Here is a 227,078-nt window from a genome sequence, read left to right as displayed (position 1 = left end):
CCAGCTCACGCTTGAGATCGCTGCCCATCGGGAACGGCAGCTTCTTCAGGTCCTCGTGCTGGGCGCGCCACTGGAAGTGCACGAACTCGTTGTCGGTGGAGACGCCGAGCACCTTGGTGTCGCGGTCCTCGAAGTCCTCGTTGGCCTTGCCGAAAGCGGCGATCTCGGTCGGGCAGACGAAGGTGAAGTCCTTCGGCCAGAAGAACACCACGCGCCACTTGCCCGGGTTGTCGTCGCTGGACACGGTGGTGAAGTAGTCGTCGGGCGACTGCGCGTTGACGGCCGACAGGTCGCCGCCGACGACGGCGGTCATCTGGTAGCTGGGGAACTCATCGCCGATGGTCAAGAGAGGCATCGTAAGACTCCTAATCTGGATCAAATCTAGAATAACTACAGTTATTGTGCTCCTGCCGACCGCAGATTGAAAGGCGCTCCCCGCCCCTTGTGGCTAACCTCACAACGCCTGCGCGGCGACGCCCCGCATGTCCTGCGGATACTTCAAATCAACCGCGGAACAATGTGTTTCGCCTCACATAAAATACCAAAACGCCGGTCCCCCGAATCGGAGAACCGGCGTTCAGCGAACTTGAGTTCGGGTGTCCGTCAGGCTCAGATGTCCGACAGGGCGGCCAGCGCGTCGGCAGGCGAAACCTGCAGACCGCAGCGGTGCTGGAACTCGCCGAGCGGCGCCTGGATAGTCCGGATCTCATCGGCCTGCACCGGGTTGTCCCGGAAGTAGCCCTCCAGTTGCCCCACCGCGACCCACGGCGACTGCCGGGTGATCTCGATCAACGCCGAGTTGACGGCCGGATTCTTGTCCATGTAGTCGGCCAGCTTGGTGTTGACGTCCGCGGAGGTGCGGCCCAGCGTCGCGGCGCTGCAGTCACCGGTGTTGGTGGCGACCGGGGTGATCTGCCCCTCGGCGCTCTGCCCGTCGGTGGTGGCCGGGGCCTCGGCGTCATCGGTGGCGGCCGGGGTGGTGGCGTCGTCGGCGACGGTGGTCTCACCGTCCGGGGTGGCCGACTCGGCGTCGGGCTCGGCGGCGGTGGTCTCGCCGTTGGCGGTGGCGTCACCGTGGGCGGTGGTCTCGGGGCCGTTCTCGGTGGTCACCGAGGTGTCGTCGCCCTGGGTGTCGGGAACAGCGGCGGCGATCGGCGCGAACAGGGTGGCGCCGGCCAGACCGGCCGCGGCGAAGGCGGCGATCATCGCGCGTCGCGCGGTGGGCATGCTGGGACGGGTCACTATTTAACTCCTTGTTTTTCCAACAGTCCCCCATTGCGGGGTTCTACCGGATATGTCGTACCCGGAATGGAGTTTCGTTACACAAATTGCCCTGACCAGCGGAAATGATCAGCTAAGCAGGAGTGACACCGATCCGAGTCCGGCGAATTCGGCGATGAATTCGTCCCCGGGAGCGGCTTCCACGGCGGCGCACGGCCCGGAGAACACCACCTCGGCGGCGGCGATCCGGATATCGGCCGCTGCGGCCTCACGGGTCAGTTCGGTCACCGCGCGGACCGGGTCCACCGAGGCGCTGCCCTGCGCGACGACCTCGCCGTTTCGCCACATCACGACCTCGACGGAGGCGATGTCGACGTCTTTCGGGGAGACCCGCTCGGTCCCGACCTCCCAGCAGGCGTTGCCTGCGGCGTCGAGTGCCAGCAGCGCCGGCGCGAACCCGGCCGTGGCGGCGAGCACGTCATCCTCGGCACAATTGGCCCCAGGCAACCCGTCGGCCAGCACAAATGCGATCTGCGCGCAGACTCTGCCAGCCCCCTCGGCGTTCACCGCGCCAGAGTATCCCGCCGGTTCGGCGATGAACAGAGGCAGCGACAAACACCCCGGATCAGCCCGCCGGGTACTCGAAGTGCTGGTAGTCCTTCGGATCGCGCCAGTTCCCGCCCCAGGTCCAGCCCCGGTCGGTGAACACCTCAACGGCGGGATGCCCGTCGCGCAGCATCCCCGCCTCGTCCAGAGTGCGGTCCAGGTACGGCCCGGCGGTGGCCGGCTCCATGGCGCCCGAGGCGGAGATGTAGGGGTTCAGCAGCGGGTTGATGTCGATGGCCCGGCCGTAGGCGTGCTCCGACCAGGACGACGATCCGGGGATGCCGCGGCAGTTGAACGCCGAGGTGTTGTTGTCGCGCATCGAGAGTTCGTCCTCGGCGCCGGCGTACTCGGCGGCGGGTCGGATCTTCTCGATCGGGAACCGGATCGCCTCGAGTTCGGCGAAGATCTCCTGAACCTGTTGGGCCAATTCGGTTTTGACGATCAACGCGCCGCGATGCGACTGGCCGTCGAAGCCCAGGTAGTCCACCTCCACCAGCCGCAGCCCGGACGGCGCCAGCGGGCAGCCGGCCCGCCAGCTCGCGCCGAGGTCGGCTGCGGTGACCGGGCTGATCGCCGGGGCGGGAGTGTCCTCCGGCGCGGCGTGGGCCTGTGGACCGGCGGCCGCCGCGACGACGACCGCCAGCGACGCGATCAACTTCGCCCGGCGCATCACGTACGTCAGCTTACGGCGGCCGCATACCCTCGACACCGTGAAGACCGCGCTGCGGGCGGGCATCCCGCCGTTCTATGTGATGGACGTCTGGCTGGCCGCCATGGCACGCCAGCGCAGCCACGGCGATCTGGTGAACCTGTCGGCCGGCCAGCCGAGCGCCGGCGCGCTGGCGGCGGTGCGAGCTGCGGCCGCGGAACTGCTGGCCACCGACCAGATCGGCTACACCGTGGCGCTGGGCATCCCCGAGCTGCGCGCCGAGATCGCCGCCAACTACCGGAGGTACTACGGCCTGGACGTCGACGTCGACGACGTGGTGCTCACCACCGGCTCATCGGGCGGATTCCTGCTGGCCTTCCTGGCCTGCTTCGACGCCGGGGACGCCGTCGCGATCGCCAGCCCCGGCTACCCCTGCTACCGAAATATCCTCACCGCGCTGGATTGCCGGGTCGTCGAGTTGCCGTGCGGGCCGGACACCCGCTTCCAGCCGACCCAGTCGATGCTGGCCGAGGCGCACGCGCGGGAGCCGCTGGCCGGGGTGATCGTGGCCAGCCCGTCGAATCCGTCGGGCACGGTCATCGAACCGGCCGAGTTGGCCGCCATCGCGGCATGGTGTTCAGACACCGGGGTGCGGCTGATCAGCGACGAGGTCTACCACGGCCTGGTGTATCCGGGCGCTCCGGCGACCAGTTGCGCGTGGAGCACCTCCCGCGACGCGGTGGTGGTCAACAGTTTCTCCAAGTACTTCGCGATGACCGGCTGGCGGTTGGGCTGGATGCTGGTCCCACCGACGCTGGTGCGCTCGGTGGAGCGGCTGACCGGGAACTTCACCATCTGCCCGCCGGCGCTGTCCCAGCACGCGGCGATCGCCGCGTTCACCCCCGACGCGCTGGCCGAGGCGGCCGGGCATCTGCGGCACTACGCCGACAACCGGGCCCGGCTGCTCTCAGGTCTGCCGCGCATCGGGCTGGACCGGCTCGCCCCGGCCGACGGCGCCTTCTACGCCTATATCGATGTGTCCCAATACACCGACGACTCGCTGGCTTTCAGCGAGAAGCTGTTGGCCGACACCGGCGTCGCGGTCGCCCCCGGGGTGGACTTCGACACCGTCCGGGGTGAGTCGTTCATCCGATTGTCCTTCGCCGGGCCGTCCGCCGACATCGACGCGGCGTTGGAACGGATCGGTGGTTGGCTGCCCGGGAGCGCGCGATGAGCGTCGAAGAGCCGTTGCGGTCGGCGCTGTCGGAGTTGGCCGGCGTCGGAAACCTTTTGGTGGCATCGGATTTCGACGGGACGCTGTCGAAGATCGTCAAGCACCCGGCCGACGCGGGCCCCCACCCGGGGGCCCTGGAGGCGCTGACCGCGCTGTCGGGGCTGCCCGCAATGACGGTCGCGCTGGTCTCGGGACGGGAAGTGGCGAGCCTGCGGGCGGTGTCCCACGCGCGGCCACCGATTCGGCTGATCGGCAGTCACGGCGCGGAAACCGAGGACGGCGTCATCGGCTCGGTGGACACCGACCTGCTCAACCTGATCATCGACACCCTCGACGAGATCGCCGCGCGCAGTCCCGGCGCGACGGTGGAGCCCAAGCCGGCCGGGGTCGCGCTGCACGTCCGCAACGCGTCGGCCGCCGACGCCACCGCGGCGCTGTCCCGCGCCCGGAAGCTGTCTCGCTCCTGGGACGCGAAGGTCACCGAAGGCAAAGCGGTGCTGGAGTTTTCGGTGCTGCACACCGACAAGGGCGAAGCCGTGTCATTGCTGCGCGGCGAATGCGGGGCCGACGCGGTGCTGTTCCTCGGCGACGATGTCACCGACGAAACGGTCTTCGCGCGGCTGTGCGGCGTTGACGTCGGGGTGAAGGTCGGCGAGGGCGACACCCGCGCCGGCTTCCGTGTCCTCGATCAAGGCGACGCGGTGGCGGTGCTGGAATTCCTTCTCGCGCAGCGACGTTAGCCGCTCAGTCGGGCACGACGACGATCATCGGCGGTCGGCGCGGACCTATCACGCCGATCTCCCGGGGTGAGGGCCGCTTCGGTCAGAAGGGTGGTGGGTCGTTGCGGCCGGGTGGTGGGGGCCGGTTGGCCGCGACGGCGGCGGCTTGCGCGGCGGCCTCTTCGGCGTCGAGGGCGGCGTGGTTGAGCGCGCGTTCGCGCTCAACGCGTTGGGCTCGGGTCTGTGCCCGGGGGTGTTTTCGGGTGGGCATCATCAGGGTGTGCCCGGGTCCGCGTTTTCGGCGCGGTTTGCCCGGCGGCGGGGCGACTCCGGTGTTGGTGTCCCACCCCGGGAACATCACGCTGGCGAACGGTTTGGTGGTGTAGGTGTGGCCGGTGGGGGTGGTGATGTCCAGCGTGCCGTCGGGATGCTGCGTTTCGGACCAGCCGTCCCAGAACGTCTTGAGTAGATGGTGCAGTCGGCAGCGGGTGAGCAGGGAACTGGGGTGGGTGTGCCCACCATCGCCCCAGGGGTGGCCGTGGTCGATGTCGGCTTGCACGGCGGGCTTGTCGCAGCCGGGGAACCGGCACGTGAGATCCCGGGTCCGGATGAACTCATCCAGTGCCGTCGAGGGCCGGTAGCGGGGCTCCGGGGTGGTCCCGGGTTTGGCGACCGCGCGGACCTTCGCGCCGAGGGCGATCAGGGCGGCCAGTGCTTCCGCGGAGATGAACCCGCCCGCGCGCCCGGCGATGAACGCCACCGGAGGCCCGGCCTCGGCCGCCGCGGCGTTCACCGCCTCCGGGCTCTCGGCGGTCTTCGCGGTGGTTGTCGGTCCCGCGGGCGCGATGGCGGCGTTGGTGACCACGTGGATCACCACCCGCGTCGCGGGGTGGCCCCCGGTCTTGGCCGAGCAGTCGGGGTCCTCACACGCGCACGCCAGATGATCCAGATGCGCCGCCAAGGCGCCCATCGCGTCGGCGCGGCGCTGCGCCAACGTCCGTGGGTCGTCCTCGCACACACCGCGGGCCATCGCGTTGAGGGCTTCATCGAGCAGCGCGGCGTCGGCCACGCTCAACCGGCCCCAGATGGTCCTGAGGTCCGTCCCGTCGGCGCGGGGGTCGCCGATATTGATCTCCCGGCCCGCCACCGTGGAGCGGGAGCGGTATTTCGCGTCGGGGTCGATCGCGGCGACGACCGTGTCGAGGGCGGCTTCGAGTTTCTGCTTCGACAACGGGCCCCAGCCGGTGATCTTCGCCGCGATCGCCGAGTCCACCTGCGCCCGCGCAGCCGGGTCGTTGACCAGGCGAGTCCGCGACACCACGCTCATCGCCGTCAACGCGGTGATCTGTCCGGCCAGAAACAGCGCCCCGACCTTCGGCAACACCTCCGCCAGCGCGATCGCGCGTTCCATCAACACCATGGCCCGACCGTGCTTGACCGTCAACGCGCAGCTGATCTCGGCGGCCGCGGCGTCCCAGTCATCACAGCCCCAACTCGGATGCTGCTCGGCGCCCAGCCGCCGGCGCGTCAGCTCGGCGATCGCCGCCAAGTGATGGGCCTCCACCGCCGCGGCGGCACGCGCCGAAACCGCGATCGCGTCGATCAAGGCCGCATCACCGAGGGAGCGAAGCTCCTGCGGTGTGTGGGCCTCAACCTGATACATGACCTCACGCTATACCCGAGGTCCGACAAGTCTGATCAGCGGGAAAACACCAGCTCAAGGGGCAGTACGAGGACCCCCGAACGGAGGATGGAAGCCGGTCAGCCGGGCAGGAATCACCTCGGTCACCCCGTCGGGGGCCCGGAGGTGCGGCCGCGGATCAGCTCCGTCGGCAGCACCTCGATGACCGGCTGCCCGGACCGCGGCGGATGGTGCAGCAGTTCGCCCGCGCGGCGGCCCTTCTCCAGATTCGGTTGCGCGACGGTGGTCAGGCCGCGATTGCGGGCCTCGGGGATCCCGTCGAACCCGGTGATGGTCATCTGGCCGGGAACGTAGATCCCGCGCCCACGCAGGAAATCCATCACCCAGATGGCCAGCACGTCGGCGGTGCACATGATGGCGGTGACCCGCGGGTTGGCGCGCAGCGCGATCTCGGCAGCCGCGGCGGCCGACTCGGCGACGTGACGGCAGGCCTCCACCATCACCAGGCCCGACGGGTCCAGCCCGGCGTCGGCCATCGCGTCGCGCACCGCCGAGATCCGGTCTGCTTGGCCGTGGAACTCGGTGGCGCGCAGCCGATCCTCGGCAACCAACTGCGCCGGGCAATCGCAGGACCGGTCCCCCAGCCGCATCGAGATGACGGCGATGTCGGTGTGGCCGAGGCCGACGACGTGTTCGGCGAGTTCGCGCATCGCCCGGTAGTCGTCGATGCCGACCCAGGAGACCCCGGGCAGATCGCGCGGCTGGTCGACCACCACCACCGGAAGGCGGCGGTCGATCGCCGCGAGCAGGCACGGGTCGTCGGCGGCCGGGGCGTACACCGCGAACCCGTCGACCCCGGCCGAGTTCACCGCCTCGACGCCGCGGCCGCCGGGGTCCGGGCCGACGGCCACCAATAGCAGTCCCTGGCCGACCTCCTCGCAGGTCTCGGCCAGCCCGGCGACGAACTCCAGCGCCGCCGGATCGGAGAACGCGTAGGTCAGCGGCTCGGTGATGACCAGGCCGACAGCGCCGGCGCGCCGGGTGCGCAGCGACCGGGCGACCGGGTCGGGCCCGGTGTAGCCGAGCCGCTTGGCCGCCGCCAGCACCCGGTCCCGCAGCTCCGCAGACAACTGGTCGGGCCGGTTGTAGGCGTTGGAGATGGTGGTCCGGGAGACATTCAGCTCGGCAGCCAGCGATGCCAGCGTCGCGCGTCGGCGCGGGAGCGGGCTTCGAGGCATGCGTTCACGGTAACCGCTGCCCGACCCGCTCTGCCCGGTGAATCACGCGGCGGCCGGGGCGCGGTGGCGACGCTCGGCCGCCAGCCAGACCAGCAGCCAGATGGCGCCGACGATGGCCACGATCGGGAAGCTCGGCGGCATATTGAACATCGCCGAGATCACCAGGCCGGCCCAAACGGCGCACACCGACAGCACCGCGGACACCGCCATCGCCGCCGGTGGCCGCGCGGTCAGCATGATCGCCGTCGCCGCCGGGGTGACGACCAGGGCGAACAGCAGCAGCATCCCGACGGCCTGCACGGCCATCGCCACCGCGACGCCCAGCAGCACCATGAAGACCACCGACAGGGCCCGCACCGGGACGCCCTTGGCTTCCGCGACGGCCGGGTTGACCGAGGCGAACAGCAATGGCCGGTACACCACCGCGATGACCGCGGCCAGCGCCGCGACCCCGCCGGCGAACCCGACGAGCTGGTCGCCGGTCACCGCGAGCAGGTTGCCGAACAGCACGTTGGTGACGGTGGAGCTGCTCTTGGTGGCCATCGAGCTGAACAGCAGGCCGACGCCCATCGCGACGGCCAGCACGGTGCCGGTGGCGACCTCGCGTTCCTCGGCGCGTTTGCCGAGCGCGCCGATGGCCAGCGCCCCGCCGACGCAGAACACCGTCAGCCCCACCCCGACCGGCAGTCCGACCAGCACCGCGCCGGTGGCGCCCGGAAACCCGATGTGCGCCAGCGCGTGCGCTGCGAACGCGCTGGAGCGGATGACGATGAAGTAGCCGATCAGTCCGGCCGCCAGCGCGACCAGGGTGCCGCCGATCAGCGCGTTGCGCATGAACGACGACGTCAGGATGTCCCACCAATTCTGCTGGTATCCGACCGCCAGGATGGTCGTCGTCATCGGATGCCCCGCATGTACAGCTCGCCCTGCGGGGTGTGCACCACCTGGACCTCGGTCCCGTAGAGATGGCTGAGCAGCTCGTCATCGACCACTTCGTCCATGGTGTCGAAGTGCGCGTGCCCGTCGAGCAGGTAGATGGCGTTGTCGAGGATGCCCAGCAGCGGATTCAGGTCGTGGGCCACCACCAGCACGGTGACGGCGAATTCGTCGCGGACCCGGGCCAGCAGTTTGACGATCTCACCCTGGGTGCGCAGGTCGATCGCGGTCAGCGGTTCGTCGAGGATCAGCAGCCGCGGTTTGGACACCAGGGCCTCGGCGATCGCGACGCGCTGCCGCTGGCCGCCCGAAAGTTGGGACAGCCGACGCTGCGCGAACTCGCCGGCGCCGACGGCGTCGAGGACCTGGGCGACCCAGTCACGCTGCTCGGCGCTGGGCCGCGCGAAGCCCCACTTGTTGCCGACCAGCCCGAGCATGACGGCGTCGTAGGCCCGGATCGCGTTTCCGGCGGTGGCCGCGTAGTTCTGTGGCACGTAACCGATTTCGCTTTGCACCCCGCCGGAGCCGGGGGCCCGGCCGAGAACCCGCACCCTGCCCGAGGCGGCGGGTAGCAGGCCGAGCACCACCTGCAGCAGCGTCGTTTTGCCGGAACCGTTGGAGCCGATCAGCGCGGTGATACCGCCTGCGGGGACCTCGAAGGTGCCTTCGGACCAGATCAGTCGGCCGCCGCGAACCACCGAGACGTCATCGAACTCCAGTGCCGGTTCAGAGATTTGGTCAGGTTGGGACACCGAGTGCCCCGGCGAGCGCTTTGAGTTGAGCCACCTGCCAACCCTGGAACGATTCGGCCTCCGGCGCGACCGTTTCGGTGACCTCGACCACCGGAACGCCGGCCTGCTCGGCGGCGGCGCGCAGTTGCAGCGGCGCGGAGCCCTCGGTCTGACTGTTGTAGATCAGCACGTCGACGCCGCGGTCGGCGAGCAGGTTGAGGAAGGCGTTCAGGTCCGCCGGGGACGGGTCGGTCTCGTTGGCCGACGACGCGGCGTAGCCGGCCGGGGTGCGGTCGGCCAGGCCCAGCTCGGCGGCCATCGGGTCGAACACCGACTCGGTGGCGGCGTAGCTTCGTCCGCCGGCGGCCTGCTTGATGGCGGCGATGGCGTCGTCGTAGGGGGTCAGGGCTTCGGTGAAGTCCTGACGGCGCTCGGCGAAGTAGTCCGCAGCGTCCGGGGCGATCTCGCTGAGCTCGGCGGTCACCGCGTCGGCGACGGTGACGACAGTGGTTGGGCTGTACCAGACGTGCGCGTTGCCCTCGGCGGCGTGGTCGTGGTCGTGGCCCTCGCCCTCAGCGTGGTCATGGTCGTGGTGGTCGTCGCTGGGTTGAATGGCGCTGACGACGGGCGCCTCCGGGGCGCTGCCGGCCGCGAGCTTGGCGGCCCACTCGTCGTAGTGGCCGCCGTTGAGCACGACCAACTGCGCGCCGGCGAACTTCACCGCGTCGGCGGGCGACGGTTCGAAGTCGTGCGGGTCGACGCTGGAGCTGGCGACCACAGTGTCGACGGTGGCGCAGGCCCCGCCGAGTTGGGAGACGATGTCGCCCCACTGGTCGACGCTGACGACGACGGACACCGGCTCGGTCGGGCAGGTCCCGGGATCCGCGGTGGTGGCCTCGGGTCGGTCCTGACCAGCGCATCCGGCCAGGGCGAGAGGGACTGCAAGCAGGGCCGAGCCGACAACCCGGGCGTTCTTCATGGCGCGCATGTCGGTAACGATAATGGTTATCGTTTACGTTCGCACCTCCGGCCCAGTTGTTAATGGTTATCGTTTTCATTAAGGGACTCGACGTAGCCGAACAGTGACGAGGTCTCGGTTTTGGCAGTCATGACCGTCGCCCGGTCCAGGATCGAGGCATGTGTTCGATGCTAGCGAAAATCCGACCTTATTGATAATCGTTGCCATTAGACCCGTCGACGCCTGCGGCCACCGCGCCCGCCTACCCTGAACGCCATGGGCGACAACAACATGACCGTGGACCTCAACGCCGACATCGGCGAGGGCTTCGGCATCTGGCGGATCGGCGACGACCAGGCAATGCTCGGCATGGTCACCAGCGCGAACCTGGCGTGCGGCTTCCACGCCGGCGACCCGGCCGGTCTGCTCGAGGTGTGCAAATTGGCTGCCGAGGCCGGCGCCCACGTCGGCGCGCAGGTCAGCTACCGGGATCTGCACGGCTTCGGCCGCCGCTTCATCGACGTTTCCTTCGAGGATCTGTTCGCCGACGTCATCTACCAGATCGGCGCGCTGCAGGCCGTCGCCGCCGTCGCCGGAACCCGGGTCAGCTACGTCAAACCCCATGGCGCGCTGTACAACACGGTGTTCAGCCACACCCAGCAGGCCCGCGCGGTCACCGCCGCCGTGCTGGCCGTCGACCCGGGCCTGCCAGTGCTCGGACAACCCGGATCCGAACTGTTCCGGCAAGCCGAGATGGTCGGATTGCGCACCGTCGCCGAGGTTTTCGCCGACCGCGCCTACAAGGCCGACGGCACCCTGGCCCCGCGGCGTGAGCCCGGCGCGGTGCTGCACGAGCCGGCGATCATCGCCGAACGCGCGGTGCGGATGGTCAAGGAGGGCGTGGTGCAGGCCGACGACGGAACCATCGTCGATGTTCGCGTCGACTCCATCTGCCTGCACGGTGACTCCCCCGGCGCGCCGCATATCGCCGCGGCGGTGTGGGAACAGTTGCGGCGCAACCACATCGATCTGCAACCCTTCGCCTGATGCGCCTCAAACCGGGCCGCCCCGACCTGGCCCGCCACACCGGGATGTTCACTGTCCCGGCCCCGCACGCCGAGTCGCCGCTGGCGCTGACCTGGCTGGGCGTGTCCACCATCCTGCTCGACGACGGCGACACCGCCATCATGACCGACGGGTTCTTCTCCCGGCCCGCGCTGCGCTCGGTCGCGGTGGCCCGCATCGCGCCGTCACTGCCGCGGATCGAGGGCTGCCTGGCCCGCGCCGGCGTGCGTGAGCTGGCCGCGGTGCTGCCGACGCACACCCACTACGACCACGCGCTGGACAGCGCCGTGGTCGCCGAGCGCACCGGGGCGCTGCTCGTCGGCGGTGAGTCCGCGGCCTGGATCGGCCGCGGCCACGGCCTGCCGGAGGACCGAATCGTCGTCGCCACTCCCGGCGAGCCCATCACCCTGGGGTCGTTCGAGGTCACCCTGGTCGGTTCGCACCACTGCCCGCCGGACCGCTATCCGGGTGTGATCACCGAGCCGGTGCGGCCGCCGAAGCGGGTTACCGCCTACCGCTGCGGGGACACCTGGTCGACGCTGATTCAGCACCGTCCGTCCGGGCGGCGGGTGTTGATTCAGGGCAGCGCCGGATTCGTGGCCGGGGCGCTGAGCGGTCAGCGGGCCGAGGTCGCCTACCTTGGCCTGGGCCAGCTGGGGCTGCAGCCGGAGTCCTACATCCGGCAGTACTGGGACGAGACGGTTCGGACGGTGGGCGCGCAGACCGTCGTCGGGATCCACTGGGACGATTTCTTCCGCCCGCTGCACCAGCCGCTCAAGGCGCTGCCGTACGCCGGCGACGACCTGGACGTCACACTGCGGGTGCTCGGCGAGTTGGCGGCCGCCGACGGGGTGTCGCTGCGTTTGCCGACGGTGTGGCGTCGCGAAGACCCCTGGGCCTGACGGTCCGCCATGACGCTGCCGTTGATTCTGCTGGCCGTCGTGCTGGTGTTCGCCATCGCGGCGCCCGAACGCTGGCCGGAAGCCCTGGTGGCGGTGCCCGCGGCCGGGCTGCTGGTGGCCACCGGAGCGGTCACCCCCGACCACGCCGTGGAAGAGATGGCGCGGCTGGCGCCGGTGGTGGCGTTTCTGGCCGCGGTTCTGGTGCTGGCCCGATTGTGCGCCGACGAAGGTCTGTTCCAAACCTTCGGCGCGATGCTGGCCCGCGCCGCCGACGGAAGCCCAACCTCGCTGCTGCGCAAGGTCTTTCTGCTCGGCGCCGCCACCACCGCGGTGCTGTCGCTGGACACCACGGTGGTGCTGCTCACTCCGGTGGTGCTCGCCACCGCGGCGGCCGCCGGGATTCGCGCGCGACCACACGCGTATGCCACCGCGCACCTGGCCAATTCGGCGTCGCTGCTCCTGCCGGTGTCGAATCTGACCAACCTGCTGGCGTTCTCGGTGGCCGGGGTCTCGTTCCTGGGTTTCACCGCGCTGATGGCGGGTCCGTGGCTGATCGCCGTGGCCGCCGAGTTCCTGTTGCTACGTCTGGTGTTTCGCCGCGATCTGCGCCCGACGCCGCACCCGGAAGCCCTGCCGCAGGCCGCGCCACTGCCGCGCCTGGTGGTCGTCGTGCTGGCGCTGACCCTGATCGGGTTCGCGGTGACCTCCGGGTTCGGGATCGAGCCGGCCTGGGCGGCGCTGGCCGGCGTGCTGGTGCTCGGCGCGCATGCGCTGGCCCGGGGCCGCAGCACGGTGCGCGGGCTGATCGGGGCCGCGCACCTGCCGCTCTGCGTGTTCGTGCTGGCGCTGGCGGTCGTGGTGCAGGCCGTGATGGACGCCGGCCTGGCCGATCGGATGCGGCAACTGCTGCCCGACGGCGACGGGCTGGGCGCCCTGCTGCTGATCGCGCTGATCGCGGCGGTGCTGGCGAATATGGTCAACAATCTGCCGGCCACGCTGGTGCTGCTGCCGCTGCTGGCCGGCGCGGGCCCCGGGCCGGTGCTGGCCGCGCTGATCGGGCTGAACATCGGCCCGAACCTGGCCTACCTCGGCTCGCTGGCCAATCTGCTGTGGCGTCACGTGCTGCAGCTGGGCGGTCAGCCGACCAGCGCGCGGGAGTTCAGCCTGCTCGGCGCGCTGACCGTGCCGGTGACGCTGACGCTTGCCGTCCTCGCGCTATGGGCGGGCCTGCAGCTGCGCTGAGCGCTCGACGTCCTGGTAGCGGATCAGCCGGGAGCTATTGAGCACCACGGCGACCGACGACGCATTGTGCAGCACGGCGGCCAGCACCGGCGACAGCGCGCCGCCGGCCCCAATCGCCAGCCCGACCGCGTTGACCGCGATGGACATCGCGTAGTTCTGCCGGATCACCTCGACTGCGCGGACGCCGAGATCTCGCACGTCGAGCAACCGGCGCAGGTCGTCGCTGGCCAGCGCGACGTCGGCGGTCTCCACCGCGACGTCGGTGCCGCCGAGCCCCATCGCGATGCCGATGTCGGCCTCGGCCAGCGCCGGCGCGTCATTGACGCCGTCGCCGATCATGGCCACGGTGTGGCCCTCGTCGCGCAACGCGCGCACCACGTCCAGCTTGTCCTCGGGCAGCACTTCGGCGCGCCATTCGGTGATGTCCAGTTCGTCGGCGACCGCGGCGGCCGCGTCCGGGTGGTCTCCGGTGAGCATGACGATCCGGCGGACACCGCCGACGCGCAACCGGTCCAACACGTCGGCGGCCTCGGGCCGAACCGAGTCGCGCAGGCTGATCAGGCCGACGAGCTTGCCGTCGACGGCCAGCAGCAGCGGTGTCTCGGCCTGGCGTCGCAGGGTGTCCACCCAGTCGGCCGCCTTCTTGCTGACCCGCACCTTCTCCTGACGCAGCAGCGACGGGCTGCCGAGCAACAGGGGCCCATGCTCATCTGCGCCGCCGCCTCGGTCCCGCTGCGCAATCTGGTTCTCGACCACGACCGATTGGCCACCGCCGCAACGGTGTTCGTCGCGATCTTCGTGCAGGCGCTGCCGTTCCTGGCCCTCGGCGTGGTGATCAGCGGCCTGGTCGCCACCTTCGTCACCCCCGCGGTGCTGGCCCGCCGGTTGCCTCGCCGCACCGGGCCGGCGGTGCTGGTCGCCGGCGTCAGCGGCGCGGCGCTGCCCGGCTGCGAATGCGGATCGGTCCCGATCGCCCGCCGCCTCTACGGTGACGGCTCCAACGGCGCCGCCGCGCTGACCTTTATGCTCGCGGCGCCCGCGATCAACCCCGTCGTGCTGGTGTCCACCGCGGTGGCGTTTCCGGGCGCCCCGGAGATGGTGGGCGCGCGGTTCACGGCGTCGCTGCTGACCGCGCTCGCGATGGGCGCCGCCTGGGCGCGCTGGGGGCGCGGCCGATGGGTCAGCCGGAGGCTTCCAATGGCCTTCTCCGACAGTGACTCTCGCCGGACACGGTTCAGCGAGGCGGCGCGTCATGATTTTCTGCAGGCCGCGTCCTACCTGGTGGTCGGCGCGCTGGCGGCCGCTGCGCTGCATGTGCTGGTCCCGCCGTGGATGTTCGAGCATCTGGCAGGCCAGTTGGCGTTGGGCATCCTCACCATGGCGGTGCTGGCGGTGTTGCTGTCGCTGTGCTCGGAGGCCGACGCGTTCGTCGCCGCCAGCCTGACCGTGCTGCCGCTGCTGCCGCGACTGGTGTTCCTGGTGGTGGGCCCGGCCGTCGACCTGAAACTGATCGCCATGCAGGCCGGCATGTTCGGCCGCGCGTTCGCGGTGCGGTTCGCTCCCGCGACCTTCGCGGTGGCGGTGTGCTGCGCGACGGCCGTCGGCTGGGTGTTCCTGGGCGGCGCCGGATGAATCGCGAAACCGAGAACGTGCTGTTGCTGCTGATCGGCGTCAACGGAGTGATGATCGTCGTCAACGGCACGTTCGCCCGCTACGTCAAACCCGCGCTGATGCCCTGGTTGCTGGCCGGCGCGCTGCTGATCGTCGCACTCGCCCTGGCCGCGATCATCCGCGACATCCGGCGTGGCCGGTCCCCCACTGACGGTCACCACGGGCATCACAATGCGGTGGTCTGGTTGCTGCTGATCCCCGCCATCGTGCTCACCTTCGTCAAACCACCGCCGATCGGCGCGCAGGCCGCCGACACACCGGTCGCCGCCGCTCCCCAACAGCGCCACCCCTTCCCAGCGCTGCCGCCGGGCGTGCCGGACGTATCTCTCCCCGACGTGCTCATGCGGATCAGCCAGGACAGCGCGGGCACCCTCGACGGCCGCCGAATCACGGTCACCGGATTCACCATGGCCTCCGACTCCGGCCCGATGCTCGGCCGCGTGGTGATCATCTGCTGCGCGGCCGACGCCATGCTGGCCCGGATCCGACTCGACGGGCCCGCCGCCCCCGCCGCCGCGGCGCTGCCCGAGAACACCTGGGTGAAGGTGGAGGGCGAGGTGGCGCCCGGCCAAGATCCGCAGGCCGCTCGCCCGGCATTGACGGTCTCTTCGGTCACCCAGGTCCCCGAGCCCGCGCACCCGTACGCGAGCTAGCGGGTTTCTACCCGCGGCGCTGCCGAGCGATCTCGGCGAGCACCACGCCGGCGGCGACGGACGCGTTCAGCGACTCCGTCGGCCCGGCCATCGGGATGCTCACGATCGCGTCGCAGTTCTGCCGGACCAGCCGGGACAGGCCCTTGCCCTCGGATCCGACGACGACGACGATCGGCCCATCTGCTTCCAGCTCATCGAGGGTGGTGTCCCCGTCGGCGTCCAGTCCGACGACCTGCAGGCCCGCGTCCGCCCACTCCTTGAGGGTGCGGTTGAGGTTGGTGGCCCGGGCCACCGGCAGCCGCGCTGCGGCGCCGGCCGAGGTGCGCCAGGCCACCGCGGTCACCGACGCCGAACGGCGCTGCGGGATCAGCACGCCGTGCCCGCCGAACGCGGCGGTGGAACGCACGATCGCGCCCAGGTTGCGCGGGTCGGAGATGTTGTCCAGCGCCACCAGCAGCGGCGGCTGCACATCGGAGCGCGCGTCGGCCAGCAGGTCCGCGGGGTGCGCGTAGTTGTACGGCGGCACCTGCAGCGCGAGGCCCTGGTGCAGTCCGTTGGAGCTCATCCGGTCCAGGTCGACGCGGGCCACCTCGAGGATCGGGATGCCCTTGTCCGCGGCGATGGCCACCGATTCGGTCACCCGGTCGTCGGCGTCCACCCCGGAGGCCACATACAGCGCGTTCGCCGGCACCCCGGCGCGCAGGCATTCCAGCACCGGGTTGCGGCCCAACACGGTTTCGGTGTCGTCGGTCTTGCGATGCCGGCCCTGCGCCGAGCGCGCCGCTTTCGCGGCCCGCTTGGCGGCCGGGTGCTTGGTGCGCTGCGCGGCCGGCGGGGTGGCGCCGCGGCCTTCCAGACCGCGGCGGCGCTGACCGCCCGAGCCGACGACTGCGCCCTTCTTGGTGCCCGCTTTGCGGATCGCGCCGCGCCGCTGCGAATTTCCGGCCATCAGATTCCCCTGCCGTCGCCGGTGATCAATTCCCACTGCGGGCCATCGGAGGTGTCGGTGACCTCCACACCGGCGGCCTTGAGCCGGTCCCGGATCTCGTCGGCGGCGGCCCAGTCCCGGTTGGCCCGGGCTTCGGTGCGGCTCTCCAGGGCCCAGTGCACCAGGTTGTCCAGCGCGCCGAGCGCGGCGACGGTCTCGTCGCGCATCTCCCAGCGCTCGTCGAGCGGGTCGCAGCCCAGGATCCCCATCATCGCGCGGATGGCGGACGCGGCGGCCATCGCGCCGTCGTGGTCCCCGGCGTCCAGCGCCCGGTTCCCGTCGGCGCGCGCGGCGTGCACCTCGGCCAGCGCGATCGGCGCGGCCAGGTCGTCGTCGAGTGCCGCTGCGAACTTCTCGGTCCAGGTCCCGACCGGGACCGCGCCGACCCGGTTGCGCACCCGGTGCAGGAACTCCTCCACCCCGGTGTAGGCCTTGGCGGCGTTCTGCAGCGCGACTTCGGTGAACTCCAGCATGGACCGGTAGTGCGCGCTGCCCAGGTAGTAGCGCAGCTCGGCGGGCCGAACCCGTTGCAGCACAGCGGGAATCGAGAGCACATTGCCGAGCGACTTGCTCATCTTCTCGCCGCCCATGGTGACCCAGCCGTTGTGCAGCCAGTACTGGGCGAAACCGTCACCGGCCGAAACCGCCTGCGCGATCTCGTTCTCGTGGTGCGGGAAAACCAGATCCATTCCGCCGCAATGGATGTCGAACGTCGAACCGAGGTACTCATGGGCCATCGCGACGCATTCGGAGTGCCACCCGGGCCGGCCCCGGCCCCACGGCGTCGGCCAGGACGGCTCACCGGGCTTGGCGCCCTTCCACAGCGTGAAGTCGCGCTGGTCCCGCTTGCCGGTCGCCACGCCCTCGCCCTGGTGCACGTCGTCGATCCGGTGGCCGCTCAGCGCGCCGTACTCCGGGCAACTGAGCACGTTGAAGTACACGTCCCCGTCGCCGGGGTAGGCGTGGCCTCGATCGATGAGGCGCTCGATCAGCTCGACGATCTGGGTGATGTGCCCGGTGGCCCGCGGCTCGGCCGACGGCGGCAGCACGCCCAGTGCGTCGTAGGCGGCGGTGAACGCGCGTTCGTGGGTGGCCGCCCACTCCCACCACGGGCGGCCGGCGTCGGCGGCCTTGTTCAGGATCTTGTCGTCGATGTCGGTGACATTGCGGATGAACGCCACGTCGTAGCCCTTGGCCATCAGCCAGCGGCGCAGCACGTCGAACGCGACGCCGCTGCGGACGTGCCCGATGTGCGGCAGACCCTGCACGGTCGCGCCGCACAAGTAGATGGAGGCGTGGCCGGGACGCACCGGGACGAAGTCGCGCACGGTCCCGGTGAGGGTGTCGTGCAGGCGGAGCCCCGCGAAGCTGTCGGTCACGACCGGCCAGCTTACCGGGACACCACCAGCGCGGTGGCGATGGCGGCCATGCCCTCGCCCCGGCCGGTCAGGCCCAGTCCGTCGGTGGTGGTCGCCGCCACCGACACCGGCGCCCCGACCAGCTCGGAGAGCACCAGTTCGGCGCGGTCGCGCACCGGCCCGATCTTCGGGCGGTTGGCGACCACCTGCACGGCGACATTGCCGACCGTGAAACCGGCGTCGTCCAGCAGGGACCGCACGTGGCGCAGCATCGCCGCGCCGGTCACCCCGTGCCAGCGCGGGTCATCGACCCCGAACACCCCGCCGATGTCGCCGAGTCCGGCCGCCGACAGCAGCGCATCGCAGATGGCGTGCGCGGCGACGTCGCCGTCGGAGTGCCCGGAGCAGCCGTCGTCGTCGGGAAATTCCAGGCCGAGCAGCCAGCAGGGCCGACCGGGTTCGATCGGGTGGACGTCCACGCCCTGCCCGACCCGGGGCAGCATCACGCGCCCAGCACCGTGTGCGCCAACTGCAGGTCCAGCGCGGTGGTGATCTTGAACGCCAATGGGTCGCCCTCGACGGTCTGGACCTGTGCGCCGTTGTGCTCGACCAGCGAGGCGTCGTCGGTGAACTCCGCCCCGCCGGCACGCTCATAGGCCCGGCGCAGCGTCTGCACCGCGAAACCCTGCGGAGTCTGGATGGCACGCAGCCCGGAACGCTCCGGAGTGCCCAGCACCACGCCGTTGGCGTCGACGGCCTTGATGGTGTCGGCGACCGGCAGCGCGGGAATGACCGCGGGATGGCCGGCCCGCAGACCCTCGACCACCCGGGCGATCAGCTCCGGCGGGGTCAGCGGCCGCGCGGCGTCGTGGACCAACACGAATTCGGCGTCGTCGACGGCGTCCAGCGCGTTGCGCACCGAATCGGCGCGCTCGGCGCCGCCTGCGACGACGTGCACCGGCAGGTCGCCGCCGCCCAGGATCAACCGAGCCTCATCGGTGCGGTCGGCGGGGACGGCGACGACGACGGCGTCGACAACCTTGGACGCGGCCAAACCCTCGATGGCGCGAACGACCAGCGGAGTGCCCGCCAGTTTCGCGAAAGCCTTCGGGATGCCCGCGCCCAGCCGGGTGCCGGCGCCTGCGGCCGGCACGATGGCAAACGTCGTCATAGCTGCTTAGGAAGCGGCGGCCAGAACCTCGTCGAGGATGATCTCGGCCTTGGCGTCGTCGGTGTTCTCGGCCAGCGCCAGCTCGCCCACCAGGATCTGCCGGGCCTTGGCCAGCATGCGCTTCTCGCCGGCGGACAGGCCGCGCTCCTGGTCGCGACGCCACAGGTCGCGGACGACCTCGGCGACCTTGTTCACATCGCCGGAGGCGAGCTTCTCCAGGTTGGCCTTGTACCGGCGCGACCAGTTGGTCGGCTCCTCGGTGTGCGGCGCGCGCAGCACCTGGAAGACCTTGTCCAGGCCCTCCTGGCCGACGACGTCGCGAACACCGACGTACTCGGCGTTGTCCGCGGGGACGCGAACCGTCAGGTCACCCTGCGCGACTTTGAGGACGAGATACTCCTTCGGCTCGCCCTTAATGGTCCGGGTTTCGATCGCTTCGATCAATGCGGCACCGTGGTGTGGATAGACGACGGTGTCTCCGACCTTGAAAATCATCAGTTGCGAGCCCCTTTCACATCTCTAAGATACCACGGCCCGGATCGGGGCGCCCAACAACGGTGCAGGTCAGGGGCACAACGGCGCTTTGATGGGGGTTGACAGGAACGTTGGAACGTGCATGTCGGGGCCGCTGAATTCGCCATTTCGTGGGCTATGACGCCGCTCACTTCTGGCGTCGGCCGCGCCCCGGCTTCCGCTCGCGGAAGCCACCTACTACGCTCTGTCTTACTGTCCGTGAGCAGGAGGCATTCCGTGATCCGTTTTGGCAACCGCCGGTCCACTGCCATTCGCGCCGGGCTGGCCGTGGCGGCCATCGCGAGCGCTTCGGCACTCGCGGGCTGCAGCGCAGGCCAGGTCTCGCAGGTCGCCACCCAGGCGCCCGCCATCAACGGCACCACCGGATCCGTCGGCGAGAACCCGCAGATCTCGCTGCGCAACGTGCACCTGGAGGCCGTCGAGACCGGTGACGCCCTGAAGCCCGGCAGCACCGTCGCGCTCATGCTCACCGCGGTCAACGACTCCGCCGAGCACAGCGACAAGCTGGTCAGCATCACCTCCGACGTGGGCGATGTGACCGTCGCCGGCCTGCCGCTGACCATCAAGCCCGGCGAGAGCCTGTTCATCGGCGACCCGGCCGGCGCCACCGCGCTCGGAGCCATCGAGAACGTGCAGAAGGCCGAGGCCGAGGTGAAGCTCACCGAGCCGATCCGCAACGGCCTGAACTACAACGTCACCTTCACCTTCGCCGAGGCCGGCCCGATCACCCTGGCCGTGCCGATCTCCGCCGGCGCGGAGTCCCCGCGCCAGCCGGGCGACGAACTGCACGGCGACGGCTCGCACTAAACGCCGCCAGGGCTCTGTCGGGGCCAGGCGCTAACGTCGTCGAGTGGCCAAGCCTCGTTCGCAATACCGCTGCTCGGAGTGCAATCACGTCACGGCCAAGTGGGTGGGACGCTGCCCGGAATGCGGCACCTGGGGCACCGTCGACGAGGTCGCCGCGCTGACCTCCCTCGGCGGGCGGGTCCGCAAACCCATCGCCCCGTCCTCGGCCGCACTGCCGATCCGCGACATCGACCCGGAAACGACGCGGCACGCCCCCAGCGGCATCCCGGAACTGGACCGGGTGCTCGGCGGCGGCATCGTGCCCGGCTCGGTGAGCCTGCTCGCCGGTGATCCGGGCGTCGGCAAATCCACCCTGCTGCTGGAGGTGGTGAATCGCTGGGCCGGCGCCGGGCACCGCGCGCTGTACGTGTCCGGGGAGGAGTCCGCCGGGCAGATCCGCATGCGCGCCGAACGCACCGGCTGCGACAACGACGGGGTGTACCTGGTGTCGGAGTCCGACCTGGACACCGTGCTTGCGCACATCGACGAGGTGCGGCCCAGCCTGGTGGTCATCGACTCCGTGCAGACCATGTCCACCACCGACAACGACGGCGTCGCCGGCGGGGTCACCCAGGTGCGCGCGGTCATCACCGCGCTGACCGGCTACGCGAAATCCGCGCCGTCACCGGGGGTCGCGCTGATCGTCGTCGGGCACGTCACCAAGGACGGCGCGATCGCCGGGCCGCGATCCCTGGAGCACCTGGTGGACGTCGTGCTGCACTTCGAAGGGGACCGCAACACCTCGCTGCGGATGGTGCGCGGGGTGAAGAACCGGTTCGGCGCCTCCGACGAGGTGGGCTGTTTTCAGTTGCACGACAACGGAATCGAGGGCGTCGCCGACCCGTCGGGGTTGTTCCTGGACCAGCGCCCCAACCCGGTGCCGGGCACCGCGGTGACCGTCGCGCTGGACGGCAAACGCCCGCTGATCGGCGAGGTGCAGGCACTGATCGGCGCGGAGGCCCCATCGCCCCGGCGGGCGGTCAGCGGCATCGACTCGTCCCGGGCCGCGATGATCGCCGCGGTCTTGGAGGCCCGCGCCGGGCTGGAGTTGACCCGCCACGACATCTACCTGTCCACCGTCGGCGGCATGCGGTTGACCGACCCCTCGGCGGACCTGGCCATCGCGCTGGCCATGGCGACCGGGTACGCGGGGCTGTGCCTGCCGACCACCGCGATCGCGATCGGCGAGGTGGGGCTGGCCGGGGATCTGCGCCGGGTCACCGGGATGGACCGTCGGCTGGCCGAGGCCGCGCGGATGGGTTTCACCATCGCGCTGGTCCCGGCAGGGACCAAACAGCAGCGGGGACTGCGGTTGTTGGAGGCCGCGACCCTCTCCGAGGCGATGCGGCAGATGCTGTTGGTGGCCAAAGAACCCGCCGAGTCCGCGCCCAAGGTCAAACCGCTCAAACTGCGGCTGGTCGACGGCGGTCGCGACGGACAATGACCAGGGGTGGAGAATGAACGGTCGTGACAGGTAAGAAGCCCGAGGTCCGGGCGACGATGGCCCGGCTGGCCCCGGGCACCGCGCTGCGCGACGGCCTGGAGCGGATCCTGCGGGGGCGGACCGGGGCGTTGATCGTGCTCGGCTACGACGAGCGGGTGGAGACCATCTGCGACGGCGGGTTCGCCCTCGACGTCCGCTTCGCCCCGACCCGACTGCGCGAACTCTGCAAGATGGACGGCGCGGTGGTGCTCTCCGGCGACGGCGCCCGGATCGTGCGGGCCAACGTGCAACTGGTGCCCGATCCGTCCATCCCCACCGATGAGTCCGGCACCCGGCACCGCTCCGCCGAGCGCGCGGCCGTGCAGACCGGCAACCCGGTGATCTCGGTCAGCCACTCGATGAACATCGTCACCGTGTACGTGGCCGGTGAGCGGCATGTGCTGGCCGATTCGGCGACCATCCTGAGCCGGGCCAATCAGGCGATCGCCACCCTGGAGCGCTACAAGACCCGTCTGCTGGAGGTCGGCCGGGCGCTGTCGGCCGCCGAGATCGAGGACTACGTCACGCTGCGCGAGGTGATGACGGTGGTGCAGCGGCTGGAGATGGTGCGCCGCATCGGTCTGGAGATCGACGAGGACGTCGTCGAACTCGGCACCGACGGCCGGCAGCTGCGGCTGCAGCAGGAGGAACTGCTCGGCGGCAACGACGCCGACCGCGAACTGATCGTGCGCGACTACCACGCCAACCCGGAAGCGCCTTCGGCGGAACAGGTTTCGGCGACGCTTGCCCAGCTGGACGCGCTGTCGGACGCCGAACTGCTCGACTTCACCGCGCTGGCGAGGGTGTTCGGCTACCCGCCCACCGCGGAGGCCCAGGAGTCACCGGTGAGCCCGCGCGGCTATCGCGCGATGGCGGCGATCCCGCGGCTGCAGTTCGCGCACGCCGACGTGTTGGTCCGCAACTTCGGTTCGCTGCAGGGGCTCCTGGCGGCCAGCGCCACCGACCTGCAGGCCGTCGACGGCATCGGGTCGATGTGGGCACGGCACGTTCGGGAAGGGTTGTCGCAGCTCGCGGAGTCCACCATCGCCGACCGGTTGGCGTAGGGCACTGGCGTCGTCCTCGGCGCCTTCGTCACCTTCGCGCCCGTCGGCGGCGCAGCGCTCGTTGTGCTCGCCCCGTCGTCGTTCTGCGTGCGGTGAGGCAGATTTGGCGTTCTGAGTGCGTGTAGATCGCGGATTCGGCGGATTTCTCGATCTGGGCGCACTCAGGATGCTCGTCAGCCCGCAATCGACGCTTGGCGGGCATCCCAGGCGCGCTGCAGCCTGCGAATGATCTCGTCCGGTGCAGTCCCCTTCGCCACTCGGATGACGATCCACCCCAGCGCCGCCAACTCCTCCATCCGAACCAAGTCATAGCGGACCTGCCTAGGTGTCCGGTGATGCTCGCCGTCGTACTCCAGCCCGATGAGCAACCACTCCCATCCCATGTCCAGGAAGTAGCGCCTCCGGGTCCCCGGGATCGGCACCTCGATCTGCGTCTTGGGACGGGGAAATCCCGCGCTGGTCGCGACCAGCCGAAGCCAACTTTCCTTAGGAGACCTCGCACCCCGATCGTGCAGGTCCAGCACCTTCTTAACCCGACGCACGTTCCGCGCCCATCGATGCCGGGTCGCCAGTTCGAGGATCACCTTCGTATTGATCACCGCCACGTTGGCGAGAGCGTCGACGCGAGCGACCGCTTCGTCCACAGACAACCACCGACACAGGTCGAACACGGTCCGCGCGACGGTGGTCACCCGCATATCCGCCAGGACCTGGACGTCGTCGTCGAAGAACCCGTCGCGGTGAACGACGATTCCCGCCGGTGAGCGCTGTGAAGGCAGCAGCAGGTCGATCGGAACGTCGTGATCCACCCACTTGGCGCCGCGCAGCGCGATGGCGGCTGAGCCCGCGATCACCCCCTGTCGCCCTGACCACAACCACGCCGCCTCGGTGCGCTGCCGCAGCACTCGGCCTGCCTCACCACGGCTGGGCCGATCGCTTTCCGGGAGGAAGTCAATGGGCAGGTAGATGCCGGGGAACACCGGCGTGAAATCACGCCTGAGCTGGTATTTGTTGGCGATCACACCGCTGGCCAACGCCTGCGCTCCGACGAACGGGCGGGTATAAGTTTGTGCGCTCATCGCGCCACGTTGGCCCTCGAAGGCGGTTCACCGCATTCATGCTGGCGCGCAAATGGCCGCATCTGTGGACGCAGCGTGATGTGTGGATAAACCCCTCGTCCACCGTCATCCTGCGTGCGGTGAGGCAGATTTCACGTTCTGAGTGCGTGTGGATCGTGGATTCGACGGGATTCACGATCTCAGCGCACGCAGAACGCCGCGAGGGGGCCTAGCCGCCCGGGGCGGGCTCCGGAGCCGGCGCGGGCTCGGCAGGCGGCTCGGCGGGGCCGGGGGCCGGGGCTTCGCCGCTTTCGCCGTGCACGGCCTCGGTCAGCTTGAACGGCACCCCCGCGGACTTCAGGTTCCCCAGCTGAACCACCAGGTTGTAGGTGCCCGGCCCGATCGCCTCACGCGGCAGCGGGCAATCCTTCGCCGAGCCCATCCCGGTCCAGGTCACCTCGGTGGTGACCTGCTCGCCGGGGGCGATGTCCTTGATCAGCGTCTCGTTGGACGGGGCGCAGTCCAGGTTCGACCACAGCCGCTTGTTCTCCAGGCTGTAGACGTAGGCGGCCAGCACCGAGGCGCCGACGTCGCGCTTGCAGGACACCGTGCCGATATTGGTGACGACCATGGTGAACTTCGGCTGCGATCCGATGGTGTAGCTGGGCTCGTCGGTGACGCCGAGCACCGCCAGGGTGGTGTCCGGGCAGTCGTCGCCGGCCTTGAGCACCGGCGGGGGCTCGACGGCGGCGGTCGGGGTTTCCGTCGGCGCCGGGGTCTCCCCGGGCGGCGGGACCACCGGGCTCTTGGTCTCCGGGGCCTGCGACGGTTCGGTGGTGGCGGTCGAATCGGTGGGGCTGACCTCGTCGCCGCCACCGCCGCGCGTGACGGCGAACACAATGATGAGGATGATCACCAGCACCGCGGCGGCCACCGACAGCGCCAGCGCGCGTCGGCGCCGGTAAATCTCCGGTGGGAGCGGTGCACGAGCGCCTGTATCCGTCACAGTCCCACGGTAATGGCCGGTCAGTGCTATAAGGCCGACCGTGCGCGGCGTGTCGCGGCCCGGGGCCACCAGAACCAGCGGCCCAGCAGCATCGCGGCGGCCGGCATCACATAAGTCCTGATCACCAGGGTGTCCACCAGCAGGCCGACGGCGATGGTGGAACCGATCTGCGCGATGCTCAGCACGCTGGAGCCCAGCAGCGCCGCCATGGTCAGCCCGAACACCAGCCCCGCGGTCGTCACCACCGACCCGGTGCCGGCGAACGCCCGGATGGTTCCGGTGGCCATCCCGGCCGGCAACTCCTCCCGCATCCGCATGGCCAGCAGCAGGTTGTAATCGGCGCCGACGGCGACCAGCGCGATCAGCGAGATGGCCGGCGCCGCCCAGTGCAGCTCGTGGCCGAGCAGGTGCTGCCAGACGAACACCGAGGTCCCGAGCGCGGCCGCATAGGAAACCGCGACGGTGCCCACCACCACCAGAGCGGCGACCGGGCTGCGCAGCATCAGCGCGACGACGGCGAAGATCAGCGCCAGCGTCACCCCCACCAGCAGCCGCAGGTCGTCGGCGTAGAGCACTTGCAGGTCCCGGGTGGCGGGGCCGACCCCGGCGAGTTCGACGTCAGCGCCGGTGAGGATGCCCTCCTTGGTCGCTTGTCGCACGGCCTGCTCGATCTCGGCCGCACGCGCGGCGCCGACGGCGCTCCATTCCGCGCCGTCGCCGTAGACCAGCATGGTGGTGGCCCGGCCGTCTTTCGACATCAGCGCGTCGAGCGCGGTGGCGAACCGAGGATCGGCCAGCGCGCGCTCGGGCAGGTAGAACCCGCCGGCGCCGCTGCCGGCGAACTGATCCGACAGTTCGGTCAGGTAGTCCACCACCTGGTTCAGCGCCGGGACCAGCTGTGCGGACAGGCCGGACAGTTCCTGGGTGGCGCTGCGGGCCTGATCCAGCGAAGCGCTCATCGAATCCAGCGCGCCAGGCATGGTTTTCAGCGCCGCGCCCGCCGATTGCGAACCGCCGGTGAGCTTTTCCGCGCCGGAGGCCAGGTCGTTGGAGCTGGCGATGAGTTGGTCGACGGGGGTCACCACCCGGTCGGCGGCCGAGCAGAGCGGGTTGGCCGCGCAGTTCGGGGTGCCGGCGATGAAGTTTCGCAGCGGGTCCAGGTTGCCGGACACATTCACCACATTGTCCCGAAGACTTGTCATCCCGCTCTGCATATCCGTTGCGGCCGAGCTGATCTCATCGAACCCGCCGTTGCTGACCTGCAAATCCGAACGCATCCCGGTCAGCACACCGCGCAGCCCGGTCAGGGTGGAGCTCAGATCACCGGCGGCGTCCAGCCGAGCGGTCAACTCGGTGATCGAGGCCCCGAGCTCGGAGCCGATGCGTCCGACCTGATTGGTCAGGGTGGCTTCCTCGGGGACGACGCCGGTCGGCCGGCTGGCGGCCTGCACCAGGGTGACGTCGGGAATCTCCATGAGCTGCCGGGCGATTCGCTCGATCGCGATCAGCCCGGCCGGGTTGCGCAGGTCAACCTCGGCGCCGATGGTGACCACGGCGGGCAGCAGCTGGTTGAGCGGGAAGTGCCGGTCCATCGCGGCGTAGCCGCGGCTGGATTCCAGATCCGCCGGGGTGGCCGCGGGCTCGTCCCAGCCTATGCGCATGCCGATCAGCGGCAGCGTCAACACCGCCACCAGCGCGCCGGAGGCGGCCAGCACCGGTCCCGGCCAGCGCACCACCGTCGTTCCGATTCGCCGCCAGCGTCGCGCGATGCCCCGGCCCGCGCGGGGTTCGGCGAACCCGAACCGCACTGCGATCGCCAGGAGCGCCGGGGTCAGCGTCAGCGACGCCGCCATGGCCACCAGAATGCCTATCGCGCTGGGGATTCCGGCGCTGCGCAGGTTGCCGATCTCGGCCAGACTGAGCACCGCGAGCGCGATCGCGACGGTGAGCGCCGACCCGGCGATCACCGGGGCAACCCGGCGGAACGCCTCACGCTGCGCCTCGGCCGGGGGCAGCCCCGCGCGCCGGCCCTCGTGGTAGCGGCCGATCAGGAAGATGCCGTAATCGGTTCCGGCGCCGAGCATCAGGGCGGCCAGCAGGGCGACGGAGAACAGCGACACCTCGACCAGGTCCGCCTCCCCGAGCACCGCCACGATCGGGCGGGCCACCCCGAGCGCGACGCCCACCGACAGCAGCGGGATCAGCGCGGTGACGACCGACCGGTAGACGATCAGCAGCAGGATCATGATCAGGGCGACGGTCACGCCGGTGATGGCCAGCATCTGCCGGTCGATGGCGCGGAACTCGTCGGCGATGGTGGCGCCGGGGCCGGTGACGTAGACGTTCAGGCCGGCGGGTGGGGACAGTCCGGTGGCGGTGTCGCGCAGCTTGGTCACCGCCTCCCCGGCGCGGGCGGTGCCGAGTTCGCCGGCCAGCCGCACCATCACGTAAGCGGCTTCCCCGTCGGCGCTGACGGCGGCCTGCTCGGTGATCGGGTCGCTCCACAGGTCGGTGACCGCGGCGACGGACTCGTCGTCGCGCAGCGCGTCGACCACCCGGTCGTAGTAGGCGCGGTCGTCCGGGGTGAGGCCACCGTCGCGCTCGAGCACGAGGTGGTTGAGGTTGTCACCGCCGCCACCGCCCATCAGCTCTGCCGATCGGGCGGCCGCGGCGGTGCTGGGCGCGTCGTCCGGCATGAAGGCCCGGGAGTGGGTTTCCACCACCCGTTCCAACTGTGGCGCCAGCGCGTTGCCCAGCCCCGCGGCGATCAGCCAGCAGATCAGCGCCAGCGGCGCGTACCTGGTGGCGCGGCTACCGTCAGGCGACGGTGCGATACGGAGCATCGCCGTGCAGCCGGATCATCTTCTGCTCCTCGGACTGCAGCGACCGCAGCCGCACGAACCGGCGTTCGCCGACGTTCAGCAGCGCGGGCAGGCCGGGGCGGGAGGCGATCAGCTCGGCCTGGGCGACGTCGAAGGACTTTCCCTCGTACGACGCCTGGTCCAAGGTGGCGGCCAGATTGGTCAGCCACTTGTGCCGCAGCGCGAGCATCAGCTGCTCGGTGTCCCCGAACAGCCGCGCCACGACGGCCTCTTGGGACGGGGTGAAGTCCAATGCCGGTTCGGCATCGACCGTTGCGCGTTCGATCAGGTCCGCCATGAAGGCGTTGCGTTCGTGAAACTGTTCCCAACTCATGCCATCGACGCTATGGACATCCGCGCGCGACGGCATCGTGCCGCCGTCGGGTTCTGCTCTCATACCCTGGTATGAGTCGGTTCCCGCCCTCAGACGGATGCCCGCTTGCGGCTCGGCGAACTAACATGGTCGGGTGCTGCGTGTCGCCGCGGAGTCCATCCGGACCCGGTTCCTGGAGCGGGACGACCTGGTCCCGCCCGGTTTCTCCTGGGCGTTCGTCGTCGTCATCGACCTGTCCATGCTGACGATCGTCGCGGTCGCGACCGCGCAGCGGCCCACCGAAGACCTGCAGATATCGCTGCTGGCCTGCGCCATCGCGATGTCGCAGTCGCTGATCGCGTTCATCTGGGGCATCCGTCACCACGCGGTCATCTGCTGGCTGTCGACGACGATCGCCGCCGCGCTGTTCCTGTTCGCCACCTCCACCCCGATCGACGCCGACTTCGCGCCGCTCGCGCTGGTGCTGATGGTGGGGGTGGTCGGCGGCATGTCGTCGGTGCCCGCCAGCCTCGCCGCGGCCGGGTCCTCGGCGGTGGTGCTGCTGCTCGCGGCCGCCGCGCACCGGCTCGACATCGTGCTGTACCTGCCGGTGCTGGCGATGGGCTGGCTGGTCGGCTACCTGATGCACACCCAGCAGCAGCTGATTCTGCGGCAGCAGGAAGCCCAGCGACTGCTCGCCATACACGCCGCCGACGACGAGCGGCGCCGCATCGCCCGCGAAGTGCATGACGTGATCGCGCACTCGCTGAGCATCACCCTGCTGCACCTGACCGGCGCGCGGCGCGAACTGCAGCAGGACGGCGATATCGCCGAGGCGGTGGAGGCGCTGGAGCAGGCCGAAGAGTTGGGCCGGCAGGCGATGGGCGACATCCGGCGCACCGTCGGTCTGCTGGACTCTTCTCCGATGCGCGCCGCCGCCGAGCCCGGCGCGGCCGAGATCGGTTCGCTGGTGGCCGATTTCCGCAACGCCGGACTCGATGTGACGCTGACGGTGACCGGCCGGATCGACCGGGTGTCGGCGGCGGTCGGGTTGGCGCTGTACCGGATCGCGCAGGAGTCGCTGTCCAATATCGCCAAGCACGCGCCGGACTCCGCCGCCGAGATCCGGCTGGACGTCCGTCGTCGCTCGGTGGAGCTGACGGTGTCCAATCAGCTGCGGGAACACGCGCTGGTGCTGGGCAGCTCCGCCGGACGCGGGGTGGTCGGGATGCGCCAGCGGGTGGAACTGCTTGGCGGACAAGCGGATATCGGACCCGGCGACGAGCAGTGGCGGGTCCGCGCGTTGATTCCATTGGAAGCCAATGGACGCTGCTGAGGTTCGGGTGCTGCTGGTCGACGACCAGGATCTGGTGCGCTCCGGGTTGCGCCGGATCCTGCGCCGCAAGGACGGTTTCGTGATCGTCGACGAATGCGCCGACGGCGACGAGGTGCCCGCCGCGGTCGAGGCGCACAAGCCGGACGTGGTGGTGATGGACCTGCGGATGCGCCGGGTCAGCGGTATCGAGGCCACCCGCCGGGTGGTCGCCGCCGACGGGCCGCCGGTGCTGGCGCTGACCACGTTCAACGAGGACGAGCTGCTGTCGGAGGCGCTGCGCGCCGGGGCGGCGGGGTTCGTGCTGAAGGACTCTTCGGCCGAGGAGCTGATCCGGGCTGTGCACGCGGTGGCCCGCGGGGACAGCTACCTGGATCCGGCGGTCACCGGCCGGGTGCTCGACACCTATCGCAGCGCGCCGAACGCCACGTCGTCGGCGCCGGAGGTCGACGAGCTCACCGCGCGCGAACTCGACGTGCTGCGCTGCGTGGCGCGCGGGTTGTCGAACTCCGAGATCGCCGCCGAACTGTTCATCACCGAGGTGACGGTGAAGAGCCACATCGGGCGGATCTTCGTCAAGCTCGGGCTGCGCGACCGCGCCGCGGCGATCGTGTACGCCTACGAGCGCGGGATCGTCGCGCCGGGGTGAGGGTTACTCGGCCTCGGCGTCACTCTCGGCTGCGGCCCGCTTGACGTCGATGTCGCCGTCGTCCCCGATGTCACCCAGGTGGCCGCGCAGGGACGCCCGGCCGTCGCTCAGGTGGTAGGTGACGCCGACGATGGCCAGCCGGCCCGACTCGATGCGCTCATTGACGATGGTGGAGCGCTGCAGCAACTGGGTGGCGGTCTCCAGCACGTGGCGGGCCTCGAACTCGTCGACCGTGCTCAGCCCGTCACGGCGGCCCAGCAGGATCGAGGAGGTCACCCGCTCCACCACGTCGCGGATGTAGCCCGGGGGCACCTGGCCGTCGTCGAGAGCGGCCAGCGCCGCGCCGACAGCGCCGCAGCTGTCGTGCCCGAGCACCACGACCAGCGGCACCTCGAGGATCTCCACGGCGTATTCGATGGAGCCCAGCACCGCGGCATCCAGCACGTGGCCGGCGGTGCGCACCACGAACATGTCGCCGAGGCCCTGATCGAAGATGATCTCGGCGGCCACCCGGGAGTCACCGCAGCCGAACACGACCGCGGTCGGTTTCTGGGACGCCGCGAGGCTGCTTCGGTGGTCGACGCTCTGGCTCGGATGCTCGGGCTCACCGGCGACGAAGCGCTGGTTACCCTCTTTGAGTGCCTTCCACGCCGACCTCGGGTTCGAATTGGGCATACCGCCCATTGTGCACGGCGCCCTCCGGCGACGTTCGCATCGACCCCGACGAGCTGATCGGCTGGTTCGACGAGTGCGGCCGGGACCTGCCGTGGCGGGACCCGGATGTCACCGCCTGGCAGATCCTGGTCAGCGAGTTCATGCTGCAGCAAACCCCGGTCGCCCGGGTGCTGCCGATCTGGCTGGACTGGGTGGCGCGCTGGCCCACCCCGTCGGCGACGGCCGCCGCCGGGCCGGCGGAGGTGCTGCGCGCCTGGGGCAAGCTCGGCTACCCGCGGCGGGCGAAGTGGCTGCACGAGTGCGCCGCGGTGATCGCGGCCGAGCACGACGACGTGGTGCCCGACGACGTCGACACCCTGCTGGGATTGCCCGGCATCGGCAGCTACACCGCGCGGGCGGTGTCCTGCTTCGCCTACCGCCGCGCGGTTCCGGTGGTCGACACCAATGTGCGACGGGTGCTCACCCGCGCGATCGAGGGCCGCGCCGAGCCGGGTTCGCCGTCGGCGCGGGACGAGGCGCTGGCGGCCCGGCTATTGCCCGACGACTCCCGCGCCCCCAGATTCTCCGCGGCGCTGATGGAGCTCGGGGCGCTGGTGTGCGCCGCGCGCTCACCCAAGTGCGAGATCTGCCCGCTGTCCGAATGCGCCTGGCGGGCCGCGGGTTTCCCGCCGTCGGACGCGCCGCGCAAGCGGGTTCAGCGCTACGCCGGCACCGACCGGCAGGTCCGCGGCCGACTGCTGGATGTGCTGCGCGGCAGTTCGTCGGCGGTGCCGCGGGCCCAACTCGACCTGGCCTGGACCACCGATCCGGCCCAACGCGACCGGGCGCTGGACTCGCTGCTGGTCGACGGGTTGGTGGAGCAGACCTCCGACGGCCGCTTCGCGCTATGTGGCGAGGGTGGCGAGTGAGGGCTTGGCCGCCGTCGGCTGCCCCGAAACATCCTGCACCCCACCGAAATCGAGCTTGATCAGCTGATCGGCGTGGTGGAAGTACCGGTCGTCGTGGGTGATGACGATGACGGTCTTCCCGCGCGCCGCGAGCTCGGGCACGATCTGGGTGTAGAAGACGTCGCGGAACCGGGGCTCCTGGTCCGCCGCCCACTCGTCGAACAGGTAGATCGGCCGATCCTCGAGCAGCGCGGTCAGCAGCGCCAACCGTTTGCGCTGCCCCTGGGACAGCGCGGTGGTGGACAACCGGCCCTGGTGCACGGTCACCTTGTGCGCGATCTGCAGCTTCTCCAGCAGTTCCCGCACCTGCTGGTCGACGCCGGCGTCGAAGCCCAGGTACTCGTCGAACAGGTGGAAGTCGGTGAACACCGCCGAGCAACTCTGCCGCAGCCACTCCACGTTCTGCGGCCCGATCTCGACGCCGTTGAGGCGCACGCTGCCCGAATGCGGCCGGTACAGCCCGCACAGCAGTTTCACCAGGGTGGACTTGCCGCTGCCGTTGCCGCCGACGATGAAGGTCAGCTGCCCGGGCGCGAAGTCCAGGTCCAGCGGCCCGAGATGGAAACCGGGTTCCATCGGCAGCGGACCCATCGGAGGCGGGACGAATCCCTTTCCGCCGCCGCCCATTCCGGGCGGGCTACCGGGACCCCCGGGCGGCGGGCCGGGCATCCGCGGCGGCGGCTCACCGGCGTAGGTGTAGTTCAGCCCGCGCACCTGAAGCCGGGCGGTGGCCGGGGCCGGCGGCGGCGGGACGTCGTGGGTCGGTTCGGTCGGCGCGCCGCCGATCGACAGGTTCAGCGCGTTGATCTTGGCCAACGCGACGTCGCCGCGCAGCAGGTCCGGGATGCGCTGCATGAAGCTCTGCATCGGGCCGGCCAGGAACATGGTGACCAGCATGTAGCTGATCATCACCGACCGGGACAGCCCCAGCAGCGTGGCGATGCCGAACAGCACGGCGCCCATGGTCAGCAGTTGCAGCACCCGGCCATAGGCGTCGGCGAAGCAGAACCGGACGCTGGCGGCGACGTTCTGCTCGCGCAAGTCGGCGGCCGCGCCCAACAGGTGCCGGTTCATGAAGTCGATGCGACGGTCGCGGTGCAGCTTGAGTTCCTTGATTCCGGCGGTGACGGCCTGGAACGACCCGAGCAGCCGGTCCTCGTTCTCCCGGGCGGCACGGTAGGTGCGTCGCACCCGGCGCAGCGCCAGTTCCACCCCGAAGATGCCGGCCAGGGTGCCCGCGACGGTGACCGCGAACACCGGACCGGAGATGACCGCCAGGAACACCAGGCAGCCGATCACCGTGACGACGTCGACGCAGACCGTCGGGATGGCCGACACCGATTGGCTCAGTGAGCGGACGTCCTCGGTGAGGGTGGCCAGCAGCCGGTGCGTGCCGAGCCGTTCGAGTTGCTCCAGCGGGGCGCTGGTGACCCGGGCGGACAGTTCGGCGCGCAGTCGGAAGATGGCGTCCTGGGTGAGCCGGATCAGCATCACCTGCGCGGCCACCGCGGCGCTGAGCGCCAGCGCGGCGGTGATCGCGAAGCGCTGCCAGGTGGTGCCCACCTCCGCGGGGGCCAGCACCCGGCTGATCACCACCAGTAGGTAGGTGTTGGCCAGGCCGCTGACCAAGCCGGCGAGCATCACCGCGGCGATGCGTCCGGGGGCCAGCCGGAACAGGAATTTCAGAAGTTGCACGTCAGGAGTCCTATCGTCGGACCACGTCGAAGATCAGGCCTTCGAGCACCACACCGGGCGCGAAGGAGAACGCGACGCCGGTCTCGATCGGGGCGCCGGCGGTGTCGTCGGCGAGCAATCGCTGCAGCACGAACAGCAGCGCGACGCTGAGCATATTGCCGTACTCGGCGAGCACCGCCCAGCTGGCTTCGGCGACCGCCGGGGCCAGCTGCAGCGAATGCAGGGATTCGCCGATCACCTTGGGCCCGCCCGGATGGATGGCCCACATGTCGATGTCTTTGCGCCGCAGTCCGTTTCGGTCCAGCGCCGCGTCGATCGCCGGTTTCACACCCGCGTAGATGTAGTTCGGCAGTTCCTCGGCGAGCTCGCAGGTGATGCCATTGTCGTTGACGCCCAACACGATTCCGTCGGCGCTGTCGTCGAGCAACTGGGAGAAGGAGTCCCGGATGACGAGTTGTCCGCGGCGCAGCTGATGCCCCGCCGGCTTCGCGCCGACGACCACCGCGCCACAGCCGTCGCCGAACAGGCTGGAGATGACGATGTCGTTGACGTCGTCGGAGAACACCGCGTTCACCGACGACAGTTCCATGCAGATCACCAGCGCCTTGCGGGCCGGGTTGGCCCGGGCGAAATCCGACGCGGTGCGGATCGCGTTCATCGCCGCCGCGCAGCCCATGAAGTTGATCACCACCCGCGCGGTGGTGATGGGCAGCCCGAGCCGGCGCACCACCTCGATGTCGATGCCTGGCGCGATCAGCCCGGTGCTGGTGGCGAACACCACCAGGCCGATGTCGGCCGGGTCCAGGCCGGCCAGCGCGCGACCGGCCACATCGACGGCCAGCGGCACCCCGTGCTCGCGGAACAGTTCCATCCGCTCGCGCACCGTGCCGCGGCGACGGCGGAACTCCGCGGCGCCGTCGGCCAGCGGATCCACCGCCAACTGCCGGGTGATGATGCCGGTCTTGGCGAAGATCCGGCCGATCCGCTCACGCTGGACCGGATCCTCGTAGAGCCCGCACACCTGCTCGGCCAGCGCCCGCTGGGGCACCGTGGTCGGCGGGGCGCCGGTGGCCAGCGATTCGATGACGGCCACCGAGGTCGGCGGCGCGGGCAGGGGCAGCACGGTCCGGCTGCGTTCGACGTAGCCGGGGATGGCGATTTCGCGGGAGCGTTCGAAGTCGATCGACATCGGTTGGCTCCTTTCTTGTCTATTGGCCGCTGATCATCAGACCGAGCTGATGCCGCCGAATCCGGCGCGGGCGTAAACGAGGCTGGCCTTGCAGGCCTTGGGCGACAGGTGCTCGCGGATGAAGCCCCAGCCATTGGCCTGGGCGTCCCGCGAGGGTGTCAGCAGATAGGCGCGCAGCAGTTTGGGCAGCCGGTCGGTGGCGAAGCTCTTCGGCTTGTCCCAGCCGATGCCCTGGGCGGCGGCCTCCTCGCGCAACACATCCTCGCTGATGATGTTGGCGAAGCCGCTGCGCTGGAACGGCAGCACGTGGTGCGCCCGGTGCGGGCTGAGCCCGGCCGACAGGAAGCAGTCGACGTAGCGGTTGCCGACGACGGTCAGGTCGTAGGACTCCTGCAGCTGGTGCACGCCCCAGTCGTCGCCCGGTTCCTCTTCATCTTCTTCCTCGAAGTCGTGGCTGGCCACGATCAGGAACGTCGACACCCACATGGTGGCCAGGAACTGCAGCACCCAGGCCCACACGTCGCCCATCGCCAGGAACAGCACGAACTCGCCGATCAGCAACAGCCGCACCGTGATCGAGCCGAAGAAGTGCACGCGGGCGTTGCGCCAGGTGCCGTACACCTCGTCGACCCCGACGTCGCGGGTGATCCGGATGACGTCGACGATGCGGGCCGGCATGCCGGTGAACAGGTGCCCGATCTTGTGCAGGGTGTGCACCGGCACCCGGTACAGCCGGGGCAGCTCCATCATCGCGGTGAAGACGTTCTTCTTGATGTCGACTTCGCTTTGCACGTGCGGGTGGTGCAGCAAGGTGTGCCCGTCCTGGGTGACCAGCGACAGCGCGACGTAGTTCATGTCGAAACTGCTGACCAGCGCCCGATTGGCCCCGCGCTGCCGGCGGTGCACCGCGTAGTGCCCGTAGCCGGCGATGCAGCTGCGCAGCGTGACCATGGCGATCACGAAGAGCGGCAACGGCATCCACGCCGGGACGCCCAGCCGCAGCGCCTGCACACCGAAGTAGGCGACCAGCAGCAGCGCGGCCACCACGTTGAACCAACGGTCCATCCGCTTGACCCGGGCGGCCATCGCCGGTTCCCGCAGCCGCGCCTTGACCCGGTGCAGCAGGTCGTCGGAGCGGTCGAAGTTGAACTTCGGGGTGTCGTGCCAGCTGTTGAAATCGTCCTTGAACAGGAACGGCGGGGCGTTGTTCTTTGGATGGATGTCGAACGGATTGGCTTGGCGGTCAAGGGAATACCGCTCCAGCATCTTCTCGATCTTCGCCGGGTCCGGGTGGTAGGCGTTGAGGATCGCGGTGATGTCGCGGTTCTTGGTGCGCCCGATGAAGAACGCGCCGCCGGGGTGCTTGTTGATCCAGTCGGTCAAGTCGTAGGCCTTGCCCTTGTAGACCCACACGTCCATCAGCCGGGCCGGCTTCTGCCCTGGCCCGGGTGGGGCGGGGGCGCCCTCGGGTGGGGCGTGCGCGCCCTCGGGTCCGGTGAGCCGGGCCCCGGGGCGCGGGCCCGGTTCGGTGTCCGGGCCCGCACCCTCGGGACGCTGAGGACGGCCGGGGATTTCGCCGTCGTCAAAGTCAGGCACCGATTCGATGCCGGGTGCGTCGATGGTCATGGCACTAGCTGGTGGGGTTCGGGATGGTCACTTCTTCGGCCCACTTGGAGAAGGTGGCCTCGCCCTTGCCGTCGCCCTTCTGCACCTCGATGCGGACCAGGTTCGGACCGGTGCCGGTGGACTTCTCCTCCTGCGGGATCTCGGTGGTCGGGGCCTCATCCGGGGAGACGTCGACGATCCACAGGGTGACCGGCAGCTCGCCGCCGTCCTTGCCGACGGTCGGCATGATCGGGTCGATGACGGCCGAGGAGATGGTGCCGGTCACCTTGACCGTCGGGACGCCGTCGACGTCCTCGCGGCCCTCGACCTTGGGGTTGCGCACCGAGCGGATGACGTTGGCCAGACCCAGGTCCTTGTCCAGGATGATCGCCGGGTCGTAGACGGCCTTGGACTCACCGCGCTCCTGGTACTTGCCGGAGGCGTCCTTGGTGTAGAACTTGCCGCCGGTGACGACGAAGTCGGTGTCGGTCATCTCGGCGTCGTCGGTGGGCCGGAAGCGGGCGCTGCCGGCGGCCTGGCCGCCGGTTTCCATCGGCTGGTTGGTGACGTCGGCGTTCAGGCTTTCCAGCGGGAACTCCGGTAGGTCGGTGACGACCAGCGCGATGTGCATCGACGGCATGGTCTCGGTGGTCTTGGCGCTCTCCTCGACGATCTTGACGTCGGGCAGTTCTGCGGGCGGCGGGGTGGTGCTGGTCGCGGCGGCGTCCGCGCTGCTGCTGGTGGTTTCGTTGGTGGCGGGCTTGTCATCCGAGGACGTTCCGCAGCCGGCGAGCAGACCCGCGGCCACCGCCCCGGCAGCGAACATCGCGGCGATGCGCTTGTTCACCAAGTGCGATCCCACGATTTGAGCGCGATTTTCCATGAGCAATGCCACCCCTCAATTTCGACGGTTCCCGGCCCCGAAATGGCCGTTGGAGAGGACTCTAACCCCGTTCTTCGGGGTCTATATGCGGTAATTTTGAGATCGGTCGAAGTTGGTTGCCGGCGCGTAGCGCGCCGGTTGCCGCAGGTCAATGCGATCGCAGGAACGCGCTGACCGCCCGGCGGTAATCCTGGGGCGCGTCGTCGTGGATCAAATGCCCGGCGCCGGGGACGCGCAGATACTCGACGTCGGAACCGAGTTCGGCCATTCTGCGCAGTTGCCCGGCGGGCGCCACCGAATACTCGGCCTCCAACAACAGCGTCGGCGCGCGCACCGTCGACCACTGCGTCCAGAAGTCCCGCGTGCCCCATTCGGCGGCGATCCGGACCCAGTCCCGGGCGTGGCCGTGCAGCCGCCAACCGGTCTCGGTCCGGTCGAACGCCTCCAGGAAATAGCGGCCGGCCACCGGGCCGAAGGCGGTGAGCACCTCGTCGGCGTCGGTGAATTCCTCCGGCAGGGAATGCGCCCACGGCTCCCACGCCCCGGTGGTCTGCCCGACGAAATCGGCGGCCATGTCCTCGACCACCAGCGCCGTCACCAGTTCGGGCGCCTCGGCGGCCAGGCACCACGAGTGCAGGCCGCCCATCGAGTGCCCGATCAGGGTGACCGGCTCGCCGAGGCTCTCCGCGGCGGCGCGCAGCTCGGCGACGAACGCTTCGGTGCTGATCTGGGCGGGCGCGGCGGCGTCGCGGCCGCGGTGCCAGGGCGCGTCGTAGGTGTGCGCGGCGCCGAACTCGGCGAGCCAGTCGGCCTGCCGGGACCAGGTGCTGCCGCGGCCCATAAGACCGTGCACGAGCAGCAGCGGGCGTCCGTGACCGCCGCGGTAGGTGAGAAAATTGCTCGACATCGGCAGGCGGTAGCCTAACCACATGTCAGTGGTGAAGATCAACGCAATCGAGGTTCCCGAGGGCGCCGGCCCCGAGCTGGAGAAGCGGTTCGCCAACCGCGCGCACGCCGTCGACGGTCAGCCCGGATTCCTGGGCTTCCAGCTGCTGCGCCCCACCAAGGGCGAGGACCGCTACTTCGTCGTCACCCAGTGGGAATCCGAGGACGCGTTCCAGGCGTGGGCCAACGGTCCGGCCCGCGAAGCCCACCAGGGCCAGCACTCCCCCAAGCCGGTGGCCACCGGGGCGTCGCTGCTGGAGTTCGAGGTCGTGCTCGACGTTGCGGGTTCGGGTAAGTAAAGCCGTTGCGCTGCTCTGCAGCGCAGCGCTGACCGTCGGGTCGGTCGCCGCCTGCAGCGCGCCGAAGCTGCCCGCCGACGCCGACGGGGTGCAGATCAGCACGACCACGCCGCAGGGTGTCCGCGCCCAGCAGATTCTGGACATGCTCAACTCGGACTGGCCGATCTCGCAAGAGAGCGTGAAGACGCTGGCCGGCCCGGAGCAGGTCGATTTCGTCACCACCGCGATGGACCAGCTGTGGTGGGAGCGGCCGTACCGGGTCGCCGAGGTCGACTACGGCGCCGCCACCGCCGAACTGCAGCTGGCCACCAGCTACGGCGGCCGGCAGACCATCGACATCCGGACCGCGCCGTCCACGCTGGTGGACCGGTTCAAGGTGAGCACCCCGTCGCCGGTGATCGGCTCGTGGGAGGACGTCGATCACGCGTTGGGCCAGCTCAATGGGCGCTACGCGTATCAGGTGTCGAAGATTTCCGACGGCCGCTGCGACATGATCGCCGGGTCGAACACCGACGTGTCGATGCCGTTGGCGTCGATCTTCAAGACCTACGTGCTGCTCGCCGTCGCCCAGGAGGTGGCCGCCGGCCGGCTGTCCTGGGACGACGAGGTGACCGTCACCGCGAAGGCCAAGGCGGTGGGGTCCTCGGCGTTCGACAAGCTGAAGCCCGGCGCGACGATACCGGTCCGGCTGGCGGCGGAGAAGATGATCTCCAGCAGCGACAATATGGCCACCGACCTGCTGATCGAGCGGGTCGGCAAGCCGGCTGTGACGCACGCCCTGGTCACCGCGGGGCACCACGATCCGGCGTCGATGACGCCGTTCCCGACCATGCACGAGATGTTCTCGATCGGCTGGGGCATCCCCGACCTGCGTGAGCAGTGGCGCGACGCGGATCGGGCGCAGCGCGACGAGCTGCTGCGCGAGACCGACCTGCGGCCGTACAAGTCCGACCCGCAGCGCACCCACACGCCGGCGGCGGCCTACGGCGCGCAGTGGTTCGGCAGCCCGGCTGATGTGTGCCGGATCCATGTCGCGCTGCAGCAGACCGGGCAGCCGGTCCGCGACATCATGGCGGCGCTGCCGGGCATCGACCTGGACCGCGCGAAGTGGCCCTACATCGGCGCGAAGGCCGGGAACCTGCCCGGTGACCTGACGTTCAGTTGGTACGTCGAGGACCGCTCCGGGCAGCCGTGGGTGGTCAGCCTGCAGACCAGCTGGGACACCTTTCACGGCGGGCGCACCGCGGCCTGGTTGATGGGCGTGGTGAAGGGCATGTTCGCGCTGATTCCGACCCAGTAGGTGTGCTGCGGCCCCGATGTCGTACCGAAATGGGGCGTACGCGGGCCTTCGTTCGCACAATCCACTTAACGGTCGGCGTACACCCCATTTCGGTACAGAATTGCCCGCGCCGACCCAGTCGATGTGCCAAACCACCGGCTGTGCGGACCGTCGGATGGATTATCCAATTAAGAGCCCGCACAGCCGGTGGTTTGGCACACGCGCGCGGGTCAGAGGCGCAGAGTCCAGCCCGCGGGACGGCGATGCAGCTGGGTGACGCCGGCTGGGCGCACATCGATGCGCCAGAACGCGGTGGCCGGGGCGCCCAGGGCGTTGACCACCGCGGCGCGGATGACCGCGGGGTGGGTGACGGCCACCGTGCGGCCCGGCCCGAGGGTCTCCAGCCAGCCGCCGACCCGGGCGATGAGCTCGGTCAGCGATTCACCGCCGTGCGGGGCGGCGTCCGGGTCGGTGAGCCAAGCGGCCAGGTCCGCGGGGGCCAGGTCATCGAGCGCGCGGCCGCGCCACGTGCCGGGGTCGAGGTCGGCCAGCGCGGGCTCGGTTTGAGCGGCCAATCCGGCCAGCTCCGCGCTCTGGCGGCAGCGTAGCTCCGGGCCGCGCAACGCGAGGTCGGCGCGCAGCGCCAGGTCGGGACGTGACGACCCCAGCTCAGTGATCTGCCGGACCCCGAGCGAGTTCAGCGGCTCATCGACGCCGAAAAGCCCGGCTGACATGGCATCGGTGAAACCGTGCGACACCAATGTCAGCCGGGCTTGTTGGCTCACGCGTCGAGGGCTTGCTTTTCCCTGCTGTCGAGCAGCTTGTGCACCAGCGCGCTGAACACCACGGCGATGGTGACCCACATGATCAGCTGGGTGCCGAGCGCGTAGACCCGGAAGTCCCACAGCTCCTCGGCCGGGAAGCCTTCGAAGATAATGGTTCCGGAGTCGTCGGTGATCGGGCCCGGCACCTCGTCGATGGTCGGCAGCGCCAGGATGGCGATCCCCACGGTGACGATGTAGGCCCCGGCGCCGGCCAGCACGCCGTTCCAGGCGCCGGACTTCTCGGCGATCTTGTGCCCGAACACGATCGCGGCGACCAGCAGCGCGCCGGAGATCACAACCATCAGCAGGTACAGGAACGCCCGCTCCCGGATGGTCTCGTCGATGCTGGTGGCCGGCGGGTTCGGCGGGTACTTCAACCCGGGCACGATCCACAGCGACACCAGCATGCCGGCGCTGACCAGCACCGCCAGCGACCGCGCCGACAGCGCGGTGCGCGCGTACAGCACGCAGAAGACGACTGCGGCCAGGGCTGCCATCGCCATCGCGAACAGCACGATGCCGACCCCGAGTCCGAGGCCGGACTGCACCGCGCGGGTGAACAGCTCCCCGCCCTCTTCGCCGTGGCTGTGCCCGCCCGCGGCGTGCTCCAGCATCTCGTGCGCCTCGGCGGTCCCGTCCTCGAATTCGATGGCGCGGTCGATGATCGGCTCGATCATCACCTTCGCCCACACGAACGCCAACAATCCCGCGACCAGTCCGGCCAGCAGGCCACGACCGATGATCTGCTTCTCCATATTCGCCCTGTCCCCCGAGTCTTAGTGGCAGGGGAAGCCGAGCAGGTGCCGGGCGTCGTGGACGAACTCGTGCACGTACATGTTGTCGGCGCCGAAGACCGAGGTCGCGCCCTGGTCCACGCCGATGAAGTACAGCACGATCAGCGCCAGGAACGTGGTCCCGGCCAGCCAGACGACGGATTTGGTCGCCGACAGGTCGACGGCGGCGGCGCGGGATCTACGCGCCTGAGGAGCGGTCATGTTCGGTTCCTTTCGGGCGTTCGCGGCCCTCTCGGGTGGGACGGAGTTCGGGTCTGGCTCTACAGTGGCGCGACCGCCCCGGAGTCTCACCGGGTTCCTAGCTCCGTCAGTACAGCTCGAATCGTAGACCCAACGAGAAAAGGCCACCCGGTGAAGGGTGGCCTGTTCTCGTTGGAACCGCTTACTCTGCGACGATGGCCGCCAGGTCGGCGTCCTCCACGGTCGACTTCGGCGCTCCGGCGAAGGTGAACTTGGCGTTCTCGCCGGCGCCTTCGCCGTCCCAGCCCTCGACGTCGACGGTCACCACCTGACCCGGTCCGACCTCGTCGAACAGGATCTTCTCGCTCAGCGCGTCCTCGATCTCGCGCTGGATGGTGCGCCGCAGCGGCCGCGCGCCCAGCACCGGGTCGAAGCCGCGCTTGGCCAGCAGGGACTTCGCCTGCTCGGTGAGGACCAGCTCCATGTCCTTGGTCTTGAGCTGCTTGGTGACCCGGCCGACCATCAGGTCGACCATCTCGATGATCTCGTCCTGGGTCAGCTGGTGGAAGACGATGATGTCGTCGATGCGGTTCAGGAACTCCGGGCGGAAGTGCTTCTTCAGCTCGTCGTTGACCTTGAGCTTCATCCGCTCGTAGTTGTTCTCCCCACCTCCGGCGGTGAAGCCCAGCCCGACCGCCTTGGAGATGTCCGAGGTGCCCAGGTTCGAGGTGAAGATCAACACGGTGTTCTTGAAGTCCACCGTGCGGCCCTGACCGTCGGTCAGGCGACCGTCCTCCAGCACCTGCAACAGCGTGTTGTAGATCTCCGAGTGCGCCTTCTCGATCTCGTCGAACAGCACCACCGAGAACGGCTTGCGCCGCACCTTCTCGGTCAGCTGGCCGCCCTCCTCGTAGCCGACGTAGCCCGGAGGGGCGCCGAACAGCCGCGAGGCGGTGAAGCGGTCGTGGAACTCGCCCATGTCGATCTGGATGAGCGCGTCGTCGTCGCCGAACAGGAACTCCGCCAGCGCCTTGGACAGCTCGGTTTTCCCGACGCCGGACGGGCCGGCGAAGATGAACGAACCGGACGGACGCTTGGGGTCCTTCAGGCCGGCGCGGGTGCGGCGGATCGCCTTGGAGACGGCCTTGACGGCGTCCTCCTGGCCGATGATCCGCTTGTGCAGCTCGTCCTCCATCCGCAGCAGGCGGCTGGTCTCGGCCTCGGTCAGCTTGAACACCGGGATGCCGGTCCAGTTGCCCAGCACCTCGGCGATCTGCTCGTCGTCGACCTCGGCGACCACGTCGAGATCACCGGAGCGCCACTGCTTTTCGCGCTCGGCACGCTGCGCGACGAGCTGCTTCTCCTTGTCGCGCAGGTTCGCCGCCTTCTCGAAGTCCTGCGCGTCGATCGCGGACTCCTTCTCCCGGCGGGCGTCGGCGATCTTCTCGTCGAACTCGCGCAGGTCTGGCGGAGCGGTCATCCGGCGGATCCGCATCCGGGCGCCGGCCTCGTCGATCAGGTCTATCGCCTTGTCCGGCAGGAACCGGTCGTTGATGTAGCGGTCGGCCAGGGTGGCCGCGGCCACCAGCGCCGGGTCGGTGATCGAGACGCGGTGGTGCGCCTCGTAGCGGTCCCGCAGACCCTTGAGGATCTCGATGGTGTGCTCGACGCTCGGCTCGCCGACCTGCACCGGCTGGAACCGGCGCTCCAGGGCGGCGTCCTTCTCGATGTATTTGCGGTATTCGTCGAGGGTGGTCGCGCCAATGGTCTGCAGCTCGCCGCGGGCCAGTTTGGGCTTAAGGATCGAGGCCGCGTCGATCGCGCCCTCGGCCGCGCCCGCCCCGACCAGGGTGTGCAGCTCGTCGATGAACAAGATGATGTCGCCGCGGGTGTTGATCTCCTTGAGCACCTTCTTCAGGCGCTCTTCGAAGTCACCGCGGTAGCGGCTGCCGGCGACCAGCGACCCCAGGTCCAGGGTGTAGAGCTGCTTGTCCTTGAGCGTCTCGGGCACCTCGCCAGCCACGATGGCCTGCGCCAGGCCCTCGACGACGGCGGTCTTGCCGACGCCGGGCTCGCCGATCAGCACCGGGTTGTTCTTGGTGCGACGGCTCAGCACCTGCATGACCCGCTCGATTTCCTTCTCCCGGCCGATGACCGGGTCGAGCTTGCCCTCCATGGCGGCGGCGGTCAGGTTGCGGCCGAACTGGTCGAGGACCAGCGAGGTCGACGGGGTGCCGGCCTCGCCGCCGCGGCCACCGGTGCCGGCCTCGGCGGTCTCCTTGCCCTGGTAGCCGCTCAGCAGCTGGATCACCTGCTGGCGCACCCGGGTCAGTTCGGCGCCCAGCTTGACCAGCACCTGGGCGGCGACACCCTCACCCTCGCGGATGAGGCCGAGCAGGATGTGCTCGGTGCCGATGTAATTGTGGCCGAGCTGCAGCGCCTCGCGCAGGCTCAGCTCCAGCACCTTCTTGGCCCGCGGGGTGAAGGGGATGTGGCCGGACGGGGCCTGCTGGCCCTGGCCGATGATCTCCTCGACCTGGCTGCGCACACCCTCCAGGGAGATGCCCAGGGATTCCAGGCTCTTGGCGGCGACGCCTTCACCCTCGTGGATCAGGCCCAGCAGGATGTGCTCGGTGCCGATGTAGTTGTGGTTGAGCATCCGGGCTTCTTCTTGAGCCAGGACGACGACCCGACGGGCTCGGTCGGTGAATCTCTCGAACATCCGTGGTTACCTGCTCTCTTTGACGCTTGGGTCCACTGTAGTGGGCGCCCGGTCCGGTTGCCTCGCCTTGGTGCGGCGCTGCGGGCCGGTGGCCGGGCATGTGCGATTAAACGCGCCCTGACCAGGAGACAATTCCGGCGGCCGGGCGATTTCGCTGGTGGCGATATGCCACCGCTGACCGCCAGGCCGCCGGAGAAGGCTTGCTGGAGTTACTTCGAGGAGTTGTAAGCCTCGATGACCTCGGCCGGGATGCGGCCGCGGGTGGAGACGTTCAGGCCCTTGCTGCGGGCCCACTCGCGGATCGCGGCGCTCTGCTCGCGGTCGATGGCGGCGCGGCCTCCCCGGCCGGCCGGGCGCTGACCGCGACGACGGCCGCTGACGCGACGGGCGGACTCGGTCCATTTGTTGAGGTCGGCGCGCAGTTTCGCGGCGTTCTTGTCGGAAAGGTCGATCTCGTAGGTCACGCCGTCGAGCGCGAATTCCACGGTCTCGTCGGCGGCGGCTTCGCCGTCGAAATCATCGACCAGGGTGACTGTGACTTTCCTTGCCATTTTTAGGCGGCCTCTCGCGTTGGGGGAAGTGGCGGGGGAATCCTGGCAGCCAATGTACTCCACCGCTTCGGCATCGGAGAAATCGGCGCGGAAACGCGCGAATTATTAGGTTTGACGCCGAACAATCGGGAACAAAACGGTTTCCCGAATTGACAGTCCGGTCAGCGCCATCAACAGCCGGTCGAGTCCCATTCCGGTTCCGGTGGTCGGGGGCATGGCGTGCTCCATCGCGGCCAGGAAGTCCTCGTCGAGCAGCATCGCCTCGTCGTCGCCGGCCGCGGCGGCCGCCGCCTGCGCGACGAACCGCTCCCGCTGCACAATCGGGTCGATGAGTTCGGAGTAGCCCGTCGCCAATTCGAATCCGCGCACGTAGAGGTCCCACTTTTCGGTGATCCCGTCGATGCTGCGGTGCTGGCGGACCAGCGGCGTGGTCTCCACCGGGAAGTCCCGGACGAACGTCGGCGCCCACAGGTCGTCGCCGACGGTGTGCTCCCACAGTTCCTCGACCAATTTGCCGTGACCGTATCCACGGTCGGTGGGGATTTCCGCGCCGAGCTTGTGTGCGATGGACCACAGGTGATCCGCCGTGGTGGCCGGGGTGATTTCTTCACCGAGCGCCGCCGACAATGACGGATACATTTCCAGCGTCTGCCATTCGCCGTCGAGATCGTAGTGGCTGCCGTCGGGCAACAGCACGCTGCGGGTCCCGAGCGCCTCGTCGGCGACCTCCTGAATAACCTCGCGGGTCATCACCGCGGAATCGTTGTAGTCGCCGTAGGCCTGATACGTCTCCAACATGGCGAATTCCGGGGAATGCGTGGAATCGGCGCCCTCATTGCGGAAGTTGCGATTCAGTTCGAAAACCTTGTCCAGGCCGCCGACCACGCAGCGCTTGAGGAACAGCTCCGGAGCGATCCGCAGGTACAGGTCGGCGTCCAGGGCGTTGGAGTGCGTGACGAACGGCCGCGCGGCCGCGCCGCCGGGCTGCACCTGCAGCATCGGCGTCTCGACCTCCAGGAAACCGCGGCGCTCCAGGGCGTTGCGCAGCGCGCGGACCACCTTGATCCGGGTGCGGGCGGTCTCGCGGGCGGCGGGGCGCACGATCAGGTCGACGTAGCGCTGCCGGACCCGGGCCTCCTCGCTCATCTCCTTGTGCGCGACGGGCAGCGGGCGCAGCGCCTTGGCGGCCATTCGCCATTCGTCTGCCAGCACCGACAGTTCGCCGCGCCGTGAGCTGATCACCTCGCCGTGCACGAACACGATGTCGCCGAGGTCGACGTCGGACTTCCAGGCGTCCAGCGCGTCGTGGCCCACCCCGGCGAGGCTGACCATGACCTGCAGCTGGGCGCCGTCGCCGTCCTGCAGGGTGGCGAAACACAGTTTGCCGGAGTTACGGGAGAACACCACCCGCCCGGCGACGCCGACCAGGTCGCCGGTGGCGGTGTCGGCGGCAAGCTCGGGGTAGGCGACGCGGATCTCGGCGAGGGTGTGCGTGCGGGGCACCGACACCGGGTAGGGCTCCTGCCCCTGCGCCAGCAGCCGGGCCCGCTTGTCCTGGCGGATCCGGAACTGTTCTGGCAGGTCGTCGGCGATGTCTGCGGCGCTCACGTCGTGTCAGTTTAGTGGTCCGGCTGGGCGGCCCGATTTCAGGCGCGGCGCAGCCGTCCGCCGTCCTTGTTGCGGTCGAACACCATGACCAGGCCGTCCAGGGTGAGGTGCCGGTCGTCGCGGACCGGGGTGTCCATCACCTCGGCCAGCAGCGGGGCGGTGTGCCCGGTGACCACCACGGTGACGTCGTCGTCCGCGCCGAAGATGTCGGCGCGGATCCGGCGCACCAGGCCGTCGACCAGGCCGGCGAAGCCGAACACCGCGCCGGACTGCATGCATTCCACGGTGTTCTTGCCGATCACCGACCGCGGCCGGGTCAGCTCCACCCGGCGCAGCCCGGCCGAGCGGGCGGCGGTGGCGTCGGTGGACAGTTGCACGCCGGGAGCGATTGCGCCGCCCAGGAATTCGCCCTTCACCGAGACGACGTCCACGCAGATCGAGGACCCGAAGTCCACCACAATGGAGCGGCCGTACTTGCGGTAGGCGGCAAGGCAATTCACGATCCGGTCGGCGCCGACCTCCTTGGGGTTGTCGACCAGAAGCGGAATCCCGGTCCGCACACCGGGTTCGATGAGCACCACCGGAACCTTCGGCCAGTACTGGCCGAGCATGACGCGGACCTCCTGCAGCACCGACGGCACGGTGGACAACCCGACCGCGCCGGTGAGCCGCTCGGAGTCGTCGCCGATCAGGCCGTCGATGGTCAGCGCGAGTTCGTCGGCGGTGATCTCCGCTTCGGTGCGAATCCGCCAGTGCTGCTCCACCTTCGCGTGTTCGCCGGTTCCGGAGATCAGCCCGACGACGGTGTGGGTGTTTCGGACGTCGATGGCCAGCAGCACTACGCCAGCCCTCGCGGCGAGACGAGTTCGGCGGCGGCGGCGTGGTCGGGCACGAAGGCCGGATCGTCGCCCAGGTCGAGCGCGCGGTTCTCCCCGTCGACGAACACCACCCGCGGCTGGTACGCGCGGGCCTCGGCGTCGTCCATGACGGCGTAGGCGATCAGGATGACCAGGTCACCGGGGTGCACCAAATGCGCTGCCGCGCCATTGATTCCGATCACACCGCTGCCGCGGGCGCCGGTGATGGCGTAGGTGACCAACCGGTTGCCGTTGTCGATGTCGACGATGGTGACCTGTTCGCCCTCGAGCAGGTCGGCGGCGTCCATCAGGTCGGCGTCGATGGTCACCGAGCCGATGTAGTGCAGGTCAGCATGGGTGACGGTGGCCCGGTGGATCTTCGACTTCAGCATGGTGCGCTGCATGTGCGGTTAGTCCTGTTCTCCGATGTGCATTGCCCCGTTGTCCAGCAGCCGCACGCCCCCGACGCGCGCGGTGACCAGCAGTCGCGCCTGACCGACGACGGGCGGCGGGCCCAGCCAGACGCCACGGGCCTCCAGGTAGTCGACGTCGATCTGCGGGTAGGCGTCGAGCACCGCGCGGGCGGCGGCCACCGCCGCCTCGGCGCCCCTGGCTGCGGCGTGCGTGCCGGCCAGCAGCGCCGCCGACAGCGCGGTGGCCAACTCGCGGTGCTCGGGATCGAGGTAGCGGTTGCGCGAGGACATCGCCAGCCCGTCGTTCTCCCGCACGATCGGCACCCCGACGATCTGGGTCGGCACGTTGAGGTCGGCGACCATCTGCCGGATCAGCACCAGTTGCTGGTAGTCCTTCTCGCCGAAGAACGCCTTGTCCGGGGCGAGGATCTGCAGCAGCTTGAGCACCACGGTCAGCATCCCGGCGAAGTGCCCGGGCCGCGACGCGCCCTCGAGTTCGTCGCCGAGCGGGCCGGGCGTCACGGTGGTGCGGGGGCCGTCGGGGTACATCTGCGCGGCGGTCGGGGTGAACGCGATGTTCACGCCCTCGGCGCGCAGCAGTTCCAGGTCGGTCTCCAAGGTGCGCGGGTAGGCGTCGAGGTCCTCGTTGGGCCCGAACTGCAGCGGGTTGACGAAGATCGACACCGCCACCACCGCGCCGGGGGTGCGCTTGGCGGCCCGGACCAGGGTGAGGTGGCCTTCGTGCAGGGCGCCCATGGTCGGCACCAGCAGCACCGGACGTCCGGTGCGCCGCAACGCTTTTGACACCGCGTGCATCTGCTTGGGGTCGGAGTAGACGTTGAGCTCGCCGGACTCGTACTGCTTCTTCATCGGGTCAGCACCTCGATTACCTCCTGCGGGGCGTGTGCTCGGCGGGCGGTGCGCAGCGCGGACGCCCGGTAGGCCCCGGCCAGGTCGGGGTCGACCTCGTCGAGGGCGGACAGGTGACCCGCGACCGCGTCGGCGTCGCCGCGGGCGACCGGCCCGGTCAGCGCGGCCTGGCCGCGGGCCAAGGTGTTCTCCAGCGCGGCGCGGGCCAGCGGCGCGAGGATCCGTTCGGCCAGCCCGCCGGGGGCGTCGCCGACGAGTTCCTGGCCTAGCAGCTCCTGGCCCTCCAGCGCCGCGCGCAGCGCGTCCAGGCCGTCGGCGACCAGGGTGACCAGGTGGTTGCTGGTGTGCGCCAGCGCCGCATGGTACAGCGTGCGGGCGTCCTCGCGGACCCGGAACGGCTCGCCGCCGATCTCCAGCACCAGCGAGGTGGCGATCGCGTAGCCGATCTCGTCGGTCGCGGTGACCCCGAAGCAGGTCTCCGAGAGCCGGGCCAGGTCCTCGTCGGCGCCGGTGAACGTCATCGCCGGATGGATGGCCAGGCCGACGCAGCCGGCCTCGGTGAGCGGGGCCAGGATGCCGACCCCGCTGGCGCCGGCGGTGTGCGCGACGATGGTCCCGGGTTTGACCGCGCCGGTGGCGGCCAATCCGCTGATCAGGCCGGGGAGTTCGGCGTCGGGCACCGCCAGGATCAGCAGTTCGGCGGCCGAGGCGACCTCGTCGACGGGTTTGACCGGGGTGTCGGGCAGCCACTTCTCGGCGCGGCGGCGGGAGGCCGCCGAGACGGCGCTGACGGCGACGACGACGTGGTCGGCGCGTTCCAGCGCGGCGCCCAGGGTGGCGCCGACGCGGCCGGCGGAGATGATCCCCACCTTGAGCCTTGCCGGGCGCAAGCCATCGAGTTGCTCCATCGAGCCCTCACGTGTTTCGTTCCGGTCCCGATTGCGGGTACCGGACGGATTCGGTGGCCGGATCACCGGCCGTCACCGCGCGATTTTACTCAGTCGTCACGACGACGACGCCCGCCGCCCCCGCTGGGGGCGCGGTTCAGCCGGACCAGCAGCTCGGCGGCGGTTTCGGCGGCCCGCTCCTCCGAGCCGCGGTGCCGGCCGGGGCGGGCGTCCTCCGGGGCCTGCTCCGGCTGCGGCTGCTGAGGCTGTGGGGGTTGCTGTTGCGGGGGTTGCGGCAGCGGGGGCTGCTGGGCGGCGGGTTCGGGCGCGCGGCGCGACCGCCGGGCCGGCGGTTGCTGCTGTGGGTGCTGCGGGCCAGGCTGGCCGGGCTGGCCGGCGTGCCGGGCGTGACGCTCGTGCCGACCGCGCGGCTCGGGCTCCGGCCACTGCTGCTGCGGCGGCTGCGGCAGGTGCTGCGGCGGCTGCGGTTGCGGCGCCGACTGCTGAGGTGACGGTTGCTGCGGGGGCGGGGCGTGGCGCGCCGCGGTCGCCGGCGGCGGCGTCGGGCGCATCGCGGGCGTCGGCTCCATCTCCGGCGGCCGGGTCATCACCGGCGGCGGAGGCATCGGCGGCGGGGGCTTGAGCACCGGCGGCGGGGGCTCCGGGTTGCGGAACTGCGGCGGGATCCAGCTCTCGTCGTCGCGGCGGCGATGCGACCCGGGGCGCGGCTCGGCCGGCTCCGGGGTCCGCGGCGCCTCGACGGGCTCCAGCGGCTCCTCCGGCACGTCGATGATCGGCGTCTCCGCGGTGTGCGGCTCATCGTCGGCGTCGTCGTCCGGGGACTCCTCGGGCCCGGCGGTGATACGGCTGCTCTGCACCCGATCCGGCGCGGTGAAGCCGCCGCTGTCGTCGGCGAAGCGGCGCTCGCCGCCCAGCGCCGCGCGCTGTTCGTGCGGCAGCTCCGGCCGGTGCGACAGATCGGTGTCGAACAGGTACTCCAGGGTGCTGCGCAGCGCGTTGACCTCGGCGCGCAGCGCGGCGACCTCCTCGGCCGCGGCGGTGCGCAACTCGTGGCCGATCTCCCGGCGCAGATGGCTCTCCACCGACAGCTCGTACTCACGCCGCGCGGAGATCTCCCGGTCCAGCTGCAGGTCGTAGACGTACTTCATGTCCCGGGCCTTGGCGGCGTCGGTCTCGCTCTGCCTGCGGTAGAGCACCGAGACGAACGCGCCCATCACCGCGGCCCACAGCGACAGCACCACGGCGAGTTTGAGCAGTTCGACGCGGTTGGTGAAGACCAGCGCGGTGCTGGCCACGATGGCAAGCACCAGCAGCACGGTCAGCAGCACCCAGCCCGGCGTGCGGCCGCCGCGCCGTGTCCGGGCACCGCGAGACCCAAAGGTCATGGGCCGACTGTACCTGCGGGCCCCGGCCAAACCCGGTGACGCGCATCGGCGTTTCCGCATTTCAGAAGGATCACGGTGGCTAACCCTCGGCGGGCTCGGAGTCCTCGAACGGGTCGTCGAGGGGATCGTCGGGAGCCTTGCAGCAGTGCTGCAACCACATTCCGGCGACCGACAGCGCCAGCGCGCACACCGCGGCGACCACCGCGCCGGGGGCGTCGGAGGCGGCCACCGCCAGTTGACTGGCGCGGTCCAGCAGGAAGACCGCGATGCCGGCCCAGCCGCCGAACAGCAGCGCCCCGCCGACCGCGGACGCCTGCGCCAGCGCCACGCTGCGGGCCACCGCCAGCGGGTCCAGCCGGCCACCGCCCACGCCGATCTCGGCGCGGGCGATCTTGCGCCGCACGTAGAACGCCCAGCCGGCCTCGGCCAGCGCGATCAGCGCCAGCGACGAGCCTATCCAGATCACCACCGGCGGGAACCACCGGTAGAACAGCACCGCGCCGAGGTAACCGATCAACGCGCCGGCGACCGCGGCGGTCAGCAGATCGCGGACGCGCATGTTCACCGCAGCGCCAGATCCGTGCGCGCCACCGCGGCGAGTTCCTCCGGCGGCGTCGCGGCCAGCAGCTCGGCGATCGGGTGGTCGGACCCGTCGACGGCCAGCGTCGCGTCCGGGTCGACGTCGTGCCACGGCGCGAGCACGAACGCGCGCTGGTGGGCGTACGGGTGCGGCAGGATCAGCCGGTCGCACACCCGCCGCAGCGTTCCGGTGTGGTCGCTGACGGTGACGATGTCGACGTCGAGAGTGCGTGGGCCCCAATGCTGCCCGCGCACCCGGTGCGCGGCCTTCTCCATCGACTGGGCCAGATCCAGCCATTCGATCGGGTCCAGGTCGTCTTCGGCGACGACGACGGCGTTGAGGAAATCGTCCTGCTCCACGCCACCCCACGGCGCGGTGGAATACACCGGCGACACCGCGCGCACCCGCGGCCCGAGCCCGTCGAGCACCGAGCGCAGATGCCCCAGCCGGTCGCCCACATTGCTGCCGATGGACAGCACGGCAATGCTCACACCAACCTCACCCGGGGTTGCGGCGGGCGGGCGCGCCGGGCCACCACGGCGACATCGGCGAAGTCCAGCGGGATCGGCGCCGACGGCTTGTGCACGGTCACCTCGACGGCCTGCACCCGCTCGTCGGTCATCACGTCGTCGGCGATCTCGGCGGCCACCGTCTCGATGAGATCCCGCGCGGGCCCGCCGACGATCTCGGCGGCCCGGGCGGCCAGCACCCCGTAGTCGTAGGTGTCGGCGAGGTCGTCGGAGGCGGCGGCCGGCGCCAGGTCCAGCCACAGCACCACGTCGATGACGAAGTCCTGGCCGTCGCGGCGCTCGTGGTCGAACACGCCGTGGTTGCCGCGAACGGTCAAGCCGCGCAGTTCGATTCGGTCGGTGTCAGGCATCGGCTCCCCCTCGGGTCCAGGCCGCGACGACCTTCAGCGCGTCCGACGAGGCGCGGACGTCGTGCACCCGCACGCCCCACACCCCGTGTTCGACGGCCAGCGCGGAGATCACCGCGGTCGCGGTCTCCCGGCCGTCCGGCGGTCGGGGGGCGCCGTCGTCGGCGGCCAGCAGCGCGCCGAGGAACCGCTTGCGGGACGCCCCGACGAGCACCGGGATCCCGGTGGCGACCAGCTCGCCCAGCCCGCGCAGCAGCGCCCAGTTGTGCGCGGCGTTCTTGGCGAAACCCAGTCCGGGGTCGATGATCAGGTTCTCCGGCGCGACGCCAGCGGCCACGGCGGCGTCGACGGAGCGCAGCAGTTCGGCGCGCACGTCGGCGACGACGTCGGTGTAGTCGGGCACCCGGTGCGGGTCGTCGGCGGAGATCGGCCGCCAGTGCATCAGGATCCACGGGACGCCGGCCTGGGCCAGCAGCGGGGCCATCGCCGGGTCGGCGCGGCCGCCGGAGACGTCGTTGACCAGCGCGGCGCCGGCTTCCAGTGCGGCGGCGGCGATTTCGGCGCGGGTGGTGTCGATGCTGACCGTCGCGCCGGCGGCGGCCAGCGCGCGGATCACCGGCAGCACCCGGCCCAACTCGACGGCGGCCGGCACCCGCACTGCGCCGGGCCGGGTCGACTCACCGCCCACGTCGAGGGTGTCCGCGCCGTCGGCGAGTAGGGAAAGACCGTGCGCCACAGCGTGATCCGGGTCGAGAAACAGTCCGCCGTCGGAGAACGAGTCGTCGGTGACGTTGACGACGCCCATCACCTGAATGCCGGCGGGCCTCATTTACGCAGGATCAGATCCAGGGCTTCGGCGCGGGACGCCTTGTCGGTCTTGAATTGTCCGCGCACCGCCGAGGTGGTGGTGATCGCGCCGGGTTTGCGCACCCCGCGCATCGCCATGCACAGATGCTCGGCCTCGATCACCACGATGACGCCGCGCGGATCGAGTTTGCGCATCACCGCGTCGGCGATCTGCCCGGTGAGCCGCTCCTGCACCTGCGGGCGTTTGGCGTACAGGTCGACCACCCGGGCGAGTTTCGACAGTCCGGTCACCCGGCCGTCGTGGCCGGGGATGTATCCGACGTGCGCCACCCCGTGGAAGGCCACCAGGTGGTGCTCGCAGGTGGAGTACATCGGGATCTGCTTGACCAGCACCAGTTCGTCGTGCTGCTCATCGAAGGTGGTCTCCAGCACGGTGTCCGGGTCGGTGTAGAGCCCGCCGAAGATCTCTTTGAACGAGCGGGCCACCCGGGCGGGGGTGTCCCGCAGCCCGCAGCGCTCGGGGTCCTCGCCGACGGCCAGCAGCAGCTCGCGCACCGCCGCCTCGGCCCGTTCCTGGTCGAACTCGGGAAATTCCGCCATCAGCGACGGTCCTCGCCCGGTTCGCCCTGGGGCTGGCCCGGGTAAGGGTACGGCGGCTGCTGGCCCGACGGCGGGTAGACCGGCCGGGCGGGCTGCGACGGCGGCGGGTAGTGCGGGGCCTGGGGCGCGGGCGGCCAGCCCGGCGCGTGCCAGCCGGCCGGGGCGCCGTAGTTCGGCTGCCCGCCCTGGGGCTGCCCCTGCTGCTGGCCACCGTGCTGCGGCTGCCCATGCTGGCCCTGCGGGCCGTGCTGACCGGCGCCCGCGTGTTGCGGGTATTGCGGCTGCGGGTAGCCGTTCGGCGCGGCGTGCCTGCCGTCGCCGGAACCATTCGGGCTCGGCGGCGCGAAGTTCGGCGGCACGGGGTTCGATGGCGCGGAGGCCGCGGCCTGCGCGGACGCGGCGGCGATGGCGGCCTTGAACGCTGGCTCCGGGGCGGGCTTGGGCCACTCCTCGCCGCGCTCGATGGCCAACTCGCCCGGGGTCTTGATGGGCGGCTTGTTCGACGGGATGCGGCCGCCGAAGTCGTCGAACGCGGTGATCCGCGGGCGCTTGCGCACGCTCGCCATGATCCGGTCGAGTTCTCGTCGGTGCAGGGTTTCCTTCTCCAGCAGCTCGCCGGCCAGCACGTCCAGCACGTCGCGGTACTCGGTGAGCACCTCCCACGCCTCGGTGTGCGCGGCCTCGATCAGCTTGCGGACCTCTTCGTCGATCTCACGGGCCACCTCGTGGCTGTAGTCCGGGGAGGTGCCCATGGTGCGGCCCAGGAACGGGTCGCCGTGCTCGGTGCCGTACTTCACCGCGCCGAGTTTGGCGCTCATGCCGTACTCGGTGACCATCGCGCGGGCGATCTTGGTGGCCTGCTCGATATCGGAGGACGCGCCCGTCGTCGGCTCCCGGAAGATCAGCTCCTCGGCGGCCCGGCCGCCCATCGCGAACACCAGCCGGGCGACCATCTCCGAGCGGGTCATCAGGCCCTTGTCGTCCTCGGGGACGGCGACGGCGTGCCCGCCGGTGCGCCCGCGGGCCAGGATGGTCACCTTGTAGATCGGCTCCAGATCCGGCATCGCCCACGCTGCCAGGGTGTGCCCGCCCTCGTGGTAGGCCGTGATCTTCTTCTCCTGCTCGCTGATGATGCGGCTCTTGCGCCGCGGCCCGCCGACCACCCGGTCGACGGCCTCCTCCAGCGCCGCCCCGGTGATGATGGTGCCGTTCTCCCGCGCGGTGAGCAGCGCGGCCTCGTTGATCACGTTGGCCAGGTCCGCGCCGGACATCCCGACGGTCCGCTTGGCCAGCCCGTCCAGGTCGGCGTCCTCGGCGATCGGCTTGCCCTGGGAATGCACCCGCAGCACCGCGCGCCGTCCGGCCAGATCCGGCGCGCTGACCGGGATCTGCCGGTCGAAGCGGCCGGGGCGCAGCAGCGCCGGGTCCAGGATGTCGGGCCGGTTGGTGGCGGCGATCAGGATGACGCCCTGGCGGTCGCCGAAGCCGTCCATCTCGACCAGCAGCTGGTTGAGGGTCTGCTCGCGCTCGTCGTGCCCGCCGCCCATGCCGGCGCCGCGCTGGCGGCCGACGGCGTCGATCTCGTCGACGAAGATGATGCACGGATTGTTCTGTTTGGCCTGCTCGAACAGGTCCCGGACCCGGGACGCGCCGACGCCGACGAACATCTCCACGAAGTCCGAGCCGGAGATGGTGAAGAACGGCACCCCGGCCTCGCCGGCGACCGCGCGGGCCAGCAGCGTCTTGCCGGTGCCGGGCGGGCCGTAGAGCAGCACGCCCTTGGGGATCTTCGCGCCGAGCGCCTGGTAGCGCGACGGGTTCTGCAGGAAGTCCTTGATCTCGTAGAGCTCCTCGACCGCCTCGTCGGTGCCGGCGACGTCGGCGAAGGTGGTCTTGGGCATGTCCTTGGAGAGCTGCTTGGCGCGGGACTTGCCGAACCCGAATCCCATCCGGCCGCCGCCCTGCATCCGGGCGAACATGACGAACAGGAACACCAGCAGCAGCAACGGCAGCATGAAGATCAGCAGGGTGGAGAAGAACCCCTCCTGCTTGACGGTGGTGTTGACCTTCGCGTCCTGCTTGTCGAGGTCGTTGAACAGGGTGACCGCCAACCCGGTGGGGTACTTGGCGATCAGCTTGTCGGAGCCCTCGACGGTCTTGCCGTCCTTGAGGGTGACCCGGACCTGCTGCTCACGGTCGTCGATCTGCGCCTCGGAGACGTTGCCGTCGCGGATCTGGGCGACCGCCACCGAGGTGTCCACCTGCTTGTAGCCGCGGGTGTCATCACCCAGATAGAAGAACAACAGGCCTATGACGAGCAGCCCAAAGACCACTGTCAGCGTCCGGATGACGGTTTTTCGGTTCATCGTGTGGCTCGCGCCGGGTCCTTCCCTGTGGCATGCCAGGTGTCCTCACAGGTTACCGGTAGGGCTCCCGCGCCGAGCCGCTAGTCTGGCGGGCATGCCCAGCGCCGGAAAATCCCGCACCCTCGCCCGCCTCGGAGCCGGTTCGCTGATCGCGGCCACGGCGCTCGCGCTGTCCGGTTGCGACGCGGCCAGCCCGGTCGGATCGTCCAGCGATGTGCGGCAGGTCAGCGTGACCGGCACCGGCAAGACCGAGGGCACCCCGGACACCCTCACCGCGAGCCTGACGGTCAGCGAAACGGCCTCGGACGCGAACACCGCGATGGCCGAGGCCAACGAGGTGCAGACCACCGTGCTCGACGCGCTCGTCGGCGCCGGGGTGGACCGCACCGACATCGCCACCAGCAATGTCACGCTGAACCCGCAGACCTCCAACGACGGCAACACCGTCACCGGCTACCAGGCCACCAACACCATCACGCTGACCATCCGCAACGCCGAGTCGGCGTCGAAGATCCTGGGCATCGCGGTGTTCAACGGCGGCGACGCGATGCGCATCAACAATGTGGACTACAGCATCAGCGACGATTCGCAGATGGTGAAGGACGCCCGCGCGAAGGCGTTCGCCGACGCTCAGGCCCGCGCCGAGCAGTACGCGGAGCTGGCCGGGATGAAGCTCGGCAAGATCATCTCGATCCTGGAATCGCCGGCCTCGGTCGACGTGCCGTCCCCGGCGTTCGAGTCGCGGACCGCGGCCGAGCCGTCGAATGTGCCGCTGGAGCCGGGCAAGCAGACGCTGACGTTCACCGTCGACATCTCCTGGGAACTGGATTAGGAGCTGTACACCTTCGGGTCCAGGGTGCCGATGTAGGGCAGGTCCCGGTAGCGCTCGGCGTAGTCCAGGCCGTAGCCGACGACGAACTCGTTGGGGATGTCGAACCCGATGTAGGCCACGTCGACGTCGGCGCGCACGGCTTCGGGTTTGCGCAGCAGGGTGCAGACCCGCAGCGAGCGCGGGTTGCGGGTGGCCAGGTTGCGCAGCAGCCAGGACAGCGTCAGGCCGGAGTCGATGATGTCCTCGACGATCAGCACGTCACGGCCATTGATGTCGCGGTCGAGGTCCTTGAGGATGCGCACCACCCCGGACGACGAGGTGGAGGAGCCGTAGGAGCTGACGGCCATGAACTCCAGCTGGGTCGGCACCGGCAGCGCGCGGGCCAGGTCGGTGACGAACATGACCGCGCCCTTGAGGACGGTGACCAGCAGCAGGTCCTGGTCTCCCCCGCCGTCGCGGTGGTCCGCGGCGATGGCCTCGGCCAGCTCGTTGGTGCGCTCGTAGATCTGTTCCTGCGACAGCAGCACGGATTCGATGTCCCCGGGGTACAGCTCTGTGTGGGCCGGCACCTGCACAGCGTGCCATGCCGCCCCGGGGGCTGACTACTCAGACCGGCTCAATCCGCAGCCGCAGCCGACCGTCGCGGCGTTCGGCGAACAGTCGCTCCCGCGGCCCGGCCCCACCGACGGCCACCCCGCCCTGCCCGCGCCAGTCGGTGACCAGCGCGTCGACGGCCCGCAGTTGCTCATCGGTGAGCCGGTGCGCCCCGCAGCGCAGCAGCCACCGTCGCAGCGCCCGGCGCCGCACCGCGGTGGGAAGCCCGAAAAACACGGTGACCTGCGGCTGGTCTTCGACGTCGACGGTTTCGGCGAGCGCGTCGAGGGCGTCGCCGTCCTCCTGCAGCGCGGTGGCGGTGCGGGCCAGCGCCGCCGCGACCCCGCCGCCGAGCACGTCCTCCAGCAGCGGCAGCACCTCGTCGCGCAGCCGCACCCGGGTGAATCGCGGGTCGCTATTGTGCGGATCGCGCCAGGGGTCCAGGCCCAGTTCGGCGCAGGCGGCTTCGGTGTCGGCCCGGCGCAGGCCCAGCAGCGGCCGGCCCCACGGCGGCGCCCAGGGCCGCATCCCGGCGATGGAGCGTGGCCCCGACCCGCGGGCCAGGCCGAGCAGCACCGTTTCAGCCTGGTCGTCGAGGGTGTGCCCGAGCAGCACCGGCCGACCGGCGCGGGCCTGCTCCAACGCGGCGTAGCGGGCGGCGCGGGCGGCGGCCTCCGGTCCCCCGTCGGCGCCGACGGAAACGGTCAGCACCTGCGCGGATTCGCAGCCCAGCCGTGACGCCTGCTCGGCGGCGTTCGAAGCGACCCCCGCCGATCCAGGTTGCAGCCGGTGGTCGACGATCAGCGCGGCGGTCGGGCGGCTGCGGGCCGCGGCGGCGGCCAGCGCCAGGGAGTCCGGGCCGCCGGAGAGCGCGACGCACCAGGGCCCGTCGGGAACCTCGCGGGCGAACGCCGCCAGCGCCCGGATCAGCCGGTGCAAGCTCGTTTCACCCGCGCTCCCGCTCACAGCACCCGGTCGATCCAGCGCTGCGGATGGTCGACCTCGGGCGGCAGCGGCAGGGTGTCCGGGCCGGTCCAGATGGTGTTGAAGCGGTCCATCCCGACCCGGCCGACGACGTTGTCGACGAAGGCCTTGCCGCGGGTGTACTGCGCGAGCTTGGCGTCCAGGCCCAGCACCGCGCGCAGCAGCCGCTGCAGTGGGGAGTGTTTGCGTTCCCGTCGGGAATTGAACCGGGCCCGGATGGTGTGCACCGACGGGACCACCGACGGCCCGACGGCGTCCATCACGTGGTCGGCGTGGCCCTCCAGCAGGGTGCCGAGCACCAGCATCTGGTCCAGCGCCTTCCGCTGCGGCTCGGCCATGGTGGCGCGCAGCAACCCGACCATGCCCTCCTCGCGGTTGCGGGCGAACGCCGACACCCGGGTCAGCAGATCGGAGAACTGCTCCTCGTTCTCGCCGGTCAGCACCCCGACGGCCGAGGCCATGTAGTCCGACAGCCACGGGTTGGCGCTGAACTGCACCCGGTGGGTGACCTCGTGCAGGCACACCCACAGCCGGAAGTCCGCTGGCGGCACTCGCAGCTGGCGCTCGACGGCGACGATGTTCGGGTAGACCAGCAGCAGCCGGGGTCCGTCGGCGCCGAACGGGTCGAACTGGCCGAGGATGCCCGAGGACACGAACGCCAGGACCGCGCCGGTCTGCGCGCCGGCGGCGCGGCCGGCCAGCGTGGACGCCAGCGCGCCGGCCCGGCCCAGCAGGCCGCTCGGCTCGGGTTCGGGTTCGGCCGGCCCGGTGGCGGCGGACATCAGCACCCGCATACCGGCCGCCGCGGCGCGGATCCAGTCCGGGCGGTCGACGATCGCGGCCTCCGGGGCGTCCTGTCCGGCGGTCAGCCGGCTGATCTCGCGGACCAGCGGTTCGGCGCGCAGCGCGCAGTCGGCCAGCACGGCGATGGCCTGATCGCGGGTGTAGTCCGACATCGGCGGCCCCGGGCGGGCCAGTCGCGCGCCGAGGTCGGCGGCGAATTGCCAGTCCAGCATGGCCGCGGCAGAGGTCACGAGCCGCAGCCGCAGGTCCGAAGCACAGCGGCCAGGGTGTCCAGGGCGTTGCGGCCGGTGGGCCCGGCGTTGTTGGACATGAAGGAGAACGTCAGCACCCGCCCGGCCCGGTCGGTGACCACCCCGGCGAGGGTGTTGGTGCCGGTCAGCGACCCGGTCTTGGCGCGCAGCCAGCCGGCCGACTCGCGGATGTCGTCACCCAGGAAGCGGTCCGACAGGGTGCCGCTGCCGCCGGCGATGGCCAGCATGTCCAGCAGCGGGCGCAGCTGCGGGTGCTCGTCGCCGGTGGCCTGGGCGACCACCTCGTCGAGGGTGGTGGCGGTGAGCCGGTCGTCGACGGACAGGCCACTGTTGTCGTGTAACTGCGCGCCGGAGGTGTCGACGCCGTTGTCGCCGAGCACCTGCAGCACCGCGGCCGCGCCGCCGACGAAGCTCATCGGCCGGCCGAGTTTGGCGGCGACCTCGCGGCCGACCGCCTCGGCCATCACATTGTCGGAGCTGTGCATCATCTCGGTGAGCCGCTGGATCAGCGGCGCGGACTGCACGGTGGCCAGTTCCTCCCCGGCCGGCGGGGTGTTGGCGTACACCACCCGCTTGGGGTCCAGCCCCAGCGCGCCGGCCAGCGCCCGGCCGGCGTCCAGCGCCGGGGTCGACGAGCGACGGGACTCCACCGTCGTCGGCTGGGTGCGCCCGCCGTCGACCATGACCGGTTCCATCGGCGCGATGTCGCCGCCGAGGATGTCGCGGCCGTCCCAGCCCTGCGCCATCCGCGGACCGCTGTAGAGCGAGGTGTCGACCTGCACGCCGGTCGGCTGAAAACCGCTGCGGCGCAACTGATCCGCGAGGTCGGTGAGCCGGGCCGCGCCGCGGTACCAGGTGGGGCTGCCCGGGTCGGCGGTGGAGATGGTGGTGTCGCCGCCGCCGACCAGCACCACCGTGCCCGCGGTGGCGCCGGAGTCGGCGGCCACCACCCGGGTGGTCAGCCGGTCCTCGCGGTCCAGGGTCAGCAGCGCCGCGGCGGCGGTCAGCGTCTTGGTGACCGAGGCCGGCTGCATCGGCACGTTCGGGTTCTTGGCCCACAGTTCCTTACCCGTCAGCGCGTCGGCGATCCGGCCGGTGAACGCGCCCAGGTCCTCGTCGTCGAGCGGCCCGGCCAGCGCGGCGGCCAGCCCGCTGACCGTCGGCATCGGCGCGTCGCCGGACACCGGGATCACCGCGGCCTGCAGCGCGACGGGCGCCGGGGCCGGCGGGCCGTCGTGCCCGCCGCGGGTCAGCAGGCCCGCGACGACCACCAGCGCCACCACCGTGACGAGCACGCCCAGGGCCAGCGCGATGTGCCTGCCGCGGCGCGGACGGGATGCGGACATGTACTGCAGGGTATCGCTGCCACGCGCCGATCCCTCCGCGATAGTGTTCGCGGGCGAGTTTAAAAATCGAAGCCGAAGGAGCCGGGCGTGGAGTTCGACGTCACCATCGAGATCGCCAAGGGCGACCGCAACAAGTACGAGGTGGACCACAAGACGGGCCGGCTGCGGCTGGACCGCCACCTCTATACCCCGATGGGCTACCCCACCGACTACGGCTTCATCGAGGACACCCTCGGCGAGGACGGCGACCCGCTGGACGCCATGGTGCTGCTGCCGCAGTCGGTGTTCCCCGGCGTGATCGTGGAAGCCCGCCCGGTCGCCATGTTCAACATGACCGACGAGGCCGGCGGCGACGCGAAGGTGCTGTGTGTGCCGGCCGGTGACAAGCGCTGGGACCACATCCAGGACCTCGACGACATCAGCGCCTTCGAACTCGAGGCGATCAAGCACTTCTTCGTGCACTACAAGGATCTGGAGCCAGGCAAGCACGTCGACGCCGCCGATTGGGTGGGCCGCGCCGAGGCCGAGGCCGAGATCCAGCGCTCCATCGAGCGGTTCCAGGCCGAAGGGCACTGACACCCGGCCGAGATTTAGCCCGGACGTAACACGAGGAAACCCGGGCGTGGCATGACTCTTCGATGATCCTCAGTGTGTTGGTACATCAGGGGATCGGACTCGACGGGTTCAACAATCTGCCGACGCGCTGCGCCGTGCACGCCGTCTACGGCGTCGCCGGCTACGTGACGATGGCCGCCGAGCTGGCCGCGGTGCGGCCGTACGCCAGCCGCGAGGAGCTGTTCGAACGGGTGGAGGCGCTGCTGGCGGAGCTGCCCGCCGACGACGCCGACCGCGAGGAGCTGGCCCGGATCACCCGGGCGCGGCTGGAGGAGTTGCTCGGGCCCGAGGGCGGTTACCAGAACTGGGTCTAAGAGCCCGCTAATGTTCTGAGCGTGAGTGTGCGCTCCGCCGCGACGACGGCCCTGGCAGCCTCGGCGATCCTGCTCGCCGGGTGCTCCACCGGCCCGCGCGTCGAGGAGGTCGCCGACGCCCCGACCGATTCCGACGCCCCCGCGCTGCTGACCGAACTGCGCAATATCGACCCGTGCGCGCTCTACGGCGACGCCGACGACGTCGACGGCCGGGCGCTGACCGTCGTCGGCCCCACCAACTTCGGCTCGTGCTCGTCGCAGATCGCGGACGCGTCCGGACAGGCCGCCGGCGACATCTCGGTGGCCTACCGCGACCCGGTCACCCCGGTCGCCGACGAGGACTGGGTCAGACACCGCGTCGTCGACGGGGTCGAGGTGACGTCGTCGTCGTTCTGGGACGCGCCGAACGCCCCGAAGGACCGCAGCACCGTCACGAACTGGTCCTGCAACCAGACCGCGAGCTACCCGGACGGCACGCTGCTGATGGTGTTCGCCAGCGGCGCCGTGCAGACCGACGTCTGCGCGATCGGCGAGCGGCTGGTCGCCACCGCGATCAATCAGTTCGCGCTGCGCCCGACGTTCTCCGACTCGAAGTTCCCGACGACGGTGCTGACCGGCGCGGACCCGTGCGCGCCGGTGAGCGACCTGGACGGGGTCGCCGACCCGCAGCCCAGCGTGCGGACCTGCTACTTCTCGCTGAACGGCCGCGGGCTTTCGGTGGAGTTCCAGTACACCCTGGCCGACCGGATCGAACTGTCCCCGCAGCGCGATTTCCACGGCCACATCCTGGTCGGGGACACCGCCGACTCGCTGATCAGCGTCGTGGTGGGCGAGCAGTTCCGGGTCGACGACATGGCGCTGCTGCCGCTGGTCACCATCTTCGACGAGACCGCGGACGACGAGGCGATGCTCGCCGTCGCGCAGGCCGTCGCCGAGGCGTTTTAGCGCGAAGCCCGGGTCTTGATCAGGCTCGCGATCATGGTGATGAACAGCACCAGGATGATCACCGCCAGGCTCCACAGCGTCGGGATCTCCGGCACGTGCACGCTTTCGCCGCCGTTGATGAACGGCAGGGTGTTCTCGTGCAGGGCGTGCAGGATCAGCTTCACACCGATGAACCCGAGGATGATCGCCAGGCCCTGCGGCAGGTAGACCAGGCGGTCCAGCAGGTCGCCGAGCAGGAAGTACAGCTGACGCAGGCCCATCAACGCGAACACGTTGGCGGTGAACACCAGGTACGGCTGCTGAGTGAGGCCGAAGATCGCCGGGATGGAGTCCAGCGCGAACATCAGGTCGGTGGTGCCCAGCGCCACGATCACCAGGAACATCGGCGTCATGACGCGTTTGCCGTTCTCCCGCACCCACAGCCGCGCGCCGTCCCAGGTGTCGGTGAAGTTCAGCCGATTGCGGGCGAACCGGATCGCGGCGTTCTCGGTGTCGTCGCTGTGGTCGGTGTCGCGGCCCACCTTGATCGCGGTGTAGATCAGGAACACGCCGAAGATGTAGAACACCCAGGCGAACTTGTTGATAGCCACCGCGCCGACGGCGATGAAGATGCCGCGGAAGATCAGCGCCAGAATGATGCCGATCAGCAGCGCTTTCTGCTGGTACATCCGCGGCACTTTGAAGCTGGCCATGATGATGATGAAGATGAACAGGTTGTCCACCGACAGGCTGTATTCGGTCAGCCAGCCGGTGTAGAACTCCAGCCCGTACTGGCGGCCGTGGAAGTTCCACACCCACAGCCCGAACAGGATCGCCAACCCGACGTAGATCGACAGCGCGACGGTGCATTCCCGTCGGCTCGGTTCGTGCGGCCGGCGGCCGATGACGATCACGTCGAACAGCAGCACCGCGATGGTGACGACCATCGTGATGGTCCATTCGAGCCCGGTCACTTGCATGCAGGAATCCTTCGGTCGTTAAACGCCCGAGGTCTCTTCCGCCGGGCGCAAGCAGCGGCCGACCCGCGGCACCGGTCTCCGATGACGGACGACGTGATGACGACACCGCGACGATGGGAATACTCCCCTCGCGTCACAGTCTTGCAGCTTCGCGCGGCGCTGGGAAACCGAACCGAACGCAGGCCCCTAAGATTTGACCCGTGACGGCTGAGGACGCGCATGAGATCCCCGCTCAGTACCGGCTCTCCGGTCGGGCCCCGGCCCCACGCACCCTGATCGACATTCTGTACGCGACGGCGGAGAAGTACCCGGATGCGCCGGCCATCGACGACGGCACGGTGCAGCTGACCTACAGCGAGCTGATCGCGGATATCGAGTCCAGCGTGGAGTGGCTGGCCAGCCGCGGCATCGGGCGCGGCGACCGGATCGGCATCCGGATGCCGTCGGGCTCCTACTCGCTGTACGTGTCGATCCTGTCCACCCTCGCGGCGGGCGCGGCGTACGTGCCCGTCGACGCCGACGACCCGCAGGAACGCGCGGATCTGGTGTTCGGCGAGGCCGGCGTGGTCGCGATCATCACCGAGGCCGGGCTGGTCCGCGGTCCCGGCTCGTCCCGCGGCTGGCGCGCCCAGGCCCCGCTGCAGCGCGACGACGCCTGGATCATCTTCACCTCCGGCTCCACTGGCACCCCCAAGGGTGTGGCGGTCACGCACCGCAACGCCGCCGCGTTTGTCGACGCCGAAGCCGAGACGTTCCTGCAGGACGCCCCGATCGGGCCCGACGACCGGGTGCTGGCCGGGTTGTCGGTGGCCTTCGACGCATCGTGCGAGGAAATGTGGCTGGCCTGGCGCAATGGGGCGTGCCTGGTGCCCGCGCCGCGCTCGCTGGTCCGTTCCGGGATGGACCTGGGCCCGTGGCTGGTGTCCCGGGACATCACCGTCGTCTCCACCGTCCCCACGCTGGCCGCGCTGTGGCCCGCCGAGGCGCTGGAGCAGGTGCGGCTGCTGATCTTTGGCGGTGAGGCCTGCCCGCCGGAGCTCGCCGAGCGACTCGCCGCCGAGGAGGCCCGCGAGGTGTGGAACACCTACGGCCCCACCGAAGCGACTGTGGTGGCCTGCGGGGCGCGGCTGAGCGGTGAGGGCCCGGTCAGCATCGGGCTGCCGCTGCCCGGTTGGGACCTGGCCGTCGTCGACGCCGCCGGCCAGCAGGTCGGCTACGGCGAGGTCGGCGAACTGGTGATCGGCGGGGTGGGCCTGGCCCGCTACCTGGACCCGGAGAAGGACGCCGAGAAGTACGCGCCGATGGAGACCCTCGGCTGGGCGCGCGCCTACCGGTCCGGGGACCTGGTGCGGCTGGAACCCGAGGGCCTGTACTTCCAGGGCCGCGCCGACGACCAGGTCAAGGTCGGCGGCCGGCGCATCGAACTCGGCGAGGTGGACAGCGCGCTGGTGAACCTGCCCGGGGTGTCCGGCGGCGCGGCCGCGGTGCGGCGCACCGGCAGCGGCACCCCGCTGCTGGTCGGCTACATCGCCTCGGCGGACCCTCACTTCGACCTGGGCGCGGCCCGGTCCCGGCTGGCCGAGGAACTGCCCGCGGCGCTGGTGCCGCGGCTGGTGCTGGTCGACGAGCTGCCCACCCGCACCTCCGGCAAGGTCGACCGCGACGCGCTGCCCTGGCCGCCGCCCGGCGGCGGCGGTGACGACGGGCCTGAGCTGGGCGGCACCATGGGCTGGCTGGCCGATCTGTGGCGCGACGTGCTCGGCGCGTCGGTGGACGGCCCGGAGGCCGACTTCTTCGCCCTCGGCGGCGGTTCGCTGGCCGCGGCGCAGCTGGTGGCGGCGCTGCGCCAGCGCCACCCCGAGGTGACCGTCGCGCAGCTCTACGACCACCCCCGGCTGGGTTCGCTGGCCGGGTTCCTCGATGACCTGAAACCGTCGGTGGAGGTGGAGCCGCGGCTGGTCAAGCCGACCCCGCGGTCCACCCAGCTGCTGCAGATCGTGGCGTCGTTCCCGCTGGCGACGCTGAGCGCCATGCAGTGGGTGGTGTGGCTGGCGCTGATCAACAATGTGGGCTCGGTCGTCACGGATTTGCCGTGGCTGGCCCCGGTGAACTGGTGGCTGCTGCTGGCCGGGTTCATTTTGTTCATCACCCCCATCGGCCGGATGGGCATCGCGGCGCTGGCCGCGCGCACCATGCTCTCCGGGCTGGAGCCGGGCACCTACAAACGCGGCGGCAGCGAGCATATGCGGGTGTGGCTGGCCGACCGGCTGGCCGAGGCCAGCGGCGCGGAGAACCAGGCCGGCGCCCCGTGGCTGGTGTATTACGCACGCGCCCTGGGCAATCAGGTCGGCAAGGGCGTGGACCTGCATTCCGCGCCGCCGGTCACCGGGATGGCGTCGCTGGGGCATCGCTGCTCCATCGAGCCCGAGGTGGACCTGTCCGGTCACTGGGTCGACGGCGACTGGTTCCACGTCGGGCCGGTGACCGTCGGCAACGACGCCACCATTGGCACCCGCACCACCCTGCTGCCCGGCGCGGTTGTCGGCCGCAACGCCGACGTCGCCGCCGGCTCCGGAGTCGTCGGCCGGGTCAAGAACAACCAGTACTGGAAGGGCTCGCCGGCGGTGAAGTCCGGCAAGGCCCGCCACCCCTGGCCGGATCACCGGCCGCCGCGCGCGGTGCACTGGGTGCCGATCTACGGGCTGACGTCGGTGCTGCTGGCGGGGCTGCCGCTGCTGGCGCTCGGCGTCGGGCTGGCTTTGCTGGGCTGGGCGATGCGGGGCGCGCCCACGTTCCGGGAGGCCGTCTGGCAGGCGCTGCCGTGGACGCCGCTGGCCGCCGTGCTGGCGTTTGCCAGCTACGCGCTGATCACGCTGCTGCTGGTGCGGCTGGCCGCCGTCGGTCTGCACGAGGGCTACCACCCGGTGCGCAGCCGGAGCGGGTGGCAGCTGTGGGCCACCGAGCGGCTGATGGACGCCGCCCGGCACTACCTGTTCCCGATTTACGCCTCGCTGCTGACCCCCGTCTGGCTGCGGCTGCTGGGCGCGAAGATCGGCAGCGGCACCGAAATCTCCACCACCCTGGCGATCCCGAAGTTCACCGTCGTCGAGGACGGCGCGTTCCTGGCCGACGACACCTCGGTGGCCTCCTACGAGCTCGGCGGCGGCTGGATCCACGTCGCCACCGCGACGATCGGGCGCCGGGCGTTTCTGGGCAACTCCGGCATCACCCAGCCGGGCCGGCGGGTGCCCGAGGACGGCCTCGTCGCGGTGCTCTCGGCCACCCCACACAAAGCCAAGCGCGGCTCGTCGTGGCTGGGCAGCCCGCCAATCCGGTTGCGCCGCAAGCCCACCGACGCCGACGCGGTGCGGACCTTCCACCCGTCCACCCGGCTGAAGGTGCTGCGCTCGCTGGTGGAGACCGCGCGGCTCATCCCGCTGATGCTGAGCTTCGCGATCGGCGCCGCGGTGCTGATCGGGCTGCAGGCGCTGGCGCTGCGGTTCGGCTGGGGCCTCACGGCGCTGCTGTCCGGGGTGGTGCTGCTGACCGCCGGCCTGGTCGCCGGGGTGATCGCGGTGGCGGCGAAGTGGCTGGTGGTCGGCTCCATCGGGCAGGTGGAGCACCCGCTGTGGTCGTCGTTCGTGTGGCGCAACGAGGTGGCCGACACGTTCGTCGAGACCGTCGCCGCGCCGTGGTTCGCCCGGCAGGCCTCCGGCACCCCGGTGATGAACATCTGGCTGCGCGGACTCGGCGCGAAGATCGGCCGCGGCGTGTGGTGCGAAACGTACTGGCTGCCCGAGGCCGACCTGGTCTCCATCGGCGACGGGGCCACGGTGAACCGCGGCTGCGTGGTGCAGACGCACCTCTTCCACGACCGGATCATGCAGATGGACACCGTGGTGCTCGAAGACGGCGCCACCCTCGGCACGCACTGCGTGTCGCTGCCGGCGTCGCGGATCGGGGCGGGCGCGACGATCGGGCCGGCGTCGCTGGTGATGCGCGGCGACGAGGTGCCGGGTTCGACGCGCTGGCAGGGCAATCCGATCGCGCCATGGCTGGTCAAGAAGAAGAAGGACCGGCCGTGAAGGGCTCCAAGAAGTCCAGCGTGCCGGTGATCGACCCGTACCTGCCCGGGGTCGGCAACTTCGGCTACCGCGCGTCGCGCTACGAGCTGGAGCTCGACTACAAGGTTCCGATCAACCGGCTCGACGGTTCGGTGCTGATCACCGCGGTGACGCTGGCGACGCTGCGGACGTTCTCCCTCGACCTGTGCGCGCCGCTGCGGGTGACCCGGGTGCTGGTGAACGGCAAGCCCGCCAAGGACTTTCGAGCGCGCGACAACAAGGTGCACATCACGCTGGCCGCGCCGCTGCCGCCGGGCGCGGCGATGACGGTGGCGGTGCGCTACACCGGCGCCCCTCGCCCGCGCCGCACGCTGTGGGGCGAGGTCGGGTTCGAGGAGCTGACCGAGGGCGCGCTGGTCGCCGGTCAGCCCAACGGGGCCTCCACCTGGTTCCCGTGCGACGACCAGCCCGGCGCGAAGGCCAGCTACCGCATTCAGGTGAGCGCCGAGTCGCCGTACCGGGTGGTGTCCAACGGTGCTTTGGTGTCCACCCGCGCCCGGTCGGGGCGCACCACCTGGACCTACGAGCTGGCCGAGCCGACGTCGACGTACCTGGTGACGCTGCAGATCGGGATGTATGACCTGGTGCGCCTCGCCAAGGCGCCGGTGCCGATCTCGGCGGTGCTGCCCGCCCGGCTGCGCCGCAACCTGGCCGTGGACTTCAGCAAGCAGCCGCAGATGATGACGCTGTTCAGCGAACTGTTCGGGCCGTACCCGGTGTCGTCGGGGTACACGGTGGTGATCCACGACGAGTCGCTGGAGATTCCGCTTGAGGCGCAAGGGGTTTCGATCTTCGGCGCGAATCACTGCGACGGCACCCGCGACTCCGAGCGGCTGGTCGCCCACGAGCTGGCGCACCAGTGGTTCGGCAACTCGGTGACCGCGCGGCACTGGCGCGACATCTGGCTGCACGAAGGGTTCGCCTGCTACGCCGAATGGCTGTGGTCCGAGCACGCCGGCGGGATGACCGCCGCGCAGATGGCGCAGCGCTATCACCGCCGACTCCTCGAGGCCCCCGCCGACATCCTGCTGGCCGACCCCGGCCCGCGGGACATGTTCGACGACCGGGTCTACAAACGCGGCGCGCTGACCCTGCACGCGCTGCGGGTGTTCCTCGGCGACGAGACGTTTTTCGCGCTGCTGCGGGACTGGACGACGAGGTACCGGCATTCGACGGTGGTGACCGACGATTTCCTGGGGCTGGCCGCGAAGTACGCGCCGTCGTCGCTGAACGGGCTGTGGGACGCGTGGCTGTTCTCGCTGCCGGTGCCGGACCTGGGGTGAGTTCTCCGTCGGCCGGTCCGGTGGCGCGCTCAAGCGTCACCCGGGTGGGCGTCGCGACCGCGTTGAGCGCGCTGTGCGGGTTCGTGGTGATGTATCTGGCCGCGCGGGCCCTTGAGCCGGCCGGGTTTTCGCTGTTCGGGGTGTTCTGGGGGGCGTTCGGGCTGGTCACCGGGGCGGCGAACGGGCTGCTGCAGCAGAGCACGCGGGAGGTGCGGTTGGCGTTGGGGGGTGTTGCGTCGCCGTCGCCCCTCGCGCCTCCGTCGCCCCTGGAGCCTCCGTCGCCCCCGGAGGGGAAGGGGGTCTCCGCTCGCCCGGCTTTGAGCGACAAATCCACGACGAGCGACGACCTCGCCGTCGAGTGTGCGTCCAGATCGACAAATCCGCCGATTCTTCGATCTGCCGGCACACTCGACGCGGGGCCGGGCGTCGTCACTCACCCGATGCGGATGGCCGTCGGCATCGGGCTGGTCGCCGCGGCGGCGCTGGTGCTGAGCGCGCTGTGGTGGGGCCCGCACGTGTTCATCTCCCAGACCCGGCTGTCGGTGCTGCTGCTGGCCGTCGGGCTGGCGTGCTTCTGCCTGCACGCCACCCTGCTCGGGATGCTCGCCGGGGACAATCGCTGGGGCCAATACGGCGCGCTGATGGTGACCGACGCCGGCATCCGGGTCGCGGTGGCCGTCACCTCGATGATCGTCGGCTGGGGGCTCGGCGGGTTCCTGTGGGCCACCGTCGCCGGTTCGGTGGCGTGGCTGCTGATGTTGTTGCTGTCCCCCACCACCCGGCACGCGGCCGGTCTCGTCGCGCGAGAACGACCGTCGTCGTTCCTGCGGGGGGCCGGGCACGCGGTGGCCGCGGCTGGCGCGTCCGCGGTGCTGGTGATGGGGTTCCCGGTGCTGCTGCAGGCCACCTCCGGCGAGCTCGGCGCCGCCGGTGGCGTGCTGATCCTGGCCGTCACCGCGACCCGCGCGCCGTTGCTGGTGCCGCTAACGGCCATGCAGGGCAACCTGATTGCGCATTTCGTGGATTCCCGCGGGCACCGGCTGCGGGCGCTGGCGAAGCCGGTGGCGCTGATCGGGTCGATCGGCGCGGTGGGCGTGGTGCTGGCGTACTTCTTCGGGCCGTGGCTGCTGCGGGTGGGTTTCGGCGCCGAGTACATCGCTTCCGGCGCGCTGCTCAGCGTGCTGACCGTGGGCGCGGTGTCGATGGCGGTGCTGACCATCACCGGCGCGGCCACCGTCGCGGCCGCGCTGCACCGCGCGTACTCGCTGGGTTGGGTGGGCGCGACCGTCGCCGCCACCGGGCTGCTGCTGTTGCCGCTGGAACTGGAGCAGCGAACCGCGATCGCGCTGATTTTCGGCCCGCTGGTGGGGATTTCGGTGCACCTGAGCGCGCTGTCACGAGCGTAGGTGTCCGCTGGTGAGATTTCGGCGCACCTGAGCGAGCTGTCACGGGCGTAGCTGTGCCGAAATGGGGTGGCTGCGGGCCATGGATTGGATAATCCACTTCACCCTCGCCACAGACCCCATTTCGGTACAGCTCAGCGGTGCAGCGCGAGGAACCAGGCGAGGTGGTAGTTCGCTGCGCGCTGGTGGCCGGCGGTGAGCGCCTCGATCGCGGCCAGCAGCTGCCAGTTGCCGAGGGTTTGCGGATCCGGGTTCGGATACGTCGCGACCACTTGTCGCATGATCTCCGCCAAATGTTCTCGCAGCAGGGCGATTTCGCTGCCGAGAACGCCGGTGCCGCCAGCTGCCGCGCGGGCGACGGTGTGCGCCAGCCTGGGCAATCCATCCCGCCACTGAGCCGCTCGGCAGAGCTCCCACCCGAGGTCCTCGATCGCCGGCGCGTGAACAGGTCTCGTTGAGAGGTTCACCGGCTCGGGGTCGTCCGGGATGTGCTGACCCGGTGCGTGCACCGCCGCGACAACCACCGGCCCGAGCAGTTCCTCAACACCACCCCTGTGCGCGCCGGGCTCCAAAACTGCTGCGGTGGCGGGGACTTCGATGCCCGGCGGCAGCCACCCACAGGCGAGGTCGGTGACAAGCATGGTGAGGCCGTCTTCGCGCTGACCAATCCCCCACGCCAGCGCCGGCTGCTGCCGAGCGACGGCATTGAGCAGGCGGCTCAGGTGGTCGCGCTCGGAGCGCTCGCGAGCGATGGCGCCCGCGGTTGCTCCGGCGGTGAACGCGAACGCCGCCGGGCCGGCGGGCGGCGCGGTGACGGGCGTTCGGACCACCGCAGGTTGGTTGACTACGCCCGCGCCCGGGGTGTGCGTTGCGACGGGCGCCGCCGGCATGGCGGGCGCCATCGGCATCGCGGGCGAGACGACCGGCCGCAGGTCCGATCCGTAGGAAGGCAGTATCGCCGGAGCTCCCGTCACGGCCGGCGCGGCAACAGCGGGCGGCGCGGCCGGGATCGACGCGGGCGTTGGGGTCGGCTGGGCGACGACCATCGGCTGGTAGTCGTGCTCGGTCGGCGCGGCGGCGTGCTCGACCGGGGCCGCGATATCGGGCGCACTGATCGGAGCCATTTGCGTGGCCGGAGCGACCGGCGACGGGAATGCCGCTGATGCAACTTCGCTGGTGCCCAAGGACATTGGCGTGCCGGTGCGGACCCCTTCGGCGAAGCCCTCGATGAGGCCCTGCGGGGTGAGGGCGGCGGGGACGCTCGGCAGCTCCGCCGCTGACGTTGTCGCGAGGGCGGGGGTAGCAGGAAGGGACGGGGCGGTGGGGAGCTCTGGCGCGGTTGCGGGGAAGGACGAACCCGGGTTAGTCAGAGAGAAGGCCGCAGCGGGGGCCGACGTCAATGAAGCTGCTGGTACCGGGGCGACTGGCGGTGTCACCCCCTGTGAGCCGACAGGGGCGGCCGCGGGTGGAACACACACCAAGTCATCACGGCGCGGTGACAACGGAGCATCCCCAAGCATCGGGCTGAGATCGTTGCTGTGTTGATTAGCGGTCGGCAGATTCTCACTGCGTGCATCCGCCGCTCCCACTGACGCCGGAACCGACGCCTCTCCCGCGTCTCCGTACATGTCCGCGCCAGCGTCGCCCGTTAATAGTCCTTGAGAGTCGGGGCGGTTCAGCCGATTACGAACAAGATCCTCCACCGGCTCCGAACCGTGCGGTTGGGACGACAATCCACTTCCATCGGCGAGGCTTCGAAGGCTCGGCGACCCAACCTCATTCACGATCGTCTGCGCTGCCGCCATTATCGTCTGGGCCTGCAGGCCAGCGGCATGATCGGCCTGTCGCTGGCATCGCTGAACGACACCGACGATTTTGGCCAGTTTCGAAGAGTCATCATCTTTGGAGCTCTGAATATCCTTGATCTCAGAGTTTCCAGTTCGCGCGTACTCAGCCAACTGCGATCGAAGGTTGGTTAACGCGGAATGAGCCGACCGGCAGGCTTCCATTTTGACCCGATTCGACTCTGCAACAGCCAGTGCATCGCTCTGACCAAGAGTGAATGCATCGCGGGCATCGTCAGCCGTGACGCCTTCTTGATCGATAAGCGGGCCGTTCAACGCGGCACCCAATTGTTCAGCAAAGCTTCGATACGCAGCTTCCACCGACGCTCGGTTTGCTACCGCCGCCGCCAAAACTTGGACGGACTGCCCGGCTGGCCACTGATGGCCGACCAGCAGTGCAGACCATTCTCCTGGCGGATAGTCACTCATCCGCAATCCGCACGAAGCTCCCCAGCAAGCGCTTCCGTCGTCGCCTTCGCCTGGAGTAACTCAGAATCCTCCCGAGAGCCACCCGCCAGGTACCTGAGCGCAAGGTCAATCGCTGATGACTCAAAATCTGCGACAGTCTCCGCCAATGAAGGTGGGCTCGCAGAAGTAGACGAACCCTTCAAGCTTTGCGCGGAGGCCACGAGTGCCAAACGGGCATTGGCAGCGAGGGCCTGCCGCAAGGCGACATCTTCCCCGCCATCAGCATTCGTCGTAATCCTCAACGCTTTGTCGACGAGCTCGAACGCGTCGCACACCTTGTCCTTGGCGGCTTGGACCTCGGCGGCGGTGTAGGTGGGGGCGGGGTCGGTGGGAGGAGGCGCGGAAACCGGGCGGAACCAGCCGATCACTCCGATGACGCAGGCCAGGAAGGCCACCAGCAGCGCTGCTTGCGCGGTCCATCGCGACGGCTCGGCTCCCCTGGCCGGAGCCGGCGCCCACCCCGGACCCCCGGGAGGTGGCGGCAACGACGCCATCAGGAAATGGTATTCCTGCCGGTCAGGAAGCGCTATTCACAGTTTCGCCGCCCGGCCAAGCCGCGCGGCCAGAAAGCATCCACGCCCCGCCGGACAGAAATCGGGCGATACGCCCCGAGTCAACGAAACCCTGAATTTGTGACCCTACTGAGATTTAACATACGAGCAGTTCGGGGATCGCCCACAAACGCGAGGGACACTCATGAAGCGACTGGTAATTGCGGCGGCAGCCGCCGGGGCGGCCCTGGCTTTGGCGCCGTTGGCGCAGGCCGATCAGACGGTGACGGTGCAGCAGGCCTGCGGGATGCTGCAGGTCGGGACGCAGCCCTACAGCTACGGAGACAAGCACATCGCCTGCGTGACCCCGGAGGACTACGAGGTCGGCGAGTACCCGAAGGACACCCAGGCGCTGCAGAACGAGATGCAGTCGCGGTTCCCCGGCTCGCACAAGGTGGACCCCAACGACCCTTGGTCTGACTGGGTCATCCCAGGGGGCCAGGGCCAGCAGGGCCACCAGGCGCAGGCCGTCGATCCGGACCAGGTCAGCAACCCGGACCAGGCCGTCAACCCGGACCACGAGGGCCAGGTCGGCCAACCCGGCAACTGACCGTCGGGCAAGGGAGCGGCGGGGGCCGCGGCTACCCTGGAACACCGTGACTTGGCTTGTGACCGGCGGCGCCGGGTATATCGGCTCGCACGTGGTGCGCGCGCTCGCGGACGCCGGCATCGACGTCGTCGTCATCGACGACCTGTCCACCGGGCGGCGCGAGTTCGTGCCCGACGGCATCCCGCTGGTCGAAGCATCGCTGCTGGACGCGACGAATGTGCGGCTGACGCTTCAGTTCCACAAGGTCACCGGCGTCATCCACGTCGCCGGGTACAAGTACGCGGGCGAGTCGGTGCGACGGCCGCTGCACACCTACCAGCAGAACGTGTCGGCGATGGTCACGCTGCTCGACGAGATGGCCACCCAGGGCGTCGACAAGTTCGTGTTCTCGTCGTCGGCGGCCACCTTCGGCACGCCGGACGTCGAGCTCGTTGAAGAGACCACCCCGACGCGGCCGGAGTCGCCCTACGGCGAGACCAAACTGATCGGCGAGTGGCTGCTGGCCGATCTGGCCAAGGCCACCGCGGACGCCGAACGGCCGTTCCGGCACACCAGCCTGCGGTACTTCAACGTCGTCGGCTCCGGATCGCCGGAGGTGTTCGACGTCAGCCCGTTCAACCTGTTCCCGCTGGTGTTCGACATGCTCATTGCGGGCAGGACCCCGCGGATCAACGGCGCGGACTACCCGACGCCCGACGGCACCTGCGTGCGCGACTACGTGCACGTCGACGACATCGCCGCCGCCCACGTCGCCGCCGCCAAGCGCCTGGACGCCGGGGAGCCGATCGAGCCGGTGTACAACCTGGGCAGCGGGTCGGGAACCTCGGTGCGCGAGATCATGACCGCGATGGCCGAGGCCACCGGGATCGACTTCGAGCCGGACGTCGCGCCGCGGCGGCCCGGGGATCCGGCGCGGATCGTGGCCACCGGGGAACTGGCCGCCCGCGACCTGGATTGGGCGAACCGGCACACGCTGCGTGAGATGGCCGCCAGCGCGTGGCAGGCCCGCCAGCGTGCGGGAGACGCCGATCCTCGCTAGCCGTCTGGGCGCGCTGCGCCCGTTGAGCTTTCCGGCGCTGCGATCGCCGGTGCTGATCGCCGCGTTCGTGCTGGTCGCCGCGCAGTTGGTGGTGCGCGGGGTGCTGGCGTTCGGCGGCTACTACTACTGGGACGACCTGATCCTCGTCGGGCGGGCCGGCACCAACCCGCTGCTGTCGTTCGACTTCCTGTTCCACGACCACGACGGGCACGTGATGCCCGGCGCGTTCCTGCTGTCCGGGCTGATCAGCAAGGCCGCGCCGCTGGTGTGGGCGTGGCCGGCGGCGAGCCTGGTGGTGCTGCAGTTACTGGCGTCGCTGGCGCTGGTGCGGGCGCTGTGGGTGATCGTCGGCAACCGGGCGGTGCTGCTGGTCCCGCTGACGTTCGCGCTGTTCACTCCGCTGGGGGTGCCGTCGTTCGCGTGGTGGGCCGCCGGGCTGAACGCGCTGCCGCTGCAGGCCGCGCTGGCGTGGGTGACCGCGGACGCGATCCTGTTGGCGCGCACCGGGAATCGTCGGTACGCGGCGACCGGGGCGCTGGTGTTCTTCGGCGGGCTGCTGTTCTTCGAGAAGTCGGCGGTCATCCCGTTCGTGGCGTTCGCAGTCGTCGCGCTGCTGACCTACGTGCAGACCGACAAGAGCCTGCTGCAGGCCGCCGCCGATGTGTGGCGGCGCGGTGCGGTGCTGTGGGTTTCTTTGCTGGCGATCACCGTGGCGTGGGTGGCGCTGTACACGTCGGTGGTGGATCAGCGGCGGTGGAGCACCGACCTACCGATGACGTGGCAGCTGCTGCGGCGATCGTTCACGCACGGCATCGTGCCCGGGCTGGTGGGCGGGCCGTGGCAGTGGCAGCGCTGGGATCCGGCGTCGCCGTGGGGTGTGCCGCCGACGGTTGTCATCGTGCTGGGCTGGGTGGCGCTGGCGGCGGCGGTCGCGGTGTCGATGGCGCGCAAGCAGAAGCTGGCCCCGGTGTGGCTGACCGCGCTCGGGTACGCGGTGGCCTGCCAGATCCCGATCTACCTGATGCGCTCGTCGCCGTTCACCGCTTTGGAGCTGGCGCAGACGCTGCGCTACTACCCCGATCTGGTGGTGGTGCTGGCGTTGCTGGCCGCGGTCGGGTTCTGCGCGCCGAACCGCTCCACCGCGCAGGCGCAGGCGATGGACACCTCACCGGCCAGGACAGCCGCGGTGCTGGCGGTGATGGCGGGGTTCCTGTTCTCCAGCCTGTATTCGACGGCCACCTTCCTGACCAGTTGGCGCGACAATCCGACCAAGTCGTATCTGCAGAACGCGGAGGCCGCGCTGGCCCGCGCCGCACGCGAATCGGATGCGCCGCTGCTGGATCAGGAGGTCGACCCGATGATCTTGCAGCGCATCCAGCACCCGGAGAACATGTTCAGCCACATGTTCGCGTTGCTGCGCGATCGGCCCGAATTCGCCTCGGCCACAACACGACCGCGGATGTTCGACTCCCGCGGCCGGATGCTTGACGCGCAGGTGACCTGGGTGCGGCTGGTCAAGCCCGGGCCAGTACCCGACTGCGGGTATCTGGTCCAGACCGACTTCCCCGTCGAGTTGCCGCTCGATGGCCCACTGCTTCCCTCGGATTGGACGGCGGAGTTCAACTATCTGGCGAATTCGGTTGGCTCGCTGACGATGTCGCTCGACGACGGGCCGCAGGTGAAGGTGCCTGTGCAGCCGGGGCTGAACCGGGTGTTCATCCGGATTCCCGGCGCCGGGCAGACCATCACCGTGGAGGCGACGACCGCCGCGCTGACGGTGTGCCTGGCCTCTGGGCCGGTGGGCAACCTGGCGCCGACGGGGTAGAGCCGGGTCGGCGCCAGGCGCCCATTGCGGACGCTTTGTCTCTGTTGAGTTGTCAAGGTGCGTACTGGTGGTGCGTATTCGGTTGTGGGAGCGTCTGATTCGCGCCCTGCCAGGTGCGATTCGGTGACCGGGCGGCCTGATCGGCGCATAGACTGCACGGCTGGCGCTTGACGATTGGATAATCCAGTCTGCGGCCCGCATCGGTGCGGTCCATGCAAGGTCGCGGGGTTCAGGCGGGGTTCGGCGGGCGGTGGCTGTGGTCGGCGGGGTCCGCGGCGGTTAGGCGGCGGTGGGGAGGCTGGTCATGGTTCGTCGGGCGTGTGAGCGCAGGGGTTCGCGTGGCCGGTCGGGATGCTTCGGGTCCGCGGGTGGGATGAACCAGGGGTGGCGGTCTTCGCCGAGGAACACCTGCCAGCCGCCGTGGTGAACCATCGTGTGGTGATGCCGGCATTATGCCGAGTCGGCGGTTATGCCGATTTTGAGGGAGTCTGTGCTGGTCAGTGGGTTTTCGGTGGAGTTGTTGTCGGCATAATTTTGGCCGGTGATGCTTGGTTCTTCCGTCGGATTGGAAGGACTTTGGTCATGGTTGTGGTGTCGCGTGTGCGGGTGGATGGCCCGTTGCAGGAGTTTGCCGCGGGGTTCTCCGTAGCGCTGGAGTCGGTGGGTTATGCGCCGTTGTCGGCGGCGAATCAGTTGCGCTTGATGGCGCATCTGAGTCGCTGGATGGCGTTTGAGGGTGTGGCGCCGAGTGAGCTGAATGACGAACTGGTGCAAGCATTTCTATCGGTTCGGTCGGCGCGGGGGTATGTGGGTTGGTTGTCCGCGCGCGGGTTGGCGCCACTGCTGGGGCATTTACGCGCAGTGGGCGCGGCGCCGGCACCGGTGCCGCGGGTGCCGTCAGGCCCGGTGGAGGAACTCTTGACCGAGTACCGGGCCTATCTGTTCTGTGAGCGCGGCTTGGTGGCGGCCACGGTGCGTTACTACGCGCAAGAGGCGCGGCTGTTCTTGACGCGTTCGGGGTCCGGTGAGCTGCGCGAGTTGACCGCCGGCACGGTCACACGGTTCGTCGTCGCCGAGGCTTCAGTTCGATCGACGGGCGCGGCGAAGTTGATGGTTACGGCGTTGCGGTCTTTGCTGCGGTTCCTGTTGTTGACCGGGCGGGTGGAGACTGATCTGGTCTCGGCTGTCCCGGCGGTGGCGGGTTGGCGATTGGCGTGGCTGCCGCGTTCTGTGCGACCTGATCAGGTGCGGGTGCTGCTGGAGTCTTGCGAGCAGAATCGGCTTGTGGGTCGGCGGGACTTCGCGATCCTGACGGTGTTGACGCGGCTGGGGTTGCGCGCCGGTGAAGTCGCCGCCATGGAACTCGATGATATCGATTGGCGCGCTGGCGAACTCGTCATCCGTGGCAAAGGCAATCAACATGACAAGCTTCCGCTGCCGGTTGACGTGGGACAGGCGCTGGTTGGTTATCTGCGTGCGGGCAGGCCGACATCTTCGTATCGGCAGGTCTTTCTGACGGCTCTTGCCCCGCATCAGCCGCTGGCGAGCGGTTCGGTTTGCGCCGTGGTGGGCCGTGCGTGTGTTCGGGCCGGCATTGAGCGCATCGGGGCGCATCGGCTGCGACACACCACCGCCACCAGCGTGTTACAGGCGGGCGCTTCCCTGGAGGAAGTCGGACAACTGTTGCGGCACCGGGAACTGAACAGCACCGCCATCTACGCCAAGGTCGACCACGGCCGGCTCGTCTCGGTGACTCGGCCCTGGCCGTCTGGGAGCCCGTCATGACCGCCCTGGCCGACGCGTTGGCCGACTACCTCACCATGCGGCGTGCGCTGGGATTCAAGCTTGAACGCGCCGGCGGGTTGCTGGCTGACTTCGTCGCCGAGGCTGGGCGGGTCGGCGCGCAGCGCGTGACCGTCGAGTTGGCGCTGAGGTGGGCCACTGAGCCGGTGGGCGCAGACCCTGTCTGGCACGGCGCTCGGCTGTCAGCGGTGCGCGGATTCGCGCGCTATCTGGCCGCAATCGACCCAGCCACCGAGATCCCGCCTGCTGACCTGCTGCCCGGGCGATCTCATCGGGCGGTTCCCTACCTCTACACCGACGCCGAGATCGCCGCGTTGATGGCGGAGGCCCGGAATCTGCGATCACGGTTGCGGGGGATGACCTACGCCACCTTGATCGGACTGTTGGCCGCCACCGGGTTGCGCATCGGCGAAGCCATCGCGTTGGACCGTGGTGACGTCGATCTTCCCGGCGCGCTGATCACGGTGCGCAATGCCAAGTTCGGCAAGTCCCGGCAATTGCCGCTGCATTCCAGCGGGGGGTGTCAGATGGTCTGTGTAAGTCCTGACAAGGGAAGGATCTCAGGGCATGACGACAGATCGGGATTTGGACGCGCGGCTGGCTGAGGCCGCGTCGACGGTGGAGGTGGCCGAGGCGCTGCGGGCATCCGGGGCGGTCGATGAGCTGCTGGCCTCGATCGACTCCGGCGAGGTCGCGCTGACCGGTGAGGGTGGCCTGCTGCCCGGGCTGATCAAGCTCGCGTTGGAGCGGGGCCTGGCCGCCGAGCTGACCGATCATCTCGGCTATGAGAAGGGCGACCCGGCCGGCCGGGGCCTGCCGAACGCCCGTAACGGGCACTCGGCCAAGACCGTGCAGACTGAGGCCGGCCCGGTCTCGTTGGAGGTGCCTCGGGACCGTGACGGGTCGTTCACGCCGCGGCTGGTGCCCAAGGGACAGCGCCGGCTCGGTGGGCTCGATGACATGATCGTTTCGCTGTATGCCGGCGGGATGACGTTGCGGGACATCCAATTTCACCTGCAATCAACGATCGGCGCCGAGGTGTCTCATGAGACGATCTCCAAGATCGTCGACGAGATCTCCGATGAGGTCCTTGCCTGGCAGCGTCGCCCGTTGGATGCGCTGTACCCGGTGATCTACCTCGACGCGATCGTGGTGAAGGTCAAAGACGGCGGCCACACCCGCAACAAGGCCGCGCACATCGCCGTGGGCGTCGATATGGCCGGCGTCAAGCATGTCCTGGGCATCTGGGTCCAGCAGAACGAAGGAGCCTCGTTCTGGGCGTCGGTCTGCGCTGATCTGGCCAACCGAGGGGTGCGTGACGTGCTTATCGTGTGCTGCGACGGGCTCACCGGGTTCCCCGAGGCCATCACGGCGACCTGGTCGCAGGCCACCGTCCAGACCTGCGTGGTGCACCTGATCCGCAACGCGCTGCGGTTCGTGTCCTACAAGGACCGCAAGGCCGTGGCCGCCGCGCTCAAGCCGATCTACACCGCCGCTGACGCCGATGCCGCCCGCGCCGAGCTGGATGCGTTCACCGCATCAGATTTGGGCAAGAAAAACCCCACTGTGACAATGGTTTTCGATCGATCATGGGAGCAATTCATCCCCTTCCTGGAGTTCCCTCCAGAGCTACGCCGGGTGATCTACACGACCAACTCGATCGAGTCGTTGAACTACCAACTTCGCAAGGTCACCAAGACCCGCGGGCAGTTCCCCAACGACGCCGCGGTGGTGAAACTGCTCTGGCTGGCGATCTGCAACATCGAAGACAAACGCGCCGCCGAACGGGCCAAGGAACGCGGCCAGAAACATAACCGAAAGGCCGCCGGACGCCTCGTGGAAGGACAAGTGGTCACCAACTGGAAGAAAGCCCTCGAACAGCTCGTGCTGGTCTACCCAGACCGCATCGAGCCCCACCTGTAGAACACACCAAACGACAACATCAGAGGAAACGACTTACACAAAAGACTTGACACGCTCACGCGAGATCGTGGCGCATGTCGGTTCTGCTCACACCGATGCTGAGCTGGGTATTTTGCTGGAGAAGGCCCGGGTGATCGCTGATGGCGATCAGCAGGAGCTTGGCTTCGACGCTCACCGGGTGACTAGCCAGCTCGCTGATGTCGCTGACTGGAGGCCGGCGCAGGCGGCGCCGGTGGCGTCGGTGGCCGGGCCGGGCCGCACGATCGGCACCGCCTCTCGGCTGCTTTATGACACGCTCGGCGCGGTTTATGACTGGCTCGGGTTCGACGCCATCGATGACGCGGTGTTCCGGGATTTGGTGATCGCCCGGATCGTGGAGCCGACCAGCAAGCTCGATTCCCTGCGGGTGCTGGCCGACCTCGGCGCGAACCAGGTGTCTTACCGGACGGTTCAGCGTCACCTCGATGCGGTCGGTCCCGGCAAGTACCGCGACACCATCGCCGCGAAGTGCTTCGCCCACGCGCGTGACTGCGGCGGCCTGTCCCTGCTGCTCTACGACGTCACCACGTTGTATTTCGAGGCCGAGAACGAAGACGACCTGCGCAAAGTCGGGTACTCCAAGGAGCGCCGGGTCGACCCTCAGATCGTGGTCGGGCTGCTGGTCGACCGGACCGGGTTCCCGCTGGAAATCGGCTGCTACGAGGGCAATACCGCGGAAACCACCACGATCGTGCCCGTCGTCCGCGGCTTCCTGGAACGCCACCAGTTGACCGACACCGAGATCGTCGTCGCCGCCGACGCAGGCATGCTGTCAGCCTCGAATCTCAAAGACCTTGACGAGTTGGGGTGCTCGTTCATCGTCGGCTCCCGGGTCACCAAGGCCCCGGCCGATTTGGAGTCTCACTTCCATTGGAACGGAGACGCTTTCACCGACGGCCACGTCATCGACACCGTGACTCCGCGGCACGGCAACAACAGGTGCGTCAACGACCGCGGCAAACGCGCCGAACCCGTCTGGGACCCGCAGGCGCATCCGGGCGCATGGCGGGCGGTGTGGGCGTACTCGGCCAAACGGGCCCGCCGCGATCAGAAGACCCTGGCCGCCCAGGAGGCCCGCGCAAAAGCGATCATCGACGGGACCAAAGCGGCGAAATCAGCGCGGTTCGTCAAAGTCAGCGGCAAAGACCGTCACCTCGACCAAGCCGCCCTGACCCGGGCCCAATCCCTGGTCGGTTTGAAGGGTTACGTGACGAATGTGCCGGTCACCCTCATGCCGGCGACCGAAATCATGGCGAAGTACCACGACCTATGGCACGTCGAGAAGTCGTTCCGGATGTCGAAATCCGACCTGGCCGCGCGCCCGATCTGGCACCGCCAACGCGAGACCATCGACGCGCACCTGACGATCGTGTTCGCCGCCCTCGCGGTCTCACATGCGATTCAGTCCCGCAGTGGGAACTCCATCGCCAAAGTCGTCAAGGGCCTGCGGCCGCTGCGCAGTGCCACCATCGCCATCAACGGCACCACCCACACGTTCCCACCCGACGTGCCCGCCAACCAACGCGAAATCCTCGAGCACCTCGGCGTCGATCCAGCGAAATCCGCGACCGCGCAGGGGCACTAACGAATTGTTAAGCCGGGGCTTTCGGTAGCGCCTGTGTAACTATCCGGTAGCAGTGGCGCGGGTATCTGGTAGCGCTGTTCGAGGATCGCTTTCATCCGTGGCCGCAGGGGTCGCGGCGATTGAGAGGGATCCCGCGGATGACGGATTACCGGTATGTGATGGGCCTGCTGGTGCAGGGACTGGCCTATAGGCAGATCGAAGCGATGGCGGGGTGCTCGCACCGGGCGATCGCCCGGGCCCGCCGTGTGCTCGATGAGGAGCAGTTGAGCACCGCCGAGCAGGTCGCGGCGCTGACCGCTGAGGATCTGGATCGGCTGTTCGCCGATGGCCGCAAGAACGTGGCCAGTGAGTTCGTGCCGGTCGATATCGACAAGGTCGTCGCGGCGCGGCTGGGTCGCAAGAAGCCGCCGTTGAAGGTGCTGTGGAGCCAGTACCTGCGATCCGATGCGGCCCCGGGCGCCCGGTTCTACGGGTATGAGCGCTACTGCCAGATCGTCACCGAGCACGTCCGGGTCAACGATCTGAGTGTGCCGATCGCCCACGTGCCGGGGCATACGATGCAGGTCGATTGGGCGGGCACGCCGATGAAGGTGACCGATCCGATCACCCGGGCGGTGACACCGGTGTCGGTGTTCGTGGCGACGTTGCCGTTCTCGGGGATGGTGTTCGCCTACGGCTACTTCGATGAGAAACAGCCCGCGTGGTGCGATGGGCATCGGCGGGCGTTCGAGTATTTCGGCGGGGTCGCCCAGGTGATCGTCCCGGACAACGCTTCGACGGCGTCAAACCAGATCAGCCGCATCGACCGGGCCCGCGACGTCAACGCCTCGTATCAGGATTTCCTGGCCCACTATGGGGCCGCGGCGGTGCCGACACGCTCAAATCGCCCGCGGGACAAAGGGAACGCCGAAGCGGGGGTGAAGGTCATCACCAACTGGGTGATCCACTTCCTGGCCGATCGGGTGTTCGCCTGCCTTGATGACCTCAACGCGGCGGTCGCCGCCCAAGTCGAGCAGATCAACGACCGGACCCCGTTTCGCGGGGAGGCGCGGGCGCGGCGTGGCTGGTTCGACGACCATGAGCGCGGCGAGCTCATCGGGTTGCCCGAGCAGCGGTGGGAACCGGTGTGCTGGCGCAAGGCGAAGGTGCACCGGGATTGGCATATCCAGCTCGACACCATCAAGTACTCGGTGCCCTACCGGTTCGCCGGGCGCGGGGTGGACGTGCGGATTATCGGCACGACGATCGAGGTGCTCGCCGATGGGCAGATCATCGCCGCCCACCAGCAGGGCCGGCACCGCAACGGCTATGTCACCGACCCTGAGCACGCGCCCCCGCACTATGAGTCGGTGACCGGATTGTGGACCCGCGGTTACTTCCTGCGCCAGGCCGGCAAGGTCGGCCCGGCCACGGTGGCCGCGCTCACCCGGCTGCTCGATGGCAAGGCGATCGAGGCCCAGGGCTACCGGTCCTGCATGAACATCCTGGACCTGGGCAAACGCGCCAGCGCCAACCGGATGCTGCTGGAGGCTGCCTGCCGCGAGCTCATCGCCGAGGACGCGCACCGGCCGATCACCTACACCGCGGTCAAACACCGCATCAGCGCGCTGCGCGCCGACGGCAACCAACGACCCACCACCATCGGCGGGGACGGCGATGCCGCCAACCCGATCACGCCAGCATCCAGACCCGCAGCGGCCGGGGTGGCCGGCCGTGACACCAGCCGCGCGCACCTGGCCGGCGCCGAAGCGTTCAGCCTCGACGCGCTCACCACCGGTGACCGGCGCACCGATGACGGTGGCGATGACGCCGGGGCGGGAGTCCAGCGATGAATGACCAGCACCTCAGCGTCGATGACATGCCCGTGTTCACCAAACTGCGGATGACCGCCTTCGGCGAAGCCGTCATCGACATCGCCAACGACCCCACCTACGACCAGTGGAGCTTCTCCCGAAAGATCCGCCACGCCCTGGAGCAGGAGACCGCCGCTCGCGCCGAGCGGCGTGTGCTCAAGCTCCTCAAAGCCTCCCGGACACCGAATCCAGCGGCCTGCGTCGAAGACATCCACTACCTCGATGGCCGAAACATCAACCGGGACTTGATCGAGCGCCTCGCCGCATGCCGGTGGATCGACCGCACACACAACTTGGTCATCCTCGGCAAATCCAGCGTCGGCAAGTCGTATCTGGCCCAAGCCCTGGTCAACGCCGCCTGCCGCCGGGACTACACCGCCAGATACTTCCGGCTCGACGACCTGGCCAACCAGCTCGCGGTCTACCAACGCCACGACGCCGGGCGGCTGACGTTCCTCACCGGCGTGCACACCTGCGAACTGCTCGTCCTCGACGACTTCCTGACCACCCCGATCACCGGCGAAACCGCCGCCGAACTGCTCAACATCCTCGCCGCCCGAGAAGGCCGCGGATCCACCGTCGTCACCAGCCAATTCGACCCCGAAGACTGGTACCGATCCCTACACGACGCTGTCATCGCCGAGTCCATCCTCAACCGCATCGTCTCCACCGCCGAACTGGTCCAGCTCGACGGACCCAACATGCGCCGGCACGGCCACGAGACTGCGACCGAGTAGAAAGCGCGGGCGCGAGGACCGCTACCCGATCCCCGCGCCCGCGCTACCACTTCGTCACACAACCGCTACCGAACGCCCCTGCTAAACACGAATGTCCTAACTCAGGTCAGAGCTACCTGAGAATCGTCTGGGCGCTTCCAAGCTGAACCCGGAGCGGTGCCGCATGAGCGCCCACCCCCGCGTCACTGCCGATCCGGCTGCCAATCGCGAACGCAGATGGGCTCCCGCCGAAGCGGGAGCCCATCCGGAACCAACTGCTAGGTCGTCGATTACTCGCTCTTCTTGGTCACCTTGTCGGTGACTTTCTTGACAGCCTCCTTGACCTTGCCGGCGGCCTCCTTGACCTTCGCGACGCCGTTGTCCAGGTCCCTCCTGGCCCGGTCGATGCGGTAGTCGGCCTTCTCCTTGACGGTCTTGCCGATCTTCGACGGGTCACCGGAGGTCACCGCCTTCACCAGATCGTCGGCATCCTTCTGAGCCTTTGTCAGGCTCTTCTGCAGTTTGGCACCGCCCTGCTGCAGATCAGCGCCGGCAGTGATCAGCGAGCCGATCGGATCCTTCTGCAGCTTGGTGAGCTGTCCACCGGTGATCACCGAGTCGAGTTGGGTGAAGCCCTCGTTGAGCACCGCGGCACCGTCGGCCACCGGCTTCAGGCCCTGGCCGAGCGGCTTGTAGATGCTCTTCAGGAAGGTCTGCTGCTCGGCTCGCGAAGCATCATCGGTCTTGATGAGTTGCAGCTCATCGGGCAGCTGATCGTTGAGGCCCACCAGCACGTCGCTGATCGCACCACCGATCTGATTGCCAACGAAGGTGATCGCGTCGCCGGGCGCCTTGAGAACGTTGTCGATGTCAGCCGACGGCGCGATGTTCAGAGCTTCGAGCAGGCGGCTCGCGGACTGACGAAGCACATCAGTCAACTCACCACCGAAGCCCGCCCCGACGGCCTTGATGAGATCGCCTTGCAGCTGCGCGATCTCACGCTGGTTGAGCGTGTTCGTCCCGAACAGCGTCGGGAGGTGCATCTCGCGCAGCGTCCGGTCATAGGCGTTGTAGTCAGACCCGTAGTACTTGCCACCTTCGGCCAAATCCTCGGGCGTCACCACGTCGGTGTAGCTGGTGTTGATCAGAATCTTCAGCAGAGGCTCCATCGCATCCGCAAACGGAGTGTTGATGCTCTCCCCCGTGACCGCGCCAATCAGGTTGGCGGGCAGTCGGATAGGCGCGAGGAGGGGAAGACCTTCCTGGGTGACGGTGGCGTAGAAGCTTCCCTCGTCGTACTCGCCCTTCGGCACCTGGTAGAAGACGGCGCTGACAGAACCATTGCCCTGCGACGCACCCAGCAACTCATTGGCCGCGGTCAGCACAAACATCGAAGCCACGGCCGAGTTTGCCCATGCCAGCGGGTTCGCATTCACCGGGGCGTCCGACTTGATGTCGTATTCCCAGGTGGCGTCCGCCTTGAGCGTGAGGACCATCTTCTTACCGCTGGAATCGTTCAGGATGGCTTGCCAGTTTCCGTCGGCGAGCTTGCTGAAGTCCGCGACGGTCGCCCCGTTCGGCAAATTCAACGACTCGGCCGCCGGCGTCACCGGGTTGATTCCGGTGATCTCCTGGTAGACCGGCGCGAACCGCGAGTAGAGACCGCCGTTCGGACGGCCGGGGTTGCGCAGCATCACCATGGTGATGAGAGTGAAGTCAATGACGCCACCCTTGACTGTCCCCTCGGGGTTCCCCGTCGGGATATCCCCCGAATCCGGATAACCGATTCCTTCTCCCGTGGTGACAGCCGCCTGGATCTTGTCCCAGATATCGCCGAGGTCAGTGCCCAAGTCGAGAGTGCCGTCCTGGCTCGTGATGACCAAGTCGCCGATATCAATGCTCCGGGGTCCTGTCTGCGCTTCGCCCGCAGTGATAGTCCCGTCCTTGACGGCTTCGATGTACTGGCGGTAGCCCTCACCAATGGCGATATTGCCGTCATCCCAGCCGACGAGATTCGTGTTCTGCAGGTAAACGGTCCAGTTAATGAACGGCGCCAAAGCTGAAAGGTCACCATTAGAGATCACAGCGGCGGCGTAGGCGATCTTCGCGGCGTTCGGCAACTCGTCGAACATGGCCGGAGTCACCCAGGCACCGCTGGTCTTGTAGTCGACGACGTACTTGATACCCCAATCATCCACCCACTTCCACTGCTGGATCTGCTGGTCGGCCGGAAGGTTGGCGTTGGCCTCGGCAACGGCCGCCTCGCCCGCGGCTTTTCCGGCAGCGTCCATGGCATCGTCTGGGGTAACCAGCGCAGCTGCGGCATCGCCAGCCAATTTAGCGACTTTATCTGCGTTGACAACAGCATCGGCGATCGTCGCGTCGGCGTCTGCCTTCGCCTTCGGTCCGGCGTACGCGTCCGCCGCTGCATCGTCGGCTGCACTTGGGTTTGCAATCGCATTCGCGAGAGCACCCGCGACGGCCAGATCTCCAGCCGCTTCTGCAGCTTCCCTCGCCAATCTCAAGCAAGTCGAGTTTCCGAAGCAATATTTCGATGACGTCTTGTAGGTGCTGTCATAGGCGGGGTTGTACGCATCATTATACTTCGGCATCCCCATCGCATACTGGGGCTTATACAGATCGTTGAGGTAATCTGCCTTATAACCGGTGAGCGCGACGTTATAGACCGACTGATAGGCAGTGCCGCTAGTCAACGCATTATAAACCGGATCATAGCTGGCGTTATAGGCATTCTGCCATGCCTCTGCTTTAGCCTCGTCCAACGCGGTGCCCACCACGCCGTTGTAGGCCGGGTCGTAGACCGCCTTGTACTCGTCGGTCAGCTCCTGGTGCTGACCTTCCAAGTACGGAACAGGCTTGGGTGCGCCGACTCCGCTGACCCACTGGACCCAGGTCGGATCTGTGGAGACTCCGCCGTTGACACCAATACCTTTAATCGGGTTGGGATCGGTGGTGTTGAGCAGGTTGTAGATGTCACTCGCGCTGGTATCGCCTGCCATGAACACGCTGCCCTCGCCGGCACCGCCCAGCATGCCGGTCAGCCAGGACGGCGCGCCGACGATATTGACCAGGTTCGATGTGGCCATCAGATCTATCTGCGTCTTCAGTTCACGGACCTGCTGCATCGTGACCGCCTGATCCATGGCACCTGGCATGCCGGGGCTCGCGACCGCCCCGAGACTCACCGCACTAGCGACCGCCACCCCCGCGATCGCCGTCTTCTTCACTGCCCTACGCCGATGCTTAGCCACCGGAATCCCTCCCTCAGTAAAAATTAAGTTTCGGTACCGAAAGTTACTCCATCCGTGGCGATCGCGATGGCCGGTTTCGCGTTGATACTTTGGACCGCAAGAACAATCATTAGCTACTCGCGAGGCAAGTTGGCCGGCCGTGGCAACGGCCAGCCGAACCCGGACACAACCGCCTCCAAGCTGGCAGAACTGCGAAATGCGCAGGCTAGCGCCAGCCGGTACGACACACGCGGCGCTCGTCCCGGCGTCGTCCTGACACCTGTCTGACAGCCGTCAATTGGTTCTCTACTGATCCCTGCCGGTTTCCTGAGTGTTAGCTGAGATTCTGGAACTCGCTTTGGCGCGTTCGATGGCCGCAGACGGGTTGCTGGTCCCGCTCGCTAGCCGAGTTGTGAGGCGACCAATCTCAGCAGCAGCCGCGTCTCAGAGTCCATGCCCCACGGTGACCACACCGGCGGACAACACCGGGTCAGCCGGTCTCCACCGCCAACGGCCGCAACCCCCGGGTGGCCAGCACGCTGACCCCGGTCACCGCGACCAGATACGCGCAGCCCAGCCACGGCGAACCGCCCCCGGCCCCCAGCAGCGCAGTGAGGATCAGCGGGGTCAGCCCACTGGCGTACACCCCGGAGAGCTGATAGACCGTCGACAACCCGGTGTAGCGGATCCGCGCCGGGTGCAGCGAGGCGTACAGGGTGGCCTGAACCCCGCAGAAGACGGCATAGCAGCGCGGCCACCGTCACCGCGACCAGCACCGGGACCGCGGCGCGATCGCCACTGTCACGCAGTTGTTCGAACGCCGGGGTCTCGGCGACCCGCAGCCGCACCACCACGCCGAGGGTCACCAGCGCGATGCTCAGCAGGAAGGCGATCCGCCAGCCCCACGCCAGGAACTCCTCGTCGGGCAGCGCCGCCCACCAGGAACATCGTCAGCGCCAGCGTCTTCTTGCGGCCGATCCGGTCGCCGAAGTGCCCGAACACGAAGCCGCCGACCGGCCGGATCACGAACCCGACCACGAACGTCGCGAACGCGAGCAGGGTGCCGACGAAGCTGGACTGGTGCGGGAAGAACGCCTGGTTGAACACCAGGCTGGCCGCGGTCGCGTAGAGGAAGAAGTCGTACCACTCGATCGTCGGGCCGATCAGGCTGGCCCACAACGCAGTTCGGGCCTCCGGCGAGATGCGCTCGTCGGAGGCCGGGGACTGCCCGACGACGCTCACCCTGGGAAGTCAAGCCGCGCCGGCGGGCCTCGCGCCAGATCTGGACTCAGTCCGATCCGAACACCGCGCGGGCCCTCGCGCTGCGGGCCCGCGCGAGGGGCCATGGCACGATGTCCCGGTAAGAGGCGAGGGGGTTTGCGGTGTTCGCAATGGGCAAGGGTCTGGACTGGCGACTCGGCTGGAAGGACAGTTGGTTCGCCGACGACGGCCGCGGCAGCATCTACAGCATCGACAAGGTCAACGACACCTCCGACGAGTGGGAGATCAGCGCGCTGACCGGCCCCGTCGACGCCCGAGTGAAGCGCGATGTGCCCTGGCCCGACGAACGCCGCGGCCTGCGCGCCGCCAAACGGGCCTGCGAGCTGGACCTGAAGGGCTGAAGCCCGATACCGAGGCGTAGTTGCCGGCCCCGCTGAAAGTGGCCGACGACCGACCCGAGGCGCCTACAGCTCCAGGTGGAGCTTTAGCGCAGCATCGAGCGCAGCCTCCTCGGCCGCCGACACGTGTCCAAGGCGGCGCACCAATCGATGCACCGAAACTGACCTGACCTGTTCGGCCTGCGCCTTCGACTCCACCGGCAGTCCCGACTGAGCCGACAGCCGGACTTGGAACGGATAGACGGTGTCGGTGTTGCTGGTCACCGGAACCACGGTGACAACGCCGCGACCCAGGCGCGCCGCCGTCGCGTTCGCGCGGTCATTGCTGACGATCACCGCCGGCCGGCGTTTGTCCGCCTCGCTCCCCCGTACCGGATCGAGGTCGACCTGCCACACCTCACCGCGGAGCATCGGTCACACCGTCGCCAACGGCGCGATCCCAATCCTCAGAAGCGTCATCACCCGCCCATTCCGACCACGCCTGCTCGTAGTCGTCTTCAAGGTTGGGGTGGCGCAGCATCTGCACCGCTCGCTGCAACCCCGCCGAGCGCGACGGCAACTGCGACTTCTTGACATAGGCGTCCAGGACGGCGACATCGTCATCCGACAGGCTGACACTGAGCTTCATACCACGATACTACTGCGGTAGCACCGCAGTAGTCATACACGCGTGGAGCCACCCAGGGGAATCGAACCCCTGACCTATTCATTACGAGTGAATTGCTCTACCGACTGAGCTAGGGTGGCGTGCCCGTGACCGGGCGCAGCAGAGTCTACCCCGCCTCGCGCAGCGCCTGTCCCACGGTGGCGATCATCGCGTCGACGGCGAACTTAGGTTTGACGTTGGCGGCCAGCGCCTCCCGGCAGTCCAGCACCGCCTCGATGCAGCGCAGCAGTTTCTCCGGCGGGGCGTGCCGGGCCAGCGACGCGGCCTGCTCGGCCATGTCGGGGTGATTCGCCGTCACCCTCGTCGCCCCCGAGGACAGCATCAGCGCGTCCCGGAAGTACGCGCCCAGATCCATCAGCGCCCGATCCAGGGCGTCCCGGGAGGCCCGGGTGGCCCGCGACTTCTGCCGCTTCTCCAAATCCTTGAGCGCACCGGCGGCCCCGCGCATCGCGCCGGCCGCGCCTTTGCCGGTGCCGCCGGCGCCGAGCGCGGTGCGCAGTTCCTCCGTCTCGGCGTCGTTGCGGTCCCCGGTGAGCGCCTTCGACTCGTCCTCGGCGGCCTTGACCAGCGCTTCGGCGGCCGCGTAGGCGCGGGTGGGGGTGGCGGCGTCGCGGGCCAGGCCCAGCGCGCGCTGCCGTCGTTCCCGGGCTTCGGGGTCGGTGGCCAGCCGGCGGGCCCGGCCGACGTGCCCGCCGCACACCGAGGCCGCCCACTGCGCGTCGTCGGCGGGCAGGCCGTCGTTGTCCATCAGGACCTGGGCGATCGACTTGGCCGACGGGGTGGTCAGCGCGACGTGCCGGCACCGTGAGCGCAGGGTGACGGCGATGTCCTCGGGATCCACCGACGGGGCGCACAGCAGGAACACCGTCTGCGCCGGGGGTTCCTCGACGACTTTCAGCAGCGCGTTGGCGGCGCCTTCGGTGAGCCGGTCGGCGTCTTCGACCACGACGACCTGCCAGCGGCCGGTGGCCGGGCGCCGCGACGCGGTCTGCACGATGGCCCGCATCTCGGCGACTGCGATGGACAGGCCCTCGGGCACCACGCGGCGGACGTCGGCGTGGGTGCCGGCCATGGTGGTGGTGCAGGCTCGGCACTCCCCGCAGCCCGGGACGCCGTCGGAGGCACATTGCAGCGCGGCGGCGAAGCACTGCGCGGCCACCGAGCGGCCCGATCCGGGCGGGCCGGTGATCAGCCAGGCGTGCGTCATGGAGGAGCCGGCGCTGTCGCTGTTTTGCGAGATGTCGCGGGCGGCGACGGCCGCCGCCGTCAGCTCGGCTTCGACGGCGTGCTGGCCGACCAGACGCGCAAACACTCGGGACATCACGGCAAGGGTAGCCCGTCGCCGTGACACCGCGATCCGGCCACAAAACTGCGTCCAACGACTCCGGGCAACCCTCACGACAGCTACGGTTTAGCGGTGAGTCCCGGCCGCTTCAACCCCGCGAGGGTGAGCGCTTTCATGCGCTGGGTGGTGCGCACACCGTGGCCGGTGTTCACGCTGAGCATGCTGCAGGCCGACATCATCGGCGCGCTGTTCGTGCTGGGCTTCCTACGTTTCGGGCTGCCGCCGGAGGACCGGCTGCTGCTGCAGGACCTGCCGGCGACCAACCTGTGGTTCTTCCTGGCGTACCTGCTCGTGGCGTTCACGGTGGGCGCGGCGCTGAGCCTGTGGCTACTCGCCCCGGTGTTCCGATGGCAACGCCGCGACGCGCTGCTGGTAGACCCCGATCCGGAGGGCACCGAACTGGCCCGATCCCGGGCGCTGCGGATGCCGATCTACCGGACCGCGATCGCCGCGGTGAACTGGTTGATCGGCGGCGTGGTGTTCATCTCGGTGACCTGGCCGGTCGATTCGAGCATGGCCCCGGTGCTGGCCGTGGCCACCGCGTTGGGCGCGACGGCGACGTCGATCATCGGCTACCTGCAGTCCGAGCGGGTGCTGCGGCCGGTGGCGGTGGCGGCGCTGCGCGGGGGCTCGCCGAACGCCTTCCACGCCCCCGGGGTGCTGCAGCGGCTGCTGCTGACCTGGATCCTGTCCACCGGGGTTCCGGTGCTGACGATCCTGATGGCGATCGTGGCCAGCAAAACCCACATCCTGGACGCGACGGCCGAGCAGTTGTTCGTGCCGATCCTGCTGCTGACGGTGACCGCGCTGATCGTCGGGCTCACCGGCACCATCCTGGTGGCGATGTCGATCGCCGACCCGCTGCGCCAGCTGCGCTGGGCGCTCGGGGAAGTGCAGCGCGGCAACTACAACGCGCACATGCAGATTTATGACGCCTCCGAGCTGGGCATGCTGCAGGCGGGCTTCAACGACATGGTCCGCGACCTGGCCGAGCGGCAGCGGCTGCGGGACCTGTTCGGCCGCTACGTGGGCGAGGACGTGGCCCGACGCGCCCTGGAGCGCGGCACCGAGCTGGGCGGGCAGGAGCGCTACGTGGCGGTGTTGTTCGTGGACCTGGTCGGGTCGACGCACCTGGCGGCCACCCGCCCGCCGGGCGAGGTGGTGACGCTGCTCAACGAGTTCTTCCGGGTGGTGGTCGACACGGTCGACGTGCACGGCGGGTTCGTCAACAAGTTCCAGGGCGACGCGGCGCTGTGTATTTTCGGGGCGCCGATCGAGCACCCGGACGCCTCCGGCGCGGCGCTGGCCTCGGCGCGGGAGCTGCACGACAACCTGCTGCCGCTGCTGGGCGACGAGTTCGGGATCGGCGTGTCCGCCGGCCGGGCGATCGCCGGGCACATCGGCGCACAGGCCCGCTTCGAGTACACGGTGATCGGCGACCCGGTGAATGAGGCCGCGCGGCTGACCGAGCTGGCGAAGGTGGAGCCGGGGCGGGTGCTGGCGTCCTCGACGGCGGTATCCGACGCCGATGGCACCGAGGCGCTGGCCTGGGACGTCGGGGAGATCGTGCAGCTGCGCGGGCGCACCGAGGCGACCCAGCTGGCCCGGCCGCGGGTGCTGGCCAGCTCCGACGAGGTGGAGCGCGAGGACATCTCCCAGCTGACCGACGAGGTGAGCGAGGGGTTGAAGTAGAGGGGCTTCGTGCCGGCGTTGCCCGCCTCTTGCGAGTTCGCACCCTGCGTACCAGCCTCCACACGCGCACCACCAGCCCCTGAGCAAAAGGCAATCTCTCTTTGCCCGCCTATGAGCGACGCTTTCTCACCCCCAGCGACACCGTCTCACCGTGAGCGACACCGCTGGCGGCCACCGCCCGGTTCAACCACGGTCCTCGCATCCCGCGACCGCCACCCCGTGGGATCCAGCGCCCTCCCCAACGCAAGGCGGCCCGGCCCGGTTTCCCACCGCAATCCCAAGGCGACGACAGGCGCCCAAGTCCGCCCCCTCCCTTCTCCTCCGGGCATCTTTTCGCCAGCCCCGCGCCCAGCGCGAGATCCAAGCGGACCCGGCCGCCTACTCCGGTTTGTGCCAGGTGATGGCGTACCGCCACAGCGGCAGGCGACGCCACGTCATGCCGGGCAACACCGTCGCTGCGATCTGCTCGACCTCGGCGTAGGTGTGCGGGAACCGCATCTGCACCGGGGCGTTGTGCTGCCAGAAGCCACGCGTGCGCGCGTAGATCCGGTGCTGCACCGCGCCGACGGCGTCGTACACCAGGTCAGAGAGCGTGGAGTTGCGCGCGAGCCCGATCACGACGAGGACGCCGCCGGGGGCGGTGAGGTCGGCGAGGCGCCGTAAGCCGGCCGTGAGCTCCGGGAAATGGTGGACCGTCGCGACCGCGGCGACCACGTCGTAGTGCGCCTCGGGCAGGGGCTCGGTGAGGACGTCGCCGAGGATCCAGGAGACGTTCGCGTCGGCGCCGGGTTGCCCGCTCACGTCGGCGCCGGGTTGCGCGCGGGCGAGGATGTCGGCGTCGGCGTCGATTCCGGTGACCTCGGGAATGCGCTCGGCCAGCCGGACCGCGAGCAGCCCGTCCCCGGTTCCGACGTCGAGAGCGGTGCGCGCCTGCGCGGGGGCGGCGTCGAGCACGAGGTCGTAGTAGTGGATGTTGTGGTTCCACCGGCGTTCATTGCCCACCTCACCACTGTGGCATCCCACTATGGAGCGACAACCCAGCGAAGGGGTTCCCGTCGTTCCCGCCTGTGGATGACGGAACCACGGGCGCCACCGCGGGGGTCCAGAGTCAGCAGATGACGACCAGGAAACGCCTTCGCGGCATCGAGCTCCGGTACGTGCTGACCCGATTGGTGTCGGAGGCGAGGGTGCCGGTGACCATCCCCGATCTGCGCGCCGACCTGCTGATGGCCGGCTTCGCCGTCGACGGGCGGGCGTCGAAAACCATCTCCGACGCGCTGCGGTGGGAGGTGCGTCGCGGGCGCGTCGAGCATCGCGGTCGCGGACTGTACGGGCAGGGGTACATCCCGCGGTCCACCGAGTACCGGATCATCGCGCGCGTCCAGAAGCTGAAACACCAGGCCGAAATGGAAGCGCTCGACGAAGAGCTCGGCATCAGATCCGCCGACGGCCAGCCGGTCCCCCGGCGCGACCTCTGGCAGTGGTGAGGCCAGACCTGCTGGTCGTCCGGCCGGGTCTCGGGCTCACTTCCTGAAGCTCAACGCAGCAGGCGACGTCCATTCTACGCCCACCAGCCTCTACGCCTGCACCGCGCTCACACGCTGGTCCGCGGAGCCCGCCGCGGTTGTCGCTCGGGGTGAGACGGTGTCGCTGGGGGCGAGAATGTGTCGCTCGGAGCCGGGCACACGGATATTGCCTTTTGGCCGGGGACGGGTGGGGCGGCCGAGGCTGGTGAGGCCAGCGCCGCGGGTGGGCCAGCGCCGCGGCCGGGCACCAGGCCCGCCGGGGACTCAGGCCCCGGGCTCAGGCCTTCTTCGCCGCCCGCTTGGCCGGGGCTTTCTTGGCCGGCGTCTTCTTCGCGACCGTCTTCTTGGCGGCGGCCTTCTTCGCCGGCGCCTTGCGGGTCGTCTTCTTGGCCGGCCCGCGGGCCCGACGATCGGCCAGCAGCTCCGAGGCCCGCGCGTCGGTGATCGAGGCGACCTCGTCACCCTTGCGCAGGCTGGCGTTGGTCTCGCCATCGGTCACGTACGGACCGAACCGGCCATCCTTGATCACCATCGGCTTGCCGGACACCGGATCGGTCCCCAGCTCACGCAGCGGCGGGGTGGCCGCGCCCTGACGTCCGCGGCGCTTGGGCTCGGCGTAGATCTTCAGCGCCTCCTCCAGCGTCACGGTGAAGATCTGGTCCTCGGTGGCCAGCGAACGAGAATCGGCGCCGCGCTTCAGATATGGCCCGTACCGGCCGTTCTGCGCGGTGATCTCCTCGCCGTTGTCCGGGTCCACACCGACCACCCGCGGCAGCGACAGCAGCTTCAACGCGTCCTCGAGCGTCACCGTCTCCAGGTCCATGCTGCGCAGCAGCGAACCCGTCCGCGGCTTCGGCCCGGTCGGCTTCTTGGCCTTCTTCGCCCCGACCCCGTCCTCGGGATCCTCCGGCGCCGGCAGCACCTCGGTCACGTACGGCCCGTACCGGCCTTCGCGGGCGACGATCTCGTGTCCGGACTCCGGGTCCACGCCCAGCGAGCGGCCGTCCTGCGGGGTGGCGAACAGCTTCTCCGCCAGCTCCAGGGTCAGCTCGTCGGGCGTCAGCGAATCGTTGAGGTTCGCCCGCTGCGGCGTCGGCTCACCGTCGTCGCCCAGCACCATCCGCTCCAGATACGGCCCGTAGTTGCCGACGCGCACATTGATGGCACGGCCCTCGGAATCGTCAAACAGCTTGATGGAGTTGATCTCTCGCGCGTCGATGCCGTCCAGGTTGCCGCCGACGAGCTTCTTCAGCCCGCCCTCGCGGGCCACCGAACCCTGCACCCCGGTGTCGCCACCAAAGTAGAAGTTGCGCAACCAGTTTCCGCGGCGCTCCAGACCGGAGGCGATCGCGTCGAGCTCGTCCTCCATCGCGGCGGTGAAGTTGTAATCCACCAGGCGCGCGAAATGCTGCTCCAGCAAACCGATTACGGCGAACGCGACCCAGGACGGCACCAGCGCGCTGCCCTTCTTGTACACGTAGCCGCGGTCCTGGATGGTCTTGATGATCGACGAGTACGTCGACGGCCGGCCGATGCCCAGATCCTCCAGCGCCTTGATCAGCGACGCCTCGGTGTAACGGGCCGGCGGATTCGTCGAATGCCCGTCCGGCGTCAGCTGATTCGCGCCGACGGCCTGGCCCTCGCGCAACTGCGGCAGCCGGGACTCGGCGTCGTCGGCCTCACCGCCGGCCAACTCGTCGACGGTCTCCACATAGGCCTTCAAGAAGCCGGCGAAGGTCAGCGTGCGACCGCTGGCGGCGAAGGTGACCGCACGGCCGTCGGCCGCGGCCCCGGAGATCCGCAGGCTCAGCGTGGTGCCGCGCGCGTCGGCCATCTGGGAGGCGACGGTGCGCTGCCAGATCAGCTCGTAGAGCCGGTGCTCGTCGGAGTCCAGCTCGCGGCGCACCGCGTCCGGGGTGGCGAAGGTGTCACCTGACGGACGGATCGCCTCGTGCGCCTCCTGGGCGTTCTTGACCTTGCGGTTGTACTGCCGCGGCGACGGGTGCAGGTACTGCTCGCCGTAGAGCTGGCGGGCCTGGTTGCGCGCCGCGTTGATCGCCGACTCCGACAGCGTCGTCGAGTCGGTTCGCATGTAGGTGATGTAGCCGTTCTCGTACAGCCGCTGCGCGATGCTCATGGTGCGCTCGGAGGAGAACCGCAGCTTGCGCCCGGCCTCCTGCTGCAGCGTCGAGGTCATGAACGGCGGGTACGGCCGACGGGTGTAGGGCTTCTCCTCGACCGAGGACACCGACAGCGTCGCGCCGGAGAGCCCGTCGACCAGACCGCGGGCCCCGGACTCGTCGAGCACTACCACCTCGGCAGGCTTCTTCACCGCGCCGAGGGAGTCGAAGTCACGCCCGGTCGCCACTCGCAGCCCGTCGACGCCGACCAGCCGCGCGGTGAACACCGGCGGGCTGGCCTGCGGATCGGACACCGAGGCGTCCAGTTCGGCGACGATGTCCCAGTAGCCGGCGCTGCGGAACGCCATCCGCTCCCGCTCGCGCTGCACGATGATGCGCGTCGCGACCGACTGCACCCGGCCCGCCGACAGCTTCGGCGCGACCTTCTTCCACAGCACCGGGGACACCTCGTAGCCGTACAGACGGTCCACGATGCGGCGGGTCTCCTGGGCGTCGACCAGGTCGATGTCCAGATCGCGGGGGTTCTCCGCGGCGGCCAGGATCGCGGGCTCGGTGATCTCGTGGAACACCATCCGCTTGACCGGAACCCGGGGTTTGAGGGTTTCCAGCAGGTGCCAGGCGATGGCCTCGCCTTCGCGGTCGCCGTCGGTGGCGAGGTAGAGCTCGTCGACGTCCTTGAGCAGGCTCTTGAGCTCGCTGACGGTGCCCTTCTTGTCCGGGCTGACGATGTAGAGCGGCTCGAAATCGGAGTCGACGTTCACCCCGAGGCGGGCCCAGGACTCCGTCTTGTATTTGGCGGGCACGTCGGCGGCGTTGCGGGGCAGGTCACGGATGTGCCCGCGGGAGGACTCCACGATGTAGTTCGGGCCGAGGTATCCCGCGATCTTCTTGGCTTTCGTCGGAGACTCGACGATCACGAGTCGCCGGACGCCATTGCCCCCGCGCGTGCTCTGCGCGCTCTTGCCAGCCAACTGCTCCTACGCTCTCCTGCTGGTGACGGCCGAAGCCGCTCCCTCATTATCTGTTAGGCCTTATATACAGGCCCGTCGCGCGGCCCGATGGGTATATCGCCCGGGCGGGGCGGTCCGTTTCCCCTGCGGCCAATCTTGCACGGCGCCCCGGGTCGCGCAAACCAGGCGCCCCTTATTGGCGCCCCTCACACCGTCGGCCAGTGCGCCATCCCCTCCGGATCGGCCGGGGGTTCGCCGACGTTCTCGATCAGCCGGGACAGTCGCCGTCGGCCGCTGATCCGCAACGCCGGGTGCGAGCCGCGGGTGCCGATCAGCGTCGGCGCGATGCCGGCCCGGATCAGCGCCGAGGCCAGCGGGGAATGGGTGTCCGGGGCGTGCGGGTCCAGCCCGAGCAGATACCGGTCGGCCTCCGGGGCGCCCGCCGCGAGGGTCCAGGCGCGCAGTTCCCGGCCGCCGGGCACCCACTGCGGGGGCACCGTCTTGACCGCGCCGCGGGTCCAGGCCCGGGCCATCGGCAGCAGCCGCTCGTCGACGGCGGTGCGCACCAGCGGGGTGTTCTCGTCGGTGCGGGTCACCTCGGCCAACAGCCCGGCCTCGGTGATCATCTCGGCCAGCCCGGCCGCGCGCCACTGCTGCTCGACGACCACCGAAACCCGCGCGCCGGAGCCCACCACCACGATCTGGCCGGCCGTCGCGAGCAGCCCGGTGAGGTCGGTGACCGCAGGCGGCACCGACTCGGCCGAGAAAAACGACAGCTGACCCACGTTATTGACAGTAAGCCAGGTCCGGGGTTCGCGGGCGGTGAGGCGCGACGGCGTGGCCAAACGGTGACGCTCGGACGCAAAATCCCCCCGCACGCTTTGGCGTGCGGGGGGATTTTGTGCGTCAGTGCTTACGCGCTGCGGCGATTTAGACGGCGCGGACGCCGGTGGCCTGCGGCCCCTTGGGGCTCTGGCCGACCTCGAACTCCACGCGCTGGTTCTCCTCAAGGGTGCGGAAGCCCGAACCCTGAATCTCCGTGTAGTGGACGAAGACGTCGGCAGAGCCGTCCTCGGGGGCGATGAACCCGAAGCCCTTTTCGGCGTTGAACCACTTCACAGTTCCCTGTGGCATCTTTCGATCTTTCCTTACTATCTCGGGACCGGCGCGCCACCTCGACGGCGCCGTGGCCCGTTGTGACCGCCATCCTTCGCAAGAACAACGACCGCAACGACGATCCTGCGAAAGCTTTGACACCACACAGAAGCTGCGACCGCCCTTATCCAATCACGTTCCCCGCCGGGGCGATAGCGCTGCGGAAACAATCTCGTGAACAATTCCAACGGTGAGCGTGAACTTCGGCGACGACCTGCTGGCGGTGCTCGTCGGCTCCGGGGACGAGGGCCCGGTGCGGCACATCGCGCAGATCCCGGCGGCGGCCGGGGCGCCGCGGCCCTGGCCGGAGTGGGCGCCTGCGTCGGTGGTCGGCGCGTTCGCCGAACGCGGGGTGTCCGCGCTGTGGTCCCATCAGCTGCAGGCCGCCGAACTGGCGCACCGCGGCCGGCACGTGGTGATCGCCACCGGCACCGCCTCCGGCAAGTCGCTGGCCTACCAGCTGCCGATCATGACCGCGCTGGAGACCGACCCGCGCGCCCGCGCGCTGTACCTGGCGCCGACCAAGGCGCTCGGGCACGACCAACTGTCCACCGCGCACGCGCTGTGCGCGGTGGCGGGGTTGTCCGACGTCGCGCCGAGCGCCTACGACGGCGACACCGCCACCGAGATCCGCCGGTTCGCCCGGGAACGCTCCCGCTGGGTGTTCTCCAACCCGGACATGATCCACCTGTCGCTGCTGCGCAACCACGCCCGCTGGTCGGTGTTCCTGCGCGGGCTGCGCTACATCGTGGTCGACGAATGCCATTACTACCGCGGCATTTTCGGCTCGAACGTGGCGATGGTGCTGCGCCGGCTGCTGCGGCTCGCGGCCCGCTACGGCGCCGACCCGACGGTGGTGTTCGCCTCGGCCACCACCGCCGCGCCCGGGGAGACCGCCGCCGAGCTGATCGGCGCGCAGGTCGAGGAGGTCAGCGCCGACGGGTCGCCGCACGGCGCGCGGACCGTCGCGCTGTGGGAACCGCCGCTGCGCGAGGACGTCACCGGCGAGCACGGCGCCCCGGTGCGACGCTCGGCCGGCGCGGAAGCCGCCCGGGTGATGGCCGACCTGATGGCCGAGGGCGCGCGCACCCTGACGTTCGTGCGGTCCCGCCGCGGCGCGGAGCTCACCGCGCTGGGGGCGCGGGAGCGGCTGCTGGAGACCGCGCCGGCGTTGGCCTCGCAGGTGGCGTCGTATCGGGCCGGGTATCTGGCCGAGGACCGCCGGGAGTTGGAAGCCGCGCTGGCCGACGGCCGGCTGCGCGGGCTGGCCACCACCAACGCGCTGGAACTCGGGATCGACATCTCCGGGCTGGACGCCGTCGTGCTGGCCGGGTTCCCGGGCACGGTGGCGTCGTTCTGGCAGCAGGCCGGACGGTCCGGGCGGCGCGGGCAGGGCGCGCTGATCGTGATGATCGCGCGCGACGACCCGCTGGACACCTATCTGGTGCACCATCCAGGGGCGCTGCTGGACCGCCCGATCGAGCGGGTGGTGATCGACCCGTCGAACCCGTACGTGCAGGGTCCGCAGTTGCTGTGCGCGGCAACGGAATTACCTATTTCTGACGCCGAGGTGCGGGTGTGGGGCGCGGAGGCGGTGGTCGCCGATCTGGTCGACGACGGGCTGCTGCGCCGGCGCGCGGGCAACTACTATCCGGTGCCCGGCCCGGACCCGCACCCGGGGGTCGACATCCGGGGATCCGCCGGCGGGCAGATCGCCATCCTGGAAACCGGCACCGGGCGGCTGCTGGGCAGCGTCGGCGCCGGGCAGGCCCCGGCCACCGTGCACCCCGGCGCGGTGTACCTGCACCAGGGCGAGTCGTACGTGGTGGACGCGCTGGAGTTCGAGGACGGGGTGGCCTTTGTGCACGCCGAGGACCCGGGCTACAACACCTCGGCACGGGAGATGGTGGAGGTGACCGTCACCGGGGACGGGGAAATGCTGTCGCTGGGGCCGGTGACTCTGGGTCTGGTTCCGGTCTCGGTGTCGCATCAGGTGACGGGGTTCCTGCGTCGGGTGCCCGGTGGTGAGGTGCTCGACTTCGTCGAGCTGGACATGCCGCGCCAGACGCTGCCGACCCGGGCGATGATGTACACGATCACGCCGGAAGCTCTTTTGGAGGCGGGCGTTTCCGCGCTGCGCATCCCCGGATCGCTGCACGCCGCCGAACACGCCGCGATCGGACTGCTGCCGCTGGTGGCCAGTTGCGACCGCGGGGACATCGGCGGGCTGTCGACGGCTCTGGGGCCCTCCGGGTTGCCGACGGTGTTCGTCTACGACGGATATCCGGGCGGGGCGGGGTTCGCCGAGCGCGGCTTCCGTGACGCGGCGCTGTGGCTGGAGGCGACCGCCTCGGCGATCTCGGCGTGCGAGTGTCCGGCGGGGTGCCCGTCGTGCGTGCAGTCGCCGAAATGCGGGAACGGGAACGAGCCGTTGGACAAGGCAGGCGCCGTGGTGGTGCTGCGGGTGATTCTGGCGGCGCTGGGGAGATAGCGGCGCTGGGGGCGGGCAACCCCTCGAATGCCCGCATCCCTGCCAACCTGACATAAACTGTCAGAATATCGACGCTACCGGGAATTGGCGGGTGACACAAATCCCGGCGATGGGTGGCGCAGATCACCGGGTGACCAACGACACCCCTGACCTGGGCGCCCGCCGCAGCGACGCCACCTGGCACGATGCGCGAATCGAGCGCCCAACTTGCGTCTTGCCGCAGGCGCCGGAGGCATTCACGCGGCTAAACTCAGTGACCATGCAACACGAATGGTTGCTGCTGGAGACCCTCGGCAGCGAGCCCGCTGTCGTCGCCGACGGCACAGCCCGCAAGGACTTCATTCCGATTTCGGATTATTTGCGCAAAAGCGCGCACCTGTCGGCCGTCCAGACCGCGGTCTCGGAGACCATCACGACCCGCACCGGGCTGGACAGCCTGACCCCGAAACAGAAGAAGATCATCCGCACCGCGCCGGTGGTGATGTCCGACGGCCGGGTGCACGGCGTGCAGCTGTGGCTCGGCCCGGCCAACGCCGAACCGGCCGAGCGGCCCCAGGTCGGCACCGTGAAGTGGAACCTCAGCACCGGGGTGGCGTCGAGTTCCAGTCAGGCCGTCGCGGTGCGCGGCGGCGACCCGGACGCCGAGCCGCTGCAGATCCGGGCCTTCGCCGACGACCTGCCGGTCGGCCCGCTGACCGAGGGCGAGATCAAACTCATCGCGACGGTGCTGCGCCGCATCCCGGGCGAGACGGTGTCGGGCACCCTGGAGATTCGCCGCGCCGACGGCGAGCCGGTCTCCGAGGCGTTCGCCGCCCGGATGATGCTGGAGGAGGGCGACGACGGCTCCGACCAGTTGATCGGCCGGTCGATGACGTGGGTCTGCCCGCCCGACCCGGATTACGTCGAACCCGATTCGCTGGCCCGGCGGCTGCTCGAAGGCATGGCGGTGCCCGGCACCCAGCGCGCGATCGTCGACCTGACCAGCTGGAAGACGCTGAAGTGGCTCGATGAGCCCAGCACGGAGTACGACTGGCGCTCGCAGGTGGTGCATCACGGCGACGGGCCGGTGCGGGAACGGATGGAGAAGGAGTTCGCCTCCGGCTCCACTTCCGGTGTGATCCGACTGGCCAATCACGTGGGCGACTGGGTGCGGCTGAAGACCACGATCCACCGGATCGAGATCGAACCGGGGGTGTTCGCCGGTCTGGTGAGCGTGCGCCGGGCCACCGACGCCGAGGTCGCCGCGGAGCTGACGCCCGCGCCCGTGGAGCCGAAGACTGAGCAGTTGCCGCTGATCGACGCTCCGGCGCCGGAGCGTTAGGTTCGTTGCCGCCGGGGTTCGGCGGTGGAGGGCTGCGGGGGTGGTGGTGGTGGTCGTGGTGGTGGTCGTCGTCGTCGTCGAAACAATGATGAACTTTTGCCCGCCTTTGAGCGACGGTTTCTCACCCTGAGCGACAGGGTCTCACGGTGAGCGACAGGGTATTCGGTCGGTGACAAGGTCAGCGGTCGCGCTCGTGGACACCCTGGACGCGCGCCGTCAAGCGGCTCATCCGGGCATATCAGCCGGGCCGGCTCGGGCGCGCGCTTGCGCGGTGCGATTGCCCGGAAGGCGCAGGGGCACCGGGATTTCCACCGTGACGATGACGTCGAGATTCTCGGTCTGACACTGGGCGAGATGGGCGTTCGCGGCGTCGGTGATCTGTCTGGCTTGAGCGCAGGCTGCCTGCGGGCCCGCGGACAGCGCGTTCGCGGCAGCCAGAGCGGCCAGGTCGGCGGCCGACTGGGCGCGGTGTCGGGCGATCACCGCCGAGCCGAGCGCGGCGCCGAAACCAGTGCAGCACAAGATGATCAGCACGCAGATCGCGGCGAGCACGGTGGCGGCGCCGCGGTCATCGGACAGAGGAGACGCGGGACCCTCAGGCGTGAACACAGCACCGCCAAGGTGGTCGGCCATCAATGACGCGCGACAGGCACCGGCGGGATCCGCGCGGGTGCGGTCACTCCCCCGGTTCGCGGGCGGCGACGGCGTCGGCGGCGATGGTGAGCCCCGGCAGCAGCGGCGCGCCCGACTGAACGTCGGCACGGACGAATCCCGTTCCAGCGTCGGTGATTCGGATGCTCGCCCCGGCCGGCGCGATGCGGCGGGCGACCTCGATCGCGTTGCCGTCGCCGCGGGCGGCCAACCGGGCGGCCTCGCGGGCGGCGTCGACGCAACGCAGCTGCGCCGACAGCGCCCCGAGCCCGGCCAGCACCAACACCATGACCGTGACCAGCCCGGCGATGGCCAGCGCGGCCTCCACCGTCCCAGCGCCGCGCTCACAGCTCAGATCCGCACGCTGAGCGCGCGGTTGATGATCCCCGTCAGCGCGCTGACGACCGAGTCGCCGGTCACCACCGTGTAGAGGATCGCGCCGAACGCCGCGGCGGCGATCGTGCCGATGGCGTACTCCACGGTGGACATACCGTCGTCGTCGACGGCCAACGCCCATATCCGTGCTGAGATCATCTCTCGGACAGTGGGTTTCGTCGCACAGGCCGCGGGGGTCGCGGTCGTCTCCGGGTTCCTCATGGGTGTGTTCCTTTCTCTGTCGGCTGTCGGTCACAGCACGCCTTTGCCGAGCACCTGGCCGGCCAGTCCGGCGACCACCGGGATCACGCCCAGGCAGACGAACGCCGGCAGGAAGCACAGGCCCAGCGGCCCGGCGATCAGCACCCCGGCGCGTTCGGCATTGGCGCGGGCGGCGTTGCGGGCGTCGTCGCGGACTTGTTCGGCGAGCTCGACCAAGCCCTGGGCCAGCGCGGCGCCCGAGGCGGCCGACCGGCGGGCCAGCCGCAGCAGCGCCGCGCATTGGTCGTCGAGCTCAGGTGCGGCGGACCAGGCGGTGGCGGGGTCGGCGCCCAGGGCCAGCAGATCGGCGCCGCCGCGCAGCAGCCGGGCCAGCGTTGGCGGGGCGAGGGCGGCCGTCGCCGCGGCGGCCGCGGCCACCGGCATCCCGGCTCGCAGGCAGACCGCGAGCACGTCGAACGCCGCGGCCAACGCGAACGGGTCGTTGTCGGCGCGGACATCCGGGATGGTGGCGCGAACGGGCGCCGGGCGAATCCGGGCGTGGGCTCGCGCAGGAATCACGAGCAGGGCGGCGGCGAGCAATAGCGCGGCGATCACGAGACCTCCAGCACGCGGTCGGTCAGCAGCAGCACGGCGGTCACGAGACCTCCAGCACGCGGTCGGTCAGCCGGCCGGCCCACAGCAGGCCGGCGGACAGGAACCCGACGCCCAGCAGCAGGCACCACCCGCCGGGCCCGGTGAGAAAATCCAGGGGCCGGGCGCCCAGCGCCGCGCCCAACACGATCCCGAGGGCGGGCAGCGCGGCCAGGATCGCCGTGGTGGCCCGAGCGCCGGCGAGTTGCGCGGCGACCGCGTCGCGGTGGCGTTGCCGCTCCACGATGTCGGTGTGAGCGGCGTGCATCAGGTCCGCGACCGCCAGTCCGCGCTGGTCGGCGAGGCGCCAGACGGCCGCCAGTCGGCGCCAGCGGGCCGGGCCGCCGGAGCGCTGGGCCGCGTCGGTGAGCGCGGTGGGAACATCGCCGCCGAGGCTGGCGCGGGCGGCCACGCGGGCCAGCACGTCCGGCGCCTCGGCGGCGGCGACGGTCAGCGCTCGCACCGGGTGCGCGCCGATCCGCAACTCGCTGACCATGGCCTCCAGCGCGCCACCGAGCGCCGCGGTCTGCCGCTCGGCGGCCCGGCGTCGTCTCCCGGCCCGGACCCGAACCGCCACGGCAACGGCCAGCAGCGCCGCGGACAACGCGACGGCCGGGGTCATCAGCGCGGCGGTGGCGACGATCAGCGCGGCCGCGGCAGTCGCCGCCAGTGCGGTCGCCGGGAGTCGGCGCCGGGGCGGCTGCCGGGGCAGTCGGCGCAGCGGCGGCCCGGGCGCGGCGAGCACCGCACACGCCAGCGCCGTCGCCGCGAGCGCCGGCCCGTTCACCGGGTGTCCTTGATCAGCGCGTGCAGGTCGGCGGCCGCAGGTCCGGGGCCGGTGTCGACGTGCCACGCGGTGACCGCCTGACAGCGGCGATCGGCGTCGACGGTCAGCAGCGCGATCTCGGCGAGCCGTCGGCGCCCGTCGGGCCCGCGGCCGAGGTGCAGGATCACCCGGACGGCGGCCGCGAGTTGGCTGTGCAGCGCCGCGCGGCCCATGCCACCCATCGCGGCCAGGGCTTCCAGCCGGGCGGGCAGTTCGGCGGGGTTGTTGGCGTGCACGGTGCCGGCCCCGCCGTCGTGGCCGGTGTTGAGCGCGCCGAGCAGGTCCACCACCTCCGGGCCGCGCACCTCCCCGACCACGATGCGGTCCGGGCGCATCCGCAGCGCCTGGCGGACCAGCTGGCGCACGGTGATCTCGCCCGCGCCCTCGATGTTCGCGCCGCGGGCCACCAGCCGCACCAGGTGCGGGTGCGCGGGGGCCAGTTCGGCGGCGTCCTCGACGCAGACGATCCGCTCGTGCCCGGTGACCTGTGCGAGCAGCGCGGCAAGCAGCGTCGTCTTGCCGGCGCCGGTGCCGCCGGTGACCAGGAACGCGAGCTTCGCCGCGACGATGCTGGTGAGCACCTCGGCCACGTGCGCGGGGATCGATCCGGCGGCGACCAGGCCGGCCAGGTCCTGGTCGGCGGGGCGCAGCACCCGCAGTGAGATCGCGGTGCCGGCCACCGCGATCGGCGGCAACACGGCGTGCAGCCGGACGTTGAACCTCCCGCAGCCGGTGAGTAGACCGTCGACCCAGGGTTGCGCGTCATCGAGCCGACGGCCGGCGGCCAGCGCCAGCCGTTGTGCGAGTCTGCGCACCGCAGCCTCGTTGTCGAATCGAATACCACTGCGCCGCAAACCGTTTCCATCGTCGACCCACACAGATTCGGGCGCGGTGACCAGCACGTCGGTGACGTTCGGGCCGCCCAGCAGGGGTTGCAGCAGCCCGGCGCCGGTGAGTTCGGTCTGCAGCAGGCGCAGCCCGGCGAGCACCTCCGCGTCACCGAGCACGCCGCCGGTCTCGGCGCGAATGGCCTGCGCGACGACGGCGGGCCGCAGCGGCCCGGGCTCGGCGGCCAGCCGGTCGCGGACCCGGTCGATCAGCGAGGTGTTCACGCCGACCGCGCCGAGAGGTGCTGCTGTTCAACGAGTCCCAGGACGGCGCCGGCCGCCTGCGCCAGCGGGCCGCGAGAGCGCAGCCGCAATCTGCTGCGTTCCAGTCGTTCGGCGAGCATCGGCTCGGGGCGCATGGCGGCCAGCAGCGGCAGCCCGGTGGCCGCCGCGATGTCGGCTGCCCGCAGGCCGCCGGGCGCGGGACCGCGCACCACCACTCCGCTGTTCGGGAAGGCCGCCAGGCCGTGGGAGCGCGCCCGGGCGCCCGCGCATCCGCGGACCGTCGCCTGGCACACCAGCACCACGAGATCGGCTGCCCGTAGCGCGGTTTCGGCCGCTTCACCGGGCCTACCGGGCAGATCGCAGACGACGGTGACACCGGCTCGGCGCGCCGCGTCGCACACCGCGAGCAGGGTGGTGGGCGAGATCTCGGCCCCCGGCCCCGCCGACAGCAGGCTCGGATGGCCGTCACCGGGCAGCGCCCGCCGCAGCGCCGCCCAATCCAGTCCGCCGTCGCACACCGTGAGGTCGGGCCAGCGCAGCCCCGGATCGTTCTCCCGCGCGAACAGCAGGTCGACGCCGCCGCCGAGCTCGTCGAGGTCGACCAGCAGCGCGTCACCCGCCCGTTGGGCGAGCGCGGCGGCCAGCACCGAGGCGCCCGCGCCGCCGTGGCCCGGCAACACCGCCAGCAGCGCGCCGGCGGCCACCCGGTCATCGCGCACGCCGCCGCCGGCCTCGGCCAGGGCCCGCAGCAGGGCCTGCTCGTCGTCGGGCAGTCGCAGGGCGTCTCCGGCGCCGACCGCCAGCGCCGCGCGCAGCGTCTCCGCGCCTGCCTCGAACGCCGTGACCACATAGATCGCGGGCCGGCGTGGGCCCAGGCAGTCCGCGGCCGCCGCGGGGTCCAGCACGATCGCCGCCGCGGCCTTCCAGGCCCGCCGGTCGGGGGTGGCGCCGGCCGCCTGGTGCACGACGCGCAGGCCCGCGGCGGCGGCGACGCGGTCGAGGTCCTCGCGCAGGGCGGGGTCGGAGATGAGGGCCAGCACGGCGGGGTCGGTCATCCGCCCACGGTGCGCCGGCGGATGTGCGCTCACCAGTCAGGATGCCCGCGGCTGGGGATGAATCCGGATCTGTGCAGAACGTCGGGTGAACGGTCGCAAAAGGCGCCAATCAATACCGTCGGCACATGAACACCTGAGAGGAACCCAAGAATTACTTGGGTTCCAGCTAATTAAGGAGCGAATGGATCGCGTCGCGGCAGGTGAACGTACCCGAGAAAAGGGACGACCCCCGCCAGGGGGGGGAGGAGGCGAGGGTCGTCATGCATCAGCCCCGGGGGGTCGGGCTGATGCACTCCCAGCGTAAGCCGGGTAATGCCCACTATACACGCGGGTACTGCAGTTAGCGCAAGACCCAAAATTCCTCGGCGATTCGTCCTGAGCTGCATTTTTTCAGTCTCAGACATTCGGGACGCACTCTCATTTACGCCGTGGCGTCGGGTCGCGAGGGCACGCAGCCTATCCTGGTTTCGTGCCCGACACCGCACCCGCGCCCGGACCATCGGCGACACCCGCCGACCAACCCTCATCGGCCGGCCCGATCCGTGCCGCCGCCTTCTTCGACCTGGACAAAACCGTCATCGCCAAGTCCAGCGTGTTTGCCTTCAGCAAACCTTTTTTCAACGAAGGACTGCTGAATAGGCGGGCCGTCCTCAAATCAAGCTACGCCCAGTTCCTGTACATGATGTCCGGGGCCGACCACGACCAGATGGAGGGGATGCGCGCGTTCATCACCTCGATGTGCTCGGGCTGGGACGTCGAGCAGGTCCGCGCGCTGATCAGTGAGACGCTGCACGACATCGTCACCCCGCTGGTCTACGCCGAAGCCAAGGACCTGATCGCCGCGCACCGGCTGTGCGGACACGACGTGGTGGTGGTGTCCACCTCCGGCGACGAGGTCGTCGCCCCGATCGCCAAGGCGCTGGGCGCCACCCACGCGATGGCCACCCAGATGGTGATCGAGGACGGCAAGTACACCGGCGACATCGCGTTCTACTGCTACGGCGAGGCCAAGGCCGAGGCGATCCGCGAGCTGGCCGCGCACGAGGGCTACCAGCTCGACCACTGCTACGCCTACTCCGACTCGATCACCGACATCCCGATGCTCTCGGAGGTCGGGCACCCGACCGTCGTCAACCCGGACCGCGCGCTGCGCAAGGAGGCCGTCGCGCGCGGCTGGCCGGTGCAGACCTTCACCCGCCCCGTCGGCCTGCGCGACCGGATCAGCGCGCCGTCGGGCGCGGCCGTGGCCACCTCGGCCGCGGTGGCGCTGTCCGCGCTGGCCTCCGGGGCGCTCGCCTACACCCTCATCCGTCGCTACCTGCCCGAGCGGCAGCAGTGAATCCGGACCGAATCCAGTGCGAAATAACGGGTTTGGAACATTCTTCGTTTTGATGCTTGCTGTGACCGGAGTCACGTAGTACAAATGAAGCACGGCAGCTCGTAAGGCCAAGACCGATCCGGAAGAGAAGGGTCGACCTCCCGAAGCGAGCTACCCAGCACGGTCCCCCGGCACCCACGCGGAGCCATAGCCGCTGACAGGGCAAAAGTGTTGCGGGCCTGCGCATTTGAGAAAACCGGACAATGCAACTGACCCCTCGGGTGGGGCCGCATTCGTAACGGATCGCAAAGCGCCGAGGCCACCCCGCGCAACCCACCTAGCACGCCTGGTAACCGAGTGGCCCGTGCTGGCGGGCGGTGAGCCGAAGTGATTCGGAACGCCGCCCGCATTGCCGTTTCTGGGGTCTGTCAACAACTTCCGAAACGTCAACGTCGTCAAAGCAAACCGACCGGCCGCGGGATGGGGCACCCGCGACCGGTCGGTCTCTGTATGCGTCTACTTGGCGGCGCGAATCGCCTCGAACACCTTCGGGTCCAGCAGCGTGGAGGTGTCGCCCAGCTCGCGGCCCTCGGCCACGTCGCGCAACAACCGGCGCATGATCTTGCCGCTGCGGGTCTTGGGCAGCTCGGGCACCACGTGGATCTCCCGCGGCTTGGCGATCGGCGAGATCTCCCGGGCCACCTCGGCGCGCAGCTCGTGCACCATGTCCTCGGTGGACTGCGCCGCGGCGTGCTCCTTGAGGATGACGAACGCGCAGATCGCCTGCCCGGTGTGCGCGTCGGTGGCGCCGACCACGGCGGCCTCCGCCACCCCGGCGTGGCCCACCAGCGCCGACTCCACCTCGGCCGTGGAGATCCGGTGCCCGGACACGTTCATCACGTCGTCGATGCGGCCCAGCACCCACACCTCGCCGTCGGAGCCGTACCGGGCGCCGTCGCCGGCGAAGTACCAGCCCTGCTCGGCGAACCGGGACCAGTAGGTCTCCTTGAACCGCTCCGGGTCGCCCCACACCCCGCGCAGCATCGACGGCCACGGCTTGTCCAGCACCAGGTAGCCGGTGGCCTCGCCGCCGAACTCCGGCGCGGGCTGCAGTTCGTTGCCGTCGTCGTCGACGATCTTGGCCGAGATGCCCGGCAGCGGGCGCATCGCCGAACCCGGCTTGCAGTCGGTCACACCGGGCAGCGGGGAGATCATGATCGCGCCGGTCTCGGTCTGCCACCAGGTGTCCACCACCGGCGTCTGGTCCTTGCCCATGACGTGGCGGTACCAGCGCCAGGCCTCTGGGTTGATCGGCTCGCCGACCGATCCCAGCAGCCGCAGGCTCGACAGGTCGTGCTCGCGGACCAACTCGCGGCCCCAGCGCATGAACGTCCGGATCACCGTCGGCGCGGTGTAGTAGATGGTCACCTTGTACTTGTCGATGACCTGGAAGTGCCGGTGCTCATCCGGGGAGGCCGGGGTGCCCTCGTAGAGCACCTGGGTGGCGCCGTTGGCCAGCGGCCCGTAGACGATGTAGGTGTGCCCGGTGACCCAGCCGATATCGGCGGTGCACCAGTACACGTCGGTCTCCGGCTTGAGGTCGAAGACGTTGAAGTGGGTGTAGGCGGACTGGGTGAGGTAGCCGCCGGAGGTGTGCACGACGCCCTTGGGCTTGCCGGTGGTGCCCGAGGTGTACAGCAGGAACAGCGGGTGCTCGGACTCGAACGCCTCGGGGGTGTGCTCGTTGGAGACGGTGTTCATCACCTCGTCCCACCACAGGTCGCGGCCCTCGGTCATCGGGGTGTCGATGCCGGTGCGGCGCACCACCAGCACGTTCCGGACGGGGCAGTCGCCCATGCCGGACAGCGCCTCGTCGACGCCGGGCTTGAGCGGCGCGGCGGCGCCGCGGCGGTACTGGCCGTCGGAGGTGATGACCATCTTCGCCTCGGCGTCCTCGATGCGGGCCCGCAAGGCCGCCGCGGAATAGCCGGCGAACACCACCGAGTGCAGGGCGCCCACCCGCGCGCAGGCCAGCATCGCGACGACGGCCTCCGGGATCATCGGCATGTAGATGGCGACCCGGTCGCCCTTGCCGACGCCGAGGTCGGTCAGCGCGTTGGCGGCCCGGCACACCTCGTCCTTGAGTTCGGCGTAGGTGATGGAGCGGGCGTCGCCGACCGGCTCGCCCTCCCAGTGCAGCGCCACCCGGTCGCCGTTGCCGGCCTCCACGTGGCGGTCCACGCAGTTGTAGGCGACGTTGAGCTTGCCGTCGCCGAACCACTTGGCGAACGGGGCGCCGGACCAGTCGAGCACCTCGGTGAACGGGGTGGCCCAGTGCAGCCGGTTGGCCTGGGCGGCCCAGAACGCCAGCCGGTCGGCTTCGGCCTCGTCGTAGAGCGCGGCGGTGGCGTTGGCGTTGGCCGCGAATTCCGGGGACGGCGGGTAGGACTCGAGTTCGGGCTGCTCATCGCTCATGGCTGTGAGCCTAGTCACCGAAGGTTGCATAAGCGTTGCCAGTCACAGAAATACAATCGCCTTTCCAGGATCGTTTGCCGCCCCGGTAGCGTCGAACGCCGTGAGCACTGACCCGCTGGCCCCGTTGGCCGCGCTGCCCGGCGTCACCGAAGCCGCCGACGCGGCCCGCGAAGCCCTCGGCAAGGCCCACCGGCACCGCGCCAACCTGCGCGGCTGGCCGGTCACCGCGGCCGAGGCCTCGCTGCGCGCGGCGCGGGCCTCCTCGGTGCTCGACGGCGGCGCGCTGCGCCTGGACGAGGACTCCGCCAGCGACCCGGTGTTCGCCGGCGCGCTGCGCGTCACCCAGGAACTCGAAGGCGGCGAGACCAACCTGATCGGGGTCTGGCGGCGCGCCCCGCTGCAGGCGCTGGCCCGGCTGCACATGCTGGCCGCCGCCGACCTGGTCGACGCCGACGCGCTCGGCCGGCCCCGGCTCGACCCGGAGGTGTCCCAGCGGCTGGATCTGGTGACGCAGCTGGTCACCGGCGGTTCGCGGGCGCCCGCGCCGATCCTGGCGGCCGTCGCGCACGGCGAACTGCTGGCGCTGGCGCCGTTCGGCAGCGCCGACGGGGTGGTCGCCCGCGCGGTCAGCCGGCTGGTCTCCATCGCCACCGGTCTGGACCCGCACGGCCTGGGCGTGCCAGAGGTGTACTGGATGCGCCGGCCATCGGATTACCGGGAGGCGGCGGCGGGGTTCGCCGCCGGGACCGAGCAGGGCCTGCGGGAGTGGATCCTGCTGAGCTGCCGCGCGATGGGTGAGGGCGCCCGGGAGGCGCTTTCCATCGCCGACGCGAAGAAGTAGGGGCGGGCGCTTAAGTCCCGGTCGGGCGGAAGCCCGTGCCGTGGCGGTTCTTCGCGGTGATATCGGCCAGCTGGGTGTTGAAGGACATGGTCACCGCCGGGGTGTGCAGCGGGATGAACTTCATGACGCAGGTCGGCAGCGCGTCGGTGTAGGCGCCGTGCAACATCCCGACCAGCTTGTTGTTCACCGTGACCGGGGCGCCGGAGTCCCCGGGCGCGCCGCAGACCTGATTGACGATGGTGCCCGGGTCCTGCCCCGGACCCCAGGTCACACCGCAGGACTGGCCGGTGGTGCGGCCCAGCTTGCAGGCCACCTGGCCGAACGCCGGGTCCGGGCCCAGCCCGTCGATGATGAAGCCGTTGACATTGTTGGTGGGGGCGACCAGCTCGGGGTCGAATTTGATCACCGCGTAGTCCAGCGCGTCGTTGCCGGCGACCATGGTCCCGACAATGCGGCCCTTGTCCGACTCGGCCGCCACCACCGCGCCCGGCCCGCCGCAGTGCGCGGAAGTGAAACCGACCAGGTCACCGAAGCTGTCCGTGCCGATCGAGGTCAGCGTGCAGTAGGCGTCATCGTCGACGACGATCCCCGATCCCCCGCCGAGCACCACTTTCTCGTCGGCGTGGGCGACCGGGGTCGCGGCCAGCGGCAACACCACCGCGGCGGCCAGCGCCGCCAGCGCCCCGGGCACGGTCCACCGTCGTTCGACCTGATCGGACCGCACCGCAACCTCCTGGCTGAATGAAATGGGACGGCTGCAGTTCCGATCCGACCCCGCTTAGTAAGACCAGCTTACCGATCTGTCGTCGGCGCCCCCGGACCCGTTACCGCCCTTGCCCTCGTGCCCGCGGCGCCCGCATGGCAACATGAAGCCCAACCCACCGCCACCCGGGAGGATCGTTCGTGAGCAAAGCCGACCGCCAAAACGGAGCGCCCGCCACCGTCACCTCGATCCCGTTGGTCGACGCGCATGCGGTCACGCCGGACTCGTCGATCGGCGATCTGGTCAAGGAAGCCTCCGCGCAGGTCTCCACCCTGGTGCGCGCCGAAGTGGACCTGGCTCGCGCCGAGATCACCCGGGACCTCAAGAAGGGCGTCGCCGGGTCCATCCTGTTCGTGATGGCGCTGGTGGTGCTCGGCTACTCCACCTTCTTTTTCTTCTTCTTCGCCGCCGAACTGCTCGACACCTGGCTGATCCGCTGGGTGGCGTTCCTGATCGTGTTCGTGTCGATGGTGCTGTTCGCGCTGCTGTTGACGTTCATCGGATACCTGCGGGTGCGCAAGATCCGCGGCCCGCAACAGACCATCGAAACGCTGCAGGAGACCAAGGCCGCCCTGACGGACCGCTCCGGGTCCTACACCGGCGCCGCGACCACGAACCTTCCGGAAAAATCTGTCGACCCGTCCGGCTGGTGATCCCGTGCGAGCGCGGGCGGTGACCGATTGGTGACGCCGCCGGATCCTTCGGTCGTCCGCATCGACGGCCCGTGGCGGCACCTGGACGTGCACGCCAACGGCATCCGGTTCCACGTGGTGGAGGCCGCGCCGCTGACCGACGCCGACGCCGCGGTGCCGCCGTCGTCCCGGCCGCTGGTCATCCTGCTGCACGGGTTCGGCTCGTTCTGGTGGTCCTGGCGGCACCAGCTGTCCGGGCTGCCCGGCGCGCGGGTGGTGGCCGTCGATCTGCGCGGCTACGGCGGCAGTGACAAACCCCCGCGCGGGTACGACGGCTGGACGCTGGCCGGGGACACCGCCGGGCTGATCCGGGCGCTCGGGCACACCTCGGCGACGCTGATCGGGCACGCCGACGGTGGGCTGGTCTGTTGGGCCACCTCGGTGCTGCACCCGCGGCTGGTCGACGCGATCGCCGTGGTCAACTCCCCGCACCCGATGGCGCTGAAGCGCTCCGCGATCGTGAATCGGGGCCAGCGCAACGCGCTGCTGCCGTCGCTGATGGCCTACCAGGCGCCGCGCTGGCCGGAGCGCAAGCTGACCCGTCACGACGCCATCGAGTTGGAGGCGCTGGTCCGGCGGCGCAGCTGTGCGGCCTGGCAGCAGACCGACGATTTCGCCGAGACGATCCGGCGCCTGCGCACCGCGTTCCAGATTCCGGGGGCCGCGCACTGCAGCCTGGAGTACCAGCGCTGGGCGGTGCGCAGCCAGCTGCGCAGTGAGGGCCGCCGGTTCATGGCGGCGATGGATCAGCCGCTGGGCATCCCGTTTCTGCACCTGCACGGCGAGAACGACCCGTACGTGCTCAACGACCCGGTCAGTCGCAGCCGGGCCTGGGCGCCGGCCGGCAAGTTCCTCACCGTCGACGGGGTCGGGCACTACACCCACGAGGAAGCCCCCGACGAGGTCAATGACCGGCTCGATCAGTTCCTGGGGCAGGTGCGGTAGTCGCCGCTGCTTGTGCTTAACCGAGCGCTCGCCGGAGATCGGGGCGCGACGGCTCGGTTACGTACAAAGCCTCGCGTACGTAACCGAGCGCTCAGCTGGCGGGTGGAGCGCGACCGCTCGGTTAGGCACAAGGCCTCGCGTACGTAACCGTTCCCTCGCGGGGTGGGGGCCCGCCGAGCGAACGGTTGCGTACGGGTCAGCCGACGCAGGAGCCGGTGGGGACCCGCTCGGTGTTGCCGACCTTGGCGCGCTGGCGCTGCACTTCCTCGGCGGTGAGCACGAAACCGGTGTCGTCGTCGTCGACGGCGGCGCCGAACACCACGCCCAGCACCCGGCCCTGCCGGTCGATCAGCGGGCCGCCGGAGTTGCCCTGCCGGACCGTGCCGCGCACCGTGTACACCTCGCGGTTGACGGTGGTGGTGCGGTAGATGTCCGGGCCGGACAGTTCGATGACCTCGCGCACCCGGGCCGGGGTGGCCTGGAAGTCGCCGCCGCCGGGATAGCCCAGCACGATCGCGTCGGTGCCGGGTTCGGCCCGCTCGTCGTTGAACGGCAGCGGCTCGGCGGGCAGTTCAGGCACCGCGAGGATCGAGATGTCGGCGTTGGGGTCGTAGGAGACCACGGTGGCGTCGTACTCCTTGCCGTCGGACTCCACGGTCACGGTGTCCGAGCCGGCCACCACGTGCGCGTTCGACATCACCCGGTTGGGCCCGAACACGAACCCGGTGCCCTCCAGGACCTTCTGGCAGCCCGGTGAGACACCGCGGATCTTGACCACCGACGGCCGCACGGTCCCGACGATCAGGCTGTTGGCCAGCTCGGGGTCCGGCTCGCCGACCTCGGCGATCGGGGTGCGGCCGAAGGGTTCCAGCACGTCGGGCATGCCGGAGGTGTCCCACAGTCCGGACAGCCGGTTGGGCACGCCGCGCAGCCATTCCGGGGCCAGGGTGTCGGCGTAGGACAGCACCTTGGAGCCCTTGACGGCGGCGGCCAGGTTGGCCTGCCCCGAGGAGGTCAGCGGGGTGGCCAGCATCCAGGTCGCGGCCAGCACCAGCACCAGCTGCACCGCGACGCCGACGGTCGAGTCGATGACCCGCAGGCCGCCGTTGCGCAGCGCGCCGCGGACCGCGCGGCCCAGCACCACGCCGGCGATCTCACCGATCACCACCAGCGCCAGGATCAAGAACAGGGTGGCGAACAGCTTCATCCGGGCGCCGTCGATGTGGTTGACCAGGTGCGGGGCCAGCAGCACACCGGCCAGCGCGCCGAGCACCACGCCGACCAGCGACATCAGCGAGCCGAGCGCGCCGGAGCGCCACCCGGAGACCGCGGCGACGAAGGCCACCGCGACGATCGCGATGTCCAACCACTGTGATGACGTCATGGGCTCTCAGTCCTCCCCACCGACGAGCGCCAGCGCGTCGTCGAGTTCCATCACCCGGTCACTGTCCCAGGGCCGGGTCCAGCCGGCGACGTCGAGCATCCCCGCGATCACATGACCGGTGAACCCCCACACCAGCATCTGATTGAGCAGAAACGCCGGGCCGGCGGCGCGGCGGGTGGCCCCGCGCCGGTAGACCATCAATCGGTTCTCCGGGTTGACGAACGCCCGCACCGGGACCCGCGCCACGATCGCGGTCTCCAGCGGGTCCACCACCTCGACCGGTCCCGGGTCCGGTGAGTAGGCCAGCACCGGCGCGACGTGGTAGCCCGACGGCGGGATGAACATGGTCTCCAGCACCGCGAGGGTGTGCAGCCGGGCGGTGTCCAGACCGGTCTCCTCGGTGGCCTCGCGCAGCGCGGTGGCGACCGGGCCGTCGTCGCCCGGGTCGGTGACGCCGCCCGGGAACGCGGCCTGGCCGGCGTGGTGGCGCAGCGAGGAGGCGCGGACGGTCAGCAGCAGGTCGGCGTCGTCGGGCAGGGCGGGGGCCTGACCGGACTCGCCGCCGGAGAACAGCACCAGCACCGCGGCGTCGCGGCGTTTCCCGCTGACCGAGGTGGCGGTGGCGGCCGCGTTCAGCGCGGCCAGCAGCGGCCGCGGGATGCGGCGCTTGTAGGCGCCGGGCAGCTCGTCGACCCGGTCGACCAGCGGGCGCAGCCACGGCGGGCTCAGCTCGGGGGCCGGCGGCATCGCAAGGCTCACTGCCGCACCCTCTCTCATCACCGGTTCCCTGCTATCGCAGCGCGTCATCGACCGCCGCCGCGATCTGGTCGGCGGACGTGAAGTCGCGCGGCAGGATCTTGGCCACGGTACCGTCCGCGCGCAGCACCACCGTGGCAGGCATGACGTTCGGCACGCCCAGCGCGGCGGCGATCCGGCGCTCGGAGTCCTGCAGGGTGGGCAGCGCCACGCCGAGTTCGGCCAGTCGCGCCACCCCGGCCGCCTCGTTCCGGTCCTGGTGCACCGTCACCACCGCGACGTCGCCCCCGACCCGACGCTGGTACTCGGCCAGCGCGGGCAGTTCCTGGGCGCACGGGCCGCACCAATAGGCCCACAGGTTCAGCAGCACCGGGACGCCGAGACCCAGCCGGGCGCCGGCGTCGAACGATTCACCGTCGGCCGCGCAGCCGACGACGACGCCGCGCAGACCGGGGACCTCGCCGGTCCCGGCCGGGCACGACGGCAGCCGCGCGTCGGCCCGGGCGGCGGCCAGCGCCTGCTGGTCGACCGTCGGGGCCGGCCCGGGTTCGGCAGGTTTGACCGCGGGTTCGCGCAGCTCGAGGGCGAACACCGTCGCCAACCCCGCGAACAGCACGAGGATGGCGATCAGCCAGCGGCCGGTGGCCGTCACAGACCGGCCAGCGCGAGCAGGTGCTCGGTCTCCGGGCCGCGGACCAGTTTGGCGGCCGTCGGCGGGTCCGTCGGGCCGATGCCGTAGGACGGGCAGTCCGAGGCCAGCACGCAGACCCCGCAGGCCGGGGTGCGGGCGTGGCAGACCCGTCGGCCGTGGAAGATCACCCGGTGGCTGAGCAGGGTCCATTCCTTGCGCTCGATCAGCTCGCCGACGGCCTTCTCGACCTTGACCGGGTCCTCCTCGGTGGTCCAGCCCCAGCGTCGCACCAGCCGACCGAAATGCGTGTCGACGGTGATGCCGGGCACGCCGAACGCGTTGCCGAGCACCACATTCGCGGTCTTGCGGCCGATGCCCGGCAGCGTGACCAGCTCCTCGAGGGTGTGCGGGACCTCGCCGTCGAAGCGTTCGACCAGTTCACGGCCCAGCCCGATCAGCGAGTTGGCCTTATTGCGGAAGAACCCCGTCGGGCGGATGAGCTCCTCGAGCTCGGCGCGGTTGGCGCCGGCGTAGTCGGCGGCGGTGCGGTAGCGGTCGAATAGCGCGGGGGTGGTCAGGTTCACCCGCTTGTCGGTGCTCTGCGCGCTGAGGATGGTCGCGACGGTCAGTTCCAGCGGGTTGCGGAAGTCCAGTTCGCAGTAGACGTGCGGGAAGGCGACGGCCAGGGTGCGGTTCATCCGGCGGGCGCGTCGCACCAGCCCGAGATGCGTTTCCTGCTTGGCCTTCACGGTTGTCAGGGTAAGCGATCGCAGGGCGCAGCCTGATGTGTCCGGCCGGTCGAGAGTTGCTCCCAACCGGGTGGCATTTCGTGATCGCTTCGTGATGTGCCGGGTGTTAACTCCCCTGCGTGTCATGGTTGCTCGCCACCCTCGTCCCCGGTGGGTTGATGCTGGGAACGTTCGCGCTGGAGCGCGTCGAGGGCATGCTGGGCAAGCCGTCCGAGGACGATCGGAAGATGACCGAGATGCTGGCGCAGATCCGCCCGCAGCGTGAGCTGGAGCCGCCGCCGGCCTCGCCGCGGCAGACGTTCGGCCTGATGAACGTGCTCGATCACGAGGGTGGTTTGCCGACGCGGGTGTTCCGCCCGGCCGGGGTGAATCCCCAGTTTCAACCGACTCGCCGAATCAATGGTGTGTAGCGTTGCCGTGTTGTCACTGTGACGACGTTTACACTGGCATGCGCGTTGACTACTTGGATACAGGCTGGTCGGCGAGCAGCAGACCATCCGAAACCTAAGGGGCAACGTGGACGAGATCCTGGCCAGGGCCGGAATCTTCCAGGGAGTTGAGCCCAGCGCCGTTTCCGCGCTGACCAAGCAACTGCAGCCGGTCGACTTCCCGCGGGGACACACCATCTTCGCCGAGGGCGAGCCGGGCGACCGGCTCTACATCATCATCTCCGGCAAGGTGAAGCTCGGTCGTCGCTCCCCCGACGGCCGGGAGAACCTGCTGACGGTGATGGGCCCGTCGGACATGTTCGGCGAGCTGTCCATCTTCGACCCGGGCCCGCGGACCTCCGGCGCGACCACCATCACCGAGGTGCGCGCCGTGTCGATGGACCGCGAGGCGCTGCGGGCGTGGATCAAGGACCGCCCGGAGATCGCCGAGCAGCTGCTGCGCGTGCTGGCCCGACGGCTGCGCCGCACCAACAACGCGCTCGCCGACCTGATCTTCACCGACGTGCCCGGCCGGGTGGCCAAGCAGCTGCTGCAGCTGGCGCAGCGCTTCGGCACCCAGGAAGGCGGCGCGCTGCGCGTCACCCACGACCTGACCCAGGAAGAGATCGCCCAGCTGGTCGGCGCGTCGCGGGAGACCGTGAACAAAGCCCTGGCGGACTTCGCCCAGCGCGGCTGGATCCGGCTGGAGGGCAAGAGCGTGCTGATCATCGACAGCGAGCGGCTGGCGCGCCGAGCGAGGTAAGCCGCAGCGGAGCGCCAGCGGAGCGAAGACGAACCGAGCGAGGCAAAAAACACAGGGCGAGCACGCTAGCTGCGCAGGTAGTCCAGCTGGGCCCGCACCGAGGACTCGGCGACCGGCCAGAGCTTCTCGTCGACGTCGGTGTAGACGTGCTCGACGACCTGCCGCGCTGAGGCGTCCTCCCCCAACGCGGCCAGCGCGTCGCGCACCTGCTGCAGCCGCTCCATCCGGTGCGCCCGGTAGTAATCGGTCACCGCGACCAGATCCGGCAGGTCCGGGCCGTGCCCGGGCAGCACCCGGCGCGGGCCGAGGCCACCGAGGCGGTTCAGGGATTCGAAGTAATCTGCCAAGGCGCCGTCCTCGTCGTCGATGACGGTGGTGCCGCGGCCCAGCACGGTGTCGGCGGTGAGCACCGCGTCGTCGAGCACGAAGGACACCGAGTCGGCGGTGTGTCCGGGGGTGGCCAGCACGGTGATCTTCAGCCCCGCCGCGTCGATCACCTCGCCGTCGGTCAGCGGCCCGCCGAGCCCGCGCAGGAAGCCGCTGCCCACCGCGCGGACCACCGCGCCGGTGGCGTTCGCGAACGCCTCGATGCCGTCGGTGTGATCACCGTGACGGTGGCTGATCAGCACCAGAGCGACATCGCCGAGGGCGGCCAGGCGATCCAGGTGCTCGAGGTCGTCGGGTCCCGGGTCGACGATGACCAGCTCGTCGGCGCCGGGGGCGCGCAGCACCCAGGTGTTGGTGCCGTCGAGCGTCATCATCCCGGGGTTGTCGCACAGCAGCACCGACGCGGTCTCGGTGACCGGCCGCAGCACGCCGTACGCGGGATGGGTCACAAAGCCGGGCCCACCTCGACGATGATCTCCACCTCGACCGGCGCGTTCAGCGGCAGCTCGGAGACGCCGACGGCCGAGCGGGCGTGCACCCCGGCGTCGCCGAAGATGTCCACCAGCAGCTCGGAGGCGCCGTTGACCACGCCCGGCTGTCCGGTGAAGCCCGGCGCGGACGCGACGAACCCGACCACCTTCACGACCTGGGTGATCTGGTCGACGCTGGTGATGGAGTCGACGGCGGCCAGCGCGTTGAGCACGCACTGGCGGGCCAGCGCGGCGGCTTCGGTCGGGGTGACCTCGGCGCCGACCTTGCCCTCGCCGAGCAGCCGGCCCTCGAACAGCGGCAGCTGGCCGGCGGTGTAGACCAGGTCCCCGACGCGCTTGGCCGGGACGTATGCGGCCAGCGGCTTGGCGACCTCGGGCAGGTCAAGGCCCAGTTCGGCCAGCCGCTCCGAGGCGCTCACTTCGGCCGCTTCAGGTAGGCGACGTGCTGCTCGCCGGTCGGGCCGGGCAGCACCGAGACCAGCTCCCAGCCGTCGGCGCCCCACTGGTCCAGAATCTGTTTGGTGGCGTGCGTCAGCAACGGCACGGTGGCGTATTCCCAAGCGGTGGTTTGGCTCATATGACCGAGCTTATCCCGGCTGGACACCTGTTTATTAAGCTGCTCGCCATGACTTCCCCAGCACACGTCGGTTGGCCCGCCCGGCTGACCGAGGCGCGATTGCATTACGTCAGCGGCAAGGGCGGCACCGGCAAGTCCACCATCGCCGCCGCGCTGGCGTTGGCGCTGGCCGCGGGCGGCCGCAAGGTGCTGCTGGTGGAGGTGGAGGGCCGCCAGGGTATCGCGCAGCTCTTCGACGTGCCGCCGCTGCCGCCGCAGGAGACCAAGATCGCCACCGCCGACGGCGGTGGGGTGGTCATCGCGCTGGCGCTCGACATCGAGACTGCGTTCATGGAATACCTCGACATGTTCTACAACCTGGGCATCGCCGGCCGGGCCATGAAGCGCATCGGGGCCATCGAGTTCGCCACCACCATCGCGCCGGGCCTGCGCGACGTGCTGATCACGGGCAAGATCAAGGAGGCCGCGCAGCGGGTCGGCAAGGACGGCAAGCCGGTGTACGACGCGATCGTCGTCGACGCTCCGCCGACCGGCCGAATCGGGCGCTTCCTGGACGTCACCCGCGCGGTGTCATCGCTGGCCAAGGGCGGGCCGGTGCACGCCCAGGCCGAGAGCGTGGTCAAGCTGCTGCACTCCAAGGAGACCGCGATCCACCTGGTCACCCTGCTGGAGGCGCTGCCGCTGCAGGAGACCATCGAGGCCATCGAGGAACTGCGCGGCATGGAGCTGCCGATCGGCTCGGTGATCATCAACCGCAATATCCAGACGTTCCTGCCGCCGGAGGTGCTCGACCGCGCGGTCGACGGCGACATCGACTCCGAGACCATCCGCGCCGAGCTGGGCAGTGTCGGCATCACGCTGACCGACGAGAGTTTCGCCGGGCTGCTCACCGAGACCATCGAGCACGGCAGCCTGATCCGCGCCCGCACCCGCAGCGCCAGCCAGCTAGACAGCCTCGACGTGCCGCGGCTGGACCTGCCGGCCATCAACGACGGCGTCGACCTCGGCAGCCTGTACGAACTGGCCGAGGCCCTGACCGAACAAGGAGTGCGCTGATGACCGCGACCGCGAAGGCCCTGGACATGGCGGCCATCCTCAAGGACGACGCCAACCGGGTGGTGGTGTGTTGCGGCGCGGGCGGCGTCGGCAAGACGACCACCGCCGCGGCGATGGCTCTGCGCGCCGCCGAGTACGGCCGGCACGTGGTGGTGCTGACCATCGACCCGGCCCGGCGGCTGGCGCAGGCGCTGGGCATCGAGAGCCTCGGCAACACACCGCAGCAGGTGCCGCTGGACGAGACGGCGCCCGGCACGCTGCACGCGATGATGCTGGATATGCGCCGCACGTTCGACGAGATGGTGCTGGAGCATTCCGACGCGGAGCTGGCCGACTCCATCCTGAACAACCAGTTCTACCAAACGGTGGCGACCTCGCTGGCGGGCACGCAGGAGTACATGGCGATGGAGAAGCTGGGTCAGCTGCTCGCCGAGGACCGCTGGGATCTGGTGGTGGTGGACACCCCGCCGTCGCGCAACGCGCTGGACTTCCTGGACGCCCCCAAGCGCCTCGGCAGCTTCATGGACGGCCGGCTGTGGAAGCTGCTGCTCGCCCCGGGCCGCGGTATCGGCCGGATCGTCACCGGGGTGGTCGGGCTGGCCATGAAGGCCATCTCGACGATCCTCGGCTCCCAGATGCTCTCCGACGCCTCGAATTTCGTGCAGTCCCTGGATTCCACCTTCGGTGGGTTCCGGGAGCGCGCGGACCGCACCTACGAGCTGCTCAAGCGCAGCGGGACGCAGTTCGTGGTGGTTTCGGCGGCCGAGCCGGACGCGCTGCGGGAGGCGTCGTTCTTCGTGGACCGGCTGTCGGAGGAGTCGATGCCGCTGGCCGGGCTGATCCTCAACCGCACCCACCCGACGTTGTCGGATCTCTCGGTGGAGCGGGCCGTCGACGGCGCCGAGGACCTGGAGAAGGCCGACCCGGCGTCGCTGGGCGCGGGTGTGCTCCGGATTCACGCCGACCGGGCCCGCACCGCCAAGCGGGAGCTGCGGCTGCTGTCCCGATTCACCGGGGCCAACCCGCATGTGGCGCTGGTGGGCGTGCCGTCGCTGCCGTTCGACGTCTCCGATCTGGACGCGCTGCAGGCCATCGCCGACCAGATCTGCGGCGAAACGGGCGAATAACCCGTACACAACCGAGCGCTCGCGGGGTCAGGGCCCGGCGAGCGCTCGGTGAGGTACAGGGGTCCATGTACAAAGCCGAGCGGTCGCCGGACAGTTGCCCGGCGACCGCTCGGCTACGTACGCGTCAGGAGGTCAGGAAACGCTGCGGTGCTTGCGCTGGGCGGCGAAGAACTCGGCCCAGGAGACGACCTCGGGGTGCTGCTTGAGCAGGGCGCGGCGCTGACGCTCCGTCATACCGCCCCAGACGCCGAACTCGACCCGGTTGTCCAGGGCGTCGGCGCCGCATTCGCTGATGACCGGGCAGTGCCGGCAGATGATCGCGGCCTTGCGCTGGGCGGCGCCGCGCACGAAGAGCTCGTCGGGATCCGCGCCGCGACAGCGAGCTTTGGAGACCCAGGCGATTCTCGCCTCGGCTTCGGCGCCATGTGAGACACCGTTGACCGCAGATGTGTTCGTTCTCCGCGCTGCGGGCCGACTTCCTGACACCTGCGATCCCCTTATCGCTCAGGCCGCCTCGCGGCGGCGCACTCGTTCGTGCCTACGCACAGACCGGTCCCACGTCGCCGGGCGGAAACCCGGCCAAGTGCGATCTGCGCCACACTGCGTATACGTGTGTTACGCATGTCGCATTGCGTGCCTAAAGTTATGCCTTAGAGGGGCCTGAGCGCAACACCAGAAGCACGATAATTTTGGGACGGGCGTTCCGACACGCCCTGATATCCAAAATTTTCGGAAATTCGGCGCTACATTGCCCGCCGCCGACGCCGTCGAATACCGCCGTTACGCTGTAGCCATGCCGGAAGACGGGCCCGAGAACCGACCGCAACTGTCGGTGACGATCATCAAGCTCGCCTGGTGCTGCCTACTGGCCAGTGTGCTGCTGGCGGCGATGCTGTTCCCCATCGCCGGGGCGGTCGGGGTGGCGTCCAACCGCGCCTCCGACGTCGTCGCCAATGGGTCGGCCCAACTGCTCGAGGGCGACGCCCCGGCGGTGACGACGATGGTCGACGCGCACGGCAACCCGATCGCGTGGCTGTACACCCAGCGCCGCTTCGAGGTCGACAGCGACCAGATCGCCGACACCATGAAGCTGGCGATCGTCTCCATCGAAGACAAGCGGTTCTCCGAGCACAACGGCGTCGACTGGAAGGGCACCCTGACCGGCCTGGCCGGCTACGCCTCCGGCGATATGGACACCCGCGGCGGCTCGACCATCGAGCAGCAGTACGTGAAGAACTACCAACTGCTGGTGCTGGCCCAGACCGACGCCGAGCGGCGGGCCGCCATCGAGACCACCCCGGCGCGCAAGCTGCGCGAGATCCGGATGGCGCTGACCCTGGACAAGACCTTCAGCAAGCCGGAGATCCTCACCCGCTACCTGAACCTGGTGTCCTTCGGCAACAACGCGTTTGGCGTGCAGGACGCCGCGCAGACCTACTTCGGGATCAACGCCACCGACCTGAACTGGCAGCAGGCGGCGCTGCTGGCCGGTCTGGTGCAGTCGACGTCCACGCTGAACCCGTACACCAACCCCGACGGCGCGCTGGCCCGGCGAAACGTCGTGCTGGACACCATGATCGAGAACGTGCCGCAGCACGCCGCCGAGCTGCGGGCCGCCAAGGCCGAGCCGCTGGGCATCCTGCCGCAGCCCAACGAGTTGCCGCGCGGCTGCATCGCCGCGGGCGACCGGGCGTTCTTCTGCGACTACGTGCAGGAGTACCTGGCCAAGGCCGGGCTCAGCAAGGAGCAGGTGGCCAAGGGCGGCTACCGCATCGAGACCACCCTGGACCCCGACATCCAGGCGACGGTCAAGGGTGCGATCGACGCCAACGCCGCCCCGGACGCGCCCGGCGTGGCCAGCGTGATGAGCGTGATCCGGCCCGGCAAGGAAGCCCACCCGGTGCTCGCGATGGCCAGCAACCGGACCTACGGCCTGGACCAGGGGCTGTGGCAGACCATGCAGCCGCAGCCGTTCTCCCTCGTCGGCAACGGGGCCGGGTCGGTGTTCAAGATCTTCACCACCGCCGCCGCCCTGGAGATGGGCATGGGCATCGACTTCCAGCTCGACGTGCCGCGGCAGTTCAACGCCAAGGGCCTGGGCAGCGGCGGCGTGCGGGGCTGCCCGGAGGCCACCTGGTGCGTGCAGAACGCCGGCGGCGCCGGGTACCGCTCCCCGATGAACATCACCGACGCGCTGGCGACCTCCCCGAACACCGCGTTCGCCAAGCTGATCTCGCAGGTCGGGGTGCCGCGCACGGTCGACATGGCGGTCAAGCTGGGCCTGCGGTCCTACGCCGAACCGGGCACCGCGCGGGCCTACGACCCGGAGAACAACGAGAGCCTGGCCGAGTTCATCAAGCGGCAGAACATCGGCTCGTTCACCCTCGGGCCGTTCGCGGTGAACGACGTGGAGCTGGCCAATGTGGCCGCGACGCTCGCCTCCGGCGGCACCTGGTGCCCGCCCAGCCCGATCGCCCAGGTCTACGACCGGCACGGCAAGAAGATCTCGGTGACCACCCAGACCTGCGAGCAGGTGGTGCCCGAGGGCCTGGCGAACACTCTGGCCAACGCGCTGAGCAAGGACCACATCGGCGCGGGCACGGCGGCCGCCGCGGCCGGGTCGGCCGGCTGGGACCTGCCGATGGCCGGCAAGACCGGCACCACCGACGCGCACCGCTCGTCGGGCTTCCTCGGCTTCACCAACACCCTGGCCGGCGCGAACTACATCTTCGACGACTCCAACACCCCGGGCGAGCTGTGCTCCTTCCCGCTGCGGCAGTGCGGCGACGGCAACCTCTACGGCGGCAACGAGCCGGCCCGCACCTGGTTCCAGGCGATGAAGCCGATCGCGCTGAACTTCGGCGACGTGGTGCTGCCGCCGACCGACCCGCGCTACGTGGAGGGCGGGCCGAACTCGAAGGTGCCCAACGTGTCCGGGCTGAGCACCGACCGGGCCCGGGAGAAGCTGATCGAGCTCGGGTTCCAGGTGGCCGAGCAGCCGTCGTACGTGAACAGCTCGTCGTCGTACGGGTCGGTGGTCGGGACCTCGCCCAGCGGGCAGACCATCCCGGGGTCCATCGTGACCATCCTGCTGAGCAATGGCGTGGCGCCCGCGCCGCCGCCTCCGCCGGCCGCCCCGGAGGCCCCGCCGCCCGGCCAGAACTACGGCACCCAGATCATCGAGATCCCGGGGCTGCCGCCGATCACCATCCCGGTGCTGCCACCTCCGCCGCCGCCGGGCTGATCGGGCTGACGGGCTCGGGGTCGCTCGGCGCGAACTGCGTCCAGTACAGCTGGGCGTAGCGGCCGCCGCGCTCCAGCAGGGTGGCGTGGTCGCCGCGCTCGACGACCCGTCCGGCCTCCAGCACCACGATCTCGTCGGCGGCCCGCACGGTGGACAGCCGGTGCGCGATGACCAGCGAGGTGCGCCCGGCCAGCGCCTCACGCAGAGCCTCCGACACCTGCGCCTCCGAGGTGGAGTCCAGGTGCGCGGTGGCCTCGTCGAGGATGACCACCGCCGGCCGGGACAGCAGCAGCCGCGCGATGGTCAACCGCTGGCGCTCCCCGCCGGAGAGCCGGTAGCCGCGCTCTCCGACGACGGTGTCCAGCCCGTTCGGCAGGGCGCGGACCAGTTCGTCGATCCGGGCCCGCCGCAGCGCGTCCCACAATTGCTCGTCGGTGGAATCCGGTTGGGCCAGCAGCAGATTCGCCCGGACCGTGTCGTGAAACAGGTGCCCGTCCTGGGTCACCAGGCCGACCGCGCGGCGCAGCGAGTCGAAGGTCAGGTCGCGCACGTCGACGCCGTTGAGGGTGACCGCGCCGGCGTCGACGTCGTAGAGCCGGGTGGCCAGCGAGGCGATGGTCGACTTGCCCGCCCCGGAGCTGCCGATTAGGGCCACCATCGCGCCGGCCGGCGCGGCCAGGTCGACGTCGTGCAGGACCTGTTCGCCGCCGCGGCTGTCCAGTTGGGCGACCTCCTCCAGGGAGGCCAGCGACACCTTGTCGGCGGCCGGGTAGCCGAAGGACACCCCCTCGAAGCGCAGCGTGACGCCGTCGTCGGCGCCGGGGACCTCGACGGCGTCGGGCCGCTCGGCGATCAGCGGCTCCAGGTCCAGCACCTCGAAGACCCGCTCGAAGCTGACCAGCGCGCTCATCACCTCCACCCGGGCGTTGGCCAGCGCGGTCAGCGGGGCGTACATCCGGGTGAGCAGCAGGGCCAGCGCCACCACGGCGCCGGCGGACAGGCCGCCGGTGACCGCGAGCCCGCCGCCGAGCCCATACACCAGGGCCAGCGCCAGCGCGGAGACCAGCATCAGCGCGGGTTCACCACCTTCCCCGCCAACAGCGGGGTGACGACGGTGAGCGCGGCGGTCAGCGTCGAGGCCGCCACGAAGACCACGATGCGGCGGCGGTGCGGCGCGGCGAACGCGACGATCCGGCGGACGGTGGCGCGACGGTCGGCGCGGGTGGTGGCGTCGGGGGTGTGCGACGACTTGTACATCACGTCCCAGGCGACGGCTTCCATGCTCATAGACATCCTCCTTGCCTACAGTGGACTTCATGAAGTGCACTTGATGTCAAGGAGAGGTCTGTGAGCAGCGCGATCCCGGCCGACGAGCTGTGGCTGAAACCCGGGCAGGTGGCGTCGCGCGCCGGGGTGGCGGTCTCCACGCTGCACTACTACGAGCAGTTCGGGCTGATCAGCAGCCGCCGGACGGCCGGCAATCGGCGCGAGTACCGCCGGGACACGCTACGGCTGGTGGCGTTCATCCGGGCGTCGCAGACGCTCGGCATCCCGCTGGCCCGGATCAAGGCCGCGCTCGACGAGCTGCCGCACGACCGTCCGCCCAGCAAGCGGGACTGGGCCCGGCTGGCGCGCGGGTGGCGCGCCGACCTGGATCGGCGCATCGAGGCGCTGACCGCACTGCGCGACAACCTGGCCGGCTGCATCGGCTGCGGCTGCCTGTCGCTGACGGCGTGCCCGTATGTGAACCCCGGCGACGTGCTGGCCGGGCAGGGACCGGGGGCCCGCGGCCTGGTGACCGAGCTGCCGTCGTGACCAGCGGACTTGGTCACAACTGGAAGGTGATTGTCGGGCGGGCGAAGTAGGCTTGCCTGATGCCAGCTGTTCTGCCCGCCCTGAAGACCACGGCCGCGGTGACCCTGGGAACCGCCGTCGCAGGCATCGGTTACGCCTCGCTGATCGAGCGCAACGCCTTCGTGCTGCGCGAGGTCACAATGCCGGTGCTCGCTCCGGGTTCGTCCCCGCTGCGGGTGCTGCACATCTCCGACATCCATATGCGTCCCGGGCAGCGGCTCAAGCAGGCCTGGTTGCGCGAATTGGCAACGCTGGAACCGGATTTCGTCGTCAACACCGGCGACAACCTGTCGCACCCGAGGGCGGTGCCCGCGGTGGTGCAGGCCCTCGGCGACCTGCTGGCGGTGCCCGGGATGTTCGTGTTCGGCAGCAACGACTACTTCGCGCCGACGCTGAAGAACCCGGCCAAGTACCTGACCGACGCGGACCATCGCTCCTACGGCAAGCCGTTGCCGTGGCAGGACCTGCGGGCGGCGTTCACCGAGCGCGGCTGGCTGGACCTGACCCACACCCGTCGGGACATCGAGGTGGCCGGGGTGAGCATCTCCGCGGCCGGGGTCGACGATCCGCATATCGAGCGGGACCGCTACGACACCATCGCCGGCGGCGCCAACCCGGCGGCGAATCTGCGCCTCGGTGTGGTGCACGCGCCCTACACCCGGGTGCTGGACCAGTTCGCCGAGGACGACTACCAGCTGGTGCTGGCCGGGCACACCCACGGCGGGCAGCTGTGCCTGCCGTTCTACGGCGCGCTGGTCACCAACTGCGACCTGGATCGCAGCCGGGCCCGCGGGGCGTCGCGCTGGGGCAAGGATATGGCGCTGTACGTCTCGGGCGGCCTGGGCACCTCGCCGTACGCTCCGCTGCGGTTCTGCTGCCGCCCGGAGGCGACGCTGCTCACGCTGACCGCCGCGCCGATGGGCGATCAGGATTCGGCGACGGTCGCCGAGCACAGCCCGACGGCCGTCAGCGCGGGCTGAACCGCGTCAGCAGTCGGCTGAGTGGCGGGCTGAGCCGCGGTCAGTGGCGGGCGCCACAGCCGGCCAGCGCTGGGGCGCGTTCGGCCGTGGGCTGCTCGGCGTCGTCGGGCGCGCCCGGTTCGGGCTCACCGGTGTAGACCAGCCACAGCGCGGCGATCAGGAAGAAACCCCCGTACAGGGTGGCTGCCAGTGTGTTCATCGCTCGTCCTTCCGCCGGTGGCATGGCCGCGCGTATCAAGCGTGACGCGTCATCGGAGTACAACGCCGCAGACACGCCCGGTCTTCCCGCAACCGCGGCGGGATGGCCGTTTGGCTTCCGACGCCCCCGGTGCGATAGGCTGTCGACGCTTCACACGGGGTGTGGCGCAGCTTGGTAGCGCGCTTCGTTCGGGACGAAGAGGTCGTGGGTTCGAATCCCGCCACCCCGACAGTGAGAAACCCGCTTTGGCCTGGTTCGACAGGCAGGGCGGGTTTCTTCGTCTCCGCAGAGAGACCCGTCCGCCTGGCAGTGGAGTGAGTAGCGAGCGCGACGGCGGCGCTCAGCGGTTTCCACTGCCTCCCGACCATATCCAGAGATCGCGGATGTGGCGTTCCACCATCCCTCGCTGCGCCCGGCCCGGGCGCTACGCTGCGGTGATGCCCCTGGTGCGTGTGGTTCTCGGCGTCGCGTTGGCCCTCCTGCTGTTCTGCGGCGTACCCGTCCCCGCCTCGGCGGCGCCGGGGGTGATCCCGGGCGTCGAGGTGTTCCTGGCCGATGTGCCGGCGGCGTTGAAGGGCAAGCGGGTCGGGCTGATCACCAACAGCGCGGCGGTGAATCGCGCCGGAACACCGGACATCGACCTGATCGCGGCGCACCCCGACCTGAAGCTGGTGGCGCTGCTGGCCCCCGAACACGGCATCCGCGGCGCCGCCGAGGCCGGCGTCAGCGTCGGCGACAGCGTGGACGAGAAGACCGGTGTGCCGATCTACTCGCTCTACGGCGCGCAGGGGCACGCGCCGACGCCCGAGATGCTTCAGAACGTCGACGTCCTGGTCTACGACCTGCCCGAGGTCGGCGGGCGCACCTGGACCTACGTCTCGACCATGGCGCTGTCCATGCAGGCCGCCGCCCGCAAGGGCATCCCGTTCATCGTGCTGGACCGGCCGAACCCGATCGGCGGGCAGATTGTGGAGGGCGCGCTGCTGGATCCGGCGTACGCGTCGTTCGTCGGGATGTACCCGATCCCGGCGCGCCACGGCATGACTGTCGGCGAGCTGGCCTCGCTGTTCAACCAGACCCAGGGCATCGGTGCGGACCTGCGGATCGCGAAGACCCGGGGCTGGAGCCGCGGGCAGTGGTTCGATCAGACCGGGCTGCCGTGGGTGAACCCGTCGCCCAATCTGCGGTCGCTGGCCGCGCTGGCGAACTACCCCGGCACGGTGTACTTCGAGGGCACGAACGTCTCCGAGGGCCGCGGGACCGACCGGCCGTTCGAGCAGGTCGGCACCCCATGGCTGGACGCCGCGACGGTGGCCGCGAAGATGAACTCGCTTGGGCTGCCGGGTGTTTCGTTCCAGGCCGTCACCGTTCCGGTCGCCGCGGGCGCGGCCAAGTTCGGCGGGCAGAGCATCCAGGCAGTCCGGATGGCCATCACCGACCGCAACGCCTACCGGCCGGTGGGCACGGCGCTGCTGCTGATCGACGCGATCCGCGCGCAGCACCCATCAGACTTCGCCTGGGGTCCGTCGATCGACGCGCTGACCGGGTCGGACAAGGCGCGCAAGGCGATCGACGCCGGGCAGCTCCCGGCGCTGCTGGCCGAGTGGGACCGAGCGGCGGCGGGGTTCGCGACCAGCCGGGCTCCCTACCTGCTGTACTGACCGGGCCGCATCCAGGTCCGAGTGCGGACACCTGCGCGCCTGCGTCCACTTCTGACGCCCACTCCTCCGCGAGCGCCGCTTTTTGCACGAGCGCCGCTTTTGGTACGTGAAAGCCCAGGGGCGGGTGTGCCAGAACCGGCGCTCGTGCAAAAAGCGGCGCTCGGCGCGTGGTGAACCAGACATCTGACTCAGCGCACACAACGACACCGCATCGTCGCCGCTCTGCGGGGATTCCGGTGCCGACGAGCGCAATACAGCAACCAACCGGCCGAGGGCGGGCGGTTGGTTGCTCGATCTGCAGATCCGTTTTCGGGGTGGAGCAGCAGAGCAGGATCTTGCCCTCGCGGATCTCCCGCGGGCGGATGCCGCCCTGATGGTTCATGTCGACGTCGCCGCACAGCAGGGTCGACTTGCAGGTGCCGCACATGCCCTCACCGCACGCCGAGGCCACCCGGATGCCGGCGGCCAGCGCGGCGTCCAGGATCGTCTGATCCGGCCGGCACGTCACCGAGGCGCCCAGCTTGGGGAACTCGACGGTGAACCCAGCGGAGCGCCGCCCTCACCATAGGAGGCCCCGACGCCCTGCAGCGGCATGTGGTCCACCATGAAGGCGGTCACCCGGGTGTCGAGCTCGCGAATGTGCGCCGACGGGAAGCCGATGGCCGCACGCGCCGCCGAGAGCGCGGCGCTGGCCGCCTGGTAGCGCTCGAAGACCGGCTTCTGCCGCGCCGGAACCCGCGACTCGTCGAAGCGGTGGAACGGGAAGTAGGCGCCGAGCAGTTCCGGATGGTTGGCCTCGCAGTGGTGGCACTCGCGATTGTTCTCCATGGTGAGCTTCCAGTTGCCGTCCTCGATGATCGAGGTCTGGTGCGCCACCTTCGCACCGCGCAGATCGAACGGCGACAGGTAGGGCGTCACGGCGGCGGCGAAGTCCTCGATGTCCTCGGGCGCGTCCTCGGCCAGGCAGATGAAGACCAGGCCGGCGATGGCGCGCACGTGCACGCGGCGCAGACCGAACTTTGCCTTGTCGAAGTCATCGCCCTGGTTCTCGGCGAAGCGCAGCGCGCCGTTGGCGCCGTAGGTCCACTGGTGGTACGGGCAGACGATGTTGCCGACGGCGCCGCAGCGGCCGTCGAGCAACCGGGCGCCGCGGTGCCGGCAGACGTTGCGGAAGGCGTTCACCACCATGTCGTCGTCGCGCACGACGATGATCGACTCGCCACCGATTTCGACGGTGACGTAGTCCCCTTCCTCCGGGATCTCGGCCTCGGCGGCGACGAAGATCCAGTGCCGGCCGAAGATCAGTTCCAGGTCGAGCTCGAAGAATTCCCGGCTGGCGTAGAACGGCGTCTCCAGGCTGTGGCCGGGTGTGCGGCGGGCGACCAATTCCGCCGCGGTTTCGCGGGTGATCCCCGCGGCAGCACGATGACCATCCGCTGCATGAACCGCCGCTTGCGGGCCAGCTCCTTCGGGTCGTCGGAGAAATCCGTATCGGCGTCATCGCTGACTGACATGGAGCGTGCTCCTCAAGGATCGGCGGGCTGCACGACGTTGTGTTTCACTAAGTGAAACAAGTGCGCTATACGAAACAATGTGAGGTCGGCGATCATCGCTGTCAATCGATACTGAGAAGTAGCTTTCAGCCCGGCAGCGGGTAACCGTTGCGCGCCGAGATCGCTGCGGCGGCCGAGAGCACCGACTCGGCGAGCTCCGGCGCGGTCTGCCGGTTGACCCGGAACGACGGGCCGGAGATCGCCACCACGGCCTCCACGTCGCCGCGCAAAGAGCGGATCGGCGCGGCGAGCGCGGCCAGGCCGATCTCGAGTTCGTCGCCGGTGGTCGCCCAACCCGTCTCGCGGACCCGGGCGATCTCCGCGCGCAGCAGCGCGGGGTCGACGATGGTGTGCTCGGTGAAGGAGGTCAGCGGCCGACGCAGATGCTCATCGAGGTCGGCGTCGCTCATCGCGGCCAGGAACACCTTGCCGCCTGCGGTCGCGTGCAGCACCTGACGCTGCCCGGTCCAGTTGACGGTGGTGATCGCCGACGCGCCGAGCACCTGATCGAGGGTGAGCAGCTCGTCGCCGTCGAGGATCGCGATGTTCACCGTCTCGCCCGCGTCGGCGGCGAGCTGCTGGCAGACGGTGCGGCTGAGCACCGAGATGTCGTGGCGTTGGGTGACCCCCGCCGCGAGTTGGACCACGCCGTCACCGAGCTGATACTCGCCGCGGCTGGCATTCTGCTCGACCATGCCGCGGGCCTCGAGGGTGGCCAGCAGCCGGAACACCGTCGACTTGTGGATGCCCAATTCCTCCGCGATCCGGCTGACGCCGGCCGGGCCGGTGCGGGCCAGCACCTGGAGGATCGAGAGCGCCCGATTGACCGAACGGACCCCAGATTCTCCGTTGACGCTCACCGGACCAGCCTAAACTGCCGTTGCGCGCCTAACACCGTTCACAGCAGTCTCACTGTTAACGTCAGTTCATGCCGAAAATGCCGGGGGCTTCCCGACGTCAGCTCTCGCGGCGGGACGCGCTGCGCTACGCCGGCGCGGCGACCGCGGCCGTCGGGCTCGGGTCGGCCGCCGCTCCGCAGGCGGGCGCCGCCACCGGCTTCACCGTGATCGACTTCGCCGCCAAGCAGATCCCGGCCGCCGATATCAAGGCCGCCGGGCACGCGGGCGTCATCAACTACGTGTCCACCTCCCGGCCGGGCTCGAACTTCGGGGCCAAGCCGATCACCCGGCCCTACGCGCAGTCGCTGTTCGACGCGGGCCTGGTGATCGTCAGCAACTTCCAGTACGGCAAACCGGGCGGCACGGCCCCATCGGACTTCACCCGCGGGTACAACGGCGGGGTGGCCGACGCCAAAACCGCGTGGCAACTGCACACCGCGGCCGGCGGCGGGCAGACCGCGCCGATCTACTTCAGCGTCGATGACGACATCGACCGGGCCACCTGGAACAACCTGGCGCTGCCGTGGTTTCAAGGCATCAACTCCGTGATCGGGGAGATGCGCACCGGCGTCTACGGCGGCTACGACGTGTGCCAGTGGGCCGCCGAGTCCGGGGTGATCGGCAATTCGAGCGTGCCCGGATACAAGTGGGCCTGGCAGACCCGGTCCTGGTCCGGCGGCCGGATTCACCCGGCCGCGGTGCTCTACCAGCGCATCATCGACACCGCGTCATCGCCGGGCCCGCTGGTCGGCGGGATCCGCGTCGACGTCAACGACGTGATGGCCCGCGACTGCGGGCAGTGGCAATTGCACCCCTAGGCGCCATAACACCGGTTCTGATTCAGCACGCGGGCTGCGCCGCGCGACCGTACTATCCGAGAATGTCCATCGCGGAACCGCCCAGCCACGTCCAGTCCGATAAGGGCCTGCAAGCCGGCGCGATCGGGCTCGTCGGCAACGTCGTCATCGGGCTGGCCGCCACCGCCCCGGCGTACAGCCTGGCCGCCACCCTCGGCTGGATCGTGCTGGAGGTCGGCGAGAAGGCGCCCGCGATGTTCGTGCTGGCCTTCATCCCGATGCTCCTGGTGGCCTTCGCCTACAAGGAACTGGCGCAGGACACCCCCGACTGCGGAACCACCTTCACCTGGGGCACCAAGGCGTTCGGTCCGTGGGTCGGCTGGATGGGCGGCTGGGGCCTGGCGGTGTCGGCGATCATCGTGCTGGCCAACGTCGCCGAGATCGCGGCGGTCTACCTGTTCAAGCTGTTCGGGATGAACGACTTCGCCGAATCCCTCACCGCCAAGGTGCTTTTGGGCTCGTTCTTCATCATCGCGATGACGGCCGTCAGCGCCCGCGGCATCCTGCTGTCCGAGCGCATACAGAACGTGCTGATGGCGGTCCAGTTCGTCATCCTCATCACCGTCAGCATCCTGGCGCTGTGGAAGGTGTTCTCCGGCACCGCCGGCGAGCAGGCCGTCACCCCGTCGCTGAGCTGGCTGTGGCCCTCCGGCGTGGACTCCTCGTCGATGGCGGCGGCGATCATCTTGTGCATCTTCATCTACTGGGGCTGGGACGCGTGTCTGGCCGTGGGCGAGGAGACCAAGGACTCGTTCAAGACACCGGGGCGGGCCGCCATCATCACCTGTCTGATCCTGGTCACCACCTACGTGCTGGTCGCGTACGCGGTGATGAGCTTCGCCGGTTTCGAGGAGACCGGCATCGGGCTGATGAACGAGGACCACGCCGACGACGTGCTCACCATCCTCGGCGAGCCGGTGGCCGGCGGAATCGCCGCGGCCGCACTGCTGTTGACGGTGGCGGTGTCCGCGCTGTCCTCCACCCAGACCACCATCCTGCCGACCGCCCGCGGCACCCTGGCGATGGCGGTCTACGAGGCCATCCCGAAGCGGTTCGCCTACGTGCACCCGCGCTACATGACACCGGTGTTCGGCACCGCCGTGATGGGCGTGACGGCGCTGGCGTTCTACCTGGTGCTCAGCTTCGTCAGCTCCAACGCGCTGCTCGACTCGATCGCCTCGCTGGGCCTTGCGGTGGCGTTCTACTACATGATCACCGCGTTCGCCTGCGTCTGGTACTTCCGCAAGACACTCTTCAGTTCGGCGCGAAACCTGTTCATGCGCGGTGTCTTCCCGTTCCTCGGCGGCGCCGGCATGGTGTGGGCGTTCTTCAAGAGCGCCATGGACATGATGGACCCGGACTACGGCTACACCGCGTTCGGCCCGATCGGCGGCGTGTTCGTGCTCGGCATCGGCATGCTGGTGCTGGGCGTGCCACTGATGTTGGGCTGCTGGGCATTCGGCACCAAGCGGTTCTTCCGCGGTGAGACGCTGACGGCGGAGACCACCGTCAAGGTCCCCGACGTCTACTAAACCGAACCTCAAAAGGATCACCCGATGCATCTGACTGTCGGCTACCTGGCCACCCCGACCGGCGACGACGGCGTCGCGCTGGCCATCGCGCTGGCGCACACCCTGGACGCCACCGTCGACGTGGTGCTCGTCGTGCGCCACGAACTGCCCGACGGGGAACCGGGCCGCGGCCAGTATCAGGAGATCCTGCTGGAACGCGGCCAGGACTGGATCCGCGGCGCCGTCGACGCGTTCGCCGCCGCCGGGATCCGGGTGGAGTCCACGGTGCTGCTGGGTGATTCGTTCCCCGAGGCGCTGATGAACTTCGCCGAGGAGAAGAACTCCGATCTGATCGTGGTGGGCGGCGCCCGCGACGGGCTCTTCGGTGGACACATCATCGGGCCGGTGGCCGGCGCGCTGCTGCACTCCTCGCCGATCCCGGTGGCGCTGGCCACCCGCGGCTACGCCGAGGACGCCCCGGACCGGATCGACACCATCACCGCCGCCGTGCCGACCAAGCCCGGCGACGACAATCCGCTGCCGTTCGCCCTGGAGTTGGCCGGCGCGGCCGGGGTGCCGCTGCGGATGCTGTCGCTGGTGTCCTCGGAGCACCTGGCCGACACCGACGATGTCGCCGAGCTGCGCGCCCTGCAGCTGGCCGCCGCCGAGGCGAACCTCGCGGTCGCCGCCCGCGAGCTGCCCGACGCCCCGGAGCTGGATTCCATTGTCGCCGGCGGGCGCACGCTGGAGTCGGCGCTGAAGAAACTCACCTGGTCCGACGCCGACGTGCTGGTGATCGGGTCCAGCCGATTCGCCTCGCCCAAGCGGATCTTCCTGGGCTCCACCGCGTCCCGCATCCTGGCCGGCGCGGGCGCGCCGGTCATCGTCGTCCCCCGCGCGGAGTAGCGCCTACCGCTCGGCGCGCTACCGCTTGGCGCGCTACCGCTTCGTGAAAATCGTGCGGTGCCAATCCTTTTCGACGTTCGCGGTGATATCGCTCATCACGTGCTTGATGGTGAGGTACTCCTCGAACGAGTAGTCGCTCATATCCTTGCCGAATCCGGACGCGCCGACGCCGCCGTGCGGCATCTCGGAGATGATCGGGATGTGGTCGTTGATCCACACACAGCCGGCGTTGATCTCACGGCTGGCCCGCTGGGCCCGGTACACGTCGCGGGTCCACGCCGAGGCGGCCAGACCGTAGTCGGTGTCGTTGGCCTGGCGCAGCGCGTCGTCGTCGTCGGTGAACGCGCGGGCGGTGAGCACCGGGCCAAAGATCTCGTCGCGGTAGACCTCGGAGGACTCGTCGACGTCGGCGATGAGGGTCGGCCGGTAGAACGCGCCGGGTGAATCGGGCATGACGCCGCCGGTGACGATCCGGCCGCCCTGGTCCGGCGCCCGGGAGACCATCGCGGCGACCTTCTCCCGGTGCGCGAAGGAGATCAGCGGCCCCAGGTCGGTGTCCGGGTCGTGCGGGTCGCCGACGACGATCTTGCTCATCACCTCACCGACCCCGGCCACGAAGTCGTCGTACAGCTCGCGGGCCACGATCGCGCGGGTGGCGGCCGTGCAGTCCTGGCCGGTGTTGATCAGCGACGCGGCGACCGCGCCCTGCACCGCGGCGTCCAGGTCGGCGTCGGCGAACACCACGAACGGGGCCTTGCCGCCCAATTCGAGCTGGGTGCGGTGGCCGTACACGGCGGCCGCCGTCATCACCTTGCGGCCCACCGGCGTCGACCCGGTGAAGGTCACGACGTCGACGTCGCGGTGCCCGGCCAGCGCGGCGCCGGCGTCGGCGCCCGCGCCGACGATGACATTGAGCACCCCGTCGGGCAGGCCGGCCTCCTTGGCCAGCCGGGCCAGGGTCATGGTGGTCAGCGGGGTCAGCTCGGCGGGTTTGATGACCACCGCGCAGCCGGCGGCCAGCGCCGGGATCACCTTCCACACCGCCATCTGCAGCGGGTAGTTCCACGGCGTGATGGTCGCCACCACGCCGACGGCTTCGCGGCGGATCGCCGAGGTGTGGTCCCCGGAGTACTCGGCGGCGGCCTTGCCCTCCAAATGCCGTGCGGCCCCGGCGAAGAACGACACATTGTCGATGCTGCCGGGCACGTCGAACTCGGTGGCCAGCCGGACCGGTTTGCCGGTCTGGCTGACCTCCTCGGCGATGAACACTTCGGCGTTGGCGTCCATCAGCTCGGCGAGGCGAGCCAGCACCGTCGAGCGGTCGACCGGGGTGGCCCGGGACCAGTCCGGCAGCGCCGCGCGCGCGGCGGCCACCGCGGCGTCCACGTCGGCAGCGGTGGCCAGCGCCAACTCGGCCACCGGGTTTCCGGTCGCGGGGTCGATCACCCGGTGGGTCGCCCCGGAGGCATGCAGGTCCGCGCCGTTGATCCAGCCGCTCGGCACGGTCTTCAGGCTGTCGATAGTCGTCCCGGTCATGGCGGTAACGGTAGTCTCAACTGCTGTCCCACCCCACTCGAACCGCACCGAACGCAGCTAAGCGACTGGACACCCGATGGCACCTTCAGACACTCCGGCCGACCTGTCGGCCACCGCCGCCCGCCACCTGTGGGGGCACTTCTCCCGGCACGGCGCGGGCATCACCCCGCCGATCATCACCCGCGGCGAGGGCGTGCACATCTTCGACGACCGGGGCCGCCGCTACCTCGACGGGCTGTCCGGGCTATTCGTCGTGCAGGTCGGGCACGGCCGCGCCGAACTCGCCGAGGCCGCCGCCAAGCAGGCCGAGACGCTGCCGTTCTTCCCGCTGTGGAGCTACGCCACCCCGCCGGCCATCGAGCTGGCCGAGCGGCTGGCCGGGTACGCGCCCGGGGACCTGAATCGGGTGTTCTTCACCACCGGTGGCGGTGAGGCCGTCGAATCGGCGTGGAAGTTGGCCAAGCAGTTCTTCAAGCTGACCGGGAAACCCGGTAAGCACAAGGTGATTTCACGCGCGGTGGCCTATCACGGCACTCCGCAGGGCGCGCTGGCCATCACCGGGCTGCCCGCGTTCAAGGCGCCGTTCGAGCCGCTGACCCCGGGCGGTTTCCGGGTGCCCAACACCAATATCTACCGCGCGCCGGCGCCGTATGACACCGATCCGAAGGCCTGGGGCGAGTACTGCGCAGACCGGATCGCCGAGGCCATCGAGTTCGAGGGCCCCGACACCGTCGCGGCGGTGTTCCTGGAGCCGGTGCAGAACGCGGGCGGCTGCTTCCCGCCGCCGCCGGGGTATTTCCAGCGGGTGCGGGAGATCTGCGACTCCTACGACGTGCTGCTGGTCTCCGACGAGGTGATCTGCGCGTTCGGCCGGGTCGGGCCAATGTTCGCCTGCGACGCCTTCGACTACGTCCCGGACATCATCACCTGCGCCAAGGGCATGTCCTCGGGCTACTCCCCGATCGGCGCGATGATCGCCTCCGACCGGCTCTTCGAGCCGTTCAACGACGGCTCGACGGTGTTCGCGCACGGTTACACCTTTGGCGGGCACCCGGTTTCGGCCGCGGTGGGGCTGGCCAACCTGGACATCTTCGAACGCGAAGGGCTCAACGACCGGGTGCGCGAACTCGGCCCGGCGTTCCGCGCCACGCTGGAACAGCTCTACGACATCCCGATCGTCGGGGACGTCCGCGGCGAGGGCTACTTCTACGGCATCGAGCTGGTCAAGGACAAGACGACCAAGGAGACCTTCAGCGCCGAGGAATCCGAGCGGCTGCTGCGCGGCTATCTGACGCCGGCGCTCTGGGACGCCGGGCTGTACTGCCGCGCCGACGACCGCGGGGATCCCGTCGTGCAGCTCGCGCCGCCGCTGACCTGCGGGCAGGCCGAGTTCGACGAGATCTACGCGATCCTGCGCGAGGTGCTCACCGAGGCCAGTCGGCGGCTTTAGCCGGCGGCTTAAGAATCGAACCCGAGGCCCGCGGCGTCCATCGCCCGCAGGAAGGCGTTGCGTCGGCCCTGCCGGTGATCGGCCCGGTTCAGCGACCAGCGGGTCAGGTTGATGCCCACCGAGGAGAACGGCTCCGGCGGGAACGGCACCGGGCGCTTGCGGACCATCTGCAGTTGGGTCCGCTCGGTTTTCGCGCCGTCGAGGTGGTCGAGCATCACCTCGGCGGCGAACCGGGTGGCGCCGACGCCGAGCCCGGTGAAGCCCGCCGCATAGGCGACCCGGCCGCGACGGGCCAGTCCGTGGAACGCGGCGAACTGGGTGCAGGTGTCGATGGCGCCGGCCCAGCGGTGAGTGAAGCTGATCCCCTCCAGCTGCGGGTAGGTGGCCAGCAGGTGCGAGGCGAGTTTGCCGAAGGTCTCCGGGCGGTCCTCGTACGCGGCGCGGAGTTTGCCGCCGGAGTAGTAGATGGCGTCGTAGCCGCCGTAGAGGATGCGGTTGTCGCGGGTCAGCCGGGAGTAGTGGAACTGGTTGGCCATATCGGCCACGCCCTGGCGATTGGCCCACCCGATGGAGGCCATCTGCTCGGCCGACAGCGGCTCGGTCATCAGCACGTAATCATAGACCGGGATGACCTGGAATCGGTTGCGGCGCAGCAGCGATGGGAACACATTGGTGGCCAACGCGATTCGCTCGGCGCGCACGGTGGCCCGCGGGGTCTGCACGATCGCCGAGCCGGTGCGCGGGGTCTCGACGCGGGTCACCGGGGAGTGCTCGAAGATCTGCACGCCGAGCCGGTCGGCCTCCTGCGCCAGCGCCTGCACCAGCTTCGCCGGATGCACCATGGCGCAACCGCGCCGATCCCATTCCGCGCCGAGGTAGAGCGGGCTGTTGATCTGCTCCCGGGTCTGTTGCTCATCGAGAACGTCTGGGCCGCTGAGGTATTCGAGTTCGTGTTCCTCGACCGCGACGGAGAACTGGCCGGTGCGCTCCCACTGGCAGTCCACGGCGAAGGAGCCGACGTCGCTCTCCATCTCGTCGAGGTTCGCCAGGCCCAGTTGCTCCAGCAACTCGAACTCGTCGGGCCAGCGGGCCAGGCCGTTGGGCTCGCCGTGGGTGATGCTGGCCTCGCAGAATCCGCCGTTGCGTCCGGAGGCGGCCCAGCCGAGGGTTTCGGCCTCCAGCAGGACGACGTCGAGGGCGGGGTTGCGGCGTTTGGCCAGCACCGCGGTCCACAGCCCGCAGTACCCGCCGCCGACGATCACCAGGTCGGCGATGGTCGGCGCGGTCAGGGTCGGCCGGGCCGGCGCCTCGCCGAGGTCGTCGAGCCAGAACACCGACTGCCGGGCGCCGGCGAGCGCCTGCTCGACCACCCGGGCGTCGGGCGCGTTGCGCTCGTAGGCGGTGGGATAGGTGGTGAACGCCTCCGCCGCACGGTGCGCCAAGCTCGTCATAACCGTCACCTTCGCATATTCGCCGCCGCCGGCTGAACTCAATCGGCCACTACGACCGGTGGGGGTCCCGCAGATAGCGCAGCACCGCCGCCACCCGGCGGTTGGTGCCGTCGTCCGCGGACAGCCCGAGCTTGCCGAAGATGCTGTTGATGTTCGCCTCCACGGTGCGCGCGCTGAGCACGAGCTCGGCGGCGATCGCGGCGTTGGACCGGCCGCGGGCCATCAGCTCCAGCACGTCGACCTCGCGCGGGGTGAGGTCCGGGCCGCCGCGGCGCTGAGCCATCAGGCCGTCGACCACCTCCGGGTCGATCACGGTGCCGCCGGCGGCCACAGTCCGGACGTCGGCGACGAAGGCCCGCAGGTCGCCGACCCGGTCCTTGAGCAGGTAGCCCACTCCGGACGGCGAGCCGTCGACCAGGCGCATCGCGTGGAAGGTGTCGATGTGCGCGGACAGCAGCACGACCCCGACGCCGGGGTGCTCGCGGCGGATCCGCAGGCCCGCCTCGATGCCCTCGATGGTGTGCGTCGGGGGCATCCGGATGTCGGTGACCACCACGTCCGGCGACTCGGCGTCCACCAGCGCGATCAGGTCCTCGGCGTCGGCGGCGGTCCCCACCACGTCGAACCCGCCGCCGGCCAGCACCATCGCGGCGCCCTCCCGGAACAGCGCGGAGTCGTCGGCCAGCACCGCCCGCATCGGCTGTGTCTCGTTCGTGGGGACTCCTTCGCGTCGCGCCGCGGAAATACCGTGTTAGCACGGTAGTACCGGTCCCTTACCTCGGCTTAGCGTTGCTCCAGATTCACCACCGCAGGCAGGAGGGGCCCATGCTCGTTCAGCAGAAACCGCAGGCCGATCGGGGCCGCAGCGTGCTGGCCACGGGCACCCATGTGGTGGAGGCGGTGGCCGCCGCGCAGCACGGGATCGGCATCACCGACCTGGCGCAACGCACCGGGCTGCCGAAGTCCACCGCGCATCGGCTGGCGGGACAGCTCACCGAATCGGGCCTGCTGGAGCGGGTCGGCGGCCGGTACTACGTCGGCGCCGCCGTCGGCCGGTGGGGCCGCAGTCGACGGCCCGCCCGGACGCTGCACCGCGCCGCCGCGCTGCCGGTCCGCCGCTACGCGCACCTCAGCCGCGCCCTGGTGGGGGTGGTCGCCCTGGTCGACGGCCGGCCGGAGACCGTGCTGGACCATGCGGCCGACCCGCTGCCGTTCACCGTCGACCTGGCCGCCGCCGATTGGCGACGCACCGCTTTCGGCAAGGTGATGTCCGACCGCGCGATCGCCCGGGACGAGTGCGGGCTGTTGCCCGGAGTCAGCTGCATCGCGGGCGAATTGGAACTTCCGGGATGCCAGTGGCGGGCGGCATTATGCGCGTTGTACTTCCAGCCGGCATTGCCGGCGACCGCGACAACCCAGTTGGTGGACGCCATGCGCGCCATCGAACGCAATTGGGCGCGAGGCCTGGGTTAAACCGGGACGTGGGTTAAACCGAAATTCTATTTTCGATACGCAATCGTGGCTGAACAGCGCTTGACAGTTTGCCGGTACCGCTGGTACTGATAAGGAACTCTTGCACATCGCACGAGGTCAGGTGATTGAAAGGCTTCCGACAATGGAGATGAGCAAGAAACTCCTGGCCGAATTCTTCGGCACATTCTGGTTGGTTTTCGGCGGCTGCGGCAGCGCCATTTTCGCGGCGAAGTTCATCGCCGACGCCGACGGCAACGTCATTCAGGTCGGAATCGGATTCGCCGGTGTCGCATTGGCTTTCGGCCTCACGGTGCTGACGATGGTGTACGCCGTCGGGCATATTTCCGGCGGGCATTTCAATCCGGCCGTCACCGTCGGCGCGGTGCTGGCCGGCCGGACTCCGGCCAAGGATCTGCCCGGCTACTGGGGCGCGCAGGTGGTGGGCGGCTTGCTGGCCGGCGCGCTGCTGTGGCTGATCGCCAGCGGCCGGCCGGGTTTCGAGGCCACCGGCAATATGGCCGCCAACGGATTCGGGGAGCACTCCCCCGGCGGCTACTCGATGATGGCGGTGCTGGTCGCCGAGGTGGTGCTCACCTTCTTCTTCCTGCTGGTGATCCTGGGCTCCACCGATGAGCGGGCCCCGAAGGGCTTCGCCGGGCTGTCCATCGGCCTGACGCTCACCCTGATCCACCTGATCTCCATCCCGATCTCGAACACCTCGGTGAACCCGGCGCGCTCGACCGGCGTCGCGTTCTTCAACGGCGACGGGGCGCCGGCGCAGCTGTGGCTGTTCTGGATCGCGCCGATCATCGGCGCCGCGATCGCCGGGGTGGCCTACCCGGCGCTGTTCGGCAAGCCCGCCGACCAGCCGCGCCGAGAGGCCAGCGCCGTCGGGCGCTGAGCGCTGGGCGCTGGGGCGCGTCACGGCTGCGGCCGTGGCGCGCCTTGGCGTTCGCGCGGCCCGCGCCGCGATGCTCTGGCCTACGATCCAGGGATGGGCTTCATCATGCCGGTGCTCACCACCATCTGCGCGGTGTTCCTGCTCGTCACCGCCGTGATGAGCAAAACCTGGTGGCAGGTCGGCATTTACATCGTCCTGCTGGGCTACTGCGTCTACTGGTTCGACCGGGAACGCCGCGAGGTCCAGGAGCGCAAGTTCCGCAAGGCCAACCCGGATCTGACCCGCGGCGCGGGCACCGAGGCCGGGGCCGACGCGCCCGCCAAGGACGATCCCGCCGCCTGATGTTCCTCGCAGCGCAAGTGTGACTCCGCGCACTTCAGTAATGAGACACTATTGTCTCATTACGGGTGCTTCGTGATAGTTTCTAGCGCATGACCAGTTTGGAGACCGGCGCCCGCGGGCGGACACGGCGGGCGATTCTCGACGCCGCCATGTCCGTGCTGTCGGCCAACCCGGCCGCTCCGCTGGCCGATATCGCCACCGCCGCCGACGTCGGGCGCAGCACCCTGCATCGCTACTTCCCGGAACGGACCGACCTGATCCGGGCGCTGGCGCTGCATGTGCACGAGATCAGCCAGGCGGCCATCAACGCCGCCGACCCGGCCAGCGGCACCCCGGCGCAGGCGCTGCGGCGCGTCGTCGAATCCCAGCTGGACATCGGGCCGATCGTCGCGAACATCTACATGGATCCGAACGTGCTGGCCGACCCCGCACTGCTGAGCCACCTGGACACCGGTGACGACGCGATCATCGACGCCCTGCAACGCGCATCCACCGGGAAGGTCCCGCCGGGATGGGCCCGCCGCGCGTTCTGGGCGCTGCTGGAGGCCGGCTTCGACGCCGCCCGCCACGACGGCATGCCCCGGCACGAGATCGTCGACGCCATCATGACCAGTTTGACGGAGGGGTTGATCTCGCCCGGCTAGCCGGAACCACGACTCACCCCAACCGAACATATGCATAGGGCCGGGCCTCCAAAGACCCGGCCGAATAGAGGAATTTCTTCATGTCCACCCATCTCGACAACATGACAACCGACAAGTCGCCGACACCACCCAGGGCGTGGGCGGCCCTTGCCGTTCTGATGCTTCCGGTGCTGTTGATCGCCATCGACAACACCGTGCTGGCGTTCGCGCTGCCGCTGATCGCCGAGGACTTCCGGTCGTCGGCCGCCACCCAGCTGTGGATCGTCGACATCTACTCCCTGGTGCTGGCCGCGTTGCTGGTGCCGATGGGCAGCCTCGGCGACCGGATCGGCCGGCGGCGGATGCTGATGATCGGCGCCACCGGCTTCGCCGTGATGTCGGCGCTGGCCGCGTTCGCGCCGACCGCCGGCGCCCTCGTCGGCGCCCGGGCGCTGCTCGGGTTCTTCGGCGCCATGGTCATGCCCCCCACCCTGTCGCTGATCCGCAACATCTTCATGGACGCCGACGCCCGGCGGCTGGCGATCGCCATCTGGGCCGCCTGCTTCACCGCCGGCGCGGCGCTGGGCCCGATCGTCGGCGGCGCGCTGCTGGAGCACTTCCATTGGGGCGCGGTCTTCCTAGTCGCGGTCCCGATCCTGCTGCCGCTGCTGGCGCTGACCCCGGTGCTGGTGCCCGAATCCCGGGACCCGCATCCGGGCCCGCTGGATCCGATCAGCATCCTGCTGGCGCTCTCGACCATGGGCCCGATCGTCTGGTCCATCAAGTCCTTCGCGCACGACGGGTTCTCGACGGCCGCGGTGACCGCGGTCGCCGTCGGCCTGGTTTCCGGCGTGCTGTTCGTGCGGCGGCAGAACCGCAGCGCGACGCCCATGCTGGAGATGCGGCTGTTCCGCTACGCGCCGTTCAGCTCGTCGGTGCTGGCCAACTTCCTGTCGGTGGTGGGCCTGATCGGCTTCATCTTCTTCATGTCGCAGCACCTGCAGTTGGTGCTGGGGCTGTCCCCGCTGACGGCGGGCCTGGTCACGCTGCCGGGCGCGGTTGTGTCGATGGTGGCGGGCCTGGGCGTGGTGCGGCTGGCGCAGCACTTCGCCCCGCACCGGCTGATCATCGCCGGATTGCTGTTCGTGGCGGCGGGTTTCGCGCTCATCGTGCTGTTCCGGCACAACCTCACCGCCGCCGCGGTGATCATCTCGCTGATGACGCTGGAGTTGGGCGTGGGGATGTCGCAGACCATCTCCAACGACACCATCGTCGCGTCGGTGCCGCCGACCAAGGCGGGTGCGGCGTCGGCCGTCTCGGAGACGGCCTATGAGCTCGGCGCGGTGATCGGCACGGCCACCCTGGGCACGCTGGTGACCTCGTTCTATCGGAACAACGTGGACCTGCCGCGCGGGCTGTCGCCCACGCAGAGCGCCGAGGCCGGCGAGAGCATCGGCGGCGCGGTCGCAGTGGCCGGCGAACTGCCCGGCGAGATGGGCGAGCGGCTGCTGGAATCCGCCCGATCGGCCTTCGACTCCGGGATCGCCCCGACGGCGCTCATCGCGGTCGCGTTGGTGCTGACGGCTGTGCTGGTGGTGGCCCGGGCGTTCCGCGGCTACGACCCGCAGCAGCTCTCCCCGGCCGAGGCCAGCCGCGACTGAGCGGCATCCGTACCCAGCCGAGCGTTCGCGCTGTCGAGCGGCCCGAGCGCTCGGCTGCGCACGCTCTCCGACGGCGCCGAAGGGGCAGGCCCGCCGCGGCCTAACCCGTGGGCACCACGTCCGGGGCGTCGGCGAGGTCGCCGGAATCCCCGGCGCGGTCGGCGCGCCTGCCGAAATACCCGATATAGCCGAGGAACAACCCCAGCGCCAGCACACCGATGGCCACCCGCAGGAAGGTCGGCAACGGTGACGGCGTCACGAACGCCTCGATCAGCCCCGACACGAACAGCATCACCACCAGCCCGGCGGCCACCGCCACCACCGCCCGGCCCTGTTCGGCCAGCACCTGCCCGCGCGGCCGGTCGCCGGGGGCGATCACCGACCACCCCAGCCGCATCCCGACCGCCCCGGCCAGGAACACCGCGCCCAGCTCCAGCAACCCGTGCGGCAGCAGCAGGCCCATCATGAACGCGCCCTTGCCGGCGCCGAACATCAGTCCGCCCATCACCCCGACGTTCACCGCGTTGATCCACAGCACCAGCGGGATCGGGATCCCCAGCAGGATCGCGTACGCGATGCACTGCACCGCGATCCAGGCGTTGTTGGTCCAGACCTGCAGCGCGAACGCGGTCGCGGCGTGCTCGGAGTAGTAGCTCTCGAAGTCGTGGTTGACCAGCTGGTCGATCATCTCCGGGGTGCCGATGCTGGCCCGCACCTCGGGATCGCCGGCCACCCACATCCCGATGAGGATCGACACCAGCACGAAGATGACCGTCGTGGCCAGCCACCAGTACCGGGCGCGGTAGGCGACCACCGGGAAGGACACCGTCCAGAACCGGACGAACTCCTTGGACAGCGGGGCGTGCGCGCCGGTAACCGCGGCCCGGGCCTGCGCGACCAGGGCCGACAACCGGCCGGTCAGCGCCGAATCGGTCGACGACGACCGCACCATCGACAGGTGGGTGGAGACGCGTTGGTACAGGTCGACGAGCTCGTCGATCTCGGCGCCGGTGAGGCTGCGCCGGTGCTTGGTCAGGTAATCCAGCCGGTTCCAGGTCTCCCGGTGGGCGAGCACAAATGCGTCAACGTCCACCTCGCAGACTCTAGTAGCGTTTCTGCCATGTCAGCCTCACCAATCGGGTCGGTCGTCACCGGCGACGCGGTGGTGCTGGATGTGCAGATCGCGCAGCTGCCGGTGCGCGCCGTCGCCGCGGTGATCGACGTCATGGTGGTGCTGATGGGGCTGTACCTGGGCACGATGCTGTGGGGGATGACGCTGTTCCGGATGGACACCGCGCTCAGCGCGGCGATCCTGACCATCTACACGGTGCTGGTGATCGTGGGCTACCCGGTGATCTTCGAGACCGCCAGTCGCGGCCGCACGCTGGGCATGATGGCGATGGGTCTGCGGGTGGTGTCCGACGACGGCAGCCCCGAGCGGTTCCGCCAGGCGCTGTTCCGGGCGCTGGCGTCGATCGTGGAGATCTGGGCGCTGTTCGGCAGTCCCGCGGTGATCAGCAGCCTGCTCTCGGAAAAGGGCAAGCGGATCGGCGATATCTTCGCCGGCACCATCGTGATCAGCGAACGCGGCCCGAAGCTGGCGCCGCCGCCGCAGATGCCGCCCGCGTTGGCCGGTTGGGCGGCCGGCCTGCAACTGTCCGGACTGTCTCCCGAGCAGGCCGAATTGGCGCGGCAGTTCCTGTCCCGCGCGCCCGGCCTGGAACCGGCGGTGCGCGACGAGATGGCCATCCGGATCGGGAATGAGGTGGCGCAGCGGATTTCACCCGCGCCGCCGCCGGGCGTGCCCCCGCAATACATGCTGGCCGCGGTGCTCGCCGAGCGGCATCGTCGGGAAGTGCTGCGGCTGCAGGCCGCCGCGGCCCGGGCGCAGTCGGCTGCGCCCGGTTACCCGCCGCCCTCCGGTGGTTTCGCGCCGTCGGTCCCGGCGTGGGGGGCTGCCGCCGGGCCGCCGTCGGGTTGGGGGTCGCCGTCTGGTTGGGGGGCGCCTCCGGGTTCGCCGTCCGCCGGGCTGCCGTCCGCTGTGAGGCCACCGGCTGGTCCGCCACCCGCGGCTGGCGGTTTCGCGACGCCCGACTGATCACCGGAGCGATCGGGCTCCTCCAAGCCGGTCTGCCCGGCGGCGCTGGCGTTTCGCGCCCGCTGCGCGATGTTGGCGGCGATCGAGGTGCCCACCACGGTGACCAGCGCGCCGAGGATCAACGCCGACGGCTCCCCGGCCGACATCAGCCCGTAGTCGACGCCGAGGGCGGCCGCGGCGACCGGCACCCCCAACTGCCCGGACGCCAGCACCGCCATCGCCGCCGGCTGGCGGGTCAGCACCCCGGCCAGATGTGCCAGCATGGCCGCGGCGCCCAGGCTCAGACCGAGCAGGATGAGCGACGGGTCCTCGCCCAGTTCGGCCAGATGCAGTGACGCGCCCAGCCACACGAAGAACAGCGGCCCGAAGAACCCTTCGGTGACGCCGAAGAGCTGCCGGGCCAGCCGGCGCGGCTGGCCGATCGCGGACAGTCCCAGCCCGAGCGCAAATCCGGCCAGCATGATCGACACCCGGGTGCTGACCGCCAGCCAGCACAGCCCGAACAACAGCAGCAGCGCGATCCGCAGTTCCAGCGCCACCCGGTTCTGCTCGGAGTAGCGGTGGATCACCTTGCGGTAGCCCTTGCGCTGCAGATAGTGGATGACGAAGTAGGCGATCAGGGTGAAGGCAGCGATGGCCAGCGCGCCGAGCGCCGCCGTGCCGGCGCGTGGCGGGTCAATCGCCAAGGGCAGCAGCACAATACACGCGGTGTCGGCGATCGCGATCTGCGCGGTGACGCTGAGCACCGCGGGCCCGGCCATGCCGATCCGGTCGATCATGGGCAACGCCAGCGCGGCCGACGACGAGGCGATCAGCACCGCGTAGAGCAGCATGTGCCCGGTCTGGAAAATCGCTTCGATCCCCGCGGCGAGCAGCAGCGCCGCCACACCGACCAGGACGCACCGCAGCGCGGCCACCGGGACCGACGACCTCAGGTTGCGATCGCGGATCGGCACATGGCTGCCGACGAGGAACATCACCAACGCGAAGCCGATGTCGGCCAGGTGCCGGAAGGTCGGGTCGTCTGGGTTCAGCAGGCCCAGCCCGGAGTGGCCGAACGCGATGCCCGCCGCGAGTTCGCCGACGACGACCGGCGCCCGCAGCTTCTTCGGCAGCGCCAGCAGGGGTCCGATCATCCCGATCGCGACGATCATCGCGAGCGTGCCGAAGTCGAAGTCACCCATCGCGGGTGGTCCGGGGTCGCAGGCGCATCGGCAGAAGTGTGGCACGCCTGCAGGAAGTCCGATCGGCGAATGTCGGGGACCCACAGGCATCGCTACGGCAACCCTTGCGTTCCGACTTATTCCGATATATCGTGAGACTATCGAGAGCGCACGGAGCGCCTCCCCAACGAAATGAGACTCACCATGAATCACCCCTGCGATCCAGACGGCCAGCACGGCGGCCCCGGCCACTTCGGTTTCGGACCGATGGACCGGCACACCCGCCACCAACTGCGTGACGCCGTCCTCGACCAGGTCCGCGCCCAGCGCGGCGGCTTCGGCTTCGGCCCCGGCGGCTTCGGTCCCGGGTTCGGGTTCGGCCCCGGATTCGGCCCCGGCGGCCGCCGGGGCGGACGCGGCGGTGGTCGCGGTCCGGGCCGACGCGGCGACGTCCGGGCGGCGATCCTGTCGCTGCTGGTCGAACGCCCCATGCACGGCTACGAGATGATCCAGGAGATCGCCGAACGCAGCAACGGACTGTGGAAGCCCAGCCCAGGCTCGGTGTACCCCACCCTGCAGCTGCTCGAGGACGAGGGCCTGATCGTCACCGCCGACACCGAGGGCTCCAAGAAGCTCTTCGAGCTGACCGACGACGGCCGCGCCGTGGCAGAGAAGATCGAAGTCGCGCCGTGGACGGAGATCACCGAGAGCGCCGACCCGGGCGCGGTCGGCCTGCGTGACGCGCTCGGCCAACTCTTCGGCGCGGCGGGCCAGGCGGTCGCGGCCGGTGACGCCGACCAGCAGCAGCGCGTGCTCGACGTCATCAACGAGGCTCGTCGCGAGATCTACCAGATCCTCGGCGAAAGCTGACCCACACCACCACCTGACCGAGCGGTCGCGGGCCACCAGCCCGCGACCGCTCGACTGCGTACAGGGACCCGCGTACCCAGCCGTGCGGTCGCCCAGCCCATTGAGCGCGAGCGCTCGGTCAGGTACGGCGGGCGGTGTACCCAGCCGATCGCTCGCGGCCAAGTGAGGACCCGAGCGCTGGGTTGTGCACAGGAAACACCGCTATCCACAGGATCACCCGCGGCTGAATACCGCGCCGCGGCCCGGGCGATGACCATTCGGCGTATGTACCCCGAACTCATGTCCACTTTCGACGCGCAGGGCGGCGTGGTGCGGACGCCACAGCTCCTCGGCATCATCACCCGGCGGGATATGCAGCGCTTGCTCCGGTCCGGTGTGCTCGTCAAGATCCGCCGCGGCATCTACTGCATCGGCGAGCCGTCCTTGGCCACCCGCCTCAAAGCCCTCGACCTGCGCTGCGGTGAGCCGGTCGTGCCCTGTCTGGGCACTGCGGCCCAATTCCACGGGTTCAACACCGAGAACACCCGAGACATCCATGTGCTCAATCCCGAGGGGCATCTGCTGGTTCCGGAGCGCGGCCTGATCCCGCACCGTCGCGAGGGCGCGCCCCTGCTCGAGGTCGGCGGCCGGCTGGTGACCGCGCCGGCCTGGACCGCCGTCGAGTTCGCGCGGACCCTCCGGCGGCCACGGGCGCTCGCCGCCCTGGACGCCGCATTGCGGAGCGGCACGTGCGATCGCGACGAACTCGCACGGGCCGCGCGCCTGCAGGCAGGCCGGCGCGGGATCGTGAAGGTGCGCGAGCTCGTCGTGCTCGCCCGCCCGGAACCCGAATCGCCGATGGAGAGCGTCGTCCGGCTGATGATCATCGACGCCGGAATCCCCGACCCCACCCTGCAACTCGAGATCATCGATCGCGACGGCCATACCTGGCGGGTCGATTTCGCCTGGCCGGAGGCGATGATCGCGCTTGAATACGACGGGTTCGAGGCCCACAGCACGCCCGACCAGATCGGGCGCGATCGGACGAAGCACGAAGCGCTCACCGCCATGGGCTGGGAGGTGATCCACATCGTCGCCCGGGACGTATTCGAGGATCCGCGGCCGTGGATCTATCGCCTGCACCAACGGCTGGTCGGCAGCCTGGCCGCGTAGCGCTCAGAGCCGGCCGGACGCCTTCATCGCCAGATAGGTGTCGGCCAGCGCCGGGGCGAGCTCTTCCGGCTCGGCGTCGACGACCTCCACGCCCATGCCCCGCAGCCGGGAGGCGATGCCACGCCGTTCATTGCGGGAGCGCTCGGCGGCAGCGGCGTCGTACACCTGCGCGGCGTCGGCTCGGCCGGCCGCCAACGTGTCCACCCGCGGGTCGGCGACCGCGGCGATGATCACCTGGTGCCGAGCGGACAGCTGCGGCAGCACCGGAAGCAGCCCCTCCTCCAGCGCGGAGGCGTTCAGCTCGGTCAGGATCACCACCAGCGCCCGGCCGCGGGTGCGCCGGGAAACCTCCGAAACCATTCCGGCGGCGTCGCTTTCGATCAGCGCGGGCTCCAGCGGCGCCATCGCGTCCACCAGGCGGGCCAGCAGCTCGGTGCGACCCGCGCCGAACACACCGGCCCGGGGTTCGCGGTCATAGGCCAGGAAATCGACATGGTCACCGGCCCGGGCGGCCAGCGCCGCCATCAGCAGCGCGGCGTCCATGGACCAGTCCAGCCGGGGCCAGCCTACGGCGGGTCCAACGAGCGAGGAACGAGCGAGGAAGGGGCCCGCCGCATCAGCACCGGCGGGTCCAACGAGCGAGGAACGAGCGAGGAAGGGGCCCGCCGCATCAGCACCGTTGTCCAAGGCGGTCGGGTCCACCCCGACGCGGCCCGCCGAGGTTCGGCCGGTGTCGAGCACCAGCACCACCCGCCGGTCCCGCTCGGGCCGCCAGGTCCGCACCACCACGTCGGCGCGGCGCGCGGTGGCCCGCCAGTCGATGGAACGGACGTCATCGCCCACCACATACTCACGCAGCGAGTCGAATTCGGTGCCCTGGCCCCGGATCAGCACCGGAATGGCGCCGTCGATCTGACGCAGCCGCGCCAGCCGGGACGGCAGGTGCTTGCGGGACAGGAATGGCGGCAGCACCCGCAGTTCGCCGGGCAGCGGCCGGCTCGCCTGCCGGCCGGCCAGACCCAGCGGGCCCAGCGAACGCGCGGTGACGGCGGCGGCGTGCTGTTCACCGCGGCGGATCGGCCGCAGCCGGGTCTCGACGACGGCGAACCCGCCGGCGGGCAGATCCACCCGATGCTGCCGGGGCTCGGCCCGCGCGCTCGGAGCCCAGGCGTCCCGGACCAGGCCGCGGAACCGCCGGGCGCCGTCGTTGCGGATCACCAGCCGCAGCTCGGCGGGCTGTCCCAGCCGGGCCGACTCGGGTCCGGAGCGGGCGTAGTCGAGCGCCGAGGGCGCCGCCGCCAGCACCACGTCGATGGCCACCAGCACCGCGAGCGCCGCCAGCAGGACCGCGAATGTCGCTGCCGGCCACGGGGACACCGCGACCAGCGGCACGCCCAGCAGGGCGAGCAGCGCGACGCGGGCGGTGAGCACCACTAGCGGGGCACCGGCACCGAGGCGAGGATCCCGTCGAGCACCGCGTCCGGGGTCGCGCCCTCCAGCTCGGCCTCGGGGCGCAGCGAGATGCGGTGCCGCAGCGTCGGTTTGGCCATCGCCTTGACGTCGTCGGGGGTGACGTAGTGGCGGCCGGACAGCCACGCCCAGGCCCGCGCGGTGCCCAGCAGCGCGGTGGCGCCGCGCGGTGAGACGCCGAGCTGCAACGCGGGGGAATTCCGGGTGGCGGTGGCCACTTCGACGATGTAGCGCAGGATCTCGTCGGCGACAAGGACTTTGGCGACCGCGGCGCGTCCGGCGGCGAGTTCGGCCGGGCCGGCGACCGCCTGCACCGCGGACAGGTCGCGCGGATCGAAGCCGTGCGCGTGCCGGCCGAGGATGGCGACTTCCTGTTCGCGGCCGGGCAGCGGGACATTGAGTTTGAGCAGGAAGCGGTCCAGCTGCGCTTCGGGCAACTGGTAGGTGCCCTCGTACTCGATGGGGTTCTGGGTGGCGGCGACGATGAACGGGTCCGGCAGCGGCCGCGGTTCGCCGTCGACGCTGACCTGGCGTTCTTCCATGGCTTCCAGCAGCGCGGCCTGCGTCTTAGGCGGCGTGCGGTTGATCTCGTCGGCCAGCATCAGGTTGGTGAACACCGGTCCGGGCCGGAACTCGAATTCGGCGGTGCGGGCGTCGTAGACCAGCGAACCGGTGACGTCGCCGGGCATCAGGTCGGGGGTGAACTGCACGCGCTTGAACTCCAGGTCCAGCGCGGCGGCAAGGGTGCGGATCAGCAGGGTTTTCGCAACCCCCGGCACGCCTTCGAGCAGCACGTGGCCGCGGCACAGCAGCGCCACCACCAGACCGCTGACCACGGCGTCCTGGCCGACGACGGCCTTGCCGATCTCCCTGCGCACGGCCTGCAGCGCCTCCCGGGCCGGATCGTGATTGAAATGCGTCACTGGTAGGCAACCTGCCTTTCGATGTTGTCGAGCGCCGAAGCGAGGTGGACGAGGTCGTCCTCGGTGGCCGGGGCCGGGCCGAACAGCAGATGCGACACCGCCGCGGCCGGCATGCCGGTGCGGGCGGCCAGCGCGGTGACGATCTGCGGCGGGTCGGCGCGGGTGGTGAGTCCGAGCCGGGGCAGCAGTCGCTGCAGCGCGGCGGTGCGCAGCGCGTCGGCGGCCCGGTCATTGGCGCGCCGGGACTGATACAGCCGGCCGCGGCCTTCGACGGTCTCCGACGCGCGCACGACGACGGGCAGCTGCTCGGCGACCAGCGGGCCCAGCCGTCGGCCCCGCCACAGCGCCAGCAGCGCGACCACCAGCACGAGCTGCCAGACGATCCAGTTGACCCGTTCCGGAATGAGGTCGAAAATCGTTGCGTCGCCCGAGGATTCGCCCTCCAGCTGCTGCGGGGCGTACCAGATCACGCGGGCGTGCGATCCTGCCAGGTTCATCGCCAGCGCGGCGTTGCCGTCCTTGAGCAGTTGCCCGTTGGTCATGAAGTTCGCCGACCCGACGACCGTGACCTCGCGGCCGCCGTCGCGGTAACGGACCAGTGCGCCGCCGTAGCAGGAGGTGAAGCCGGTGATGTCGTCGTCGGCCTGCTCGTAGGTGTAGCCGGAGGTGAGGTTCGCGACGCCGGCGCTGTCGGCTTCGCGCATCGCGCAGCCCGGGTTGATCTTGGCCATCGTGTCGGCGACGTCGACGCCGGGCGCGAACACACCGGCCATCATCCGGGACGGCTCGACGATCAGGCGGTCACCGGGCGCCTCGTCCAACTCCGCCAACAGGTCCTCGCCGGGCAGGTACTGGGTGCGCGTCACCAGCAGCAGCGAGTCCTCATCGGCTGCGGCGACCGCGGCGCCGACGGTGTCGGCGACGACGACGTCGACACCCTGGTCGCGCAGCAGGGTGAGCAGGGCGTGCGCGCCGGTCGGCTGGGTGGAGCGCGGGTCCAGGTAATTGCCGTCGCGCGGGCTGGTCTGCCAGGTGACCAGGGCGGCGACCGCGGTGATCGCCAGCAACGCGAACACCACCGCGATCCGGGGGCCGCGCGTGCGGGTTCGGGCCGGCGCGGTCATCGGATCGTCGTCCAGCCCGAGGCCGCGCCCGCGGGCGTCGGAGCCCGGGGCGCGTCGGCCAGCTGCCGGTCCAGATCGGCGATCAGCCGGTAGCCGTCGGGCGCGCCGGGCTGTTCGCCGTAGCTGACGTCGTTGAAGATCGACGCGGCCGCCTGCAACGGGCCGGACAATCCCGGATAGACCGCGGCGGCGGCGTTGGCGAGTTCGGTGGCGGTGCGCCCGGCGACGACGGCCAGCGCCCCGGACTCCTCCAGCGCCCGGGCGACCGCGCGCAGGCGGTGCCGGATCGCGGCGGCCCAGTCGCCGCGGGTGGCGCACGCTTCGGCGGCGGCGCGATGCGCCTCGGCGCTGAGTTGTTCGCCGCCGAACAGCTGGAAGTCGCCGTCGGCGCGGGTCCGCAGGGTTGTGCGGTACATGTGCGTGGCGAAGACCACCGCGGCCAGCACAAGCAGCACCAGGATCACGATGGACAGCCAGCCGCCGGGCAGCTCGGCGCCCTTGTTCAGGATGCGGTTCAGCAGGTCGTCGAGCCATTCCAGCGATCGGTCGGTGAAACTCTGCCGCGGATACATCGGTTTGGACAGTTCGTCGCGCGCCAGTTCCCGCGCGGTGTCGGAGTCGACGTCTACGGTCGGGTCTGCCACAGCCAGTCCGTGGTGTTGGGGTCGGCCGGCCCGGCCGGGGTGACGCCGGTGCGCAGCACCATGTCGAACGCCTCGGCGCGCATCCGGCGGTCGGTGTACAGCAGCACCGTCACGCCGGCGGTGAACGGTGTGGTGATGATGCGGCTGATGGCGTTGCCGATGGCCAGCAGCACCAGGCTCAGCATGTACATGCCGGCCAGCCCCTCGAGGACCGCCCCACCCACCGCGAACGGCGCGGCCAGCACCCCGGCGATGATCGCGACCATCAGGCCGGTCAGCACCATGATGCCGAACACCCGCCAGAAATCGCCGCGGACCAGCGCCCAGGACCGTCGGATCGCTTCGCCGACCGGTTGCCGCTCCAGCACGATGACGACCGGCGCGAACAGCATCGCCACCCAGATCCAGACCGCCAGCGGAATGGCCAGCAACGCCAGCGGGACGACGACGAGGGTGGCGGCCAGTCCGCCACTGGCGGTCGCCACCAACAGTCCGGCGGCGACCAGCACGCCGATGATCGCCCCGTAGATCAGCATCTGCAACAACGCCAGCAGAATCAGCGCGCCGAGGCGGCCCTTGATCAGCTGCCAGGTCTCGCCGATGGTGATCGAGGAGCCGAACACCGCCCGCCCAACCACGACGGTGAGCATGCCGTTGAGCAGCAGCGTCGACAGCCACAGCGCCGCGGCGCCGGGCAGCTGCAGCAGCCCGGACAGCGCCCAGTCCGTCGAGGTGTCGCGCAGCGCGTCGATGCGGCCGACCGCCAGCATCGGCCCGATCTGCAGTGCCAGGGACAGCAGCTCGGTGGCCAGCACGACGACGGTGGTCAGCCCGAGGGTGGATTTGGGGCTGCGCCGGATATAGGCGACGGCGCCGTTGTAGAGCTCGCTGAGGTTCAGCGGCCGCAGCGGGATGACGCCCGGTTTGAGGTCGGGCACCATCGGCTGCTGGGGGTAGCCGGGCAGCTGCTGCTGGTAGCCGTGCTGGGCATACCCCTGTTGCGGATAGCCCTGCTGGGGATACCCCTGCTGCGGGTAACCCTGCTGCGGATACCCGGGCGCCCACGGCTGCTGCGGGTAGCCCTGATAGGGGTACCCCTGCTGGTACGGATCGGGCTGACCCGGGGGAACGCTCACCGGACCGACGTCCCGGTGCTCAGAGTCCGGTCCCTGCTCGGCAATGTCTTCACCCTCCGCGACGGCATTTGGTGAAAATGTACCGCCTGTCCGACGGGCGGGACCGCGCCAAAGTGCCGTCGGCGGGGCGTCGTGCCCACAATCGGGGCACGTCAACGCGTACGGTGCTGGCATGGCTGAACTCAAGAACCGGCTGCGCGCAGACCTCACCGACGCGATGAAGGCTCAGGACAAGTTGCGCACCGCGACCCTGCGGATGCTGCTGGCGGCCATCCAGACCGAAGAGGTCTCCGGCAAGGAGCCGATCGAGCTCACCGACCCGGAGGTGCTGCGGGTGCTGGCCCGGGAGGCGCGCAAGCGGTCCGAGGCCGCCCAGATCTACATCACCAACGGCCGCGGCGAGTTGGCCGCCAACGAGCGCGCCGAGGGCAGCGTCATCGAGGAGTACCTGCCCTCGCCGCTGTCCGAGGACGAAATCGCCAATATCGTCAACACCGCAATCGCCAATGTCGCCGAGGCCAACGGCGCCCGGCCCGGCCCCAAGGAGATGGGCCAGGTGATGCGGATCGCCAAGGAGATCGCCGGCGACAAGGCCGACGGCGCCCGGCTGTCGGCGGCCATCAAGGACCGGCTTTAGACGTCCACCCAGTCCAGGGTGCGCTCGACGGCCTTACGCCAGCCGGCGTAGCCGGTGGCCCGCTGCTCGGCGGACCACTGCGGCGACCAGCGCCGGTCCTCTTGCCAATTGGCCTGCAGGTCATCGGGATTGGCCCAGAACCCGACGGCCAGCCCGGCGGCGTACGCCGCGCCCAACGCCGTCGTCTCGGCGACCACCGGGCGGACCACGTCCACCCCGAGCACATCGGCCTGGATCTGCATGCACAGTTCGTTGGCGGTCACCCCGCCATCGACCTTGAGCACTTCCAGGTGCACGCCAGAGTCGGCTTCCATGGCGTCGACGACGTCACGGGTCTGATAACAGATCGCCTCCAATGTGGCGCGGGCCAGATGCGCGTTGGTGTTGAACCGGCTCATCCCGACGATCGCGCCGCGGGCATCCGATCGCCAGTACGGCGCGAACAGCCCAGAGAACGCCGGCACAAAGTACATGCCGCCGTTGTCGGGAACCTGCCGCGCCAGTGCCTCGCTCTGCGCGGCGCCGCTGATGATGCCCAACTGGTCGCGCAACCACTGGATCGCCGAACCGGTCACCGCGATCGAACCCTCGAGGGCGTACACGGGTTTGGCGTCGCCGAACTGGTAACACAGCGTGGTGAGCAACCCGTTCTCGGAACGCACGATCTTCTCGCCGGTGTTGAGCAGCAGGAAATTACCTGTGCCGTACGTGTTTTTCGCCTGCCCCGCGGCCAGGCACACCTGGCCGACCATCGCGGCCTGCTGGTCGCCGAGGCTCGCGGTGATCGGCACCCGGCCGCCCAGCGGTCCGGCGTCGGTGGTGTGGCCGTAGGGCTCCGGGGACGAGGACGGCGCGATCCGCGGCAGCATCCGGCGCGGAATGTCGAAGAAGGACAACAACTCGTCGTCCCAGTCCAGGGTCTCCAAGTTCATCAGCATGGTGCGGCTGGCGTTGGTGACGTCGGTGACGTGCACGCCGCCGTTGACCCCGCCGGTGAGGTTCCAGATCACCCAGCTGTCGGTGGTGCCGAAGATCGCGTCGCCGCGTTCGGCAGCCTCCCGCACGCCGTCGACGTTGTCCAGGATCCAGGCGATCTTGCCGCCAGAGAAGTAGGTCGCCGGCGGCAATCCGGCCTTGCGCCGGATGACGTCGCCGCGGCCGTCGCGGTCCAGCGCCGCGGCGATCCGGTCGGTGCGGGTGTCCTGCCAGACGATGGCATTGTGGTAGGGCCGGCCGGTGCGGCGGTCCCACACCACCGCCGTCTCACGCTGATTGGTGATCCCGAGGGCGGCCAGGTCGCCGGCCGACAGCCGCAGTTTGCTCATCACGGTCATCAGCACCGACCAGGTGCGCTCCCAAATCTCAATCGGGTTGTGCTCCACCCAGCCGGCCTGCGGCAGGATCTGGTCGTGCTCGAGTTGGTGCCGGCCGACCTCGCGGCCGGAGTGGTCGAAGACCATGGCGCGGGTGCTGGTGGTGCCCTGGTCGATCGCGGCGATGTAGGTGGCCAAGGGGTTCTCCTCGCGTGCGGGTGAGTGGCAGAAGTCCATCATGAACATTCCAACTGCGCATCGACACGCCATGTCGCAGTTCTCTGGCCGTCGACTTGCCGCCATGATGTACGCCATGGGCAGTGACTCCGCCGATATCTCCCGGATGCCGAGGGGTGGACCGGACGCGTCGTTCCTGGACCGGTTGCTGCAAACCGGGCTGAGCGAGTACTCCGACCGTGACGACGCCGACCCCAATCTGCGCAAGGCCGCGATCGAGGGTCAGGAGCAGGTCGACAAGATCATGCAGCACCACCAGCCGATGGTGAAGCTGATCCTGGAGGCCGTCGCCGACAAGCCCGACCCCGCGATCCTGGAACTCGGCGCCGGCACCGGGCTGATGTCGCGGATGCTGCTGGAGCAGCACCCGAGCATGCGGCTCACGGTCAGCGACGTCGACCCGGCGAGGGTTTCCGAGCTGATCGAGAGCCTGCTCGGCAAACACAGCCGGGTCACCATCAGCCACCTGGACGCGACCCGGATCGACGCCCCCGACGGCGCCTTCGACCTCGCGGTGTTCGCCTACGGCCTGCACCATCTGTCGGCGGTGCAGGCCGCGCAGATGCTCGTCGAAGGCACCCGGGTGGCCTCTGAGCTGCTGGTTGTCGACGTCAGCCGGCCCCCATCTCCGGTGCATCTGGTTCGGCTGGCAACCCTCGCGCCGTTCGCGCCGGTGGTCCCGTTCGTGCACGACGCGATGATCTCGTCGCTGCGGGCCTATAGCGCGTCGGCGATCCGGGCCATCGCGGCCGACGCCGGCGACCGCTGCGGTGAGCCGATCGCGGTGTCGGTCGCGAAGGTGGGTCCCGATCTGCTGGTGCGGGCCCGGCGTGCGACGCCCCCGGAACCCACGGATACGACGACGGTCCCCGAGGCGTAGCCCTTCGGGGCGCCCTGCTGTCCCCTCCTCAGCAGGGCGCCCCCACCACGCGGGCGTCGATGTCGTTGACCATCCGGTCCGGCGGGCACCCAGCCGACAGGCACACCCGGCGCACCGCGGCCCCCGACTCCGCGGCGAACACCCCGTAGATCACTTCGTCCGCAGGCGCGGAGACCGCCATCATCAGCCGGACCGGATCCGTCCCTCGACTGGCCGCTCCGTCCAGAATGGCAACGGCCTCATCCAGCGGACGATCGAGCAACTCCGGGCCGTACCACTCGACCAGAAAGTAGCTCGTCGCTGTCATCGACACCTGAACGACGCTAATTCGTTATCAGCGGGGACGAATCAGGGATTTCCCTGAAGTTGCGACCGCAATCACCCCGTGAGCCGGGTGTGCAGCTGCGATCGGGATCGCACGCCGAGCTTGCGGTAGACGCTGGACAGGTTGGTTTCGACGGTCTTGGGGGAGATAAACAGCTCCGCGGCGATCTGTTTATTGGACATGCCCGCGGCGGCCCGTTCGGCGACCCGCCGCTCGGCCGGGGTCAGCACGTCGGTCTCCCCCACCGCCGCGCTGACCCGGGCGAGCTCCTCGCGGGCGCGTTGCGCCCACAGTTGGGCGCCGCAGGACTCGAACATGCCCAACGCCTCGGCGAGGGTCTGCGTCGCGGCCTGGCGGCGGCGCCGTCGGCGCTGCAACTGACCGAGCAGCAGCAAGGTGCGGGCCCGCTCGAACGGCATCTGCAGCCGGGCGTGCTCGGCCAGCGCCCGGTCCACCGCGGCCTCGGCGCCATCCAGGTCCCCGCGGGCCGCGAGCACCGCGGCGCGGCCACGGGCGCCCAACGCCAGCGCCCAGGCGCGGTCCAGCCGCGCGCCGCCGATTTCCATCGCCTCGACCAGCGTCGCGGCCTCGTCGACGCGCCCCAACGCGACCAGCGCTTCGATGGTGTCCGGCACGTGCGCGGCGGTGTGGATCTCGGTGATCTGCCCGTGCGCCAGAAAATCAGCCACCAGCGGGCCCAACGCGTCCATCGCCTCGCGGTAGTTGCCCAGGCTGACCTCCAGGAATCCTTGGTCGGCGATCGGCACCTTGGCCAGCACCGGCGTGCCGGTGCGGTCGGCCATCTCCAGGGCCTCGGCGACGGCCCGGCGGGTCTGCTCGACCTCGCCTGCGTGGGCGAGCGCGCCCGCCAGCGCGACGGCCGCGACCAGCCGCGAGGTCTGACCACCCAGCTGCTGCGCGCGTTCGGTCGCGTCCCGGGCCAACGCCACCGCCGCGGCGAAGTCCCCGGACCAAGCCCTGATCAGCGTGCCCTGCACCGCGAGGAACATCAGCTCCGCCTCGGCGCCGCGGTGTTCGGCCTTCTGCCACAGCCGCTCGAACGATTCGACCGCTCCCGGCAGGTCTCCGGTCCAGGCCCGTAGCTGGAGCTCGTTTCCGCTGGCGCGGAAGATGATCGGCGTCGCGGCGTCCGGAGCCTCCAGTTCCAGCGCGAGTCGTCGGGTGTCCTCGCAGACTCCGTCGCCGCGCCGACAGCTCAGCATCGCCGACAAACTCAGCGCCTGGCTGCGCAGTTCGTCGGAGTCGAGGTACTCCGCCAGATCGCCTGCGACCGCCAATGATTCGCCGGCCTCGTCGAACTCGCTGATCCCGATCAGAATGAACGCCAGCATCATGTGCAGCTGGGCGAGCACCGGCGGGTCTTCGGTTTCGGCGATGCCCTGACGCACCCAGGCCAGCGCCGCGTTGAACCCTTCGGTGTAGACGCTGAGCCCACCGAGCAGCAGCAGACCCGCCGATCGCGGCAGGCCGGGTGGGAATCCGCCGATCGCCGGCTCCAGCATCCGGTGCGCGGTTTCGGCGTCGCCGGCGACCAGGTGGTGGGTGGCGCACAGCACTCGTCGCATCGGTTGGTCACCGCCGAGTGAGATCGCGAGTTCGACCAGTTCCGCCGCGGTCGCGGGGGCGCCCTGGGCGGCGGTCGCCGCCGCAGCGAAATCCAGCGCCATCAAGGTGTCCGGGTCGGCGCCGGTGCTGGCCTTGGCCAGATGGCGGGCCCGCAGCTCGATGGAATTCACCGCTGCGGCCAGCCTCCGGTGCGCGGCGCGCCGCTGACTCGGCGTGGCGCTGCTGTACACCCCGGCGTTCAGCAGCGGGTGGGTGAACCTCACCGTGCTGCCGTCGAACTCCACAATGCCTTGGGACTCAACGGGTTCCAGATCCTTCGTCAATTCTTCGACGGTGGCGCCCATGGCGTCGGCGATCACCTCCACCCGCGGCTGCGCCTCGGCCGCGACGGTCAGCAGAATCTCCGCGATACGCTCGTCGAGCTGCCCGATCCGCTCCCGCACCACCGCGGTCAGCGAGTCCGGCAGCTGGTTCGGGCTCAGGTTGCCCGCGGCCAGGCCGCGGCCCAATTCCAGTGCGTAGAGCGGGTTTCCGCCGGATATCTGATACACCCGGGTCATGGTCGGTCGCGGGAAGGTCCGCCCCAGACGCCCGGTGAACATCTGGTGCATGCCGCCGAGGGTCATCGGCCGCACGGTGTGCCGCTGCAGCAGGTCGGGGCGGCGCAGCTGCAGCCAGTCGAGCTGATCCACCCCCGGACCGGTGCGCACCGTGGCGAGGATCGCCACCGGGCCGGTCAGCCGTCGGACGGCGTACCCGAGCACCGTGCGGGTCGCCGGGTCCAACCAGCCCGCGTCATCGACGGCGATCAGCAGCCGCCCGTCGGCGGCCAGCCGCTCCAGCACGGCCAGGAACGCCGCGGCCACGGCGCGCTCGTCGAGTGGCCGGCCGAACCCGCCGCTGACCAGCACCCGGCGCAGCGCCTCCTGCTGCGGCTCGGGCAGTCCCGCCGATGGGTCCTCGTCCAGCTCGGACAACAAGTCGGCCAGCCCCGAATAGGTGAGGGTGAGTTCGCTGGGGGCCCCGCGGGCGGCGAGCACCCGGATCCCGCCGGCCCGCGCCCGGTCCACCGCCTCCAGCCACCGGGTGGTCTTCCCGATGCCGGCCTCACCCTCGAAGATCAGCGCAGCGGGCCCCGACGCGGCACGACGGAGCAGCGCGTCGATCTCGGGCACAATCTGTTGTCTACCGCACGCGGGTGACACACACTGTCATTTTTTCGCCGAGTCACCTGGGAAGTCGGACCCAGCATCTGGTCAGTCCGCGCGAGTACGGTGGCGGCCGTGGACAAAGAGGTACTGGATTGGGACAACGTTTACCGCGGCGAATCCGGATTCGACGGCCCTCCGCCGTGGAACATCGGTGAGCCGCAACCCGAGCTGGCCGCGCTCATCGAGGCCGGCGACATCACCGGGACGGTCCTCGACGCAGGCTGCGGCCACGCCGAGTTCGGCCTCACCATGGCCGCCCGCGGCAACACCGTGGTGGGCGTCGACCTGAGCCCGACGGCCGTCGCCGCCGCCCGAGCCACCGCGGCCGAACGGGGCCTGGAGAACATCACCTTCGAGCAGGGGGACATCACGGAATTCAGCGGGCATGACGGCGAGTTCGACACCATCGTCGATTCGACGCTGTTCCACTCCATGCCGGTGGAGAGCCGCGAGGGCTACCAGCGCGCCATCGCCGCCGCTGCCGCCCCGGGCGCGAAGTACGTGGTGCTGGTGTTCGCCAAGGGCGCCTTCCCGGCCGAGCTGGAGGAGAAGCCGAACGAGGTCGACGAGGCCGAGTTGCGCGCGGTGGTCGGCCAGCACTGGGAGATCGACGATGTCCGCCCGGCGTACATCCACGCGAACCTGCCGAACTTCCCGGCCGACCTGGAACTGCCGAAACCGCCGGTCATGCCGGAGCTCGACGAGAAGGGCCGGATGAAGATGCCGGCCTTCCTGCTGCGGGCGCACAAGGCCGGATAACCGTTTCCGCGCCGGGCGGTCGATAATGGCCGGATGGATCCGGCCGCGTTCAGCGACGACGACCGCGCGGCGCTCTACCGGGTGATCGGGGCGCGCCGCGACATGCGCCGGTTCGTTCCCGGCGCCGCTGTCGCGCCGGAGACCTTGGCGCGACTATTGGCCGCCGCGCACGCCGCGCCGAGCGTCGGGCTGATGCAGCCGTGGCGGTTCGTCCGGATCACCGACGGTGAATTGCGCCGCAAGATCCACCGATTGGTCGACGACGAACGGCTGCGCACCGCCGACGCCCTGGGTGAGCGTTCGTCGGAGTTCCTGGCGCTCAAGGTCGAAGGGGTGCTGGACTGCGCGGAGCTTCTGGTGGTCGCGTTGTGTGAGCGCCGCGAGCGTTGGGTGTTCGGCAGGCGCACCATGCCGCAGATGGATCTGGCGTCGGCGGCGTGCGCCATTCAGAACCTGTGGCTGGCCGCCCGCGCGGAAGGCCTTGGCATGGGCTGGGTTTCGATCTTCGACCCGGATCGGCTGGCCAAGCTGCTGAGCATGCCCACCGACGCCGAACCGATCGCGGTTTTGTGCCTGGGTCCGACGCCCGAGTTCCCCGACCGACCGGTGCTGGAACTGGAGAACTGGGCGTCGGCGCGGCCGTTGGAGGATTTCGTCGCCGAAAACTCTTGGCCTGCAGGCTGATCCGTTAGAGGGTGATCCGTTACGGGGTCATCCGCTACGGGTTCAGCGGGCGCGCCGGTTCGGTGGTCGGCGACATCGGCGCGCGGCGCGGCGCGTCGTCATCGTCGGGATCCATCCGGTTCTTCATCATGAAGCCCGGGCCGCGGTCGTTGTCCTTGAACTGCATGGAATGGCCGTGGCCGCGGTGTTCGTGCCTTCCACCGGAGCTGTGCCCAACCATGACACCGGCGAAGAAGATGACGCAGACGATGAACAGCGTCCCGGCGACGATCGCGACCCAGGCCGCCACCTGGTAGAGCCGGTTGGGCTTGGCGTCCCGGTGCGGCGGGGGCGGACAGTCGGGGCGAGGTCCTTGCGGTCCGCGGGGCGGGCCGGGCGGTGGGGCTTGCAGTGACGGGGTTTGTTGGGCCGCTGGTGGCGGCGCGGCTTCGGGCGGGTTCGGACTGGCGGGCGTGGAGTCGGCGACCGGGGCGGTCTCGGACTCCCGATCAGGTGTGTCACTCATGAATCGATCATGCCCGAGGGTTGCGGCGTCCGACCTTGGACTGAGTTAGGCAGTTGCTATGAGTACGTCGCTTCATCGCCTCCATCACCTTCATCAACGGGAAAGGCCGCGCTGCGATGCGGAGCGCGGCCCACCCCTCGGTCCCGGGTTACTTGATCCCGGTGGCTTTCTTGACCTTGGCGACGGTTTCCTTCACCTGAGTCTTGACCTTGTCGACGGCTTCCTTAGCCTTGCCGCGCAGCTCGCGGCCGGTGTCGCGGACTTCCTTCGCGCCCTTGCTGACCAGGCTGTTCTTGCCGGGCGTGAGGCCGGTGGCCTGCAGCGCGTCCTTGACGCCGGTCTCCAGGGACTTGCCGGCCTGGCGCAGTTCGCTGGTGAGCTTGGACTTTGAGGTTTCGGCGTTCACGGCCAGCAGCCCGGCAGTCTCCGGCGTGGACTTCTTGATGAGTCCCTTCTTGAATGACTCCTCGATGCCATCGCCGAGCGCCTTCACCACGTCACCGGGCACCTTCAGCCAGTCGACATCGGGCATCGTGCCGAACGGGGTGAGCTCATTGGCCTTTTGGTGAGTGCGCTCGTAATCGTCCTCCTGATCGACATCGGTGTAGCCGAGGTTGACCAGCACCTTCAGCGCCGGCTGCAGCGCATCGGCGATCGGGGTATTGAACTGCACATCGGCGCCAAGAGCGTTGAGCCCCAGGTTCAGCACCCGATTCGGCAGCCGCAGCGGCTCCAGCAGGGGTAGGTCGTTGACCTTGTAGGTGCCATAACCGTTGGTCGCGCTATTCATAACCACCACCTCACCGCCACCAAGCAAGTGGGTCGGCAGCAGAGCCGCGGCACCCGTGTTGGCCAACGACACCGGATTCAGCCAGGCAGGCACATCTGCCAACGCGTTGTACTCGGTGGTCACATCGACCTTGAACGGGACGATCCCGGGGACGGGGACGACGGGGACCTCAGCCTGGCCGTCCTTCCCCTGGTCCCGGGTGACGGTATTGATGCCGGCGAGCGCCGCCAACGGATAGATACGAGCGAACAAACCACCATTGGCACGACCTGGGTTCGAGATCAGCACCGAAATCGGCAACGTCAGACTCTGTTGCCTGTCAAGGGCGGCGTCCAGGATCTGCGGGTATGCCTCGCCAGCGGCGAACGCTCCGAGCCCAGTCGCAACAATCACCGGCGCCCTGGCGGCGAGATTCGGGTTGTTGAATATGCCCTGCAACGACAAGACCGTGGTGGACAGCGTCACCTTCATTGATCTGCACGCGGCAGCAACGCCGACGCACTTGATGCTGTCATTGATCGCCGAAGCGACATCGGCGAGGTTGGACTCAAGTGGCGGGGTGTCGTTGGCTTCATCGGCGATGCTATTGGTCGTGCCGGGAACCCAGCCCACGTTGACGCCGAGGAACTTCACCAGGTCCATTAACGGTCCAGCGGTGATGACGTTCAGCCCCTCCAACCCGCCTCCCATATTCAGCAGATCGGTCGTGTCGAATCCAAGCAGTTCAAGGAAGCCGCCGAGAGTGTCGATCGGGGGGTCGTTGGTGATATTGAGGAATGGCTGCAAAACCGCGAGCCCGAGAAGTCCCAAGCCGCGGATCGGGAGTTCGTTCAAGATATCGGTGACCCGCGTGCTCAGCACGTCGTTAATTGTGGCGGTCGGATCCAGCCCCAGGATGCTCCACAGCACACCCAGGTTGAGCGCACCCGGAAGAATCTTGGCCCCGGTGGCTCCGAGGGTGTCCAGCGCATTGGCCGTCCACCTCCCTGCGCCCAGCGTCAGATCGGGGATGTCGGCCGGGTTCGGGGCCTGACCCCAGAAGAAATTCGAGGCAAGCGGCATCGGCTCGAACCCCTCGCCAGGGTTTGTTGCCGAACGGTTCGTGTCGGCGTGCTCCGTGAGCCACGCGCCGATCTCATCCAGCACACCAGTGAGCGCCACCTCGGCGTTGCGCTGCTCGATCACCGCCGCCGATGTGACGGCCGCGGTGGCGCTGGGCGCCACCACCCCGGCGGTTAGCGCCGCGGCGGTTGCCACGGCTGCTGCCGCGGTGCTGACATTACGCAGGGCCCGACCCCGTTTTGTCCCGACCATTTCCCCGTACTCCTCAGATAAATCTCAGCTGTTTATCAGCGTGAGATTAACACCGAAGATGTGACGTAGAACACGTTTCTGCGGAGTCAGCCGAGGTCACCCGCGGACGGGCAGGTGTGCCCGTACACAACCGAGCGATGGAGCACAGCGGGCTCGCGAGCGCACGGCCACGTACGCCGGGGGATGTACACAGGCGAGCGCTCGCGAAGGAAGACGGACGCCAGCGAACGGTCAGGTACAGGGGTCGATGTACCCAGCCGAGCGCTCACCGGCATGGAGCCCGGCGAGAGATCGGTTACGCACCGAATCGACCGGATTCGACCTCGGCAGAACTACCGGGAGGCGGCAAGCAGCTCGGCGATCTGAATGGTGTTCAGCGCCGCGCCCTTGCGCAGGTTGTCCCCGGACAGGAACAGCGCCAGGCCGCGCCCGTCCGGCACGCCCTGGTCCACCCGGATGCGCCCGACCAGGGTGTCATCGGCGCCGGCGGCGGCCAGCGGCGTCGGCACGTCCACCAGCCGCACACCGGGGGACACGGCCAGCACTTCCTCGGCCTGCCGGGGCGACAGCGGCCGGGCGAACTCGGCGTTGATCGACAGCGAGTGCCCGGTGAACACCGGCACCCGGACACAGGTTCCGCTGACCAGCAGATCCGGGATGCCCAGGATCTTGCGGCTCTCGTTGCGCAGCTTCTGGTCCTCGTCGGTCTCGCCGGAGCCATCGTCGACCAGCGAACCCGCGAGGGGCACCACGTCGAACGCGATCGGGGCGACGTACTTCACCGGATCGGGGAAGGACACCGCGCCGCCGTGGTGCACCAGCTCCTCGGCACGAGAGATGACCGCCCGGGTCTGCGAGGCGAGCTCCTCGACGCCGGCCAGCCCGCTGCCGGAAACAGCCTGGTAGCTGGACACGATCAGCCGGGTCAGCCCTGCCTCGTCGTGCAGCGGCTTGAGCACCGGCATCGCGGCCATGGTGGTGCAGTTCGGATTGGCGATGATGCCCTTCGCCAGCGTCTTGCCGCGGACGTCGCGGTCGAAGTTCACCTCGGACACCACCAGCGGGACGTCCGGGTCCTTGCGCCACGCCGAGGAGTTGTCGACCACCGTCACGCCGGCGGCCACGAACCGCGGCGCCTGCACCCGGGACATCGTCGCGCCGGCCGAAAACAGCGCGATATCAAGGCCACTCGGGTCCGCGGTCTCGGTGTCCTCGACCACGATCTGCTCACCGCGGAACTCCAGCTTGCGGCCCGCCGAGCGGGACGAAGCGAAGAAGCGCACGCTGGAAGTCGGGAAGTCGCGCTCCTCCAGCAGCGCCCGCATCACCTGGCCGACCTGTCCGGTCGCGCCCACCACACCGATGTTCACCATGATGCTCAGCGCCCCGTTCCGCCGTAGACGACGGCTTCTTCCTCGCCGCCGAGACCGAAGGCCTCGTGCAGCGCGGAGACCGCGCGGTCCAGCTCAGTGTCCTTGATCAGCACCGAGATTCGGATCTCGGAGGTGGAGATCAGCTCGATGTTGATACCTGCTTCGGCCAGCGCCTCGCAGAACGTCGCGGTGACGCCCGGGTGGCTGCGCATGCCTGCGCCGATCAGCGACACCTTGCCGATGTGATCGTCGTAAAGCACTCGGGTGAAACCGATTTCGTCCTGCAGCGAGGTGAGCTTCTCCACCGCGCCGGGCCCGTTGTCCCGCGCGCAGGTGAAGGTGATGTCGGTCTTGCCGTCCTCCACCTTCGAAATGTTCTGCAGCACCATGTCGATGTTCACGTCGGCGTCGGCGACGGCGCGGAACACCTGCGCCGCGTAGCCGGGCACGTCGGGCACGCCGACAACGGTGACCTTGGCCTCGCCGCGGTCGTGGGCGACTCCGGTCAGGATTGCGTCTTCCATGGGGATGTCCTCGATCGATCCTTTGACGATGGTGCCGGGCTTGTCCGAGTACGACGAGCGGACGTGAATCGGCAGGTTGTGGCGGCGGGCGTATTCCACGCAGCGCAGCATCAGCACCTTGGCGCCCGCGGCCGCCATCTCCAGCATCTCCTCGAAGCTGACGGTGTCGAGCCGGTGGGCGTTGGGCACGATGCGCGGATCGGCGGTGAACACCCCGTCGACGTCGGTGTAGATCTCGCAGACGTCGGCGTTCAGCGCGGCGGCGACGGCCACCGCGGTGGTGTCGGAGCCGCCGCGGCCCAGGGTGGTGACGTCCTTGGTGTCCTGGCTGACCCCCTGGAACCCGGCGACCAGCACAATCGAGCCCTGGTCCAGCGCCTCGCGCAGCCGGCCCGGGGTGACGTCGATGATCTTGGCGTTGCCGTGGGTGCCGGTGGTGATGACCCCGGCCTGGGAGCCAGTGAAGCTGCGGGCCTGGGCGCCCAGCGATTCGATGGCCATGGCGACCAGCGCGTTGGAGATCCGCTCACCGGCGGTCAACAGCATGTCCAGCTCGCGGGCCGGCGGCGCGGGGCAGACCTGCTGGGCCAGGTCCAGCAGGTCGTCGGTGGTGTCGCCCATCGCGGACACCACCACGACGACGTCGTTGCCGGCCTTCTTGGTCTCCACGATGCGCTCGGCGACCCGCCGGATCCGGTCGGCGTCCGACACCGATGATCCGCCGTATTTCTGCACGACGAGCGCCACTGTGGAGACCTTCCCTGAAGATTGCGGGCCCGAAGGTTCGGGCTCAGTCATTAAGGATAGGGGAACAGCGCAGCCGATTTTCCGGCCGTACCCGCCCGCGACGGCCCGCTCACTCGGTGGGACAGCGGCGCTGCAATTCCGCGATCTGATCGCGGATCTGGGTGTCGAGCATCTGCATCTGGAACAACTCCCGCGGCGGCTCGGCGCCGTCGGCCGGCGGTTCGGGCATCTTGGCGTAGACCGAGGCGAAATCCCCGGCCAGGCTGGCCAGCTTCACCGCCTCCACCGCAAGGCTCGGATCCGCGACCTTGGCCGACCGGTCGGCCAGCCCGTCCGCCCAGACCCGGTAGTCCGAGGCGTTGGCCTCGGGTTTGTCGGCGATCAGCTGGCCCTGCTCCTGGTTGTACTTCAGCAGCTCCAGCACCGGCTCGCACTCCTCGGGCGGCTTGTCCCGGAACACGTAGAACAACGCCATCACGGCGATCACGATGATCGTCGTCGACCCGGCGAAAAGACGGCGACGGTTGCTCTGCGGTGGTTTCACGACAGCCAACGATAGTGCCGCAACCCGGCGGTGCGGCTACGCCGGGCCTCTTCGGATCTCGTTCCTCGCTCCTCGAACCCGGCGGTGGGTTTTGGCGGGCCGACGCCGCGGAGTAGAGTGACCGATGTGCAGCGTGTGCTCCTCCTCGGGCGCCGCGACGGGGTCTGAACAGACTGGCTTCCCGTCGCGGGTCTTTCGCGATGCGCCGGTCTGAACTTCCACCTAGACCATCCGGAGCCACAACATGACCACCATCTCTGAATCCGCCGATTCGTTCTCCTCGGTACGCGCCATCCGCACCCCCGCCGGCCAGCCCAACCCCGGCCAGCCGTCCTGGAACACCCAGCGCGCCTCGTCCATGCCGGTCAACCGGTACCGCAGCTTCGCCGACGAGGTCGAGCCGATCTCGCTGCCGGACCGCACCTGGCCGGACCAGGTCATCGACCGCGCCCCGGCGTGGTGCGCGGTCGATCTGCGCGACGGCAACCAGGCGCTGATCGACCCGATGAGCCCGGACCGCAAACGCCGGATGTTCGACCTGCTGGTCCAGATGGGCTACAAGGAGATCGAGGTCGGCTTCCCGTCGGCCAGCCAGACCGACTTCGACTTCGTGCGCTCCATCATCGAAGAGAACGCCATCCCCGACGACGTCACCATCCAGGTGCTGGTGCAGTGCCGGCCGGACCTGATCAAGCGGACCTACGAGGCCTGCGCGGGCGCGCCGAACGTGATCGTGCACTTCTACAACTCCACCTCCATCCTGCAGCGCCGGGTGGTGTTCCGCGCCGACCGCGAGGCGGTCAAGAAGATCGCCACCGACGGCGCGAAGCTGTGCCTGGAGCTGGCCAAGGAGCACCCGGAGACCCGGTGGCGCTTCGAGTACTCGCCGGAGTCCTACACCGGCACCGAGCTGGAGTACGCCAAGGATGTCTGCGACGCCGTCGCCGACGTCATCGAGCCCACTCCGGACTGGCCGCTGATCGTCAACCTGCCGGCCACCGTCGAGATGGCCACCCCGAACGTCTACGCCGACTCGATCGAGTGGATGAGCCGGAACCTGGCCCGCCGCGACTCGATCATCCTGAGCCTGCACCCGCACAATGACCGCGGCACCGCGGTCGCGGCCGCCGAGCTGGGCTATCAGGCCGGCGCGGACCGCATCGAGGGCTGCCTGTTCGGCAACGGCGAGCGCACCGGCAACGTCTGCCTGGTGACGCTGGGGCTGAACATGTTCTCCCGCGGGGTGGATCCGCAGATCGACTTCTCCAACATCGACGAGATCCGTCGCACCGTCGAGTACTGCAACCAGCTGGCCGTGCCCGAGCGGCATCCCTACGGCGGCGACCTGGTCTACACCGCCTTCTCCGGCAGCCACCAGGACGCCATCAACAAGGGCCTGGACCAGATGAAGTACGACGCCGACGCGGCCGACATCGACGTCGAGGACGCGCTGTGGCAGGTGCCCTACCTGCCGATCGACCCCAAGGACGTCGGGCGCACCTACGAGGCCGTGATCCGGGTCAACTCCCAGTCCGGCAAGGGCGGGGTGGCCTACATCATGAAGGCCGACCACGGTCTGGCGCTGCCGCGGCGGCTGCAGATCGAGTTCTCCCAGGCGATCCAGCGGATCACCGACGGCGAGGGCGGCGAGGTCGCGCCCAAGGAGATGTGGGACGCCTTCCAGCAGGAGTACCTGGCCCCTGTCACCCCGCTGGAGCGGATCCGGCAGAAGGTGGACGCCGCCGAGGTCGACGGCGGCACCGACACCATCACCGCGATCGTGAAGATCGACGGCGCCGAGCGTGAGATCGTCGGCGCCGGCAACGGGCCGCTGGCCGCGTTCTGCGACGCGCTGGGCGCGGTCGGGTTCGACGTCAACGTGCTGGACTACTCCGAACACGCGATGTCCGCCGGCGAGGAAGCTCAGGCCGCGGCGTACGTGGAAGCCAGCATCGGCGGTAAGACGGTGTGGGGCGTCGGCATCGCGCCATCGATCACCACCGCGTCGCTGCGGGCCGTGGTTTCCGCGGTGAACCGCGCTGCGCGCGCTTAGGTCTCAGAAACCGAAGAATCCCTCGCGCTTGACCAGGATTCGGTTGTTCGGTTCATCGGACATATAGATGTCGCCACCGGCATTGACGGCCACCCCCACCAGGAACCCGTCAATGCCGGTGGCCACGTCGTCGACGGAACCATCAGGGCCGAGCTTGATCACTTTGCCGGAATGCTTGTCGTCATCACCGATCCGGCTACAGGCGAGGTAGATGTCCCGCTTCTGGTCGACGGCGATGCCGAGCAGGTACCAGTCGTCGGAAGTCACGTAGCTGGGCCGGAAGTCGATGTCATCGAACTCGTCGGCGAAGAAGGCCGAGTCGTCGCGGGGGTTGTCGACGACCTCCCATTCGGTGGTCTGCTCGGACAGCTTCAGCAGCCGGTCCGTCGCGATCATGTCCTCGGTGTCGGTGGCGTACAGCGTGCCATCGGGCATCGCGGCGACGCTGTGGATGTTGTTCAGCCCGTGGGTGTTGAGTTGCGCGGGACCGCCGTCCATCAGCACCCATACTTCGCTGGACTCGTCGTCATCGGCCCGCGAATCGGCGATGTAGACAAAGCCGTTCGAACCGACGGCGACATCCACCGCGCGAGACAGCCCATCGATCGGCGTCTCGGTCAGCTCGCCGGAATCCGCGGCGACCTTCAGCACGCGTGGGCCGCCCCCGTCGACGATGTACAGGTCACCGGCGGCGTCGGCTGCCACCCTGGCGGCGGCGCCGGCCAGTTCGGGGGCGGGTTGTATCGCAACAGGATCAGCTGGCGTGGCCGACGCCCATGTGGCCGATCAGTTCCTCGGACTCGAACAAGCCCTCATCGCTGGGCGCGATGTGCTCGCCGAACACCCGGGTCTCCTGCTTGGCGCGCAGCGCCTTGTGCGCCTCCGCCGGGATGTCCTAGCCGTACTTGGCCTGCGCCTCGCGCGGGGTCATGGTGACCGGAGAATTAGCCGGCGTCTGCAGGACGGCGTGCGCGGCCACCGGCATGGTGGTCGGGATGAACAGCTCGCCCAGGTAGAGGTACAGCCACGGGTTGCGGGAGACGACGGTGAACCCAATCCGCATGAACAGCCGGGAGAACCAGTCGACCACGGCGGGCTGGTTGATCCCGAACATCTTGCGAATGTACTTGGGGTAGGTCGAGACGGTCGCCGCCCGCATCAGCCGGGCCAGCGGGATCCGGAACACGTTCAGCGGGAACGGCAGGTGCTCGGGGAACGCGATCTCGGTGTGCAGGATGAAATCGGTCATCGACTGCGCCAGCTCGGACGCGGCGAGCTTGGGCCGCCATTGCTCGAAGTAGGCGCGAACCTCTTCGCGGGTGCGCGGGACGTCCTCGACGTTGATGGTCTGCAGTTCCGCGGCCCGGGCGCACTCGGCCCAGAACTGGAGTTCCTCGGCTTCGCTCAGTTTCCCGCCACCGAAGATCTCGTAGCAGTGCAGGATGGAATGCCAGGCGGTGACGTGGATCCACAGCTGCGAGTCCGGTCGTTGGCGTCGTAGTGCCCGCCGGTGACGGGGTCGACGCCGATGGCCTTGGAGTGCACCTTCACCAGCACGTCGGCAGCCTTCGCGGCGCTCGCGGTGTCGCCGAACGCGGCCAGCGCGAAGTAGCGCATGGTGCGCTCATACCGGGTGCGGGTGCGGTAGCGAACATCGCCGGTGCCTTCGACCGCGGCGTTCAGATTGGGGTCGAGCTGTTCGATGGTCACCGCGCGGGTGAAGCCGATCACCACCGAGCTGGGGTACCCCCACACCCGCCAGGCCACCGAGTCCGGACCGAAGAACCCATTGTCCGCGGGCGCCTCGTAGTTGGCCCGGTAGTGGGTCACCGCGTCGAACGACCTCAGCTTCGCGAGTTCATTCACCAGTTTCAACATCGAGTGTCACCTTCTTCAGCGGGAACCGTGCCCCCGGGTTGGTCCGCGCCCGGGCCGAGGTCCGGCCGGGCGGCGAAATTCCTGGTCAGTGGCAGCGCGACCCGCAGGATGGTCTCGACACTGTCATCCACGGACGGGCTGGGCAGGATGGCGTGGCTGATCATGCCGCGCACCAGAGTGTCGGAGTAGGCCCGGGCATCCTCGGGGTCCGCTGCCGGCAGCGCGGCGCCGATGATCGTCGTCATTTCGGCCACGCCGTGCTCGAGGAGGCGCCCGCCATGGGTGGTGACCAGCGGCAACAAGCTGCCCGCGGCGACGTCGTCGGTGAGCACCGCGCGGATCAGCGGGTTGCGGGACAGGTCCTCCAGGATGTCGCGCAGCCCTTCCCGCAGCGCCTGCTCCGGGTCGTCGGGGAACCGGCGCAACGCCGTCCGGGCCTTCTCCAGCAGCAGGTCGACCTCACGGTCGACGTAGGCGCGGGCCAGTTCGTCGCGGGAGCCGAAGTACTTGTACAAGGTGGGTTTGCTGATGCCGGCCAGCGAGGCGATGTCGGCCATCCGGGTCTGGGCCCAGCCACGGGTGCGGACGATGTCGATGGTGGCCTGCAGGGCGACGTCGCGCAGCAAAGTGCGCGCTCGCTGGCCGAAACCCGGCCGGGCTGGCCAGTCTGCCGGCGCTGCCATCGCACTTCTATCCTCGGATCGCGCCCTCGCTGCGTGATTTACCCAACGGATGGACGTGTACGGCAGATTAACAAATTTTCCGTTGGAGTAAACAGTTGGACATGCAGTAGGTCACATTCAGAACAGCGCGAACTGGCCGTCATCGGCCGAATCGGTCGAATCCGCCGGCCCCGCGTCGGGCCGCGTCGCCAGCCCGCCGGCCCCCGCCATGAACTCTGCGTCCGACAGCAGCGGCACCCCGAGCGACTGCGCCTGCAGGCCCTTGCCACGGGCCGGGCTGGGCTCATTGCACACCACCAGCGAGGTCTGCGGGTCCACATCGACGGCGTAGGCCAGGCCCGCGTGCAGAATCCGCTCCACCAGTTCCTCGTGTGTGCGGGAACACTCCGCCGACAGCGCCACCCGCATCCCGCGGGCCAGCCCGCCGGAGTAGCGCCCCGGATTCGGGAACGGGCACGGCATCCTTGCGGCCAGCGCCTTCAGCGGCTGCAGCATGTCGTGCGTCACCCGCCCGTTGGGCCAGCGTTTGCGGCCCACCTCCCGGATCGGCAGCCACACGTCGCGTTCGGCGGCGCGATCCAGCAGCGGGCCCAGCACCTTGGACAGCACCAGCGCGTCATCGAAGGCGTCGTGCGGAAGGCTCTGCGTCAGCCCCCAGTTGCGGACCAGCGTCTCCAGCTTGACGTTCTCCAGGCCCAGATCGAGCCGGCGGGCCAGTTCGACGGTGCACATCACCCGGTCGATCGGCAGTTCCGCGCCGGCCTGTTCGGCCTCGGCGACCAGGAACGAGTAGTCGAAGCCGGCGTTGTGCGCCACCAGGGTGCGCCCGGCCAGCAGCCCGGCGATGTCCGGCGCGATCTCGGCGAAGGTCGGCTGGTCCTCCAGCATCTCGGCGGTGAGCCCGTGGATGTGGGTGGGTCCGGGGTCCACCCCCGGGTTCAGCAGGCTGGCCACCGATTGCTCGACGCGCCCGTCGGCGTCCAGCGCCAGCACCGCGACGCTCAGCACCCGGGCCTCGCCGGGCTTGAAGCCGGAGGTCTCCACGTCGACGACGGCCCATCCCACGCCGGGGTCGGCGGTCGGGGGGCTCCAGGTCGGTGTCACGTGCACAGCTTGTCACGTGCGGCCGACAAGGCTTTGGTTTGACGCACGGAAATCACCATTGCGTAGCATCTGACTCCGTGATCACCGCCCGCGCACGCATGGCCCTGGCCGCCGGATCGGCCGCCCGCTGGGCGTCCCGGGTCACCGGCCGCGGCGCCGGCGCCATGATCGGCGGCCTGGTCGCGATGAGCCTGGACCGCTCGGTGCTGGCGCAGCTCGGGCGGGGCCGGCGCAGCGTGGTGGTGACCGGCACCAACGGAAAGTCCACCACCACCCGGATGGTCGCCGCGGCGCTGGCGACCATCGGCGGCGACGGCAGCGTGGCCAGCAACAACGAGGGCGCGAACATGGACGCCGGGCTGATCTCGGCGCTGGCGATGAACAAGACCGCGACGCTGGCCGCCCTCGAGGTCGACGAGATGCACGTGCCGCACGTCGCCGACGCCGTCGACCCGGCGGTGATCGTGCTGCTGAACCTGTCCCGCGACCAGCTCGACCGGGTCGGGGAGATCAATCACATCGAGCGCACGCTGCGCGACGGGCTGTCCCGCCACCCCGACGCGGTGATCATCGCCAACTGCGACGACGTGCTGGTGACCTCGGCGGCGTGGGACAGCCCGAACGTGGTGTGGGTGGCCGCCGGCGGCAGCTGGTCGGGGGATTCGGTGAGCTGCCCGCGCAGCGGCGAGGTGATCATCCGCACCGACGACGGGCACTGGCGCTCCACTGGCGAAGAGTTCCACCGGCCCACCCCGGACTGGCGGTACGACGACGAGAACCTTTACGGCCCAGACGGTTTGACGCTGCCCATGCGGCTGTCGCTGCCGGGCCGGGTGAACCGCGGCAACGCCGCCCAGGCGGTGGCCGCCGCCGTCGCGCTCGGCGCCGACCCGGCCACCGCCGTCGCCGCCGCGGGAAGCGTCGACGAGGTGGCCGGGCGCTACCGGAAGGTGCGGATCGGCGAGCACACCATCCGGATGCTGCTGGCCAAGAACCCCGCCGGCTGGCAGGAGGCGCTGTCCATGGTCGACACCGACAACAGCTCCGGGGTGGTGATCGCGGTCAACGGGCAGGTGCCCGACGGGGAGGACCTGTCCTGGTTGTGGGACGTCGGCTTCGAGCACTTCGTCTCGCCGTCGCAGCGGATCCCGGTGGTCGCCGCCGGCGAGCGCGGGACCGACCTCGGGGTGCGGCTGGGTTACGCCGGGGTGCGGCACACACTGACGCATGACACCCTCGCCGCCATCGCCGGCTGCCCGGCCGGGCACGTGGAAGTGGTCGCCAACTACACGGCGTTCCTGCAATTGAACCGGCGGCTGCCATGACCGTGCGGATCGGGCTGGTGCTGCCCGACGTGATGGGCACCTACGGCGACAGCGGAAACGCGGTGGTGCTGCGGCAGCGGCTGCGGATGCGCGGCATCGACGCCGAGATCGTCTCGATCACCCTGGATGATCCGGTGCCGGACTCGCTCGACATCTACACCCTCGGCGGCGCCGAGGATTACGCGCAACGGCTGGCCACCCGGCACCTGCGCGCCCACCCGGGGCTGCAGCGCGCCGCCGAGCGCGGCGCCCCGGTGCTGGCGATCTGCGCGGCGATCCAGGTGCTGGGCCACTGGTATGAGACCGCGGCCGGCGAACGCGTCAACGGCGTCGGACTGCTGGACGTCACCACCTCCCCGCAGGCCGAGCGCACGATCGGCGAGGTGGCGTCCACCCCGCTGATCGACGGGCTGACCCAGCCGCTGACCGGGTTCGAGAACCATCGCGGCGGGACAGTGTTGGGCCCGGATGCCCGGCCGCTGGCCGCGGTCACCAAGGGCGCCGGCAATCGGGCGGGAGACGGGATCGACGGCGCGGTTCAGGGCAGCGTGGTCGCCACCTACCTGCACGGCTGCGCGCTGGCCCGCAATCCGGAGCTGGCCGACTTCCTATTGGCCCAGGTGGTGGGCCCACTGGCCGCCCTGGAGTTGCCCGAGGTGGACCTGCTGCGTGCCGAACGCCTGGCCGCGCCGCGACGGGTCTGAACCGGCGCCGGCCGCCGCGCACCCGATGCGCCGAGCGTTCGCCCGGCGAACGCTGCGCCGTTCACCTTGGCGGCCTACCCTGACGAACGCCCGTCCCGTCATCGGAGGTCAGAAATGAATCTCGCCAAATCGCTCGGCGTCGCCGTCGCCTCCGCGGCCCTGACGGCCGCCGGGCTCGTCTTCGCGGCCGTCGCCTCCGCCGATGACACCGACAGCCCCGCCCCGTTCGACACCAACGGCATGGTCTACAACTCCGAAGACCCGCAGGAGCCGACGGATCCGATGAATCCGAACTACTGGGATTCCGGCCAGCACGCCGGCAGCACCGGGGCGGAGACCGAGAACGACGGCCCGTCGTACAACAACTACGACCAGAACGCCGGCGGCACCGGCGAGGAGACCGGTCAGGACGACTTCTCCATCGACCACGGCTCCCAGGAAGCCGGCGCGTTCTAGGCGTTAGCTCATCTGAGCGGGTTAGCTCATCTGGCGGCGCCCGGACAACGCCCGGCCCAGCGTCAGCTCGTCGGCGAACTCCAGATCCCCGCCCATCGGCAGGCCCGAGGCGATCCGGCTGACGGTGAGGCCGGGGATGTCGCGCAGCACCCGGACCAGGTAGGTCGCGGTGGCCTCACCCTCGGTGTTGGGGTCGGTGGCGATGATGACCTCGCCGACCTCCACCCCGTCGACCCGTTCGCCGATCCGGTTCAGCAGCTCACGGATGCGCAGCTGGTCGGGCCCGACCCCGGACAGCGGGTCCAGCGCCCCGCCGAGCACGTGATAGCGGCCACGGAATTCCCGGGTGCGCTCCACGGCCTGGACGTCCTTGGGCTCCTCGACCACGCAGACCAGCGACGCGTCGCGGCGCGCGTCGGCGCAGATCCGGCAGCGTTGCGCGTCGGAGACATTGCCGCAGACCTCGCAGAAGGTGATCCCGTCCCGGATCCGGCCCAGCACCGCGGTCAACCGGTCGATCTCCGGCGGTTCGACCGAGATCAGGTGGAAGGCGATGCGTTGTGCGCTCTTGGGCCCGATGCCGGGGAGTTTGCCCAGTTCGTCGATCAGATCCTGGACGGGTCCTTCGAACATCTTTTCAGAAGCCTGGCATGCCGAGCGCTTCGCCCATGCCCCCGGCCAGCGGTCCCAGCTTGGCCTGCGCCATCAGGGTCACCTGGGTCGACGCGTCGGCCAGGGCGCCGACGAGTAGGTCCTGCAGGGTGTCCGGGTCACTCGGGTCGATGACCTTCGGGTCGATGGCGACGCCGACGACCTGGCCGCTGCCCTTCATGGTGACCTGCACCAGGCCGCCGCCGGCCTGCCCGACGACCTCACTGTTGGCCATGGTGTTCTGGGCTTCCATCAGCTTCTGCTGCATTTCCTGCGCTTGTGCCAACAGGGCCGACATATCGGGCGGGTTTCCGGGTTGCATGACAGTCCCCTTGCGTTTCGGTCTCGACTTGGTTCCACATGGCGTGTTCAGGCGCTCTGGCCCTTAACAGCGTAGTCATCCGATGGTTAGCGTGCCGGGGTGCATGTCCGTCCCCGCTCGCGTGTCGGCGCCAGTATGGCCGCCGGTCTGCTCGTCGCCGCCTCGACCGTCAGCGTGACCGTCGCGGCCCCCGCTTCGGCCGCCCCGGTCAGCATCGCGGGGATGATCGTCTTCCTCGATCCCGGCCACAACGCCCGCAACGAGGGCGACAGCGCCCAGGTCCCGACCGGCCGCGGTGGCACCAAGGACTGCCAGGCCAGCGGCACCTCGACCGAAGACGGCTACCCCGAACACACCTTCACCTGGGACACCACGCTGCGGATCCGGCAGGCGCTGTCGGCCTACGGCGTGCGGACCGCGATGTCCCGCGGCGACGACGCCTCCCAGGGCCCGTGCGTCGACGCCCGCGCGCAGCTGGCCAATTCGGTGCAGCCGAACGCGATCGTCAGCATCCACGCCGACGGCGGGCCGGCCACCGGCCGCGGGTTCCACGTGCTGTACTCCAACCCGCCGCTGAACCAGGCCCAGGCCGGGCCGGCGGTCACGCTGGCCAAGACCATGCGCGACCAGCTGCAGGCGTCCGGCATCCCGCCGGCCACCTACATCGGCAACGGCGGGCTGATGCCGCGCTCCGACATCGCCGGGCTGAACCTGGCGCAGTACCCGTCGGTGCTGGTCGAGCTGGGCAATATGAAGAACCCGGTGGACTCGGCGCTGATGCGCTCCGAGCAGGGCCGGCAGAAGTACGCCGAGGCCGTGGTCCGCGGAATCACCGCCTACCTGGCCAGCCTGAAGCAGAACCGGACGATCTAACTCTCCAGCAGGGTCTTGAGATTTGCCAGGGTCTCGTCCTGGATCTTGCGCAGGCCGATCGGCGCGAAGGTCTTCTCGAAGAATCCCTTGACCCCGCCGGCGCCGGTCCAGCTGGTGCGCACCGTGACGGTGGCGCCGTCACCGGCCGGGGCGACGGTCCAGTTGGTGATCAGGGTGGAGTTGGCGTCCTTCTCGATCACGGTTTTGCCCGCGACGTCGACCTCGGCCTGGATGTCGCGGACCCGCGACTCGGTGGCCTGCAGCCGCCAGGCGACCACGGTGCCCGCGCCGGTCCCGCCGGAGATCACCCGGTATTCGCTGTACTGCTCGGGCAGGATCTTGGGCCGCACGTCGGTGTAATCGGAGACGGCGGCCAGCACGGCGTCCGGGTTGGCGTTGATCAGAATGGTGCTGGTGGCGCTGACAAGTGCCATCAGGTGTGCTCCTTCTCGGGTGACGGGGGCGAGTATCGGTACCGGTGTACCGCTTCCTCCTCGCGCCGGTCGGATTCGCGGACTAGCGTATATCCGTGTCACCACCGCCTGCAGACGCGGCGTCGGCGCACACCGCCGGCGTGCGACAGTTGGTGTCCAGTTACCGGGCGATCCCGCCGCACGCGCCGGTCCGGCTGGCCAAACGGACGTCGAACCTGTTCCGGGCCCGCGCCCGCAACAACGCCCCCGGCCTGGACGTCTCCGGATTGACCGGCGTCATCTCCATCGACCCGGAGGCGCGCACCGCCGACGTCGCCGGCATGTGCAACTACTCCGACCTGGTCGAGGCCACCCTCGCGCACGGGCTGAGCCCGCTGGTGGTCCCCCAGCTGCGGACCATCACCCTCGGCGGCGCGGTGACCGGCCTGGGCATCGAGTCCGCGTCCTTCCGCAACGGGCTGCCGCACGAGTCGGTGCTGGAGATGGACATCCTCACCGGGACCGGCGAGGTGCTGACGGCCTCCCGCACCGAGCACCCGGATCTGTTCCGGGCGTTCCCGAACTCCTACGGCACGCTGGGCTACGCGGTGCGGCTGCGCATCGAGCTGGAACCCGTCGCGCCGTTCGTCGCGCTCACCCACCTGCGCTTCGAAACGCTGCCCGAACTGGTGGCGGCCATGGATCAGATCGTGGCGACCGGCGCGCACGACGGCCGTCCGGTCGACTACCTCGACGGGGTGATGTTCTCCCCCGGCGAGTCCTACCTGTGCCTGGGCGCCCAGACCAACGAGTGCGGCCCGGTCAGCGACTACACCGGCCAGCAGATCTACTACCGCTCCATCCAGCAGAAGGAGACCGACCGGCTGAGCATCGCGGACTACCTGTGGCGCTGGGACACCGATTGGTTCTGGTGCTCACGGGCGTTCGGCGCGCAGAACCCGCGGATCCGCCGGCTGTGGCCGAAGCGCTTCCGGCGCAGCAGCTTCTACTGGAAACTCGTCGCCCTGGACCAGCGCCACGACATCGGCGACCGGATCGAGCGGCGTCGGCTGACCCGCCCGCCGGCGCCGCTGCGCGAACGCGTTGTGCAGGACGTCGAGCTGCCGATCGAGAACACGGTGGACTTTCTGACCTGGTTCGCCGAGAACGTGCCGATCGAGCCGGTGTGGCTGTGCCCGCTGCGGCTGCGCGACGCCGACGGCTGGCCGCTGTATCCGATCCGGCCGCGCCACACCTACGTCAATATCGGCTTCTGGTCCTCGGTGCCCGCCGGCCCGGCCCCCGGACATACGAACCGGCGCATCGAAACCCGGATCGCCGAGCTGGGCGGACACAAATCGCTGTACTCGGAGGCGTTCTACTCACGCGCGGAGTTTGACGCGCTCTACGGCGGGAATGCCTACCGGATGGTGAAGACGGCCTACGACCCCGACTCACGTCTGCTGGATCTGTACGGGAAGGCGGTGCGACGACAATGACGGTGTTCCACGACGCCACCTCGCATCCGAACATGTCGATCGCGGAGGCGCTGGGTGCGCTGATCTCCGGAGACAAACTGCCGCTGCGTATTTCGGCGTACGACGGCAGCCAGGTCGGTCCGCTCGACGCGTCCCTGGGCCTGGATCTGCGCACTCCGCGCGGGATGACTTATCTGGTGACCGCGCCCGGGGACCTGGGCATGGCGCGGGCCTATGTCGCCGGCGATCTGGAGATGCGGGGTGTGCACCCGGGTGACCCGTACCCGCTGCTGAAGACGCTGTCCGAGCACGTCGACCGCAAACGTCCGCCGGCGAAGGTGCTGCTGGATGTGGTTCGCTCCATCGGCATCGAGCGGCTCAAGCCGGTGCCGCCGCCACCGCAGGAGGCGTTGCCGCGGTGGCGCCGGCTCGCGGAGGGGTTGCGGCACAGCAAGACTCGGGACGCCGAGGCGATCCAGCATCACTACGACGTGTCCAACGACTTCTACCGGCACGTGCTCGGCCCGTCGATGGCCTACACCTGCGCGTGCTACCCCGACGCCGACGCCAGCCTGGAATCCGCGCAGGACAACAAGTTTCGTCTGGTGTTCGAGAAGCTGCGGCTGGACGAGGGCGATCGGCTGCTCGACGTGGGTTGCGGCTGGGGCTCGATGGTGCGCTACGCCGCCCGCCGCGGCGTGCGCGCGCTCGGGGTGACCCTGTCGCAGCGTCAGGCGGCCTGGGCGCAGCAGGCCATCGCCGGCGAAGGCCTGCAGGGTCTGGCCGAAGTGCGGCACTGCGATTACCGCGACGTCGCCGAATCCGATTTCGACGCGGTGTCCTCGATCGGTCTGACCGAGCACATCGGTGTGACGAACTACCCGTCGTACTTCGCCTTCCTGCGCGACAAGTTGCGTCCCGGCGGCCTGCTGCTCAACCACAGCATCACCCGGCCGGGCAACGACACCTCCACCGCGGCCGGCGGTTTCATCGACCGTTACGTGTTCCCCGACGGGGAACTGACCGGGTCCGGCCGGATCATCACCGAGGCGCAGAACGTCGGCCTGGAGGTGGTGCACGAGGAGGACCTGCGCCGGCATTACGCGATGACGCTGCGGGATTGGTGCGCGAACCTGGTTCGCAACTGGGACGCCGCGGTCAACGAGGCCGGACTGGCCACCGCGAAGGTCTGGGGCCTCTATATGGCCGGCTCCCGGCTGGGCTTCGAGACCAACGTCGTTCAGTTGCATCAGGTGCTCGCGGTCCGGCTCGGCGAGCGCGGCGACGACGGCGGACTTCCGCTGCGTCCGTGGTGGACCCCGTAATCTCCGCTGCCTGGGCGCGGCAAACCTCCGTCGTGCGCGCCCGCCGGCGGCGCGTAGATTCACCCCGGTGATGAGGTTCCGGTGCGCGTTGGCCGTCGCGATGGTCGGGCTGCTGGTCGCCGGCTGCGCCGGCGCATCCGATCCCGCGTCGCCCGCGCCGGATCCCGGCGGCGCCGAGCTGGTGACCGGCGCCGACCCGGACGCGGCCAGCGGGGACGCCCAGGGAGATCTGCGGGCGGCGCTGGGCCGGATGGACGAACTGCAGAGCTACCGCGGTGATCTGACGATGGTGATGGCCGGTCTGCCCAACCGCACGCTGACCACCACCGGCGCCATCCAGACCGATGTCGTCGACCAGGTGATCTTCCAGGTCACCGATGTCACCGGGGCCGAGATCGGGTTCGCGACGGGCGCCCAGGAGACATTGATCCGCGACTCGGAGATGTTGGTGCACTCCGCGTTGTACAGCGAGTCCTTCGGCGGGGAACCGGACACCTGGTACCGGGCGCCCACCGCGCCGGGCGGTCAGGGCGCCCCGATGTTGGTGTCGATGTACTTCACGCCGGCCGCGCAGGCGATCACCGCGGTGACCGACGAGGGTGTCCGGACCGTGGGTGAAGCCCAGGTGCGGATCTACCGCGCCCAGCTGGACCCCATCAAGTTCCGCGCGGCCCTGGACGCGGCCGATCTGCCCGGCGGGATCACCGCCGAGGATCTGGCGGCGCCGGAGCTCATCGAATACGGCGTCGGCGACGACGGCTATGTGCGCCACCTCGCGTTCAACAGCACCGGGCTGGGTGAGCTGAGCATCGACCTGCACAGTTTCAACGCCGAGCTCGACATCCCGGATCCGTCCGACATCCGGGACATGCCCGCGGCATAGCTATTCGGCTATTCGGCTTCGGCTATTCGAGCTTCCGGGCGCCCAACTCGTTCTTCAGCAACTCCAGCGCGATCTCCTCGGGGTCGCGGCGCGGGCCGGGGTCGGAGTCGTCGGCGGCTGCCTCCGCCAGCATCCGCTCTTCCTCGGCGCGCTGGCGCTCGGCCTCCGCGGCCCGGCGTTCCTCCTCGCTGGGGCGCGGTTCGGCCGGTGCCGTTCGCCGCACCTGCGGCGGGGTGCGGCGGGCCGGTTCCGGGGCGCGGCGCGCGGGCTCCGCGGCCGGGGCGTCCGCGGTGGCCGTCTCGCAGCGAACGTTCCACTCCACCCCGAGCGCGTCGCGCAGGGCGTCGCGGATGACCTCGACGTTGCGGGGTTCGGACAGCCGCTTGGCCAGCGGCGCCGAGTCATGGGTGAGCACCAGGGTGTCACCGTCGACGCCGCGGACGGTGGCGCCGGACAGCATCACCTCGGTGGTGCGGCTGCGGTCGCGGACCTTCTCCCGAACCGTAGTCCACATGGTGCGCACCGCGGTCGCGTCGGGCTGGCCGGGGACCGCGGAGGCCGGCTGAGGCGCGGGGGGCGATTGGGGTTCCGGCGCCGGTTCGGGTTCGGGCGTCGGGTCGGGCTCGGGTGACGGCTCCGGCGTTGGTTCAGGAGTCGGCTCAGGAGCGGGCCGCGGTTCTGGAACGGGCCGCGGTTCTGGAGCGGGCCGCGGTTCTGGAGCGGACCGCGGTTCAGGTGCGGGTCGCGGTTCTGGTGCGGGAGCGGGCAGAGCCGGAACAGCGGGTGCGGGCTCCGGTGGCTCGACCGCCGGCTTCACCTCGGACACCACCGTCGCCGCCGGAACCGACGGCTTGTCCTCGGCGGCAGCGGGTTTCGGGTCGGCGGACCGCTGGCTGGGTCGGCTGAACTGCCGGCTCGGCGACATCGCGCCGTCCCCGGCGGGCTGGGAGGCGGCCGCCTCGCCGGCCGGGATGGACATGTCCAGCCGGGTCTCGATGCGCTCGACCCGCTGCAGCAGCGCGGCCTCGGTGTCCGCCGCCGACGGCAGCAGCAGCCGCGCGCACATCACCTCCAGCAGCAGCCGGGGCGCCGTCGCGCCGCGCATCTCACCCAGCCCGTTGTGCACCACCTCGGCGTAGCGGGTGAGCGTCGCCGCGCCGATCCGCTCGGCCTGCGAGCGCATCTTGTCCAGCTCGTCCTCGGGCGCCTCCACCACGCCGCGGCTCGCGGCATCCGGCACCGCCTGCAGCACGATCAGGTCGCGGAAGCGCCCCAGCAGATCGGTGGCGAAGCGGCGCGGGTCGTGCCCGGCGTCGATCACCGACTCGACCGCCCCGAACAGCGCCGCGGAATCCCCCGCCGCCAGCGCCTCGACCGCGTCGTCGATCAGCCCGACGTCGGTGGCGCCCAGCAGCGCCAGCGCGCGCTGGTAGGCGACATGGTTGCCGTCGGCCCCGGCCAGCAGCTGGTCCAGCACGCTGAGGGTGTCGCGCGGCGAGCCGCCGCCGGCGCGAATCACCAACGGGTACACCGCGTCGTCGACCCGGACATCCTCGGCGGCGGTGATCTTCTCGATCAGCGAGCGCATGGTGCGCGGGGCCAGCAGCCGGAACGGGTAGTGGTGGGTGCGCGAGCGGATGGTCGGCAGCACCTTGTCCGGCTCGGTGGTGGCGAACACGAAGATCAGGTGCTCGGGCGGTTCCTCGACGATCTTTAGCAGCGCGTTGAAGCCCGCGGTGGTGACCATGTGGGCCTCGTCGATGATGAAGATCCGGTACCGCGACTGCGCCGGCGCGTAGAACGCGCGGTCACGCAACTCGCGGGTGTCGTCGACGCCGCCGTGGCTGGCCGCGTCGAGTTCGGTGACGTCGACGCTGCCGCCGCCGTTGGGGGCCAGCGCCACACACGACGGGCACACCCCGCACGGCGTCGGCGTCGGCCCCTGCTCACAGTTCAGCGAGCGGGCCAGGATGCGCGCCGAGGAGGTCTTGCCGCAGCCGCGGGGGCCGGAGAACAGGTAAGCGTGGTTGATTCGGCCGGCCGATAGGGCCGTCGACAGCGGCGCGGTGACGTGCTCCTGCCCGATCACCTCGGCGAACGTCGCCGGACGGTACTTGCGGTAGAGCGCCACGGAAGGAAGGTTACCCAGGAAGCCCGACAGGCTACTGCTCGGCCAGCAGCGACTCGGTCGCCGCCAGCAGGGCGCAGCTGGCCAGTCCGTCGATGGCGTCGCGCAGGTCCGCCGGCGACGGGAAGCTCGGGGCGATGCGGATATTGCGGTCCTCGGGGTCGCGGCCGTACGGGAACGACGCGCCCGCCGCGGTGACGGCGATGCCGGCGTCCTTGGCCAGCGCGACGGTCCGCTTCGCGGTGCCGGGCAGCACGTCGAGGCTGACGAAATAGCCGCCCTTCGGCTCGGTCCAGGAAGCGATCTTCGAGTCGCCGAGCCGGTCCTCCAGGATCTCCAGCACGGTGGCGAACTTGGGGGCCAGGATCTCCTGGTGGCGCAGCATGTGCCGGCGCACCCCGGCGGCGTCGCCGAAGAACCGCTCGTGGCGCAGCTGGTTGAGCTTGTCCGGTCCGATGGTCTTCTTGCCGGCGTACTTCGTGTACCAGGCGATATTGGCCGCCGAGGCGCCGAAGAAGCAGACACCGGCGCCGGCGAAGGTGATCTTGGAGGTGGAGGCGAACACATATGGCCGGTTGCCGAAGCCGGCCTCCTCGGCCAGGCCGAGCACGTCGACCTGCTCGACGAAGTCGCCGGTCAGGGTGTGCACCGGGTACGCGTTGTCCCAGAACAGCCGGAAATCCGGCGCCGCGGTCTGCATCTGGGCGAGCCGCCGGACCTTCTCCGCGGAGTAGGTCGCGCCGGTCGGGTTGGAGTACACCGGGACGCACCACATGCCGCGGATCGCCGAGTCTTCGGCCACCAGCTCCTCGATGAGGTCGACGTCGGGGCCGTCGTCGAGCATCGGGACGGCGATCATCTCGACGCCGACGGTTTCGGTGATCGCGAAGTGCCGGTCGTAGCCGGGCGACGGGCACAGGAACTTCACCCCGGTGCCGTCGCGCAGTTCGTCGATCCAGGGCCGCGGGGAGTCCACACCGCCGTGCAGCATGGAATACATCACCGTGTCGTGCATGAACTCCAGGCTGGCGTTGTTGCCGGCGATCAGGTTCGACATCGGGATGCCGAGGAGTTCGGCGAAGATGGCGCGAATCCCGGGCAGACCGGTGATGCCGCCGTAGTTGCGGGCGTCGGTGCCCTCGTCGTCGCGGTAGGCGCCCGGGCCGGGCAGGCCGAGCATGGCGTCGGCGAGGTCGAGTTGTTCCGGCGACGGTTTGCCGCGCGTGAGGTCCAGCGAGAGGTTCTTGGACTGCAGCTCGGCGTATGCCTGACGCTGCTTGTCGTTTTCGGCCTGCAACTCGGCGGGGCCGAGGGAATAGAACGACACCTTGGGTGGCCTTTCGCCGGTCACGACGGAACTGCGCAGGTCAGAAGTGATAGGGGACCCCGCGCACCCGCCAGAGCCCATTGACCCTTGCTGCCTTCCGGCCCTGGGGGAGTTCACAGGATGGACGCCGCGCGGGGTCCACCGAGCAGTGTAGTACGACGGGTGGCCGGCACGGTCCCCGGTCGTGACGGTCGATCAGCAGGGGGTGATCGGCTGCATCACGACCACCTCGACATTGGTGTAGCTGTCGCCGGCGTGCGCGCAGGTCGGCACACCGTTGATCAAATGCATCAATCCGCCGGTGGCCCCGAACTTCTTGTCATGCTCGCTCTGCTGATTCTGCTGAGCCGCCTGGTTCGCCTGGTCGACGGCGTCCTTGGCCTGGTCGATCGCGGACTGCGCCTGATCGGCGGCGTCGTCCCGCTTGTCCTGCTCGTCCTCGTTCTGCTGCGTCTCATCCGGGTTGGCCGGATCGTCGGCGTAGGCCGTCGGCGCCCAGATCACCGCTCCGGCGGCAGCCAGCGCCAACGCCTTGAGCAGTATCGCGCGCTTGTCGCTATGTGCCATGGTCACTCCCCCAGATCCTCGAAACAGGACCCAAAGCGTCGCGTGACCTGCTGCGATGCGCTGCCAATCGGCGCTCTGCAAGACTGGGCAGATGGCCACTGTGAGAGCGTGGACAAGGATCGGGCCGCTGGCGGCTGCCGCCCTGATCGTCACTTCCTGCGGGATCGGTCTGGCCGAACCCGAACCCAGTTCGCCCGGCACCACACCGACCAGTGATTCGTCGGCGGGAGCCTGCCCGTCGGATCCGGTGTCGAAGACGAGCGCCCCCGACCCGCTGATCAGCGGGTTCACCGAGTACGAAACGGTGAACCTCGCCGATTTCCACACCTACGAGGACTACGGGTGGAACGGCGCGCAGTTCGAAACCTGCGGCGGCGTGCGGTGCAGGCTCTACGACGGGCCGAACTCCTGGCAGTACTACGCGATGGTCTACTGCTGGGGACGGCTGCCAGGACTTCCCGAGGAGCAGAACTACGCCAAGGTCGACGGGACCGCGTCGTTCGGCTACCGCGACCCCGCTGAGCTGGAGGTTTCCGGGATGCCACGCAAGCCCATCGACCCGGCCGACTATCACCTGCTGGCGCCCGGCCAGAAGATCGTGATGCCCGGCGCGCGGTCCGGTTCGGCGGACCCGACGAGCAACGCCGCGGTGTGCGCGGCCGGACCGGGCGGCAAGGTCACCTGCGAGATCCAGAACGGTGAGTTCGTCGATGGCGCGACGCACGGGTTCGTGCTGTCGCCGGACGGCAGCCGCACCTACTAAGGCCGCCTCGCCGGTGACTGTGGATCGCAATTCTTTGCCGCAGTGACGGTAGGGCGATATCCGGCCCGAATATCGCCCTACCGTCACTGGGAAGGCGCAAGAACCGCGATCCCGTGGGCCCGTGCGGCAGCCGCCATCCGGTCGTCGTAGGTGACCATGCCGGCGAGGTCGTCTCCCAGTTCGAGCGCGGCCGCAATGTGCACGGCGTCAAGGCTGCGCAGGACCGTCGGGTCCAGAAGAGCGGCCGCTTCGAAGGTCGCAGTGCTGACAGTGCTGAGGATGATCGAGTCGAGGACCGCCCGCGCCTCAACCAGACGCTCTGGGGCCACTCGCCGGACCGCGCGCAGCAATTCCGTGCGAGTCACGTCCGACGACACCAATGCCGCGCTTTCGCCTGCAATCCAGTCCCTCAACGCGGGTGTTTCCGGCTCGGCGACGACCAACTTCACCAGCGCCGAAATGTCGACGTAGTAGGCCACGGCTCAGTAGCGCTCGGCGTCGCGCATCTTCGACAGCTCCGCCGACAGGCTCGGTCCGGGGGTCGGCGCGGGCAGCTTGCGAATATCGCGGCGCGGCGGACGTGCTCTTCCTGCGGCGAGCAATCGCTGCAGCGGAGTGGCCGGGAGCGGGGACAACTGGGCCACCGGGCGTCCACGATCGGTGATGATGACCACCGATCCGGCGGCGGCGTCAGCGACAACCGCCGAGGCGTTCTGCTTGAGCGCCCGAATGCCGACCTCAGTCATGTGCTTCATTGTAGCTCAACGCTTCGGCGCTCAGCCGGTCAAAACCGGTCCCGGCGCTACGGTAAACTCTGCGACGGAGGATTCGCCTAGTGGCCTATGGCGCTCGCCTGGAACGCGGGTTGGGTTAACAGCCCTCAGGGGTTCAAATCCCCTATCCTCCGCACCCGACCCGGGTGCCCAGCCGCCGCGGTGGGCACCCGGGTCATATTTTTGTTTCTGGCCGACGCCGCGCCGTAGCCGCACGGTCTGCGCAGGTGAGCTGCGACACGAACGGGGGCGACGGAGTAACGTCCGACCCCGATGCACCGAGGAAAAGACATGGTCGAGGAAACCCATCGGCGCCCGGGGTCCACAGGGCGGAAACGATTGCTGGCCCTGGTGCTGGCGCCCCTACTGGCAATGCTCGGACTGCTCGTCGCTCCGGCAACCGCATGGGCAGACCCGATGGACGTCAACGCCGCCATCGCGCAGGTGGAACCCGGCCTGGTCAAGATCGACACCCTCAACGATTTCGCCGGCCTGGTCGGCAACGGCACCGGCATCGTGCTCAGCCCCGAAGGCGTGGTGCTGACCAACCACCACGTCATCCAGGGCGCCAACTCCATTCGGGTGACCAGCGTCGGCAACGGCCAGACCTACGACGCCGACGTGCTCGGCTACTCCCGCGGCAACGACGTCGCGGTGCTGCAGCTGCGCGGCGCCTCCGGGCTGCCCGTGGCTCCGCTGGGCTCGGTGTCGAACCTGCGCGTCGGCGACCCGGTGCTAACCATCGGCAACGCCAACGGAACCGCGCATCCGCTCACCCACGAAACCGGCACGGTGACCAGCCTGGACACCGCCGTCGATGTGGAGGACCAGAGCACCAACACCACGCACCAGATGGGTGGGCTGATCGAGTCGTCGACCAATCTGCGCGCCGGCGACTCCGGCGGCGCGCTGGTCAACGCAGCCGGTCAGATCGTCGGGATGAACGCCGCGGCCACCATCACCTACCGGATCGACGGCAGTGGCGCCGATCCGGCCGGCCAGGGCTTCGCGATCCCGATCGACCGGGCGCTGGGGCTGGCCAATCAGATCCGCGCCAATGAGGGCTCGCCGTTCGTGCACGTCGGCCCGTCGGCGATGCTCGGCATCGGCATCGACGCCGGCGGTCCGAACCGGCCCGAAGGCCTGCCGATCCGCTCGGTGCTGCGCGACGGCCCCGCCGCTCGCGTCGGGATCGCGCCGGGTGATGTGCTGACGACCATCGACGGCACCCCGATCGACTCGTCGAACACCCTGACCGGACTGCTCGACCAGCGGCACGCCGGCGACGTGGTCACGGTGAACTGGGTGGATCAGAGCGGCACTCCGCGCACCGCCCAGGTGACGCTGATCCCCGGCCCGGTCAGCTGAGGTTCGGCTCTTCGCGTTTTGCGCCCGCCCCCGCGCTGATTCATTCCTGAGCTTCGTCGGTGTAGTCGTCGGGGAGTTCGCACAGGAATTTGGCTTCGGCGACGGCTTGTTCGAACCAGGTCAGTTCCGCGTCGGGCGGGAAACTCGGACGGATCTTGGCCCGGTGGCCCGTTGTTCGCGGCCCTAGCTTTTTGAGCCTTGGGGTGGGTCCGTCCCGGGTGGGTGTTGGTGTCGGAACCGTTTGTGGAAGTGGGCGAGCATGTCGGCGGGTTGATGATGCGGGTTGACCCGCGGCTGGCCGTGATCCAAGTGTGCTGGTGGGGTCCATTCGATGCGTCCGTCGGGGTTGAGGTGGGTGGTCCAGTTCTGGGTGTCGGCCATGGTGTTGTCACCGCCGCAGGCCAAGCCGAGGTCGTCGATATCGGTGCGGCCCTCTCGACCACGCCCGTAGGGGGTCAGGTGATGCGCTTGGCAGCGGTAGGCACTACGGGTACACCCGGGCTTCGTACATCCCTTGTCCCGGGCGAACAAGACCAACCGCTGATCGGCTGAGGCGAGACGCTTGGTCCGCCCGAGCCATAGTGGTCGGCCGCGTCCGTCGAAGATCACCAGATAGTGCAGGGCGTGGGAGGCCATTCGCAGGAAATCACTCATCGGAACCATCGACCCGCCCGCAGTCACCGCCCACCCCGTCAAAGCGGCCGGCACGTCGGGGGTCGGGAGTCCGGCAGGATCAGTGGCGGTCGGGTCCTCGCCTGCTTCCCGCACGGCCGGGGTCACCGGGCCGCCGCTCGGGGCGCCCGGGCCCGCGATCGTCACCACCGGGTCGGTGACCGCCGCGCCCCCGAGATCGGCGCGCACCCCACCGTGGGCCGCGGCGTTCAGCTCCGCAAGTGTCGTCGTCACAATCACCGTGACGGGTAGTCCGTTGTGTTGCCCGAGGTCGCCGGAGGCCAGCAGTGCCCGCATCGCCGCGACCAGGGCGTCGTGGTTGCGCTGGGCGATCGTGCGCCGATCACCCTGAATCTGCTCCTCCGACGGTGTTCCCGAGACACAGGGGTGTTCATCGGCGGGATTGCACATGCCCGGCGCCGCCAACTTCTCCAGGATGGGTTCCAGGGTGGCCCACGCTTCGGGGGTCAACCGCGCCCGCAGGTTGCGCATCCCATCGTGGGTCTGTGCGCCGACGGACAGGCCGCGGGCGGCGGCGCGGCGCCGATCGGCGAAGTCCCCGTCCGGGTCGAGGACCATGAGCAGCATGGTCGCCAGTTTGCTCAAATGCGAGGGCCCGTACTGCGTGGCGAGCTCGGCCAACTCCTTCTCGGCATCAGCCCGGGTCTCCGGATCCACCGCCGCCGGGATCTTCGCGTAGGTGTCTCGCACGATGGCGACCTGTTCCGGGCCGATCACCCCGTCCGCCACCCCTTGGGCGACCGACGGCATCACCGGCTCCAAAGGTTGCCCATCCACCGCGGTGCGCGGCCCCAGGTCGGCGGCCTCAGCCAGACGCCGTCGGGCGACGCCGCGGGAGATCCGCAGACGCTCCTCCAACACGAGGGTGAGGTTCGCCGCCCCCAACACCCCCGGATTGCCGTCAGCCACCAACCGGGCGAGCAGTCGGTGGTCGGCCGCCGGGGCCCGCCACGCGAGCGCCTCCCGGCGCGCGAGCACCTCCAAAATCTCCTCCGACGAGAGCGCGTCGAGGGACGCCGAAGCCAGGACGTGGTGGGCGGTTTCGGCCTGCGCGAGGGCGGCGAAGATCGCTTCCCGGTCGGCGTAGGCGTTGCTGCTCATAGCAAGAACGCTATACCTCGGGTCCGACAAGTTCCGTTGCGAGACAACGGAAAACAGGCCCTTTGGATTGAGATTTCTATGAGAAATTTCGGGCGACAATCCGCGCTCGCCGCGGATCAGATTCAGCCCTCGGGCTGAGTTGAAACCGGGGCCTCAACCTCACCGCTGGTGACCGGCATGGGGCCTTCGATTGCCGCGACCCGGGTGACCTTGGCGTCCAGCTTGGCGTTCTTGGGACCGTCGACGGCGACCCCCTGCAGCATCCGGGCCTGACCGTCGTGCACGGTGAACGAACCGGGCTGCGGCTTCTGCCCGCCGACCACTTCGTAGTACACCGTGAACGGCGTCGTCGGCAGCGGATGCATGCCGCGATACTCCGGCTGGATCGAGTACACGTAGGTGCAGATGTTTGCTGTGGCGCAGTGCTGGTCGGTCACCTGCACAGCAACCAGGAACTCACCCGGCGTCGGCACGGTGGCCGTCGGCGTCGCCCAGGACTGATCCGGGGCGGCCTGCTCCTGCGCGCCGGAATGCGTGATCAGGTACATGGTGACCCCGACGACGCCGATCAGCATGGCGGCGACGGCGATGGCCGCCAGCACCTTCCGCACCGTTTGGACTCCCCCGCGCACCCGCTCACCCTACGGCAGCTCGGCCTATTCCCAGTGCTCGGCGACCTTCTTGCTCGGCTGCACCCGGGGCGGCTCGCCCGGCATCTTCGGGTAGTTCGGCGGGTACGGCATATCGCCGAGTCCACGCTCGGTGTCGGCCTCCACCAGCTCCAACAGCGGCTCCAGGGACTGCGGGTTAGCGTCCATCTCGGCCCACGGGTCATCCCGGCCGGCGACGATGTCCGCCGCGGTCAGCAGGGTGTAATCATCCGGGTCCGCGTCGACCAGCGTCTCCCAGCTCAGCGGCATGGACACCGTCGCGATGCGGGTGCGGCGCACCGAATACGCCGACGCCATGGTGCGGTCCCGGGCCGTCTGGTTGAAGTCGACGAAAATGCGTTGTCCGCGTTCTTCTTTCCACCACGACGCCGTCACCTGATCGGGCGCGCGGCGCTCCAGTTCCCGGGCCACCGCGATGGCCGCGCGGCGCACCGCGATGAAATCCCACTCCGGACGGATCCGCAGGTACACGTGCACGCCGCGGCCGCCGGAGGTCTTCGGATAGCCGACCAGACCGAGTTCGTCGAGCAGCGGCTTGAGCACCTCACACGCGACGGTCCGCGCTTCGACGAACCCGGTGCCGGGCTGTGGGTCCAGATCGATGCGCAGCTCGTCGGGATGCTCGACGTCAGGCGCCCGCACCGGCCACGGGTGCAGCGTCACCGACCCCATCTGCGCCGCCCACACGATCGCCGCGGGGGTGGTGACGCACAGCGTCTCGGCGGTGCGCCCGGACGGGAAGGTGACCGTGACGCCGTCCAGATACTCGGGGCGTTTGGCCGGCAGTCGCTTCTGGTAGATCTCCTCGCCGTCGATGCCATCGGGGAAACGCTGCAGGTGGGTAGGACGGTCGCGCAGCGCGGTGAACATTGGACCGAGGGCCACCGCGCGGTAGTAGTCGATCAGCGCGCCCTTGCTGCCCGCGGCGCCCAGATCCGGGAAATACACCTTGTCCCGGTTGGTGATTCGGACAGCGACGCCGTCGACGTCGAGCTCTTCGGCGGGTGCGGCCATCAGCTCTCCAACACGTCGTAGAAATCGTAGCTCGTCGGCACATCGAGCTGGTCGAAGGTGCAACTGCGCGGATCCCGGTCGGGCCGCCAGCGCCGGAACTTCACCGCGTGCCGGAACCGCCGGCCAGGTCCGGCGCCCTCCATCTGGTCGTAGCCGACCTCGGCGACGCGTTCCGGGCGGATCGGGATCCAGCGTTTGTCGGCCGCGGAGTTCCACCGGCTGGGTTCGCCGTCGCGCACCAGATCGGGCTCCAGGCGCAGCGGCTCCAGCTCGGCGAGCAGCTGGTCGCGGGCGGCGGCGGTGAACGACGCCGCGCCGCCGACCATCTGCGGTTCGCCGTCGTCGTTGTAGAGGCCGAGCAGGATGGAGCCGACACCGCGGCCGGACTTGTGCACCCGGTAGCCGATTGCCACGCAGTCGGCGTCGCGAGAGTGCTTGACCTTGACCATCTCCCGCTTGCCGGGCAGGTAGGGCCCGCCCAGCCGCTTGGCGATCACACCGTCCAGGCCGGCGCCCTCGAACGTCGTCAACCACTGCTGCCCCAGCTCCGGGTCCTCGGTGGCGCGGGTGAGGTGACACCAAGACGCCGGGCGAATCAGCTCCCGCAGCGCGGCCCGACGTTCCACGAACGGCCGGTCCAGCAGCTCCTCACCGTCGCTCGACAACGCGTCGAAACCGATGAAATGCGCGGGCGTTTCCTGCGACAACAATCGAATCCTGCTGTCCGCCGGGTGGATTCGCTGTGATAGCGCGTCCCAGTCCAGCCGGGTGCGGCCGTCGACCTGACGCGGCACAACGATCTCGCCGTCCAGCGCGCATCGCGGAGCGGTCTCGGCGGCCAGGGCGTCGAGCAGTTCCGGGAAGTAGCGGCCGAGATCCTTGTTGGAGCGCGAACGGATTTCGATGTCGTCGCCGTCGCGGAACACTAGGGCGCGGAAGCCGTCCCACTTGGGCTCATACGACCACACCCCCGGGTCGACAGGCACCGCGGTCGCCGCCTTGGCCAGCATCGGCTCGATCCCGGGCAGGTTCACGTCTCCCATCCTGTCCTCAACACGGCCGGATGACCAGTGCTGTCGCCACATCGGAATCCACATCGGAATACCCGAGCCCGGGTACCCGTTGTACGGGAAAACAACGCGCAGAGGGCGAAAGGAGCCGACATGCGCCAGCTTTACCCCGACCTGTGGGAGACGCGCACCGACAATCCGTTCCCGGGGCTGACCACCCACGCATACCTGTGGACCGGCGGACCGGACGGCAACGTGCTGTTCTACTCCACCCTCACCGACGCCGATTTCGACGCGATCGAGGAACTCGGCGGCATCAGCCACCAGTACCTGTCGCACCGGGACGAGGCCGGCCCGACGCTGGGCCGCATCGCCGCCAGGTTCGGCGCCCGGCTGCACGCCCCCGCGCTGGAGGCCGGCGATATCTCCGAGCACGGCCGGATCGCGGTCCCGCTGGCGGCGCGGCACGTCGACGACAACGGCGTCGAGGTCATCCCGACGCCGGGTCACACTCCCGGCAGCACCAGTTACCTGGTCACCGGGGCCGACGGACTGCGCTACCTGTTCACCGGCGACACCATCTACCGCGGTGAGGACGGCGCTTGGAACGTCGGGCTGCTGCCGTTCAGCGACGCTCCGACGCTCGACGCGAGTCTGGTGTTGCTGGCCACCCTGGAACCCGACGTGGTGATCTCCAGCGCGTTCGCGGGCGAGCACGCCGCGCTCCGGCTCGACACACCGTGGGCCGAGTTGGTGGAGCAAGCCCGGAACTGACGGTCACCTCGCCCGGGACTAGATTTCGGGGCGTGGGCGAACAGAGATCCGGCCGGTTCGCGCCCAGCCCGTCGGCCGACCTGCACATCGGCAACCTGCGCACCGCGGTGCTCGCGTGGCTGTTCGCCCGATCCTCCGGGCGGCGGTTCCTGCTGCGCGTGGAGGACCTCGACGACCGCACCTTCCCCGACGTCGCCGCCCGCCAGATCGCCGACCTGGTCGCCATCGGGATCACCTGGGACGAACCGCCGCAGTTCCAACACGAGCACGCCCGCCGGTACAACACCATCGTCGACGAATTGCTGGCCGCCGGGATGGCCTACGAATGCTATTGCAGCCGAAAGGAAATCCTCGCCGCGTCGCGCGCCCCGCACGCGCCGCAGGGCGCCTACCCCGGAACGTGCCGCGGACTGACCGGCGCCCAGCGGGCCGAGAAGCGCGCGGCATCCGGACGGCCGCCCGCCTTGCGGCTGCGCGCGCAACAGACCGAGCACACCGTCACCGACCTGCTGCGCGGCTACTACACCGGCGTGGTCGACGACTTCGTGCTGCGCCGGTTCGACGGCGTGCCGGCCTACAACCTGGCCGTCGTCGTCGATGACGGGGCGGCAGGCATCGATCAGGTGGTGCGCGGCGAAGACCTGCTGTCGTCGGCGCCGCGGCAGGCGTATCTGGCGTCGCTGCTGGGCCTGCCCGCCCCGGTGTACGCCCACGTCCCGCTGGCGCTGAACGCCGACGGCAAACGGCTGGCCAAGCGCGACGGCGCGGTCGGGTTGGCCGAGATCGGCGTCGGGGCCGCGCTGCGCCAGATCGCGGACTCGCTCGGCTACCGCAGCGACACCGTCGACGGCATGCTCGCCGAGTTCGACCCGAACCGACTGCCGCGGGAGCCCTGGGTATACCGGCCCGGCCGACAAGACTCCGCCTGAGCCGAATCCTTCCACTGCCGCGAAGGGCTTGTTACCGTCCGCGCGGTGGGCCCAAAACGAATAATCCTGGCGCTGCTGGCCGCTTGCGCGCTGGTGCTGGCAGGCTGCGGCGCGAAACAAGCCGGCGGTGACGACCCCATCGCCTCCGCTGGTGTGCTGCGGGTGGGGACCGAGGGCGTCTACGCGCCGTTCACCTTCCACGATCCGGCGACCGGCGAGCTGGCCGGCTATGACGTGGACGTGGCCCGGGCGGTCGGCGAACGCCTCGGGGTGCCGGTAGAGTTCGTCGAGACCCCGTGGGATTCCATCTTCGCGGCGCTGGAGGCCGACCGGTTCGACGTGGTGGCCAACGAGGTGACCATCACCGACGAGCGCAAGGCCCGCTACGACCTGTCCGAGCCCTACTCGGTGGGCGAAGGGGTGATCGTCACCCGCGCCGACGACGACAGCATCACCTCCCTCGACGACATCCGCGGCAGGACCGCCGGGGAGAACGCCACCAGCAACTGGGGCCAGATCGCCCGCGACAACGGCGCCAAGGTCGAGGTGGTGGAAGGCTTCACTCAGGCCATCAAGCTGCTCAACCAGGGCCGCGTCGACCTGGTGATCAACGACAGCATCGCGGTGTACGCCTACCTCGCCGAGACCGGGGACACCTCGGTCCGGATCGCCGGGACCACCGGGCAGAAGAGCGAGCAGGGTTTCGCCGCCCGCAAGGACAGCGGCCTGCTGCCGGAGTTGAACCGGGCGCTCGAGGAATTGCGCGACGACGGCACGTTGACCACCATCTCGCAGCGCTATCTGCGCGCCGACGCCACCGGGGCCACCGAGCCGGGGAAGGCCGAGCCGCGCTCGACGTGGAAGCTGATCGGCGACAACTTGGTCCCGCTGGCCAAGGCCGCGGTCACCAAGACGATCCCGCTGACCGTGATCAGCTTCGTCATCGGGTTGGCGCTGGCGCTGCTGGTGGCGCTGGCCCGATTGTCGCCGAGCCGGGTGCTGAGCAACCTGGCCCGGCTCTACATCTCGATCATCCGCGGCACGCCGCTGCTGGTGCAGCTGTTCATCGTGTTCTACGCGCTGCCCGAACTCGGGGTGCGCATCGACCCGTTCCCGGCGGCGATCATCGCGTTCAGCCTCAATGTTGGCGGCTACGCGGCCGAAATCATTCGCGGCGCGATCCAGTCCATCCCGAAGGGGCAGTGGGAGGCGGCCGAGACGATCGGGATGAACTACCCGACGACGTTGCGCCGGATCGTATTGCCGCAGTCCGCCCGGGTGGCGGTGCCGCCGCTGTCGAACACGTTGATCTCGCTGGTGAAGGACACCTCACTGGCCTCGACGATCCTGGTGACCTGCGCACCGCGCAGATCGCCGCGGCGCCCACGTTCGAGTTCTTCGCGTTGTACGGCACCGCGGCGGTGTACTACTGGGTGATCTGCCTGGTGCTGTCGTTCGGCCAGAACCGCGTCGAAGAGCGTCTGGAAAGGCACATATCGCGATGAGCGAGAAAGAAATCCGGGTGGACGCCCGGGAGATCCGAAAATCGTTCGGGGACAACGAGGTGCTCAAGGGTGTCTCGTTCACCGTGCCCCGCGGCAGCGCGACGGCCATCATCGGCCCGTCGGGTTCGGGCAAGACGACCCTGCTGCGCACCCTCAACGCACTCGACGTGCCGGACTCCGGGGTGATCCGGGTCGGCGACGAGGAGGTCGACTTCTCGGCGAACCCGGGCAAGGCCGAGCTGCGGCGCTACCGGGCCCAAAGCGGGTTCGTGTTCCAGTCGCACAACCTGTTTCCGCACAAGACGGTGCTGCAGAACGTGACGGAGGGCCCGCTCGTGGTGCAGAAGCGCCCGGCCGAGCAGGTCCGCTCGGAGGCGCTGGCGTTGCTGGACCAGGTCGGTCTGGCGAACAAGAGCGACGCCTACCCGTACCAGTTGTCCGGCGGTCAGCAGCAGCGCGTCGGAATCGCGCGGGCGTTGGCGCTGGCGCCCAAAGTGGTGTTGTTCGACGAGCCGACCTCGGCGCTGGACCCCGAACTCGTCGGCGAGGTGCTCTCGGTGATCAAGGATCTGGCCACCGAGGGTTGGACCCTGCTGGTGGTCACCCACGAGATCCAGTTCGCCCGCGGGGTGTCGGATCAGGTGCTGTTCACCGACGGCGGGATCATTCTGGAGCAGGGTCCGCCGGAGCAGGTGATCGGCGACCCCGCCCAGGACCGGACCCGGCAGTTCCTGCAGCGAATCCTCAACCCGCTCTAACGCTCAGCCGATAACCGGCAAACTGGCCAGCCCGCGCAGCGTGACGTTCGGTTTGTAGAACGGCTCGCCGGTCGGCCGCGCGTCCGGGAACTTGGCGGCCAGCGCCGAGAGCGCCAGGCAGGCCTCCAACCGGGCCAGCGGCGCGCCGAGACAGAAGTGCGGACCGAGCCCGAAGGCCAGGTGGCGGTTCGGTGAGCGGTCCGGGTCGAACTCGTCCGGGCGGTCGTAGAAGCTCGGGTCGCGCTGCGCGGCGGCCAGCATGAGCATCATGGTGTCGCCCTTGGGCACGGTGACCGATCCGATGGTCATATCCGCTCCCGCGATCCGCGAGGTCAGCTGGACCGGCGGGTCGAAGCGCAGCGTCTCCTCCACGATGGCCGCGGCGCGCGCCGGGTCGGCGCTCAGCGCCCGCCAGTGCCGCAGCTCGCGCAGCATGGCCAGCACCGCATTGGCGATCAGGTTCACCGTCGTCTCATGCCCCGCGATGAGCAGCAGATTGCAGGTCGCGACGATCTCCTCGGCGGACAGCTGGTCGCCGTCCTCCTCGGCGGCGATCAGCTCGGAGATCAGGTCGGACTGCGGCTGCGCGCGCCTCGTTTCGACGAGGTCGCGCAGGTAGGTCCGCAGCCACATGCCAGCCTCCAGCCGCTCGTCCATGTCGGCGGGCAGTTCCCCGGTGACGGCGACGAACGGGTCCAGGCCCTGGGCCAGCAGCGCCGACGCGCGGCTGAACTGCGGCTCGTCGGACATCGGCACGCCGAGCAGCCGGCAGATCACCGCGACCGGCAGCGGGTAGGCCAGATCGGCGATGACGTCGAACTCGACGCCGGGTTCCAGCTGGGTCAGCAGCCCGTCGATCAGCGCGACGATCTCCGGCTCCAGCGCCTTGACCACCCGCGGCGAGAACGCCTGCTGGGCGAGTTTGCGCAGCCGGGTGTGGTCCGGCGGGTCGAGGAACAGGAATCCGGGCGCGCCGAACGGACGGGCCACCGCGCCGGCGGCGATCTCGCGCTGCGCGGCGGTGGAGGTCAGCCGGTCATTCGACGAGTCGGGGTGGCGCAGTATCTGGTCGCAGTCGGCGTAGGAGGAGAACACCGCCAGATTGGCGGCCGGCAGCCGCACCGGGGTCAGCTCCGCGATCTCCGCGTAGACCGGATACGGGTCGGCCCGGGTGGCCGGGTCGAGCATCTTGATCAGCAATTGCTGCGGGGAATCGACCTTTGACTCCTGGGCTGTCGTCATCTGCCCATTCTGCCTGCGCGACGGAGCTCCGCTGGTCAGGACGATTTGCTGTAGTAGCGGCCGAGGGTTTCCTCGCGCAGCTCCGCAAAGTCACCGGCGCCGATCGAAGTCCGGATGCGGTCCACCAGCCGAACGATGAACCGTTCGTTGTGGATGGTGCACAGGGTGGCCGACAGGATCTCCTTGGCCTTGAACAGATGGTGAATGTAGGCGCGGGTGTAATGCGCGCAGGTGTGGCAGTCGCACTCGGGGTCCAGCGGCGTGAAGTCGCGCCGGTAGCGCGCGCCGGTGATGTTGTACCGGCCGTCGGCCGAGTAGATGGCGGCATTGCGGGCCACCCGGGACGGGGACACACAGTCGAAGGTGTCTGCGCCGGCGGCGACGGCCGCGAACAGGTCGTCGGGTTCGCTGATGCCGAGCAGGTGCCGCGGTTTGTCCTCGGGCAGCTCGTCGACCACCCAGCCGATGATGGTGGCCAGGTTCTGTTTCTCCAGCGCGCCGCCGATCCCGTAGCCGTCGAACTCGCACCCCTGCGCGGGCCCGGCCTCGTTCCCGATGCCGACCAGGCCGCGGGTCGCCGCCCGGCGCAGGTCCTCGTACTGGGCGCCCTGGACCACTCCGAACAGCGCCTGCGCGGGCCGGTCCGGGGCGGCCGCGGTGAGCCGTCGGTGCTCGACGAGGCAGCGGATCGCCCACTCGTGGGTGCGCTGGACCGAACGCTGCTGGTACTCGCGGGTGTTCACCAGGGTGGTCAGCTCGTCGAAGGCGAAGATGATGTCCGCGCCGAGCCGGTGCTGGATGCCCATCGACACCTCGGGGGTGAACCGGTGCGTCGAGCCGTCCAGATGCGAGGTGAAGGTGACGCCGTCGTCGTCGACGCGCGCCAGCCGGTCCTTGCCGGGGGCGACGATGTCGTCGGCGCGGTGCCGTTCGGTGTCCATCGCGAGCACCTTGCGGAACCCGCTGCCCAGCGAGAGCACCTGGAATCCGCCGCTGTCGGTGAACGTGGGCCCGGGCCAGTTCATGAACGCGCCCAGCCCGCCGGCCTCGTCGACGATGTCCGGCCCGGGCTGCAGGTACAGGTGGTAGGCGTTGGCCAGCACGGCCTGCGCGCCGAGGTCGGCCATGGTCTCCGGCAGCACCGCCTTGACCGTCGCCTTGGTGCCGACGGGCACGAATGCCGGGGTGTCGATGTCGCCGTGCGGGGTGTGGATGGTCCCGGTGCGCCCGGCGCCGTCGGCCATCCGATCGGTCACCGTGAAGAAATCGCCCACGGGCGCTATTGGATCAAACCCGCGGGCCCGCCGCGAAGTCGGCCGGGCATACTCGTGCCCATGAACAAGCTTCTGCTCACGGTTTGCGCGACGGGAACGATGCTGGTGGCGGGTTGCTCCGGAGGTGGCGCCTCGGAGACCGACGCGCTGAAACTCGGCGACACCGATCTGGGCCCGGTGTCCTCGGTCAGCTGCAGCACCGACGACGGCCTGACCACCATCACCATCGACGCCGCCGAGAAGACGGTGGTCAAGGTGACCGAGGAGGAGGAGCCGACGGTCCGCTCGGTGCACATCGGCGAGGTCGGCTCCAGCGATCGGGCGCTGGTGTTCATCGACGCGGTGTCGGCGACCGGACCCGAGGTCACCCACCAGGACCGCCGCTACACCATCAAGGGCACCGGCCTGGGCACCTCCGGCGACGCCAACCAGCCTGTCGACACCACCTTCGAGATCGACGTCACCTGCCCGAAGTAATCCGGCTGTGATTGCCGAGCTCTTCCGCAGGGGTTGACGCGCGACGATAATCGCAGCGAGGACCGCCCGCGCGGGCGGACCACGACAGTAAGGAGAGCTGTGGTGAAACGAGCATTGGCGCTCACGATCGGCGGTATGGCCATTGTGGCCGCCGGTCTGACCGGCTGTTCCAGCGACAAGTCCGCCTCCGAGGAAGTGACCTCGGCGACCTCGAAGGCCAAGGACGCCGTCACGGACGCGACCGACGCGGTGAAGGGCAACCCGGAGCCCGGGCACGCCAAACTGAGCATCGACGACAAGGACCATGAGCTGTCCGGCACCGCGGTCTGCACCGTCGCCGGCGGCAATATGAACATCGCCGTCGGCGAGGGCTCCAGCGCCGTCGCCGTGGTGCTGGCCGAGGACGCCTCCACCGTCACCTCGGTGGGCCTGGGCAATATCGACGGCGTCTCGCTGGCCGTCGGCCCCGCCAACACCGGCGGCGAGGCCGCCGCCACCAAGGACGGCCAGACCTACGAGGTCACCGGCACCGCCACCGGTGTCGACGTGGCCAACCCGACTCAGATGGTGAGCAAGCAGTTCGACCTGAAGGTCACCTGCCCGTAGCAGCCGACCCGACAACGACGACGGCGGCGGTCCCCTCCCGGGGCCGCCGCCGTCGTCGTTTCGGGGTGGCTACTGCTCGACCGCCTTCTCCAGGTCGGCCAGCGCGTCCTCGAGGTGGGTGAGCAGCCGCTGCAGGTGCGGGATACTGCGCCGGCAGCCGATCAGGCCGAACTCCAGGTTCCCGGCGTTGTTCGCCAGGGTGATGTTCAGCGCCAGGTTATCGGTCACGATGGACACCGGGTAGCTGCCGACCAGCTTGGCCCCGCCCCAGTACATCTGCTCGCGCGGGCCCGGCACATTCGAGATGACCAGGTTGAACGGCGGCGGCGCGGTCGAGACGAAACCGGGCACCGCGCCGAGGCCGACCGCGGCGACGTTGACGGCCGACAGGGCCAGCGTCTCCAGCTTGGGCAGCCCCTCGAAAACCGATTTGCTGTCCCGCATGGAGCCGTGGATGACCTGCAGCCGCGCGACCGGGTCGGACAGATGGGTGCCCAGGTCGCACAGGATGGCGCCCACCTGGTTGCCACCAGCCTCGGCGTTCGGATCGCGCAGGCTGATCGGGACCATCGCGATCAGCGGGGAGTCCGGCAGCGCGTTCTGCTCCAGCAGGTAGGCGCGCAGCGCGCCCGCGCACATGGCCAGCACCACGTCGTTGACGGTGACCCCGGCGGCGGCCTTGACGGCGCGGATCCGCTCGAACGCCCAGGACTGCGCGGCGAACCGGCGGGCGCCGCCGATCTTGACGTTGAACATGGTCTTGGGCGCGGTGAACGGCAGCGTCAGCTGGTTGTCCAGCAGCGCCGCCCGGGCGATCTTGAGTGACGACGGCGCGAACCCGAGCGCGGTGCCCACCGCGTCGCCGGCGAACCCGACCGCGCCGGAGGCCATCCCGAGCAGCGAGCGGCCGCCGCTTTCCGGAGCGGGCTTGCGCCGGCGCGGGAAGATGTCCCAGGGGGCGCGGACGTTCAGGTCCTCGGGGTCGGTGGTCAGCGCCCGCTGCATGGTCTTGCTCGCCGAGATGCCGTCGAGCAGACCGTGGTGGATCTTGGTGTAGACCGCGACCCGGCCGTCGGCCAGCCCCTCGATGAGATGCGCCTCCCACAGCGGGCGGTGCCGATCCAGCAGACTGCCGTGCAGCCGGCCGGTCAGCTCCAGCAAGTCGCGCACCCGCCCCGGGCTGGGCAATGCCGAGCGGCGCAGGTGGTACTCCATGTCGACGTCGTCGTCGACGGTCCAGCTCATATCGACAATCCCGCCCAGCAGGGTGGCCGGATGTTTGCGGAACGTCTCGGCGAAGGTGTCGTGTTGCTGGATCTGCTCGTGCACGTTCCTCAGGAAGTCCGGACCGGACCCCTCCGGCGGCTCGAACAGCTGCAGACCACCGACGTGCATGGGGTGTTCCCGCGACTCGGCGATGAAGAACATGGAGTCGGTGGGCGACATGAATTGCATGGGTCCATTAGACCCGACCGCGGCGTTGCGCACCGCAACTATCCCCGGTTTCCGGCCCAGGTCGGGCCAGCTCAGACCCGCAGCGCGAAGCCCAGCGCCGACAGCGGCGTGTGCACGATCACAGCCCCGCCGTCCATCGACCAGACGAACTCGCCGCCCGGCACCGGATTCTGCGACGCCAGCGGCCGGCCCGGCATGTAGAGGATCAGCGCGTCCGGGCTGATCGCGAAGGTGTCGTAGTTGCCGGAGAAGCCGATGAAACCGTCGGTGCGGGGCTCGAACTGCTCGGTGGTGAACGGGTAGCTGCCGGCCGGGTGCGGCGGCTGGGCGGCGTCCAGCGCCGGGATCAGGTACGGCCGCACCAGTGGCGGCAGCACCGCCCGCGGATCCCCGTCGGTCAGATCCGACAGTTTCACCATCCGGGAGCCGTCGAAGGTGAAGCTGCGGTAGCCGTTGTCCTCGAAGACGCCGTGCGACCAGCGGTTCTCCCGGAACACCACCGACTGCAGCGCGGCGGGGCCCTTGAAATACTCGAAGTCCACGCTGAGGTTGGAGCTGCGGACGTCGACGGCGCCGGTCTTGCGCCAGCGGTCGATGAAGTCGATCAGGTAGCGCCGGATCGGGGCGCCGGTGGCCGCGTCGTCGACCATCCCGGCCGGCGCGCGGACGGTGATGTTCATGGTGGCCTTGCGCTCGGACTGCACCTGGATCGAGCAGGTTTCGGTCCCCGGGTCCCAGGCGCCGGTGCGGTCCACACACCAGTCGGCGGCGGCGTGCGCGGGCGCGGCGGTCAGCAGGCCGAGCGCGACGGTGACGGCCGCGCATCCGGCGGCGCCGCGGGACAGCAGACGGAACGGGTTCACGGTGTCTCCGATCAGGGCGGGGGCGGCGCGGCCGGCAGCGCGGGCCCGCCGTAGGGCAGCGGGATGGACAGCGGTAGCTGCGGCGACGGTTTCGTCTGTTCCAGCGGGTCGTAACCCGCCGGCGGGCCGGCGGTGTCGTCGCCGGGCGGCCGCGGCGCGTTGCGGGCGCCGCGCACCAGCACCGCCGGGTCGTCGTTGGCGCAGTAGGTGTACTTGTACGGCTCACCGTGGTCGGCCGCCGACGGCGCGCTCTGCGGCAGGTTGTAGTCGCAGGCGTAGCGCGGCCAGATATTGCCGATCGCCCACACGCCCTGGTCGTGGAAGGCGCTGGACAACGCGTCGAGCACCGAACCGCGCACCGACTGGTCCGGGAACAGCGCCTGCAGCGCCGGCACCCGCAGGTAGGTCAGCTCAGCGACGGTGGTGAGGTTGCCCAGCAACGCCACCATGGTCTCGGAGTTGTCGTTGATCAGGGCGTCGACCTGTTCCAGCGTGCCCGGGCCGGTGTCGAGCAGCCGGCGGTAGCCGCCGTCCATCCGGTTCACCCCGTCGAGGATGCCGCCCAGATTGGCGCCCGTCTGGCGCAGGCCGGGGGTTTTGTCGCTGAGGGTGGCCAGCACGATCGGGCTCTGCTTCATCACGCTGACGGTCTGCGGCAGCACCTCGTGCAGCGTCGAGATCAGGAACGACGAACCGTCGATGATCTGGGACAGCTTCTCCGGGCCGTAGCGGCTGACCCGCAGCTCGGTGCTGATCACCTCCAGCTTCTCCGGCTTGAGCTGGGCCATCATTCCGTGGCCGTTGTCCAGCAGCTGCGACAGCGACACCGGGATGCTGGTCTGGCCCTGGCCGATCACCGCGTTGTCGCTCAGGTACGGGCCGTCGGCGGTGGTGGGCCGGAAGTCCAGGAACTGCTCGCCGGCTGGGGATAGCCCGGACACCCGGACGCGTGAGTTCAGCGGGATCTGCGCGCGGGTGTCGATGGCCGCGACGGCGGTGACCCGGTCCCCGGCGAGTTCGACGCCGGAGACCCGGCCCACCGGGACACCGCGGTAGGTGACGTCCTGGTTGGGCAGCAGACCACCGGACTGGGCCAGCTCGACGTACACCGTCATGGTGGAGCGCAGCGGGTTGATGCGTAGCGAGTCGATCAGCACGTACCCGCCGGAGACCACCAGCAGCACGGTGAGCCCGATGCCGGACACCAGGTTCTTGCGCCGGGCCACGGTGCGCCCGCCGCCGATCACCGCGCCGGTGATCCGATCCAGAATCCTCAGAATGGCGTGTGTCATGGGCCCGGCCGATGCGCGCCGTAGAGCCGGGACAGCAGCACATTCCACTCGTAGCGGACACCGCCGACCATATTGTGCCAATCGGTGCCGTCCGGTCCGTGCATACCGAAATCGCCCGGGTAGTTCATATCCGGCAGCGAACCCAGCGCGATTCGGGTGACGTCGCCGTCGGTCGAGATCGCGGTTCCGGCGGTCGCCTTCAGCAGCAGCGGGATCAGCCGGTTAAGCCCGGCCAGGCCGACGCTGGGGTCCAGCGCGATGTCGTTGAACGACGCCGCCAAATTGTTCAGATCGATGATGACGCTGCGGCTGTCTGTGCCCTGCAGCGACGGGAACCGGTTCAGCTGATCGGTGCTGCGGCTGACCTGGGTGACCAGATCCATGATGTCGCCGGTGTTTTCGGCGATCACACCGGTGGCCGGCGAGGTGGACACCAGCACGTCGTTGAGGATCGCCTCCTGATCGTGCAGGGTGTCGGCCAATCGCGCGGTGGCGTCGAGGGTTTCGTTCAGTTGTTGCTGGCGCGCGCTGAGCCGGCCGATCAGATCGGTGGAGCTGTCCAGCAATTGCCGGACGTTCGAGCCGCGGCCGCCGACCAGCTCACCGGCGCCGTTGATGGAGTTCACCACCTGCCGGACCGCGCCGCCGTTGATCAGCAGCGCGGCCGAGGCCATCAGATCCTCGACGGTGGCCGCGGCCGAGGTGGCCTCGACGCCCAGCACGGCGCCCTCCGGAATCCAGCCGTCGCTGGGTTCGGCGGGCGGGTGCAGCGCGACGAACACATCGCCGAGCGGGGTGGCCGAGCGCAGTTCGGCGGTGGTGCCGACCGGCAGCCGCACGTTGGAGGCGATGCCCAGGCGCACCTCGGCGATCGAGTCCACCGCTTCGATGCTGCGCACCTGGCCGACGTCGGCGCCGTTGAACCGGACCTTGGCCAGCGCCGGAAGGTTCAGCACATTGGTGAATTCCGCGGTCAGCTCATAGGTTTCGCCGACAGATCCGGGCGCCGGTAGCGGCAGCCGGTCCAGGCCCGGGCCGCTGGAGCAGCCGGACAGCGTGATCACGACGATGGCGGCCAGCGCCGCCCCCGCGGTGAGAATGTTCCGGGAACGCTTCAATTCGCCGCTCCCGCCAGGAATTCGAACATGGTGTTGAGGCCGAAGTCGGGGCCGTAGTCGCGCAGGGTTCCGGTCGCGCAGCCCAGCTGCTTCAGTGACATCAGGTTGCACACCTCCTTGGTGAACTGCCCGTTGAACAGCAGCTTGTCCACCAGAATGTGGAATCGAACGGCGCCCGCCTGGTAGTCGATCGCGTTGTAGACGTTGTCCAGCGCGAGCGGCGCCACGTCCAGCATTTCGGCGACATCGCGGCGCAGGTCGACGATCGTGTTGGTCAGATCCCGCCCGGTCTTCGCGGCGCTGGTGATCTTGTCCTTGTTCTTCTCCAGCAGGCTGGAGGCCTTCTGGAGGATCTCGTTGATCTTCGCTCCGGTGGTCCCGGATCCCAGGTCCTGGGCGGCGATGGTGTCGCTGACCTGTCGCAGCGAGCTCCCGAATTCCCTGATCTGGCTGTCGTTCTGGGCGGCCGCGTCGACCAGCACGGCCAGGTTGTCGATGATCCCGGTCAGTTGATCGTGGGTCTGAGCGCCCTTGTCGTCGGACAGCCGCAGCGCCTCGGAGAGCCGGCCGAGGCTGTCCTTGATCTGCTCTCCGTTGCCGCCGATGTCCGCGCCGATCGTGATCAGGTCGGCCAGCGGGCCGCCACCGTCGCCGTCGCCATTCATCGCGCGGCCCAGCTTGTCGACCATGGCCAGGGTTCGCTCGAACTCCACCGGGGTGCGGGTGTTCTTCAGCTCGATGACCGCGCCGTCGGCGAGCTTCTCCCCGCCGGTGTAGGCCGGGGTGAGTTCGACGTGCCGGTCGGTGAGGATGGAGGTGGACACAGTGACCGCCTGCGCGCCCACCGGGATGTCGACGCCCGGGTCGATGGCCATCACCACCTCGACGTATTCGCCTCGGGGCGTGACACTTTCGACCTTGCCGATGGTCATGCCCAGCACCGCGACCTGGTTGCCGACGTAGAGGCCGACGGCGTCGGCGAAGTTCGCGGTGATCCGCATCTGCTTGGCGGTGAGCTTGGGCAGCAGCACGATGGCGGCCACCACCAGGGCGGCGACCAGCGCCAGCGCGCCCAGCGCGATGAGACTGCGGGTGCGTGAGGTCATGGGGCTGCTCATCATTCGCAGTCCTCGAAGTACTGCGTCAGGTTGAACTGGACGGCGCGGACGCTCAGCGCGCACATCCACGAGTCGATCCCGATGCCGGCCGGCAGGAACAGCGAGATCTGGTTGCCCGACCCGGCGATGTTGGCCACGTTTCGCACCGTGATGGGCGCGGTCTGCAGCAGGTCCCGCAGGGTGGCGTCATTGCGGGCGGCGATGTCGGTGAGCTCGTGCAGGGCGTCGACCAGCGAGGTGATGGCCGGCTCGTCGCGGACGATCTCCTCGGTGCGGGCCACCAGCACGGTGATCGAGGCGAACAGATTGTTCAGCGCGGCCCGACGGTTCGCCAGGTCGCCGAACAGGCTGCGGCCCTGCAGAACCAGCACGCCGAGGTTGGATTTCTGTTCGCGCAGCAGGGCGGTCACGCTATCGGTGCTGCGCAGCAGCTGGCCCATCTGGTCGCGCCGGGAGGCCACCACGTCGGCCAGCGATTTGATGTTCGTCAGCGCCTGCGGCAGTTCGGCGGGCACCCCTTGCAGCGATTCGGTGAGCACCCGGGTGGACTCCACGATGCGGTCGGCGTCGAGGGTCTCGAAGGTGGTGGTGGCGTCGGCCAGGGTGTTCTGCAGGTCGTAGGGGACGATGGTGTTCTCGATCGGGATCAGATTGCCGGGGGGCAGCCCCTCGCCGACCGGGGTCAGCGCGATGTAGCGCGAGCCGAGGATGGTGGTGAGTTTGATCTCAGCGGTGGCGTGTTCGCCGATCCGGACGCCGTCGCGCACGGTGAAGCCGACGTCGACGTGGTCGCCGGCCAGCTTCAGCGATTTCACCTCGCCGACCTCGACGCCGGCGATGCTGACCTGATCGCCGACCCGTAGCTGCGCGGCCTGAGCGAAGTGGGCGTGCAGCTGGGTCTTTCCGATGGGCAGCTGGCCGAGCAGCAGGATGCCGGCCACCACCACGATGATCACCGCGGACGCGATGATGCCCATCACGGTCATGTTGTATTCCTCCAACGGCTTTCGCCGCTGGTCCCGGGCGGTTCCGGTCACCGTCTCCGTCATCGCCTCACGACCTGCACTTCGCGGAATGCTTGATGTTGTGGCCGTCGGTGGCCCCGGCGACGACCGCCGGAATGTAGCGGCCCAGCCAGTCGAAGATCGTCGAGTTCAGATCGCAGACGTAGGCGTTGATGTACTCGCCGGACTGGGTGACCCGCGCGATGCCCTTCATCACGGCGGGCACGTTGTACAGCGCGTAGGCCATCCGCTCCCGGCCCGGCCCGGCGACGTGCGCGGCCCAACCCGGTTGGCGCTGGATCATCTCCAGCAGGTCGGGGGTGACGTTCTCCGAGATCCGGGACAACTGCCCGACGGCGGAGTTGATCGACCCGACCGAGGCCAGCAGTTGGTCGTGGCGGCTCTCCAACTGGCGGACGATCGAGGAGGCGTTCGACAGGGTTCCGCGCAGACCGCTCTCGTGGTCGGCGAGGTTGTCCACCACCAGCCGCAGACTGTCCAGCACCCGGCCCAGCACCTCGTCGGGTCCGGCCAGCGACTGGGCCAGCGTGGAGGTGGAGGTGATGAGCTCCAGCACCGAGGTCGAATCCCCTTGCAGCGCTTGGACGACACCCTCGGTCATATTGTCGACTTTGCCGGGGTCGAGCAGGGTGAACAGCGGCTCGAAGCCGTTGAGCAGGTAGGCGATGTCGAACGAGTCGACGGTCCGCTCGATGGGGATCTCGGAGTCCGGCGCCAACGGATGACGGTCGGGGGTGCGCTCGGTGGCCAGTCCGAGATACCGCTGCCCGATGATGTTCTGGTAGGTCACCGAGGCGATGGTGTTGTCGAAGAGTTGCTGCCCGCTCTGGATCGCGAAGGTGACCCGGGCGGCGGCCTGCTTGCGGCCGTTCACCTCGACGTCGACCAGATCGACCTTCTCCACCCGGCCCACCCGCACGCCGGCGACTCGGACGTCGTCGGAGGGCTTCAGCCCGGAGGCGTCGGAGAACACCGCGCGGAAGGTGTGGGTGGAGCCGGCCACGCCGCGCGAAAGGGTCACGTAGACCATCGAACTCAGCACGATCGCGGAAATGGTGAACAGGGCCAGCCCGATGAGGGCGTTGCGGTGCTGTCTCATCGCTAGCCCTCCCGCACCTGTTGGACGGTGACCACGGTGTCCCGGGCCAGCGGCGCGAGCAGCACCTGATCGGCGGTGCTCGGCGGCGCGCCGAGGATCTGCCGCAGCTGGATGCGCTCCTGCTCGCTGCCGACCACTCCGACGTTGCCGCCGAAGCTCGCGGGGGCGACGGTGGTCGACCCGGGCGCCGGCTGCTCGGCGGGGGCTTCGGCCGGGGCCGCGTCCGGCGCCGGGCCGGGCGCTCCGCCGGGCACGTGCTGCGGCTGGTTGGCCGGATCCTGTTCCGGGGGAAGGTAGGCCGGCGGCTGGCCGGCGCCGCGGACCGAGTCGCGCGGCGGCGCGAAGTTGTCCCGATTCTCGGTGACCCGCTCCGGCAGCGTGATGCCCATTGATTCCAGCGCGGACTGCAGGTACGGGGCCCGCGGGGTGTCCGGCGCGGTGTAGCAGCTCGGGCCGAGCAACTCGCCGTAGCGCGGGCAGTCGCCGCGGATGTAGTACCGGGTCGGCGTGAACGACACGATGGCGAACAGCTTGATGACCTGCCGGTTGTGGTCCCACACCTGGGTGTCGAAGAGGTTCGCGGTGCGCTGCAGCCGGGTGAAGATCGGCTTGAACTGGTCGTGCTGATCGGCGAGCACGCCGATCACCGGGGTGAGCTGGGTGGTGATGCCGATCAGCCGATCGGTCTGGTTGTCCATCGCCTCGGCGGCCAGCCCGGTGGTGCCCAGCCCGGTGGACAGGAAGTTGTCGAGCGCCAGGCGTTTCTCGGTGAAGGTGCGCATCGGGGCGACCGCGAGCTTGAGCGAGTCGAATAGTTCCGGGGACGCCTCCTGCAGCCCTTCGGCGGCCAGCGACAGCCGCGCCAGCGCCGAGGCGTCGTCGCCGTCGCCGATCTCGGCGCCCAGCTGCTTGGCGATGTCGTCGAGCTCGCGGCCGGCGGTCTGCACCTTCACCCGTCGGCCGCTGGTGGCCCGGCCGATCGCGGTCAGCGGCCCGACGGCGTCCTCGGCGGGCCGGTGCGCCATCGACTTCATCAGGGCGCGCATATTCGAAAGCGCGGTCTGGAACACCTGGGTGGGCAGTGAGTCGTCCTCGGGGATGACCGAGCCGGGCTGCAACTTCGGGCCGGTCAGATCCTCGGGCGGAACCAGCTGCACCGAGGACACCGCGAACACGTTGGACGGCACCACCCGGGCGGTCACCGCGGCCGGGATGCCCGCCGCGTAGCCGGGTGTCAGATCGAGGTCGACGACGGTGTTCTGGCCGTCCTCGGAGGTCTGCACGGCGCCGACCGAACCGACCAGCACGCCGAGGTATTTGACGTCGGAGCGGATTGGCAGACCGTCGCCGACGTCGGTCAGCGCGGCGGTGACCCGGACGAACTCGTCGAATTTGCCCTGCGATTTCTGGATCATCAGGATCGAGGCGATCACGGCGAGCACGGTGAAGATCGCGCCGATGACGATGAGTCGCCGCAACGACGGGCTGCGCGGGTTGATGTCGTAGGGGTTGGGCATCGCTCAGCCGCCGAACCTGGCGCCGTCGCTGACGCCCCACAGCGCCATCGTCATCAGCATGTTCACCGCGATGACGACGGTGATCGCGGCCCGCATGGCGCGGCCGGCGGCGACCCCGACGCCTTCCGGCCCACCGCTGGCGAAGTAGCCGTAGTAGCACTGGATGGTCGACGAGATGAACACGAAGACAACGGCTTTGAGGATCGAATAGAAGACGTCCTGGCCGCTGATGAACAACGCGAAGTAGTGCGAGTACGAACCGCCGGATTGTCCGGAGGAGAACCGCACGACGATCTCGGCGGTGAGGAAGATGACGGCGAGGGTGGTCAGCAGCAGCGGCACCACCGCGATCATCGAGGCCACCACCCGGGTGCTGACCAGGTACGGCACCGGGTTGAGCGCCAGCGAGTCCAGCGCGTCGATCTCCTCGTTGATGCGCATGGCGCCGAGCTGGGCGGTGAACCGGCAGCCGGCCTGGGCGATGAAGGCCATCGCCACCATCACCGGCGCCAGTTCGCGGGTGGCGGCCAGCGAGGTGATCAGGCCGGTCGCCGGACCCAGGCCGAGCAGGTCCAGGGCGTTGAAGCCTTCCACCGCGACCAGACCGCCGGCCGTCATACCCAGCACGATCACCACGCCGACGGTGCCGCCGCCGACCACGATGGAACCGTTGCCCCAGGTCAGGTCGGACAGCACCCGGAACAGCTCGTGCCGGTACCGGCGCAGCATGTGCGGGGTGTCGCACACCACTTCCCAGAAGAAGTGCACCAGGTGGCCCACCCGACCGAGCGGGCCGATGACACCGTCGGCCGCGATCCGCAGCGTGCGGCCGAACCGCGGCAGGTACGGGCTGGCGGTCATCTACAACCCCTGCCTCGGGAAGATGATCACGTAGAGCTGGCTCATCGCGACATTGACGACGGCCAGCAGCAGCATCGACTCCACCACTGCGGCGTTGACCGAGTTGGCGACGCCGGCCGAGCCGCCCTTGGTGGCAAGGCCCTTGTGGCAGCACACGATTCCCACGATGGTGGCGAACACGATGGTCTTCACCAGCGCCAGCCACAGGTCCCCGACGGTGGCGAATGAGCTGAAGGTGGCGATGAACGAGCCCGGGGCGCCGTGCTGCATGTAGACGTTGAACGAGTAGCCCGCCAGGTAGCCGATGAAGCAGGTCCAGCCGGTCAGGCCGATGCCGACCAGGATGACCGCCAGCAGCCGCGGCGCGACCAGGCGGCGGATCGGGTTGACGCCCATCACCTCCATGGCGTCGATCTCCTCGCGCATGGTCCGCGAGCCCAGATCCGCGCAGACCGCGGATCCCACCGCCGCGGCGAGCAGCATCGAGGCGACCAGCGGGGCGCCCTGGCGGATCACCACCAGGCCGGTGGCCGCGCCGGACAGCGAGGTCGCGCCGACCTGACCGGCCAGCAGGCTGAACTGGATGGACAGCACGACGCCGATCGGGATGGTGACCAGCAGGGTCGGCAGGAACGCGGTGCCGGCCATGAAGGCCGACTGCCGGACGAACTCACCCGTCGGGAACTTCCATCGGAGGATGTCGAGCACCAGCCACTGGATGGTCCGCAGGCCCAGGACGACCTGCTCGCCCATGGTTTTCATGGAGGCCAACGCGTGATCGCGCACCAGTCCGCGCACCAGTCGGCCGGCGTCGGCGAGGGCCGGGTACTGGGCCGTCACGTATCACCTCCCGATGTTGCCGAGCGCGTCGTCGATCCCCCGATCGAACTCGCGGTATCCGGTACCGCGTGGTGGATCACAATAGCCACGTCCGCATGATGCGTATCACGTTTTGGCATCAGGCGGCCGACAGTCTCAGCCAATATTCACTCCCCGGCCGAAAAGCGGCCCGCCCCGGGCGCCGTTCAGGAAGCCGGGAACAGCAGCACCGCGACGTGCCGCCGGGCGAAGGCGTAGGCGTCGGCGGCGTCGCGCACCGGCAGCACCCCCTCCGGGTTGGCCACCAGCGACATCAACAGCCGGGACAGCAGCTCACTGACCACCGCGGCGTCGTAGGCGGGCAGCGATCCGGCCGCCTGCCACGCCTCGATGGCCCGGGCCAGCAGCTCGCGTCCGCCGGCGATCATGGTCGGGTCGGACAACTCGGACCGGATCTCGCCGGCCACCGAGGAGTTGCGCAGGCTGCGGGTCAGCAGCTTGGGCGCGGACGCCTCACGCACCAGCACCGAGAAGCCCTCGCAGAGCGAGGCGACGGGATCCTCCGGCTTGCTGATCGCGTTCACCACGATCATCAGCACCCGACGCGCCTCATAGGCGACGGCGAACCTGATCAGGTTGTGCTTGGTGCCGAACCGCCGATAAACGGTGGCCACCCCGACGCCGGCCTCTTCGGCGATGTCGGCCACGTTGGTCTCGTCGTAGCCGCGGACGGTGTACAGCTCGCGGGCCGCGGCGACGATCCGCTCCGCCTTGGCGTCGAGGGCCTCCAGCTGCGGGTACGCGTCGCGCACCGCGCGCATCGCCGGGCCCTCGGAGGCTGTCACCGCCATAACGTACCGCCGGGCAGGTCACGATCGGAGGCGAAGCCCTTGTGTGACACACGCCACTGTTGATAGATTTGGATATCGGATCTATCACACCCGGGGAGGGCCCGTGACGCCGTTCCGCAACCGCCAATCGCCGCCGGAGCGACCCATCGAGGTCGCGACGCCGCTGTTCCTGACGCTGCCGGTGGCCAACATCATCATGCAGTTGGCCGAACCCCGGGTCGGCGAAGGCGTCGCGCACAGCCGGGTGGATTCCGGCAGCGCCTTCAAGCGGGCCGTCAAGCGCAGCCGCACCACCGCCCAGTACCTGGCGGTGGCGATCGCCGGGTCCGACGCGGACCGGCAGATCTACCGCGACGCCGTGCGCGAGGCGCACAGCCACGTCCGCTCCGAGGTCGGCGACAAGGTGCGCTACAGCGCCAACGACCCGAAACTGCAGCTGTGGGTGGCGATGTGCCTGTTCAAGGGTTACATCGACTCGTGGGAGCTGCTCTACGGCCCACTCGATGAGGCCGCCAAGGACACCCTGCTGGCCAACTCGGCGACGCTGGGCACCACGCTGGAGATGCGCCAGGCGCAGTGGCCGGCCAGCTGGGCCGAGTTCGACCGGCAGTTCACCGCGTTCTCCGCGGACTTCACCATGACCGCCGAGGTGCGCGACCTGCTGAGCGCGCTGGCCGACCTGAGCTTCCTCAACGAACAGTGGGGCGTGCTGGGCCGGGCCATCTCCACGGTCGCCGGGCCGGTCAACGAGTTCTTCACCAAGGCCACGCTGCCGCCGCGGTTCCGCGAGCTGATGGGCTGGGAGTGGACCGAGGCCGACGAGCGCTTGTTCGCGCTGGCGCGCAAGGGCGTGGCGGCCGTCGACTTCGTCGCGCCGTGGACGATGAAGGCCTACTGGGGTCTGTACCTGGTGGACATGCGGATCCGCACCCGGCTCGGGGCGCCGATCCTCGGCAAGCTCGTGGTGCGGCCCCGGGACCGGCACGCGCAAGCCGCCTGAGTCGACGAGCGGACGAGCTTGCGAGTCCGCGAGGAGAGCTCAGGCGAATCGACGCCGCCTGAGTCGAAAAACCCCGCGACCTGCGCGGGCAGGTGCGGGGTTCGCTGGCGGTGGCGGAGGGATTTGAAACCTATTTGCGGGTTGATCCGACCTGCCAACTACCCGGTGACCTGCGGAATCACATCACTGTAATTAACCCGGTTTATCTGTAACTGTGGGCAATATGTGGGCAATTCGTGGGTGGTTGTGCCGCCGGCGCAGGTACCGCTCCGGGCCATTGGTCCCCGGTCATGGCGATCCTTGCCCGTCGAAAGGAGGGCCGAGGGGCCATGCACCAACCCCTCGGTTGAGAAAACCGGGTTTGACGCCGGCGGCACTGGTCTCACTGAGCCCTCACCCTGAACCTGTTGAGCACGATCTGCTCGGCCAGGGTCCAGCCGAAGCCGGTTCGGGCGAATTGGTACTCAACATCGTCGACGCGCTTGGAGATCAGGCCCGTTGAGTTGGCGGCGAGGCGGTTGGCCGCGGTGACGATCACCGCGGCTATCTCGGCGTTGGGCTTGCCGTCGCTGTCGAAGCCTCGGCCGCGGGTGTAGCTGCGGGCCATCGTGGTCACCAGGTCGACGGCGGTGGCCAGCCCCCCGTCCTGTAGGGAGCTGGCCGTGCCGACGATGCCCGAATCAGGGGCAGTCACGCTTACGCCTCGGTCAGCAGGGTCACGGCCTTGGCCTGCAGCAGGGCGGTGTCCCAGCGCGACACGACGCGGATCCCGATGCTGTCGTAATCGCCCCAGGTCTGGTCGAGAATCTTGACCTCGGCGTCGACGTCGCGGGCGACGACCACCTTGGAGAAGTCGACCAGGCCGACGCGGGCCTTGGTGCTGGCGGCCGGGACGTTGTCGGTGATGATCACCGGCAGGCCCAGCAGCCGCAGCTCGGTGCCGTTCTGGATGGTGTTCGGGTCGAACAGGTACCGGGCATCGTCGGCGCCGACCTTGAGCTTGCGCAGCGCCGCGAACGACGAGCTGGTCATGACCCAGTGGGTCGGGTTGACCTTGTTGCCCTGGGCGGTGGCCAGACCGTCGACCAGACTGTCGGGGTCGGTCAGGTCCAGGGTGCCGGTGGCGATGCCGGACTGCCGGAAGATGCCCTTGATGGTGTTGCTGGTGCCGGCGCCGTCCCAGAGGGCCGCGTCGAGGGCGTTGGCGACGTCGGTGACCAGGCGGGTCCGCAGCACCGCTTCCAGCCCGACCACGCTGGTTCGGATCAGCTCATTGGTGAGCCGCACCAGAACCTTGAGGCCCTTCATGGTCGACGGCATCAGAGTCACCTCGTCGAATCCGACGTCGCCGTCGCTGATCTGTGACCCTTCGGCGACGAACCCGGCGCTCACACCGGAAGCGATGCGCGGGACGCGGATCGGGCTGGAGCTGTCGAGGATCTTCGGGCCGGCTGCCAGGAACGTCGATGCCTGCTCCAGTGGCTGCACGAGCAGCGAAGCGACCTCGGACTGAATCAGAGTGCCGTTGCCGGCGACGGTTTCGATTGCCATTGGTTGTCCTTAGAACGGAGGGATATTCGCTGAGTCCCTCGCCGCCAGGACGCTGATGGGGCCGGTCACCAGGACCGACCCCATCATGATACCCGCCGGGGGTATCTACACCAGGCCCTTGAGCTTGCCGAGCAGGGAGAACGGTTCCCCGGAGCCGCCGCGGTTGCCCTGCCCGGCGTCCCCGACAGGCCGACGGGACGCCAGGTGCGGCTTGGCGGCGAGCAGCTCGTCGACGGCGGCGACCAGGGCGTCGGGATCGTCGAGGTGGGCCGGGTCGAACTCGAGGTCGGACGGATCAGCCAATCGGCCGGTGGCCCTGACCAACTCGGTATGCAGGCGGTGGGCGAGCTGGTCGGCCCGCTGGGCGCGGGTGCGGTACTTGCCGTTTTCCTTGCGGAGCTGCTCAACAAACTCCCGCGGGAAGGTCTCGGCCTCGACGCTATTGGGAGCTTCGAGTGGCTGGGGCGCATGTCCCGGACCCACATGCTGGCCGCCCAGAATCGGAGAAGGCGATGATATCGACTTCTCCCCAACAGCGGCCGCGGTGTTGTTGTCGGACCCGTCAATAACCTCGGGGACCTCGGTGGACGTGTCTTCGATTGTCTCGGTGGTGTTTTCACTCATGGGTTTCTCCTGACTTGATGGTTTCTACTACATCGGCCAATTTGGTGGCCAGGCCGATCGCCTCGGCCTGGGACATTGCGAAGGTCAGCCCGAGGACCCGCAGCAGCACGCGGCCGGGGTCATCAGACCTGGTGGTCACGCTGTAGTTGGGTTCGCAGCTCCGCAGGCGCATCAGTACACCTCCTGCAGCGGGTCGCCGACGACCTTGCGGATCTCGTCCTCGGCATAGCCGAGCTTGGCCAGGGCGTACTCGCGGGTCAGCAGGCCAGCCTGAAACAGCTTCACCACCGCGTCGGCTTCCTGGGCGACACTGCGGGTCGCCGCATCAGCCCATTGCACGCGAATATCGTTGATGCCACCGGGATCTCGTCCGTCGCGGACGGCGATCATCAGCTTGGCGACTTGCTCCCAGGAGCGGCCGAACATGTGCTGTCGGGCCTCGGCGCGGGCGGTCAGGGATGCCTCGGCGGCCCGCAGAGCATCAGCCGAGGGCGGGGTGTCGGTGAGGGTGCCGAGGTAATGCGCCGGCAACGTGCTGACGGCCATGATCTGACTGGTGAGCACCCGCATCGCGGCCTCATACCCACCGAGGTCCGCGGCGGCCAGCTGTCCGAACTTGGCGTCGGCCTGCTCGGAGATCATCGCCCGGTTGCCTTCCGGGATCGGATTGGTCTCCCGCATCACCGGCTCACCATCGTCGAGGACCGGATCCCCGTCCTCATCAAGCACCGGTTCCTCGGTCAGCTCGATCCCGGTTGCCCAGCGTCGAGGCCGGCCAACGTACTCCGAGGTGGTCAGCATGTCGACCAAGATCTTGTTGGCCCCGTCGACCAAAGGCTTGAGGTCGTCGATCTCCGAGGTTCCCCAATCGGCCAGGATCCGATCGGAGTTCCGCAAGTTCACCAGCGGCACCGAGCCGATCGGGTTCGGGATCTCGTCGACGATCTTGAATCCCGTTGCCACCGCGCCGGTCTGCTCGGCCCGCAGCCGCACCAACCTGTCCGGCAGATACAGGATCGCGTGAGTCTGGTTGGCGGCCTGATCTTCCCAGCGTTTGATCCCGGCGATGATCTCGCGGGTGCCCGGGTCGGTGAGGACCGACACCTGGCGCGCCGACTCGACACTCACCAGCGGCCGGCCAGACCGGTCGGCCCACACGATGACGAAGCTGTCACCGAGCAGCAGGGCCTCCCGGTGCGCGACACCGCTGGTCTGATCGAGGTCGTTGCGGATCCAATCCGACCAGAGCCGGCCGTCCCCGGAGAATCCGGTGATCCGCAGCCGCTCGGCCAGGGCGGTCACCGCCAACCGTGGGACATTGCTTGCCATGACGCCGAACCTGTTGCCCAGAGCCGTTTTCGCCTCCGGGGACAGGAACGCCAACGGCTGCTTGCCCTGGTAGTAGCGATCAAGGTCGGCGTAGCGGCCGGCGGGTTCGTTGAGCCGCTGCAGCAGCCGGATCAACAGGTCATCTTGTGTCAACACGCGAAACTCCTAGTCCTGCGGCCTTTTTGGGTTTTGTGGTGCGCTGCGCGGTCGTAGGCCACGATGGCGGCCACAGCAGCGTCGATCTTCCGCGGCGAACCGCGCTTGTCCTTGCTGACGAGATCCCCCTGCGGGGTCCGCTTCGCCGTGCAATGCGCGACGTGAGCAGCCAGGCGCGAATCCCCGTCGTGAGTCACCGCATTGGTGACCACGGCCTGATACAGCCGATCGGTGGCCGGTGCCATGCGGCCGGCGTGGGCGGTGTTGTATTCCAGCACCCGGCGCTCACCGTGACGCTTGGCCCACGCCTCGATCTCCGAACGCCAACCCCACGGATCACACGCCAGCTCGGCGACGTCGTAGCGGGCGAACGCGGCATCGACAGCCCGGTCGACGTCCTCGCGCGGCACACGCCAGCGCGGATCCTTCGGGTTCTCCCACAGGCCCTCGATCCACAGGTGCCCGTCGAGCGTGCAACCCACCAGAGCCGTCGAGTCCCCGGAGGCGGATCCGTCGAACGCCAGCACCACCCGCTCCCGCGGGCGAACCTTCCGGCGAGCCTGGCAGGCGTCCCACGCTCCGAACGGCAACCACGCCTCAGCACCCGTAACCCACTGACCGAGACGCAGCTGGCGAAACACCGGCTCCCGCAACGTCTGACGCGCAGCCTCGATCCCATCCTCGGCCAGGAACGGCTCATCACACGCCAACGCCGGATTGGCCTCACGCCACGCATCCCGATCAGCGGTGTCACACCCATCAGGGGCGCAGAACTCCCGCAGGAAGAACGCCGGATCTTCCCCGGCGCGGCCATGCTCGACGAGACGCCACATCACCGAATCCGGCGAGCTGGCCGGCGTGCTGATCGCCAAGGTCAGCGACTCCGGGCGCTTACCCGACATCGACGTCACGGCCTCCCACACGGCCTCGGTCACCACATGCAGCTCGTCGACGATCAACAGACTCGGATCGTGACCATGCAGTGCACCCGGCTCAGCCGGCAACGGCAACAGCAACCCGTCGTTCTCAGGCAGCACGATCCGATCGGCGTAAATGTGGCACCGCTCAGCAAGCTCCGGGTTCAGCTCGATCATGCGCTTGGCCATCCTGAGCGTGATTCCAGCCTGGCGAGCGTCCGAGGCGACCACCAGCACCTCGGCGCTCGGCGGCCCCACGAACAACTCAGCAACCGCCAACATCGACGCCAAACCCGTCTTGCCGTTCGCCCGCGCCATCGACACCAGACCAGTACGGACACCAGGGGAAAACGCGCCGAGGATGATCTCCCGCTGAAACTCCCGCAGCCGCACCGGCTCCCCCGCACCAACACCCTTCGGCACCACCAGGTGCTCGGCGATGAAAGCCAGCCGACGCTCAGCACGACCATCAGGCAACCCGGACAGATCCAACGGATCAGCCGTCACGATGCCCTTCGCGCCGCCCTTCACGATCCCTCACTAAAACTTTGCCTGGCCGGGGGGTCTGGTTTGGCCCGGCTGGGGGTATCCCCCCTGGTGGCTGTGTGCCCGCGTGCGGCTCCGGCGGCGCGGTTGCATGGTCCGCATAGGACTTGGACGTCGGCGAGCCGTATGGCCTTCCCAGCGGCCTTGCGTGCCCATGCCTCGGCAGAGTGGTCGCATTGCAGATCGTTGACCGATCCGCAGCGACTGCAGAACGGCTGCAGTCGGCGGGCGCGCTTGGACAGCTTTTGCCATTGCCAGTCGTAGCCGCGGTCGGCGGCCGGGGCCTTGTGGTCGTGGGTGTGTTCGTCGCAGCGGGGTCCGGCACAGGGTTCTCCGCAGTCGAGGCAGGTGGTCAGCGTCATTGGCCGGTCTCCCGTCCGCTGCTGAGGATCTCGGCGACGGTGGCGTCGAGCCAGCGGATGCCGGCGTGGGAGGACAGTTCGGGGAGCGCGTGGTCGAACACGTCGAGGATGTTGATCATCAGTTGTGTGCCTCGGCCTTGGGCGCGGACCTTGGTCAGCACTTCGTTGATGGCGGCTATGTCGCCGGTGCCGTGGCCCTCGACGACGGCGATGGCGTTGAGCAGATCCTGGCCGATCTCGTCGACGGGATCGAACTCGCCGAGCGCGTGGATCCCTTCGGCGAAGAAGTCGAGCCCGACCTGGTTGCGTGTCTGGGTGACGAACTGGGCGTGCAGATCGAGGACGGCGGCCAGCAGGGCGGTGGCGCGGTCGGTGTCGACGGTCTCGCGGATGACCTCGACTTGGCCGGCGGTGTTGCTTGTCAGGTGATGCTTGATCAAGACGGCGGCCAGTCGGATATCGCGGGGTTGGACGTGATCGGGGTTGGTCATGGTGTTCTCCTTACGGGTCCAGATCTGGGGGTCGGGGAAGATGACGCGGCGGCTCACGATGCGGCCTCGCCTGTTTGCTGGGATGCGCTGTACTTGCCGCGGGTGCGTTGCCGGGCCGGCCGATTCTTGCGTTGCGGCATATCGCCAGGCTTAGGGACACGTGTCCCTGTGGGACACGTGTCATTACCGCTGGTAGATACCTGTTTTTGAAGCGTGTCCCTGTGGTACACGTGTCCCTTCCGGTTCCCTAACATTGCTGGGGAAACGCGGATTTCGCCCCGATCGAGAAGGTCGGCGAGAGCCGGGTCGAGGTAGTCCCGAATATCCATTTTGAGCACGCGGCTGAGCTGTGCGCGTGTTTGCTGGCCACGGTTGTCGATCCTCCGCAGGATCGCATCCCGCGCCCGCTGGGCCTTGCGCTCGGCGGCGATCTCGTCGCGCTCCACCGAGGCCAAGGCGCGAGCGGTGTTGACCCTGCGGGACTGCTCGTCGAGGGCACGCTGGCACCTGGCGCGGGTGTGATCGCTGACCGCCATGACGATGCCGGCCAGCGCCCAGTCCTCGTCACCGATAACGGTTCGCCCGTCGAGGGCCATCAACGCGGCGGCGATCTTGAGTCGGGTCAACAGGCTGTGCCCGTTGAGCGGATCGACGGTCGGATCTTCGCGCAGGACGGCCAGGCGGTGGGCCCGGATCTCGGCGCGGGCGACGTCCGGCACGATCAGATCGACGTGCCCACCGACGCGGCGCAGCCACGCGGGGCGGCTGACCTTGACGGTGCCCGGATCTTCCGGCGCCTCATCGGGGGCGTCGGGGTCACTGGTGGGCAGCCAGGCGAACCGCTGCGGGAGTCCTCCCCCGGACGCCGAGAGCAACGTCTGCGACTGGGCGGGCTGCACTCCCACGATCAGGCAGGCCCGGTAGCTTCCGGCGGCGACGACGTTGCGCGTGTCCTTGCCGGCGTTGGCGAAGCCGAGCTGTTCGCCGCTGTAGACCTTCCGCAGTTCCGCGGACAGGGTGGCGCCGGATCGGCTGGCGAGTGCCGCCACGGTGTCGATCTCGGGCGCGGAGAAGACGGCGGTGGTTACCGGGTTGGGATCGTCGGCCTTGGTGCCGGTGGGCCGGTAGGTCCGGGCGATGCCTTCACCCGATCCGAGGGGCACCACGTCGATCTCGTCGCCGGTGAACTTGAATCCTGCTCGGGCTGCGGCCTCGGCGGCACCCTTGCCTCCCCCACTGGGGCCGGTGAGTGCAATGAACAGGTTGAGGCTCATCCGGCCGCCGACGATGCCGGGCAGGCCGATCTCCGGGGGGATCGTGGCGACGGCGTTGGCCATCGCCGCTCCGAGCACCGCCCAAGGTCCGGCGCCGCGGGCGCGGGCGACGTTGCGGGCGTGGGTGAGGACCGGGCGCGCGGTCCAGAACTCGTCGCTCATGCCGAGATCCGTTCGATGTAGGAGTCGGGGCGGGGGCGGCCGACGCGCGACCAGTCGGTCGACGCCGACACGGCGCGGGATGCCTCGGCGCGAGCGGCCTGGGCGAGATCGACGCGCAGCGCGTGATGGACACCGGCGGCCAGGACGGCGGCGAGCTTGTCCGGGTGATCGTCGGGCAGCTCGCACCATGCCGGGGTGCCAGCGGTCAGGACGCGGGTCGGGTCGACGCCGAGGTCGGCGACGAAGCGCAGCACCTCGGCGAACGCGACTTGGTTGGACGCCGGGAGGCCGGCCCCGAGGTGGGGCCGGCTCCGGTTGGCAGCGGCGTTCACCGACCGATCTCCCGGTAAGCGGTGTGCCGGCGGATCGCGGTGTCGAGCAGGTTGCGGACGCGCTCGGCTTCCTCGACTGTCAGCCACGCCTCCACGCCGTCGCCTTCGCCGTTCTGATCGCTGTAGAGGCCGAGCATGAGTTCGTCGGGCTGACGGTGTCGGTCGTCGATCTCGACATAGATGCTCAGGTAGCGGGTCCGGTGGGGGATGGCCGTCGGCAGGCACCCGGATACGTGCGTCTCCCCCTTCCAGGTGTGGGCGCTGAAGCTCTCACACTGGTGCGATGTGCAGCCGTCGAGTCCGCAGCGGATCGTGTTGTCGCTCACTTGGTCACCTCGGCGGCGGTGATGCGCTGGGCGGCCTTGTCGATCAGTCGGGCGGCGGCGAGCAGGTGAGCCCGTGCGGTGACGACGTCGATGCTGGCGAGCAGCGGTGCGTCGTCCATGCGCTTGAGGGCCTCGGTCAGCTCGTCGGCTCCGCGGGTGGCGTCGGTGTAGGCGTCGGCAAGGTGACCATCGACGTCGAGGGCCAGGCATCCGGCGGCGTGGGCTCCGATGCCTCCGCAGCAGGTGCGGGTGCGGGAGTCGACCGGGTGGTCGGTGTTGGTTAGCATGGCGGTTGAACTTCCTTTCAGCCGATTGGATTTGTTCGTTGCCTCCGCAGGTGTTCCAGCACCGGCGGGGGCGTTTTCTTTGGTGGGCATCACGCCGCCCCCTTGGGGTGGTCGTCGGTGCGGGTCATCGTGTTGGCGTCGAGGTACGCCAGGACGTCGGCCCAGCGGTAGATCACCTTGCGCTTGCCGACCCTGACGAACTTCGGGCCGTTGCCCTTGTAGCGGAGTTGCGCGAGACCCATCTCGCTTGTTCGCAGGTACTCGGCGACCTCCTTGCTGGTCGCGGTGTCCAGCCCGTTGGGCGTATCCGCCATGTTCACCTCCTTTCGAGTCCGAATTGCATCAGATTTGATGTAACTCACTCACTAGAGTGCATCAGCAGCGAAGCTGAGTCAAGTCCGTAGGCGTATTACCTCAAAATTGAGTGCATACTGTCCTCATGGCAGGCGATCAGGGTGGCAGCAAGCCCGAGAAGAAGGCACCGCGCCTCGGCGCGACCGGCGATGCGGTGCGCCGCAACGTTCGGCGTCTGCGGGACGCACAGGGCCTGTCCGCAGCAGACGTGTCAAAGCGTCTAGACACCCTCGGCCGACCGATCCCCTTGGTCGGTATTCAGCGGATCGAGTCAGGAGAACGCAGGCCAGACGCCGACGATCTGGTGGCCTTGGCGGTCGTGCTGGGGGTGTCTCCGTCGACGCTGTTGATGCCCTCCGGGGTGGCCGCGGAAGATGTTGTGTCAGCGAGCAGCATCGAAGTCGAGGCCGCACTCTTGTGGGATTGGCTGATCGCCCGCCGGCCACTACCCGACGAGTCCGGCCCGCTCCTGTACGAGCGCGCGGCGATCCGGTTCTTTGATCGGGCGTTGCCGCCGTGGGAGTCCATCACGATCGAGGCCGGGGTGCTGGGCAGCGGGGAGCCCTCGGAGTTCATGAAGCGCACGTTGCTGCGGAAGTTCTACCCGGACGGGGTGCCTGATGGCGACGATTGATTCCTACGAGACCAAGAGTGGCCAGACCCGTTACCGGGTGCGCTACCGGAAGCCGGATCGCAAGCAGACCGACAAGCGCGGATTCAAGCGGAAGCGGGACGCCGAGGCGTTCGCCGCGACCGTCGAGGTCCGCAAGATGACGGGTGAGTTCGTCGCCGAGACGGCCGGGTGGGTCACCGTCGCCGAGCTGGCCCCGGATTGGCTGGCCCGCAAGGAATCAGCGACCGCCAAGTCGAACTACCGAATGACGGAATCGGCGTGGCGCGTCCATGTGAAACCGGCCTGGGGGTCGACGCGGGTCGCCGACATTGATCCGCTGGCCGTCGAGGCGTGGGTCGCCAAGATGGGCAAGGACGGCAAGGGCACCACAACGATCCTGCGCGCGCACGGCGTCCTGGCGGGCATCCTCGACGACGCTGTGCGATCGAGGCCGAAGCGGTTGGCGTCGAACCCTGCACGCGGAATCGAGGGCCTGCCGAAGAAGGTCCGCGGCCGCCACATCTACCTCACCGCCGATGATGTGCACCGGCTGGCCGCCGAGTCCGGCGATCACCGCGCCCTGGTCTACGTCCTGGCGCTGTGCGGCACCCGCTGGGGCGAGACGATCGCGCTGCGGGTGCGCGACGTCCAGTTCCTCAAACGCAGGCTGACCGTCGCAGACAACGCGGTGCAGCTCGGATCGGATCACGCGGTCGGGCTGACCAAGGGCCGGGTGATCCGTGAGGTTCCGGTGCCGGGGTTCGTCCTCGATGAGCTGGCCCCGCTGTGCAAGGGCAAGCGGCCCGAGGATCTGGTGTTCCCCGGTCCCGGCGGGAAGTACCTTCCGCGGCCGAAGTCGAAAGACGGGTGGTTCTCTGGGGCGGTGAAGCGGGCCAAGGTGCAGAAGATCACGCCGCACGATCTCCGGCACACCGCGGCGAGCTTGGCGGTGTCGGCCGGGGTGAACGTCCTGGCGTTGCAGCGGATGCTCGGGCACAAGAGCGCGAAGGTCACCTTGGACACTTACGCGGACCTGTTCGACGACGATCTCGACGCCGTGGCCGTCACTCTGCATGCCAAGTATTCGCCAGCAGATAGCCGGGATTGTGGGCAAAGTGTGGGCACCGGGGCCTGAGTCGAACGTCTAAGCGATGCAAAAACCGCCCTGACCTGCATCAGCAGGCGGGCGGTTCTGGCGGTGGCGGAGGGATTTGAACCCTCGGTGGGGGGTTACCCCACACACGCTTTCGAGGCGTGCTCCTTAGGCCGCTCGGACACGCCACCGTGTGGCAGTCTACCGGGCGCCCGGCGCGCGCCCTAATCGCGGCGGTGGCCGGCGAAAAAGTCCCGCAGCGGCGCCGCGCATTCGTCGGCCAGCACCCCGCCGCGGACCTGCGGGCGGTGGCTGAGCCGACGGTCGCGCACCACGTCCCACAGCGAGCCGA

216 protein-coding genes, 4 tRNA genes, 1 other RNA gene and 8 pseudogenes (2 of these 229 running past the window's edge) are annotated in these 227,078 nt (G+C 69.5%); 85 read left to right on the top strand and 144 right to left on the bottom strand.

Annotation, left to right across the window (positions count from 1 at the left end):
* The 4 genes from L2Z93_RS01960 to L2Z93_RS01945 all read right to left on the bottom strand — a co-directional run.
* Window positions 1–355, bottom strand: the 5' portion of a protein-coding gene (locus L2Z93_RS01960) for a peroxiredoxin (RefSeq protein ID WP_090593277.1). It extends 233 nt beyond the left edge of the window; only the first 355 of its 588 coding nucleotides appear in the window; it begins with the start codon at window positions 353–355; its stop codon lies off the left edge, out of view.
* Window positions 356–609: 254 nt separating this feature from the next.
* On the bottom strand, window positions 610–1,242 hold the full coding sequence (locus L2Z93_RS01955) for a hemophore-related protein (RefSeq protein WP_128111845.1): 633 nt from the start codon (window positions 1,240–1,242) through the stop codon (window positions 610–612).
* A 108-nt stretch (window positions 1,243–1,350) separates the two neighbouring features.
* Window positions 1,351–1,788 (bottom strand): hypothetical protein, encoded by a 438-nt coding sequence (locus L2Z93_RS01950; protein WP_128111846.1) that lies wholly within the window; start codon window positions 1,786–1,788, stop codon window positions 1,351–1,353.
* Window positions 1,789–1,846: 58 nt separating this feature from the next.
* Window positions 1,847–2,497: a M15 family metallopeptidase gene (locus tag L2Z93_RS01945; protein ID WP_090593288.1), complete on the bottom strand. Its 651-nt coding sequence runs from the start codon at window positions 2,495–2,497 to the stop codon at window positions 1,847–1,849.
* Window positions 2,498–2,579: 82 nt separating this feature from the next.
* On the opposite strand from L2Z93_RS01945, the gene L2Z93_RS01940 reads away from it, so the two are divergent.
* Both L2Z93_RS01940 and otsB read left to right on the top strand, forming a co-directional pair.
* Complete coding sequence (locus L2Z93_RS01940) at window positions 2,580–3,710, top strand: aminotransferase class I/II-fold pyridoxal phosphate-dependent enzyme (protein ID WP_090593419.1); 1,131 nt, start codon at window positions 2,580–2,582, stop codon at window positions 3,708–3,710.
* Window positions 3,707–4,450 carry a trehalose-phosphatase gene (otsB, locus tag L2Z93_RS01935; RefSeq protein WP_090593291.1) on the top strand — a complete coding sequence of 248 codons (744 nt, stop codon included), beginning with the start codon at window positions 3,707–3,709 and terminating at the stop codon, window positions 4,448–4,450. Before L2Z93_RS01940 ends, otsB begins: the two co-directional genes overlap by 4 nt.
* 82 nt (window positions 4,451–4,532) lie before the next feature.
* On the opposite strand, the gene L2Z93_RS01930 is transcribed toward otsB, so the two are convergent.
* The 5 genes from L2Z93_RS01930 to L2Z93_RS01910 form a co-directional block, all read right to left on the bottom strand.
* Entirely contained in the window at window positions 4,533–6,092 is a 1,560-nt protein-coding gene (locus L2Z93_RS01930; RefSeq protein ID WP_090593294.1) for an HNH endonuclease signature motif containing protein, read from the bottom strand.
* A 122-nt stretch (window positions 6,093–6,214) separates the two neighbouring features.
* Window positions 6,215–7,309, bottom strand: coding sequence for a LacI family DNA-binding transcriptional regulator (locus tag L2Z93_RS01925; protein WP_090593298.1), 1,095 nt, complete (start codon window positions 7,307–7,309; stop codon window positions 6,215–6,217).
* A gap of 42 nt (window positions 7,310–7,351) precedes the next feature.
* Window positions 7,352–8,209 (bottom strand): metal ABC transporter permease, encoded by an 858-nt coding sequence (locus L2Z93_RS01920; RefSeq protein WP_090593301.1) that lies wholly within the window; start codon window positions 8,207–8,209, stop codon window positions 7,352–7,354.
* Window positions 8,206–8,997: a metal ABC transporter ATP-binding protein gene (locus L2Z93_RS01915; protein WP_090593305.1), complete on the bottom strand. Its 792-nt coding sequence runs from the start codon at window positions 8,995–8,997 to the stop codon at window positions 8,206–8,208. Before L2Z93_RS01915 ends, L2Z93_RS01920 begins: the two co-directional genes overlap by 4 nt.
* Entirely contained in the window at window positions 8,984–9,964 is a 981-nt protein-coding gene (locus tag L2Z93_RS01910; RefSeq protein WP_090593308.1) for a metal ABC transporter solute-binding protein, Zn/Mn family, read from the bottom strand. Before L2Z93_RS01910 ends, L2Z93_RS01915 begins: the two co-directional genes overlap by 14 nt.
* Window positions 9,965–10,210: 246 nt before the next feature.
* Between L2Z93_RS01910 and L2Z93_RS01905 the strand changes: the two genes are divergently transcribed.
* Genes L2Z93_RS01905 through L2Z93_RS01895 form a run of 3 tightly spaced genes read left to right on the top strand, consistent with a single transcriptional unit; the run spans window position 10,211 to window position 13,143 of the window.
* Window positions 10,211–10,981 (top strand): LamB/YcsF family protein, encoded by a 771-nt coding sequence (locus L2Z93_RS01905; protein ID WP_234786273.1) that lies wholly within the window; start codon window positions 10,211–10,213, stop codon window positions 10,979–10,981.
* A complete protein-coding gene (locus L2Z93_RS01900; protein ID WP_090593311.1) occupies window positions 10,981–11,901 on the top strand; it encodes an MBL fold metallo-hydrolase in 921 nt (306 codons plus the stop codon). Before L2Z93_RS01905 ends, L2Z93_RS01900 begins: the two co-directional genes overlap by 1 nt.
* Window positions 11,902–11,910: 9 nt before the next feature.
* Window positions 11,911–13,143 (top strand): SLC13 family permease, encoded by a 1,233-nt coding sequence (locus L2Z93_RS01895; protein ID WP_090593314.1) that lies wholly within the window; start codon window positions 11,911–11,913, stop codon window positions 13,141–13,143.
* On the opposite strand, the pseudogene L2Z93_RS01890 reads toward L2Z93_RS01895, so the two are convergent.
* A pseudogene (locus L2Z93_RS01890) lies at window positions 13,117–13,839 on the bottom strand (heavy metal translocating P-type ATPase); the annotation flags it as partial. The gene L2Z93_RS01895 and the pseudogene L2Z93_RS01890 sit on opposite strands and share 27 nt — an antisense overlap.
* A gap of 6 nt (window positions 13,840–13,845) precedes the next feature.
* Here L2Z93_RS01890 and L2Z93_RS01885 point away from each other — a divergent pair.
* A complete protein-coding gene (locus L2Z93_RS01885; RefSeq protein ID WP_090593426.1) occupies window positions 13,846–14,775 on the top strand; it encodes a permease in 930 nt (309 codons plus the stop codon).
* Window positions 14,772–15,467, top strand: coding sequence for a TIGR03943 family putative permease subunit (locus L2Z93_RS01880; protein ID WP_090593319.1), 696 nt, complete (start codon window positions 14,772–14,774; stop codon window positions 15,465–15,467). Before L2Z93_RS01885 ends, L2Z93_RS01880 begins: the two co-directional genes overlap by 4 nt.
* Window positions 15,468–15,474: 7 nt before the next feature.
* On the opposite strand, the gene rlmB is transcribed toward L2Z93_RS01880, so the two are convergent.
* The 5 genes from rlmB to carD are packed head-to-tail and all read right to left on the bottom strand — an operon-like array spanning window position 15,475 to window position 19,479.
* Entirely contained in the window at window positions 15,475–16,416 is a 942-nt protein-coding gene (gene rlmB / locus L2Z93_RS01875) for a 23S rRNA (guanosine(2251)-2'-O)-methyltransferase RlmB (RefSeq protein ID WP_090593323.1), read from the bottom strand.
* A complete protein-coding gene (gene cysS, locus L2Z93_RS01870; RefSeq protein ID WP_090593326.1) occupies window positions 16,416–17,834 on the bottom strand; it encodes a cysteine--tRNA ligase in 1,419 nt (472 codons plus the stop codon). Before cysS ends, rlmB begins: the two co-directional genes overlap by 1 nt.
* Before the next feature lie 11 nt (window positions 17,835–17,845).
* Window positions 17,846–18,316 (bottom strand): 2-C-methyl-D-erythritol 2,4-cyclodiphosphate synthase, encoded by a 471-nt coding sequence (ispF, locus tag L2Z93_RS01865; protein WP_193438943.1) that lies wholly within the window; start codon window positions 18,314–18,316, stop codon window positions 17,846–17,848.
* Window positions 18,316–18,984, bottom strand: a complete 669-nt coding sequence (gene ispD, locus L2Z93_RS01860; protein ID WP_090593333.1) for a 2-C-methyl-D-erythritol 4-phosphate cytidylyltransferase — start codon at window positions 18,982–18,984, stop codon at window positions 18,316–18,318. Before ispD ends, ispF begins: the two co-directional genes overlap by 1 nt.
* Window positions 18,985–18,990: 6 nt before the next feature.
* On the bottom strand, window positions 18,991–19,479 hold the full coding sequence (gene carD / locus L2Z93_RS01855; protein WP_083032183.1) for an RNA polymerase-binding transcription factor CarD: 489 nt from the start codon (window positions 19,477–19,479) through the stop codon (window positions 18,991–18,993).
* A 255-nt stretch (window positions 19,480–19,734) separates the two neighbouring features.
* Here carD and L2Z93_RS01850 point away from each other — a divergent pair, with 255 nt between their 5' ends.
* From L2Z93_RS01850 to disA, 3 genes are read left to right on the top strand one after another with little or no spacing between them, the layout of a single operon-like run.
* Window positions 19,735–20,325, top strand: coding sequence for a copper chaperone PCu(A)C domain-containing protein (locus tag L2Z93_RS01850; RefSeq protein ID WP_234786274.1), 591 nt, complete (start codon window positions 19,735–19,737; stop codon window positions 20,323–20,325).
* Between the two features lie 43 nt (window positions 20,326–20,368).
* Window positions 20,369–21,808: a DNA repair protein RadA gene (radA, locus tag L2Z93_RS01845; protein WP_090593338.1), complete on the top strand. Its 1,440-nt coding sequence runs from the start codon at window positions 20,369–20,371 to the stop codon at window positions 21,806–21,808.
* Window positions 21,809–21,831: 23 nt separating this feature from the next.
* Complete coding sequence (gene disA / locus L2Z93_RS01840; RefSeq protein ID WP_260575500.1) at window positions 21,832–22,911, top strand: DNA integrity scanning diadenylate cyclase DisA; 1,080 nt, start codon at window positions 21,832–21,834, stop codon at window positions 22,909–22,911.
* A gap of 173 nt (window positions 22,912–23,084) precedes the next feature.
* Here disA and L2Z93_RS01835 read toward each other — a convergent pair whose 3' ends face one another.
* The 4 genes from L2Z93_RS01835 to L2Z93_RS01820 form a co-directional block, all read right to left on the bottom strand.
* A complete protein-coding gene (locus tag L2Z93_RS01835) occupies window positions 23,085–23,990 on the bottom strand; it encodes an endonuclease domain-containing protein (protein ID WP_090593345.1) in 906 nt (301 codons plus the stop codon).
* Window positions 23,991–24,198: 208 nt separating this feature from the next.
* Window positions 24,199–24,975: a hypothetical protein gene (locus L2Z93_RS01830; protein WP_090593348.1), complete on the bottom strand. Its 777-nt coding sequence runs from the start codon at window positions 24,973–24,975 to the stop codon at window positions 24,199–24,201.
* 26 nt (window positions 24,976–25,001) lie between these two features.
* Complete coding sequence (locus L2Z93_RS01825) at window positions 25,002–27,818, bottom strand: MMPL/RND family transporter (protein ID WP_090593352.1); 2,817 nt, start codon at window positions 27,816–27,818, stop codon at window positions 25,002–25,004.
* Window positions 27,793–28,170, bottom strand: coding sequence for a hypothetical protein (locus L2Z93_RS01820; protein ID WP_090593354.1), 378 nt, complete (start codon window positions 28,168–28,170; stop codon window positions 27,793–27,795). The genes L2Z93_RS01825 and L2Z93_RS01820 overlap by 26 nt, the downstream gene beginning before the upstream one ends.
* A 133-nt stretch (window positions 28,171–28,303) precedes the next feature.
* Here L2Z93_RS01820 and L2Z93_RS01815 point away from each other — a divergent pair, with 133 nt between their 5' ends.
* Both L2Z93_RS01815 and L2Z93_RS01810 read left to right on the top strand, forming a co-directional pair.
* Window positions 28,304–29,485: a sensor histidine kinase gene (locus L2Z93_RS01815; RefSeq protein WP_090593357.1), complete on the top strand. Its 1,182-nt coding sequence runs from the start codon at window positions 28,304–28,306 to the stop codon at window positions 29,483–29,485.
* Window positions 29,472–30,131 (top strand): response regulator transcription factor, encoded by a 660-nt coding sequence (locus L2Z93_RS01810; RefSeq protein ID WP_090593360.1) that lies wholly within the window; start codon window positions 29,472–29,474, stop codon window positions 30,129–30,131. Before L2Z93_RS01815 ends, L2Z93_RS01810 begins: the two co-directional genes overlap by 14 nt.
* Window positions 30,132–30,134: 3 nt before the next feature.
* Here L2Z93_RS01810 and L2Z93_RS01805 read toward each other — a convergent pair whose 3' ends face one another.
* Window positions 30,135–30,806, bottom strand: coding sequence for a carbonic anhydrase (locus L2Z93_RS01805; RefSeq protein ID WP_090593435.1), 672 nt, complete (start codon window positions 30,804–30,806; stop codon window positions 30,135–30,137).
* A gap of 38 nt (window positions 30,807–30,844) precedes the next feature.
* Here L2Z93_RS01805 and L2Z93_RS01800 point away from each other — a divergent pair, with 38 nt between their 5' ends.
* Window positions 30,845–31,714, top strand: coding sequence for an HhH-GPD family protein (locus L2Z93_RS01800; RefSeq protein WP_090593432.1), 870 nt, complete (start codon window positions 30,845–30,847; stop codon window positions 31,712–31,714).
* Here L2Z93_RS01800 and L2Z93_RS01795 read toward each other — a convergent pair.
* From L2Z93_RS01795 to L2Z93_RS01775, 5 genes are all read right to left on the bottom strand, one after another.
* Window positions 31,691–33,448 (bottom strand): cyclic peptide export ABC transporter, encoded by a 1,758-nt coding sequence (locus tag L2Z93_RS01795; protein ID WP_090593363.1) that lies wholly within the window; start codon window positions 33,446–33,448, stop codon window positions 31,691–31,693. The two genes, L2Z93_RS01800 and L2Z93_RS01795, sit on opposite strands and share 24 nt — an antisense overlap.
* Before the next feature lie 10 nt (window positions 33,449–33,458).
* On the bottom strand, window positions 33,459–34,637 hold the full coding sequence (locus L2Z93_RS01790; protein ID WP_090593366.1) for a type III polyketide synthase: 1,179 nt from the start codon (window positions 34,635–34,637) through the stop codon (window positions 33,459–33,461).
* A 36-nt stretch (window positions 34,638–34,673) separates the two neighbouring features.
* On the bottom strand, window positions 34,674–36,056 hold the full coding sequence (locus tag L2Z93_RS01785) for a fatty acid desaturase (protein WP_193438946.1): 1,383 nt from the start codon (window positions 36,054–36,056) through the stop codon (window positions 34,674–34,676).
* A gap of 211 nt (window positions 36,057–36,267) precedes the next feature.
* Window positions 36,268–37,089 (bottom strand): LppX_LprAFG lipoprotein, encoded by an 822-nt coding sequence (locus tag L2Z93_RS01780; RefSeq protein ID WP_234786276.1) that lies wholly within the window; start codon window positions 37,087–37,089, stop codon window positions 36,268–36,270.
* Window positions 37,090–37,273: 184 nt separating this feature from the next.
* Window positions 37,274–38,032 carry an alpha/beta fold hydrolase gene (locus tag L2Z93_RS01775; protein WP_090593438.1) on the bottom strand — a complete coding sequence of 253 codons (759 nt, stop codon included), beginning with the start codon at window positions 38,030–38,032 and terminating at the stop codon, window positions 37,274–37,276.
* Window positions 38,033–38,054: 22 nt separating this feature from the next.
* Here L2Z93_RS01775 and mhuD point away from each other — a divergent pair, with 22 nt between their 5' ends.
* Window positions 38,055–38,369, top strand: coding sequence for a mycobilin-forming heme oxygenase MhuD (gene mhuD, locus L2Z93_RS01770; protein ID WP_090593442.1), 315 nt, complete (start codon window positions 38,055–38,057; stop codon window positions 38,367–38,369).
* Window positions 38,350–39,669: a serine hydrolase gene (locus tag L2Z93_RS01765; RefSeq protein ID WP_193438941.1), complete on the top strand. Its 1,320-nt coding sequence runs from the start codon at window positions 38,350–38,352 to the stop codon at window positions 39,667–39,669. The genes mhuD and L2Z93_RS01765 overlap by 20 nt, the downstream gene beginning before the upstream one ends.
* A gap of 209 nt (window positions 39,670–39,878) precedes the next feature.
* On the opposite strand, the gene L2Z93_RS01760 is transcribed toward L2Z93_RS01765, so the two are convergent.
* The 17 genes from L2Z93_RS01760 to ftsH all read right to left on the bottom strand — a co-directional run bounded on the left by L2Z93_RS01760 (window position 39,879) and on the right by ftsH (window position 55,990).
* Window positions 39,879–40,433, bottom strand: coding sequence for a histidine phosphatase family protein (locus tag L2Z93_RS01760; RefSeq protein ID WP_090593374.1), 555 nt, complete (start codon window positions 40,431–40,433; stop codon window positions 39,879–39,881).
* Complete coding sequence (locus L2Z93_RS01755; RefSeq protein WP_090593377.1) at window positions 40,430–41,227, bottom strand: CbtA family protein; 798 nt, start codon at window positions 41,225–41,227, stop codon at window positions 40,430–40,432. The genes L2Z93_RS01760 and L2Z93_RS01755 overlap by 4 nt, the downstream gene beginning before the upstream one ends.
* 21 nt (window positions 41,228–41,248) lie before the next feature.
* Window positions 41,249–41,467 carry a CbtB domain-containing protein gene (locus L2Z93_RS01750; RefSeq protein WP_090593380.1) on the bottom strand — a complete coding sequence of 73 codons (219 nt, stop codon included), beginning with the start codon at window positions 41,465–41,467 and terminating at the stop codon, window positions 41,249–41,251.
* Between the two features lie 181 nt (window positions 41,468–41,648).
* The gene (gene clpC1, locus L2Z93_RS01745; protein WP_090593383.1) at window positions 41,649–44,168 is read right to left on the bottom strand and encodes an ATP-dependent protease ATP-binding subunit ClpC; all 2,520 of its coding nucleotides are present in this window, start codon (window positions 44,166–44,168) and stop codon (window positions 41,649–41,651) included.
* 209 nt (window positions 44,169–44,377) lie between these two features.
* On the bottom strand, window positions 44,378–44,719 hold the full coding sequence (lsr2, locus tag L2Z93_RS01740; RefSeq protein WP_090593386.1) for a histone-like nucleoid-structuring protein Lsr2: 342 nt from the start codon (window positions 44,717–44,719) through the stop codon (window positions 44,378–44,380).
* Between the two features lie 105 nt (window positions 44,720–44,824).
* Window positions 44,825–46,327 carry a lysine--tRNA ligase gene (gene lysS, locus L2Z93_RS01735; RefSeq protein ID WP_090593389.1) on the bottom strand — a complete coding sequence of 501 codons (1,503 nt, stop codon included), beginning with the start codon at window positions 46,325–46,327 and terminating at the stop codon, window positions 44,825–44,827.
* Window positions 46,328–46,365: 38 nt separating this feature from the next.
* Window positions 46,366–47,166: a type III pantothenate kinase gene (locus tag L2Z93_RS01730; RefSeq protein ID WP_090593392.1), complete on the bottom strand. Its 801-nt coding sequence runs from the start codon at window positions 47,164–47,166 to the stop codon at window positions 46,366–46,368.
* The gene (panD, locus tag L2Z93_RS01725) at window positions 47,166–47,588 is read right to left on the bottom strand and encodes an aspartate 1-decarboxylase (protein ID WP_090593395.1); all 423 of its coding nucleotides are present in this window, start codon (window positions 47,586–47,588) and stop codon (window positions 47,166–47,168) included. The genes L2Z93_RS01730 and panD overlap by 1 nt, the downstream gene beginning before the upstream one ends.
* A 6-nt stretch (window positions 47,589–47,594) precedes the next feature.
* Window positions 47,595–48,467: a pantoate--beta-alanine ligase gene (gene panC / locus L2Z93_RS01720; RefSeq protein ID WP_090593398.1), complete on the bottom strand. Its 873-nt coding sequence runs from the start codon at window positions 48,465–48,467 to the stop codon at window positions 47,595–47,597.
* Window positions 48,464–49,375, bottom strand: a complete 912-nt coding sequence (locus L2Z93_RS01715) for a Rossmann-like and DUF2520 domain-containing protein (RefSeq protein ID WP_090593401.1) — start codon at window positions 49,373–49,375, stop codon at window positions 48,464–48,466. The genes panC and L2Z93_RS01715 overlap by 4 nt, the downstream gene beginning before the upstream one ends.
* A gap of 89 nt (window positions 49,376–49,464) precedes the next feature.
* A complete protein-coding gene (locus L2Z93_RS01710; RefSeq protein ID WP_099541387.1) occupies window positions 49,465–50,760 on the bottom strand; it encodes a DUF6779 domain-containing protein in 1,296 nt (431 codons plus the stop codon).
* Window positions 50,761–50,839: 79 nt separating this feature from the next.
* Window positions 50,840–51,319, bottom strand: coding sequence for a DUF3180 domain-containing protein (locus L2Z93_RS01705; RefSeq protein WP_090589612.1), 480 nt, complete (start codon window positions 51,317–51,319; stop codon window positions 50,840–50,842).
* 2 nt (window positions 51,320–51,321) lie between these two features.
* The gene (folK, locus tag L2Z93_RS01700) at window positions 51,322–51,831 is read right to left on the bottom strand and encodes a 2-amino-4-hydroxy-6-hydroxymethyldihydropteridine diphosphokinase (RefSeq protein ID WP_090589609.1); all 510 of its coding nucleotides are present in this window, start codon (window positions 51,829–51,831) and stop codon (window positions 51,322–51,324) included.
* Window positions 51,828–52,220 carry a dihydroneopterin aldolase gene (gene folB / locus L2Z93_RS01695; RefSeq protein ID WP_090589605.1) on the bottom strand — a complete coding sequence of 131 codons (393 nt, stop codon included), beginning with the start codon at window positions 52,218–52,220 and terminating at the stop codon, window positions 51,828–51,830. Before folB ends, folK begins: the two co-directional genes overlap by 4 nt.
* A complete protein-coding gene (gene folP / locus L2Z93_RS01690) occupies window positions 52,213–53,046 on the bottom strand; it encodes a dihydropteroate synthase (RefSeq protein ID WP_193438942.1) in 834 nt (277 codons plus the stop codon). The genes folB and folP overlap by 8 nt, the downstream gene beginning before the upstream one ends.
* A complete protein-coding gene (gene folE, locus L2Z93_RS01685) occupies window positions 53,043–53,624 on the bottom strand; it encodes a GTP cyclohydrolase I FolE (RefSeq protein WP_090589598.1) in 582 nt (193 codons plus the stop codon). The genes folP and folE overlap by 4 nt, the downstream gene beginning before the upstream one ends.
* A complete protein-coding gene (gene ftsH / locus L2Z93_RS01680) occupies window positions 53,624–55,990 on the bottom strand; it encodes an ATP-dependent zinc metalloprotease FtsH (protein ID WP_090589595.1) in 2,367 nt (788 codons plus the stop codon). The genes folE and ftsH overlap by 1 nt, the downstream gene beginning before the upstream one ends.
* A gap of 94 nt (window positions 55,991–56,084) precedes the next feature.
* On the opposite strand from ftsH, the gene L2Z93_RS01675 reads away from it, so the two are divergent.
* On the top strand, window positions 56,085–56,822 hold the full coding sequence (locus L2Z93_RS01675; protein ID WP_090589593.1) for an SIMPL domain-containing protein: 738 nt from the start codon (window positions 56,085–56,087) through the stop codon (window positions 56,820–56,822).
* On the opposite strand, the gene hpt is transcribed toward L2Z93_RS01675, so the two are convergent.
* Genes hpt through dacB form a run of 4 tightly spaced genes read right to left on the bottom strand, consistent with a single transcriptional unit; the run spans window position 56,819 to window position 60,801 of the window.
* Window positions 56,819–57,397 carry a hypoxanthine phosphoribosyltransferase gene (gene hpt, locus L2Z93_RS01670; RefSeq protein WP_090589588.1) on the bottom strand — a complete coding sequence of 193 codons (579 nt, stop codon included), beginning with the start codon at window positions 57,395–57,397 and terminating at the stop codon, window positions 56,819–56,821. The two genes, L2Z93_RS01675 and hpt, sit on opposite strands and share 4 nt — an antisense overlap.
* Window positions 57,398–57,428: 31 nt before the next feature.
* Window positions 57,429–58,400 carry a tRNA lysidine(34) synthetase TilS gene (gene tilS / locus L2Z93_RS01665; RefSeq protein WP_370745825.1) on the bottom strand — a complete coding sequence of 324 codons (972 nt, stop codon included), beginning with the start codon at window positions 58,398–58,400 and terminating at the stop codon, window positions 57,429–57,431.
* Window positions 58,379–59,416 (bottom strand): Rv3626c family coenzyme F420 biosynthesis-associated protein, encoded by a 1,038-nt coding sequence (locus tag L2Z93_RS01660; protein ID WP_090589619.1) that lies wholly within the window; start codon window positions 59,414–59,416, stop codon window positions 58,379–58,381. The genes tilS and L2Z93_RS01660 overlap by 22 nt, the downstream gene beginning before the upstream one ends.
* A 14-nt stretch (window positions 59,417–59,430) precedes the next feature.
* A complete protein-coding gene (gene dacB, locus L2Z93_RS01655; protein ID WP_090589585.1) occupies window positions 59,431–60,801 on the bottom strand; it encodes a D-alanyl-D-alanine carboxypeptidase/D-alanyl-D-alanine endopeptidase in 1,371 nt (456 codons plus the stop codon).
* Window positions 60,802–60,888: 87 nt separating this feature from the next.
* Here dacB and L2Z93_RS01650 point away from each other — a divergent pair, with 87 nt between their 5' ends.
* The 3 genes from L2Z93_RS01650 to L2Z93_RS01640 all read left to right on the top strand — a co-directional run bounded on the left by L2Z93_RS01650 (window position 60,889) and on the right by L2Z93_RS01640 (window position 62,675).
* Entirely contained in the window at window positions 60,889–61,377 is a 489-nt protein-coding gene (locus L2Z93_RS01650; RefSeq protein WP_090589582.1) for an inorganic diphosphatase, read from the top strand.
* Between the two features lie 74 nt (window positions 61,378–61,451).
* Entirely contained in the window at window positions 61,452–61,730 is a 279-nt protein-coding gene (locus L2Z93_RS01645; protein WP_090589578.1) for a hypothetical protein, read from the top strand.
* Window positions 61,731–61,751: 21 nt separating this feature from the next.
* Window positions 61,752–62,675 (top strand): hypothetical protein, encoded by a 924-nt coding sequence (locus tag L2Z93_RS01640; protein ID WP_128111786.1) that lies wholly within the window; start codon window positions 61,752–61,754, stop codon window positions 62,673–62,675.
* On the opposite strand, the gene L2Z93_RS01635 is transcribed toward L2Z93_RS01640, so the two are convergent.
* Window positions 62,672–63,634, bottom strand: coding sequence for a TerC family protein (locus L2Z93_RS01635; RefSeq protein WP_090589570.1), 963 nt, complete (start codon window positions 63,632–63,634; stop codon window positions 62,672–62,674). The two genes, L2Z93_RS01640 and L2Z93_RS01635, sit on opposite strands and share 4 nt — an antisense overlap.
* Window positions 63,635–63,834: 200 nt before the next feature.
* Here L2Z93_RS01635 and L2Z93_RS01630 point away from each other — a divergent pair, with 200 nt between their 5' ends.
* Genes L2Z93_RS01630 through L2Z93_RS01620 form a run of 3 tightly spaced genes read left to right on the top strand, consistent with a single transcriptional unit; the run spans window position 63,835 to window position 70,447 of the window.
* The gene (locus L2Z93_RS01630; RefSeq protein WP_090589567.1) at window positions 63,835–67,719 is read left to right on the top strand and encodes a Pls/PosA family non-ribosomal peptide synthetase; all 3,885 of its coding nucleotides are present in this window, start codon (window positions 63,835–63,837) and stop codon (window positions 67,717–67,719) included.
* Window positions 67,686–69,041, top strand: coding sequence for a M1 family metallopeptidase (locus tag L2Z93_RS01625; protein WP_090589564.1), 1,356 nt, complete (start codon window positions 67,686–67,688; stop codon window positions 69,039–69,041). Before L2Z93_RS01630 ends, L2Z93_RS01625 begins: the two co-directional genes overlap by 34 nt.
* Window positions 69,038–70,447, top strand: a complete 1,410-nt coding sequence (locus L2Z93_RS01620; RefSeq protein ID WP_234786168.1) for a hypothetical protein — start codon at window positions 69,038–69,040, stop codon at window positions 70,445–70,447. Before L2Z93_RS01625 ends, L2Z93_RS01620 begins: the two co-directional genes overlap by 4 nt.
* 131 nt (window positions 70,448–70,578) lie before the next feature.
* On the opposite strand, the gene L2Z93_RS01615 is transcribed toward L2Z93_RS01620, so the two are convergent.
* Window positions 70,579–72,717, bottom strand: coding sequence for a DUF5631 domain-containing protein (locus tag L2Z93_RS01615; RefSeq protein ID WP_128111787.1), 2,139 nt, complete (start codon window positions 72,715–72,717; stop codon window positions 70,579–70,581).
* On the bottom strand, window positions 72,714–73,151 hold the full coding sequence (locus tag L2Z93_RS01610) for a hypothetical protein (RefSeq protein ID WP_090589559.1): 438 nt from the start codon (window positions 73,149–73,151) through the stop codon (window positions 72,714–72,716). The genes L2Z93_RS01615 and L2Z93_RS01610 overlap by 4 nt, the downstream gene beginning before the upstream one ends.
* A gap of 301 nt (window positions 73,152–73,452) precedes the next feature.
* Between L2Z93_RS01610 and L2Z93_RS01605 the strand changes: the two genes are divergently transcribed.
* The 9 genes and pseudogenes from L2Z93_RS01605 (at window position 73,453) to L2Z93_RS01560 (ending at window position 84,661) form a co-directional block, all read left to right on the top strand.
* Window positions 73,453–73,857 carry a hypothetical protein gene (locus L2Z93_RS01605; RefSeq protein WP_128111788.1) on the top strand — a complete coding sequence of 135 codons (405 nt, stop codon included), beginning with the start codon at window positions 73,453–73,455 and terminating at the stop codon, window positions 73,855–73,857.
* A gap of 46 nt (window positions 73,858–73,903) precedes the next feature.
* Window positions 73,904–74,896 carry a UDP-glucose 4-epimerase GalE gene (galE, locus tag L2Z93_RS01600; RefSeq protein WP_090589553.1) on the top strand — a complete coding sequence of 331 codons (993 nt, stop codon included), beginning with the start codon at window positions 73,904–73,906 and terminating at the stop codon, window positions 74,894–74,896.
* A 37-nt stretch (window positions 74,897–74,933) separates the two neighbouring features.
* Window positions 74,934–76,721, top strand: a complete 1,788-nt coding sequence (locus L2Z93_RS01595) for a phosphatidylglycerol lysyltransferase domain-containing protein (protein WP_090589614.1) — start codon at window positions 74,934–74,936, stop codon at window positions 76,719–76,721.
* Between the two features lie 384 nt (window positions 76,722–77,105).
* Window positions 77,106–78,506, top strand: a complete 1,401-nt coding sequence (locus tag L2Z93_RS19340; protein WP_420873673.1) for a site-specific integrase — start codon at window positions 77,106–77,108, stop codon at window positions 78,504–78,506.
* Entirely contained in the window at window positions 78,503–79,129 is a 627-nt protein-coding gene (locus L2Z93_RS01580) for a site-specific integrase (RefSeq protein WP_090585018.1), read from the top strand. Before L2Z93_RS19340 ends, L2Z93_RS01580 begins: the two co-directional genes overlap by 4 nt.
* On the top strand, window positions 79,092–80,447 hold the full coding sequence (locus L2Z93_RS01575; protein ID WP_090585016.1) for an IS256 family transposase: 1,356 nt from the start codon (window positions 79,092–79,094) through the stop codon (window positions 80,445–80,447). The genes L2Z93_RS01580 and L2Z93_RS01575 overlap by 38 nt, the downstream gene beginning before the upstream one ends.
* Before the next feature lie 64 nt (window positions 80,448–80,511).
* Window positions 80,512–82,071: pseudogene (locus tag L2Z93_RS01570) on the top strand (IS1634 family transposase); the annotation flags it as partial.
* A 137-nt stretch (window positions 82,072–82,208) separates the two neighbouring features.
* Window positions 82,209–83,903 (top strand): IS21 family transposase, encoded by a 1,695-nt coding sequence (gene istA, locus L2Z93_RS01565; protein ID WP_260575477.1) that lies wholly within the window; start codon window positions 82,209–82,211, stop codon window positions 83,901–83,903.
* The gene (locus tag L2Z93_RS01560) at window positions 83,900–84,661 is read left to right on the top strand and encodes an ATP-binding protein (RefSeq protein ID WP_090588997.1); all 762 of its coding nucleotides are present in this window, start codon (window positions 83,900–83,902) and stop codon (window positions 84,659–84,661) included. Before istA ends, L2Z93_RS01560 begins: the two co-directional genes overlap by 4 nt.
* A gap of 269 nt (window positions 84,662–84,930) precedes the next feature.
* Here the strand turns inward: L2Z93_RS01560 and L2Z93_RS01555 are convergent, their stop codons facing one another.
* Together L2Z93_RS01555 and L2Z93_RS01550 are read right to left on the bottom strand one after the other, a co-directional pair.
* On the bottom strand, window positions 84,931–87,888 hold the full coding sequence (locus L2Z93_RS01555; protein ID WP_090588996.1) for a PE-PPE domain-containing protein: 2,958 nt from the start codon (window positions 87,886–87,888) through the stop codon (window positions 84,931–84,933).
* 493 nt (window positions 87,889–88,381) lie between these two features.
* Window positions 88,382–89,133 (bottom strand): annotated as a pseudogene (locus L2Z93_RS01550) (MFS transporter).
* A 149-nt stretch (window positions 89,134–89,282) separates the two neighbouring features.
* Between L2Z93_RS01550 and L2Z93_RS01545 the strand changes: the two are divergent.
* A complete protein-coding gene (locus L2Z93_RS01545) occupies window positions 89,283–89,513 on the top strand; it encodes a hypothetical protein (protein WP_090588995.1) in 231 nt (76 codons plus the stop codon).
* Window positions 89,514–89,576: 63 nt separating this feature from the next.
* Here L2Z93_RS01545 and L2Z93_RS01540 read toward each other — a convergent pair whose 3' ends face one another.
* The 4 genes from L2Z93_RS01540 to L2Z93_RS01525 all read right to left on the bottom strand — a co-directional run bounded on the left by L2Z93_RS01540 (window position 89,577) and on the right by L2Z93_RS01525 (window position 91,498).
* Window positions 89,577–89,921, bottom strand: a complete 345-nt coding sequence (locus L2Z93_RS01540) for a type II toxin-antitoxin system PemK/MazF family toxin (protein ID WP_090588994.1) — start codon at window positions 89,919–89,921, stop codon at window positions 89,577–89,579.
* Window positions 89,908–90,138 (bottom strand): ribbon-helix-helix domain-containing protein, encoded by a 231-nt coding sequence (locus L2Z93_RS01535; protein ID WP_090588993.1) that lies wholly within the window; start codon window positions 90,136–90,138, stop codon window positions 89,908–89,910. The genes L2Z93_RS01540 and L2Z93_RS01535 overlap by 14 nt, the downstream gene beginning before the upstream one ends.
* A gap of 43 nt (window positions 90,139–90,181) precedes the next feature.
* Window positions 90,182–90,257 (bottom strand) — tRNA-Thr (locus tag L2Z93_RS01530).
* Window positions 90,258–90,283: 26 nt separating this feature from the next.
* The gene (locus tag L2Z93_RS01525) at window positions 90,284–91,498 is read right to left on the bottom strand and encodes a DNA polymerase III subunit delta' (protein WP_090588992.1); all 1,215 of its coding nucleotides are present in this window, start codon (window positions 91,496–91,498) and stop codon (window positions 90,284–90,286) included.
* A 138-nt stretch (window positions 91,499–91,636) separates the two neighbouring features.
* Between L2Z93_RS01525 and L2Z93_RS01520 the strand changes: the two genes are divergently transcribed.
* On the top strand, window positions 91,637–93,214 hold the full coding sequence (locus tag L2Z93_RS01520; protein ID WP_090589005.1) for an adenylate/guanylate cyclase domain-containing protein: 1,578 nt from the start codon (window positions 91,637–91,639) through the stop codon (window positions 93,212–93,214).
* Between the two features lie 378 nt (window positions 93,215–93,592).
* On the opposite strand, the gene L2Z93_RS01515 is transcribed toward L2Z93_RS01520, so the two are convergent.
* A complete protein-coding gene (locus L2Z93_RS01515; protein WP_090588991.1) occupies window positions 93,593–94,216 on the bottom strand; it encodes a class I SAM-dependent methyltransferase in 624 nt (207 codons plus the stop codon).
* A gap of 113 nt (window positions 94,217–94,329) precedes the next feature.
* Here L2Z93_RS01515 and L2Z93_RS01510 point away from each other — a divergent pair, with 113 nt between their 5' ends.
* Window positions 94,330–94,701: a hypothetical protein gene (locus L2Z93_RS01510; protein ID WP_234786129.1), complete on the top strand. Its 372-nt coding sequence runs from the start codon at window positions 94,330–94,332 to the stop codon at window positions 94,699–94,701.
* Window positions 94,702–95,017: 316 nt separating this feature from the next.
* On the opposite strand, the gene topA is transcribed toward L2Z93_RS01510, so the two are convergent.
* From topA to L2Z93_RS01495, 3 genes are all read right to left on the bottom strand, one after another.
* Window positions 95,018–97,852, bottom strand: coding sequence for a type I DNA topoisomerase (gene topA / locus L2Z93_RS01505; protein WP_090588990.1), 2,835 nt, complete (start codon window positions 97,850–97,852; stop codon window positions 95,018–95,020).
* 185 nt (window positions 97,853–98,037) lie between these two features.
* Window positions 98,038–98,616, bottom strand: coding sequence for a hypothetical protein (locus L2Z93_RS01500; RefSeq protein ID WP_090588989.1), 579 nt, complete (start codon window positions 98,614–98,616; stop codon window positions 98,038–98,040).
* A 145-nt stretch (window positions 98,617–98,761) separates the two neighbouring features.
* Window positions 98,762–98,965 carry a cold-shock protein gene (locus tag L2Z93_RS01495; RefSeq protein WP_005138711.1) on the bottom strand — a complete coding sequence of 68 codons (204 nt, stop codon included), beginning with the start codon at window positions 98,963–98,965 and terminating at the stop codon, window positions 98,762–98,764.
* A gap of 217 nt (window positions 98,966–99,182) precedes the next feature.
* Between L2Z93_RS01495 and L2Z93_RS01490 the strand changes: the two genes are divergently transcribed.
* Window positions 99,183–101,477, top strand: coding sequence for a DNA 3'-5' helicase SftH (locus tag L2Z93_RS01490; RefSeq protein WP_370745881.1), 2,295 nt, complete (start codon window positions 99,183–99,185; stop codon window positions 101,475–101,477).
* A 259-nt stretch (window positions 101,478–101,736) separates the two neighbouring features.
* The gene (locus L2Z93_RS01485; protein WP_128111854.1) at window positions 101,737–102,798 is read left to right on the top strand and encodes a PAS domain-containing protein; all 1,062 of its coding nucleotides are present in this window, start codon (window positions 101,737–101,739) and stop codon (window positions 102,796–102,798) included.
* Between the two features lie 225 nt (window positions 102,799–103,023).
* Here L2Z93_RS01485 and L2Z93_RS01480 read toward each other — a convergent pair whose 3' ends face one another.
* From L2Z93_RS01480 to ssd, 7 genes are all read right to left on the bottom strand, one after another.
* Entirely contained in the window at window positions 103,024–103,431 is a 408-nt protein-coding gene (locus L2Z93_RS01480) for an Rv3654c family TadE-like protein (protein WP_090588986.1), read from the bottom strand.
* Window positions 103,432–103,474: 43 nt separating this feature from the next.
* A complete protein-coding gene (locus L2Z93_RS01475; RefSeq protein WP_193438920.1) occupies window positions 103,475–103,777 on the bottom strand; it encodes a TadE family type IV pilus minor pilin in 303 nt (100 codons plus the stop codon).
* A gap of 23 nt (window positions 103,778–103,800) precedes the next feature.
* A complete protein-coding gene (locus tag L2Z93_RS01470) occupies window positions 103,801–103,983 on the bottom strand; it encodes a DUF4244 domain-containing protein (protein ID WP_090588985.1) in 183 nt (60 codons plus the stop codon).
* A gap of 93 nt (window positions 103,984–104,076) precedes the next feature.
* Window positions 104,077–104,640: a type II secretion system F family protein gene (locus L2Z93_RS01465; protein ID WP_090588984.1), complete on the bottom strand. Its 564-nt coding sequence runs from the start codon at window positions 104,638–104,640 to the stop codon at window positions 104,077–104,079.
* Window positions 104,641–104,680: 40 nt separating this feature from the next.
* Complete coding sequence (locus L2Z93_RS01460; protein WP_090588983.1) at window positions 104,681–105,463, bottom strand: type II secretion system F family protein; 783 nt, start codon at window positions 105,461–105,463, stop codon at window positions 104,681–104,683.
* Window positions 105,460–106,614, bottom strand: a complete 1,155-nt coding sequence (locus tag L2Z93_RS01455; protein WP_090588982.1) for a TadA family conjugal transfer-associated ATPase — start codon at window positions 106,612–106,614, stop codon at window positions 105,460–105,462. Before L2Z93_RS01455 ends, L2Z93_RS01460 begins: the two co-directional genes overlap by 4 nt.
* Window positions 106,611–107,669 carry a septum site-determining protein Ssd gene (gene ssd, locus L2Z93_RS01450; protein ID WP_090588981.1) on the bottom strand — a complete coding sequence of 353 codons (1,059 nt, stop codon included), beginning with the start codon at window positions 107,667–107,669 and terminating at the stop codon, window positions 106,611–106,613. Before ssd ends, L2Z93_RS01455 begins: the two co-directional genes overlap by 4 nt.
* A 469-nt stretch (window positions 107,670–108,138) precedes the next feature.
* Here ssd and L2Z93_RS01445 point away from each other — a divergent pair, with 469 nt between their 5' ends.
* Window positions 108,139–109,008, top strand: a complete 870-nt coding sequence (locus L2Z93_RS01445; protein ID WP_090588980.1) for an HAD-IB family hydrolase — start codon at window positions 108,139–108,141, stop codon at window positions 109,006–109,008.
* Between the two features lie 495 nt (window positions 109,009–109,503).
* On the opposite strand, the gene acs is transcribed toward L2Z93_RS01445, so the two are convergent.
* Window positions 109,504–111,492, bottom strand: coding sequence for an acetate--CoA ligase (gene acs / locus L2Z93_RS01440; RefSeq protein ID WP_370745805.1), 1,989 nt, complete (start codon window positions 111,490–111,492; stop codon window positions 109,504–109,506).
* A gap of 70 nt (window positions 111,493–111,562) precedes the next feature.
* Here acs and L2Z93_RS01435 point away from each other — a divergent pair, with 70 nt between their 5' ends.
* Complete coding sequence (locus L2Z93_RS01435; RefSeq protein ID WP_090588978.1) at window positions 111,563–112,303, top strand: Fic family protein; 741 nt, start codon at window positions 111,563–111,565, stop codon at window positions 112,301–112,303.
* Between the two features lie 10 nt (window positions 112,304–112,313).
* On the opposite strand, the gene L2Z93_RS01430 is transcribed toward L2Z93_RS01435, so the two are convergent.
* Window positions 112,314–112,973 (bottom strand): S1 family peptidase, encoded by a 660-nt coding sequence (locus tag L2Z93_RS01430; protein ID WP_275984643.1) that lies wholly within the window; start codon window positions 112,971–112,973, stop codon window positions 112,314–112,316.
* Between the two features lie 233 nt (window positions 112,974–113,206).
* Between L2Z93_RS01430 and L2Z93_RS01425 the strand changes: the two genes are divergently transcribed.
* Window positions 113,207–113,719 carry a phage holin family protein gene (locus L2Z93_RS01425; RefSeq protein WP_090588977.1) on the top strand — a complete coding sequence of 171 codons (513 nt, stop codon included), beginning with the start codon at window positions 113,207–113,209 and terminating at the stop codon, window positions 113,717–113,719.
* A 30-nt stretch (window positions 113,720–113,749) separates the two neighbouring features.
* Entirely contained in the window at window positions 113,750–114,703 is a 954-nt protein-coding gene (locus tag L2Z93_RS01420) for an alpha/beta fold hydrolase (RefSeq protein ID WP_090588976.1), read from the top strand.
* 196 nt (window positions 114,704–114,899) lie between these two features.
* On the opposite strand, the gene marP is transcribed toward L2Z93_RS01420, so the two are convergent.
* The 4 genes from marP to nth are packed head-to-tail and all read right to left on the bottom strand — an operon-like array spanning window position 114,900 to window position 118,223.
* A complete protein-coding gene (gene marP / locus L2Z93_RS01415) occupies window positions 114,900–116,087 on the bottom strand; it encodes an acid resistance serine protease MarP (protein ID WP_090588975.1) in 1,188 nt (395 codons plus the stop codon).
* A 6-nt stretch (window positions 116,088–116,093) separates the two neighbouring features.
* On the bottom strand, window positions 116,094–116,864 hold the full coding sequence (locus L2Z93_RS01410; protein ID WP_090588974.1) for an NUDIX hydrolase: 771 nt from the start codon (window positions 116,862–116,864) through the stop codon (window positions 116,094–116,096).
* Window positions 116,865–116,877: 13 nt separating this feature from the next.
* Window positions 116,878–117,495, bottom strand: coding sequence for a TlpA family protein disulfide reductase (locus L2Z93_RS01405; RefSeq protein WP_090588973.1), 618 nt, complete (start codon window positions 117,493–117,495; stop codon window positions 116,878–116,880).
* Complete coding sequence (nth, locus tag L2Z93_RS01400; RefSeq protein ID WP_306439034.1) at window positions 117,492–118,223, bottom strand: endonuclease III; 732 nt, start codon at window positions 118,221–118,223, stop codon at window positions 117,492–117,494. The genes L2Z93_RS01405 and nth overlap by 4 nt, the downstream gene beginning before the upstream one ends.
* A 119-nt stretch (window positions 118,224–118,342) precedes the next feature.
* Between nth and L2Z93_RS01395 the strand changes: the two genes are divergently transcribed.
* Window positions 118,343–118,633 carry a hypothetical protein gene (locus L2Z93_RS01395; protein ID WP_128111777.1) on the top strand — a complete coding sequence of 97 codons (291 nt, stop codon included), beginning with the start codon at window positions 118,343–118,345 and terminating at the stop codon, window positions 118,631–118,633.
* Window positions 118,634–118,739: 106 nt separating this feature from the next.
* Window positions 118,740–119,414, top strand: a complete 675-nt coding sequence (locus tag L2Z93_RS01390) for a Crp/Fnr family transcriptional regulator (RefSeq protein ID WP_090588970.1) — start codon at window positions 118,740–118,742, stop codon at window positions 119,412–119,414.
* Between the two features lie 65 nt (window positions 119,415–119,479).
* Here L2Z93_RS01390 and L2Z93_RS01385 read toward each other — a convergent pair whose 3' ends face one another.
* The 3 genes from L2Z93_RS01385 to L2Z93_RS01375 are packed head-to-tail and all read right to left on the bottom strand — an operon-like array spanning window position 119,480 to window position 120,869.
* On the bottom strand, window positions 119,480–120,250 hold the full coding sequence (locus tag L2Z93_RS01385; RefSeq protein WP_090588969.1) for an MBL fold metallo-hydrolase: 771 nt from the start codon (window positions 120,248–120,250) through the stop codon (window positions 119,480–119,482).
* On the bottom strand, window positions 120,247–120,711 hold the full coding sequence (locus L2Z93_RS01380) for a RidA family protein (RefSeq protein WP_090588968.1): 465 nt from the start codon (window positions 120,709–120,711) through the stop codon (window positions 120,247–120,249). Before L2Z93_RS01380 ends, L2Z93_RS01385 begins: the two co-directional genes overlap by 4 nt.
* Entirely contained in the window at window positions 120,708–120,869 is a 162-nt protein-coding gene (locus tag L2Z93_RS01375) for a Sp36 family protein (RefSeq protein WP_090588967.1), read from the bottom strand. Before L2Z93_RS01375 ends, L2Z93_RS01380 begins: the two co-directional genes overlap by 4 nt.
* A gap of 39 nt (window positions 120,870–120,908) precedes the next feature.
* Between L2Z93_RS01375 and bagA the strand changes: the two genes are divergently transcribed.
* Entirely contained in the window at window positions 120,909–121,925 is a 1,017-nt protein-coding gene (gene bagA, locus L2Z93_RS01370; protein ID WP_193438922.1) for an ATPase BagA, read from the top strand.
* Window positions 121,925–123,052, top strand: coding sequence for an ATPase BagB (gene bagB / locus L2Z93_RS01365; RefSeq protein ID WP_090588965.1), 1,128 nt, complete (start codon window positions 121,925–121,927; stop codon window positions 123,050–123,052). Before bagA ends, bagB begins: the two co-directional genes overlap by 1 nt.
* Window positions 123,053–123,184: 132 nt before the next feature.
* On the opposite strand, the gene L2Z93_RS01360 is transcribed toward bagB, so the two are convergent.
* Window positions 123,185–123,538: a WhiB family transcriptional regulator gene (locus L2Z93_RS01360; protein ID WP_090588964.1), complete on the bottom strand. Its 354-nt coding sequence runs from the start codon at window positions 123,536–123,538 to the stop codon at window positions 123,185–123,187.
* A 307-nt stretch (window positions 123,539–123,845) separates the two neighbouring features.
* Here L2Z93_RS01360 and ponA2 point away from each other — a divergent pair, with 307 nt between their 5' ends.
* On the top strand, window positions 123,846–126,296 hold the full coding sequence (gene ponA2 / locus L2Z93_RS01355) for a transglycosylase/D,D-transpeptidase PonA2 (protein WP_090588963.1): 2,451 nt from the start codon (window positions 123,846–123,848) through the stop codon (window positions 126,294–126,296).
* Here the strand turns inward: ponA2 and L2Z93_RS01350 are convergent.
* Together L2Z93_RS01350 and L2Z93_RS19400 are read right to left on the bottom strand one after the other, a co-directional pair.
* Window positions 126,256–127,371, bottom strand: a pseudogene (locus L2Z93_RS01350) (ABC transporter ATP-binding protein); the annotation flags it as partial. The gene ponA2 and the pseudogene L2Z93_RS01350 overlap by 41 nt on opposite strands.
* On the bottom strand, window positions 127,365–127,583 hold the full coding sequence (locus L2Z93_RS19400) for a hypothetical protein (protein WP_370745809.1): 219 nt from the start codon (window positions 127,581–127,583) through the stop codon (window positions 127,365–127,367). The gene L2Z93_RS19400 and the pseudogene L2Z93_RS01350, both read right to left, overlap by 7 nt.
* Before the next feature lie 60 nt (window positions 127,584–127,643).
* Here L2Z93_RS19400 and soxR point away from each other — a divergent pair, with 60 nt between their 5' ends.
* The gene (soxR, locus tag L2Z93_RS01345; protein ID WP_193438921.1) at window positions 127,644–128,111 is read left to right on the top strand and encodes a redox-sensitive transcriptional activator SoxR; all 468 of its coding nucleotides are present in this window, start codon (window positions 127,644–127,646) and stop codon (window positions 128,109–128,111) included.
* Between the two features lie 59 nt (window positions 128,112–128,170).
* Window positions 128,171–129,130 carry a metallophosphoesterase gene (locus tag L2Z93_RS01340; protein WP_090588962.1) on the top strand — a complete coding sequence of 320 codons (960 nt, stop codon included), beginning with the start codon at window positions 128,171–128,173 and terminating at the stop codon, window positions 129,128–129,130.
* Window positions 129,131–129,170: 40 nt separating this feature from the next.
* On the opposite strand, the gene L2Z93_RS01335 is transcribed toward L2Z93_RS01340, so the two are convergent.
* Complete coding sequence (locus L2Z93_RS01335; protein WP_162561908.1) at window positions 129,171–129,329, bottom strand: hypothetical protein; 159 nt, start codon at window positions 129,327–129,329, stop codon at window positions 129,171–129,173.
* A gap of 155 nt (window positions 129,330–129,484) precedes the next feature.
* Here L2Z93_RS01335 and L2Z93_RS01330 point away from each other — a divergent pair.
* Together L2Z93_RS01330 and L2Z93_RS01325 are read left to right on the top strand one after the other, a co-directional pair.
* Window positions 129,485–129,558: transfer RNA gene (locus tag L2Z93_RS01330), tRNA-Pro, on the top strand.
* Window positions 129,559–129,766: 208 nt separating this feature from the next.
* The gene (locus L2Z93_RS01325; protein WP_162561907.1) at window positions 129,767–130,990 is read left to right on the top strand and encodes an exo-beta-N-acetylmuramidase NamZ family protein; all 1,224 of its coding nucleotides are present in this window, start codon (window positions 129,767–129,769) and stop codon (window positions 130,988–130,990) included.
* 367 nt (window positions 130,991–131,357) lie between these two features.
* On the opposite strand, the pseudogene L2Z93_RS19395 reads toward L2Z93_RS01325, so the two are convergent.
* The 3 genes and pseudogenes from L2Z93_RS19395 to L2Z93_RS01310 all read right to left on the bottom strand — a co-directional run.
* Window positions 131,358–131,498 (bottom strand): annotated as a pseudogene (locus tag L2Z93_RS19395) (2Fe-2S iron-sulfur cluster-binding protein); the annotation flags it as partial.
* A complete protein-coding gene (locus L2Z93_RS01315) occupies window positions 131,495–132,376 on the bottom strand; it encodes an aromatic ring-hydroxylating oxygenase subunit alpha (protein WP_234786128.1) in 882 nt (293 codons plus the stop codon). The gene L2Z93_RS01315 and the pseudogene L2Z93_RS19395, both read right to left, overlap by 4 nt.
* Window positions 132,377–132,629: 253 nt before the next feature.
* Window positions 132,630–133,403 carry an IclR family transcriptional regulator gene (locus L2Z93_RS01310; protein WP_090588960.1) on the bottom strand — a complete coding sequence of 258 codons (774 nt, stop codon included), beginning with the start codon at window positions 133,401–133,403 and terminating at the stop codon, window positions 132,630–132,632.
* A 68-nt stretch (window positions 133,404–133,471) separates the two neighbouring features.
* On the opposite strand from L2Z93_RS01310, the gene L2Z93_RS01305 reads away from it, so the two are divergent.
* From L2Z93_RS01305 to L2Z93_RS01295, 3 genes are all read left to right on the top strand, one after another.
* Complete coding sequence (locus tag L2Z93_RS01305) at window positions 133,472–134,260, top strand: DUF1906 domain-containing protein (RefSeq protein ID WP_370745807.1); 789 nt, start codon at window positions 133,472–133,474, stop codon at window positions 134,258–134,260.
* A gap of 62 nt (window positions 134,261–134,322) precedes the next feature.
* Window positions 134,323–135,831, top strand: coding sequence for an APC family permease (locus L2Z93_RS01300; protein ID WP_090588958.1), 1,509 nt, complete (start codon window positions 134,323–134,325; stop codon window positions 135,829–135,831).
* A 24-nt stretch (window positions 135,832–135,855) separates the two neighbouring features.
* Window positions 135,856–136,716: a universal stress protein gene (locus L2Z93_RS01295; protein ID WP_090588957.1), complete on the top strand. Its 861-nt coding sequence runs from the start codon at window positions 135,856–135,858 to the stop codon at window positions 136,714–136,716.
* A 33-nt stretch (window positions 136,717–136,749) separates the two neighbouring features.
* On the opposite strand, the gene L2Z93_RS01290 is transcribed toward L2Z93_RS01295, so the two are convergent.
* A complete protein-coding gene (locus tag L2Z93_RS01290) occupies window positions 136,750–138,252 on the bottom strand; it encodes a gamma-aminobutyraldehyde dehydrogenase (RefSeq protein ID WP_090588956.1) in 1,503 nt (500 codons plus the stop codon).
* A gap of 76 nt (window positions 138,253–138,328) precedes the next feature.
* On the opposite strand from L2Z93_RS01290, the gene L2Z93_RS01285 reads away from it, so the two are divergent.
* Window positions 138,329–139,702 (top strand): aspartate aminotransferase family protein, encoded by a 1,374-nt coding sequence (locus L2Z93_RS01285; RefSeq protein ID WP_090588955.1) that lies wholly within the window; start codon window positions 138,329–138,331, stop codon window positions 139,700–139,702.
* 8 nt (window positions 139,703–139,710) lie between these two features.
* Here L2Z93_RS01285 and L2Z93_RS01280 read toward each other — a convergent pair whose 3' ends face one another.
* Together L2Z93_RS01280 and L2Z93_RS01275 are read right to left on the bottom strand one after the other, a co-directional pair.
* Complete coding sequence (locus L2Z93_RS01280; protein ID WP_090588954.1) at window positions 139,711–141,153, bottom strand: NAD(P)/FAD-dependent oxidoreductase; 1,443 nt, start codon at window positions 141,151–141,153, stop codon at window positions 139,711–139,713.
* Window positions 141,154–141,202: 49 nt separating this feature from the next.
* Entirely contained in the window at window positions 141,203–141,850 is a 648-nt protein-coding gene (locus L2Z93_RS01275) for a response regulator transcription factor (RefSeq protein WP_090588953.1), read from the bottom strand.
* A 128-nt stretch (window positions 141,851–141,978) separates the two neighbouring features.
* Here L2Z93_RS01275 and L2Z93_RS01270 point away from each other — a divergent pair, with 128 nt between their 5' ends.
* The 5 genes from L2Z93_RS01270 to lfrA all read left to right on the top strand — a co-directional run bounded on the left by L2Z93_RS01270 (window position 141,979) and on the right by lfrA (window position 146,153).
* Window positions 141,979–142,626: a helix-turn-helix domain-containing protein gene (locus L2Z93_RS01270; RefSeq protein ID WP_090588952.1), complete on the top strand. Its 648-nt coding sequence runs from the start codon at window positions 141,979–141,981 to the stop codon at window positions 142,624–142,626.
* Window positions 142,627–142,768: 142 nt separating this feature from the next.
* On the top strand, window positions 142,769–143,527 hold the full coding sequence (aqpZ, locus tag L2Z93_RS01265) for an aquaporin Z (protein ID WP_090588951.1): 759 nt from the start codon (window positions 142,769–142,771) through the stop codon (window positions 143,525–143,527).
* Between the two features lie 93 nt (window positions 143,528–143,620).
* Window positions 143,621–143,869 (top strand): hypothetical protein, encoded by a 249-nt coding sequence (locus L2Z93_RS01260; RefSeq protein WP_090588950.1) that lies wholly within the window; start codon window positions 143,621–143,623, stop codon window positions 143,867–143,869.
* Between the two features lie 89 nt (window positions 143,870–143,958).
* Window positions 143,959–144,513 carry a TetR/AcrR family transcriptional regulator gene (locus L2Z93_RS01255; RefSeq protein ID WP_090588949.1) on the top strand — a complete coding sequence of 185 codons (555 nt, stop codon included), beginning with the start codon at window positions 143,959–143,961 and terminating at the stop codon, window positions 144,511–144,513.
* Between the two features lie 80 nt (window positions 144,514–144,593).
* Window positions 144,594–146,153, top strand: a complete 1,560-nt coding sequence (gene lfrA, locus L2Z93_RS01250; RefSeq protein WP_090588948.1) for an efflux MFS transporter LfrA — start codon at window positions 144,594–144,596, stop codon at window positions 146,151–146,153.
* Window positions 146,154–146,253: 100 nt separating this feature from the next.
* Here lfrA and L2Z93_RS01245 read toward each other — a convergent pair whose 3' ends face one another.
* Window positions 146,254–147,246, bottom strand: coding sequence for a stage II sporulation protein M (locus L2Z93_RS01245; protein WP_090588947.1), 993 nt, complete (start codon window positions 147,244–147,246; stop codon window positions 146,254–146,256).
* Window positions 147,247–147,288: 42 nt separating this feature from the next.
* Between L2Z93_RS01245 and L2Z93_RS01240 the strand changes: the two genes are divergently transcribed.
* Entirely contained in the window at window positions 147,289–148,251 is a 963-nt protein-coding gene (locus L2Z93_RS01240; protein WP_090589001.1) for an RDD family protein, read from the top strand.
* Here the strand turns inward: L2Z93_RS01240 and L2Z93_RS01235 are convergent.
* Window positions 148,203–149,435: pseudogene (locus tag L2Z93_RS01235) on the bottom strand (cation:proton antiporter); the annotation flags it as partial. The gene L2Z93_RS01240 and the pseudogene L2Z93_RS01235 overlap by 49 nt on opposite strands.
* Before the next feature lie 183 nt (window positions 149,436–149,618).
* Here L2Z93_RS01235 and L2Z93_RS01230 point away from each other — a divergent pair.
* Window positions 149,619–150,284: a PadR family transcriptional regulator gene (locus L2Z93_RS01230; RefSeq protein ID WP_090588945.1), complete on the top strand. Its 666-nt coding sequence runs from the start codon at window positions 149,619–149,621 to the stop codon at window positions 150,282–150,284.
* 264 nt (window positions 150,285–150,548) lie between these two features.
* Window positions 150,549–151,436: a type IV toxin-antitoxin system AbiEi family antitoxin domain-containing protein gene (locus L2Z93_RS01225; RefSeq protein ID WP_090588944.1), complete on the top strand. Its 888-nt coding sequence runs from the start codon at window positions 150,549–150,551 to the stop codon at window positions 151,434–151,436.
* Window positions 151,437–151,439: 3 nt separating this feature from the next.
* Here the strand turns inward: L2Z93_RS01225 and L2Z93_RS01220 are convergent, their stop codons facing one another.
* The 5 genes from L2Z93_RS01220 to L2Z93_RS01200 are packed head-to-tail and all read right to left on the bottom strand — an operon-like array spanning window position 151,440 to window position 156,733.
* On the bottom strand, window positions 151,440–152,870 hold the full coding sequence (locus L2Z93_RS01220) for a DUF58 domain-containing protein (protein WP_090588943.1): 1,431 nt from the start codon (window positions 152,868–152,870) through the stop codon (window positions 151,440–151,442).
* Window positions 152,870–153,829 carry an AAA family ATPase gene (locus L2Z93_RS01215; protein WP_090588942.1) on the bottom strand — a complete coding sequence of 320 codons (960 nt, stop codon included), beginning with the start codon at window positions 153,827–153,829 and terminating at the stop codon, window positions 152,870–152,872. The genes L2Z93_RS01220 and L2Z93_RS01215 overlap by 1 nt, the downstream gene beginning before the upstream one ends.
* Window positions 153,826–154,953, bottom strand: a complete 1,128-nt coding sequence (locus L2Z93_RS01210) for a DUF4350 domain-containing protein (protein WP_090588941.1) — start codon at window positions 154,951–154,953, stop codon at window positions 153,826–153,828. The genes L2Z93_RS01215 and L2Z93_RS01210 overlap by 4 nt, the downstream gene beginning before the upstream one ends.
* Complete coding sequence (locus L2Z93_RS01205) at window positions 154,950–155,597, bottom strand: DUF4129 domain-containing protein (protein ID WP_234786126.1); 648 nt, start codon at window positions 155,595–155,597, stop codon at window positions 154,950–154,952. Before L2Z93_RS01205 ends, L2Z93_RS01210 begins: the two co-directional genes overlap by 4 nt.
* On the bottom strand, window positions 155,579–156,733 hold the full coding sequence (locus L2Z93_RS01200; protein ID WP_234786125.1) for a DUF7847 domain-containing protein: 1,155 nt from the start codon (window positions 156,731–156,733) through the stop codon (window positions 155,579–155,581). Before L2Z93_RS01200 ends, L2Z93_RS01205 begins: the two co-directional genes overlap by 19 nt.
* Window positions 156,734–156,905: 172 nt before the next feature.
* Here L2Z93_RS01200 and L2Z93_RS01195 point away from each other — a divergent pair, with 172 nt between their 5' ends.
* Window positions 156,906–157,370, top strand: coding sequence for a GatB/YqeY domain-containing protein (locus tag L2Z93_RS01195; protein WP_090588939.1), 465 nt, complete (start codon window positions 156,906–156,908; stop codon window positions 157,368–157,370).
* Here L2Z93_RS01195 and glpK read toward each other — a convergent pair.
* Window positions 157,367–158,920 carry a glycerol kinase GlpK gene (gene glpK / locus L2Z93_RS01190; RefSeq protein WP_162561910.1) on the bottom strand — a complete coding sequence of 518 codons (1,554 nt, stop codon included), beginning with the start codon at window positions 158,918–158,920 and terminating at the stop codon, window positions 157,367–157,369. The genes L2Z93_RS01195 and glpK overlap by 4 nt on opposite strands.
* Window position 158,921: 1 nt before the next feature.
* Between glpK and L2Z93_RS01185 the strand changes: the two genes are divergently transcribed.
* Window positions 158,922–159,800: a class I SAM-dependent methyltransferase gene (locus L2Z93_RS01185; RefSeq protein WP_090588938.1), complete on the top strand. Its 879-nt coding sequence runs from the start codon at window positions 158,922–158,924 to the stop codon at window positions 159,798–159,800.
* A 28-nt stretch (window positions 159,801–159,828) separates the two neighbouring features.
* Here L2Z93_RS01185 and L2Z93_RS01180 read toward each other — a convergent pair whose 3' ends face one another.
* Window positions 159,829–160,113 (bottom strand): hypothetical protein, encoded by a 285-nt coding sequence (locus L2Z93_RS01180; RefSeq protein WP_370745808.1) that lies wholly within the window; start codon window positions 160,111–160,113, stop codon window positions 159,829–159,831.
* A gap of 65 nt (window positions 160,114–160,178) precedes the next feature.
* The gene (locus L2Z93_RS01175) at window positions 160,179–162,917 is read right to left on the bottom strand and encodes a helix-turn-helix transcriptional regulator (RefSeq protein ID WP_099541356.1); all 2,739 of its coding nucleotides are present in this window, start codon (window positions 162,915–162,917) and stop codon (window positions 160,179–160,181) included.
* A gap of 78 nt (window positions 162,918–162,995) precedes the next feature.
* On the opposite strand from L2Z93_RS01175, the gene L2Z93_RS01170 reads away from it, so the two are divergent.
* Both L2Z93_RS01170 and bluB read left to right on the top strand, forming a co-directional pair.
* The gene (locus L2Z93_RS01170; protein ID WP_234786293.1) at window positions 162,996–163,682 is read left to right on the top strand and encodes a class I SAM-dependent methyltransferase; all 687 of its coding nucleotides are present in this window, start codon (window positions 162,996–162,998) and stop codon (window positions 163,680–163,682) included.
* A 33-nt stretch (window positions 163,683–163,715) separates the two neighbouring features.
* Window positions 163,716–164,366 carry a 5,6-dimethylbenzimidazole synthase gene (bluB, locus tag L2Z93_RS01165; RefSeq protein ID WP_090593701.1) on the top strand — a complete coding sequence of 217 codons (651 nt, stop codon included), beginning with the start codon at window positions 163,716–163,718 and terminating at the stop codon, window positions 164,364–164,366.
* Between the two features lie 34 nt (window positions 164,367–164,400).
* Here bluB and L2Z93_RS01160 read toward each other — a convergent pair whose 3' ends face one another.
* The 5 genes from L2Z93_RS01160 to L2Z93_RS01140 all read right to left on the bottom strand — a co-directional run bounded on the left by L2Z93_RS01160 (window position 164,401) and on the right by L2Z93_RS01140 (window position 170,163).
* Complete coding sequence (locus L2Z93_RS01160; RefSeq protein WP_128111779.1) at window positions 164,401–164,871, bottom strand: hypothetical protein; 471 nt, start codon at window positions 164,869–164,871, stop codon at window positions 164,401–164,403.
* Window positions 164,872–165,019: 148 nt separating this feature from the next.
* Entirely contained in the window at window positions 165,020–166,918 is a 1,899-nt protein-coding gene (locus L2Z93_RS01155; RefSeq protein WP_162562012.1) for an alpha/beta hydrolase family protein, read from the bottom strand.
* A gap of 389 nt (window positions 166,919–167,307) precedes the next feature.
* Window positions 167,308–168,348, bottom strand: a complete 1,041-nt coding sequence (locus tag L2Z93_RS01150) for an aspartate-semialdehyde dehydrogenase (RefSeq protein WP_090592203.1) — start codon at window positions 168,346–168,348, stop codon at window positions 167,308–167,310.
* Between the two features lie 5 nt (window positions 168,349–168,353).
* A complete protein-coding gene (locus L2Z93_RS01145; RefSeq protein ID WP_090592199.1) occupies window positions 168,354–169,619 on the bottom strand; it encodes an aspartate kinase in 1,266 nt (421 codons plus the stop codon).
* 109 nt (window positions 169,620–169,728) lie between these two features.
* The gene (locus tag L2Z93_RS01140; protein ID WP_090592197.1) at window positions 169,729–170,163 is read right to left on the bottom strand and encodes a hypothetical protein; all 435 of its coding nucleotides are present in this window, start codon (window positions 170,161–170,163) and stop codon (window positions 169,729–169,731) included.
* 244 nt (window positions 170,164–170,407) lie between these two features.
* On the opposite strand from L2Z93_RS01140, the gene leuA reads away from it, so the two are divergent.
* Complete coding sequence (gene leuA / locus L2Z93_RS01135; protein WP_090592193.1) at window positions 170,408–172,216, top strand: 2-isopropylmalate synthase; 1,809 nt, start codon at window positions 170,408–170,410, stop codon at window positions 172,214–172,216.
* Window positions 172,217–172,219: 3 nt separating this feature from the next.
* Here the strand turns inward: leuA and L2Z93_RS01130 are convergent, their stop codons facing one another.
* The 4 genes and pseudogenes from L2Z93_RS01130 to L2Z93_RS01115 form a co-directional block, all read right to left on the bottom strand.
* The gene (locus tag L2Z93_RS01130; RefSeq protein WP_090592189.1) at window positions 172,220–172,921 is read right to left on the bottom strand and encodes an NHL repeat-containing protein; all 702 of its coding nucleotides are present in this window, start codon (window positions 172,919–172,921) and stop codon (window positions 172,220–172,222) included.
* Window positions 172,922–173,111: 190 nt separating this feature from the next.
* A pseudogene (locus L2Z93_RS01125) lies at window positions 173,112–174,094 on the bottom strand (oxygenase MpaB family protein).
* Window positions 174,088–174,777 carry a TetR/AcrR family transcriptional regulator gene (locus tag L2Z93_RS01120; protein WP_090592186.1) on the bottom strand — a complete coding sequence of 230 codons (690 nt, stop codon included), beginning with the start codon at window positions 174,775–174,777 and terminating at the stop codon, window positions 174,088–174,090. The pseudogene L2Z93_RS01125 and the gene L2Z93_RS01120 overlap by 7 nt, the downstream one beginning before the upstream one ends.
* Before the next feature lie 117 nt (window positions 174,778–174,894).
* Entirely contained in the window at window positions 174,895–175,881 is a 987-nt protein-coding gene (locus L2Z93_RS01115; protein ID WP_090592213.1) for a DEDDh family exonuclease, read from the bottom strand.
* A 77-nt stretch (window positions 175,882–175,958) separates the two neighbouring features.
* Between L2Z93_RS01115 and L2Z93_RS01110 the strand changes: the two genes are divergently transcribed.
* The 3 genes from L2Z93_RS01110 (at window position 175,959) to L2Z93_RS01100 (ending at window position 178,366) form a co-directional block, all read left to right on the top strand.
* Window positions 175,959–177,206: a Mur ligase family protein gene (locus tag L2Z93_RS01110; protein WP_090592181.1), complete on the top strand. Its 1,248-nt coding sequence runs from the start codon at window positions 175,959–175,961 to the stop codon at window positions 177,204–177,206.
* Window positions 177,203–177,910 (top strand): type 1 glutamine amidotransferase, encoded by a 708-nt coding sequence (locus L2Z93_RS01105; protein WP_090592179.1) that lies wholly within the window; start codon window positions 177,203–177,205, stop codon window positions 177,908–177,910. The genes L2Z93_RS01110 and L2Z93_RS01105 overlap by 4 nt, the downstream gene beginning before the upstream one ends.
* A gap of 114 nt (window positions 177,911–178,024) precedes the next feature.
* Window positions 178,025–178,366, top strand: a complete 342-nt coding sequence (locus L2Z93_RS01100) for a hypothetical protein (protein WP_090592175.1) — start codon at window positions 178,025–178,027, stop codon at window positions 178,364–178,366.
* 21 nt (window positions 178,367–178,387) lie between these two features.
* On the opposite strand, the gene recR is transcribed toward L2Z93_RS01100, so the two are convergent.
* Together recR and L2Z93_RS01090 are read right to left on the bottom strand one after the other, a co-directional pair.
* Window positions 178,388–178,999 carry a recombination mediator RecR gene (recR, locus tag L2Z93_RS01095; RefSeq protein ID WP_090592173.1) on the bottom strand — a complete coding sequence of 204 codons (612 nt, stop codon included), beginning with the start codon at window positions 178,997–178,999 and terminating at the stop codon, window positions 178,388–178,390.
* 4 nt (window positions 179,000–179,003) lie between these two features.
* A complete protein-coding gene (locus L2Z93_RS01090) occupies window positions 179,004–179,339 on the bottom strand; it encodes a YbaB/EbfC family nucleoid-associated protein (RefSeq protein ID WP_090592169.1) in 336 nt (111 codons plus the stop codon).
* Between the two features lie 135 nt (window positions 179,340–179,474).
* Here L2Z93_RS01090 and L2Z93_RS01085 point away from each other — a divergent pair, with 135 nt between their 5' ends.
* Entirely contained in the window at window positions 179,475–180,212 is a 738-nt protein-coding gene (locus L2Z93_RS01085) for an Rv3717 family N-acetylmuramoyl-L-alanine amidase (RefSeq protein WP_090592165.1), read from the top strand.
* Here the strand turns inward: L2Z93_RS01085 and L2Z93_RS01080 are convergent.
* Window positions 180,209–180,646, bottom strand: coding sequence for an SRPBCC family protein (locus L2Z93_RS01080; protein WP_090592161.1), 438 nt, complete (start codon window positions 180,644–180,646; stop codon window positions 180,209–180,211). The genes L2Z93_RS01085 and L2Z93_RS01080 overlap by 4 nt on opposite strands.
* A 95-nt stretch (window positions 180,647–180,741) precedes the next feature.
* On the opposite strand from L2Z93_RS01080, the gene L2Z93_RS01075 reads away from it, so the two are divergent.
* The 3 genes from L2Z93_RS01075 to L2Z93_RS01065 all read left to right on the top strand — a co-directional run bounded on the left by L2Z93_RS01075 (window position 180,742) and on the right by L2Z93_RS01065 (window position 184,311).
* Window positions 180,742–182,124, top strand: coding sequence for an FAD-binding oxidoreductase (locus L2Z93_RS01075; RefSeq protein ID WP_090592157.1), 1,383 nt, complete (start codon window positions 180,742–180,744; stop codon window positions 182,122–182,124).
* A complete protein-coding gene (locus tag L2Z93_RS01070) occupies window positions 182,121–183,428 on the top strand; it encodes a class I SAM-dependent methyltransferase (protein ID WP_090592154.1) in 1,308 nt (435 codons plus the stop codon). The genes L2Z93_RS01075 and L2Z93_RS01070 overlap by 4 nt, the downstream gene beginning before the upstream one ends.
* A 67-nt stretch (window positions 183,429–183,495) precedes the next feature.
* Complete coding sequence (locus tag L2Z93_RS01065) at window positions 183,496–184,311, top strand: hypothetical protein (protein ID WP_128111780.1); 816 nt, start codon at window positions 183,496–183,498, stop codon at window positions 184,309–184,311.
* A gap of 22 nt (window positions 184,312–184,333) precedes the next feature.
* Here the strand turns inward: L2Z93_RS01065 and L2Z93_RS01060 are convergent, their stop codons facing one another.
* The 4 genes from L2Z93_RS01060 to L2Z93_RS01045 form a co-directional block, all read right to left on the bottom strand.
* Window positions 184,334–186,442 carry a DNA polymerase III subunits gamma/tau gene (locus tag L2Z93_RS01060; protein WP_090592146.1) on the bottom strand — a complete coding sequence of 703 codons (2,109 nt, stop codon included), beginning with the start codon at window positions 186,440–186,442 and terminating at the stop codon, window positions 184,334–184,336.
* A 31-nt stretch (window positions 186,443–186,473) separates the two neighbouring features.
* Complete coding sequence (locus L2Z93_RS01055) at window positions 186,474–187,766, bottom strand: aspartate aminotransferase type Ic (RefSeq protein WP_090592142.1); 1,293 nt, start codon at window positions 187,764–187,766, stop codon at window positions 186,474–186,476.
* A 48-nt stretch (window positions 187,767–187,814) separates the two neighbouring features.
* An RNA gene (gene ffs, locus L2Z93_RS01050) (signal recognition particle sRNA small type) lies at window positions 187,815–187,909 on the bottom strand.
* A 52-nt stretch (window positions 187,910–187,961) separates the two neighbouring features.
* Entirely contained in the window at window positions 187,962–188,339 is a 378-nt protein-coding gene (locus tag L2Z93_RS01045) for a hypothetical protein (protein ID WP_090592138.1), read from the bottom strand.
* A gap of 85 nt (window positions 188,340–188,424) precedes the next feature.
* On the opposite strand from L2Z93_RS01045, the gene L2Z93_RS01040 reads away from it, so the two are divergent.
* Window positions 188,425–189,096, top strand: coding sequence for a hypothetical protein (locus L2Z93_RS01040; protein ID WP_128111781.1), 672 nt, complete (start codon window positions 188,425–188,427; stop codon window positions 189,094–189,096).
* Between the two features lie 83 nt (window positions 189,097–189,179).
* Here L2Z93_RS01040 and L2Z93_RS01035 read toward each other — a convergent pair whose 3' ends face one another.
* On the bottom strand, window positions 189,180–189,575 hold the full coding sequence (locus L2Z93_RS01035; protein WP_090592130.1) for a type II toxin-antitoxin system VapC family toxin: 396 nt from the start codon (window positions 189,573–189,575) through the stop codon (window positions 189,180–189,182).
* A 3-nt stretch (window positions 189,576–189,578) separates the two neighbouring features.
* On the bottom strand, window positions 189,579–189,842 hold the full coding sequence (locus tag L2Z93_RS01030) for a type II toxin-antitoxin system Phd/YefM family antitoxin (RefSeq protein ID WP_090592210.1): 264 nt from the start codon (window positions 189,840–189,842) through the stop codon (window positions 189,579–189,581).
* A gap of 75 nt (window positions 189,843–189,917) precedes the next feature.
* Here L2Z93_RS01030 and L2Z93_RS01025 point away from each other — a divergent pair.
* Window positions 189,918–190,003 (top strand) — tRNA-Ser (locus tag L2Z93_RS01025).
* Between the two features lie 217 nt (window positions 190,004–190,220).
* Entirely contained in the window at window positions 190,221–191,237 is a 1,017-nt protein-coding gene (locus L2Z93_RS01020; RefSeq protein WP_234812035.1) for a S1C family serine protease, read from the top strand.
* A gap of 183 nt (window positions 191,238–191,420) precedes the next feature.
* Here L2Z93_RS01020 and L2Z93_RS01015 read toward each other — a convergent pair whose 3' ends face one another.
* From L2Z93_RS01015 to L2Z93_RS01000, 4 genes are all read right to left on the bottom strand, one after another.
* The gene (locus tag L2Z93_RS01015; protein ID WP_260575493.1) at window positions 191,421–193,031 is read right to left on the bottom strand and encodes an HNH endonuclease signature motif containing protein; all 1,611 of its coding nucleotides are present in this window, start codon (window positions 193,029–193,031) and stop codon (window positions 191,421–191,423) included.
* A 122-nt stretch (window positions 193,032–193,153) separates the two neighbouring features.
* Window positions 193,154–193,663: a hypothetical protein gene (locus L2Z93_RS01010; protein ID WP_193438885.1), complete on the bottom strand. Its 510-nt coding sequence runs from the start codon at window positions 193,661–193,663 to the stop codon at window positions 193,154–193,156.
* A gap of 24 nt (window positions 193,664–193,687) precedes the next feature.
* The gene (locus L2Z93_RS01005) at window positions 193,688–194,716 is read right to left on the bottom strand and encodes a DNA polymerase domain-containing protein (RefSeq protein ID WP_162561876.1); all 1,029 of its coding nucleotides are present in this window, start codon (window positions 194,714–194,716) and stop codon (window positions 193,688–193,690) included.
* Window positions 194,716–195,750 (bottom strand): ATP-dependent DNA ligase, encoded by a 1,035-nt coding sequence (locus tag L2Z93_RS01000; RefSeq protein ID WP_438804072.1) that lies wholly within the window; start codon window positions 195,748–195,750, stop codon window positions 194,716–194,718. The genes L2Z93_RS01005 and L2Z93_RS01000 overlap by 1 nt, the downstream gene beginning before the upstream one ends.
* Window positions 195,751–195,879: 129 nt before the next feature.
* Here L2Z93_RS01000 and L2Z93_RS00995 point away from each other — a divergent pair, with 129 nt between their 5' ends.
* The 4 genes and pseudogenes from L2Z93_RS00995 to L2Z93_RS00980 all read left to right on the top strand — a co-directional run bounded on the left by L2Z93_RS00995 (window position 195,880) and on the right by L2Z93_RS00980 (window position 199,692).
* Window positions 195,880–196,500, top strand: a complete 621-nt coding sequence (locus tag L2Z93_RS00995; protein WP_090587016.1) for an MBL fold metallo-hydrolase — start codon at window positions 195,880–195,882, stop codon at window positions 196,498–196,500.
* Window positions 196,501–196,532: 32 nt separating this feature from the next.
* Window positions 196,533–197,429 carry a tRNA glutamyl-Q(34) synthetase GluQRS gene (gluQRS, locus tag L2Z93_RS00990; protein ID WP_090587019.1) on the top strand — a complete coding sequence of 299 codons (897 nt, stop codon included), beginning with the start codon at window positions 196,533–196,535 and terminating at the stop codon, window positions 197,427–197,429.
* Window positions 197,430–197,474: 45 nt separating this feature from the next.
* Window positions 197,475–198,934: pseudogene (locus L2Z93_RS00985) on the top strand (ABC transporter permease subunit).
* Complete coding sequence (locus L2Z93_RS00980; protein ID WP_090587022.1) at window positions 198,931–199,692, top strand: amino acid ABC transporter ATP-binding protein; 762 nt, start codon at window positions 198,931–198,933, stop codon at window positions 199,690–199,692. Before L2Z93_RS00985 ends, L2Z93_RS00980 begins: the two are co-directional and overlap by 4 nt.
* 3 nt (window positions 199,693–199,695) lie before the next feature.
* Here the strand turns inward: L2Z93_RS00980 and L2Z93_RS00975 are convergent, their stop codons facing one another.
* Together L2Z93_RS00975 and tgt are read right to left on the bottom strand one after the other, a co-directional pair.
* Complete coding sequence (locus L2Z93_RS00975) at window positions 199,696–200,934, bottom strand: cytochrome P450 (protein ID WP_090587025.1); 1,239 nt, start codon at window positions 200,932–200,934, stop codon at window positions 199,696–199,698.
* 35 nt (window positions 200,935–200,969) lie between these two features.
* Window positions 200,970–202,178 carry a tRNA guanosine(34) transglycosylase Tgt gene (gene tgt / locus L2Z93_RS00970; protein ID WP_090587302.1) on the bottom strand — a complete coding sequence of 403 codons (1,209 nt, stop codon included), beginning with the start codon at window positions 202,176–202,178 and terminating at the stop codon, window positions 200,970–200,972.
* A 90-nt stretch (window positions 202,179–202,268) separates the two neighbouring features.
* Here tgt and L2Z93_RS00965 point away from each other — a divergent pair, with 90 nt between their 5' ends.
* Window positions 202,269–202,685, top strand: a complete 417-nt coding sequence (locus tag L2Z93_RS00965; RefSeq protein WP_090587027.1) for a lipoprotein LpqH — start codon at window positions 202,269–202,271, stop codon at window positions 202,683–202,685.
* A gap of 102 nt (window positions 202,686–202,787) precedes the next feature.
* The gene (locus L2Z93_RS00960; RefSeq protein ID WP_090587304.1) at window positions 202,788–203,291 is read left to right on the top strand and encodes a lipoprotein LpqH; all 504 of its coding nucleotides are present in this window, start codon (window positions 202,788–202,790) and stop codon (window positions 203,289–203,291) included.
* A gap of 69 nt (window positions 203,292–203,360) precedes the next feature.
* On the opposite strand, the gene L2Z93_RS00955 is transcribed toward L2Z93_RS00960, so the two are convergent.
* The 11 genes from L2Z93_RS00955 to L2Z93_RS00905 all read right to left on the bottom strand — a co-directional run bounded on the left by L2Z93_RS00955 (window position 203,361) and on the right by L2Z93_RS00905 (window position 215,303).
* Entirely contained in the window at window positions 203,361–204,746 is a 1,386-nt protein-coding gene (locus L2Z93_RS00955) for a WS/DGAT/MGAT family O-acyltransferase (RefSeq protein WP_090587030.1), read from the bottom strand.
* A gap of 71 nt (window positions 204,747–204,817) precedes the next feature.
* Window positions 204,818–205,609 (bottom strand): hypothetical protein, encoded by a 792-nt coding sequence (locus L2Z93_RS00950; protein ID WP_090587033.1) that lies wholly within the window; start codon window positions 205,607–205,609, stop codon window positions 204,818–204,820.
* An 11-nt stretch (window positions 205,610–205,620) separates the two neighbouring features.
* The gene (locus tag L2Z93_RS00945; protein WP_370745914.1) at window positions 205,621–206,880 is read right to left on the bottom strand and encodes an MlaD family protein; all 1,260 of its coding nucleotides are present in this window, start codon (window positions 206,878–206,880) and stop codon (window positions 205,621–205,623) included.
* Window positions 206,881–206,897: 17 nt separating this feature from the next.
* Complete coding sequence (locus L2Z93_RS00940) at window positions 206,898–208,019, bottom strand: MlaD family protein (protein ID WP_234786040.1); 1,122 nt, start codon at window positions 208,017–208,019, stop codon at window positions 206,898–206,900.
* On the bottom strand, window positions 208,016–209,125 hold the full coding sequence (locus L2Z93_RS00935; protein WP_090587039.1) for an MCE family protein: 1,110 nt from the start codon (window positions 209,123–209,125) through the stop codon (window positions 208,016–208,018). The genes L2Z93_RS00940 and L2Z93_RS00935 overlap by 4 nt, the downstream gene beginning before the upstream one ends.
* A gap of 11 nt (window positions 209,126–209,136) precedes the next feature.
* Window positions 209,137–210,186 carry an MCE family protein gene (locus L2Z93_RS00930; RefSeq protein WP_090587042.1) on the bottom strand — a complete coding sequence of 350 codons (1,050 nt, stop codon included), beginning with the start codon at window positions 210,184–210,186 and terminating at the stop codon, window positions 209,137–209,139.
* A 4-nt stretch (window positions 210,187–210,190) separates the two neighbouring features.
* Entirely contained in the window at window positions 210,191–211,261 is a 1,071-nt protein-coding gene (locus tag L2Z93_RS00925; RefSeq protein ID WP_090587045.1) for an MlaD family protein, read from the bottom strand.
* A gap of 2 nt (window positions 211,262–211,263) precedes the next feature.
* Window positions 211,264–212,778 (bottom strand): MCE family protein, encoded by a 1,515-nt coding sequence (locus L2Z93_RS00920; RefSeq protein ID WP_090587047.1) that lies wholly within the window; start codon window positions 212,776–212,778, stop codon window positions 211,264–211,266.
* Between the two features lie 3 nt (window positions 212,779–212,781).
* Entirely contained in the window at window positions 212,782–213,639 is an 858-nt protein-coding gene (locus tag L2Z93_RS00915) for an ABC transporter permease (RefSeq protein WP_090587050.1), read from the bottom strand.
* Complete coding sequence (locus tag L2Z93_RS00910) at window positions 213,640–214,479, bottom strand: MlaE family ABC transporter permease (RefSeq protein ID WP_234786041.1); 840 nt, start codon at window positions 214,477–214,479, stop codon at window positions 213,640–213,642.
* A 185-nt stretch (window positions 214,480–214,664) separates the two neighbouring features.
* Window positions 214,665–215,303, bottom strand: a complete 639-nt coding sequence (locus tag L2Z93_RS00905) for a TetR/AcrR family transcriptional regulator (protein ID WP_162561877.1) — start codon at window positions 215,301–215,303, stop codon at window positions 214,665–214,667.
* A 109-nt stretch (window positions 215,304–215,412) separates the two neighbouring features.
* Between L2Z93_RS00905 and L2Z93_RS00900 the strand changes: the two genes are divergently transcribed.
* Complete coding sequence (locus L2Z93_RS00900) at window positions 215,413–216,309, top strand: oxygenase MpaB family protein (protein WP_090587056.1); 897 nt, start codon at window positions 215,413–215,415, stop codon at window positions 216,307–216,309.
* Window positions 216,310–216,691: 382 nt separating this feature from the next.
* Here L2Z93_RS00900 and L2Z93_RS00895 read toward each other — a convergent pair whose 3' ends face one another.
* From L2Z93_RS00895 to L2Z93_RS00840, 12 genes are all read right to left on the bottom strand, one after another.
* Window positions 216,692–217,003, bottom strand: a complete 312-nt coding sequence (locus L2Z93_RS00895) for a hypothetical protein (RefSeq protein ID WP_090587059.1) — start codon at window positions 217,001–217,003, stop codon at window positions 216,692–216,694.
* 2 nt (window positions 217,004–217,005) lie between these two features.
* Entirely contained in the window at window positions 217,006–217,860 is an 855-nt protein-coding gene (locus tag L2Z93_RS00890) for a phage major capsid protein (RefSeq protein WP_090587061.1), read from the bottom strand.
* Between the two features lie 105 nt (window positions 217,861–217,965).
* Entirely contained in the window at window positions 217,966–218,484 is a 519-nt protein-coding gene (locus tag L2Z93_RS00885) for a hypothetical protein (protein ID WP_306439064.1), read from the bottom strand.
* Entirely contained in the window at window positions 218,477–218,656 is a 180-nt protein-coding gene (locus L2Z93_RS00880; protein WP_090587064.1) for a hypothetical protein, read from the bottom strand. The genes L2Z93_RS00885 and L2Z93_RS00880 overlap by 8 nt, the downstream gene beginning before the upstream one ends.
* The gene (locus L2Z93_RS00875) at window positions 218,656–219,966 is read right to left on the bottom strand and encodes a phage portal protein (protein WP_234786047.1); all 1,311 of its coding nucleotides are present in this window, start codon (window positions 219,964–219,966) and stop codon (window positions 218,656–218,658) included. Before L2Z93_RS00875 ends, L2Z93_RS00880 begins: the two co-directional genes overlap by 1 nt.
* Window positions 219,963–221,417 carry a terminase large subunit domain-containing protein gene (locus tag L2Z93_RS00870; RefSeq protein WP_090587066.1) on the bottom strand — a complete coding sequence of 485 codons (1,455 nt, stop codon included), beginning with the start codon at window positions 221,415–221,417 and terminating at the stop codon, window positions 219,963–219,965. The genes L2Z93_RS00875 and L2Z93_RS00870 overlap by 4 nt, the downstream gene beginning before the upstream one ends.
* A 373-nt stretch (window positions 221,418–221,790) precedes the next feature.
* Window positions 221,791–222,342, bottom strand: a complete 552-nt coding sequence (locus L2Z93_RS00865; protein ID WP_090587068.1) for a hypothetical protein — start codon at window positions 222,340–222,342, stop codon at window positions 221,791–221,793.
* Entirely contained in the window at window positions 222,339–223,721 is a 1,383-nt protein-coding gene (locus tag L2Z93_RS00860; protein WP_193438886.1) for a YfjI family protein, read from the bottom strand. The genes L2Z93_RS00865 and L2Z93_RS00860 overlap by 4 nt, the downstream gene beginning before the upstream one ends.
* Window positions 223,718–224,053, bottom strand: coding sequence for a DUF2742 domain-containing protein (locus L2Z93_RS00855; RefSeq protein ID WP_234786042.1), 336 nt, complete (start codon window positions 224,051–224,053; stop codon window positions 223,718–223,720). Before L2Z93_RS00855 ends, L2Z93_RS00860 begins: the two co-directional genes overlap by 4 nt.
* The gene (locus L2Z93_RS00850) at window positions 224,050–224,379 is read right to left on the bottom strand and encodes a hypothetical protein (protein WP_090587074.1); all 330 of its coding nucleotides are present in this window, start codon (window positions 224,377–224,379) and stop codon (window positions 224,050–224,052) included. The genes L2Z93_RS00855 and L2Z93_RS00850 overlap by 4 nt, the downstream gene beginning before the upstream one ends.
* Window positions 224,376–224,666 carry a hypothetical protein gene (locus L2Z93_RS00845; protein ID WP_090587077.1) on the bottom strand — a complete coding sequence of 97 codons (291 nt, stop codon included), beginning with the start codon at window positions 224,664–224,666 and terminating at the stop codon, window positions 224,376–224,378. The genes L2Z93_RS00850 and L2Z93_RS00845 overlap by 4 nt, the downstream gene beginning before the upstream one ends.
* An 89-nt stretch (window positions 224,667–224,755) precedes the next feature.
* Window positions 224,756–224,980 carry a helix-turn-helix transcriptional regulator gene (locus L2Z93_RS00840; protein WP_090587079.1) on the bottom strand — a complete coding sequence of 75 codons (225 nt, stop codon included), beginning with the start codon at window positions 224,978–224,980 and terminating at the stop codon, window positions 224,756–224,758.
* A 125-nt stretch (window positions 224,981–225,105) separates the two neighbouring features.
* On the opposite strand from L2Z93_RS00840, the gene L2Z93_RS00835 reads away from it, so the two are divergent.
* Together L2Z93_RS00835 and L2Z93_RS00830 are read left to right on the top strand one after the other, a co-directional pair.
* A complete protein-coding gene (locus L2Z93_RS00835) occupies window positions 225,106–225,654 on the top strand; it encodes a helix-turn-helix domain-containing protein (RefSeq protein ID WP_090587081.1) in 549 nt (182 codons plus the stop codon).
* Window positions 225,641–226,768: a tyrosine-type recombinase/integrase gene (locus L2Z93_RS00830; RefSeq protein ID WP_099541289.1), complete on the top strand. Its 1,128-nt coding sequence runs from the start codon at window positions 225,641–225,643 to the stop codon at window positions 226,766–226,768. Before L2Z93_RS00835 ends, L2Z93_RS00830 begins: the two co-directional genes overlap by 14 nt.
* A gap of 58 nt (window positions 226,769–226,826) precedes the next feature.
* On the opposite strand, the gene L2Z93_RS00825 is transcribed toward L2Z93_RS00830, so the two are convergent.
* Together L2Z93_RS00825 and L2Z93_RS00820 are read right to left on the bottom strand one after the other, a co-directional pair.
* A tRNA-Ser gene (locus L2Z93_RS00825) sits at window positions 226,827–226,917 on the bottom strand.
* Between the two features lie 33 nt (window positions 226,918–226,950).
* A protein-coding gene (locus tag L2Z93_RS00820) for a nucleoside deaminase (protein ID WP_090587084.1) crosses the window boundary here: on the bottom strand, window positions 226,951–227,078 show its 3' portion. The gene runs 328 nt beyond the window's last position; only the last 128 of its 456 coding nucleotides appear in the window; its start codon lies off the right edge, out of view — the gene reads right to left on this strand; the stop codon is at window positions 226,951–226,953.

It is taken from the genome of Mycolicibacterium brumae, assembly GCF_025215495.1.
Taxonomy (GTDB): domain Bacteria; phylum Actinomycetota; class Actinomycetes; order Mycobacteriales; family Mycobacteriaceae; genus Mycobacterium; species Mycobacterium brumae.
This window is presented reverse-complemented; position numbering and strand designations above follow the sequence as displayed.

Bases quoted from the DNA above. Each gene is read 5' to 3' on its own strand.
- L2Z93_RS01945 (WP_090593288.1), bottom strand. From the start codon at position 2,497: ATGCGCCGGGCGAAGTTGATCGCGTCGCTGGCGGTCGTCGTCGCGGCG.
- L2Z93_RS01940 (WP_090593419.1), top strand. From the start codon at position 2,580: ATGGACGTCTGGCTGGCCGCCATGGCACGCCAGCGCAGCCACGGCGAT.
- otsB (WP_090593291.1), top strand. From the start codon at position 3,707: ATGAGCGTCGAAGAGCCGTTGCGGTCGGCGCTGTCGGAGTTGGCCGGC.
- L2Z93_RS01930 (WP_090593294.1), bottom strand. From the start codon at position 6,092: ATGTATCAGGTTGAGGCCCACACACCGCAGGAGCTTCGCTCCCTCGGT.
- L2Z93_RS01925 (WP_090593298.1), bottom strand. From the start codon at position 7,309: ATGCCTCGAAGCCCGCTCCCGCGCCGACGCGCGACGCTGGCATCGCTG.
- L2Z93_RS01920 (WP_090593301.1), bottom strand. From the start codon at position 8,209: ATGACGACGACCATCCTGGCGGTCGGATACCAGCAGAATTGGTGGGAC.
- L2Z93_RS01910 (WP_090593308.1), bottom strand. From the start codon at position 9,964: ATGCGCGCCATGAAGAACGCCCGGGTTGTCGGCTCGGCCCTGCTTGCA.
- L2Z93_RS01905 (WP_234786273.1), top strand. From the start codon at position 10,211: ATGGGCGACAACAACATGACCGTGGACCTCAACGCCGACATCGGCGAG.
- L2Z93_RS01900 (WP_090593311.1), top strand. From the start codon at position 10,981: ATGCGCCTCAAACCGGGCCGCCCCGACCTGGCCCGCCACACCGGGATG.
- L2Z93_RS01895 (WP_090593314.1), top strand. From the start codon at position 11,911: ATGACGCTGCCGTTGATTCTGCTGGCCGTCGTGCTGGTGTTCGCCATC.
- L2Z93_RS01885 (WP_090593426.1), top strand. From the start codon at position 13,846: ATGCTCATCTGCGCCGCCGCCTCGGTCCCGCTGCGCAATCTGGTTCTC.
- L2Z93_RS01880 (WP_090593319.1), top strand. From the start codon at position 14,772: ATGAATCGCGAAACCGAGAACGTGCTGTTGCTGCTGATCGGCGTCAAC.
- rlmB (WP_090593323.1), bottom strand. From the start codon at position 16,416: ATGGCCGGAAATTCGCAGCGGCGCGGCGCGATCCGCAAAGCGGGCACC.
- ispF (WP_193438943.1), bottom strand. From the start codon at position 18,316: ATGCTGCCCCGGGTCGGGCAGGGCGTGGACGTCCACCCGATCGAACCC.
- ispD (WP_090593333.1), bottom strand. From the start codon at position 18,984: ATGACGACGTTTGCCATCGTGCCGGCCGCAGGCGCCGGCACCCGGCTG.
- carD (WP_083032183.1), bottom strand. From the start codon at position 19,479: ATGATTTTCAAGGTCGGAGACACCGTCGTCTATCCACACCACGGTGCC.
- L2Z93_RS01835 (WP_090593345.1), bottom strand. From the start codon at position 23,990: ATGAGCGCACAAACTTATACCCGCCCGTTCGTCGGAGCGCAGGCGTTG.
- L2Z93_RS01825 (WP_090593352.1), bottom strand. From the start codon at position 27,818: ATGCTCCGTATCGCACCGTCGCCTGACGGTAGCCGCGCCACCAGGTAC.
- L2Z93_RS01820 (WP_090593354.1), bottom strand. From the start codon at position 28,170: ATGAGTTGGGAACAGTTTCACGAACGCAACGCCTTCATGGCGGACCTG.
- L2Z93_RS01810 (WP_090593360.1), top strand. From the start codon at position 29,472: ATGGACGCTGCTGAGGTTCGGGTGCTGCTGGTCGACGACCAGGATCTG.
- L2Z93_RS01805 (WP_090593435.1), bottom strand. From the start codon at position 30,806: ATGCCCAATTCGAACCCGAGGTCGGCGTGGAAGGCACTCAAAGAGGGT.
- L2Z93_RS01790 (WP_090593366.1), bottom strand. From the start codon at position 34,637: ATGTCGATCGACTTCGAACGCTCCCGCGAAATCGCCATCCCCGGCTAC.
- L2Z93_RS01785 (WP_193438946.1), bottom strand. From the start codon at position 36,056: ATGGACGTGTGGGTCTACAAGGGCAAGGCCTACGACTTGACCGACTGG.
- L2Z93_RS01775 (WP_090593438.1), bottom strand. From the start codon at position 38,032: ATGTCGAGCAATTTTCTCACCTACCGCGGCGGTCACGGACGCCCGCTG.
- mhuD (WP_090593442.1), top strand. From the start codon at position 38,055: ATGTCAGTGGTGAAGATCAACGCAATCGAGGTTCCCGAGGGCGCCGGC.
- L2Z93_RS01755 (WP_090593377.1), bottom strand. From the start codon at position 41,227: ATGGAGAAGCAGATCATCGGTCGTGGCCTGCTGGCCGGACTGGTCGCG.
- L2Z93_RS01750 (WP_090593380.1), bottom strand. From the start codon at position 41,467: ATGACCGCTCCTCAGGCGCGTAGATCCCGCGCCGCCGCCGTCGACCTG.
- clpC1 (WP_090593383.1), bottom strand. From the start codon at position 44,168: ATGTTCGAGAGATTCACCGACCGAGCCCGTCGGGTCGTCGTCCTGGCT.
- lsr2 (WP_090593386.1), bottom strand. From the start codon at position 44,719: ATGGCAAGGAAAGTCACAGTCACCCTGGTCGATGATTTCGACGGCGAA.
- panD (WP_090593395.1), bottom strand. From the start codon at position 47,588: ATGCAGCGCACCATGCTGAAGTCGAAGATCCACCGGGCCACCGTCACC.
- panC (WP_090593398.1), bottom strand. From the start codon at position 48,467: ATGAAGAAGCAGTACGAGTCCGGCGAGCTCAACGTCTACTCCGACCCC.
- L2Z93_RS01715 (WP_090593401.1), bottom strand. From the start codon at position 49,375: ATGGAGCAACTCGATGGCTTGCGCCCGGCAAGGCTCAAGGTGGGGATC.
- L2Z93_RS01710 (WP_099541387.1), bottom strand. From the start codon at position 50,760: ATGACCTTTGGGTCTCGCGGTGCCCGGACACGGCGCGGCGGCCGCACG.
- L2Z93_RS01705 (WP_090589612.1), bottom strand. From the start codon at position 51,319: ATGCGCGTCCGCGATCTGCTGACCGCCGCGGTCGCCGGCGCGTTGATC.
- folB (WP_090589605.1), bottom strand. From the start codon at position 52,220: ATGCCTGACACCGACCGAATCGAACTGCGCGGCTTGACCGTTCGCGGC.
- folP (WP_193438942.1), bottom strand. From the start codon at position 53,046: ATGAGGCCCGCCGGCATTCAGGTGATGGGCGTCGTCAACGTCACCGAC.
- folE (WP_090589598.1), bottom strand. From the start codon at position 53,624: ATGGCGGAATTTCCCGAGTTCGACCAGGAACGGGCCGAGGCGGCGGTG.
- ftsH (WP_090589595.1), bottom strand. From the start codon at position 55,990: ATGAACCGAAAAACCGTCATCCGGACGCTGACAGTGGTCTTTGGGCTG.
- L2Z93_RS01675 (WP_090589593.1), top strand. From the start codon at position 56,085: ATGCCCAGCGCCGGAAAATCCCGCACCCTCGCCCGCCTCGGAGCCGGT.
- L2Z93_RS01660 (WP_090589619.1), bottom strand. From the start codon at position 59,416: ATGCTGGACTGGCAATTCGCCGCCGACCTCGGCGCGCGACTGGCCCGC.
- dacB (WP_090589585.1), bottom strand. From the start codon at position 60,801: ATGTCCGCATCCCGTCCGCGCCGCGGCAGGCACATCGCGCTGGCCCTG.
- L2Z93_RS01635 (WP_090589570.1), bottom strand. From the start codon at position 63,634: ATGCAAGTGACCGGGCTCGAATGGACCATCACGATGGTCGTCACCATC.
- L2Z93_RS01625 (WP_090589564.1), top strand. From the start codon at position 67,686: ATGGCTGGTCAAGAAGAAGAAGGACCGGCCGTGAAGGGCTCCAAGAAG.
- L2Z93_RS01615 (WP_128111787.1), bottom strand. From the start codon at position 72,717: ATGAGTGACTATCCGCCAGGAGAATGGTCTGCACTGCTGGTCGGCCAT.
- L2Z93_RS01605 (WP_128111788.1), top strand. From the start codon at position 73,453: ATGAAGCGACTGGTAATTGCGGCGGCAGCCGCCGGGGCGGCCCTGGCT.
- L2Z93_RS01580 (WP_090585018.1), top strand. From the start codon at position 78,503: ATGACCGCCCTGGCCGACGCGTTGGCCGACTACCTCACCATGCGGCGT.
- L2Z93_RS01575 (WP_090585016.1), top strand. From the start codon at position 79,092: ATGACGACAGATCGGGATTTGGACGCGCGGCTGGCTGAGGCCGCGTCG.
- istA (WP_260575477.1), top strand. From the start codon at position 82,209: ATGACGGATTACCGGTATGTGATGGGCCTGCTGGTGCAGGGACTGGCC.
- L2Z93_RS01560 (WP_090588997.1), top strand. From the start codon at position 83,900: ATGAATGACCAGCACCTCAGCGTCGATGACATGCCCGTGTTCACCAAA.
- L2Z93_RS01545 (WP_090588995.1), top strand. From the start codon at position 89,283: ATGGGCAAGGGTCTGGACTGGCGACTCGGCTGGAAGGACAGTTGGTTC.
- L2Z93_RS01540 (WP_090588994.1), bottom strand. From the start codon at position 89,921: ATGCTCCGCGGTGAGGTGTGGCAGGTCGACCTCGATCCGGTACGGGGG.
- L2Z93_RS01535 (WP_090588993.1), bottom strand. From the start codon at position 90,138: ATGAAGCTCAGTGTCAGCCTGTCGGATGACGATGTCGCCGTCCTGGAC.
- L2Z93_RS01525 (WP_090588992.1), bottom strand. From the start codon at position 91,498: ATGTCCCGAGTGTTTGCGCGTCTGGTCGGCCAGCACGCCGTCGAAGCC.
- L2Z93_RS01520 (WP_090589005.1), top strand. From the start codon at position 91,637: ATGCGCTGGGTGGTGCGCACACCGTGGCCGGTGTTCACGCTGAGCATG.
- L2Z93_RS01510 (WP_234786129.1), top strand. From the start codon at position 94,330: ATGACGACCAGGAAACGCCTTCGCGGCATCGAGCTCCGGTACGTGCTG.
- L2Z93_RS01495 (WP_005138711.1), bottom strand. From the start codon at position 98,965: ATGCCACAGGGAACTGTGAAGTGGTTCAACGCCGAAAAGGGCTTCGGG.
- L2Z93_RS01485 (WP_128111854.1), top strand. From the start codon at position 101,737: ATGCAACACGAATGGTTGCTGCTGGAGACCCTCGGCAGCGAGCCCGCT.
- L2Z93_RS01480 (WP_090588986.1), bottom strand. From the start codon at position 103,431: ATGGCCGACCACCTTGGCGGTGCTGTGTTCACGCCTGAGGGTCCCGCG.
- L2Z93_RS01470 (WP_090588985.1), bottom strand. From the start codon at position 103,983: ATGATCTCAGCACGGATATGGGCGTTGGCCGTCGACGACGACGGTATG.
- ssd (WP_090588981.1), bottom strand. From the start codon at position 107,669: ATGACCGACCCCGCCGTGCTGGCCCTCATCTCCGACCCCGCCCTGCGC.
- acs (WP_370745805.1), bottom strand. From the start codon at position 111,492: ATGCAACCTTCGGTGACTAGGCTCACAGCCATGAGCGATGAGCAGCCC.
- marP (WP_090588975.1), bottom strand. From the start codon at position 116,087: ATGACGTCATCACAGTGGTTGGACATCGCGATCGTCGCGGTGGCCTTC.
- L2Z93_RS01410 (WP_090588974.1), bottom strand. From the start codon at position 116,864: ATGAGAGAGGGTGCGGCAGTGAGCCTTGCGATGCCGCCGGCCCCCGAG.
- L2Z93_RS01375 (WP_090588967.1), bottom strand. From the start codon at position 120,869: ATGAGCCAAACCACCGCTTGGGAATACGCCACCGTGCCGTTGCTGACG.
- bagB (WP_090588965.1), top strand. From the start codon at position 121,925: ATGACCGCGACCGCGAAGGCCCTGGACATGGCGGCCATCCTCAAGGAC.
- ponA2 (WP_090588963.1), top strand. From the start codon at position 123,846: ATGCCGGAAGACGGGCCCGAGAACCGACCGCAACTGTCGGTGACGATC.
- L2Z93_RS19400 (WP_370745809.1), bottom strand. From the start codon at position 127,583: ATGAGCATGGAAGCCGTCGCCTGGGACGTGATGTACAAGTCGTCGCAC.
- L2Z93_RS01340 (WP_090588962.1), top strand. From the start codon at position 128,171: ATGCCAGCTGTTCTGCCCGCCCTGAAGACCACGGCCGCGGTGACCCTG.
- L2Z93_RS01335 (WP_162561908.1), bottom strand. From the start codon at position 129,329: ATGAACACACTGGCAGCCACCCTGTACGGGGGTTTCTTCCTGATCGCC.
- L2Z93_RS01325 (WP_162561907.1), top strand. From the start codon at position 129,767: ATGCCCCTGGTGCGTGTGGTTCTCGGCGTCGCGTTGGCCCTCCTGCTG.
- L2Z93_RS01305 (WP_370745807.1), top strand. From the start codon at position 133,472: ATGCCGAAAATGCCGGGGGCTTCCCGACGTCAGCTCTCGCGGCGGGAC.
- L2Z93_RS01300 (WP_090588958.1), top strand. From the start codon at position 134,323: ATGTCCATCGCGGAACCGCCCAGCCACGTCCAGTCCGATAAGGGCCTG.
- L2Z93_RS01295 (WP_090588957.1), top strand. From the start codon at position 135,856: ATGCATCTGACTGTCGGCTACCTGGCCACCCCGACCGGCGACGACGGC.
- L2Z93_RS01290 (WP_090588956.1), bottom strand. From the start codon at position 138,252: ATGACCGGGACGACTATCGACAGCCTGAAGACCGTGCCGAGCGGCTGG.
- L2Z93_RS01285 (WP_090588955.1), top strand. From the start codon at position 138,329: ATGGCACCTTCAGACACTCCGGCCGACCTGTCGGCCACCGCCGCCCGC.
- L2Z93_RS01280 (WP_090588954.1), bottom strand. From the start codon at position 141,153: ATGACGAGCTTGGCGCACCGTGCGGCGGAGGCGTTCACCACCTATCCC.
- L2Z93_RS01275 (WP_090588953.1), bottom strand. From the start codon at position 141,850: ATGCGGGCGGTGCTGGCCGACGACTCCGCGCTGTTCCGGGAGGGCGCC.
- L2Z93_RS01270 (WP_090588952.1), top strand. From the start codon at position 141,979: ATGCTCGTTCAGCAGAAACCGCAGGCCGATCGGGGCCGCAGCGTGCTG.
- aqpZ (WP_090588951.1), top strand. From the start codon at position 142,769: ATGGAGATGAGCAAGAAACTCCTGGCCGAATTCTTCGGCACATTCTGG.
- L2Z93_RS01260 (WP_090588950.1), top strand. From the start codon at position 143,621: ATGGGCTTCATCATGCCGGTGCTCACCACCATCTGCGCGGTGTTCCTG.
- L2Z93_RS01255 (WP_090588949.1), top strand. From the start codon at position 143,959: ATGACCAGTTTGGAGACCGGCGCCCGCGGGCGGACACGGCGGGCGATT.
- lfrA (WP_090588948.1), top strand. From the start codon at position 144,594: ATGTCCACCCATCTCGACAACATGACAACCGACAAGTCGCCGACACCA.
- L2Z93_RS01230 (WP_090588945.1), top strand. From the start codon at position 149,619: ATGAATCACCCCTGCGATCCAGACGGCCAGCACGGCGGCCCCGGCCAC.
- L2Z93_RS01225 (WP_090588944.1), top strand. From the start codon at position 150,549: ATGTACCCCGAACTCATGTCCACTTTCGACGCGCAGGGCGGCGTGGTG.
- L2Z93_RS01210 (WP_090588941.1), bottom strand. From the start codon at position 154,953: ATGACCGCGCCGGCCCGAACCCGCACGCGCGGCCCCCGGATCGCGGTG.
- L2Z93_RS01195 (WP_090588939.1), top strand. From the start codon at position 156,906: ATGGCTGAACTCAAGAACCGGCTGCGCGCAGACCTCACCGACGCGATG.
- glpK (WP_162561910.1), bottom strand. From the start codon at position 158,920: ATGGACTTCTGCCACTCACCCGCACGCGAGGAGAACCCCTTGGCCACC.
- L2Z93_RS01185 (WP_090588938.1), top strand. From the start codon at position 158,922: ATGAACATTCCAACTGCGCATCGACACGCCATGTCGCAGTTCTCTGGC.
- bluB (WP_090593701.1), top strand. From the start codon at position 163,716: ATGGATCCGGCCGCGTTCAGCGACGACGACCGCGCGGCGCTCTACCGG.
- L2Z93_RS01160 (WP_128111779.1), bottom strand. From the start codon at position 164,871: ATGAGTGACACACCTGATCGGGAGTCCGAGACCGCCCCGGTCGCCGAC.
- L2Z93_RS01150 (WP_090592203.1), bottom strand. From the start codon at position 168,348: ATGGTGAACATCGGTGTGGTGGGCGCGACCGGACAGGTCGGCCAGGTG.
- leuA (WP_090592193.1), top strand. From the start codon at position 170,408: ATGACCACCATCTCTGAATCCGCCGATTCGTTCTCCTCGGTACGCGCC.
- L2Z93_RS01120 (WP_090592186.1), bottom strand. From the start codon at position 174,777: ATGGCAGCGCCGGCAGACTGGCCAGCCCGGCCGGGTTTCGGCCAGCGA.
- L2Z93_RS01105 (WP_090592179.1), top strand. From the start codon at position 177,203: ATGACCGTGCGGATCGGGCTGGTGCTGCCCGACGTGATGGGCACCTAC.
- L2Z93_RS01100 (WP_090592175.1), top strand. From the start codon at position 178,025: ATGAATCTCGCCAAATCGCTCGGCGTCGCCGTCGCCTCCGCGGCCCTG.
- recR (WP_090592173.1), bottom strand. From the start codon at position 178,999: ATGTTCGAAGGACCCGTCCAGGATCTGATCGACGAACTGGGCAAACTC.
- L2Z93_RS01090 (WP_090592169.1), bottom strand. From the start codon at position 179,339: ATGCAACCCGGAAACCCGCCCGATATGTCGGCCCTGTTGGCACAAGCG.
- L2Z93_RS01085 (WP_090592165.1), top strand. From the start codon at position 179,475: ATGGCCGCCGGTCTGCTCGTCGCCGCCTCGACCGTCAGCGTGACCGTC.
- L2Z93_RS01080 (WP_090592161.1), bottom strand. From the start codon at position 180,646: ATGGCACTTGTCAGCGCCACCAGCACCATTCTGATCAACGCCAACCCG.
- L2Z93_RS01070 (WP_090592154.1), top strand. From the start codon at position 182,121: ATGACGGTGTTCCACGACGCCACCTCGCATCCGAACATGTCGATCGCG.
- L2Z93_RS01040 (WP_128111781.1), top strand. From the start codon at position 188,425: ATGGCCACTGTGAGAGCGTGGACAAGGATCGGGCCGCTGGCGGCTGCC.
- L2Z93_RS01030 (WP_090592210.1), bottom strand. From the start codon at position 189,842: ATGACTGAGGTCGGCATTCGGGCGCTCAAGCAGAACGCCTCGGCGGTT.
- L2Z93_RS01015 (WP_260575493.1), bottom strand. From the start codon at position 193,031: ATGAGCAGCAACGCCTACGCCGACCGGGAAGCGATCTTCGCCGCCCTC.
- L2Z93_RS01005 (WP_162561876.1), bottom strand. From the start codon at position 194,716: ATGGCCGCACCCGCCGAAGAGCTCGACGTCGACGGCGTCGCTGTCCGA.
- L2Z93_RS00995 (WP_090587016.1), top strand. From the start codon at position 195,880: ATGCGCCAGCTTTACCCCGACCTGTGGGAGACGCGCACCGACAATCCG.
- L2Z93_RS00980 (WP_090587022.1), top strand. From the start codon at position 198,931: ATGAGCGAGAAAGAAATCCGGGTGGACGCCCGGGAGATCCGAAAATCG.
- L2Z93_RS00975 (WP_090587025.1), bottom strand. From the start codon at position 200,934: ATGACGACAGCCCAGGAGTCAAAGGTCGATTCCCCGCAGCAATTGCTG.
- tgt (WP_090587302.1), bottom strand. From the start codon at position 202,178: ATGGCCGACGGCGCCGGGCGCACCGGGACCATCCACACCCCGCACGGC.
- L2Z93_RS00965 (WP_090587027.1), top strand. From the start codon at position 202,269: ATGAACAAGCTTCTGCTCACGGTTTGCGCGACGGGAACGATGCTGGTG.
- L2Z93_RS00955 (WP_090587030.1), bottom strand. From the start codon at position 204,746: ATGCAATTCATGTCGCCCACCGACTCCATGTTCTTCATCGCCGAGTCG.
- L2Z93_RS00935 (WP_090587039.1), bottom strand. From the start codon at position 209,125: ATGACCTCACGCACCCGCAGTCTCATCGCGCTGGGCGCGCTGGCGCTG.
- L2Z93_RS00930 (WP_090587042.1), bottom strand. From the start codon at position 210,186: ATGACGGAGACGGTGACCGGAACCGCCCGGGACCAGCGGCGAAAGCCG.
- L2Z93_RS00925 (WP_090587045.1), bottom strand. From the start codon at position 211,261: ATGAGACAGCACCGCAACGCCCTCATCGGGCTGGCCCTGTTCACCATT.
- L2Z93_RS00920 (WP_090587047.1), bottom strand. From the start codon at position 212,778: ATGCCCAACCCCTACGACATCAACCCGCGCAGCCCGTCGTTGCGGCGA.
- L2Z93_RS00915 (WP_090587050.1), bottom strand. From the start codon at position 213,639: ATGACCGCCAGCCCGTACCTGCCGCGGTTCGGCCGCACGCTGCGGATC.
- L2Z93_RS00890 (WP_090587061.1), bottom strand. From the start codon at position 217,860: ATGGCAATCGAAACCGTCGCCGGCAACGGCACTCTGATTCAGTCCGAG.
- L2Z93_RS00885 (WP_306439064.1), bottom strand. From the start codon at position 218,484: ATGAGTGAAAACACCACCGAGACAATCGAAGACACGTCCACCGAGGTC.
- L2Z93_RS00880 (WP_090587064.1), bottom strand. From the start codon at position 218,656: ATGCGCCTGCGGAGCTGCGAACCCAACTACAGCGTGACCACCAGGTCT.
- L2Z93_RS00860 (WP_193438886.1), bottom strand. From the start codon at position 223,721: ATGAGCGACGAGTTCTGGACCGCGCGCCCGGTCCTCACCCACGCCCGC.
- L2Z93_RS00845 (WP_090587077.1), bottom strand. From the start codon at position 224,666: ATGCTAACCAACACCGACCACCCGGTCGACTCCCGCACCCGCACCTGC.
- L2Z93_RS00840 (WP_090587079.1), bottom strand. From the start codon at position 224,980: ATGGCGGATACGCCCAACGGGCTGGACACCGCGACCAGCAAGGAGGTC.
- L2Z93_RS00835 (WP_090587081.1), top strand. From the start codon at position 225,106: ATGGCAGGCGATCAGGGTGGCAGCAAGCCCGAGAAGAAGGCACCGCGC.
- L2Z93_RS00830 (WP_099541289.1), top strand. From the start codon at position 225,641: ATGGCGACGATTGATTCCTACGAGACCAAGAGTGGCCAGACCCGTTAC.